Annotated in this window: 214 protein-coding genes (2 of these 214 only partly in view); 111 read left to right on the forward strand and 103 right to left on the reverse strand. The window is 68.4% G+C overall.

The features are described 5' to 3' along the window. The 4 genes from ACFULV_RS01525 to ACFULV_RS01540 all read right to left on the reverse strand — a co-directional run. On the reverse strand, window positions 1-684 hold the 5' portion of the coding sequence (locus ACFULV_RS01525) for an alpha/beta hydrolase (RefSeq protein ID WP_378651958.1). 282 nt of this gene lie to the left of the window's left edge; 684 of the gene's 966 nt are visible here — the first part of the coding sequence; its start codon is at window positions 682-684; its stop codon lies off the left edge, out of view. Between the two features lie 56 nt (window positions 685-740). Further along, window positions 741-1418, reverse strand: a complete 678-nt coding sequence (locus ACFULV_RS01530; RefSeq protein ID WP_378632759.1) for a DUF6875 domain-containing protein — start codon at window positions 1416-1418, stop codon at window positions 741-743. Then, the gene (locus tag ACFULV_RS01535) at window positions 1415-5650 is read right to left on the reverse strand and encodes an amino acid adenylation domain-containing protein (RefSeq protein ID WP_378651961.1); all 4236 of its coding nucleotides are present in this window, start codon (window positions 5648-5650) and stop codon (window positions 1415-1417) included. The genes ACFULV_RS01530 and ACFULV_RS01535 overlap by 4 nt, the downstream gene beginning before the upstream one ends. A gap of 99 nt (window positions 5651-5749) precedes the next feature. Further along, window positions 5750-6694, reverse strand: coding sequence for an NAD-dependent epimerase (locus tag ACFULV_RS01540; protein WP_378651964.1), 945 nt, complete (start codon window positions 6692-6694; stop codon window positions 5750-5752). Window positions 6695-6820: 126 nt separating this feature from the next. Here ACFULV_RS01540 and ACFULV_RS01545 point away from each other — a divergent pair, with 126 nt between their 5' ends. Next, on the forward strand, window positions 6821-7771 hold the full coding sequence (locus ACFULV_RS01545; protein ID WP_378651967.1) for a GlxA family transcriptional regulator: 951 nt from the start codon (window positions 6821-6823) through the stop codon (window positions 7769-7771). Here ACFULV_RS01545 and ACFULV_RS01550 read toward each other — a convergent pair. From ACFULV_RS01550 to ACFULV_RS01580, 7 genes are all read right to left on the reverse strand, one after another. Next, window positions 7755-8516 (reverse strand): hypothetical protein, encoded by a 762-nt coding sequence (locus tag ACFULV_RS01550; RefSeq protein WP_378651970.1) that lies wholly within the window; start codon window positions 8514-8516, stop codon window positions 7755-7757. The two genes, ACFULV_RS01545 and ACFULV_RS01550, sit on opposite strands and share 17 nt — an antisense overlap. A 77-nt stretch (window positions 8517-8593) precedes the next feature. Continuing rightward, complete coding sequence (locus ACFULV_RS01555) at window positions 8594-9331, reverse strand: sirohydrochlorin chelatase (protein WP_378651973.1); 738 nt, start codon at window positions 9329-9331, stop codon at window positions 8594-8596. Beyond that, a complete protein-coding gene (locus ACFULV_RS01560) occupies window positions 9325-10566 on the reverse strand; it encodes a uroporphyrinogen-III synthase (protein WP_378651976.1) in 1242 nt (413 codons plus the stop codon). The genes ACFULV_RS01555 and ACFULV_RS01560 overlap by 7 nt, the downstream gene beginning before the upstream one ends. Next, window positions 10563-10943: a nitrite reductase small subunit NirD gene (gene nirD / locus ACFULV_RS01565; protein ID WP_101466100.1), complete on the reverse strand. Its 381-nt coding sequence runs from the start codon at window positions 10941-10943 to the stop codon at window positions 10563-10565. Before nirD ends, ACFULV_RS01560 begins: the two co-directional genes overlap by 4 nt. A gap of 63 nt (window positions 10944-11006) precedes the next feature. Continuing rightward, on the reverse strand, window positions 11007-13556 hold the full coding sequence (nirB, locus tag ACFULV_RS01570; RefSeq protein ID WP_378651978.1) for a nitrite reductase large subunit NirB: 2550 nt from the start codon (window positions 13554-13556) through the stop codon (window positions 11007-11009). Window positions 13557-13586: 30 nt separating this feature from the next. Continuing rightward, window positions 13587-15041 carry a nitrate/nitrite transporter gene (locus tag ACFULV_RS01575; RefSeq protein ID WP_378652417.1) on the reverse strand — a complete coding sequence of 485 codons (1455 nt, stop codon included), beginning with the start codon at window positions 15039-15041 and terminating at the stop codon, window positions 13587-13589. Between the two features lie 254 nt (window positions 15042-15295). Further along, window positions 15296-16444 carry an MFS transporter gene (locus tag ACFULV_RS01580; RefSeq protein WP_378652419.1) on the reverse strand — a complete coding sequence of 383 codons (1149 nt, stop codon included), beginning with the start codon at window positions 16442-16444 and terminating at the stop codon, window positions 15296-15298. 335 nt (window positions 16445-16779) lie between these two features. Between ACFULV_RS01580 and ACFULV_RS01585 the strand changes: the two genes are divergently transcribed. The 6 genes from ACFULV_RS01585 to ACFULV_RS01610 all read left to right on the forward strand — a co-directional run bounded on the left by ACFULV_RS01585 (window position 16780) and on the right by ACFULV_RS01610 (window position 24113). Further along, window positions 16780-17451: a FadR/GntR family transcriptional regulator gene (locus tag ACFULV_RS01585; RefSeq protein ID WP_101466098.1), complete on the forward strand. Its 672-nt coding sequence runs from the start codon at window positions 16780-16782 to the stop codon at window positions 17449-17451. Window positions 17452-17653: 202 nt separating this feature from the next. Then, complete coding sequence (locus ACFULV_RS01590) at window positions 17654-19138, forward strand: MFS transporter (RefSeq protein WP_378632738.1); 1485 nt, start codon at window positions 17654-17656, stop codon at window positions 19136-19138. Between the two features lie 168 nt (window positions 19139-19306). Next, window positions 19307-21151, forward strand: coding sequence for an SCO2524 family protein (locus tag ACFULV_RS01595; protein ID WP_378651980.1), 1845 nt, complete (start codon window positions 19307-19309; stop codon window positions 21149-21151). Beyond that, window positions 21148-22116, forward strand: a complete 969-nt coding sequence (locus ACFULV_RS01600; protein ID WP_378651983.1) for an SCO2523 family variant P-loop protein — start codon at window positions 21148-21150, stop codon at window positions 22114-22116. Before ACFULV_RS01595 ends, ACFULV_RS01600 begins: the two co-directional genes overlap by 4 nt. Further along, window positions 22117-23115, forward strand: a complete 999-nt coding sequence (locus ACFULV_RS01605; RefSeq protein WP_378651985.1) for an SCO2522 family protein — start codon at window positions 22117-22119, stop codon at window positions 23113-23115. A 2-nt stretch (window positions 23116-23117) separates the two neighbouring features. Beyond that, window positions 23118-24113 (forward strand): SCO2521 family protein, encoded by a 996-nt coding sequence (locus ACFULV_RS01610; protein WP_378651987.1) that lies wholly within the window; start codon window positions 23118-23120, stop codon window positions 24111-24113. Here the strand turns inward: ACFULV_RS01610 and ACFULV_RS01615 are convergent, their stop codons facing one another. From ACFULV_RS01615 to ACFULV_RS01645, 7 genes are all read right to left on the reverse strand, one after another. Then, the gene (locus tag ACFULV_RS01615) at window positions 24114-24935 is read right to left on the reverse strand and encodes a hypothetical protein (protein ID WP_378651990.1); all 822 of its coding nucleotides are present in this window, start codon (window positions 24933-24935) and stop codon (window positions 24114-24116) included. A gap of 30 nt (window positions 24936-24965) precedes the next feature. Then, entirely contained in the window at window positions 24966-25493 is a 528-nt protein-coding gene (locus tag ACFULV_RS01620; protein WP_378651993.1) for a GNAT family N-acetyltransferase, read from the reverse strand. Between the two features lie 188 nt (window positions 25494-25681). Then, on the reverse strand, window positions 25682-26602 hold the full coding sequence (locus ACFULV_RS01625; RefSeq protein ID WP_378651996.1) for an SCO2523 family variant P-loop protein: 921 nt from the start codon (window positions 26600-26602) through the stop codon (window positions 25682-25684). A gap of 2 nt (window positions 26603-26604) precedes the next feature. Then, window positions 26605-28458 (reverse strand): SCO2524 family protein, encoded by a 1854-nt coding sequence (locus ACFULV_RS01630; RefSeq protein ID WP_378651999.1) that lies wholly within the window; start codon window positions 28456-28458, stop codon window positions 26605-26607. Between the two features lie 169 nt (window positions 28459-28627). Further along, window positions 28628-29479, reverse strand: a complete 852-nt coding sequence (locus ACFULV_RS01635; protein WP_378632716.1) for a TIGR02569 family protein — start codon at window positions 29477-29479, stop codon at window positions 28628-28630. Window positions 29480-29590: 111 nt separating this feature from the next. After that, a complete protein-coding gene (gene moeZ, locus ACFULV_RS01640) occupies window positions 29591-30772 on the reverse strand; it encodes an adenylyltransferase/sulfurtransferase MoeZ (protein WP_378632713.1) in 1182 nt (393 codons plus the stop codon). Between the two features lie 119 nt (window positions 30773-30891). After that, complete coding sequence (locus ACFULV_RS01645; RefSeq protein WP_378652002.1) at window positions 30892-31980, reverse strand: DUF3152 domain-containing protein; 1089 nt, start codon at window positions 31978-31980, stop codon at window positions 30892-30894. Between the two features lie 195 nt (window positions 31981-32175). On the opposite strand from ACFULV_RS01645, the gene ACFULV_RS01650 reads away from it, so the two are divergent. After that, a complete protein-coding gene (locus tag ACFULV_RS01650; RefSeq protein WP_378632708.1) occupies window positions 32176-32859 on the forward strand; it encodes a TetR/AcrR family transcriptional regulator in 684 nt (227 codons plus the stop codon). A gap of 61 nt (window positions 32860-32920) precedes the next feature. Here ACFULV_RS01650 and ACFULV_RS01655 read toward each other — a convergent pair whose 3' ends face one another. Together ACFULV_RS01655 and ACFULV_RS01660 are read right to left on the reverse strand one after the other, a co-directional pair. Continuing rightward, window positions 32921-33148, reverse strand: coding sequence for a DUF3107 domain-containing protein (locus ACFULV_RS01655; RefSeq protein WP_067450585.1), 228 nt, complete (start codon window positions 33146-33148; stop codon window positions 32921-32923). Between the two features lie 181 nt (window positions 33149-33329). Then, window positions 33330-33863, reverse strand: a complete 534-nt coding sequence (locus tag ACFULV_RS01660) for a YceI family protein (RefSeq protein WP_378652005.1) — start codon at window positions 33861-33863, stop codon at window positions 33330-33332. A gap of 100 nt (window positions 33864-33963) precedes the next feature. Between ACFULV_RS01660 and ACFULV_RS01665 the strand changes: the two genes are divergently transcribed. Next, on the forward strand, window positions 33964-34836 hold the full coding sequence (locus ACFULV_RS01665) for a helix-turn-helix transcriptional regulator (protein WP_378652008.1): 873 nt from the start codon (window positions 33964-33966) through the stop codon (window positions 34834-34836). Between the two features lies 1 nt (window position 34837). Here ACFULV_RS01665 and ACFULV_RS01670 read toward each other — a convergent pair whose 3' ends face one another. Then, window positions 34838-35527: a ferritin-like fold-containing protein gene (locus tag ACFULV_RS01670; protein ID WP_378632701.1), complete on the reverse strand. Its 690-nt coding sequence runs from the start codon at window positions 35525-35527 to the stop codon at window positions 34838-34840. A gap of 28 nt (window positions 35528-35555) precedes the next feature. Then, window positions 35556-36608, reverse strand: coding sequence for an alpha/beta fold hydrolase (locus ACFULV_RS01675; protein WP_378652011.1), 1053 nt, complete (start codon window positions 36606-36608; stop codon window positions 35556-35558). Between the two features lie 481 nt (window positions 36609-37089). On the opposite strand from ACFULV_RS01675, the gene ACFULV_RS01680 reads away from it, so the two are divergent. From ACFULV_RS01680 to ACFULV_RS01700, 5 genes are read left to right on the forward strand one after another with little or no spacing between them, the layout of a single operon-like run. Next, on the forward strand, window positions 37090-38844 hold the full coding sequence (locus ACFULV_RS01680; protein ID WP_378652014.1) for a DEAD/DEAH box helicase: 1755 nt from the start codon (window positions 37090-37092) through the stop codon (window positions 38842-38844). Between the two features lie 24 nt (window positions 38845-38868). Next, window positions 38869-40104 carry a hypothetical protein gene (locus ACFULV_RS01685; protein WP_378632694.1) on the forward strand — a complete coding sequence of 412 codons (1236 nt, stop codon included), beginning with the start codon at window positions 38869-38871 and terminating at the stop codon, window positions 40102-40104. A gap of 23 nt (window positions 40105-40127) precedes the next feature. After that, complete coding sequence (locus tag ACFULV_RS01690) at window positions 40128-40745, forward strand: acid phosphatase (protein ID WP_378652017.1); 618 nt, start codon at window positions 40128-40130, stop codon at window positions 40743-40745. Continuing rightward, a complete protein-coding gene (locus tag ACFULV_RS01695; RefSeq protein WP_378652020.1) occupies window positions 40742-41227 on the forward strand; it encodes a GNAT family N-acetyltransferase in 486 nt (161 codons plus the stop codon). Before ACFULV_RS01690 ends, ACFULV_RS01695 begins: the two co-directional genes overlap by 4 nt. Before the next feature lie 3 nt (window positions 41228-41230). Continuing rightward, entirely contained in the window at window positions 41231-41908 is a 678-nt protein-coding gene (locus ACFULV_RS01700; protein ID WP_378652021.1) for an endonuclease V, read from the forward strand. A 1-nt stretch (window position 41909) separates the two neighbouring features. On the opposite strand, the gene ACFULV_RS01705 is transcribed toward ACFULV_RS01700, so the two are convergent. Continuing rightward, a complete protein-coding gene (locus tag ACFULV_RS01705; protein ID WP_378652422.1) occupies window positions 41910-42314 on the reverse strand; it encodes a hypothetical protein in 405 nt (134 codons plus the stop codon). A gap of 140 nt (window positions 42315-42454) precedes the next feature. Here ACFULV_RS01705 and ACFULV_RS01710 point away from each other — a divergent pair, with 140 nt between their 5' ends. Together ACFULV_RS01710 and ACFULV_RS01715 are read left to right on the forward strand one after the other, a co-directional pair. Next, window positions 42455-43399 carry a diacylglycerol/lipid kinase family protein gene (locus ACFULV_RS01710; protein ID WP_378632685.1) on the forward strand — a complete coding sequence of 315 codons (945 nt, stop codon included), beginning with the start codon at window positions 42455-42457 and terminating at the stop codon, window positions 43397-43399. Window positions 43400-43650: 251 nt separating this feature from the next. Then, window positions 43651-43905 carry a WhiB family transcriptional regulator gene (locus tag ACFULV_RS01715; protein WP_022567051.1) on the forward strand — a complete coding sequence of 85 codons (255 nt, stop codon included), beginning with the start codon at window positions 43651-43653 and terminating at the stop codon, window positions 43903-43905. Between the two features lie 114 nt (window positions 43906-44019). Here the strand turns inward: ACFULV_RS01715 and ACFULV_RS01720 are convergent, their stop codons facing one another. Further along, window positions 44020-45534, reverse strand: coding sequence for a sensor histidine kinase (locus tag ACFULV_RS01720; RefSeq protein WP_378632683.1), 1515 nt, complete (start codon window positions 45532-45534; stop codon window positions 44020-44022). A 31-nt stretch (window positions 45535-45565) separates the two neighbouring features. Further along, entirely contained in the window at window positions 45566-45781 is a 216-nt protein-coding gene (locus ACFULV_RS01725; RefSeq protein WP_378632681.1) for a biotin/lipoyl-binding carrier protein, read from the reverse strand. A gap of 85 nt (window positions 45782-45866) precedes the next feature. Here ACFULV_RS01725 and ACFULV_RS01730 point away from each other — a divergent pair, with 85 nt between their 5' ends. Next, window positions 45867-45941 (forward strand): 50S ribosomal protein bL37, encoded by a 75-nt coding sequence (locus ACFULV_RS01730; protein WP_022597109.1) that lies wholly within the window; start codon window positions 45867-45869, stop codon window positions 45939-45941. A 74-nt stretch (window positions 45942-46015) separates the two neighbouring features. Here ACFULV_RS01730 and rsrA read toward each other — a convergent pair whose 3' ends face one another. Together rsrA and ACFULV_RS01740 are read right to left on the reverse strand one after the other, a co-directional pair. After that, on the reverse strand, window positions 46016-46273 hold the full coding sequence (gene rsrA, locus ACFULV_RS01735; RefSeq protein WP_378633441.1) for a mycothiol system anti-sigma-R factor: 258 nt from the start codon (window positions 46271-46273) through the stop codon (window positions 46016-46018). Between the two features lie 20 nt (window positions 46274-46293). Then, entirely contained in the window at window positions 46294-46929 is a 636-nt protein-coding gene (locus tag ACFULV_RS01740; RefSeq protein ID WP_174552018.1) for a sigma-70 family RNA polymerase sigma factor, read from the reverse strand. Between the two features lie 242 nt (window positions 46930-47171). On the opposite strand from ACFULV_RS01740, the gene ybaK reads away from it, so the two are divergent. Together ybaK and ACFULV_RS01750 are read left to right on the forward strand one after the other, a co-directional pair. Then, a complete protein-coding gene (gene ybaK / locus ACFULV_RS01745) occupies window positions 47172-47648 on the forward strand; it encodes a Cys-tRNA(Pro) deacylase (protein ID WP_378652024.1) in 477 nt (158 codons plus the stop codon). Window positions 47649-47735: 87 nt separating this feature from the next. Beyond that, window positions 47736-48047, forward strand: coding sequence for a hypothetical protein (locus ACFULV_RS01750; RefSeq protein ID WP_378632676.1), 312 nt, complete (start codon window positions 47736-47738; stop codon window positions 48045-48047). A gap of 26 nt (window positions 48048-48073) precedes the next feature. Here the strand turns inward: ACFULV_RS01750 and ACFULV_RS01755 are convergent, their stop codons facing one another. Further along, on the reverse strand, window positions 48074-48859 hold the full coding sequence (locus ACFULV_RS01755) for an SOS response-associated peptidase (protein ID WP_378632673.1): 786 nt from the start codon (window positions 48857-48859) through the stop codon (window positions 48074-48076). Window positions 48860-48971: 112 nt separating this feature from the next. Between ACFULV_RS01755 and aroA the strand changes: the two genes are divergently transcribed. Continuing rightward, complete coding sequence (gene aroA / locus ACFULV_RS01760; RefSeq protein ID WP_378632671.1) at window positions 48972-50264, forward strand: 3-phosphoshikimate 1-carboxyvinyltransferase; 1293 nt, start codon at window positions 48972-48974, stop codon at window positions 50262-50264. A 119-nt stretch (window positions 50265-50383) separates the two neighbouring features. Further along, on the forward strand, window positions 50384-51265 hold the full coding sequence (gene rsgA / locus ACFULV_RS01765; RefSeq protein WP_378632668.1) for a ribosome small subunit-dependent GTPase A: 882 nt from the start codon (window positions 50384-50386) through the stop codon (window positions 51263-51265). Window positions 51266-51291: 26 nt separating this feature from the next. Here the strand turns inward: rsgA and ACFULV_RS01770 are convergent, their stop codons facing one another. Further along, a complete protein-coding gene (locus ACFULV_RS01770; protein WP_378652027.1) occupies window positions 51292-52131 on the reverse strand; it encodes an Ig-like domain-containing protein in 840 nt (279 codons plus the stop codon). A gap of 207 nt (window positions 52132-52338) precedes the next feature. On the opposite strand from ACFULV_RS01770, the gene ACFULV_RS01775 reads away from it, so the two are divergent. The 4 genes from ACFULV_RS01775 (at window position 52339) to ACFULV_RS01790 (ending at window position 54059) form a co-directional block, all read left to right on the forward strand. Then, on the forward strand, window positions 52339-52656 hold the full coding sequence (locus tag ACFULV_RS01775; protein WP_101466068.1) for a hypothetical protein: 318 nt from the start codon (window positions 52339-52341) through the stop codon (window positions 52654-52656). Window positions 52657-52754: 98 nt separating this feature from the next. Further along, window positions 52755-53213: a MarR family winged helix-turn-helix transcriptional regulator gene (locus ACFULV_RS01780; RefSeq protein WP_378652030.1), complete on the forward strand. Its 459-nt coding sequence runs from the start codon at window positions 52755-52757 to the stop codon at window positions 53211-53213. 73 nt (window positions 53214-53286) lie between these two features. Beyond that, window positions 53287-53733 carry a hypothetical protein gene (locus ACFULV_RS01785; RefSeq protein WP_378652033.1) on the forward strand — a complete coding sequence of 149 codons (447 nt, stop codon included), beginning with the start codon at window positions 53287-53289 and terminating at the stop codon, window positions 53731-53733. Window positions 53734-53750: 17 nt separating this feature from the next. Beyond that, window positions 53751-54059 (forward strand): antibiotic biosynthesis monooxygenase family protein, encoded by a 309-nt coding sequence (locus tag ACFULV_RS01790; RefSeq protein ID WP_378632647.1) that lies wholly within the window; start codon window positions 53751-53753, stop codon window positions 54057-54059. Between the two features lie 163 nt (window positions 54060-54222). Here ACFULV_RS01790 and ACFULV_RS01795 read toward each other — a convergent pair whose 3' ends face one another. Beyond that, the gene (locus ACFULV_RS01795; protein ID WP_378632642.1) at window positions 54223-54555 is read right to left on the reverse strand and encodes an ArsR/SmtB family transcription factor; all 333 of its coding nucleotides are present in this window, start codon (window positions 54553-54555) and stop codon (window positions 54223-54225) included. Between the two features lie 93 nt (window positions 54556-54648). Here ACFULV_RS01795 and ACFULV_RS01800 point away from each other — a divergent pair, with 93 nt between their 5' ends. The 7 genes from ACFULV_RS01800 (at window position 54649) to ACFULV_RS01830 (ending at window position 62059) form a co-directional block, all read left to right on the forward strand. Next, window positions 54649-56232, forward strand: a complete 1584-nt coding sequence (locus ACFULV_RS01800; protein WP_378652036.1) for an ABC transporter substrate-binding protein — start codon at window positions 54649-54651, stop codon at window positions 56230-56232. Continuing rightward, entirely contained in the window at window positions 56193-57224 is a 1032-nt protein-coding gene (locus tag ACFULV_RS01805; protein ID WP_378652425.1) for an ABC transporter permease, read from the forward strand. Before ACFULV_RS01800 ends, ACFULV_RS01805 begins: the two co-directional genes overlap by 40 nt. Further along, window positions 57217-58071: an ABC transporter permease gene (locus tag ACFULV_RS01810; protein WP_378652039.1), complete on the forward strand. Its 855-nt coding sequence runs from the start codon at window positions 57217-57219 to the stop codon at window positions 58069-58071. The genes ACFULV_RS01805 and ACFULV_RS01810 overlap by 8 nt, the downstream gene beginning before the upstream one ends. Then, complete coding sequence (locus ACFULV_RS01815; protein ID WP_378652042.1) at window positions 58068-59036, forward strand: ATP-binding cassette domain-containing protein; 969 nt, start codon at window positions 58068-58070, stop codon at window positions 59034-59036. Before ACFULV_RS01810 ends, ACFULV_RS01815 begins: the two co-directional genes overlap by 4 nt. Further along, on the forward strand, window positions 59036-59677 hold the full coding sequence (locus ACFULV_RS01820; protein ID WP_378652046.1) for an ABC transporter ATP-binding protein: 642 nt from the start codon (window positions 59036-59038) through the stop codon (window positions 59675-59677). Before ACFULV_RS01815 ends, ACFULV_RS01820 begins: the two co-directional genes overlap by 1 nt. A gap of 52 nt (window positions 59678-59729) precedes the next feature. Next, the gene (locus ACFULV_RS01825) at window positions 59730-61127 is read left to right on the forward strand and encodes an FAD-binding protein (protein ID WP_378652049.1); all 1398 of its coding nucleotides are present in this window, start codon (window positions 59730-59732) and stop codon (window positions 61125-61127) included. Window positions 61128-61339: 212 nt separating this feature from the next. Next, on the forward strand, window positions 61340-62059 hold the full coding sequence (locus tag ACFULV_RS01830) for a hypothetical protein (RefSeq protein WP_378652052.1): 720 nt from the start codon (window positions 61340-61342) through the stop codon (window positions 62057-62059). Between the two features lie 48 nt (window positions 62060-62107). Here the strand turns inward: ACFULV_RS01830 and ACFULV_RS01835 are convergent, their stop codons facing one another. After that, window positions 62108-63250 (reverse strand): cytochrome P450, encoded by a 1143-nt coding sequence (locus ACFULV_RS01835; RefSeq protein WP_378652055.1) that lies wholly within the window; start codon window positions 63248-63250, stop codon window positions 62108-62110. A gap of 179 nt (window positions 63251-63429) precedes the next feature. On the opposite strand from ACFULV_RS01835, the gene ACFULV_RS01840 reads away from it, so the two are divergent. From ACFULV_RS01840 to ACFULV_RS01865, 6 genes are read left to right on the forward strand one after another with little or no spacing between them, the layout of a single operon-like run. Next, a complete protein-coding gene (locus ACFULV_RS01840; RefSeq protein ID WP_378652057.1) occupies window positions 63430-64458 on the forward strand; it encodes a 3-oxoacyl-ACP synthase III family protein in 1029 nt (342 codons plus the stop codon). 57 nt (window positions 64459-64515) lie between these two features. Then, window positions 64516-65331, forward strand: a complete 816-nt coding sequence (locus ACFULV_RS01845) for a hypothetical protein (protein ID WP_378652059.1) — start codon at window positions 64516-64518, stop codon at window positions 65329-65331. Beyond that, on the forward strand, window positions 65328-65687 hold the full coding sequence (locus tag ACFULV_RS01850; RefSeq protein ID WP_378652061.1) for a hypothetical protein: 360 nt from the start codon (window positions 65328-65330) through the stop codon (window positions 65685-65687). The genes ACFULV_RS01845 and ACFULV_RS01850 overlap by 4 nt, the downstream gene beginning before the upstream one ends. A gap of 59 nt (window positions 65688-65746) precedes the next feature. Then, entirely contained in the window at window positions 65747-66766 is a 1020-nt protein-coding gene (locus ACFULV_RS01855) for an NAD-dependent epimerase/dehydratase family protein (protein WP_378652064.1), read from the forward strand. Then, a complete protein-coding gene (locus ACFULV_RS01860; protein WP_378632612.1) occupies window positions 66763-67515 on the forward strand; it encodes a glycosyltransferase family 2 protein in 753 nt (250 codons plus the stop codon). Before ACFULV_RS01855 ends, ACFULV_RS01860 begins: the two co-directional genes overlap by 4 nt. Next, complete coding sequence (locus ACFULV_RS01865) at window positions 67512-69026, forward strand: class I adenylate-forming enzyme family protein (protein WP_378652067.1); 1515 nt, start codon at window positions 67512-67514, stop codon at window positions 69024-69026. Before ACFULV_RS01860 ends, ACFULV_RS01865 begins: the two co-directional genes overlap by 4 nt. 45 nt (window positions 69027-69071) lie before the next feature. Here the strand turns inward: ACFULV_RS01865 and ACFULV_RS01870 are convergent, their stop codons facing one another. Continuing rightward, window positions 69072-70340: a condensation domain-containing protein gene (locus ACFULV_RS01870; protein ID WP_378652427.1), complete on the reverse strand. Its 1269-nt coding sequence runs from the start codon at window positions 70338-70340 to the stop codon at window positions 69072-69074. Between the two features lie 105 nt (window positions 70341-70445). Between ACFULV_RS01870 and ACFULV_RS01875 the strand changes: the two genes are divergently transcribed. Further along, on the forward strand, window positions 70446-70724 hold the full coding sequence (locus tag ACFULV_RS01875) for a hypothetical protein (RefSeq protein WP_056813016.1): 279 nt from the start codon (window positions 70446-70448) through the stop codon (window positions 70722-70724). After that, entirely contained in the window at window positions 70721-71044 is a 324-nt protein-coding gene (locus tag ACFULV_RS01880; RefSeq protein ID WP_378632602.1) for a hypothetical protein, read from the forward strand. The genes ACFULV_RS01875 and ACFULV_RS01880 overlap by 4 nt, the downstream gene beginning before the upstream one ends. 85 nt (window positions 71045-71129) lie before the next feature. Here ACFULV_RS01880 and secA read toward each other — a convergent pair whose 3' ends face one another. Next, window positions 71130-73928, reverse strand: a complete 2799-nt coding sequence (gene secA, locus ACFULV_RS01885) for a preprotein translocase subunit SecA (protein WP_378652070.1) — start codon at window positions 73926-73928, stop codon at window positions 71130-71132. A 227-nt stretch (window positions 73929-74155) separates the two neighbouring features. Here secA and ACFULV_RS01890 point away from each other — a divergent pair, with 227 nt between their 5' ends. From ACFULV_RS01890 to bluB, 6 genes are all read left to right on the forward strand, one after another. Beyond that, window positions 74156-75568, forward strand: coding sequence for a wax ester/triacylglycerol synthase family O-acyltransferase (locus ACFULV_RS01890; protein WP_378652073.1), 1413 nt, complete (start codon window positions 74156-74158; stop codon window positions 75566-75568). A 10-nt stretch (window positions 75569-75578) separates the two neighbouring features. After that, a complete protein-coding gene (locus tag ACFULV_RS01895; RefSeq protein ID WP_378652430.1) occupies window positions 75579-76124 on the forward strand; it encodes a DUF6912 family protein in 546 nt (181 codons plus the stop codon). 100 nt (window positions 76125-76224) lie between these two features. Next, complete coding sequence (locus ACFULV_RS01900) at window positions 76225-77382, forward strand: ferredoxin reductase (protein ID WP_378632597.1); 1158 nt, start codon at window positions 76225-76227, stop codon at window positions 77380-77382. A gap of 298 nt (window positions 77383-77680) precedes the next feature. After that, a complete protein-coding gene (locus ACFULV_RS01905; protein WP_378652076.1) occupies window positions 77681-79084 on the forward strand; it encodes a fatty acid desaturase family protein in 1404 nt (467 codons plus the stop codon). 94 nt (window positions 79085-79178) lie between these two features. Continuing rightward, complete coding sequence (locus ACFULV_RS01910) at window positions 79179-80423, forward strand: fatty acid desaturase family protein (protein ID WP_378652079.1); 1245 nt, start codon at window positions 79179-79181, stop codon at window positions 80421-80423. A 14-nt stretch (window positions 80424-80437) separates the two neighbouring features. Further along, complete coding sequence (gene bluB, locus ACFULV_RS01915) at window positions 80438-81082, forward strand: 5,6-dimethylbenzimidazole synthase (RefSeq protein ID WP_378632591.1); 645 nt, start codon at window positions 80438-80440, stop codon at window positions 81080-81082. Between the two features lie 47 nt (window positions 81083-81129). On the opposite strand, the gene hpf is transcribed toward bluB, so the two are convergent. The 6 genes from hpf to ACFULV_RS01945 form a co-directional block, all read right to left on the reverse strand. Then, window positions 81130-81759, reverse strand: coding sequence for a ribosome hibernation-promoting factor, HPF/YfiA family (hpf, locus tag ACFULV_RS01920; protein WP_378633433.1), 630 nt, complete (start codon window positions 81757-81759; stop codon window positions 81130-81132). A gap of 255 nt (window positions 81760-82014) precedes the next feature. Continuing rightward, window positions 82015-82659 (reverse strand): ComF family protein, encoded by a 645-nt coding sequence (locus tag ACFULV_RS01925; RefSeq protein ID WP_378652082.1) that lies wholly within the window; start codon window positions 82657-82659, stop codon window positions 82015-82017. Between the two features lie 33 nt (window positions 82660-82692). Beyond that, window positions 82693-84510: an MtrAB system accessory lipoprotein LpqB gene (gene lpqB, locus ACFULV_RS01930; protein WP_378652085.1), complete on the reverse strand. Its 1818-nt coding sequence runs from the start codon at window positions 84508-84510 to the stop codon at window positions 82693-82695. Then, on the reverse strand, window positions 84507-86390 hold the full coding sequence (gene mtrB / locus ACFULV_RS01935; protein ID WP_378652433.1) for an MtrAB system histidine kinase MtrB: 1884 nt from the start codon (window positions 86388-86390) through the stop codon (window positions 84507-84509). The genes lpqB and mtrB overlap by 4 nt, the downstream gene beginning before the upstream one ends. Window positions 86391-86460: 70 nt before the next feature. Continuing rightward, window positions 86461-87138, reverse strand: coding sequence for an MtrAB system response regulator MtrA (gene mtrA, locus ACFULV_RS01940; protein ID WP_056813049.1), 678 nt, complete (start codon window positions 87136-87138; stop codon window positions 86461-86463). Between the two features lie 77 nt (window positions 87139-87215). Then, window positions 87216-87863 carry a dTMP kinase gene (locus tag ACFULV_RS01945; RefSeq protein WP_378652088.1) on the reverse strand — a complete coding sequence of 216 codons (648 nt, stop codon included), beginning with the start codon at window positions 87861-87863 and terminating at the stop codon, window positions 87216-87218. 110 nt (window positions 87864-87973) lie between these two features. Here ACFULV_RS01945 and ACFULV_RS01950 point away from each other — a divergent pair, with 110 nt between their 5' ends. Then, window positions 87974-88282 carry a hypothetical protein gene (locus tag ACFULV_RS01950; protein WP_378652091.1) on the forward strand — a complete coding sequence of 103 codons (309 nt, stop codon included), beginning with the start codon at window positions 87974-87976 and terminating at the stop codon, window positions 88280-88282. Between the two features lie 57 nt (window positions 88283-88339). On the opposite strand, the gene ahcY is transcribed toward ACFULV_RS01950, so the two are convergent. From ahcY to cofD, 9 genes are all read right to left on the reverse strand, one after another. Then, a complete protein-coding gene (ahcY, locus tag ACFULV_RS01955) occupies window positions 88340-89824 on the reverse strand; it encodes an adenosylhomocysteinase (RefSeq protein WP_378652094.1) in 1485 nt (494 codons plus the stop codon). Window positions 89825-89882: 58 nt separating this feature from the next. Then, the gene (locus tag ACFULV_RS01960) at window positions 89883-90938 is read right to left on the reverse strand and encodes an alkane 1-monooxygenase (protein ID WP_378652097.1); all 1056 of its coding nucleotides are present in this window, start codon (window positions 90936-90938) and stop codon (window positions 89883-89885) included. Window positions 90939-91171: 233 nt separating this feature from the next. Further along, entirely contained in the window at window positions 91172-91831 is a 660-nt protein-coding gene (locus ACFULV_RS01965; RefSeq protein ID WP_378632576.1) for a TetR family transcriptional regulator, read from the reverse strand. Next, window positions 91828-92010 carry a rubredoxin gene (locus ACFULV_RS01970; RefSeq protein ID WP_378632574.1) on the reverse strand — a complete coding sequence of 61 codons (183 nt, stop codon included), beginning with the start codon at window positions 92008-92010 and terminating at the stop codon, window positions 91828-91830. The genes ACFULV_RS01965 and ACFULV_RS01970 overlap by 4 nt, the downstream gene beginning before the upstream one ends. Beyond that, window positions 92007-92180 (reverse strand): rubredoxin, encoded by a 174-nt coding sequence (locus ACFULV_RS01975; protein WP_082844102.1) that lies wholly within the window; start codon window positions 92178-92180, stop codon window positions 92007-92009. The genes ACFULV_RS01970 and ACFULV_RS01975 overlap by 4 nt, the downstream gene beginning before the upstream one ends. Next, a complete protein-coding gene (locus ACFULV_RS01980) occupies window positions 92177-93415 on the reverse strand; it encodes an alkane 1-monooxygenase (protein ID WP_378652100.1) in 1239 nt (412 codons plus the stop codon). Before ACFULV_RS01980 ends, ACFULV_RS01975 begins: the two co-directional genes overlap by 4 nt. Before the next feature lie 197 nt (window positions 93416-93612). After that, window positions 93613-94146: an NUDIX hydrolase gene (locus ACFULV_RS01985; protein ID WP_378652102.1), complete on the reverse strand. Its 534-nt coding sequence runs from the start codon at window positions 94144-94146 to the stop codon at window positions 93613-93615. After that, window positions 94143-95513: a coenzyme F420-0:L-glutamate ligase gene (locus tag ACFULV_RS01990; RefSeq protein ID WP_378632569.1), complete on the reverse strand. Its 1371-nt coding sequence runs from the start codon at window positions 95511-95513 to the stop codon at window positions 94143-94145. The genes ACFULV_RS01985 and ACFULV_RS01990 overlap by 4 nt, the downstream gene beginning before the upstream one ends. Then, complete coding sequence (cofD, locus tag ACFULV_RS01995) at window positions 95510-96496, reverse strand: 2-phospho-L-lactate transferase (RefSeq protein ID WP_378632567.1); 987 nt, start codon at window positions 96494-96496, stop codon at window positions 95510-95512. Before cofD ends, ACFULV_RS01990 begins: the two co-directional genes overlap by 4 nt. A gap of 563 nt (window positions 96497-97059) precedes the next feature. Between cofD and ACFULV_RS02000 the strand changes: the two genes are divergently transcribed. From ACFULV_RS02000 to ACFULV_RS02035, 8 genes are all read left to right on the forward strand, one after another. Further along, window positions 97060-97293: a WhiB family transcriptional regulator gene (locus ACFULV_RS02000; protein WP_133733920.1), complete on the forward strand. Its 234-nt coding sequence runs from the start codon at window positions 97060-97062 to the stop codon at window positions 97291-97293. A gap of 124 nt (window positions 97294-97417) precedes the next feature. Continuing rightward, the gene (locus ACFULV_RS02005) at window positions 97418-97900 is read left to right on the forward strand and encodes a metallopeptidase family protein (RefSeq protein ID WP_194826429.1); all 483 of its coding nucleotides are present in this window, start codon (window positions 97418-97420) and stop codon (window positions 97898-97900) included. An 81-nt stretch (window positions 97901-97981) separates the two neighbouring features. Further along, the gene (locus ACFULV_RS02010) at window positions 97982-98359 is read left to right on the forward strand and encodes a DUF3499 domain-containing protein (RefSeq protein WP_378652435.1); all 378 of its coding nucleotides are present in this window, start codon (window positions 97982-97984) and stop codon (window positions 98357-98359) included. Between the two features lie 52 nt (window positions 98360-98411). Continuing rightward, window positions 98412-99791 carry a phosphomannomutase/phosphoglucomutase gene (locus ACFULV_RS02015; protein WP_378652105.1) on the forward strand — a complete coding sequence of 460 codons (1380 nt, stop codon included), beginning with the start codon at window positions 98412-98414 and terminating at the stop codon, window positions 99789-99791. Between the two features lie 136 nt (window positions 99792-99927). Continuing rightward, window positions 99928-101148 carry a tobH protein gene (locus ACFULV_RS02020; RefSeq protein ID WP_378632561.1) on the forward strand — a complete coding sequence of 407 codons (1221 nt, stop codon included), beginning with the start codon at window positions 99928-99930 and terminating at the stop codon, window positions 101146-101148. Further along, on the forward strand, window positions 101148-102365 hold the full coding sequence (gene manA / locus ACFULV_RS02025) for a mannose-6-phosphate isomerase, class I (protein WP_378652108.1): 1218 nt from the start codon (window positions 101148-101150) through the stop codon (window positions 102363-102365). The genes ACFULV_RS02020 and manA overlap by 1 nt, the downstream gene beginning before the upstream one ends. Window positions 102366-102470: 105 nt before the next feature. Next, window positions 102471-103385: a cation diffusion facilitator family transporter gene (locus ACFULV_RS02030; protein ID WP_378652111.1), complete on the forward strand. Its 915-nt coding sequence runs from the start codon at window positions 102471-102473 to the stop codon at window positions 103383-103385. A gap of 98 nt (window positions 103386-103483) precedes the next feature. Beyond that, window positions 103484-104437 (forward strand): cation diffusion facilitator family transporter, encoded by a 954-nt coding sequence (locus ACFULV_RS02035; RefSeq protein WP_378652114.1) that lies wholly within the window; start codon window positions 103484-103486, stop codon window positions 104435-104437. Here the strand turns inward: ACFULV_RS02035 and ACFULV_RS02040 are convergent. Then, the gene (locus ACFULV_RS02040) at window positions 104428-105897 is read right to left on the reverse strand and encodes a phytoene desaturase family protein (RefSeq protein ID WP_378652117.1); all 1470 of its coding nucleotides are present in this window, start codon (window positions 105895-105897) and stop codon (window positions 104428-104430) included. The genes ACFULV_RS02035 and ACFULV_RS02040 overlap by 10 nt on opposite strands. Before the next feature lie 123 nt (window positions 105898-106020). Next, complete coding sequence (locus tag ACFULV_RS02045) at window positions 106021-106608, reverse strand: TetR/AcrR family transcriptional regulator (RefSeq protein ID WP_378632549.1); 588 nt, start codon at window positions 106606-106608, stop codon at window positions 106021-106023. A gap of 109 nt (window positions 106609-106717) precedes the next feature. On the opposite strand from ACFULV_RS02045, the gene ACFULV_RS02050 reads away from it, so the two are divergent. Both ACFULV_RS02050 and ACFULV_RS02055 read left to right on the forward strand, forming a co-directional pair. Continuing rightward, entirely contained in the window at window positions 106718-107134 is a 417-nt protein-coding gene (locus tag ACFULV_RS02050) for a DUF4267 domain-containing protein (RefSeq protein WP_378652119.1), read from the forward strand. A gap of 73 nt (window positions 107135-107207) precedes the next feature. Beyond that, on the forward strand, window positions 107208-107426 hold the full coding sequence (locus ACFULV_RS02055; RefSeq protein WP_378652122.1) for a DUF4287 domain-containing protein: 219 nt from the start codon (window positions 107208-107210) through the stop codon (window positions 107424-107426). 61 nt (window positions 107427-107487) lie between these two features. Here ACFULV_RS02055 and ACFULV_RS02060 read toward each other — a convergent pair whose 3' ends face one another. After that, window positions 107488-108864, reverse strand: coding sequence for a cation:dicarboxylate symporter family transporter (locus ACFULV_RS02060; protein ID WP_378632542.1), 1377 nt, complete (start codon window positions 108862-108864; stop codon window positions 107488-107490). A 98-nt stretch (window positions 108865-108962) separates the two neighbouring features. On the opposite strand from ACFULV_RS02060, the gene ACFULV_RS02065 reads away from it, so the two are divergent. Continuing rightward, window positions 108963-110516: an ATP-binding protein gene (locus tag ACFULV_RS02065; RefSeq protein ID WP_378652125.1), complete on the forward strand. Its 1554-nt coding sequence runs from the start codon at window positions 108963-108965 to the stop codon at window positions 110514-110516. Then, window positions 110513-111211, forward strand: a complete 699-nt coding sequence (locus ACFULV_RS02070) for a response regulator (RefSeq protein WP_378632537.1) — start codon at window positions 110513-110515, stop codon at window positions 111209-111211. The genes ACFULV_RS02065 and ACFULV_RS02070 overlap by 4 nt, the downstream gene beginning before the upstream one ends. A 69-nt stretch (window positions 111212-111280) precedes the next feature. On the opposite strand, the gene ACFULV_RS02075 is transcribed toward ACFULV_RS02070, so the two are convergent. The 3 genes from ACFULV_RS02075 to ACFULV_RS02085 all read right to left on the reverse strand — a co-directional run bounded on the left by ACFULV_RS02075 (window position 111281) and on the right by ACFULV_RS02085 (window position 114848). Then, window positions 111281-112609, reverse strand: a complete 1329-nt coding sequence (locus tag ACFULV_RS02075; RefSeq protein ID WP_378652128.1) for a cytochrome P450 — start codon at window positions 112607-112609, stop codon at window positions 111281-111283. Between the two features lie 103 nt (window positions 112610-112712). Next, window positions 112713-113426 carry a TIGR03089 family protein gene (locus ACFULV_RS02080; RefSeq protein ID WP_378652130.1) on the reverse strand — a complete coding sequence of 238 codons (714 nt, stop codon included), beginning with the start codon at window positions 113424-113426 and terminating at the stop codon, window positions 112713-112715. 3 nt (window positions 113427-113429) lie between these two features. Next, a complete protein-coding gene (locus ACFULV_RS02085; RefSeq protein ID WP_378652438.1) occupies window positions 113430-114848 on the reverse strand; it encodes an LCP family protein in 1419 nt (472 codons plus the stop codon). Window positions 114849-115073: 225 nt separating this feature from the next. Here ACFULV_RS02085 and rfbD point away from each other — a divergent pair, with 225 nt between their 5' ends. Genes rfbD through ACFULV_RS02100 form a run of 3 tightly spaced genes read left to right on the forward strand, consistent with a single transcriptional unit; the run spans window position 115074 to window position 117957 of the window. Next, complete coding sequence (gene rfbD, locus ACFULV_RS02090; protein ID WP_378632531.1) at window positions 115074-115925, forward strand: dTDP-4-dehydrorhamnose reductase; 852 nt, start codon at window positions 115074-115076, stop codon at window positions 115923-115925. Between the two features lie 11 nt (window positions 115926-115936). Further along, window positions 115937-116842, forward strand: coding sequence for a glycosyltransferase family 2 protein (locus ACFULV_RS02095; RefSeq protein WP_378632529.1), 906 nt, complete (start codon window positions 115937-115939; stop codon window positions 116840-116842). Window positions 116843-116877: 35 nt separating this feature from the next. Next, window positions 116878-117957 carry a sugar phosphate nucleotidyltransferase gene (locus tag ACFULV_RS02100; RefSeq protein WP_101466021.1) on the forward strand — a complete coding sequence of 360 codons (1080 nt, stop codon included), beginning with the start codon at window positions 116878-116880 and terminating at the stop codon, window positions 117955-117957. A gap of 57 nt (window positions 117958-118014) precedes the next feature. Here the strand turns inward: ACFULV_RS02100 and ACFULV_RS02105 are convergent, their stop codons facing one another. Next, window positions 118015-118665: a nitroreductase family protein gene (locus ACFULV_RS02105; protein WP_378652133.1), complete on the reverse strand. Its 651-nt coding sequence runs from the start codon at window positions 118663-118665 to the stop codon at window positions 118015-118017. Between the two features lie 67 nt (window positions 118666-118732). Here ACFULV_RS02105 and ACFULV_RS02110 point away from each other — a divergent pair, with 67 nt between their 5' ends. Beyond that, window positions 118733-119107 (forward strand): winged helix-turn-helix transcriptional regulator, encoded by a 375-nt coding sequence (locus tag ACFULV_RS02110; RefSeq protein ID WP_378632524.1) that lies wholly within the window; start codon window positions 118733-118735, stop codon window positions 119105-119107. On the opposite strand, the gene ACFULV_RS02115 is transcribed toward ACFULV_RS02110, so the two are convergent. The 7 genes from ACFULV_RS02115 to ACFULV_RS02145 all read right to left on the reverse strand — a co-directional run bounded on the left by ACFULV_RS02115 (window position 119100) and on the right by ACFULV_RS02145 (window position 129988). Then, window positions 119100-120677: a carboxylesterase/lipase family protein gene (locus tag ACFULV_RS02115; RefSeq protein WP_378652136.1), complete on the reverse strand. Its 1578-nt coding sequence runs from the start codon at window positions 120675-120677 to the stop codon at window positions 119100-119102. The genes ACFULV_RS02110 and ACFULV_RS02115 overlap by 8 nt on opposite strands. A gap of 298 nt (window positions 120678-120975) precedes the next feature. Beyond that, window positions 120976-124728, reverse strand: coding sequence for an ABC transporter ATP-binding protein (locus ACFULV_RS02120; RefSeq protein WP_378652138.1), 3753 nt, complete (start codon window positions 124726-124728; stop codon window positions 120976-120978). Next, the gene (locus ACFULV_RS02125) at window positions 124725-126068 is read right to left on the reverse strand and encodes an LLM class flavin-dependent oxidoreductase (protein WP_378652141.1); all 1344 of its coding nucleotides are present in this window, start codon (window positions 126066-126068) and stop codon (window positions 124725-124727) included. The genes ACFULV_RS02120 and ACFULV_RS02125 overlap by 4 nt, the downstream gene beginning before the upstream one ends. A 12-nt stretch (window positions 126069-126080) precedes the next feature. Beyond that, on the reverse strand, window positions 126081-126821 hold the full coding sequence (locus ACFULV_RS02130; RefSeq protein ID WP_378632513.1) for an ABC transporter ATP-binding protein: 741 nt from the start codon (window positions 126819-126821) through the stop codon (window positions 126081-126083). Beyond that, entirely contained in the window at window positions 126797-127648 is an 852-nt protein-coding gene (locus tag ACFULV_RS02135; RefSeq protein ID WP_378652143.1) for an ABC transporter permease, read from the reverse strand. The genes ACFULV_RS02130 and ACFULV_RS02135 overlap by 25 nt, the downstream gene beginning before the upstream one ends. Beyond that, window positions 127645-128748, reverse strand: a complete 1104-nt coding sequence (locus tag ACFULV_RS02140; protein WP_378652145.1) for an ABC transporter substrate-binding protein — start codon at window positions 128746-128748, stop codon at window positions 127645-127647. The genes ACFULV_RS02135 and ACFULV_RS02140 overlap by 4 nt, the downstream gene beginning before the upstream one ends. A gap of 112 nt (window positions 128749-128860) precedes the next feature. After that, window positions 128861-129988: an ROK family protein gene (locus ACFULV_RS02145; RefSeq protein ID WP_378652148.1), complete on the reverse strand. Its 1128-nt coding sequence runs from the start codon at window positions 129986-129988 to the stop codon at window positions 128861-128863. A gap of 105 nt (window positions 129989-130093) precedes the next feature. Here ACFULV_RS02145 and ACFULV_RS02150 point away from each other — a divergent pair, with 105 nt between their 5' ends. Further along, window positions 130094-130315, forward strand: a complete 222-nt coding sequence (locus ACFULV_RS02150) for a zinc ribbon domain-containing protein (protein WP_378652151.1) — start codon at window positions 130094-130096, stop codon at window positions 130313-130315. Between the two features lie 36 nt (window positions 130316-130351). Here ACFULV_RS02150 and ACFULV_RS02155 read toward each other — a convergent pair whose 3' ends face one another. The 4 genes from ACFULV_RS02155 to ACFULV_RS02170 are packed head-to-tail and all read right to left on the reverse strand — an operon-like array spanning window position 130352 to window position 134102. Further along, window positions 130352-130627: a SelT/SelW/SelH family protein gene (locus tag ACFULV_RS02155; RefSeq protein ID WP_056813149.1), complete on the reverse strand. Its 276-nt coding sequence runs from the start codon at window positions 130625-130627 to the stop codon at window positions 130352-130354. Between the two features lie 18 nt (window positions 130628-130645). Then, a complete protein-coding gene (locus ACFULV_RS02160) occupies window positions 130646-131044 on the reverse strand; it encodes a YchJ family protein (protein WP_378633422.1) in 399 nt (132 codons plus the stop codon). Window positions 131045-131104: 60 nt separating this feature from the next. Beyond that, window positions 131105-131530, reverse strand: coding sequence for a hypothetical protein (locus tag ACFULV_RS02165; protein ID WP_170112314.1), 426 nt, complete (start codon window positions 131528-131530; stop codon window positions 131105-131107). Window positions 131531-131579: 49 nt separating this feature from the next. Then, window positions 131580-134102 (reverse strand): AAA family ATPase, encoded by a 2523-nt coding sequence (locus ACFULV_RS02170; RefSeq protein ID WP_378652154.1) that lies wholly within the window; start codon window positions 134100-134102, stop codon window positions 131580-131582. A 393-nt stretch (window positions 134103-134495) separates the two neighbouring features. Here ACFULV_RS02170 and ACFULV_RS02175 point away from each other — a divergent pair, with 393 nt between their 5' ends. The 5 genes from ACFULV_RS02175 (at window position 134496) to ACFULV_RS02195 (ending at window position 144876) form a co-directional block, all read left to right on the forward strand. Further along, entirely contained in the window at window positions 134496-137435 is a 2940-nt protein-coding gene (locus ACFULV_RS02175; protein ID WP_378652157.1) for a DUF5691 domain-containing protein, read from the forward strand. Further along, window positions 137432-138532, forward strand: coding sequence for an AAA family ATPase (locus ACFULV_RS02180; RefSeq protein ID WP_378632496.1), 1101 nt, complete (start codon window positions 137432-137434; stop codon window positions 138530-138532). Before ACFULV_RS02175 ends, ACFULV_RS02180 begins: the two co-directional genes overlap by 4 nt. Before the next feature lie 49 nt (window positions 138533-138581). After that, window positions 138582-141098, forward strand: coding sequence for a DUF5682 family protein (locus tag ACFULV_RS02185; protein WP_378652160.1), 2517 nt, complete (start codon window positions 138582-138584; stop codon window positions 141096-141098). A gap of 181 nt (window positions 141099-141279) precedes the next feature. Continuing rightward, a complete protein-coding gene (locus ACFULV_RS02190) occupies window positions 141280-142443 on the forward strand; it encodes a VWA domain-containing protein (RefSeq protein ID WP_378632493.1) in 1164 nt (387 codons plus the stop codon). Window positions 142444-142536: 93 nt separating this feature from the next. After that, window positions 142537-144876 (forward strand): ADP-ribosylglycohydrolase family protein, encoded by a 2340-nt coding sequence (locus ACFULV_RS02195; RefSeq protein ID WP_378652163.1) that lies wholly within the window; start codon window positions 142537-142539, stop codon window positions 144874-144876. A gap of 69 nt (window positions 144877-144945) precedes the next feature. On the opposite strand, the gene ACFULV_RS02200 is transcribed toward ACFULV_RS02195, so the two are convergent. From ACFULV_RS02200 to ACFULV_RS02225, 6 genes are all read right to left on the reverse strand, one after another. Beyond that, window positions 144946-147477, reverse strand: a complete 2532-nt coding sequence (locus ACFULV_RS02200; protein ID WP_378632485.1) for an ABC transporter permease — start codon at window positions 147475-147477, stop codon at window positions 144946-144948. Further along, window positions 147474-148250: an ABC transporter ATP-binding protein gene (locus ACFULV_RS02205; RefSeq protein WP_378632484.1), complete on the reverse strand. Its 777-nt coding sequence runs from the start codon at window positions 148248-148250 to the stop codon at window positions 147474-147476. Before ACFULV_RS02205 ends, ACFULV_RS02200 begins: the two co-directional genes overlap by 4 nt. A gap of 74 nt (window positions 148251-148324) precedes the next feature. After that, on the reverse strand, window positions 148325-149239 hold the full coding sequence (locus ACFULV_RS02210; protein ID WP_378632482.1) for a hydroxymethylglutaryl-CoA lyase: 915 nt from the start codon (window positions 149237-149239) through the stop codon (window positions 148325-148327). A 163-nt stretch (window positions 149240-149402) separates the two neighbouring features. Then, window positions 149403-150614, reverse strand: a complete 1212-nt coding sequence (locus ACFULV_RS02215; protein WP_378632480.1) for a CaiB/BaiF CoA transferase family protein — start codon at window positions 150612-150614, stop codon at window positions 149403-149405. A 67-nt stretch (window positions 150615-150681) separates the two neighbouring features. Continuing rightward, the gene (locus ACFULV_RS02220) at window positions 150682-151611 is read right to left on the reverse strand and encodes a TauD/TfdA dioxygenase family protein (protein WP_378638422.1); all 930 of its coding nucleotides are present in this window, start codon (window positions 151609-151611) and stop codon (window positions 150682-150684) included. 102 nt (window positions 151612-151713) lie between these two features. Next, window positions 151714-152484: a deoxyribonuclease IV gene (locus ACFULV_RS02225; RefSeq protein WP_378638420.1), complete on the reverse strand. Its 771-nt coding sequence runs from the start codon at window positions 152482-152484 to the stop codon at window positions 151714-151716. Between the two features lie 120 nt (window positions 152485-152604). Between ACFULV_RS02225 and ACFULV_RS02230 the strand changes: the two genes are divergently transcribed. The 3 genes from ACFULV_RS02230 (at window position 152605) to ACFULV_RS02240 (ending at window position 157633) form a co-directional block, all read left to right on the forward strand. Further along, entirely contained in the window at window positions 152605-153771 is a 1167-nt protein-coding gene (locus ACFULV_RS02230) for a protein kinase (RefSeq protein ID WP_378638417.1), read from the forward strand. Between the two features lie 137 nt (window positions 153772-153908). Further along, the gene (locus ACFULV_RS02235; RefSeq protein WP_378652166.1) at window positions 153909-155699 is read left to right on the forward strand and encodes a serine/threonine protein kinase; all 1791 of its coding nucleotides are present in this window, start codon (window positions 153909-153911) and stop codon (window positions 155697-155699) included. Continuing rightward, on the forward strand, window positions 155675-157633 hold the full coding sequence (locus tag ACFULV_RS02240; protein WP_378652168.1) for a protein kinase: 1959 nt from the start codon (window positions 155675-155677) through the stop codon (window positions 157631-157633). Before ACFULV_RS02235 ends, ACFULV_RS02240 begins: the two co-directional genes overlap by 25 nt. Here the strand turns inward: ACFULV_RS02240 and ACFULV_RS02245 are convergent. Together ACFULV_RS02245 and ACFULV_RS02250 are read right to left on the reverse strand one after the other, a co-directional pair. Beyond that, window positions 157630-158457, reverse strand: a complete 828-nt coding sequence (locus ACFULV_RS02245) for a GNAT family N-acetyltransferase (RefSeq protein WP_378652171.1) — start codon at window positions 158455-158457, stop codon at window positions 157630-157632. The two genes, ACFULV_RS02240 and ACFULV_RS02245, sit on opposite strands and share 4 nt — an antisense overlap. Before the next feature lie 53 nt (window positions 158458-158510). Further along, window positions 158511-158870 (reverse strand): hypothetical protein, encoded by a 360-nt coding sequence (locus tag ACFULV_RS02250; protein WP_378638408.1) that lies wholly within the window; start codon window positions 158868-158870, stop codon window positions 158511-158513. A gap of 175 nt (window positions 158871-159045) precedes the next feature. Between ACFULV_RS02250 and ACFULV_RS02255 the strand changes: the two genes are divergently transcribed. Beyond that, window positions 159046-159675, forward strand: coding sequence for a hypothetical protein (locus ACFULV_RS02255; RefSeq protein ID WP_378652174.1), 630 nt, complete (start codon window positions 159046-159048; stop codon window positions 159673-159675). A gap of 51 nt (window positions 159676-159726) precedes the next feature. Here ACFULV_RS02255 and ACFULV_RS02260 read toward each other — a convergent pair whose 3' ends face one another. Continuing rightward, on the reverse strand, window positions 159727-160854 hold the full coding sequence (locus tag ACFULV_RS02260; RefSeq protein ID WP_378652176.1) for an acyl-CoA dehydrogenase family protein: 1128 nt from the start codon (window positions 160852-160854) through the stop codon (window positions 159727-159729). Window positions 160855-160863: 9 nt separating this feature from the next. Then, window positions 160864-162036 carry an acyl-CoA dehydrogenase family protein gene (locus ACFULV_RS02265; protein ID WP_378652179.1) on the reverse strand — a complete coding sequence of 391 codons (1173 nt, stop codon included), beginning with the start codon at window positions 162034-162036 and terminating at the stop codon, window positions 160864-160866. A 199-nt stretch (window positions 162037-162235) separates the two neighbouring features. On the opposite strand from ACFULV_RS02265, the gene ACFULV_RS02270 reads away from it, so the two are divergent. Beyond that, window positions 162236-163039 (forward strand): hypothetical protein, encoded by an 804-nt coding sequence (locus tag ACFULV_RS02270; RefSeq protein ID WP_378652182.1) that lies wholly within the window; start codon window positions 162236-162238, stop codon window positions 163037-163039. Window positions 163040-163126: 87 nt separating this feature from the next. Here ACFULV_RS02270 and ACFULV_RS02275 read toward each other — a convergent pair whose 3' ends face one another. Beyond that, window positions 163127-163990: an SMP-30/gluconolactonase/LRE family protein gene (locus tag ACFULV_RS02275; RefSeq protein ID WP_378638396.1), complete on the reverse strand. Its 864-nt coding sequence runs from the start codon at window positions 163988-163990 to the stop codon at window positions 163127-163129. Window positions 163991-164202: 212 nt separating this feature from the next. Here ACFULV_RS02275 and ACFULV_RS02280 point away from each other — a divergent pair, with 212 nt between their 5' ends. Genes ACFULV_RS02280 through ACFULV_RS02295 form a run of 4 tightly spaced genes read left to right on the forward strand, consistent with a single transcriptional unit; the run spans window position 164203 to window position 167274 of the window. Further along, window positions 164203-164808 (forward strand): alpha/beta hydrolase, encoded by a 606-nt coding sequence (locus ACFULV_RS02280; protein ID WP_378652185.1) that lies wholly within the window; start codon window positions 164203-164205, stop codon window positions 164806-164808. 18 nt (window positions 164809-164826) lie between these two features. Continuing rightward, window positions 164827-165225 carry a hypothetical protein gene (locus tag ACFULV_RS02285; RefSeq protein ID WP_378638391.1) on the forward strand — a complete coding sequence of 133 codons (399 nt, stop codon included), beginning with the start codon at window positions 164827-164829 and terminating at the stop codon, window positions 165223-165225. Further along, entirely contained in the window at window positions 165218-166573 is a 1356-nt protein-coding gene (locus tag ACFULV_RS02290) for a WXG100 family type VII secretion target (protein WP_378652187.1), read from the forward strand. The genes ACFULV_RS02285 and ACFULV_RS02290 overlap by 8 nt, the downstream gene beginning before the upstream one ends. Continuing rightward, the gene (locus tag ACFULV_RS02295) at window positions 166555-167274 is read left to right on the forward strand and encodes an ESX secretion-associated protein EspG (RefSeq protein ID WP_378638386.1); all 720 of its coding nucleotides are present in this window, start codon (window positions 166555-166557) and stop codon (window positions 167272-167274) included. Before ACFULV_RS02290 ends, ACFULV_RS02295 begins: the two co-directional genes overlap by 19 nt. A 27-nt stretch (window positions 167275-167301) precedes the next feature. Here ACFULV_RS02295 and ACFULV_RS02300 read toward each other — a convergent pair whose 3' ends face one another. Both ACFULV_RS02300 and ACFULV_RS02305 read right to left on the reverse strand, forming a co-directional pair. Continuing rightward, window positions 167302-171105: an AAA domain-containing protein gene (locus tag ACFULV_RS02300; RefSeq protein ID WP_378652441.1), complete on the reverse strand. Its 3804-nt coding sequence runs from the start codon at window positions 171103-171105 to the stop codon at window positions 167302-167304. Between the two features lie 132 nt (window positions 171106-171237). After that, a complete protein-coding gene (locus tag ACFULV_RS02305; protein WP_378652189.1) occupies window positions 171238-173040 on the reverse strand; it encodes a DEAD/DEAH box helicase in 1803 nt (600 codons plus the stop codon). Window positions 173041-173102: 62 nt separating this feature from the next. Here ACFULV_RS02305 and ACFULV_RS02310 point away from each other — a divergent pair, with 62 nt between their 5' ends. Further along, window positions 173103-173960, forward strand: a complete 858-nt coding sequence (locus tag ACFULV_RS02310; protein ID WP_378652192.1) for a carbon-nitrogen hydrolase family protein — start codon at window positions 173103-173105, stop codon at window positions 173958-173960. Between the two features lie 11 nt (window positions 173961-173971). After that, window positions 173972-174592 (forward strand): phosphoribosyltransferase, encoded by a 621-nt coding sequence (locus tag ACFULV_RS02315; protein ID WP_378638379.1) that lies wholly within the window; start codon window positions 173972-173974, stop codon window positions 174590-174592. Between the two features lie 14 nt (window positions 174593-174606). Here the strand turns inward: ACFULV_RS02315 and ACFULV_RS02320 are convergent, their stop codons facing one another. Both ACFULV_RS02320 and ACFULV_RS02325 read right to left on the reverse strand, forming a co-directional pair. Further along, entirely contained in the window at window positions 174607-175785 is a 1179-nt protein-coding gene (locus tag ACFULV_RS02320; RefSeq protein ID WP_378652194.1) for an alanine racemase, read from the reverse strand. Window positions 175786-175830: 45 nt separating this feature from the next. Beyond that, a complete protein-coding gene (locus tag ACFULV_RS02325) occupies window positions 175831-176367 on the reverse strand; it encodes a TetR family transcriptional regulator (protein WP_378652196.1) in 537 nt (178 codons plus the stop codon). A gap of 336 nt (window positions 176368-176703) precedes the next feature. Here ACFULV_RS02325 and ACFULV_RS02330 point away from each other — a divergent pair, with 336 nt between their 5' ends. Further along, a complete protein-coding gene (locus ACFULV_RS02330) occupies window positions 176704-177447 on the forward strand; it encodes a tyrosine-protein phosphatase (protein ID WP_378652199.1) in 744 nt (247 codons plus the stop codon). 9 nt (window positions 177448-177456) lie between these two features. On the opposite strand, the gene ACFULV_RS02335 is transcribed toward ACFULV_RS02330, so the two are convergent. After that, complete coding sequence (locus ACFULV_RS02335; RefSeq protein WP_378652201.1) at window positions 177457-178701, reverse strand: class I adenylate-forming enzyme family protein; 1245 nt, start codon at window positions 178699-178701, stop codon at window positions 177457-177459. Between the two features lie 78 nt (window positions 178702-178779). Further along, a complete protein-coding gene (locus tag ACFULV_RS02340) occupies window positions 178780-179574 on the reverse strand; it encodes an enoyl-CoA hydratase/isomerase family protein (protein ID WP_378652204.1) in 795 nt (264 codons plus the stop codon). A 174-nt stretch (window positions 179575-179748) separates the two neighbouring features. Between ACFULV_RS02340 and ACFULV_RS02345 the strand changes: the two genes are divergently transcribed. The 6 genes from ACFULV_RS02345 (at window position 179749) to ACFULV_RS02370 (ending at window position 191199) form a co-directional block, all read left to right on the forward strand. Then, window positions 179749-180468 (forward strand): hypothetical protein, encoded by a 720-nt coding sequence (locus tag ACFULV_RS02345; protein ID WP_378652443.1) that lies wholly within the window; start codon window positions 179749-179751, stop codon window positions 180466-180468. Continuing rightward, window positions 180465-181427, forward strand: coding sequence for an ATP-binding cassette domain-containing protein (locus ACFULV_RS02350; protein ID WP_378652206.1), 963 nt, complete (start codon window positions 180465-180467; stop codon window positions 181425-181427). The genes ACFULV_RS02345 and ACFULV_RS02350 overlap by 4 nt, the downstream gene beginning before the upstream one ends. After that, a complete protein-coding gene (locus ACFULV_RS02355; protein WP_378652209.1) occupies window positions 181424-182209 on the forward strand; it encodes an ABC transporter permease subunit in 786 nt (261 codons plus the stop codon). The genes ACFULV_RS02350 and ACFULV_RS02355 overlap by 4 nt, the downstream gene beginning before the upstream one ends. Then, window positions 182209-185814 (forward strand): ABC transporter ATP-binding protein, encoded by a 3606-nt coding sequence (locus ACFULV_RS02360; RefSeq protein WP_378652211.1) that lies wholly within the window; start codon window positions 182209-182211, stop codon window positions 185812-185814. Before ACFULV_RS02355 ends, ACFULV_RS02360 begins: the two co-directional genes overlap by 1 nt. A 105-nt stretch (window positions 185815-185919) precedes the next feature. Continuing rightward, window positions 185920-189750: a multifunctional oxoglutarate decarboxylase/oxoglutarate dehydrogenase thiamine pyrophosphate-binding subunit/dihydrolipoyllysine-residue succinyltransferase subunit gene (locus tag ACFULV_RS02365; RefSeq protein ID WP_378652214.1), complete on the forward strand. Its 3831-nt coding sequence runs from the start codon at window positions 185920-185922 to the stop codon at window positions 189748-189750. A 285-nt stretch (window positions 189751-190035) separates the two neighbouring features. Next, the gene (locus ACFULV_RS02370; RefSeq protein ID WP_378652216.1) at window positions 190036-191199 is read left to right on the forward strand and encodes a hypothetical protein; all 1164 of its coding nucleotides are present in this window, start codon (window positions 190036-190038) and stop codon (window positions 191197-191199) included. 11 nt (window positions 191200-191210) lie between these two features. Here ACFULV_RS02370 and ACFULV_RS02375 read toward each other — a convergent pair whose 3' ends face one another. Together ACFULV_RS02375 and ACFULV_RS02380 are read right to left on the reverse strand one after the other, a co-directional pair. Further along, window positions 191211-191684: a hypothetical protein gene (locus ACFULV_RS02375; protein WP_378652218.1), complete on the reverse strand. Its 474-nt coding sequence runs from the start codon at window positions 191682-191684 to the stop codon at window positions 191211-191213. Beyond that, entirely contained in the window at window positions 191678-192394 is a 717-nt protein-coding gene (locus ACFULV_RS02380; protein WP_378652220.1) for an SDR family NAD(P)-dependent oxidoreductase, read from the reverse strand. Before ACFULV_RS02380 ends, ACFULV_RS02375 begins: the two co-directional genes overlap by 7 nt. Before the next feature lie 101 nt (window positions 192395-192495). Between ACFULV_RS02380 and ACFULV_RS02385 the strand changes: the two genes are divergently transcribed. The 3 genes from ACFULV_RS02385 (at window position 192496) to ACFULV_RS02395 (ending at window position 194243) form a co-directional block, all read left to right on the forward strand. Then, window positions 192496-193350, forward strand: a complete 855-nt coding sequence (locus ACFULV_RS02385) for a helix-turn-helix transcriptional regulator (protein ID WP_378652222.1) — start codon at window positions 192496-192498, stop codon at window positions 193348-193350. A 56-nt stretch (window positions 193351-193406) separates the two neighbouring features. Beyond that, complete coding sequence (locus ACFULV_RS02390) at window positions 193407-193787, forward strand: ADP-ribosylation/crystallin J1 (RefSeq protein WP_378652224.1); 381 nt, start codon at window positions 193407-193409, stop codon at window positions 193785-193787. A 237-nt stretch (window positions 193788-194024) separates the two neighbouring features. Then, window positions 194025-194243, forward strand: a complete 219-nt coding sequence (locus ACFULV_RS02395; protein ID WP_378638337.1) for a hypothetical protein — start codon at window positions 194025-194027, stop codon at window positions 194241-194243. 69 nt (window positions 194244-194312) lie between these two features. Here ACFULV_RS02395 and ACFULV_RS02400 read toward each other — a convergent pair whose 3' ends face one another. Beyond that, a complete protein-coding gene (locus ACFULV_RS02400; RefSeq protein ID WP_378652226.1) occupies window positions 194313-195296 on the reverse strand; it encodes an NAD(P)/FAD-dependent oxidoreductase in 984 nt (327 codons plus the stop codon). An 82-nt stretch (window positions 195297-195378) separates the two neighbouring features. Between ACFULV_RS02400 and ACFULV_RS02405 the strand changes: the two genes are divergently transcribed. After that, window positions 195379-195960, forward strand: a complete 582-nt coding sequence (locus ACFULV_RS02405) for a helix-turn-helix domain-containing protein (protein WP_378638332.1) — start codon at window positions 195379-195381, stop codon at window positions 195958-195960. Between the two features lie 62 nt (window positions 195961-196022). On the opposite strand, the gene ACFULV_RS02410 is transcribed toward ACFULV_RS02405, so the two are convergent. Continuing rightward, window positions 196023-196505, reverse strand: coding sequence for a hypothetical protein (locus ACFULV_RS02410; protein WP_378652229.1), 483 nt, complete (start codon window positions 196503-196505; stop codon window positions 196023-196025). 189 nt (window positions 196506-196694) lie between these two features. Continuing rightward, on the reverse strand, window positions 196695-197330 hold the full coding sequence (locus ACFULV_RS02415; protein ID WP_378638327.1) for a TetR/AcrR family transcriptional regulator: 636 nt from the start codon (window positions 197328-197330) through the stop codon (window positions 196695-196697). A gap of 68 nt (window positions 197331-197398) precedes the next feature. Here ACFULV_RS02415 and ACFULV_RS02420 point away from each other — a divergent pair, with 68 nt between their 5' ends. The 4 genes from ACFULV_RS02420 to ACFULV_RS02435 all read left to right on the forward strand — a co-directional run bounded on the left by ACFULV_RS02420 (window position 197399) and on the right by ACFULV_RS02435 (window position 202636). After that, window positions 197399-198937 (forward strand): flavin-containing monooxygenase, encoded by a 1539-nt coding sequence (locus ACFULV_RS02420; RefSeq protein ID WP_378652231.1) that lies wholly within the window; start codon window positions 197399-197401, stop codon window positions 198935-198937. Further along, on the forward strand, window positions 198934-199767 hold the full coding sequence (locus tag ACFULV_RS02425) for an SDR family NAD(P)-dependent oxidoreductase (protein ID WP_378638322.1): 834 nt from the start codon (window positions 198934-198936) through the stop codon (window positions 199765-199767). The genes ACFULV_RS02420 and ACFULV_RS02425 overlap by 4 nt, the downstream gene beginning before the upstream one ends. Window positions 199768-199793: 26 nt before the next feature. Further along, complete coding sequence (locus ACFULV_RS02430; protein ID WP_378638320.1) at window positions 199794-200747, forward strand: alpha/beta hydrolase; 954 nt, start codon at window positions 199794-199796, stop codon at window positions 200745-200747. Window positions 200748-200839: 92 nt separating this feature from the next. Then, window positions 200840-202636 (forward strand): AMP-dependent synthetase/ligase, encoded by a 1797-nt coding sequence (locus ACFULV_RS02435; protein WP_378652234.1) that lies wholly within the window; start codon window positions 200840-200842, stop codon window positions 202634-202636. Window positions 202637-202688: 52 nt separating this feature from the next. On the opposite strand, the gene ACFULV_RS02440 is transcribed toward ACFULV_RS02435, so the two are convergent. Both ACFULV_RS02440 and ACFULV_RS02445 read right to left on the reverse strand, forming a co-directional pair. Further along, window positions 202689-203399: a cutinase family protein gene (locus tag ACFULV_RS02440; protein ID WP_378652237.1), complete on the reverse strand. Its 711-nt coding sequence runs from the start codon at window positions 203397-203399 to the stop codon at window positions 202689-202691. An 83-nt stretch (window positions 203400-203482) separates the two neighbouring features. Beyond that, window positions 203483-203905 (reverse strand): hypothetical protein, encoded by a 423-nt coding sequence (locus tag ACFULV_RS02445; protein WP_378652240.1) that lies wholly within the window; start codon window positions 203903-203905, stop codon window positions 203483-203485. A gap of 125 nt (window positions 203906-204030) precedes the next feature. On the opposite strand from ACFULV_RS02445, the gene ACFULV_RS02450 reads away from it, so the two are divergent. Further along, the gene (locus tag ACFULV_RS02450) at window positions 204031-205635 is read left to right on the forward strand and encodes a molybdopterin-dependent oxidoreductase (protein WP_378652242.1); all 1605 of its coding nucleotides are present in this window, start codon (window positions 204031-204033) and stop codon (window positions 205633-205635) included. Between the two features lie 50 nt (window positions 205636-205685). On the opposite strand, the gene ACFULV_RS02455 is transcribed toward ACFULV_RS02450, so the two are convergent. The 3 genes from ACFULV_RS02455 to ACFULV_RS02465 all read right to left on the reverse strand — a co-directional run bounded on the left by ACFULV_RS02455 (window position 205686) and on the right by ACFULV_RS02465 (window position 208641). Continuing rightward, window positions 205686-207158, reverse strand: coding sequence for a DHA2 family efflux MFS transporter permease subunit (locus ACFULV_RS02455; RefSeq protein WP_378652244.1), 1473 nt, complete (start codon window positions 207156-207158; stop codon window positions 205686-205688). A gap of 28 nt (window positions 207159-207186) precedes the next feature. Next, a complete protein-coding gene (locus tag ACFULV_RS02460) occupies window positions 207187-207843 on the reverse strand; it encodes a PadR family transcriptional regulator (protein ID WP_378652247.1) in 657 nt (218 codons plus the stop codon). A gap of 189 nt (window positions 207844-208032) precedes the next feature. After that, window positions 208033-208641 carry a hypothetical protein gene (locus ACFULV_RS02465; RefSeq protein ID WP_378652249.1) on the reverse strand — a complete coding sequence of 203 codons (609 nt, stop codon included), beginning with the start codon at window positions 208639-208641 and terminating at the stop codon, window positions 208033-208035. Window positions 208642-208840: 199 nt separating this feature from the next. On the opposite strand from ACFULV_RS02465, the gene ACFULV_RS02470 reads away from it, so the two are divergent. Genes ACFULV_RS02470 through ACFULV_RS02485 form a run of 4 tightly spaced genes read left to right on the forward strand, consistent with a single transcriptional unit; the run spans window position 208841 to window position 212307 of the window. Further along, window positions 208841-209773: an ABC transporter substrate-binding protein gene (locus ACFULV_RS02470; RefSeq protein WP_378652445.1), complete on the forward strand. Its 933-nt coding sequence runs from the start codon at window positions 208841-208843 to the stop codon at window positions 209771-209773. Window positions 209774-209801: 28 nt separating this feature from the next. Further along, window positions 209802-210950: an ABC transporter ATP-binding protein gene (locus tag ACFULV_RS02475; RefSeq protein ID WP_378652252.1), complete on the forward strand. Its 1149-nt coding sequence runs from the start codon at window positions 209802-209804 to the stop codon at window positions 210948-210950. Then, a complete protein-coding gene (locus tag ACFULV_RS02480; protein ID WP_378652254.1) occupies window positions 210947-211606 on the forward strand; it encodes an ABC transporter permease in 660 nt (219 codons plus the stop codon). Before ACFULV_RS02475 ends, ACFULV_RS02480 begins: the two co-directional genes overlap by 4 nt. Beyond that, complete coding sequence (locus ACFULV_RS02485; RefSeq protein WP_378638295.1) at window positions 211603-212307, forward strand: ABC transporter permease; 705 nt, start codon at window positions 211603-211605, stop codon at window positions 212305-212307. The genes ACFULV_RS02480 and ACFULV_RS02485 overlap by 4 nt, the downstream gene beginning before the upstream one ends. Here the strand turns inward: ACFULV_RS02485 and ACFULV_RS02490 are convergent. The 5 genes from ACFULV_RS02490 to ACFULV_RS02510 form a co-directional block, all read right to left on the reverse strand. Next, on the reverse strand, window positions 212290-212499 hold the full coding sequence (locus ACFULV_RS02490) for a ribbon-helix-helix protein, CopG family (RefSeq protein WP_378638292.1): 210 nt from the start codon (window positions 212497-212499) through the stop codon (window positions 212290-212292). The two genes, ACFULV_RS02485 and ACFULV_RS02490, sit on opposite strands and share 18 nt — an antisense overlap. 71 nt (window positions 212500-212570) lie before the next feature. Next, complete coding sequence (locus ACFULV_RS02495) at window positions 212571-213791, reverse strand: NADP-dependent malic enzyme (RefSeq protein ID WP_378638290.1); 1221 nt, start codon at window positions 213789-213791, stop codon at window positions 212571-212573. Between the two features lie 424 nt (window positions 213792-214215). Further along, the gene (locus tag ACFULV_RS02500) at window positions 214216-215772 is read right to left on the reverse strand and encodes an FAD-binding protein (protein ID WP_378652256.1); all 1557 of its coding nucleotides are present in this window, start codon (window positions 215770-215772) and stop codon (window positions 214216-214218) included. A 51-nt stretch (window positions 215773-215823) separates the two neighbouring features. Then, the gene (locus ACFULV_RS02505; protein WP_378638286.1) at window positions 215824-216090 is read right to left on the reverse strand and encodes a hypothetical protein; all 267 of its coding nucleotides are present in this window, start codon (window positions 216088-216090) and stop codon (window positions 215824-215826) included. Continuing rightward, the gene (locus ACFULV_RS02510) at window positions 216087-216941 is read right to left on the reverse strand and encodes a PHP domain-containing protein (protein ID WP_378638284.1); all 855 of its coding nucleotides are present in this window, start codon (window positions 216939-216941) and stop codon (window positions 216087-216089) included. The genes ACFULV_RS02505 and ACFULV_RS02510 overlap by 4 nt, the downstream gene beginning before the upstream one ends. Before the next feature lie 67 nt (window positions 216942-217008). Between ACFULV_RS02510 and ACFULV_RS02515 the strand changes: the two genes are divergently transcribed. Then, window positions 217009-218097: a magnesium and cobalt transport protein CorA gene (locus tag ACFULV_RS02515; RefSeq protein WP_378652447.1), complete on the forward strand. Its 1089-nt coding sequence runs from the start codon at window positions 217009-217011 to the stop codon at window positions 218095-218097. On the opposite strand, the gene ACFULV_RS02520 is transcribed toward ACFULV_RS02515, so the two are convergent. From ACFULV_RS02520 to ACFULV_RS02530, 3 genes are all read right to left on the reverse strand, one after another. Then, window positions 218094-218675 carry a suppressor of fused domain protein gene (locus ACFULV_RS02520; protein ID WP_378638282.1) on the reverse strand — a complete coding sequence of 194 codons (582 nt, stop codon included), beginning with the start codon at window positions 218673-218675 and terminating at the stop codon, window positions 218094-218096. The genes ACFULV_RS02515 and ACFULV_RS02520 overlap by 4 nt on opposite strands. 4 nt (window positions 218676-218679) lie before the next feature. Beyond that, window positions 218680-219174, reverse strand: a complete 495-nt coding sequence (locus tag ACFULV_RS02525) for a general stress protein (RefSeq protein WP_056813349.1) — start codon at window positions 219172-219174, stop codon at window positions 218680-218682. A 66-nt stretch (window positions 219175-219240) separates the two neighbouring features. Then, complete coding sequence (locus tag ACFULV_RS02530) at window positions 219241-220170, reverse strand: HpcH/HpaI aldolase/citrate lyase family protein (protein WP_378638443.1); 930 nt, start codon at window positions 220168-220170, stop codon at window positions 219241-219243. A 52-nt stretch (window positions 220171-220222) separates the two neighbouring features. On the opposite strand from ACFULV_RS02530, the gene ACFULV_RS02535 reads away from it, so the two are divergent. From ACFULV_RS02535 to ACFULV_RS02575, 9 genes are all read left to right on the forward strand, one after another. After that, window positions 220223-221521: a magnesium transporter MgtE N-terminal domain-containing protein gene (locus ACFULV_RS02535; RefSeq protein WP_378638280.1), complete on the forward strand. Its 1299-nt coding sequence runs from the start codon at window positions 220223-220225 to the stop codon at window positions 221519-221521. Further along, a complete protein-coding gene (locus ACFULV_RS02540) occupies window positions 221518-222108 on the forward strand; it encodes a DUF1003 domain-containing protein (protein ID WP_378638278.1) in 591 nt (196 codons plus the stop codon). Before ACFULV_RS02535 ends, ACFULV_RS02540 begins: the two co-directional genes overlap by 4 nt. A gap of 111 nt (window positions 222109-222219) precedes the next feature. Continuing rightward, window positions 222220-223584 (forward strand): lytic transglycosylase domain-containing protein, encoded by a 1365-nt coding sequence (locus ACFULV_RS02545; RefSeq protein ID WP_378652260.1) that lies wholly within the window; start codon window positions 222220-222222, stop codon window positions 223582-223584. A 96-nt stretch (window positions 223585-223680) separates the two neighbouring features. Further along, window positions 223681-224544 (forward strand): lytic transglycosylase domain-containing protein, encoded by an 864-nt coding sequence (locus ACFULV_RS02550; RefSeq protein ID WP_378652262.1) that lies wholly within the window; start codon window positions 223681-223683, stop codon window positions 224542-224544. Window positions 224545-224616: 72 nt separating this feature from the next. Further along, window positions 224617-225753, forward strand: coding sequence for an Mrp/NBP35 family ATP-binding protein (locus tag ACFULV_RS02555; protein WP_378638272.1), 1137 nt, complete (start codon window positions 224617-224619; stop codon window positions 225751-225753). 119 nt (window positions 225754-225872) lie between these two features. Next, window positions 225873-226193 (forward strand): DivIVA domain-containing protein, encoded by a 321-nt coding sequence (locus tag ACFULV_RS02560; RefSeq protein WP_378638270.1) that lies wholly within the window; start codon window positions 225873-225875, stop codon window positions 226191-226193. Continuing rightward, the gene (locus tag ACFULV_RS02565; protein WP_378638268.1) at window positions 226190-226822 is read left to right on the forward strand and encodes a DNA-3-methyladenine glycosylase I; all 633 of its coding nucleotides are present in this window, start codon (window positions 226190-226192) and stop codon (window positions 226820-226822) included. The genes ACFULV_RS02560 and ACFULV_RS02565 overlap by 4 nt, the downstream gene beginning before the upstream one ends. A gap of 106 nt (window positions 226823-226928) precedes the next feature. Beyond that, window positions 226929-227096, forward strand: coding sequence for a DUF3117 domain-containing protein (locus tag ACFULV_RS02570; protein WP_011211259.1), 168 nt, complete (start codon window positions 226929-226931; stop codon window positions 227094-227096). Continuing rightward, complete coding sequence (locus ACFULV_RS02575) at window positions 227093-227923, forward strand: putative RNA methyltransferase (RefSeq protein ID WP_378652450.1); 831 nt, start codon at window positions 227093-227095, stop codon at window positions 227921-227923. Before ACFULV_RS02570 ends, ACFULV_RS02575 begins: the two co-directional genes overlap by 4 nt. 1 nt (window position 227924) lies before the next feature. Here ACFULV_RS02575 and glgA read toward each other — a convergent pair whose 3' ends face one another. Continuing rightward, window positions 227925-229091, reverse strand: coding sequence for a glycogen synthase (gene glgA, locus ACFULV_RS02580; RefSeq protein WP_378652453.1), 1167 nt, complete (start codon window positions 229089-229091; stop codon window positions 227925-227927). A 110-nt stretch (window positions 229092-229201) separates the two neighbouring features. On the opposite strand from glgA, the gene glgC reads away from it, so the two are divergent. Continuing rightward, the gene (glgC, locus tag ACFULV_RS02585; RefSeq protein WP_378638266.1) at window positions 229202-230419 is read left to right on the forward strand and encodes a glucose-1-phosphate adenylyltransferase; all 1218 of its coding nucleotides are present in this window, start codon (window positions 229202-229204) and stop codon (window positions 230417-230419) included. On the opposite strand, the gene ACFULV_RS02590 is transcribed toward glgC, so the two are convergent. Beyond that, window positions 230416-230686, reverse strand: the final stretch of a protein-coding gene (locus ACFULV_RS02590; protein ID WP_378638264.1) for an O-methyltransferase. 362 nt of this gene lie beyond the right edge of the window; 271 of the gene's 633 nt are visible here — the last part of the coding sequence; its start codon lies off the right edge, out of view; it ends in the stop codon at window positions 230416-230418. The two genes, glgC and ACFULV_RS02590, sit on opposite strands and share 4 nt — an antisense overlap.

Here is a 230686-nt window from a genome sequence, read left to right on the forward strand (position 1 = left end):
GGTGCCGCGCAGGCGGTCGGCGTGCAGAGTCGGGTCGTTGGCCGCCCACGCCGGGTCGCCGGGGACGCCCCACATGTTGGTTGCGTCGGCGCCGAACGTGGCCAGCTGGGACCGGACCAGCGTCTCCGCCAGCGGATTACTGGTCTGCGTGCACCCGCTGAAGGCACCGACCGCGCGATACAGGCCGGGCGCCGCGATCGCCAGATTCAAGGCCGAGGTGGCCGACATCGACAGGCCCGCGACGCCGTTGGCGCCGGTCATGCCGAAGCGATCGTTGAGCAGCGGGGGAAGTTCCTCGGTCAGGAAGGTGGACCACTTGTTGCGACCCAGCGCGCCGTCGTCGCGCTGCCAGTCGGTGTACATACTGGCGCGGCCACCGATCGGGACGATCACGTTCACCGGCTTGTCGGCGAAGAAGTCGACCACATCGGTGCGCCGCATCCACGGCCCGCCGCCCTCGCCACCGTCGACCGCGTTCAGCAGATACAGCGCGGGCGCACCGGACCCGGGATGCGACATCCACAGGGTGATCGGGCGGTTCATCGCCGCGGAGTACACGACCACCTCGAATTGCCGGCCGCCGAGCGGGCGAACATCGAGGATCCCCGACTCCGCCGATGCCGCGGGCGAGACGACGATTCCACAGCCGAGCAGGACGAGCAGACAGCACACAAGCCGACGCATGCGACGTAGTGTGCCGCATGACCCCGCTAATGTCCGGCATTGGGCGGTTCGTGTCCCTATTGTGCGTGTTCATCCGGAAAATGCGCGCGCAGCCCGGTGATCGAGGCGGGTCCCGCATCGGGGACGTGCATCCGGTCCGCAATCGTGGCGCGGAGCTTGCGCGGGAGTCCGGGCGCGTGCCGGGCGAGGTAGGCCGAGAGCCATTCCGGTTCGCCGACGAGGAACGGGAAATCGGTGTTCATCATCGGACGGATCACCAGCATCGGCAGCGGGGCGTGCAGCGGGCGGTAGTCGCGATTCCACAGGCCCGCTACCGGGCAGCCGGGATAGAACTGGCCGAGCATGGCGCCCGCGCGCACGATGTCACTCTTTCGCGTGGCGTGGGCGGCGTCGATGCGGGTGGTGTCGTCGAGGTCGGGGAAGACGGTCAGAACGGCTGGGGTGTGGTCGAGGGTGCGGTAGAGGTCGAAGGCGTCGTCGACGGCCTCGGTGATCGAGCCGGTGCCGGCCAGTTCGGCGATCCACAGGGTGTGTTGTGCGGCAGCGGGTTTGACGAACGGGCAGACGGGGCCGGGCCGGCCCTGGGTGGGATCCGGTCGCATCAGGGTGTCGGCGAACCACTCCAGCAACGGCGCCGTTCGAGGGTGTTCGGCGGACCAGCGAACGGGGTCGTCGTAGACGCACCACCAGGTGGCAGCGGTGCGCCTGCCGGTCGTCGAGCGCAGGGTGGTCATGGTGTGGCCGTCGCGGTTTCGGCCGCACGCAGGTGACGGTCGAGGATCGGGCCGATGCGGGCGACGACATCAACGTTGGTGAGCTGGGCGTGGGTGGTGTCGACCGGGTGCTCGACGAGACGACCCGTGACGAAAGGCCGCCAGATCTGGGCGTCGAGGAAGGCGGTCATGCCCTGGGTGGCGCAGAAGTAGAGGAGGTCGCCGTCGAACCGGTCGGGGCGGTAGCCGTGCGAGAGACGAACACCGTCGGCGTAGGCCTCGTGCAGTCGGGTCAGCTGGGCAGCGGTGAGCCCGGATCCGAGAGTTGCTCCGGCGGCGGCCAATTCGGCGGCGGCTTGCTCCGCCGAGAGGTCGGGAAGGGCGTCTGCGTCGTCGGGTTCGTCGCCGAGCAGGTGGGTGAGGAGGTCGCGCATGCGGGGGCGCGGGGGTGGATCCGCGTGCTCGGGGACGACGACACTGTCGAGCATGGCGAGGGTGGCGACGTCACGGCCTTCGGCGCGCAGCCGGACGGCGGTGGCGTGGGCGAGCTGGCCGCCGAGGGACCAGCCGAGGAGGTGGACGGGGCCCTCGGGTTGCAAGCGGGTGATCTCGGTGGCGTAGGTCCTCGCGAGGAAGTCGACGGTCAGGGCGTCCGGCCGCGATGGTTTCGCGGTCACGTGCTCACCTGATGCGGCCCGGCCCGGCCCCGCGACCGACAAGGTCGGTGCCTGCAATCCGTACACCGGACGGTCCGTGATGTGGCGTGCCAGGCCGGTGTAGCACCAGGCGAGCGGGACGGCGGAGTGGACACAGAACAGAGGGGGGTGGGTCCCGCCGGTGCGCAAGGGCAGCACAGTGGCGAGGGCGTCGGCACCCGGGTCGGCGTCGGTGCGGTAGGTCTCGATGCGGTGGGCGAGGGCGGCGACCGTCGGTGCGGTGTAGAGCCAGCGGACCGTGATCGGGGTGTCCGTCGACTGGGCCAGCTGCGCCGAAACACTCACGCCGGTCAGGGAATTGCCGCCGATCGCGAAGAAGTCGTCGTCGGCGCCGACCGTCTCGAGATCGCAGGCGGTGGCGAAGGTGGTGGCGATCAGGTGCTGGAGCGGGGTTTGTGGCGATCGGTGAGGAGTGGCGGGCTGCGTGGGAAGTGCCGCGCGGTCGAGTTTGCCGTTGGCTGTCAATGGGAGGCGGTCGAGGGTGACCAACGCGGCGGGGACCAGGGCCGCGGGTAGGACAGTGCGGAGACGGGCGAGGGCCGCGGCGGCATCGAATGTGATGCCCGAGGCGAACAGATGCTCCGGCCCGCGGACCAGGACCGAAGCGGTGTCCGATGCGGGAGGATCGTCCGAGCCGCAGGGCAGGGGCGAGGCACTGTCGGACGTGGTGTTCGGCGCGCAGGATTGCCGCGGATCGGGGCGGCCGGAGGTTCGGGTCGGGACGACGTAGCCGATGAGCCGGGCGGCGGGGGTGCCCGCGTCGGCGATGTCGACTGCGGCGTGGGCGATGGCAGGGTCGGTGAGCAGCGCTGCTTCGACCTCGGCCGGTTCGATGCGGCGGCCGCGGACGGCCAGCTGGGAATCGATGCGGCCGAGGAACTCGTAGCCGCCGTCGGCGCGTGGTCCGACGAGATCACCGGTGCGGTAGACACGTTCGCCGCCACCTCGGGGATCTGCCACGAAACGGGCCGCGGTGTTCGCGGGATCGCCGATGTAGCCCTGCGCTACGCACGGTCCACCGAGGTACAGCTCGGCCCGCGCACCGGCGGGGACGGCTCGCAGGCGTGGATCCAGGAGCAGCGCCACCACTTCCGGCAGCGGTGCGCCGATGGTCACGGGCTCCCCCGCTACCAGGGGCGCCGATTGTGTGGCCATCACCGTGGCCTCGGTGGGGCCGTAGCCGTTGTGCAAGCGGACTCGGGCCGCCCAGGTAGCGACCAGTTCCGGCGGGCAGGCCTCGCCGCCGACGACCACCACCGCCAGACTCGGCACGTCGGCGGGGCGCAAGGTGGCCAGCACGGCGGGCGTGGTGAGCAGATGCGTGACGCGATGCTCGGCGATCAGCCCGGTCAGCTCCGCGCCCGCGACCACCGTGGGCGGTTCGATCACCAGGCGCGCGCCTGCGGCGAACGCGGCGAGGAGTTCGAGCAGGTGCGCGTCGAAGGCGGGTGAATGCGCGTGCAGCACTACCGAATCCGGTGTGGTGCGGTAGCGGTCGAGCAGATGGCCGGTCAAGGGAGCGAGGCCGCGATGTGTGACCGCGACGCCTTTGGGCGCCCCGGTTGTCCCCGAGGTATGGATCAGATAGGCCAGGTGCGCGGAGGTCAGCCGGCCGCGACGATCCGCGTCGGTGACGGGGTCCGATCGCTGATCGGCCACGCGGGCCAGGGTTTCCGCGTCATCGAGCATCAGCCAGGTGACCCCGGCGGCATCGCCGGTTCGCCCGGGGCGAGCAGCCTGTGTCGTCAACCCCAGCACCGCACCGGATCCGGCGATGATCCGGGCGACCCGCTCATCCGGATCACCCCCATCGATCGGTGTCAGGCAGGCACCGGCCGCCGCGATCGCGCGCACTGCCAGCACCGACTCGAGCGACCTCGGAATCGCGGTCAGTACCGGACTTCCCGGCGTGACCCCATACGCGATGAGGACCCTGGCCCACCGCGCCGCCGACTCGCCGAGCTCCCGATAGGTCATCGACCGGCCACCGTCCACCACGGCGACGCTGTCGGTCCCATCGAACCCGCTGAACAGTTCGCTCAACGTCGAAGTCGTCGCCGCACCGGTGGCCGTGCGTGAACAACTCGGCACCGATTTCGCAGCAGGGCGCAGCTCCGGTCGTCCTGCGATGTCACCGGCATCGTCGCGCTCACCGGGTTCCACGCCCGCGTCCTCGGCGGAGAATCGCGAGCGCGGCGTGCTGAATTCGGCGGTCAGGTCGCGAATCCGCCGGGTGGGCTCGGCGGCGAGGAACGTAGCGAACCAGTCGACGAACAGGCGGTGGTACCAGGACAGGGTGGCGGCGTCGTAGCGGGCCGGGTTGGCTTGGAAGTCGATCGTCGCGGCGGTGTCGTCGGGACCGAGTTGATAGCCGTTGACGAGGAGATCTTCGACAGGGCCGAGGCTCAGCAGGTGGGCCCGGCCGGTAGCCGCCCCGAGGGTCAGCGGAGCGGTGAAGCCGAGGAGGTTGATCACCGGACCGAATCCGCCTCGGGCCAAGTGGGTTTCGCCACGGTCGCGCTGGATGTCCTCGTAGCGGTAGCACTGGTGACGCAGGGCGCCGATCACCCGCAGCCGCACCTGATGGATCAGCTCTTCGACTGTTGCCGTGCCGAGGTCGCGCAGCCGCAAGGGCACGACATTGGAGACCGATCCGGCCGAGCGTCGCAGGGCAGCGGTGGGCCGAGCGGCCACCGGCAGCGAGAGAACGACCTGGTCGGAGCCCGACATTCCGGCGAGGAACGCGGCGAAGGCGGCGGCGGTCAGCTCCGGAAAGCTTGCCGCGGAACGCCGGCGCGCGGCGGCCAGCAGATTCGCGGTGCGCTCGTCGAGGCAGGCCGACACCCGGTGCGGACAGGCCGACGCGGGCGCGGCGATACCGGCCACCCCGATCGGATCCGGCAGTTCCGCAGTCTCTTTCGCCCAGAAAGCCCGATCCGCCACCGCGCGCGAGGAATGCCGATAGACCCGATCCGCCTCGACCAGGTCCTCGATCGACAACAGCTGCGGGTGATCGAGACTGCTTCCCTCCGCATAGTTTTCGGCGGCCAGCCGTAGCAGCGCCACCGCACCGACACCGTCGAGCACCAGATGATGACTGCGCAGGTAGAGCAGGCACCGCTCGGGTCCGACGCGGTACAACGTCGCGACAGTGATCGCGTCCGCACACAGGTCCAGCCGACCCCGGCGATCCGCCTCCATCCTCGACAGCGCTTCGGCCACCGCCGCACCATGAGCCGCACCGCCGCCCGGCGGAACCTCGGCAGCACCGGTGAGATCGACCTCGGTGAGTTCGCCGAAGACGGCCGGGTCGAGGTATTGGTGTGGTGTGCCGTCGACGAGCCGTAGGCGCACGAGCGGTGACTGCAGTCGCACCGCCGCCGCGCGGATCGCGGTGCGCAGGCGCGCGATGTCCAGTGGCCCACGCAGATCCAGATACAGGGCGATCGTGGCGGGCACGCCGGGCGCGAGCTGATAAGCTACCCACCAGCGTAATTGTCCGGGAGACAAGGGAATCGGCACAGCTTCGGCCGCCATCACGGCATCTACCGCGCCGATACCATCCTCGCCTTGCCGCACCGGGCCTCCCGGGATTCGGAGCAACCGTTGACTGGTTACCCGGCAAACCTACGGCATCTACCCCGCGTCGGGCACCGATAGCCGCGCGGCCGCGTCGGCGGCGACCACCTCGGCGAGCACCTCGTCCAGCTTGGACGCGGTGATACCGAAGGTGGTACGCACCGCCGAATCGTCGACGACGAACTCGCGATGGGACATGTGTTTCGTCTCGAACAATTCGGTCCAGAACGGGTCCTGCTGGGCGAATTCGGTGATCTCCTCGTCGGTGAGCACCGCGAGTTCGGGTGTCGCGACGTCGGCCAGCTCGGCGAGCCGGTTCGCGATCTTGCGCACGGTCGTGGTGATCACCGGGGCATGCCAGGCCCTCCCCCACGACCGGTCGTCGCGCGCGACCGCCACCAGCGCGGCCGCGGCATCACCGGTCGCGGTGTACGAGTGCGGGAGGTCGAGTTCCTGCGGAACCTTGACCGGGGTGTTCGACAGGACCGCGGCCTGGACGAACAGGGTGAAGACCGAGACAGCGGCCGCGCCGAGGAATTGCCCCGCGCGCACTTCGGTGACGCGCAGCCGGCCCGCCTCGTGCGCGGCGAGCGCATCGGTCCACATCCTGGCCCTGACCGCGCCCTTGCTGCCGTTCGCGGCGAGCGGGGTGTGTTCGGACACGACGCCCTCGACCGGGCCGTAGCCGTACAGGTTCCCCAGCATGACCAGGTCGGCGCCGACGGTTTCGGTGGCCGACAGGATCGAGCCGAACAGGGGCGGAACCGTTTCCGGCCAGGTGTGATACGCGGGCATCGCCATGTTGAAGACGGTGCTCGCACCGGTCGCGATCTCGATCAGAGCGGTGGTGTCGAGGGCGTCGAGGGCGATCAATTCCACGTCGGGACGGGTGGGGCCGAGCCCGGTCCGGCTCACCATCCGTACCCGATCCCCGGCTTCGACCAGCGACAACGCGGTGGCGGTAGCGGTGCCGCCACGGCCGATCACAACATGAGTGGACATGTGAATTCCCTTTCACAACAACATCTTTCGATGCGGGCGGCGGAGTTCCGCCCGCGCCTTCCACGATGCCGTTCGCGAGACGGCTAAACTAGTGGCCGCACTGCCAGCTATCCCAAGGATCAGGCCATGAAGACCATTGCCGTGGTTGCTGTCCCACCGGTGAAGTCCTTCGATCTGTCGATGCCGGAAACGCTGATGGGCTCGATCACGGTCGACGGCGAGCCCGGTTATCGCGTGGTGGTCTGCACTGCCGTGCCAGGGGCCCTGCCCTCGATGACGCCCGGTGGGTTCGACGTCGTGATCCGGCACGGGCTCGAGGTACTCGACACCGCCGACGCGGTGATCGTGCCGAGCACCGGCAGCCGCGCCGACGCGGATCCGGTGACGCTGAAGGCGCTGCGCGCGGCCGTCGACCGGGGCATCCTGGTCACCTCGATCTGCAGCGGCGCGTTCGTGCTCGCCCAAGCCGGACTGCTCGACGGGCGCACCGCGACCACGCACTGGGCCCTGGCCGAGGAGCTGGCCCGCGACCATCCGCTCGTCCAGGTGCGCAGCGACGCACTGTTCATCGAGGACGGACCGGTGACCACCGCGGCGGGCGCGGCAGCCGGAATCGACCTGTGCCTGCACCTGATTCGCGCCGACTACGGCGCCACCGTGGCGAACGCCGCCGCGCGGGCCGCGGTGGTGACGCCCGTGCGGCCCGGCGGACAGGCCCAGTTCGTCGACACACCACTACCCGCCGACGACGACCTGTCCCTCTCCGCCACCCGGACGTGGGCGCTACAACGCCTCGACACCCCCGTGTCCCTGCGCGACCTGGCCGAACACGCGCGAATCAGCGTGCGCACCCTGAGTCGCCGATTCCACGAGGAGACCGGCCTCAGCCCACAGAAATGGTTGCTGAGCCAGCGCATCCACCGCGCCAGGGAACTCCTGGAATCGACCACTCTGCCGATCGAACAGGTCGCGCGGCACAGCGGCATCGGGTCGGCCGAGTCGTTGCGCCAGCACATGGTTCGCCAGGTCGGCGTCTCCCCGAGTACCTACCGCGCGAATTTCAGTACGGCGCGATAGGCGGATAGCCGGGGTAGGGCTGGTAGCCCTGCGGCGCCCGAGCCGCGAAGAAGGGCGAAGACGTCCGGTTCCACAGCAGGATCACCGCGGCGAGCCCGATCGCCAGGGTGACCGTGCTGAACACCAGCGCGATCCCCGCCGTCGAGGTGACGAACGCCGTCACCGTGCCTCCGGCATAGAGCAGCGCGTTGATCCCGAACAAGACCGTCCCCGTGATCCGGCCCCAGTTCTTTCCCGCCCGGCAGACGAACGCCATCCACACCCACAGCCCCACCGTCACCAGCGAACTCAGGAGGGCGCCGCCGACGCTCGCGTACACCAGAAGATCGAGTTCGTCTCCCCGCAACACCCCACCCGACGCGTCGAGCGCAGCACTACGCGTCTCGTCGAGCACGGTGAGCGAGTAGGCCATGCTGAGCAGCGTGACCACCGCCCCCGCCAGCATCACGTAGAACGCGATCTGCACACTCTGCGGAACGACCCGAGGCCCGGCGTCCACCGGCGCACTACCCCCGGGATACGAAGCACCCGGCCCATAGGGCGGCGGCGGCGCGTAGGGCGGCGGCGATCCCACCGCACCCGGCACCGGGCCGTACGGCGGTTGCGGGACGGCCTGGCTCGGCGGTTGCGGATAGGCGCCGGGAACCGGTGGATTCGCGGTCCCCCGCGCCGCCGACTCGTCCGGGTACGCCGTCAGCCCGTCATCCTGCGATGAATAGCCCTGACCTGCGGACGGATCTGACATCGAGCGGTGCCCCCTTGTTGTGAAGTCGGCCCAACTCTAGTCGCAGCTGCCCGCACCGGCTGCCTGTGCGATCGGCGTCAGCGAACGCCGACCAGCTCCCTGGCCGCGCTCCGATACCGATCGACGATCAACCGGACAACCCCGGGATGCACACCGATCGGCTCGGCCACCCCATCGGCACCGGCATCGTGCAACCGCTGATGAAACAGCCCGTGCGCCAGCAGATACGAAGCGATGAACACCCGTTGCGCACCCGATTCACGCAGCGAGGCAAAGACTTCGGGCACACGCGGCGTCCCGGTCGCCACATACGCGATCTTCACCGGCGCGCCCAGCTGCTCGGCCAGCATCCCCGCGGCCCGCCGGACATCCTGGCGCGCACGCGAATCCGAAGAACCGGCGGCCGCGAACACCACCGCGTCACCGGGCTTCCACCCGGCCGCCCGCAACCGCACCGCCATGATCCGGGTCAACGCCGGATCCGGTCCCATCGCCTCGGTCACAGCCACCGCGCCGTGCCCGCTCTCGGCGACCTCACGCGGAACGTCCTGGTACACGTGATAACCGGAAGCGAGGAACGCCGGAACAACGACAGCGGGCCCATCGAGATCCCGCAGCACCTCCGACGGCGAGGGACCGAGCACGTCGACGAACGCGGTCCGCAACGCGGTATTCGGCGCCGAGGACACCGCGACGCCGAGTTCGGCGGCCACCGCGTCGGCCAGCGCGGCGATCATCTCCACCCCGCGCGCACTGCGAGTCCCGTGCGCGACCAGCACCAGAGCCGGATCACCCGGCTGTCCGGCGCTCACCACACCCCGATCGCTTGGGCGGGCCGGGGCGAGCGGGCCGGTGTTCCGATCCCCGCGGCGTGCGGTGCCTGAACAGCCGCCCGCACGGGCGTGTCGGAGCAGTCGGCCGCGTCCAGCGCCAGCCGGTACCCGCGCTTCACCACGGTCTGGATCGCCTTGGGAGTGCCGAGGCCGGCCCGCAGTCGCGCGATCGCGGTCTCCACCGCATGGGTGTCGTCACCGCCACCGGGCAACGCGGCCAGCAGGTCTTCGCGCGAGACGACCCGACCGGGCTGACGAGCCAGCGATCGCATCAACGCCATCGGGGCGGGCGCCAGCTGGCGCACCTCACCGTCGACGACAACACATCCACCACGCACGCTGATCAGATGACCGGCGGCGTAGATGCGGCTGGCGCGACGCGGAAGTTCTTCTGCCACATGGCGAGCCAGCGCGCCCAAGCGGGCACGACCGGGCATCGTCGTCGGCACGCCGAGTTCTTCCAGCGGGGCCGCGGTGATCGGGCCGACACAGGCGGCGAGCACCCGGCCGCGGAACGCGTGCAGCACCGACTCGAGCAGTCCGGTTTCCTTGGCGCGCATCAGCAGTGACGCCACAGCGGGCGCGCTGGTGAAGGTGACGCAGTCCAGGCTGCCGGAGATGATCGATTCGATCATGTTGTCCATCGGCCCACGATCGGCCGGCGGCTCCCAGCGGTACACCGGGACCGGGACCACGTCGGCGCCCGCGCAGCGCAGCACCTCACAGAAGTCGGGAACCGGCTCCCATTCGGTGGTCGCGCCGTGCAGCTGCACCGCGATGCGGACGCCTTCGACGCCCTCGGCGAGCAGATGGTCGAGCACCTCGGCCGAGGACTCCGAGGCAGGCGACCATTCCTCACGCAGTTCGGCGGCGCGAATCGCGCCCTTGGCCTTGGGGCCGCGGGCCAGCATCCGGGTGGAGGCGAGGGTGTCGCGCAGGACCTCGGCCAGGCCCCAGCCCTCCGCCGCTTCCATCCAGCCGCGGAAGCCGATGCCGGTGGTGGCGACGGTGATCTGCGGCGGATCGGCGATCAGCAGTTCGGTGACCCGTTCGAGCTCGGTGTCATCGGCCAGCGGGATGATGCGGATGGCGGGGGCGGACACCACGCTCGCGCCCTTGCGGGTGAGCAGGGTGCTGAATTCCTCGGCGCGGCGAGCCGCGGTGACGCCGATGGTGAAGCCGGCAAGGCAAGGGCCACTGTCGGTGGGAGAGGTCATGGGGTCTGCACCGGCTCGTTGGAGACCGCGACGACGCCGCCGTCGAGTTGGACGGCGTACACCGGCAGGGACTGGGACTCGTCGTCGAGACAACGGCCGTCGATCAGCGAGAAGGCCTGCTTGAGCAGCGGCGACGCGACGACGGGAACACCGCCGCGATCACCGATGATGCCGCGTGACATCACCGCGGCCCGGCCGAACGGATCGATGTTGCCGACGGCGGCGAGCGTGCCGTCGGTGAGTAGGAACAGAGCCGCCTGACGGCCGCCCTTCAGCAGGACAGCCACGCCGCGCCCCGGGATCAGGAAATCGAGCCGGCAAGCCTGGGTCCAGGTCACGGTCTCAGTGGTGATGGTGGGTGTGTCGATAACGGTCATCGGTTCCTCCTCCGAACGCCTTACCTATTGGTACAGGCGCCCTGTTTCCGCAGCGTTAAGGGCTTATTTCCCGGCCGGTGCTGTGTCCGAAGCAACACCGACGGGCATGCCGGGAAGACCGAGGAGCACTGGTACCTTGCGTTCTCCGCTGTCGTCGAACGAAATCGTCGGGTCGGCTTCGTCAGGGGCATTGACGAAGGAGACGAAGCGCGAGAGCTTGTTCTCGTCCTCGAGCACGGCGGCCCACTCGTCCTTGTAGCCCTCGACGTGCTTGGCCATGGCGGCCTCGAGGTCACCGGCGATGCCGAGGCTGTCGTCACAGACGACGGCCTTGAGGTAGTCGAAGCCACCCTCGAGAGCCTCCTGCCACGGCGCGGTGCGCTGCAGGCGGTCGGCGGTGCGGATGTAGAACATCAGGTAGCGGTCGATGTAGCTGATCAGGGTCTCGTCGTCGAGGTCACCGGCCAGCAGCACCGCGTGCTTGGGAGTCAGGCCGCCGTTGCCGCCGACGTAGAGGTTCCAGCCGTGCTCGGTGGCGATCACGCCGACGTCCTTGCCACGGGCCTCGGCGCACTCCCGCGCGCAACCCGACACGGCCAGCTTGATCTTGTGCGGCGAGCGAAGGCCGCGGTAGCGCTTCTCCAGCAGCACGGCCATGCCGACCGAGTCCTGCTGGCCGTAGCGGCACCAGGTGGAACCGACGCAGCTCTTCACGGTGCGCAGCGACTTGCCGTAGGCGTGGCCGGACTCCATGCCGACGTCGACCAGGCGCTTCCAGATCAGCGGCAGCTGTTCCACGCGGGCGCCGAACAGGTCGATGCGCTGACCACCGGTGACCTTGACGTAGAGGCCGAACTCCTTGGCCACCTCGCCGATCACGATCAGCTGGTCGGCGGTCACCTCGCCACCGGGCATCCGCGGGACGACCGAGTAGGTGCCGTTCTTCTGCAGGTTGGCCAGGAAGTGGTCGTTGGTGTCCTGCAGCGCGGCCTGCTCGCCCTCGAGGATGTGCTCGCTCGAGGTCGAGGCCAGGATCGAGGCGACGGTCGGCTTGCAGATATCGCAGCCCGAGCCCTTGCCGTGCTTGGCGATCAGCTCGGAGAAGGTGCGGATGCCGGTGACGGCGACCACGTCGTACAGCTCGGCACGCGACTGGGTGAAGTGCTCACACAGCGACTTCGACAGCGCCACGCCGGACTGCTCGAGCAGCTTCTTGATCATCGGCACACAGCCACCGCAGGAGGTACCCGCGTTGGTGCAGCTCTTGACGGCCGGGATGTCGCAGGCGCCCTCGGCGATCGCGCCGCAGATGGCGCCCTTGCTGACGTTGTTGCAGGAGCAGATCTGGGCGTCGTCGGGCAGCGCGTCGGCACCGAGTTCGGCGCCGGCCGGGGAGATCAGCGCGGCGGCGTCGGCGGGCAGCGGGCGCCCGACCAGCGGGCGCAGGGCCGCGTACTGGCTGGCGTCGCCGACCAGGATGCCGCCCAGCAGGGTCTGGGCGTCGTCGGAGACGACCAGCTTGGCGTAGGTGCCCTTCGCCGCGTCGTGCAGCACGACCTCGAGCGCGCCCTCGGTGGTGCCGTGCGCGTCACCGAAGGACGCCACGTCGACGCCCATCAGCTTCAGCTTGGTGGACATGTCGGCGCCGGGGAATTCGCCCGCCCCGCCCAGCAGGCGGTCGGCGACGATCTCGGCGGTGGTGTAACCGGGGGCGACCAGGCCGTAGCAGACGCCCTCGATCGCGGCGCACTCACCGATCGCGTAGACGCTCGGGTCGGAGGTCTGCAGGGTGAGGTCGGTCAGGATGCCGCCGCGGGCGCCGATCTCGAGGCCCGAGGCCTTGGCGAGGGCGTCCTGCGGGCGGACACCGGCGGAGAACACCACCAGCGAGGCTTTGATCTCGGCCTCGTCGGACAGGTGCACGGTGACCTTGTCGGCGCCTTCCTCCTCGATCGAGACGATCTTGGCGGTGCCGACACCCGTGTGCACGTTGAGGCCGATATCGGTGACGAGCTTCTCCAGGATCGCGCCACCTCCGGCGTCGACCTGGGCGGGCATCAGGCGGCCGTTGTACTCGATCACGTGCGGGGTCATGCCGAGCAGGCGCAGCGCGTTGGCCGCTTCCAGGCCGAGCAGACCGCCGCCGACGACCACACCGTGCGCGCCGGGACCGGCCGCTTCGGCGGCGGCGCGGATGCCGTCGAGATCGTCGATGGTGCGGTAGACGAAGCACTCGGGCAGGTCGTGGCCGGGGACCGGCGGCACGAACGGGTAGGAACCGGTCGCCATGACCAGGGCGTCGTAGGCGATGACGTCGCCGCTGGTGCTGGTGACGGTCTTGGCCTCGAGGTCGATGGACTCGCCGCGCTGGCCCAGCCGCAGGTCGACCAGCTCGTCACCGTCGTACATGTTGCCGGGCAGCGCCAGGTCGTCGGCGTTCCAGTTGCCGACGTAGTAGGACAGGCCGACGCGGTCGTACGCGGGCAGCTTCTCCTCCGACAGGATGATGACCTGCCACTGGCCTGCCTCGTCGCGCGAGCGAAGGGCTTCGACGAAACGGTGTCCGACCATGCCGTGGCCGACCACGACCGCTGTTTTACGAGTGCTGTTCATGAGAGTGACCTCCTTGGTAGTGGTCGGTTGTCAGCGAGCCGACGAATTGGCCGACGAAGCGTTGGTTTCGGCCTCGAGGACCATGTGCTCGGCCTCGACCACCACTGCGGAGTCGGAGGTGAGACGGGGACGGCGCAGGAAGACCGTCCAGGTAACGGCGGCGCAGACCACGTAGAAGGCGAGGAACACCCAGAACGCGGAGGTGGCCGAAGCGGTGCTGGCGTAGGAGCTGCGCAGCACCATGTTGATGCCGACGCCGCCGAGCGCGCCGATGGCGCCGACGAAGCCGATCAGCGCACCGGAGGTGTTCTGCGACCAGGCCGCCTGCTCGACCCGCGAGACCGGCAGGCTCTTGGACTTGGCCTCGAACACCGACGGGATGATCTTGGTGACGGCACCGTTGCCGAAACCGGACAGGACGAACAGGGCGATGAAGCCCGCGACCAGCATGGTCATGGTGGCGCCGGTGGCAACGCCCTTGTTTCCGTCGGCCATCGTCGAGGCGGTGACGACGAGCAGGGCCGCGAGCATCATGGCGCCGAAGGTGGCGATGGTGACCCTGCTGCCACCGATCCGGTCGGCCATCTTGCCGCCGTAGGGGCGGGCCAGCGAACCGAGCAGCGGGCCGATGAAGGCGATCGACGCGGCGTGGACGGCGGCCTGGGCGGCGGTGTCGCCCCCGGCCTTGAAGCTGATCTGCAGGATCTGGGCGAAAGCGAAGCTGTAGCCGATGAACGAGCCGAACGTGCCGATGTAGAGGAAGGCGATCGCCCAGGACTGCGGTACCCGCAGGGCCTTGACCATGTAGGACATGTCGGCCTTCTGGTTGGTCAGGTTGTCCATGTAGACGGCGGCGCCGACGGCGGTGACACCGACCAGGACCAGGTAGACCGCGCAGATCACCGAGGCGTAGTCGCCACCGAGGGTGACCAGCACCAGCAGGCCCAGCAGCTGGATCACCGGGACGCCGATGTTGCCGCCGCCGGCGTTCATGCCCAGCGCCCAGCCCTTGAGCCGCTGCGGGTAGAAGGCGTTGATGTTGGTCATCGACGACGCGAAGTTGCCGCCACCGAAGCCGGCGAACGCGGCCACGACCAGGAACGTGGTGTAGGAAGTGCCGGGCTGGTTGACGAAGTACAGCGTCAGCAGCAGCGGGATGAGCAGCAGGAACGCGGAGAAGATCGTCCAGTTGCGACCGCCGAAGCGGGCGGTGGCGACGGTGTAGGGGATGCGGAGGAACGCGCCGACCAGGGTGGGCATGGCGACCAGGAAGAACTTGCCCGCCGCGTCGATGCCGTACTTGTCGGTGGGCATGAACAGCACCATCACCGACCAGATCGACCACACCGAGAATCCGATGTGCTCGGCGATCACCGACCAGATCAGATTGCGCTTGGCGACGTCCTTGCCACCGGCTTCCCAGGCCGCGACGTCCTCGGCATCCCAGTTGTCGATGTCGTGGTTCCGCTTCAGCGTGCTCAAGATTGGGCCTCCCAAAAGTGCGATGGCCCAACGGTAGGAAATGGGTATTGCCGAAATGCTGCGGGAAATGTCGCTTGAATCAACGGTTTCTCACCTTCCCCCGATCAGGGAGGTGAGATCAGCCCTTTTGTTTCCGGCATGTGTCGCAACGATTTCCGCGCGTAAGGAAGCAGCAAGAAATCATCGGAAACGCCCGTGAGGGTGTGATCTGCACAGCATTACTCCGATCGCACCGGTTCGCAACTCGAACGGTGAGATCAATTCCAGCTGTCTTCGAGCATGCGCGGCTTGCAGGCTTGCCAGGCGCCCGCGAGGAGCACACCGAGGGCGACGAACAGCATGGCGAACGGGACGAGCCAGCCGCCGGTCCAGGTGTGCAGCATGCCGAACAGCAGCGGGCCCGTGCAGGCGATCGCGTAGCCGACGCCCTGGGTGAAGCCGGACAGTGCCGCCGAGCCATGGGGGGTGCGGGTGCGCAGGTTGATCAGCGTCAGCGCCATCGGGAAGGTGGACGGGCCCAGACCCAGCAGCACAACCCACAGCAGCGGTGCCTGCATCGGCGCCACCAGCAGGCCGATGAAAGCGGTCGCGAACAGCACCATGCAGCCGACGACGACGGGGAACGGGTTGCGCATCCGCGAGACCACGGTGGGCGCGCCCAGCGCCGGGATCAGCCCGATCAGCGCGAACAAACCGACCATGCTGCCGCCGAAACCGGCGCTCGCGCCCGCGTCGGACAGGATCTTGGGCAGCCAGGCGAACATGGCGTAGGTGGTCAGCGAGGTCATGCCGAACATGCCCGCCATCCCCCACGCCACCGGCGAACGCCAGACTCTGCCGGTCTCGGGCGCCTCGGCGGGTAGCGCGGTGGTGTCGACCGTGTCGCGACCACGCCGATCGCGCAGCACGACGAACCACGGGATCGCGGCGGCGAAACCGACCAGCGCCCACACCCCCATCGAGATCCGCCAGCCGTGCGCCTGCGCCACCGGCACGGCGATGAACGCCGGAATGACGGTACTGAGCTGCACCATCACGATGTAGAGCGAGCTGATCGCGGCCAGATGATCGCCGAAATACCGCTTCACCAGCGGCGGGATCACCACATTGCCGATGCCCATGCCGAGCAGCGCCACCCCGGAGAACGCCAGCAGTCCACCGGTACCGGTGGAGAACACCCGCACCAGCGACCCGGCGCCGGCCAGCAGCATCGCGACGAACACGGTGCGCTCCAGCCCGAACCGGCGCACGAACAGCGGCGCGATGAGCCCGGCGAGACCGAACATCGCGGTCGGCAACATGCCGAACACCCCGACGATCCCCGTCCCGTACCCGACCTCGGCGCCGATCGTCTCGGCAAGCGGACTGAAGGCGGTGACAGCGGCGCGCAAGGTGAGCGCCGACATGATGATGGCCGCCAGAACGAGCAGCCGACCTTCGATCAGCGACCGCTGGGTGATCTCGGAAGGCGGGTCGACGTGACCGCGCCGGTCGTCCTCGAGGGTCGACCCGGCGCCGGAAGCTGGCTGGAAATCACGGAGCGGCGGCACCCGGAAATCATAGGATGACCCGATGACTACTGCCAAGCGACTGTGAGCGATCTCCCGCGAGAACACGGGTAAATCACCGGGAACGGACTACCGCACAACCGACCTCTCGTCGGCCGCCGACCCAGGTCACCCAGTGCACAAGTCCGGCCTGAAGTCCCGGAGAGGCGGAACAGCCCAGTAACCTTGCTGACGTGCAACCCGTCCGGCGTACCAGCCTCATCGCCCAGGTCACCGAGCAGCTTCGGGCCGAGATCCGTTCCGGCCGTTGGCCAGTCGGCCAACGGATCCCCACCGAACCAGAGCTCACCGAGCTCACCGGGACCGGCCGCAACACCGTGCGCGAAGCCGTCCAGGCGCTCGTGCACGCGGGCATGCTCGAACGCCGTCAGGGCTCGGGCACCTATGTGATCGCCACCTCCGAAGTCGGCGGCACCCTGGGCAAGTACTTCGCCGACGCGCACGAACGCGACATCCTCGAACTGCGCCAAGCTCTCGACACCACCGCGGCGGGCCTGGCCGCGCGCCGCCGCGACGACGCCGATATCGCCACCCTCCAGCGCTTGCTCGCCGAACGCAGCAACCGGAATTGGGCCGAGGCCGACCCGGTGGCCATCGCCGCCGACGTCGAATTGCACCGCGCGATCGTCGTCGCCAGCCACAACGCGGTATATCTGGAGTTCTACGATTCGCTGCTGCCGATCATCGAGCAGGTGATCCACGCGCGGACCGCGAAATCCGACGACGCGTACGACACCGAGCACGCCGAGCTGGTCCAGGCCGTCATCGACGGTGACGCCGAGCGGGCCGTGCAGGCGGCCAACTGCTTCCTCGGCTCGCTCATCGCCGAATATCCGGACCGCTGAGCAGCGCGGAGAGACGCTTCCTAAATCCAGGTAACCGGGCTGTCACCACCAGCGAATTCGCACGGTGAGCCGTAGTTGCCGGGAACGTCACCTGCGGCCATTGTCACGCAACAACCGGCTCCTACCTTTATCTCGACACCGCAGGGAGCATCGTCGAACACCAGGCGAGCCGCTCCTATCGAGCCCGATCGAGAGGAAGCCGATGACCGCGATAGCCGCCACCGGCCATGAGACGGAAGCCCCGTCCTTCGAATACCAGAAGAAGGGCCGCTGGATCTCCCATTGGGACCCCGACAACAAGGGGTTCTGGGAATCCGGCGGCGCGAAGACTGCCAAGAAGAATCTGTACTTCTCCGTATTCGCCGAAAATCTCGGCTTCAGCATGTGGGTCATCTGGGGCTCCATCGTCACCGCGATGGGCCCGGCCGGCTTCGAGTTCCTGCAGGGTCTCGGCAAGGGCAACGCGGTCGCCGTGAGCAACGCGCTGCTGCTCACCTCGATCCCGACCTTGGTCGGCGCGGCCCTGCGCATTCCGTACACCTTCGCGGTACCGCGGTTCGGTGGGCGCGCGTTCACCGCGTTCAGCGCCGCGATGCTGTTCCTACCCGCGCTCGGCATCCTCTACTTCGTCAACCAGCCGAGCACGCCCATGTGGGTGTTCCTGGTGCTGGCCTCCCTCGCCGGTGTCGGTGGCGGCAACTTCTCCTCGTCGATGTCGAACATCTCGTTCTTCTTCCCCGAGGGCAAGAAGGGCGCCGCGCTCGGCCTCAACGCCGCGGGCGGCAACCTCGGTGTCGCGCAAACCCAGCTGATCGTGCCGCTGCTGATCACCTTCGGCACCCACATCATGGCCAAGGACGCGGGCGGCTACCGCTTCGGTATCACCCTCGCCGTGCTGTTCTGGCTGCCGTTCATCGCGGTCGCGACCCTCGGCGCGCTGTACTTCATGGACTCGCTGGCCGAGGCCAAGTCCGACGGCAAGTCCTACAAGCTGGCGCTGACCAACCGGCACACGTGGATCATGTCGTTCCTCTACATCGGCACGTTCGGCTCGTTCATCGGCTTCTCGTTCGCCTTCCCGACGCTGATCAAGGCCACCTTCCCCGACCTCGCCAAGATCGGCTGGATCACCACCCTGGGCAACCTGGCCTTCCTCGGCGCCCTGGTCGGTTCGTTCAGCCGCCCGTTCGGTGGTTGGGTCTCCGACAAGATCGGCGGCGGCGCCAAGATCACGGTGTTCGTCTTCGGCGGAATGTCGATCGCGGTGGCCTGCATCGTGGCCGCCGTCGACATGAAGAGCTTCCCGCTCTACCTGACCGCGTTCCTTGCCCTGTTCATCCTGGCCGGTATCGGCAACGGCTCCACCTACCGGATGATCCCGTCGATCTTCAACGCCACTGCCAAGAAGTACGCCTCCGAGCACGGCATGGACCTGACCGAGGCGGCCACCTCCGCCAAGCGTCAGGCCGGTGCCGCGATCGGTGTCATCGGCGCGGTCGGCGCCGCGGGCGGGTTCGTCGTCCAGCAGGCCCTTCGCCTGTCCAACGTCCACCTGAAGACCATGGCCCCCGCCTTCTGGGCCTACGCCGCCGTCTTCCTCGTGATGGCCGCCGTCACCTGGTGGTGCTACCTGCGCACCTCCTTCGCCACCGACAAGGTCCCCTCGCTGGCCTACGCCAGCGTCTGATCCATCCCCACCCACCCGAAAGCCACGTTCGGTCCCCTCCCGAACGTGGCTTTCGGCTGTTACGCCGTTTCCGTTGTTACCCACGTCGAAACGTATTACGGCACAACCGATGACAAGGACGCGTCCCAGCGTCCACACTGAGGAGGCAGTTGCACGGAGGGGACATCGGTGAGAATTCGACCGCGGCAACAACTTCTGGATCTCTGGCGCGCCCACCTGCGCACCTCGTTCCGCGATGGCGGGTGGGTCTGGGGCGGACGCGACGGACGCAATTCGATCAGCGACGCCGAACAGCTGATGTGCCTGCTGTATCCGTCCACCGAACTGGCGAGTTTCGCACTCGACCCGGACAGCATCGAGTCCGCCGACGATATCGCCGCGGTCATGGCGGCGCTCGGCGACAACCTCCGGGTCGGCGGCGCCCTGGTGACGAAGATCGAGGAGTTCTTCGACTCCTATACCGACGCCGCCGGGAATCCGATATTCGCGGGTGGCAGCTACTTTCGCGACTCGGGTTTCGGAGAGCCCTCGGCGGCGCAGCGTGAGCTCGAGGTGGTCGACTCCTATTCGATGTCGCTGAGTCTGTGCATCGCGTCGCTGCGCTTTCTGCGCGGTCTCGACCGGTATCTGGTGCACGAGGTGCGCCGCGAGGGCACGCACCTGAAGGAGCGCATCCACGCGCTGACCCCCCGGGTGAGCGTCCGACTCACCTCCGCGATGGGGGGTCTGATCCGAAGTTTCGTTATCCACACCCCGCCGTTCTCCTCCTCCGCCGGGCAGGAGATCCTGAAGCTGGTGAACCAGACAGGCGCCCCGGTCAAGGATGTCATCGCCGACTTCTCCGGTGCGCTCGAGCAGATCCGCGTGCAGGCCGAGAACGACGTGCGCAGCGGCCACACCCCCGGCCTCGATCTGCGCGACGACAACCTGGCTTTCGAATGCGGCTGGGCGTGGGGTATCGACACCAACGCGGGCCCTGCCGTCGAGGTCACCGGCCGGGTTGCCACCCAGCCCGGTTACGCGGTCACCGAGCCGTACCTCTACTTCACCCTGGTCGCGCTCGACGGCATCAAGGACCTGTACTCCCAGCGGACCCAGGAACCGGCGCTCCTCGAGCCGCATCAGCTCCAACTGGCCGAGGCGCTGAAGCGCCGCGCGGAGCTGACCCAGCGCTACTGGTCCACGATCTCTCGCTTCGGAACCGGGCGCTGGCCGCTGGAAGACCTGCCCTGGCGCACTTCCGACGGGAAACAGTCGGACTACTACAGCCTGGCTGTGACGGCATTTCTCATCCAGGACTTGCTGGAGCGGGAGTCCACCACCGATCTGGCACGCACTGTCGGGGTGTTACGGCAGTTGGCCCAGCGTGCCCGGATCATCAACCGGCAGGTCCCCGACGATCCTGCCGCTCGTCTGCACTATCCCGGAATTACCCTGACGCTCAAGGGATCCGAGGCCATCGAGCCGGGCACGGTGCTGGGTTATCACGTCAGCGACTTCACTACGCTCCTACTCAAGCGCAGCCTCCAGGCCGCCCGGCTGGCACGTGACGTGGACACCCGCGAGGAGCTGCTCGACCTGGCCGCCTCGGCCCTGCAGCACATGCAGGACCGAGCCATCACCGGCGGCCGTTCCGCGGGCCTGTGGGACAACCTCGGACCGGTCGGCGATGCCGCCGACGCCGCGCCATCGTGGTTCCTGACCGAACGCATGATGGAGTGCCTGGTAGTCGCACACAACACCTACACTCGACCGCCGCTGGCCACCCAGGCAATGGTGAACGCCGCGATCGGCAAGCTCAGTGAGGCCGAGCATCTGCTCAGCCAGGAGTTTCTTCAGGTCAGCGATGCCGTGTACTCGTCGCGATTCCAGGAGCTGGCCGCGATCCAGCAGTCGCTGGACCGGGCTGACGAGATCCTGACCAAGCGACCGCACACCGCCGAGGCGCTGGCGGCCGACGCGCTGCTTCGGCTCAACGCGCTCGCCTACGCCCGGGAGGACGCCACCCGATGAGCGCCGATGACGCCGCGCCGATGCTGGTCTTCGCGACCTCTGACAAGGGAGGCACGGGGCGGTCGGTTACCAGCTGCAACATCGCCTACAGATTGGCTCTGCACGGCCTCGATGTCGCCTATGTCGACTTCGATTTCGGCTCTCCGACGGCGGGCGCGCTGTTCGAGATCGGACACGCCGAACGCGGCATCACCGATGACCGCGGGATGCATTCGTATCTGCGCGGGAACACCGGCGAGCCTCGGCGGCTGATCGTCGGCCGGGAAACCGACCGACCCCAACTACGCCGCGACGCACCTGGAGCTGGGCAGCTGGTCTTGTTCCCCGGCGACCTGGGCGGCGCCGAATTCGGCTGCGACAATGCCATGGTGGCGCGCGGAACCGCCTTGTTCGCCCAGCTGCTGAGCGAATTCGCCGTGGTGATAGTCGATCTCAGCGCCGGACGCTCGGTCGCGCTCGAGATCGCATTGCGGGCCACAGCCTCGACCATGCTGGCGCACCGCGCGCATCGTTGGCTGGTCTTCCACCGGTGGACGCGCCAGCACGTGCTGGCGGCCGGCGGCCTGGTACACGGACAGCACGGGCTGATCAAGACCGGTGCGATCTGGGATCGTCAGCGCGACAAACTGCTCACAGTCGAGAAGTCCGAACAAGCCCGCCTCGCGTCGATGCGTTGTGTGCGCACGGCAGTCGCCGCATCGGACCGGACCCACACAGTGGACCGGCCTGCCCAGGCTGCCTGGCTGAAAGAACAGGCGAACGCCTTGCGAGAACTGGCCACCGCCAAGGGTATCGGCGCGGCCATGGTGCTGGGGCAGACACCGATCGAGCCGATGCTGCAGTGGCGCGAACAGCTCATCCTCGATGCCGACGTCAACGCCGGCCTCGCCGATCCGGCAACCGTCGCGGCGTACACGGATCTGGCTCGGCGGCTTACCGTTCCGACGACCTGGGACATCGAATAAATGAATCTGCCAACGTATCGGGAAGCGTCGGAGGAATCCGCCGTCGCGCCACTACCCATGGCCCATCTGTCGATCGAGATCTGCCACTTCCGGCACGAGGAAATCCTCTACGACACCGACCTGGTCCGCGCCCAATTCCGGCGCGCGGTCCCGCTGGTCGCCGCGTTCATCGAGTCGGCTCGGATCGAGTACGGGCCGGACACCAGGGTGAGTACCTGCTACCTCACCGACGATTACTTCCAGCCACGCTTCGAACCGGCCGAGGTGCTCGGCAGGCTGCTGGGCGCCGCGGCCGACGCCGGGCTGACCATCGACTATCTGGCCAGGGAATCCGGTTGCCACCGAGCGCCGGTTTTCGCGGGCGGGGTCGCCGTCGGCGCACCGATCCCGGTCGCGGAGATGGTGGCGGCGCGGCTCGTCGCGCAGCCAGAGGACGAGGAGGTCGCCAACGGCAGCAGACCACCGACCACCGAATCCGGCTGGCTGTGCAACGGGCGTCGGGAACAGGACGATTCGTCCCGCCTCGCCATGCATCCGCAGCCATATCGGCCCCCACAAGAGTACGGCCGCGGCGAGCATTCGATCTTCCTCGACGTGGAGTTGTGGCACGACCGGGACGAGGCCGCACGACGCTGGTCGTGCCCGTTCCTGGCTGCGGTATGGCAGCTGTTGCGCCTGGGCATGCTGCGCTATCACGGTGCCCCCGTCGTGGATCCGCAGCTGTGGCCCGCCGATCGCGAATGGCCGGACAGCTGGGAGGACCTGCCTCCCGTGGTACGGCTCAATCCGGACGCGGCGCCGTTCACGGCGTATCGGACGCTGTCGATGCTGCCCAAGCGCTATCTGCTGATCGAGTCGGCGGTGCGGGTCATCCTCGATCATCTCGCGCCGGATGACGACGTCGCCGCCCAGGTCGCCACCCAAGGTAGTGCCGAGCAGGTGGTGGTACCGCCCAAAGTCGTCGAACGCGTGGGGCACCTGCTACTCGATGGGACCTGACCGTGCCGCCTACGCCGCCGCGCCGCGCCGCGCCGGGACCGCCGACCCCGCTCGTGGTGCTGGGCGAAATCCGTACCTGCCTGCTGCCGCATTCGATGACCTTGGACGGCCAGGCCACCGACGAACTGCTGGCGACGGTGGCCGGGGCGTCCGTCCTGCGCCGCGAACGTCCTGGCCCGCTTGCCTTCTCACCCCGCCGCGCGACCGGCGTCGACTGCCATCTCGGGTGGGGCGCGACAGCGACCGCGCGCGTGGTGGGGACGGTGGCATCGACTGTGGTCCTGGTGGGCGGCCGATTGGTCCAGCTGTCGTCGCACACCACCGTAGTGCGGGCCCAGCAGAAAAAGCGCAGGCCGTGGTCTCATTACATCAGCCGGATCGGCGTGACAGAGGTGATCGGTGAGGTGCCCGACCGCGCGGTCGCCGACAGGCAGTTGGTCGCAGGCTATTTCGCCCCACCCGGCCCGAACACGCTGGATCTCGCCTCGATCTGTGCCAGGCATCTCGATGACCTGAGGTCCTCGCCGCTGCTGGATCAACGGCCGCAGCTGAGAGCGCCGACCACGCGACTGCGGTGGACCGCCGTCGTCGGGGGCAACGCCGGCCCGGCGGTATCGCTACGTCTCGAGAACGAGCTGTGCAGGGCGTTACGGGTCACGGTGCGTACGGCTACGGATCTGCCCGATGCCCTGCGGTTCTGCCAGGATGTCGCCGTCCACGACTGGCTCCTGACGGTCATCGACGCCAGAGTGCGGGCGGCCGAAGGGCTGGAGGACGGGCAGCAGGTCACCGTGCTCGCGCCCGTGCTCGAACATCTGGCGCACCTGTGGATGCCCGGCGCACAGGTCCCGGCCGCGATGCGGGCGCCGTGGCGGGACTTGCAGGCCGCGGCCAATTTCTCCAAACAGTGGACCGCCCGCGTGGAACAGGTGCAGCGCCGGATCGACGTAGCGACGTACTACGCCGCACGCGGCGGAAACCTGTCCGGCGACTGGTGACTACAGCCGGAACCACCGGCGGACCAGCAGCGCGAAGAACACCGACATCGAGACCGCGCCCAGCCACGCTTCGGCGGCGAACAGGATTCGCGCCTGCGGAGCCATGCCCACCGCATTCGCCGGATCGAGTGGATTGAGGAAGGTGAGGACACCCAGGTAGACGACCTCGGTCCACGGCTTGTTCCCTGCCCACAACAGGGCGAGTGCGGTGCACACGATGATCTGCACGACAACCCAGCCGAGCAGCCGGAACGGCTGATACCCGTAACCGCACAGTAGATCCGAGACGATGCTGACGCCACGCCGCCAACCCGGCGCGGCGGTGCGACGGCGGGCTCGCGCCAGCGCCAGCGCGCAGCGATCCTCGGCTCCGGCATTCTTGGCGCGGCGGTGCAGCTCCACGGCGCCGCTCCAGGCGCGCACCGCGTGCGCAGGTAGATCGGCGCGGGTGAGCGCGGTGGCGAGCGTCTCGTATCGGGCGGCGAGCAAGGTGTTCTGGGCCGGGCTCAGCCGAAGTGGCCCGCGGAATTCGACTTCCGCGGCGATCAGCCCGGCGATCAGCGGCGTTCGCCAGGCCTCGTCGCCGGGTGCCGCGTTCGGGGCCCGCTCGTACAGCACGCCGAAACGCAGCTTGTTGCTCTGCCGCCCGCGGATGAGTAGTTCGGGGCGGTCGAGCAGGGCCTCGATGTGCGTGTCCAAGTCATCCAAGGTGCCGGTTCCGGCGACCCCGACCTGCTCGAGTCTCTGGGTGTAGCGCAGTGCGCGATCGCCGATATCGGCGATGACCGATTCGTGCGATGACTGCGGCCTACCCCCCGGCATCCGAATACCCCCGCATCGAGCCCAGCCGAATCAGGTTCCAGTGTAACCGTTTTCGCCGGTTTCTACCGAGTGGTCGCTGGGTAGGCGGTGCAGCTTGTACACCAGCACATCACGCGGTTCGTCTTCGCCGAAGTATCGCTCGTCGTGCTCGCGTAGCACGAAACCGAACTCTCTGAACAGGTTGTAAGCCGAGACGTTCTTCGGGTCGACGGTCAACCAGATCTCGTCGACATCACCTTTGTGCCGACAAACCCGGATGCTGCGCCGCAGCAGCCCACGACCGTAGCCGTGACCGCGCCGATCGGGCGACACCGCCAAACTGATCAGCCACGCTCTCGAGCCTTCGCCCATGATGGTCATCGCGTATCCGACAACCTTGTCCTCGTCGCCGCAGGGCTCGACGGCGACGACGCAGCGCGAACTGTTCAAGTCCATGAACTGGCGCAGGACGAAGAAGGGGTAACGGTCACGGAAGGCCGCGCCATCGATCACCTGAATATCGGGCAGATCGGCCTGCGTGGGCTCCCGATACCGCACGGCTTCCTCGATGGTGGTCATCTGCTCCCTTGCGTTCGCGCACAAGAACCTATGAAGTCAAGCCTAGACGCCGCACCTGATCACGAACATCGAAATCAGAGGCAGTGTACTCAGCTTTTACACGACAGCATCCGCGACATCGGAGGCGCGTGTCGGGTCGCAGTGCCTTACACGAACACGGTCACATCCCTTCTTCGCCGGCGCAACCCCTACACTGGTACCCACGTCGCTCTGTCCACCAGTCGTCGCGCCAAGTTGTCGAAAGCCACCACCGTCGCCCAATTCGCGATACCGGCGCCAACATCGGCATCGAGAACAATCTGCTCCCGCCACTGCAGCAACCGGTCGACGGGGACCTCCCCCAGCGACACGCTGTCACCGAGTCGATACTCAGCAGCGAGAGACCGCAGGACATCGTGTTGTTTGAGCAACCAGGCCGCCTGTGGACCGCCGCCTGCGGCGTGCTCGCCGGTGACGCAGGGAACAGCAGTGCGCACGAAGCGGATTCTGGCCAGGAGGTCGTCAAGGCCATAACCGAGCTCGACTGCCCTCGCCAGCAGGCCCTTGGGTCCGTGCACCACACGCTTCGCGGACATCAGGTGCTGGCGGGTCCAGCGGTGGTAGACGAGCCAGTACACCTCGTTGTCCGGCATATCCAGTGGCCGGGTGGCTTCCAGCGCTATCTGCATCGCCACCGATCGGCCCGCACTGAGGTCGACGATCACCACCTTGAAGGTGCTGTCCAGGTCGAGCAGTAACTCACGGCAGCGCCGCACCACCTGACGATCGTTGGCCGACACGGCTTCGCCGCAACCCTCGTCACCCGGCAGGAGGACCAGCGCGGCCCCGCGAGAGCGTCGGCTGTGCAACGCTTTTCGATGGGTGCTCGCCCGCACGTCCACGCGCCGATGGATGCTGTCGTGGCCGAGCAGATACGAGTGCAGCCCGTTGCCCGTCTCTGCGCCACTGTCGACCGAGCCGATCTCGAACACTGCGCCCGCGCTGGGCGAGCCGAGATCGAAATCGACGTAGGCCGTGCTGATGCCGTGCAGGCTGAGCCGATAGGCCAGATTGCAGCTGGTCACCGACTGGCCGACACCGCCCTTCCCGGACGCAGCGAAGACGATCATCGTCAAGAACTCCGCATCGCGTCGAGGCGGGCCCAGGCGAGTCGATCGAGTTCGATCAGTGCCGCCGAGACGAGTGTGAACGTGGTTCCCGGCTGCGCATCAATGACGCTCCTCGCCCGGTCCAGCTTCTGCTCGACAGCGTCGAGCGCGAACCGGTTGGCCGAGGTGTCGTAGACTCCGACGTCGAGCATCGCTTGATTCAGCAGGTGCTCGGCCTCGTGGAGCAACTCGACTGCCCGGACCACCATCGCGGGCGATCGCAAAGATACCGCACGATAAGTGCGGTCGGCGGCGACCAAGCACTTGACGATGCGCTCGGTCATGTACCACGACGGGAGCGGCCCACGCTGTGCCGACGCACCGAATGCCGCGCCGGGATCGTCCCACAGACCGGCCGCGTCGCCATCCGAGATCATCCGATGATCGAGGTGATCCATCACCTGCTTCGCCAGTTCCATCAGCTGGTCACGGGCGGTGATGTTGCCCGACAAACGAGCCGCCCGCAGCAGCCGCTCGAGTAGTACCGGTGCGAAATCCGAGGCGATCCAGTCCAGTCGAGACCCACCGCCGTCGACGAGTTCGCTGCCGCGCAGTGTCATCCGCACACCCGGACAGTGCAGGGCGACCGACGGGTCTGCCCGCGTCGGCCTTCGCGTGATTCGCCCGCGTCGCGCCAGCTCGTCGAAAATGCCGACCGCCCTGGTCAGATCGTCATCAGCGGCGCTACGTTCGACCAGATCCTGGATCAGCACCGCCGAGACGAGCAGACTGAAATAGTCCGATTCCTCGCCGTCGGATGTACGCCACGGAATATCTTCCAGCGGCCAGGTTCCGGTGCCGAAACGGGCGACAGTCGACCAGTAGCGCTGGGTCATTTCCCAGCGCAGTCGCAGCGCCTCGGCCAGACGTTGCTGGGTTTCGTCGAGCAGGCCGAGTTCCCTGGTGCGTGATGACAGCACGTCGCTGATCGCATCGAGTGCGGTGATGGTGAAGTGGAGATAGGGCCGGCGGTCGGCGAATCCCTGACAGGAACCGATCGTGGTCGGCACGAAATCGACCGGGCCGGCTTCCTGGACGATGCCCCAGCTCCAGCCACACTCGAAGAGCAGATCCTCGTTGTCGAGTTCGGACACCAGCGCCGGACCGAGCATCACATCGCAGCGCAGACGGGCCCGCACGCGTTCGAGGCTCCGAGAGATGTCATGGATCACAGAGCTCTGCGGCTGCCCCGACTGATTCAGCATCCCGAGTATCGCTCTGCCCGAAGGTGAGTGCGGGGCGAGCGTGTCGACCGCGAAACTGCGCACGAGGCCGGTCATCGCGGCAGTCAGCCGGGTGCTCACATCGCGGCTCAGGTCGGCGATCCGCGTGCTGATCGCTGTGCGCCGCTCAGCCTGCGCCCACCGGTCGAATCCGCGCGCGAAACCGAGCGCCGCGATACACACGGTGACCGACCGGGAATACCCGTCGACCACCTCGAGAGCGCGCTGCGCGGCCGTCGGATCACCATCCTCGGGCGATCTGAGATAGCTGCCCGCGGCGAAGCGCGGTACGTCGTCGGCATCGGTGTTCCGGGCCAAGTACTCCTCGATGAGACCGAGAACCGTGGTGCCGATTCCTACCGGTCCCCCGAAGGCCGCCAACACCTTCCGCACATCCTCGGACATCGATGCCGGCTGATCCAGCGCGAAGGTCTCGATCTCCGCCGCCGGATACAACAGGCACAGCAGCTGTTCGGAATCGCTGATCGAATCGGCGCCGAGGATGCCGTCCCAGCGCCACTTCTCGTCCCGATAGCAGGTCGAAACCATGGCACCCCAGATGTCCAGGATCTGTTGTCTTGGCTGGATTCTCATCGCAACAATCCTCACCGCTCGTGACTGCCGCAGTGAGTCCGCGAGCCGACGTAGGACGCACGGCAGCGATGCTCGATGAAAATAGCACGGCTGACACCAGAAAACGTTGAGTGTCAACAGTTTTGAGTTCGATGACGACCGATAGGTCAGAGCAGGTGCGGTTTCCGCGTTACAGTGCCAAACGGACCATGTCCGCGGTCCGAGCGAGTCCGGGGAAGGCTTCGGGGGTCGAACGCGGGTGCAATGCGTGGACCGCCAGGCGGAACATCAAGGCGCGTAACAGCATTTGGGGCCATTCGGGCAGAGTCGCCCAGCGGTCGAGTAAACCGTCATCGCCCCCGCCCCAAGCCAGTGCGTCGACGACGACGACCCCCGCGGCCCAGGTGGCGGGGCGCCAGTAGGGGGTGATGTCGGTGAGGCCGGGGGTGTGGGCGCCGGTGAACAGGACGGTGCCGAAGAGATCGCCGTGGACGAGTTGGTCGGGGCTGCGGACGGGTTTGCGCAGCGTGGCGAGCTGGCCGATCAGTTCGAGGGACCGCTGACCGTCGGGGGTGGCGGCGATGGGGACGCCGCCCGCGCGCAGGGTGCGCAGCGGGACCGATTCCCAGGCGGCGCGGTCGGCGGCGACGAACACGTCCACGTCGACCCACGGGGCGACGGGCGGCTGGACCAGGAAGCGGGGGCGTTCCAATTCCGCTGTCGCCTTGTGCAGACGCAGGGAGACCGAGACGACCTCGTCGTGGCGGGGCTCGGGGGCTCCGTCCACGAAGGTGTCGGCGCGCCAGCCGGAGACAACATAGCGTCCGTCGGTGGCGCGGACGGGGCGGGCCACCCGCAGCCCGTCGACCGCCAGGTGTTCGCGTACTTTCGCCGACCACGCGGCCCTGGCGTGATCGGCGACGGGGCTGAGCACCACGTCACCCATGCGCCAGCCACCGTCCCAGTCTCCGAGGGAAACCGGCGTCACTTCGCGAAGCCCGAATGTGGCTCGCACATGCTCGGGAGGTTCGACTGAGGTCACGGCCGTACCGTAACCCCGCGATCACCGCAGGCGACCCAAGGCACGCTGTGACAGTCCACTTTGCGACCTCACCGCAATATGCGATGAGGTCGCAAACCGGCAGCTATCGGGTCAGTAGACCGGAAGCGACGGATCGACCTGCTTGGCCCAGGCCACCACGCCGCCCTGCAGATGCGTCGCGTCGGCGAAACCGGCGCGCTTCAACGCGGCCAGTGCCTCGGCCGAACGGATGCCGGTCTTGCAGTGCAGCACGATCGGCTTGTTCTGCGGCAGTTCGGACAGGGCCTCGCCGGACAGGATGCGGTCCTTGGGGATCAGGGTCGCGCCCGCGATGTGGACGATGTCCCATTCCACCGGCTCGCGCACGTCGATCAGCTCGACCTTGTCGGCGTCGAGGAGATCCTTGAGCTCGGCGGCGGTGATGGTCGACCCGGCCGCGGCGGCGGTGCCTTCCTCCGACACCACACCGCAGAACGCGTCGTAGTCGATCAGTTCGGTGATCGGCTCGCGCTGCGGATCGCGGCGCAGCTTGATGGTGCGGTAGTTCATGTCCAGTGCGTCGTAGACCATCAGGCGGCCGAGCAGCGTCTCACCGATGCCGGTGATCAGCTTGATCGCCTCGGTCACCATCACCGATCCGATCGACGCGCACAGCACGCCGAGCACGCCACCCTCGGCGCAGGAGGGGACCATTCCCGGCGGCGGGGCCTCCGGGTACAGGTCGCGGTAGTTGATGCCGCGACCGTCGGGGGCGTCTTCCCAGAACACCGAGACCTGGCCTTCGAAGCGGTAGATCGAGCCCCACACGTAGGGCTTGCCCGCGAGGACGGCGGCGTCGTTGACGAGGTAGCGGGTGGCGAAGTTGTCGGTGCCGTCGACGATCAGGTCGTATTCGGCGAACAGCTCGACCGCGTTCTCCGGTTCCAGGCGGATCTTGTGCAGCCGCACGTCGATCCCGGAGTTGATCTCCAGGATGGAATCGCGGGCGCTGTCGGCCTTGGGACGGCCGATATCGGATTCGCCGTGGATGATCTGGCGCTGCAGGTTGGAGGCGTCGACCTCGTCGAACTCGACGATGCCGAGAGTGCCGACACCGGCCGCGGCCAGATAGAGCAGGGCAGGCGAGCCGAGGCCGCCCGCGCCGATCACGAGGACCTTGGCGTTCTTCAACCGCTTCTGACCGTCGACACCGAGATCGGGGATGATCAGGTGCCTGCTGTAGCGAGCGATTTCGTCTTTGGTCAGTTCCGCGGCCGGCTCGACGAGCGGCGGCAACGTCCCATGAAGAGACACGTGAGAACTCCTGTATCTATGGCGGCGGGCGCGGCCGTGAACCGGTGGCCGCTCTGCTGACTACAACAAGACCCGCCGCGCTGTTCTTCCCCGTTCATGTTCCCGCATGGGCGAGGCCACTATCCGCGCGGGTACGGCCAGGGGTTGAAGCGGCAGGTCTTGCCGTCGGCGGGGACCACGCCGTGGGGGTCGAGCAGGGCGATGTCGTTGTTCTTGGTGCCGAAGGTCTGCTGCATCATGATCGGCGCGAGACCGCCGTCGGTCTCGCACGGCTGATGGCCGTGATAGCCGATGGCGTGGCCGACCTCGTGGTTGATCTGGTACTGCCGGTAGGAACCGATGTCGCCGTCGAAGGCCAGCGCGCCGCGGACCCAGCGGACCTCCGAGAGCACTACCCGGTCGAGGTCGGCGTTGTAGCACGACGAGTCGATCGGGATCTCGAAGCCGCAAGCGGCGCGAGTGCTTTCGCGAGAGGTGAGCGAGAGCCGGAAGTCGGCCGGGCCCGCGTCGATGCGCTGGAAGCCGAACTTGGGGTCGTTGGTCCAGCTCTTCGGGTTGGCCAGGGTGGTCTCCACCATCTTCGCCACGGCGGCGTCGCCACCGAACGGTGCGGTGTCGATGCCGTCCTCGACTTCGACGGTGTAGCGGAACACCCGCTCGGTGCCGGCGCCGACCTGGGCGCTGGTACCCGGCACCACATGCCAGGTGCCTGCCGCGCGCTCGACGTAGTCGCCGCCCTCCGGCAGCGCGCCCAGCGGCAGATCGGCGGGGAACTTGCCGTCGCCGGGGGGTGCGCCGATGATGCCGGACTGCGCCACCTTGGGACTCAGCGCGCCGAAGCCGGGATCGCTCGGCGGCGGGATCGGTCCGGTGCGCACCGCGTCGACGACGACCAGCACGGTGATGGCGAGCAGCACCGGCAACGCGTAGGCACGCCACCCGTAGGCGGACACGAATCGACCGAGCGCGCTCTGCTTCTTCGCCTCCCGCTGCGGGCTGCGCGGGCGGCCGTTGTCGTGGTCGGTGGGATCCCAGCGGGCACGCAGCGGCTGGCGGGATCGGTCAGCGGGCTGATAGAGCCCGAGCGGGTCGTAGACCTGCAACTCCCGCCCCTCCGGCGCCGACGTGACAGCACCGGACTCGGAGGGTTGCGTGGAGCGAGCGACATCGCGCCCGCCGTCGGCATGGTCATCCGTCCGGTCGGTCACCCCATCAGATTCTCACAGTGCGCAAATCCGCCGTACGGGCGGCCGGAGGAGATCGCGCGGTTACGGCCCGGCGAACTCCGTGGACTGGTACTACATTTCCAGGGCGAGACGCAGGGCGAACACCGTGCGAGTATCGTTCGTGGGATACCCGACCGCACACCCGGCGGCCCGGGGAATCGACTATAGAGAGCCGAGATGACTGACCTCGTGGACCGCATGCCCTCGCGCCGATCGGTGCCGGAGACGGTCCCGGCCAAACGCGGCACCCGCCTGCCTCGTGACGAGCGCCGCCAGCAGCTGCTGCTCGCCGCCAGTGAGGTCTTCGTCCAGCGCGGCTACCACGCGGCGGGCATGGACGAGATCTCCCAGGTAGCCGGGGTCAGCAAGCCGGTGCTGTACCAGCACTTCGCCAGCAAGCTGGAGCTGTACCTGGCGGTGCTGCAGAACTACGTCGACATCCTGGTGTCGAGCGTGCGCCAGGCGCTGCGCTCCACCACCGACAACAAGCAGCGCGTGCGGGCCGCGGTCGCCGCGTACTTCGATTTCGTCGACAACGAGATGCAGGGCTTCCGCCTCGTCTTCGAATCCGACCTCACCAGCGAACCGCAGGTGCAGCGCCGGGTCGAGCAGGCCACCGAGGCGTGTGTCGACGCGGTGTTCGATCTGGTCGCCCACGATTCGGGTCTCGACCCGTACCGCGCCCGTATCCTTGCCGTCGGCCTCGTCGGCGCCAGCCAGTTCTCGGCCCGCTACTGGCTCGAAGCCGACCGCCCGGTCCCCAAGGACGAAGCCGTCGACACCACGGTGTCGCTGGCCTGGGGTGGCCTAAAGCACGTGCCGCTGACCGCCGCCCAGCGGGCGTACTCCCCGGACCTCTGAGTCCGCACCGACGAAAAATGCCCCGCCATCGGAAATGGCGGGGCATTTTCGTGTTCGCAGCTCAGATCGTGGCGAAGCCGACTCGGCCGACGGCCGGGGAACCGATTTCCACGTAGGCGACCTTCGCGGCCTGGATCAGGAACTTGCGGCCCTTCTCGTCGGTGAGTGACACGACACCGGCGGAGCCGCTCAGCGCATCGGACACCAGCGCCTCGATCTCATCAGGGCTCTGCGCACTGTTGATCACGAGCTCGCGCGGGCTATCCGAAATACCGATCTTGACCTCCACGGCCAACCTCCGAACGTAAGAGTCCTGTGTTGTCAGGTCCCAGGCTAGTACTGTTCCGCCTCTCCGCGTATTCGGCCGACGGCCCAGGTGTAGCTCGGGTTCCTGATCGGGCTCGCGGTCGCGTGCCACGAACGTTGTGGGCGTACCCGACGAGTTACCCATGTTCGTGCGAAATCAGTGGTCAGGGTTCGATCAGTTCGATTTCGAGTTCGATCTTCACCGTGTCCGACAGCATGCCCGGCATCGCGACGCCGACGCCGAAGTCGGTGCGCTTGATGGCGCCGGTGGCGGAGAAACCGGCGTGGCGGGTGCCGTCGGGGAAGTCGGCGATGCCGCCCCATTCGACGTCGAGGGTCAGCGGCTGGGTGATCGCGCCGAGGGTGGCCTCACCGGTGACGGTGAAGGTTTCGGCGACCCGGACCGGCTGGGTGGCACGGAAGCTCAGGGTCGGGCGGTTGGCGACGTCGAGGAAGTCGGCCTGGCGGATGTGGGCGTCGCGGTCGGCGTTGCCGGTGTCGAAGGAGTCGAGTTCGATCGTGGCGCCGAGGGTGGCCGCGCCGGCTTCGTCGACGACGAACTCGGTCGCGAAGCGGGTGAAGCCGCCGCGCACCTTGGCGATCCCGAGGTGGCGAATGGTGAACGCGACCGAGGAGTGGGCGGTGTCGAGGGCCCAGGATCCGGTCTTCAGCTGCTGGGTCTGTGTCGAGGAAGTCATGCCTCCACCCTGTCCGGACTGCGGTCCGTTAACCAGACCGCGGTTATCCTGGTCCTGGCAGGGCGTGGCTGAAAACTCCACGACCAGGGAGGATCGAGGCATGGTTGGCGCAGACAGCACGGATCATCCCGGCGCCCGGTCGGCGTTCGCGGAACTTCTCATCGCCCGTCGCGCCGAGTTGCGCCCGGAAGACGTCGGCCTGCCCGGCGGCGGCAGGCGGCGCACCCCCGGCCTGCGCCGGGAGGAGGTCGCGGTACTCGCCGGGGTGAGCGCGGACTATCTGGCGCGACTCGAGCAGGGCCGCGATACCAACCCGTCGATGGCCGTGGTCGACGCACTCGCCACCGCGCTGCGGTTCAACGACACCGAGCGGGCTCATTTCGGCTGGCTCGCGCTGACTACCAGCAGCGAATCCCGATGCCCGAGCACGGCCTTCGACCCCGATCTCGATCAGGTGCCCGCCGCGCTGCGCAGCGTGCTCGACGCGCTCTCCCCCACCCCGGCGTTCGCGCTCGGACCCCGGGCGAACGTGCTCGCCTGGAACAGCGCGTGGGCCGACCTGGCCACGCCGCTCGGCCTGCTCGACAACCCGGACATGGTCAACCTCGCCGTCTGGGCCTTCCGCCATCCCCTGGCTCGCACCACGGTCACCGATTGGCCCCAGTTCGCCGATCATCTCGCCGACCAGCTCGCCAGAACACGCCTGCGCCGCCCCGACGACGAACGCATCGCCGGCGTGATCACCGCCCTGTGCGAAGAACCCGAATTCGCTCGCCGCTGGCAACCCCACCGCCTGGCCGAGGACATCCCCACCCTCCTCGGCTTCGAACATCCCAGCCGAGGCACCCTCACCTATACGGTGCAAACGCTGTCCGCGGACAAAGACCAGCAGGTCGTGGTCTGGCTGCCGCGCGAAACAGCCGCCCGCGCACCAGAATTGCGCTTGGTGCAGCAACGCGTGGTGGGCGGATAACCTACAAACCCAGTTCCGCCATGCGGGCCGCGTGCCGCTGCTGCATGCGGTCGAACAGGGTCGCGATGCCGTTGAGATCGCCGGTGGCGGCGAGGACCAGTTCGGCCAGCTCGTCGCGCTGGGCCATCACGAACTGCGCCTGCGTGATCGCCTCACCGAGCAGCCTGCGCCCCCACAGCGTGAGGCGGTCGCGCTCGGAGCGGCTGGCCGCCACCGCGCTGCGGACCTCGTCGACCACGAACTGCGAGTGACCGGTCTCGGCGAGGACATCGCGCACCACATCGGAGACCTCGGTGGGCAGTGCGCCCGCGATCTCGGTGTAGAAGTCGGCGGCCAAGCCGTCTGCCACGTAGAACTTCACCATCGACTCGAGCCAGGTCGACGGGTCGGTGGAGGCGTGGTAGGAGTCCAGCGCGCCCTGGTACTGCGCCATCGCGGCCTCGGCGTCGGCGCCGCGCTCGGTGAGCGCCGCTTCGAGGGTCTCGAAGTGCGCGAGCTCGGCGGCGGCCATCTTGGCGACGCCGATCCGGCCGCGCAGCGACGGCGCCTGCTTCGCCTCTTCGGCGAGCCGGTAGAACGCGGACAGCTCGCCGTAGGCGAGGACCGCGAACAGCTCCGTCACCCCCGCGTGGTCCGCGGCGAGCGGCTCGGTCGAGAAGAATTCCGGCGCGGCAGAGGTCTGGGCTCCCATGACTGTCAACAATAGTCCCGATCGGTGCTCAGTCGCGTTCGGCCAGGAATTTGTCCAGGTGTGTCCAGGTCGTCTCGCGGGCCTGCGGTCCCGTGAGAATGCCGAGGTGACTGCCCTCAACCACCTCGTAGGTGACCGATGGCGAACCCGACAGCGTGCGCAAACCGGCCTCGACAGCGGCCTTAGGGGTGATCACGTCGGACTTGCCGCCGATCAGCAGCACGGGCACGCGCACGTCGGCGAGTTCGATGGTCCGGTCGCGCAGTTCGAGCTTGCCGTTGCCGATGTCGTTGGCCAGCATCATCCGGCCCCACAGCTGGTTGTAGAAGCGGCCGGGGTAGCCGGGCATGGCGGCCTGGAAGCGGTCGATGGATTCCATCTTGGCCAGGGTCTCGGTGTTCGCGATATTGCCGGCGATGAATCTCGGACGCGCCAGTTCACGGTCGTAGGCGGCGAGCCGGTAGCCCAGCTTGGTCAGCGGTGCCGGAATGCCGCCCGCGGCCCGGACGAGCGCGGTGGTCCCCCAGCCGCCGGTGAGGCCGGCGACGGCACGCAGCTGCGGAATTCCGAGCATCTTGTCGTAGTCGAGCGGCGGGCCGACCCCGGTGACCGAGCGGATCGGCAGTTCCGGGTTCGCGGCCGCGGTGAGCAGCGAGAACATGCCGCCGACGGACCAGCCGATCAGGTCGACCGGGGCACCGCCGCGATCGGCGCTCACGCGCAGGATCGCCTCGGGCAGGATGTCGAGGATCCAGTCCTCGAAGCCCATCCGGCGATCGGCGAAGGAGATGTCACCGTAGTCGATCAGGTAGGGCGCACGGCCGGTCTCCACCAGGTACCGGGCCACGCTCTGGTCGCGGCGCAGGTCGAAGCAGGTGGCGGGCGCGGCCAGTGGCGGCACCAGCAGCACCGCGGAATCGCTTGCCGCAGACTGGAATTCGGTATCGTAGCGACGCAGCAGACGGTGCGGCTCGTCCCACAGCACGGTCGAGGGGGCCGGGTCGACGGGCTCGATGCCCGCGCCGAAGCTCAGCGCCCACGCGTTGCGCGCGGCAGTGGTGACGGTGTCGGTGATACTCACGACTAGAAATGTCTCACACACAGTACCGCCGGTACCAGTGAGCTCGATTACACCCGTGGACACGCGCGAAATCCAGCACCGATGAATTGCGCTGCGACACACCACCGGTGCTGAGGTAATCCCGTGGCGAGCCCGTATTCGCGCGGCATTCAGCCACGTTGAAATTCGGATTCCGCAGAATATCACGCTACAATCTCTGTGGACAACGCTAGTTTCGACGCCCGGACATACTCCGCGGCGTCGCACTCCACCGGCGCACAGCGCGGGCGGACAGCGGCGTTGCCCAGACAGCAATGTCGAAGAAAATGTGCGCGCAACGAATCCGCATCACCGCAGCGCCGCGCCGATGACACCGTCTCGACGACCACGCATAACGCCTGGTCGGCGATGGTTATCCGGCGCCGGCCCGGTGAATATCACAGGCGGGTATGTGGTCGTCGCGGGCCGACCGGCCCGCCCCACCTCGTGCGTGCGAGATGCAATGACGAGGAAGGCACGAACACTGAGCAAGATCACTGTCGAACAGGAACCCGGTTTGGCCGACACACTCCTGACGGCCGAACTGGACAACACCCACATCCCGCCGAGTTTCGCCGAATTGGGCGTGCGCGAAGAAATCGTGCGCGCACTCGGTGAGATCGGGATCGAACGCACCTTCGCGATTCAGGAACTGACCCTGCCGCTGGCACTGGCCGGCGAGGATCTCATCGGCCAGGCCCGCACCGGCATGGGCAAGACCTTCGGTTTCGGCGTGCCGCTGCTGCACCGCATCGCCACCGCCGACACCGGCACCACCCCGCTCGACGGCACCCCGCGCGCGCTGGTGATCGTGCCCACGCGCGAGCTGTGCATCCAGGTCACCAAGGACCTGGAGAACGCCAGCAAGTACCTGACCAATCACCAGGGTTCGCTGAAGGTCGCCGCCATCTACGGTGGCCGCCCGTACGACACCCAGATCGCCGCCCTGCGCGACGGTGTCGACGTGGTCGTCGGCACCCCCGGTCGCCTGCTGGATCTGGCGAACCAGAACCACCTGATCCTGGGCAAGATCGGCGTGCTCGTCCTCGACGAGGCCGACGAGATGCTCGACCTGGGCTTCCTGCCCGATATCGAGCGCATCCTGTCGATGGTGCCGGACAAGCGTCAGACGATGCTGTTCTCGGCCACCATGCCCGGCCCGATCATCACCCTCGCCCGCACCTTCCTGACCAGGCCGACGCACATCCGCGCCGAGCTCGCCAACGACTCCGCCGTGCACGATCGCACCGCGCAGTTCGTCTACCGGGCCCACGCGATGGACAAGGCCGAACTGGTCGCGCGCGTGCTGCAGGCGGAGTCCCGCGGCGCGACGATGATCTTCACCCGCACCAAGCGCACCGCGCAGAAGGTGGCCGACGATCTCGCCGAGCGTGGTTTCAATGTCGGCGCCGTGCACGGCGACCTCGGTCAGATCGCCCGCGAGAAGGCGCTGACCAAGTTCCGCAAGGGCGCCATCGACGTGCTCGTCGCCACCGATGTCGCCGCGCGCGGTATCGATATCGACGACGTCACCCACGTCATCAACTACCAGTGCCCCGAGGACGAGAAGACCTACGTGCACCGGATCGGCCGCACCGGCCGCGCCGGCCGCACCGGTGTCGCGATCACTCTCATCGACTGGGACGAACTGCACCGCTGGGAGTCGATCAACAAGGCGCTCGGCCTGAACATGGCCGACCCCGCCGAGACGTACTCGCGCTCCCCCCACCTCTACAGCGACCTCGGCATCCCCGAGGGCATCACCGGTGTGATCCGCAAGCCCGCGGCCCCCACCCGTGACGACGACGCCGTAGTCGAGGAGCGCACCGAGCGTCCCAAGTCCTCCCGCAGCCGCCGCCGCACCCGTGGTGGCAAGGCCGACGCCGAGGGCACCGAGTCGACCACGACCACCGAGTCGGCCGACAACGCCGACGAAGCGGCCGACGGCGACAAGCCCGCCCGCCGCAGGCGCCGCCGCCGCAAGCCCGCCGAGGCAGGCGACGCGGGGACCGAGTCGACCGATGCGGCTACCGCGGAGTCGGGCGCAGCTTCCGCCGACGTCTCCGATTCGGCTCCGGCCGACAACGAGGGCGACGACACGGCCAAGCCCGCACGTCGCAGGCGCCGCCGCAAGCCCGCCGGTACCGGTGCAGGTGGCGACACCGAAGCCGCGACCACCGAGTCCGCCGTGCACGCGACGGCAGGCTCCGTCCAGTAGGACCGATCGGCTAGTGTCGCTCTCGTGCTCGCACCGGAGCGGCGGACGCGCGCCGATATCTTTGTAGCAGTCGCGATCGCCGTCACCCTCGTGGTGGCGGCGTTCGTCGTATGGGCGCGTGCCGATGCCACCGGGACCGATTCGGTCACCGCCGCGTCGCCCGCTCCCACCGTGACCGCGGCCACCCAGCTGCCCACCACCTTGCGCGAGCAGTGGCATGCCGCCGACGAGTCGAGCAGGCGCGCGCTCACGTCGGGCAACGTGGTGGTGACCGGCGATCACGGCACCGTGAGTGGGCGCGATCCGCTCACCGGTAATCAGCTGTGGTGGTATCGCCGGGATATGCCGCTGTGCGGGGTCGAGTCGCAGTTCGGGACCGTGATCGCCACCTATCGCGATCAGCGTGGGTGCAGCCAGTCCGTGATGCTCGAGTCCGATACCGGTGCGCGCCGGGTCGCGCGCAGCAGCTACATGGACGACGAGATCCGTGTCAGCGGTGACGGCACCTACCTGCTGGCGCTCGGCGCGAACCGGCTGGAGATGTGGCGTTCGGATCTGGTGCGCACCCTCGAGTACGGCTACGTGGATGCCCCGGTGAATCCGAACACCCAGCCGCGCAGCGGATGCGCACTGCGGTCGGCCGCGTCGAGTTCCTCGCGGCTGGCCGTGCTCGAGCGCTGCCCGGGTGACGCGACCGACCGGCTGACCGTGCTCAATCCGGCGCCGAAGGAATCGACCGCGCCCGAGGAATACGGCTCGCGGGTGCTCACCGCACCGGGTGCCGACGCGCCGCAGATGCGGGTGATCGCGGTGTCGGACAACAAGATCGCGGTCTACTACCCGCCGACGCCCGCGACCGCCACCGGCCTCGGGCTGCCGGCCAGGATCGCCGTGCACGACGGCACCGGCAACGAGATCGCGACCCACCAGCTCGCCGCCCCGTGGGACGAGCGCACCACGGTGACCCGCCTCGGCTCGGCCATCTATGTCTTCACCGGCAACAGCCTGATCGCCTTGAGCTCCAGCTCATTGCAGCCGGTCTGGACGGTGCGCGACGCTCTCGGCACCCCCGCTTTGATGGCGGGCAGGCTGCTGGTCCCGGTCCCCGACGGGCAGCTCGCGGTGGACAGCGGCAACGGCGCGACCGTCGCCCAGATCCCGCTCTCGCGCACCGATTACCGCGGCGACACCATCTCCACCGCCGTCCTGGGCAACACGGTCTTCGAACGACGCGGCGGACAGCTCTACGCGCTCGGCTGAACCCGCACTGCCATGATGGACCCATGTCCACACCCGATGCCCGCCTGGTCCTGCTGCGCCACGGCGAAACCGAGTGGTCGAGTCAGCGCAAGCACACCAGCTTCACCGACTTGCCGCTGACCGAGCTGGGCGAGGCCCAGGCTGTCGCGGCCGGGCTGGTGCTGAAATCCCTCGACCTGCGCGATCCGCTCTGCTTCACCAGTCCGCGACTGCGGGCCAGGCACACGGCCGAACTGGCCGGTCTGTCGCCGATCGAGGTCGACGACGATCTGGTCGAGTGGAATTACGGCGAGTACGAGGGCATCACGACCGCGCAGATCCGCGAGACCGTCCCCGGCTGGACCGTATGGACCGCGCCGGTTCCCGGCGGCGAGACGGCCGAACAGGTGGGTGCGAGGGCCGATCGGGTGCTCGCCCGGGCGGAGCCGGAGCTGGCGCGGCGCGACGTGGTCCTGGTCGGTCACGGGCACTTCTCGCGGGTGCTGATCGCGCGCTGGGCGGAGTTCGCGGTGCGCGAGGGCCGCCGGTTCGCGATGTCGACCGGTGCGGTGAGTGTGCTCGGCTTCGACCACGACGCCCGCTCCGTCTGGGGCCACAACCTGACGACCCGCACCGAGCCGATCGAAGGAGTCCGCCGATGAGCGCGTTCGTCCGCCGCGCCACCCCCGCCGACGTGCCGGCGATGGTCGGGCTCGTCCACGATCTGGCCGAGTACGAGAAGGCTCCCGCCGAGTGCACGCTCACCCCGGGGCAGTTGCGGTCCGCGCTGTTCGGGCCGGCCCCCGCGCTCTTCGCGCATGTCGCCGAGAACGACGGTGACGTGGTCGGCTGCGCCATCTGGTTCCTGAACTACTCCACCTGGGACGGCGTGCACGGCATCTACCTGGAGGACCTGTACGTGCGACCCGAGACCCGAGGTACGGGGCTCGGCCGCGCCTTGATCGCGGCGCTGGCCGCCGAAGCGGTCGAACACGGCTACAGCCGGGTGTCGTGGTCGGTGCTCACCTGGAACACGCCGTCGATCGAGTTCTACCGATCCCTCGGCGCCGCACCGCAAGACGAGTGGATCGGCTATCGCCTCGCCGGTGCCGAACTGGCGGCGCTGGCCGCCACCGCGAGCTGAACCGTGCGCATTACGTTGCCCCACGATTGGCCACGGACGCCCGACGAGGCGATCGCCCTCCAGGACGAACTCCGCCCTTCGGTATCCACCGAAAACCCCGCGCCGCCGCGATTTTCGACAGCGGCCGGAATTGATTCGGCGTATGCCGAGGACGGCACCGTCGCGACGGCCGCGGTAATTATCGACATCGCCACCATGGAAACGGTGGAATCGGCAGTCGCACACGGCATTTCGGAATTCCCTTATGTGCCTGGGTTACTCGCGTTCCGGGAACTGCCCGCGACGGTTGCCGCATTGGAAAAGCTCACTGTCACACCGGATCTCCTCGTGTGTGACGCACAGGGTGTGGCACATCCCCGGCGTTTCGGATTGGCGTGTCATGTCGGGTTGCTCACCGCGATTCCGACCATCGGTGTCGCCAAATCGGTGTGGGGCGAATACCGCGCGCCGGGGCCGCGCCGCGGTGACGCCAGCGACGTGACGATCGACGGCGAGGTCGTCGGGCGCGCGCTGCGCACGCGCGACGAGGTGAAGCCACTGTTCGTCTCGGTCGGCCACCGCATCGACCTCGACACCGCCTGCGACCGGGTACTGGCCCTCACACAGGGTTTCCGGCAGCCCGAGACCACCCGCCGAGCCGACCACCTGTGCCGCGAGGCCCTACGGGCGGCCACGGCCTGACCTACGGACGCTCGTCGTCCTCGGGGATCTCGCCGTAGTCCTGAGCCATGAATCGACTCGTGGCGGGGGCGAACAGCGCGGCCAATCCGGCCACCGCCACGAGCCCGAGCAAACTCCCCCACAGCGGCTGATGCGAGTCGGTCAGCAACGACCAGGCCACCGGCAGCAGCAACACGTTCGCGATGACCGCGATGGCCCGCCCCCAGCGTTTGCCGCGCAGCAGCCCGATGCCCGCGGCGAGCACCCCGCCGAACAGCACCCCGAACCAGATCGCGGTGCCGACCCCGCTGGCCGCGGACTGATCGTGTCCGGTCAGCGCCCGCACGATCAGCACGATCGCGGTCACCACCCCGGCCAGCCCCTCCAGCGAAACCAGCCCACCGGCCACCCGCACCGTCGTCGGGATACCGGTCGACACCTGGTCGCCGCCCTCGCGCTGGTCACCGTCTGTCACGTCCTGCTCTGCCACGTGCCCCAGCCTACGACGACGCGTCGTGGCGCCCGGCGCGCGCCGGGTGTTCGCCCGCGCGCATTACCCTCGGCACTGTGCGGACGCTGCTCATTGTCAATCCCAATGCCACCTCGACGACCCCGGCCACCCGGGATCTGCTCGCCCACGCCTTGGAGAGCCGAACGCAGCTGACCGTTGCGCACACCCAGCATCGCGGCCACGCGGCCGAACTGGCCCAGTGGGCATCGACGCAGGAAATGGACCTGATCGTCGTGCACGGTGGCGATGGGACGGTCAACGAGACCATCAACGGCTTCCTGCCGGTGCCCCAGGTCGGCGACGACCAGGTGTGGCGCCCACGTCTGGGGATCATCCCGGGCGGCTCGGCGAACGTCTTCGCCCGCGCGCTCGGCATCTCCCCCGATCCGGTGACAGCAACCAACCAGCTCATCGATCTGCTGGCGCGCGACGCCGACCGGCGGATCGGGCTCGGCCTCGCCGACGACCGATGGTTCACCTTCAGCGCGGGCGTCGGCCTCGACGCCGATGTGTGCGAGTCGATCGACACCGCGCGGGCCAAGGGCCGCAAGGCGACGCCCGCGCGCTATCTGCGCACCACGGTCCGGCAGTTCTTCCGGGCTCGGCGTCAGGATCCGAGCGTCACCCTCGAGGTCACAGGACGGGATCCGGTCGAGGAGGTCTATTACGCCTTCGTCACGAATTCGAGTCCGTGGACCTATCTCGAGGACCGCCCGATTCGCACGAATCCCACCACCACCTTCGAATCGGGCCTCGGCGTGTTCGCGGTGCGGTCGATGAGTGTGACCCGCACGCTGCTGCTTGCGCGGCAGTTGCTGGCCGAGAATGGAAACCCCAAGTCGCCCATACTTTTCCGCGCCGACGACGTACCGTCCGTGCGAATCGAGACCGGCCAGGAGATCGGCCTGCAAATCGATGGCGACTTCATCGGAAAACGCAAGATGGTGCATTTCACATCCGTCCCCAGCGTGCTCGACGTGGTGGCACCCAAGCCGTCCTGACCACCGGACGGCAAGAAAAATCTCCTGGTTGCGCTGCGAAAACCCGGAGACGCGAGTACAAAGGACCGGGCAGGTTCCCCTTGTGGGGGCCTAGAGCGTGATCTCCCCCACGGTGCGCCGGAGACCTATTGACATCTACGGTGATCGTGAAAGCATTCACAAGCAACCGTGCGGAAACATTCGAGTCGCACAAGTGAACGATCCACTAACTACAGGCGCCCTTTGTGGCGCCCTCGCAAAGGAGCAGAGGAATGGACTGGCGCCACAAGGCCATCTGTCGCGATGAGGACCCCGAACTGTTCTTCCCGGTGGGTAACAGTGGTCCTGCGCTCGCGCAGATTGCCGATGCCAAGCTGGTCTGCGCCCGCTGCCCCGTCACGGCCGATTGCCTGTCATGGGCCCTCAAGTCCGGACAGGATGCCGGCGTGTGGGGTGGAATGAGCGAAGACGAGCGTCGCGCGCTCAAGCGGCGCAACGCGCGCACCCGTACGCGTACCTCCGTCTGAATCGACGGACCTGGCGTTGCCGGGCCATCAGCCCCGGTCCGGTAACGCATGTGTGAGAACCCGGCACCTTCACGGTGCCGGGTTTATTGTTGCCCACCTGAGGTTTCCGTAGTCTCAGCGCCCGGAACGGCGGCCGAGCGGAACCCGCAACACCGCGTCGGTGCCCACATCGGCACCCGGATGCAAGCCGATCGAGCCGCCCAGTTCCGAGGTCACCAGGGTGCGCACGATCTGCAAACCCAACCGGTCGGAACCCTCCAGGCTGAACCCTGACGGCAGGCCACGGCCGTCGTCGGAGATGATCACGTCGAGCCAGCGGGCCGACCGTTCCGAGCGAATCGTCACGGTACCGTTCTCCCCCGCGTCGAAGGCGTGCTCGATCGCGTTCTGCACCAGTTCCGTCAAGACCATCACCAGCGGCGTCGCCCGTTCGGCGGAGAACACCCCGAGCGAACCCGCGCGGCGCACCTTGATCCGCGCGGTGTGCACCGTCGCCACATCAGCCATGATCGGCAGCAACCGGTCGATGACCTCGTCGAGGTCGACTTCCTCGTCCACCGACATCGACAGCATCTCGTGCACCGAGGCGATGGAGGTGACCCGGCGCACCGATTCCGTCAGTGCCACTTGGGCTTCCGGGTTCTCGGTGCGGCGCGCCTGCAACCGCAGCAGCGCCGCCACGGTCTGCAGATTGTTCTTCACCCGGTGGTGGATCTCACGGATCGTGGCGTCCTTGCTCAGCAGCGCGCGATCGCGCCGCTTCACCTCGGTGACATCGCGGACCAGCACCGCGGGCCCGGCCAGTTCCCCGCCCGGACGCAGCACCAGGGTGCGCAACAGCACCGTCGCCCCGCGTGCCTCGACCTCCATCCGGCGCCCGGTCCGCCCGGCGAGCGCGGCCTGGATATCGGCCACCACCTCCTGGGCGTCGAACGGATCGGTGATCAGGGAGCGGGTGGTCACCGCGAGATCCTGACCGACGAGATCGGCCTGCATCCCCATCCGGTGATAGGCCGAGAGCGCGTTCGGGCTCGCGTAGACGACGATGCCCTCGGTGTCGAGGCGGATGAAACCGTCGCCCGCACGAGGGCTGGAATGCGTGGCCGCCCGGTCCTCCGGCACCGGAAAGCTGCCGTCGGCGATCATCTGGCACAGATCGTCGGCGCAGGACACATAGGCCGTTTCGAGGGTGCTGCGAACCCTCGAACGTGCCAGGTCGGAATCCCGGCTGAGCACGGCGATCACGTCGTCGCCGCAGCGCACCGGAATCGCTTCGCGCACCGCGTGCACCGGACTCGGGTGATAAACGCCGCTCACCTCGACCTCGGTATCGGTGCGCACGGTGTTCCCGCTCAGCAGGGCATCGAAGACCTGCGGGAAATCGGTGCGCGAGGCGGTGGTGTCGACCTTGTCCTCGAGATGCACGGTGGGTGCGGTCGTCGGCCGGATCTGGGCCACACACACCACATCGGAACCGTCGACGACCGGGCCCGCGCCCACCCACAGCAGCAGATCGGAGAACGAGAGGTCGGCGAGCAACTGCCAATCGCCCACCACCCGTTGCAGATGGTCCACGGCGATGCCGGGAAGGTCGGTGTGTTCGGCCAGGAGCTCGCTCAGTGTTGCCACGCTGGATCTACCGCTTCGTTGCTCGGGTGACTTACGCGATGGTGGCGATGAGGTCGCCTGCCTGGAGAACCTGGCCCGGGCTGACGTCGACCGACGTGATGTCGCCCTCGACCTCGGTGAGCACCGGGATCTCCATCTTCATCGATTCGAGCAGCACCAGTGTCTGGTCGACCCGGACGTGTTCGCCCACGGTGACCTCGACAGCGAGCACGGTCGAGACCATCTCCGCGCGCACTTCTTCAGGCATGGCACCCCTTCGTTAGTATCCGCCGAAGCTACAGCCAACCACACGTGAAACAATGGCTCTCGACCAGACATAGAAGGGAGCTCCCATGGGTAAGCGTGGACGTAAGAAGCGCAGCCGCAAGGGCAACGCCGCGAACCACGGCAAGCGTCCTAACGCTTGAGTCGTGCCGCTGCGCACAGACGACAACAGCACGCTCTCGCGATGAGAGCGTGCTGTTTCCGTATTCGGGGGTGATCAGCCTTCGGTGGTCTCGATCCTGGTCACCGTGATCGACCGGTGGATCTCCAGCTTCAGCCGGTCGCGCAGACCCTCGGGAGCGTGCTCGCCACCGCATTTGCGGCTGAGCAGACCCTTGATCTTCTCCTCGATGCCGTAGGCCTCGATGCACGGGCTGCAGTGATCCATGTGCTCCTGCAAGCGCTGCCGAGTGGCCTGATCGCACTCGTTGTCGAGCATGAGCCACACATCCGCGAGGACCGCGGTGCAGTCCATGTCGAGATCGGGATCGTCACTCACTTGACTACCTCCTGGCGTTCCCCACGGTCGAATCCACGTTCGCGCGCCACATCGGCGAGCAGGCCCTTGAGCTGCTTGCGTCCGCGGTGCAGCCGAGACATCACGGTACCGATGGGGGTGCCCATGATGTCGGCGATTTCCTTGTACGGGAAGCCTTCGACATCGGCGTAGTACACCGCCATCCGGAATTCCTCCGGCAGCTGCTGCAGCGCCGACTTGATCTGATCGTCGGGCAGGGCGTCCAGCGCCTCCACCTCGGCCGAGCGCAGACCCACCGAGGAGTGCTCGGCGGTGGCCGCCAGCTGCCAGTCGGTGATCTCGTCGGTCGGGTACTGCGCGGGCTGACGCTGCTTCTTGCGGTAGGAGTTGATGTAGGTGTTGGTCAGGATCCGGTACAGCCAGGCACGCAGATTGGTGCCTTCCCGGAACGACTTGAACCCCTGGAACGCCTTCACGAACGTCTCCTGCACCAGGTCCTCGGCGTCGGCCGGGTTCCTGGTCATCCGCAGGGCGGCGCCGTAGAGCTGATCGATCATCGGGAGCGCGTCGCGCTCGAACCGGGCCGCCAGCTCGGCTTCGTCGACTTCCGTGCCGGACGCACCGTCGGACACCACGTCGTCGTCGCTCGTCACACCAATCCCTTCGATCGCCGTAGTAGCCGAATCTACCGGCACGACGGAATCGATAGGCAATCGCGCACCCCGTGGCAGGACAGGACGCTCCTCGAGCAGCAGTGTCACTATCTCTCCTTCACGTCGTCTCTGGCCGCGTTGGCTTGTCACTTGTGTGCAACATGCACCCCCGCATTCGTGTTCCCATACCGGCGGAAATGTGGTTGCCGGGCCGGGCGTGGTGGCGATTAGGGTGTCCGCTTATGTCGACTCCCGCGATCAAGGCCCTCAGCGGTATCGCGCACACGGTGCACTCCTATTCCCACGATCCGCGCGCCGACTCCTACGGCGACGAGGCCGTCGACGCACTCGGCGACGAACTGGGAGTGCGAGCCGCGCAGATCTTCAAGACGCTGGTGATCGAACTCTCATCCGGCGCGCTCGCGGTGGCCGTTCTGCCGGTGCCCGCGCGGTTGTCGTTGAAGGCGGCGGCCGCCGCGCTCGGCGCGCCGAAGGCGAGCATGGCCGACAAGACCAAGGCCGAGCGCACCACCGGCTATGTGCTGGGCGGGGTTTCACCGCTGGGTCAGCGCAAGAAGTTGCCCACTGTTGTCGACGCCTCCGCGCTCGACTGGGATCGGGTGCTGTGCAGCGCGGGCAAACGCGGGCTCGAAATCGAGTTGGCGCCCGCGGATCTGGTGCGCGCCTGCGCGGCCGTCACCGCCCCGATCACCAGCTGAGGCAATCCGGTCGGCGCCTCGTTCCGAATAAATTCGACGCATTCTGCGCCCGGTACGACCGATTCGACCCGAGGATGTGATGCGAAAATGTCCGCTCGTTCGACGATCGCCGCCCTGTCCGGTGCCCTGGTGATCACTTTCGGCGCCGCTGCTCTGGCCCCCGCCACCGCGGTTCCGCAGGTGGTTCCGCCGTCGCAGGCCGAACCCGGCGACTATCCGCTCAACGGCCAGGGCACCACGCCGAAGAGTTCGCCGAAGACCGACCCGGAGACCGAGGAGAGGGCCGAGAAGTCGGAGAAGCTCGGCGGTGGGGTCGCCACCGAGGTGATCGATCTGATCACCGGGATCATCAAGTGCGGGCTGAACATCGCCACCGATTCGGTGCCCTGCTCGCTCTGAGATCTCCTACCCGAGGCCGGGCACGATCACAGCAATGTGGTCTGCCCGGCCTTGTCGTCACAGGTCCCGTCCGGCACCAGCAGTTCCGGGCCGTTGTTGCGCACGTTGTTCACCAGGGTGGAGACCGGACGCGCCACGATCGTCGCCAGTGCGGCCCGCGAGGGCGGTCTCAGCAATTCGGCGGGCGCCGGGTGATCCGGGTCGAGCCAGGCGTCCCAGTGTTCGCGCGGCATCGGTAACGGCATCCGGTCGTGGATGTCGGCCAGCTCGCCGCTCGCGTCGGTGGTCAGGATCGTGCACGACATGAGCGGCTCGGCATCGGGCAGGCTGCGATCACGCCAGACCGACCAGAGCCCGGCCATATAGAGCAGGGAACCGTCGCTGTGCGACATGTAGAAGGGCCGCTTCACCGCTTTGCCCTTGCCGGTCGGTGACGCCTCGACCAGCCACTCGTACCAGCCGTCCATCGGCACCAGGCAGCGCTTGTGCTTGGCCGAATCGCGGAACGAGGGCGCGGTGGTCGCCTTGTCGGCGCGCGCGTTGAACAGCGGTTTCCCCTTGGCGGGCACGCCGGGTTCGGCCGCCTTGGTCCAGTGCGGGATCAGGCCCCAGCGCATCCGCCGGATCCGCAGCCGCGGGTCGTCGTCGGGTTCGCCGTGCGCGTGCCGCTCCACGACCGTGAGCACCTGGGTGGTCGGCGCGACGTTGTAGCTGACGGCGGCGTCCGGCTCGTCGAGCCCCGTCTCGTCGACAGCGTCCAGTTCGGCCGCCAACCGGCCCGGATTCGTGGTCGTCGCATATCGTCCACACATAAAGGTCAAGATACGCGCGGGCACCGACATCAGGCTCCGCCGACGACGCCACCCCACGCCGAAAAAGCGCACCACCGGTGCGTCCGAACCGCACATAAGCGAAGATGGGGACGTGAGTTTCTGGCCTGCGCCCCATATCGAGGTCCCCGTCCACGCGACCGTGACCCTGCCCGGATCGAAGTCCATCACCAACCGCGCGCTCATCCTGGCCGCACTGGCCGATGGGCCGTCCACGCTCACCGGTGCCCTGCGCAGCCGCGACACCGATCTGATGATCGGGGCCCTGCGCGCCCTCGGCACCGAGATCACCGGCGACGCCGAGATCCTCGAGATCACCCCGGCGCCCCTGCGCAGTGCCGCTGTCGACTGCGGGCTCGCGGGCACCATCATGCGATTCCTGCCGCCCGCCGCCGCACTCGCCACGGGCGATGTCGCGTTCTTCGGCGACGAGCAGGCGAAGTTGCGCCCGCTGTCCACCATTCTCGATGCCCTGCGCAAGCTCGGTCTCGATGTCGACGGTGACGCGCTGCCGTTCGTCGTGCACGGCACCGGCGCGCTGCGCGGCGGCACCGTCACCATCGACGCGTCGGGATCCTCGCAGTTCGTATCGGGGCTGCTGCTCTCGGCCGCCCGCTTCGACGAGGGCATCACCGTCCACCACGACGGCAAGGCACTGCCGTCGATGCCGCACATCGAGATGACGGTCGAGATGCTGCGCCGCGCCGATGTGGCCGTGCAGACCCCGGCCGATTCCGGCAACGCCCAGACCTGGACCGTGGCGCCCGGCCCGATCCGCGCGGTCGACTGGGAGATCGAGCCCGACCTGTCCAACGCCACCCCGTTCCTGGCGGCGGCCGCGGTGACCGGCGGCGAGGTGAGCATCCCGATGTGGCCGCGCGGCACCACCCAGCCCGGTGACGTGATCCGCGAGATCCTCGTCCGGATGGGCGCCGAGGCCCGCATCTTCGACGGCATCCTCACCGTGCACGGTCCGGAACGCCTGGCCGGTATCGACATCGACCTGCACGACGTCGGCGAACTCACCCCCACCGTCGCCGCGCTGGCCGCACTGGCCGACTCCCCCTCGCGCCTGCGTGGCATCGCCCACCTGCGTGGACACGAAACAGACCGTCTCGCAGCACTTTCCGCCGAGATCAATCGCCTCGGCGGCAATGTCACCGAGACCGAGGACGGCCTCGAGATCGTGCCCACCCCGCTGCACGGCGGACAGTGGCACTCCTACGCCGATCACCGAATGGCCACCGCCGGTGCGATTCTCGGCCTGCGCGTGCCGGGGGTGGAGATCGAGGACATCGGCACCACCGCCAAGACCCTGCCGACCTTCGTCACACTGTGGGAGCAGATGCTGGCTCCCGCGTTATCCAGTGACGGAGTGGCGCGCTGAGCCGCCAGGGGCGATCCTCAGCCAGCTACGACGAATCCGACGTCCGGGTACGCCCGGGTAAGGCGTCGTCGCGTCCCCGCACCAAGACCCGTCCGCAGCACGCCGACGCCGAGGCCGCCATGGTGGTGGCCGTCGACCGCGGCCGCTGGGGATGCGTGCTCGACGGGGACGCCGACCGGCGCATCGTCGCCATGCGCGCCCGCGAACTGGGCCGCACCCCGATCGTCGTGGGCGATCAGGTCGACGTGGTCGGCGACCTCACCGGCAGGCCCGACAGCCTGGCCAGGATCGTGCGGGTGAGCGAGCGCAGCACCGTGCTGCGCCGCACCGCCGACGACACCGATCCGTTCGAACGCATCGTCGTCGCCAATGCCCAGCAGTTGTTCATCGTGGTGGCGCTGGCCGATCCACCGCCGCGCACCGGTTTCGTCGAGCGGGCGATGGTGGCCGCGTATGCCGGCGGGCTGGAACCGATTCTGGTGCTCACCAAACGCGACCTCGTCTCGGAATCCGAATTCGCTGCCGCCTTCGACGGTCTCGATCTGAAGATCCTCTACGCGGGCATCGACGATCCGATGGAGCCGGTGCTGGAAATCTTGAACGACCGGCTCACCGCGCTGATCGGGCACTCCGGTGTCGGCAAGTCGACGATGGTGAATCGTCTTGTGCCCGATGCCTATCGGGCGGTGGGCGAGGTGTCCGGTGTCGGCAAGGGCAAGCACACCTCCACCCAGTCGGTGGCGCTACCGCTACCCGAAGGCGGCTGGGTGATCGACACCCCGGGCGTGCGTTCGTTCGGCCTCGCCCACATCACGCCCGACGATGTGATCGCCTCGTTCACCGACCTCGCCGGTGCCATCGAGGACTGTCCGCGCGGCTGTACCCATCTCGGACCGCCGGCCGATCCGGAATGCGCGCTCGATCAGCTGCCCGGCACGGAACGGCGGGTCGCCGCGATTCGCACGCTGCTGACCGCCCTGATCGCCAATGACGCTTGGTAGCAACCGATTCCGTGCCGGGGTGACTCTCAGAAGCTGAACGACCCCGTGTCGACCCCGCCGCCACCGCCGCCACCATCGGTCGGCACCTCGGCCACGGTCACCGTCGCGGTGCTCGACGAACCCGCCACCCCGCTGCGCCCGGAGAAGGCCGCGCCGATGCTGTAGGCACCCGGGGCACCCGGCGTCCAGACGATGCTCGCCTTGCCGTTCGCGCCGACCGGGATGTCGCCGAGCACATTGTCGCCCGCCTTGAACTGGATCGTGCCGCCCGCCGCGGCCGGGGTCACGCTCGCTTCCAGTGTGACGGCCTTGCCGACCTGCGCACCCGACACCGCGGTGATGGCGGTGCTGGACACGGCGTCGCCCGACACCGTGATGGCCGGTCCCTTGGCCTGGTAGATGCCGTCGCCGAGAGACCCGCCGTAGTGCATCGAGGTCGGCAACGGCGTGTCGCGGGCGCAGTTCACGCCGACCTTGTACTGGATCTCGAAGGTCTGCGATTTCGGCGAGATATTCGGATACACCGGGTACTTGGTGATGCCGAACTCGGCGCGGATCCAGTCCGACGACGACGTGTCGATCGAGACCGTGTCACCCGACATCTTCGCCGAGCCCGCGACCGGCGTCAGGCACGCCGGGTGCAGGTCCTTGATCGAGTAGATGTATTCCACCGGGATGCCGGTGCGTTCGAACTTCGTGGTCACGGTGACCGTGTCGCCGACCACCGGGTTGGTGTTCGACACCGTTCGGGTGAAATGGCTGTTGCCGTCATCCCAGGTGATCGATCCCGGAGCGGCTACGGCCGAGCCGGGAAACGCCGTCATCGCCAGCCCCGCCGCGGCGGCGAAAACGGCTGCGCGCTGCACTCTTCTGTCCACCATCATGTGTCTCCAACTACGTGCCGGACGCCCTCGACGTCGTCGAGGCGCTGATACGCCCGAGTGGCGAGCAGTAGATCACGCCATGGTTCCCGGCGGATCCAAATCCGAAATAGATCTCGTTCAGATTTCGAATTCGACTCGCGTTCGCTCGCGTTCACAACCACGACACTGTCCGCCGGTACCGTCATCCCCATGAAGCCACCGGCGATCGGTTACCTGCGCCGCGACATCTCGGGTGTCGCCCAGTCCTGGGACGAAACGCAGATCCGTTCCCTAGCCGAACGCCTGGGCTACCGCTTCACCAAGACCGTCGTCTTCAGCGACCGCACCGCCGACCCGATCGGCCGCCTGCTCGACGTGGTCACCACCACCGAAGCCGCCGCGATCGTCACCCCCAGCCTCACCCACCTCGGCTCCGACCTCCCCCACCGCATCGTCGCCGCCTGCGACATCATCACCGTCACCCCCGAGATCACCCACACCAGAACCCTGCCCGCCCTCCCCGCCTAGGTCAGCGAACTCGCAGGGCCCGTGGCTGTTTCGCGGACGCGGGATGGATACGGCTCCCGGAACACGACTATCGGGGTGTCGTGCGGGAAAATGAGGGGGTGACCACCGAGAGCGAGCGTCCTGGACCGCCGGCTATGAGCCCGAGCATTTTGGTGATCACGATGTCGCGGCGGGTGGAGGCGGCGCTGGGGGTCGAGTTGGGGGCGCTGGATTTGACGGTGGCCCGGCTGGGGTTGCTCGGGCATATCAATGGGGTGCCGGGGGCCTCGTTCAGCGAGCTGGCGCGGATGTCGGGGACGAGCGTGCAAAGTGTGCATGCCGCCGTAAAGGGGCTGGTGGGGGCCGGATTGGTGCAGGATCGGACGGCGCGGGCGGGGTCGGCGTCGGCGATCGAGCTGACGGAGGCGGGCGCGGAGCTGCTGGCGCAGGCGCGTAAAGCGGTGGCGCGGGTGGACACCCAGCTGTTCGGGGCGGATTCGGATCCGATTCTGCGGCGGGTCGGAGCGGCGATCGTCGACGCGTTCACGGGGACGATTCCCCCTCGACCCGAGGCGTGACGAATCCGACCTTCAATGTGACTGAAACTCGAGCTAGGCTTCAAGCACATTGAAGGTCGGAGGGAGTCGGTAGTTGGAACACGTCTTGTTGTCCGTGCATGTGCTCGCGGGCATCGTCTTCGTCGGCGGCTCAGCGGTCGCCACCAGTCTTTTTCCCCGGTACGCGCCGGTCGCGGGCGCGCCCGATCCGGACTCGGTGCGCAGCAGGCCGGTCGCGGCCGCCATGCACCGGATCACCGGGAACTACGCGAAACTCGCCATCATCGTGCCGGTGATCGGCATCGTGCTGGCCACGATTCAGGGCCGGATGAACGAAATCTGGATCACCACCGCGATGGTGACGACCGCGGTGGCAGGCGGGCTGCTCGCCGTGCAGATCGTTCCGATGCAGCGCGAAGCCCTCGACCAGCCCGACGACGGCAGGCGCCTGCGGGTGCTGTCGATGCTCGCGGGTATCTACAACCTGCTGTGGACGGCCGTGGTCGTTCTCATGATCGTGCGTCCCGGATCCGCCGCGTGACCGAACAGGAGCTCCCCATGACCGACCAGGGTGTCACTTTCATCAATGTGATCGAGGTTTCCGCCGACGACATCGAGGGATTCGTCGCGCAGTGGCGCGAACGGGCCGCGCACATGCGCACCGCCCCCGGTTTCCGCGATGTGCGCCTGCACCGCGCCTTGCTGCCCGATTCGCGATTCCAGCTGGTGAACATCGCGCACTGGGACAGCGCCGAGGCCTGCGAGGCCGCCGGACGCAATCCGACGGTCGTCGCCTCGGTCGACCAGGCGCGTCAGGTCGCGCGCGCAAATCCCGCCCTCTACGAAGTGGTCGCCGAGTTCTGCTGAGCGACAGGCATTCACAGCGCGCCAAGCACCGCCGCGGCCAGCGGGCCTACCGAGGCGGGGTTCTGACCGGTATCGCGACGACAACGTGCCCGGCAATGATCGGCACCGGTCAGCACGTACAGGACCTTCGCCGTCATCGCCTCCGAGAAGCGGACTCTCGACGTCAGTGCTTGGCGCCGATGGTGTGCAGAATTTCGTGGATGATCGGGTCGGTGAGCCGGTTGGTGACCGATCGGCCTTCGCGGCTCGAGGTGACGCACCCCTCGTGCCGCAGCACGCGCAGCGCCTGGGAGATCGCGTTCTCGTTGCGGCCGACAGCGGCGGCCAGTTCGCCGACGCTGATGCCGGGCGAGCGGTGCAGACACAGCAGGATTTCCAGGCGGCCGGGGTCCGACAGCAGGTCGAAGCGCTGCGCCCATTCCCTGATCTCGACGTCGCCGATCGCGCGCCGACCGAGTTCGACCGGCGACCCGTGCAGTGTGCGTGGCTCTCCCATGGCGGTGCCCAGCTTAATCGCCGAGTGGACAGGACGGCACCGCCCGCGACTATCATCTGTTCATCTGTTCAGATAAACATGTAGGGATGATGGATGCGCACTCGGCCGCTGTTCGCTGTAGGAGCCGCGCTGGCGGTCGTGCTGACATCGTGCGGAGCGCCCGACAGCGGGTCCACCGACTCGCTCGTGCTCGCCGACGCGTATGAGCTCGGCGGGTACAACCCGGTCGCCGGGTACGGCGCGGCCGGCGAGGCCAAGGTCTACGACGGATTGCTGCGGCTCACCGGCGGCACCGGCATGCCAGGTTTCGAGCCTGCCCTGGCAACGGCATTGCCGACTCCCGACGCCGATGCGACTGTCTGGACGGCGCCGCTGCGCCCCGGTGTGCGGTTCAGTGACGGGTCGGCGTTCGACGCCGCCGACGTGGTGGGGACCTACCGGGCGATTCTGGATCCGGCATCGGCCTCGGAGGTGCGGTCGTCGTTTTCGATGATCGACCGGGTCGAGGCTGTCGATCCGCTGACGGTGCGGTTCACCCTGCGTCATCCCTATGCCGCGTTCCCGGCCAAGCTGCTGATCGGGATCGTGCCGTCGGAGGCCGTCGCCACGCCGGGACCCGCGACCGAATCACCGCTCAATACCGCCCCGATCGGCACCGGCCCCTATCGGCTCACGGCGCTGGAGCCGACGCGGGCGGTGTTCGAGGCGAACGACAGCTATTGGGGTGGTGCGCCTTCGGTCAAGCGGCTGACGGTTCTCTACGTACCCGACGACAACACCCGCGCGCAGCGGATGGGCGGCGGTGAACTCGACGGAACGTCGCTGCCGCCCCTGCTGGCCGCCACCTTCGAACCACGGATGTCGGTGCAGGCCAACACGTCCGCGGATTGGCGCGGTGTGTCGATGCCCGAGCGCGATCCGGTCGCCGGGGACCCGGCCGTCCGGCTGGCACTGAACTACGCGGTGGACCGCCAGGCGATGATCGACAACATCCTCGGCGGCTACGGCCGCCCGGCCTACACGCCTTTCGCCGAGGTCTACGGCGAATCCCACAACCCGGCAGTCGCTTTCGCCTTCGATCGCACGCGTGCCGAAACGATCCTCGCGGGTGCGCGATGGCGGACCGGCGCCGACGGCGTGCGCGCGAAGGACGGTGTGCGCGCGCGATTCACCGTGATGTACAACTCCACCGACACGTTGCGCCGTGACCTCGCACTGGCTTTCGCCTCCGATGCGCGGCGGGTGGGTATCGAGGTCGATCTCGAGGCGCTGTCCTGGGATCGGATCGAGCCGCGCATCGCACAGACCGGGATCCTGCTCGGCGGCGGGAGCGAGCCCTACGATCCCGACACCCAGGCCTACAACACCCTGCACTCGCCGCTGCTCGACCCGAGTGCGGGCAGCCCGTACGACAATGCGAGCAGGCACGCGGATCCCGCGATCGACGCGCAACTCGACACCGCGCGGCGCAGTGTCGATCCCGCGGTGCGCGCCGCCGCGTACCGGGAGGTCCAGAGCCGGTATGCCCAGGATCCGAGCCACGTCTTCCTGGTCCATCTCGATCACACCTATGTGGTGAAGGATTCTTCCTGGACGATGTCGGGGCCGATTCTCGAGCCGCACGCGCACGGCGTCACCTGGGGACCGTGGTGGTCGCTGCAGACCTGGACCCGCTGATGGGGCGCAGTCGCGTTCGCGGACGCGGCCTGCGGGCAATGGTCGGGTGGCGACTGGCGGCGTTGATTCCGGTGCTCGCCGCGGTGTCGGCCGCGCTCTTCGCCGCGGCGGCGGTGTCACCGTTCGACCCGCTGGTCGGCTATCTCGGCGCTCGCTACGAGACGACGAGTGCGTCGGATCGGGCGTTGCTCTCGGACCGGCTCGGGCTGGACGCGTCGTGGTACCAGCTCTACGGACGCTGGATCGGCGACCTGTTCAGCGGCGATCTCGGCGTTTCCCGCGGGTTCGCCCAGCCGGTGAGCACCCTGCTCGCCCAACGGATTCCGTGGACGGTGCTGCTGGTGGTGGTCGCGATGAGCGTGGCGGTCGCCGTCGCGCTCGGCGCGGGCGTCTGGGCGGGCATGCATCGCGGTGGAGTGATCGATCGGCTGGTCACCGCGTCGTGTGTGGTGATGCAGGGGCTGCCGCCGTTCGTGGTGTCACTGGCCGCGATCGGGGTGTTCGCGGTCGGACTCGGCTGGTTGCCGCCTGCCGGGCTCACCGACGCCGGGGCCGAGGTCGGAGCCGGTCAGGTGGCACGACATCTCGTGCTGCCCGCTGCCGCGTTGGCCGTCTCACAGGTGCCGTGGCTCCTGCTGGCCGTGCGGGAGTCGGTGTCGGGCAATCGCGGTGAGGATTTCGTGGTCGGTGCCGTCACGCGCGGCATCGACACCGCGACGGTCACCCGCAGGCACATCCTGCCGACCTCGCTGGCCCCGTTCGTGACGATCCTCGGCGCTCGATTGCCGGAGGTCGTGGTCGGGGCGGTGCTGGTGGAGGAGATCTTCTCGTGGCCGGGGATCGCGGGCGCGTTCGTGCAGTCGGCGAAGGATCTGGACATGGCGCTGCTTGCCGTGCTGACTGTCGGCACGACCTGCGCGGTGATGCTCGGGTCGCTGCTCGCCGATGTCGCGGTGGTGCTGCTCGATCCGAGGGTGCGCGCCGATGGTTGAGCGGTGGCGCGACCGCACGCACAGGGCTGTGGAGCGACGGTTGTATCTCGCGCTATCGGTGCTGTTCGCAGTCCTGCTGTACGCGGTGATCGTGCCGTGGGTGGGCGGGGTCGACGATCGGCTGACCGATTTCGCGCACGCGCGGCAGGCGCCGTCGGGGCAGTGGTGGTTCGGGACCGACTCGGCCGGGCGGTCGCTGTTCGTGCGGATCGCGGCGGCGCTGCGGACCTCGCTGATCGTCGCGGCGTGCGCGGCGGCCGTGTCGACGGTGATCGGCGTGCTCGTCGGTGCGGTGTCGGCGCTGGCAGGCGGGTGGGTGGACCGGGTGGTGATGCGGTTCGCCGATACCGCCAACGCGCTGCCGCATCTGCTGCTCGGGATCGTGATCGTGGCACTGTTCCGGGGGAACGCGCTGGCGGTGGTGCTGTCGATCGGACTCACGCACTGGGTGCAGGTGGCGCGGATCGTGCGGGCGGAGAGTTTGAGTCTGCGCGAACGCGAGTACGTGTCCGCGGCGGTGCTCGCCGGCGCGAGTCGCACCCACCTGTTGCTGAGGCATCTGCTGCCCGCCGTCGCCCCGCAGGCGTTGATCGCGGTGGTTCTGCTTCTCCCGCACGCGATTTGGCACGAGTCGACCTTGTCGTTCCTCGGGTTCGGACTGCCGCCGCACGAACCGAGCCTCGGCACCCTGCTGGAGGAAGCGCGCACTTCGCTGCTTCTGGGCGGGTGGTGGACGCTGGCGTTCCCGGCCGGATTCCTGGTGCTGACGACGGTGGCGGTCGCTGTCGCGGGGTCGTCGCTGCGCGGACTTCTCGCCCCACCCACACCGTTGAGGATGCCGCGATGACAGAACCTTCCCTCCCTCGCGAGACCGCGGACACACTGCTCGACGCCCACCGTGGAGGTCGGGGCACCCGCTTGTCGATCGATGCGCTGACCGTCCGGATTCCGGTCGGCCGCGGCGATGTGGTGCATGCGGTGACCGAGCTGTCGCTCGACATCGAAGCGGGCAGCGTCACCGCACTCGTCGGCGAATCCGGGTGCGGGAAGTCGATTGTCGCCGGTGCGGTGATGGGCGTGCTGCCCCACGATGCCGTCACCACCGGGTCCATCCACCTGCGTGTGGACGGTCCGGCGGACTCCGCCGACGAACCGATCGACGTCCTCGTCGGCGAGCACTCCTATCGCGGCCGCCATATCGCGCTGGTGCCCCAATCCCCGAGCACCTCCTTCACTCCCGTGCGGACCGTCGGCTCCCAGCTCCAGGAGACGATCACCGCCCTCGGCACCGCGCACACCCCCGCTGACCTCGTCGATCGCGCGGGGCTCGCCCGCACCGCGCTCGACCTGTACCCGCACGAGCTCTCCGGCGGGATGGCCCAGCGGGCGGCCGTGGCGGCGGCGCTGGCGGGCGATCCCGAGGTGATCATCGCCGATGAACCGACCTCCGGACTCGATCGCTCACGCACCGACCAGATCGGACAACTGTTGCGCGAGTGCGCCGACAGCGGCGCCGCGGTCCTGCTGATCACGCACGATCTCGGCCATCTGATCCGCGCGGGCATCGCCGACACCGTCGCGGTGATGTACGCGTCACGCCTGATGGAGGTCGGCCCCAGTGCGCACGTGCTCGACGATCCGTGGCACGACTACACGCGCGACCTGCTCGCCGCCCTGCCCGAACACGGCCTGCACCCGCTCCCCCATCCCCCGCGAGCACTGACGAACCTGTCCGATATCTGCCCCTACGCGGGTGGCCCGACGCGATTGATTCCCCAGCAGCCGCGCATGATTCGCCGACCGAGGTCCTGATGCTGATCGCCGACTCCATGACCGCGGGCTACGGCTCGGAATCCGTCATCCGCGGGGTCGACCTGCGGATCACGCCGGGCGAGATCGTCGGCATCACCGGCGACTCGGGATCGGGGAAAACCACACTCGCGCGGACCATGGCCGGGTTACTGACGCCCACCTCCGGCACCGTCACCGTCGACGGACAGCCACCCCGACGGGCTCGCGGCAGCATCGCCATGGTCTTTCAATCCCCCCGTGCCGCAACCAATCCCCACTTCACTCTCGCCCGGATCATCGCCGAACCCGCCCGCATCCGCGGTGCCTCGGTCCCCGATCTCACCGCGCTGGCCACCGCTGTCGGTCTCACCCCCGACCTCCTCGACCGCCGCCCCCACGCCCTCAGCGACGGCCAGCTCCAGCGCGCCTGCCTGGCCCGCGCCCTCGCCCAGAACCCCCGCTACCTCATCCTCGACGAAGCCACCGCCATGCTCGACGCCGCCACCACCGCCACCATCATCCGCCTGGTCATGACCCGCGCCGACGACACCCTCGGCGTCCTGCTGATCAGCCACGACGAGCCCCTCCTCGCGGCTGCCTGCACCCGCGTCGCCACGATGTGCGAAGGCATCCTCACCCCGCGGCAGGCATCTCCGCAATAACCGCACGATTACCTCAGGTTGCGCACAGGAACCCGTTTTAGCGTGAGCCCCTGTGACTTTCACACAACCGAATCCAGTCAGCGCGTGCCGCAGCCTCAGCGGATGGGCCCGCACCGCACCGACCGTCGCCGAAGTGCTGCGCACCCCCGACATCGCGGTGATCGCCGAACGGGTGCGGACCGCGGGGCCGCGCGGAGTGATCGCGCGCGGGCTCGGACGTAGTTACGGGGATCCGGCGCAGAACGCGGGCGGGCTGGTGGTCGACATGACCGCGCTGGACCGAATCCACAGCATCGATCCCGACAGCGGGATCGTCGAGGTCGACGCGGGCATCAGCCTGGACACGCTCATGCGGGCGGCACTGCCGTTCGGGCTGTGGGTCCCGGTGCTGCCGGGCACCCGGCAGGTGACGGTCGGTGGGGCGATCGGCGCGGATATCCATGGCAAGAACCATCATTCGCAGGGCAGCTTCGGCAATCACGTGGTGTCGATGGATCTGCTGACCGCCGACGGATCGGTGCGTACCTTGACGCCGGAGGGGCCCGACTCGGCGCTGTTCTGGGCGACGGTCGGCGGGATGGGACTCACCGGCATCATCGTCGGCGCGCGAGTTCGGTTGAAGCACACCGAGACCGCGTATTTCCTCGTCGACAACGACCGCACGCGCGATCTCGACGAAACGATGGAATTGCTGACCGGCGGTTCCGACGACGGGTACGACTACTCGATGGCGGTGCCGGACACCATTTCCACCGGGGCGAAACTCGGGCGGGCCGGATTCAGCCGAGGCTCGCTGGCCACCGTCGACCAGTTGCCGTCGAGACTGCGTAGCAAACCCTTGAATTTCGATGCCCCACAATTGTTCACGGTGCCCGATATATTTCCGAACGGGATGGTCAATTCGGTGACCACCCGGATCGCCGCCGAGGCCGCTCATCGCCTGTTTCCCCGCCGGGCCCGTGGGCGCATCCAGAACCTGACGCAGTTCTATCACCCGCTCGACCTGCTCGGCGAATGGAATCGGGCGTACGGCAAGCGAGGATTCTTGCAGTATCAGTTCTCGATGCCGTTCGGGGCCGAACAGCAGCTGGCCGACGCGGTGCGCACCATCGCCGAGTCGGGGCACCACTCGTTCCTCAACGTCTTCAAACGGATGGGGGCTGGCAACCCGGCGCCGCTGTCGTGGCCGCATCCCGGATACATGCTGAGCTTGGACTTCGCGCTCACGAGCGGGCTCGACCGGTTCTGCGTGGACCTCGACGAACGGGTGCGGGCGGCGGGTGGCCGCCTGTACCTCGCGAAGGAATCACGGACCACACCCGAGACGATCGCGACGATGTATCCGCGGCTCGACGAATGGCGCCGGATCAGGGACCGAGTCGACCCCGAACGGGTATTCGCCTCCGACCTCGCACGACGGTTGCGGCTGGTGACAGGACTTCGACATTGATGTGCTTCAGATCACGAACGGTGAATTGCGAGCGAAAGTTGTTCACAGCTAATCCAATTCACCGGCAATGACGCACGTCACTGTCCATTTTGAACTCTTAAGACTTTTTAAGTTACATTTCAGCAACAAACAGTTGGACACTTGATCATGGGTGCTCGATCGAGGGCCTGCGCTCCCCAGGGAGCATCGCCATTGAGGGAAAGACTGCATTCATGAACATCAGCAAGGTTGCCGCAACCTCCGCACTCGTCATCGCCGCGCTCGGCGTTGCCACCGGCACGTCGCACGCCGCTCCGGCGCCTGCTCCCGCGCCCGTCGCGGCCTTCCTCGACGGCGTGAACCAGGGTGTGAACCAGGTGCTGCCCGGCATCAACTGGAAGACCGGCATCGAGGGCGGCGCGGTCGTCGTCGAGACCGACGCGGGCTCGCTCACCACCGAGAACAACCAGTTCCAGGTGCGCGACAACCAGGGCAACATCGTCGCCGCCCTGCCGCTCGCCTACACGATCGACGACCTCGAGTACCCGATCGACGCCGTCGTCGACGGTACCCGCGCCACCCTGACCCCGCGCACCGACGCGGCCTCGGCCCGCCCGTCGACCCTGCTGAAGGACGTCGTCCGGCAGGACGCCTTCGACGATGCCGTCGGCGCCGCAGCCACCCAGTTCGGCATCATCACCGCCATCGGCACCCTCGTCGGCACCCTCACCGGTGGCCTCGCGGGCTGCGCCATCGGCGGCGTCGGCGGCCTGGTTCTCGGCATCCCGGTGCTCGCCCTCGGCGGCGCGACCGGCATCGCGGGCTGCCTCGCCGGTGCCGCCGTCGGCATCCCGCTGGGTGCGGCCGCCGGCCTGGTGCTGACCGGCGTCCCCGCCGCGATCGCCATCGGCATCGGCTTCCACAACCGGATCAACGCGCCCGAAAACCAGTAGTCGTCGTCGCGATGGCCCCGTTCCACCCGGACGGGGCCATTGTGCTGTTCAGCGCGCGAGCCGGATGCGCAGCTTCTCGTAGGTAGGGATGAAAACCTTTCTGCGATAGCGACGTTCGACGATTTCCCAGGGGCGACCGGCGGCGGTCAAGGCTTCGAGAAGTGCGGTGAGTTCGGAGTGGACGAGCTGTGCGCCGAGGCAGAGGTGGCGGCCGCCGCCGAACCAGAGCTGGCGGGTCTCGGGGTTGTAGTCGCGGTCGACGCGGAACTCGCCCGCGGCATTGTTGATGGTCCAGGTGAGGATCTTGACGTGTTCGCCGGCGCGCAGGTCGCGGTCGGCGACGCGGACGTCCGCGGTGACCGAGCGGCCGACGAGGTAGGCCGGGCTCGTGACGCGCAGGGTCTCGCGGACCGCGTCGGGGAGGCGATCGGGAGCAGCGAGCAGGGCGCGGTGCTGGTCGGTGTCGTGCATGATCGCGACCATTCGGGTCATGGCGCTGGCGAGCGTGTCGGTGCCCGCGACGGCCATCAGGATCGCCAGGCCGCCCGCGTGCTCGACGTCGAGACCCAGTTCACGGCAGCGACCGAGGGTGGTATCGGGATCGGCGCGGGCGTACGCGTCGGGAACGTTGACGGCGAGCTGGGTGGCCAGCTCACGGGCGCGGGCCAGCGCCGCCGGGTCGAGCGTGGTCGAGGCCATCGTGCCGAAACCCAGGTTGACCAGTTCTTCGACGTGATGGAACAGGCGCAGGAACAGCGCGTCCTGGTCGTCGGTGTAGTCGCCGCCGATGGCCGCGGCGATGTCTTCGGGGCGCATGCCGACCAGGTCGGAGACGCTGCGGCCGACCAGGATCTGCGCGCGGGCGGCGATGTCGACGGTCTCCCCCGCCGCCAGGCGTTCGCGCAGGTCACGCAGGTCGGGGCCGATCACGCGCGCGACCAGGGCATCGGTGTGACCGAGGGTGAACAGGTCGCGCACTTTGGTCCGCAGGTCGGTATGGCCCGGACCCTCGAACAGATCCTCGACCCAGTCGCCGATGACCTGCGCCCACCAGTGCCCGGCCGCGCCCTCGGACACGATGCTGAAATGGGTGCTGTCGTTGTAGATCTGGCGGGCCACCAGCGGGTCGGCGACGAACCAGCCGAGTTCGGGCACCTTGCGGATCGGCCGCGCGAACCGTCCAAGCAGCAATAATCCAGGCAACCAGGGTTGACCAGCGGCGAGTAGGGTTAGTTCATGGCGTCGGGCGGAGCTCCACACCCCGGCAGAATCTAATCGAGCACGCCCGATTAGTGAAGGTCTGTGGCTAGGATCGACGAGATGCGCTGGTGGTGATCTGTGCATCACGCGATATCTGGAAGTGAACAAGCATGGTGAGTTCGACAATCGAAGCCGTCGGCGCGTATCTGCCGGCCAGAGAAGTGACCACGGCGGAGTTGCTGGCGCAGCTGGCCGTCGACGCGCCGCTGGATCTGGAGAAGGTCAGCGGAGTCAGGGCGCGCAGGGTACGCGGCGAATCCGAGGACTCCCTCACCATCGCCTTGGCCGCCGCCCGCAGCGCACTGGGCAATTCGCGCTACGACGCCGCCGATCTGGATGTGATCATCTCCTGCTCGATCACCCGCACCCGGGGCGAGGACTTCTGCCTGGAACCGTCGTTCGCCCTGATGCTGCGCACCGCGCTCGGGGCGAACAGGGCGATCCATTTCGACGTGTCCAACGCGTGTGCCGGGATGATGACCGGAGTTCTGCTGCTGGACAGGATGATTCGATCCGGTGCCGTGCGTCGCGGCATGGTGGTGTCCGGGGAGTGCATCACGCCCATCGCTGACACCGCGGTGCGGGAGATCTCGCAGAAATACGACCCGCAGTTCGCCTCACTCACCGTCGGCGACGCCGGGGCGGCCGTACTGCTCGACGGCACCGACGGGCCAGGGCTCGACTACGTGGAGCTCAACACCAGCGCCGCGTTCGCGAAGCTGTGCTTGGGGATGCCCAGCGATCAGGGGCCGGGAGTCGCGCTCTACACCGACAATCGGGCGATGCACAACGAGTCCCGGTACCTGCTGTGGACCTCGCGGCAGCTGGAGTTCCTGGCCGCGCGCGGTTCCAGCTTCGCCGAAGAGGGCTACGACTACCTGATCCATCACCAGTTCAGCGGCCCCGCTGTGGAATTGATCAACAAGATCGCCGAGCGCGAATTCGACGCGGCGATGCCGCCGGGACTCGCGGTGCTGGACAGATACGGCAATACCGCGTCGACCTCACATTTCGTGGTGTTGCACGACGCGTTGCGGCAGGGCCTGATCGAGCCGGGGTCGAAAGTACTCCTGGTACCGGCAGCTTCCGGGGTGGTCGCCGGATTCTTGTCGGTGACAATCGGCGATCTGCGGGTATAGGACAGTATGGGAATCATCATTTCTTCGGCAGTGACGCGCAGCGGCGGAGTCAGCTCGGTGGGACAGGCGGCAAGCGCCGCGCGCGACGCGTTAGCGGCAGCCGGTTGTCCGCCGGAGCAGGTCGACGCACTGATCAATGTGGGGGTCTATCGCGATGCGAACCTGGTGGAACCGGCGGTCGCGGCGCTGATCCAGCAGGCCGCGGGGATCGGGCTGGACTATCGACGCGGGGACGTGCCGTGCTTGTCGTTCGATCTGATGAACGGTGCCTGCGGGGCGGTGAACGCGGTCGGGGTGGCCGCCTCGCTGCTGGCAGATCTGCCCACGGGACATGTGGTCGTCGTGTCGGGCGACGCGCATCCGTCGGGCCTGGCCGATGTGGAGTTCGCGTTCGAGCCGGTCGGGGCGGCTTTCGTGCTCGAGAATTCCGCCGAAGCCGCGGGTTTCGGCGGAGTCCACGTAAGTGCCGGCGACGCACTGCCCGACCCGCAGGGATACGTGAAGCTGTCTGCGATGGGAGCCGAAGGGCGTTCCTCGCTGACGGTGGAATTGCTCACCGGGACAGCGGAACTCGTCGAGCACGCCGCTATCGCGGCGCGAGAAGCGTTGGCGGCGGACGGTATCGACGCCGGGCAGGTGGTGCTGCTGTGCGGTAAACCGACAGCGGATTTCGCCGGCGAACTGGCGGCCCAGCTCGGCGTGGGCGCGGTGGTGACCGACGACTTCGCCGCCGACGCGCACACTTCCGCGTTGACCGCCGCGTTCGTGGCGGCCCGTGACGCGGGACTGGCCGAACGGCCGTTGCTGTTCGTCGCCGCCGACGGTGGACCCACCGCGGCGGCAGTGACCTATCGAGGGGTTGGTGTGCGGTGACACGGTCTCTGCATGTTGTTCCGGATCCGGTGAGTGCGCCGCGACATGGTCGCCATCGCGCGGCGGCCGGTACTTCGGTCGCGGTGCCCGGCCCGGGGGCCGTGCTGGCGCTGCGGTCGATTCCGGTGATCGGCTGGATATTCCTGATCGTCGGGGTGGTGCGGCCGTTCCGGGCCCGGTGGCTGCGGGTGGCCTTCTGGATCGATGTAGCGCTGAGCGTCGGGGTGCATGCCGCGCAGATTCCAGCAGCCCGGAAAGTAGCCGCTGAACGGGGGATCTCGGGTCGTCGTGCGGCCATGATGACCATGCTGCTCGGGGCTACCTGGTGGAAGACGCTGGGCGAGGGCGAACAGTGACCGAGGCGACACCGTCCGGCTGCGGCTTCGCGAGATCGTCGACGGGATAACGTGGCGCGATGACAGTGCTGGTGACTGGCGCGAGCGGGTTCGTCGGCGGGGCGATCGTGCGCGGGCTGGTGGCGCGCGGGGTGCCGGTGCGGGCGATGGTTCGCGATCCGGCCTCGGCGCCGGAGGGTGTCGAGGTGGCGGTGGCCGATCTCGCCGACGCGGGTGCGCTGGCCGCGGCGGTGGCCGGGGTGCGCGCCGTTGTGCACGCGGCGGCCCTGCTCGGTGAATTCGGCAGGCCCGCCGATTTTTTCGCGGTGAACGTGGCCGGGACCGATCGGCTGATGCAGGAGGCCGCGGCGGCCGGAGTACGGCGGTTCGTGTTCATCGGGAGTCCGAGTGCGTTGATGGCTCCCGGCGGTGGGGATCAGGTGGGGATCGATGAGACCGTGCCCTACCCCGCGCGATTTCTGAACAGCCATTGCGAGACCAAGGCCGTCGCCGAGCAGTTGGTGCTGGCGTCCGATACACCGGAGTTCACGACGTGTTCGTTGCGGCCGCGCGCGGTGTGGGGGCCCGGCGACCGGCACGGGCCGATCGTGCAGATTCTGGCGAAGTTGCGGGCGGGGCGGTTGCCGGATCTGTCCGGCGGGCGCGATGTCCGGGCTTCGCTGTGCTACATCGACCACCTCGTCCACGCCGCCGCTCTCGCGCTGACGGCCGAGAAGGTCGGTGGGCGTGCGTATTTCGTCGCCGACGCGGAGCCGGTGTCGGTATGGGCGACCTTGGACGCGGTGGCCGCGCGGTTCTCGTTGGCCGGACCGAGCGTGACGGTGCCGGCACCGGTGCTCGGCGGGGCCTTGGCGGCGATCGAAACACTGTGGCGGATACCGGCGGTCGCGCAGCGGTGGACTCCCCCGCTGTCGCGGTACGCGGTCGCGCTGGTCACCCGGTCGGCGACCTATGACATCTCGCGCGCCGCCCGTGAACTGGGCTATCGACCGGAGGTGCCGTTCACGACCGGCCTGGACAATTTCCACCGCTGGGTCGACCAGGTCGGCGGGCTCGACCGGCTGCTGGAGGACGCGTGAGTGATCTGTGGGTGGTGATTCCCGCCTTCGACGAGGAACGCGGCATCGGCAGCACCCTGGATGCCATCGCAGCGCAACAGGACACGGATTTCACGGTGGTCGTGGTCGACAACAACTCCACCGACCGCACCGTCGAGGTGGTGCGGGCATTCGCCGCCGCCCATCCACTGCCGCGCATCGTGGTGATCGACGAGCAGCAGAAGGGCACCGGCGCCGCCGCCGATACCGGGATGCGCTACGCGATCTCCCGAGGCGCCACCTACCTCGCGCGCACCGACGCCGACTGCCTGCCCGCGCCCGACTGGACCCAGCGGATCAAGGCCGGGTTCGGCTCCGGGCTGCGGTTGGTCAGTGGTCAGCTGATTCCGCGCACCGACGAAGGCGTTTCCTGGATCGACCGCACGATCATTCGGGTGGCACTGGAAGTGGCCTCGACGTTCGGCAAGGTGCGCTCGGGCAATCGGGATCCGAAGTATCTCGGACCGTATGTGATGACACCGGGGTGCAATATGGCCATCACCGCCGAATTATATGTTGCCGCAGGCGGATTCCCGCGCACCGCGATCGAGGATCTCCACGAGGACCGGGCGCTGGTCAACGCGGTGCGCACGATCACCACCGACTATGGTTTGCGCCGGGACGTGCGGGTGCACGGCTCGAATCGGCGAGTGCGCGCCTGGGGTATTCGCAAGACACTGGCCTGGTACGCCGATCATCGGTATCGGCCCGACGTGGTCGATATTCGGTGACCGACTTTCTCGCACGGCTTGCCGCGCAAGCCGAACGGATTCCGGACGCATCGGCGCTCGGCACGGTCGGCAAGCGCGCGCTCACCTACCGGGAGCTGGTGGATTCCATCGGCCGGGTGGCACACAATCTCGGCGAGGCGGGGTTCGCCCCGGGCGATCGAATGCTGTTCTCGATCCGGCCGAGTGTGTCGTCGGTGCTGGTGATCTTCGGGGTGATCGCAGCGGGCGGGACGATCGTGTTCGTCGATCCCGGCGTCGGGCCGGAGCTCTTCACCAAGCGAGTCGGCCTGGTCGAACCCACTTGGGCCGCAACGGAATCACTGCTGTACGCGGTGAGTGGTCCCCTCGCCGGATTCGGCCGCAAGAAGGGGCTGGAACTGCCGCGGTTCGGCGCGCTCGATGTTCGCCATATCCACAGCGGAGTGTGGTTGCCCGGTACGCCGTTCGGGTCGATTCCGTTGCGGCGGTTCACCGGTGACGCACGCGAGACCGCCCTGCCTGCCGCGGATCCCGAGGCAGCGGCGTTGATCGTCTTCACCTCCGGGACGACGGACGATCCGAAAGCCGTTGTGCACACCCGTGCTTCGCTGAGTGCGGGGCTCGCCGCGATGGGTGGAAAGACCAGCCTCGCGCCCGGCGCCTTCCTGCACACCGAGCAGCTCATGATGGGTCTGCCCGCGTTGATGGCGGGGGCACGGTGGGCGATGCCCCGGTATCCACGGTTCGGGACGCACATCGATCCCGTGCGATTCACGCGAAATCTGCGGAGTGCGACGCATACGTTCTACACCCCGGCCGATCTCGCTGTCGCGCTCGACGTGATCGAAGCCGGCGACCTCGAGCCGCCGCCGAATCTACGTCAAGTGGCCCTAGGCGGTGCGCCGGTCACCTCCGCACTCCTTCGCCGGGCACGGCAATCGTTGCCCGACACCGAGTTTCTCGCGATCTACGGGATGACGGAGATCCTGCCGGTGGCGATCGCGACCGGCACCGCCAAGCTCGCGCACGACGGGGATCTGCTCGGCGCTCCGGTGCGGGGTGTGCAGGCGCGGATCGCCGACGACGGGGAACTCCTGCTGTCGGGTCCGAACCTGTGCCGCGGGTATCTCGGCGCGGAGCCGCTGACCGAGATCGCGACCGGGGACCTCGCACGGTGGGACGGCACGGAACTCGTCCTCACCGGACGCAAGAAGGACATGATGATCCGGGGGAAGACCAATATCTACCCGGGGTTGTACGAGCCGGTGATCACCGCGATCGACGGGGTGCGCGAGGCGATCATGGTCGGCCTGCCGGACGAGATCGGCGATGAGCGGATCGTGCTCGCCATTGTCGCCGAACCGGGGGCAGACGACATCGCGGCCCTACTTCGTCAACGGCTGCCGCAGGTCATCGACACCACCGCCGTCCCCGACGACATCGTGGTGGTGGATCGAATTCCGGTCAGCGGGCGGACGAACAAACCGGACCGCGCGGCGCTGCGGGAGCTCGTGGGCAGGCTGCTCGCCTGAGCCCTGCCCACTGCTGGGCTCGGTGCGCGCGATGACGGTTACGGCTCAGCGGGTCACCGAGCGGAGCGTGCGGTCGGCGAGGGTTTCGATGGTCGCCCGGGAGAGCATGGTGTCGACGTAGCAGAAGGTGATCGACATCGTGGTGCCGAGAGTGGCTACCGCGACCGTCAGCGCACTGGCGCAGGAGTTCGTACCGGCGACCGTCAGCGCCGTGATGTCCAGCGGCTCAGGAGTTTCGGGCGGTGACAGCCTGCCGAGGTTGCTGAGCGTGACATTCCACGGGGCTCGGCGGTCGATGAGTTCGATGGTGCGCCTGCCGGATTCGAGGGAACGGGGGCAGCCGTAGCGAATCGCGGCAAGGGCGGTGAGATCGTTGTTCTTCGCCAGCCGTCGGCGCAGTTGGGTTTTCGCCGCGCGGGCCGCATCCCAGAGGGAATGGGCAGGGCCGTAGGGGACGAAAGTGGGGACCACCGCGGTGAACATGCCGGGCTCGTCGTCGGCCGGGGGCGGGTTCAAGCGGGACCGGACGTCGACCGGAATGCCGATGCCCGCGACGCCGGAGGGCCGGGGGGCGAGTTCACCGAGGGCGGCGGCCAGGGCGGCGGCCAGCGCGGCGTTGATCGTGACGTCGTGCTCGTGGCAGCGGGTGCGCAGCTCGGTGAGGGTGTCGCCCTCGATGGTGCGGATCACGGTGCGGGTGCGCCGGATCGGGAGTGGTGGCGGGGTGCCGGGCAGGCTGGTCGGGCGGCGGGCCATCGCGGTGAGCTGGCCGGTGAGGTTGGTGCGCAGGCAGCGTAGGAGGCGGGTGTACGCGGGCGGGATGAGGTCGTCGGGGGCCGGGATCGGCGAGCGAGAGCCGGCGGGGACGGGAGATCCGAAGGCGTAAGCGAGGATTCGCCAACCCAGCGACGTCATCGAACGGCCGTCGAGCACAACGTGGGACAACACGAGGATCAGGTCGTGTCGTTCCTCGCAAGTGCCTGGGCGCCACACCAAATCGATGAGGCGCCCCGGTGCCGTCGCGAGGTCAACGGGCTCGGCCAGCTGTTCGTCGAAGACCGTGCGCCACTCGTCGGGGTCGTCGACTATGCGGTGCAGGACCGGTAGATGCGGGTCGGTGGACGGAGCGAAACGCGGGCCGTCGACAACCGTTGTCCGCAGGAGCGGAAATTCCGCGACCAGCGCGTCAGCGGCCTCTTCCAACCGGTAAGCGCCGATCGGCCCGCGCACCCGCAATCGGACCACACAATTCGCCGGCGACAACTGATCGACGAGCCAGAACCACCGCTCCGACGCCGACAGCGGCCGCGTCACCTCGCCCAACACGGCCTCCGCTGTATCGACACACCGCGAGCGTACCGACGCCCGCCCGAAACTCAGCACTTTCACATGGCCTTACTACATGCGTATTATGGACTTATGGGTTTCGAGTGGCCTGATTGGGCGATCGCTCACCTGATCGGCATCGAACCCAGCGAGGTTCGGCAGGTCCTCGCAGCGTCACGACGGTGGCCACGCCCGGCCTTCGACGGCCAGGTGACCGTCCTGACGGTGTGGGGGCGCACCACAGCCGGCCGCCCGTTGATCGTGGTGATGCGACAACGGGAGGACTGGACGTGGGTGATCATCGGCGCACGCACGATGCGCGCCGAGGAACTGGCGCAATTCGAGCAGTGGGAAAGTGAGACCCGATCATGAGCGAGCCAGGACTTCCGTCCAGCAAAGAAGAACTCGCCGACTTCATGGATCGGCTGAGTTTCTCCGACGAGCCCACCGATGCCCCACCACGTCTTCCCGTCAACGAAGACATCATGGTGACCACGTCGATCCGGCTCCCCCTCGGCCTGCACAGCCGCCTGAAATCCCTCGCCGACGAACGTCGGGTAGGGGTCTCCACCCTCCTGCGCGAATGGGCCGAGGCAGCCGTCGCCGACATCGACGACGAAGACCAGATGATCTCCCTCGCCGAAGCCAAACGCGCCCTCTCCCGAGTCCACCCCATCCACCGGGCGAGCTGACGCGCGGACCGACCGGTAGACGCGAAGACGACTGAAGCCCCCGCCGAAAGCGGGGGCTTCAGTCGTCTAGATCAGCTGGCTCACCTCAGCGGCGGCGCTTGCCCTTCGAGTCGGTCCGGGCGGCTTCGCGGCGTTCGCGGCGGGTGCCGGACTGCTGCTGGCCGCCGTATTCCTGTGCGTCGGAATGGGATTCGGCGTGGCCGTCTTCGGCGGGGCCCGAGTAGTTCATGGCTCGGGGAGCCTGGTCGCTGATTCCCTTGGCACGCAGAGCAGGCGGGGCCTGGTTCGCCGCGGGGGTGTCCTGCGGGCGGGCACCGACCGGGGAGCGCAGCCCCTTGTCGACCGAGACGCCTTCGGGCTGGGGCTGCTGGACCTCCACCTGGAGGTTGAAGAGGAAGCCGACGGACTCCTCCTTCAGGCCTTCCAGCATGGCGGCGAACATGTCGAAGCCCTCGCGCTGGTACTCGACCAGCGGATCACGCTGGGCCATGGCGCGCAGGCCGATGCCCTCCTTGAGGTAATCCATCTCGTAGAGGTGTTCGCGCCACTTGCGGTCGAGGACCGAGAGCAGAACCTGACGTTCCAGGTTGCGCATCGCGCCTTCGCCCGCGAGACCGTCGATCTCCTGCTCGCGCTTCTCGTAGGCGTTGTGCGCGTCTTCGAGGAGGGCTTCGCGAAGCTCGTCGCGGGTGAGTTCGCCCGCGTCGCCGGTGGCGGTCTCGCCGGTGAGTTCCTTGTGATCCAGGGTCACCGGGTAGAGCGTCTTGAGGGCGGTCCAGAGCTTGTCCAGATCCCAGTCCTCGACGTAGCCCTCGGCAGTGGCACCGTCGACATAGGCGGTGGTCACGTCGGTGATCATGTTCTGAACCTGACCCTCCATGTCCTCGCCACGCAGGATCTGGTTGCGCTCGCCGTAGATGACGGTGCGCTGCTGGTTCATGACCTCGTCGTACTTCAGAACGTTCTTGCGGATCTCGAAGTTCTGCTGCTCGACCTGGGTCTGGGCGCTCTTGATGGCCTTGGAGACCATCTTCGCCTCGATCGGCACATCGTCGGGCAGGTTCAGCCGGGTCATGATCGACTCGAGCGCGGCGCCGTTGAAGCGGCGCATCAGCTCGTCGCCCAGCGACAGGTAGAAACGGGACTCGCCCGGGTCGCCCTGACGGCCGGAACGACCACGCAGCTGGTTGTCGATACGACGCGACTCGTGGCGCTCGGTGCCGAGCACGTAGAGACCGCCGGCCTCGCGGACCGTCTCGGCGTCGTCCTCAGTCTGCTTCTTCACCTGCTCGAGCGCGGAGTGCCAGGCGGCCTCGTACTCGTCGGGGGTGTTCACGGGGTCGAGGCCCTGCTTGCGCAGCAGGATGTCGGCGATGATGTCGGCGTTGCCGCCGAGCACGATGTCGGTACCACGACCGGCCATATTGGTGGCCACGGTGACCGCGCCGGGACGACCGGCCTCGGCGATGATCTGGGCTTCCTGCTCGTGGAACTTCGCGTTCAGCACCGAGTGCGCCACACCGCGTTTGGTGAACTGCTTGGACAGGTACTCCGAGCGCTCGACGCTGGTGGTACCGATCAGGACCGGCTGGCCCTTCTCGTGCCGCTCGGTCACGTCGTCGACGACCGCGGCGAACTTGGCCTCTTCCGACTTGTAGATCAGGTCGGCCTGGTCCTTGCGGACCATCGGCTTGTTCGTCGGGATCGGGACCACGCCGAGGTTGTAGATCGAGTGCAGCTCGGCGGCCTCGGTCTCGGCGGTACCGGTCATGCCGGAGAGCCGGTTGTAGAGGCGGAAGTAGTTCTGCAGGGTGATCGTGGCCAGCGTCTGGTTCTCCGGCTGGATCTCGACCTTCTCCTTGGCCTCGATCGCCTGGTGCATGCCCTCGTTGTAGCGGCGGCCCACCAGGATGCGGCCGGTGAACTCGTCGACGATGATCACTTCACCGTCGCGGACGATGTAGTCCTTGTCGCGCTGGTAGAGCTCCTTGGCCTTGATGGCGTTGTTCAGGTAGCTCACCAGCGGCGAGTTCGCGGCCTCGTAGAGGTTGTCGATACCGAGCTGGTCCTCGACGAACTCCACGCCCTGCTCGTGCACGCCGATGGTGCGCTTCTTGATGTCGACTTCGTAGTGGACATCTTTCTTCAGCAGCGGCGCGATGCGCGCGAACTCGGCATACCACTTCGAGGAGGCGTCGGCCGGGCCCGAGATGATCAGCGGGGTGCGGGCCTCGTCGATGAGAATCGAGTCGACCTCGTCGACCACGGCGAAGTTGTGACCACGCTGGACGAGATCGTCCAGGGAGTGGGTCATGTTGTCGCGCAGGTAGTCGAAGCCGAACTCGTTGTTCGTGCCGTAGGTGATGTCGGCGGCGTAGGCCACCCGACGCTCGGCGGGAGTCATACCGCCCAGGATCACGCCGACCTCGAGACCGAGGAAGCGGTGCACGCGGCCCATCCACTCGGCGTCGCGCTTGGCGAGGTAGTCGTTGACCGTGACCACGTGCACGCCGTCGCCGGAGATGGCGTTCAGGTACGCGGGGAGCACACAGGTGAGGGTCTTGCCCTCACCGGTCTTCATCTCCGAGATATTGCCCAGGTGCAGCGAGGCGCCGCCCATGATCTGGACCTTGTAGTGCTTCTGGTTCAGCACCCGCCACGAAGCCTCACGCGCCACGGCGAAGGCCTCGAGCAGCAGGTCGTCGAGGGTTTCCCCGTCGGCGTAGCGCTGGCGGAACTCGTCGGTCTTGGCACGCAGCTCGTCGTCGGTCAACGCTTCGATCTCGTCGCCGTACGCGATGACCTCATCGGCGAGGTTCGAGAGCCGCTTGACCATGCGACCTTCACCAATCCGTAGCAACCTCGTCAGTGTCAGCGCAGGCACGGGTCTCGTCAGTCCTCTGGTCGGAGTTGTGTTCAACGGCGATGGTAGTCCGCAGACCACCGTACCCGGCGGCGCGGACCCGTGCCCGGCGTACCGGCGCACTCATTACCCCAGGTCACGACGCTCGGCGAGCCTCCTTGCCCGGCACCGCGATTCACCTGCCGTGACGTAGGATGTAGCGCGTGCCCGATCAGCGCCATGCGGCACCGGAAGGAGCTTCGGAGCGCGTGATCACGAGATTGACGCCGCAGGACGCGTCGTTCTATCGGCTCGAGTCGAGCAGTAACCCGATCCACATCGGCTCTCTCGCGATCCTGAACAACTCCTCCCCCGACAGCACGGGCCAGGTACTGGACTACGAACGCCTCGTCGACCTGGTCGAATCCCGGCTGCCGATGGTGCCGCGCTACCGCCGCAAGGTGCGCGAGATCCCGCTCGCCCTGGGCAGGCCGGTCTGGGTCGAGGACAGCCGTTTCGACATCAGCTATCACATCCGGCGCTCCGCGCTGCCGAGTCCCGGCAGCGACTGCCAGCTCTACGATCTCGTCGCCCGGCTCGCGTCACGACCCCTGGACCAGGGACGGCCGCTGTGGGAGATGTATCTGATCGAGGGCCTCGCCGACGGGCGCGCCGCGGTGTTCACCAAGTCGCACTCGGCGCTCGTCGACGGTGACACCGCCCTGGAGATCGGGCACGTGATCCTCGACAACTCCCCGCTGCCGCGCGAACTGGCCGACGACTCGTGGCGTGCCCCGCGCGAACCCACAGATGTGGAACTGCTGGCCGGCGCACTCTCGCAACTGGCCGCGCAACCGCGCGAGGCCTACAGCGTGATGCGCGACGCCGGATCGAACGCGTTCGGCGTGGTGCGCGGCACGCGGATGGCGGTGAAGGCCGCGGCCAACGTGGTGCGCGCGGCGACCTCGAGCGCGGCGCCGGACAGCCCGCTCAACGCCCGCACCTCCCGCAGCCGCCGCTTCGACGTGGTACGCACGGATCTGGACGACTACCGCACGATCCGCAGGCATTTCGACTGCTCGATCAACGACGCCGTGCTCGCGGTGGTCACCGGGGCGCTGCGCAACTGGCTGCTCTCGCGCAACGAGGCGCTGGTCGAGTCGACCAATCTGCGCGCGGTGGTGCCGATGTCGGTCTATGTCGACGGCGACAATCAGCTGACCCCGGCCAGCGAGGTGTCCTCGTTCCTCATCGATCTGCCCGTGGGCGAACCGAACCCGACGATGCGGCTCTCGCACATCTCGCATGCCACCGAGGCGGCGGGCAGGCAGCGCCGCGGGGTGCGGGCGCGCACACTCGTGCACCTGGCCGGGTTCGCGCCCGCGAGCCTGCACGCGATGAGTGTGCGAGCGGCGAGTACCTTCGCCGACAACAGTTTCAATCTGGTGATCACCAACGCGCCGGGACCACAGACCGCGATGTACATCGGCGGCGCGCGCATGCTGGAGATGTATCCGGTATCGCCGCTGCTGCGCAATCAGACGTTGAGTTTCGGACTCACCTCGTACGACGGTCAGGTCTTCTACGGACTCAACGCCGACCGCGACGCCATGGCCGATATCGATGTCCTCGCGGCATCGGTGCACGAATCGATGGAGGAGTTGCTCGGTGCCTGTCCCTGAGAACGACACGATGCGCGTCTACATCCCGGCGACGATTCCGCTACTGCGCCAACTCGTCGACGAGCAGCAACTGCTCCCGCTCGGCGCGACCGCGTTCGCCGTGACGCCCGCGCTGCGCGAGGCCTACGCCGCCGGCGACGACGAGGAGCTCGCCGAAGTGGCGATGCAGGAAGCCGCGCGGGCCTCCATGCGGTTGATCGGCGCCGAGCGCGACGGACTCGACGATCTCGACGACGACGCCGAGGGCTCGGCCACCGCCCCGGGTAGCCCGGTGTATCGGCGCGCGGTGATCGCCGCGGATGTAGCGGGGGCGAAACTGCGGCCCGATCTCGACGATGCTGTGGTGAAGCTGTCGGGACCGGTCACCTTCAAACAAATCGCGGCCGTGCATGTGGACCTGGCCGAGGCCGAGCCGCAGGTGGCCAAGGCGGTGGACGTCATCGACGCCGCTGACCTCGGTGATACCGACGCGGAATTCGTCCTCGGTGACGCGGAGGACCACCAGCTTGCCTGGTACGCACCACAAGAACTGCCGTTCCTGCTCGAGCTGTTGTAATTTGCGGTGGGCGACCTCGGGGTTGCCCACTGTTCACAACTGGCGCCGAACCTACGATGCCGTAACCTGGCTGCGAGAGGGCTACCCCACGGTGGACCGGATGCACGACAGGGAGAAATCGCACAGCATGGTCATCGACAAGTTCCGGGAATGGCTCGAAGCACCGGCGGCGCAGGTCGCCGACCGCGGCGGCAAGCTCAATATCTTGCGCGGCGCGGTAGCCCGGGTCACCACTCCCCTGCTGCCCGACGACTATCTGCATCTGGCCAACCCGCTGTGGTCGGCGCGCGAACTTCGCGGGCGCATCGTCGAGGTCCAGAAGGAGACCGCCGACTCGGCGACCCTGGTGATCAAGCCGGGCTGGGGCTTCGATTTCAAGTACCGCCCCGGGCAGTACATCGGCATCGGCATCCTGATCGACGGTCGCTGGAACTGGCGTTCCTACTCGCTGACCTGCCCGCCGGACTGGACCGGCGAGGGCGGTAAGCGGCTCATCTCCATCGCGGTGAAGGCGATGCCGGAAGGCAAGTTGTCCAGCCACCTTGTCAACGGGGTGGCTGCGGGCACCATCGTGCGGCTGGCCGCGCCGCAGGGCGGGTTCGTGCTGCCGGAGCCGCCGCCGGCGAAGGTGCTGTTCCTCACCGCGGGCAGCGGGATCACCCCGGTCATGTCGATGTTGCGCACGATGGACCGGCGCGACGGCGTCAACGATGTGGTGCACGTCCACTCCGCGCCCACCGACGCCGACGTGATGTTCGGTGCCGAACTACGCGCCCTGCACGACAAGCACCCCAGCTTCGTCTCCCACCTGCAGCTCACCGATGCCCACGGCCTGTTCTCGCTGGCCAGCCTCGACGAGCTCTACCCCGACTGGCGCGAGCGCGAGACCTGGGCGTGCGGACCTGCCCCGATGCTCGACGCGATCGAAACCCACTGGAAGAACGCGGGTGTGGGCGACAAGCTGCACATCGAGCGCTTCGAGGTGGAACGCTCCGCGATCGGCGAGGGCGGCACGGTGACCTTCGGCACCACCGGACGCACCCTCACCGTCGACGGCGCCACCAGCCTGCTCGAAGCCGGTGAGTCCGTCGGCGTGCAGTTGCCCTTCGGCTGCCGGATGGGCATCTGCCAGACCTGTGTGGTGACGCTGTCCGCGGGACACGCCCGCGACCTGCGCAACGGCGACGAACGTCAGCCCGGCGACAAGGTGCAAACCTGCATCTCCGCCGCCGCAGGCGACTGCACGCTGGACATCTAACCGGTTGCCGAACCGCTGAGCGGGTACCCTTGAAGTACGCGTCGGCCATAACCCGTGACCGGCGGCAATCGCTTAGGCCCCTCACTTCGATCAATGCCTGAGGGCGCAACTTAGGATCACTCACAGGCCGAACCGCATCGAGGCGACAACCCTAGGCGCGCAGCGCCCGGTTGTCGCCGCCTCGATTCCGGACTCGCCGAAGAGTGCGACCGAGGAGCGCCCTCGACGAGGCAAGATCGAGGTTCCCAGGCCGAGAACCCGCGGCATCAGCTGCTGATAAACAACAGGAGGACCCCCGGTGGCCATCACCGATATTCAGGCCTTCGCCCATCTGACGGCGGCCGACATCGAGACACTGGGGAAAGAACTCGATTCGATCCGCCGTTCGGTGGAGACCTCCCGTGGCGAACGCGACGCTCGCTACATCCGCCGCACCATCGCCGCCCAGCGAGCTCTCGAGGTCGCCGGGCGCGCGGTGCTGTTCGGCAGCCGCAATCGCTGGGCGTGGCTGGGCGGCACCGCGATGCTCTCGGTCGCCAAGATCATCGAGAACATGGAGCTGGGCCACAATGTGAGCCACGGCCAATGGGATTGGATGAACGATCCCGAGATCCACTCCACCACCTGGGAGTGGGACATGACCGGCACCTCGGCGCAGTGGCGCCGGGCGCACAACTACTCGCACCACACCTACACCAACGTGCTCGGCAAGGACGAGGACCTCGGCTTCGGCATTCTGCGGATGACCCGCGACGAGGCGTGGCGTCCGGTGCACCTGGTCCAGCCCGCCGCCAATCTGCTGCTGGCCGCGACCTTCGAGTGGGGTATCGCGCTGCACGATCTCGGCATCGAGAAGGAGCTGGCCGGAGTCGAGAGCGGCGCGATGACCTCACCCCCCGATATCGAGTTCTACCGCAAGGCGGGCCGCCAGGTCGCCAAGGATTTCGTGATCTACCCGGCGCTGACCGGCCCGGCCTGGAAGTCGACGCTCAAGGCCAACGCCACCGCCAACCTCGTCCGCAATCTCTGGTCCTACGCCGTGATCTTCTGCGGCCACTTCCCCGACGGCGCGCAGAAGTTCACCGCCGAGCAGCTCGACGGGGAAACCCAGGGCGAGTGGTACCTGCGCCAGATGCTGGGCAGCGCCAACTTCAAGGCCGGCCCCGTGATGGCGTTCATGAGCGGCAACCTCTGCTACCAGATCGAGCATCACCTGTTCCCCGACCTGCCGAGCAATCGGTACTCGGAGGTGGCGGTCCGGGTGCGCGAACTGTGCGACAAGTACGACCTGCCCTACACCACCGGATCGCTGGGCAAGCAGTACCTGCTGGCCTTCCGCACCATCCACAAGCTGGCGCTGCCGGATCGCTTCCTCAAGCGCACCGCCGACGATGCGCCCGAGACGTCGTCGGAGCGCAAGTTCGCCGGCATCTCGCTGCCCGACAGCCTGCGGGTCGATCCCGAGACCGGCAAGCGTTTCGGTCTGCGCTCGGCGCTGCACGATGCCAAGGTCTCGCTCGAGATCAAGGCGCGGCACGAGAAGGAAGTACTGCGCGAGGCCAAGACCGCGCTGAAGGCGCGAGCACGGCAGGAGAAGCTGGCGCTGCGCGAGGCCAAGCGGGCACTGGGCGAACGCGCCGTGCGCGAACGGGGTGTGCTGCGCGACAAGGCAGCTCGGCGCATGGCTCGCCATTCCCGATAACATTTTCATCTCGATCGCGCAATAGGACTTATCACACATTTCGTCCCGAAAATCGCCAACCTACGCTCTCGTAACTTACGGTACTGTAGCCGCCATGGCGATCTCGGATGTCAAGGAATACGCGCACCTCACCGCAGCGGATGTCGAAGCTCTAGGCGCGGAGTTCGATGCGATCCGCCGGGAGATCGAATCCTCTCGCGGCGCGGCCGACGCGCGCTATATCCGCAACGTCATCCGGCTACAGCGCGCGCTCGAGATCAGCGGCCGCACGGTCCTGTTCGCCAGCTTCCTGCCCCCGGCCTGGCTGGCCGGTGTCGCCCTGCTCGGCTCCGCCAAGATCATCGAGAACATGGAGATCGGGCACAACGTCATGCACGGGCAGTGGGACTGGATGAACGATCCGGAAGTCCACTCCACCTCGTGGGAATGGGACAACGCGGGCCCGTCGGCGCACTGGAAGATCACCCACAACTTCCTGCACCACAAGTACACCAACGTGCTCGGCATGGACGACGACATCGGCTACGGCCTGCTTCGCGTCACCCGTGACCAGCGCTGGATGCCGTTCTACCTGGGCAACCCCATCTACAACTTCCTGCTGCAGGCGCTGTTCGAGTACGGCGTCGCGATCCAGCACCTCGAGCTGGGCAAGGTCGCCAAGAAGAAGTGGGCCAAGGACTCACCCGAGTGGAAGCAGTTCGAGGCCGACCGCACCCTGGTCCTGAAGAAGATCGGCAAGCAGGCCGCCAAGGACTACCTGGTCTTCCCGCTGCTCACCGGACCCTCGTTCGTCACCACGCTCACCGCCAACATCGCCGCCAACGTGATGCGCAATGTGTGGACCAACGCGATCATCTTCTGCGGCCACTTCCCCGACGGCGCCGAGAAGTTCACCAAGGCCGACATCGAGAACGAGACCAAGGGCGAGTGGTACCTGCGCCAGATGCTGGGCAGCGCCAACATCAGCGGCGGACCGCTGCTGCACTTCATGAGCGGCAACCTCAGCCACCAGATCGAGCACCACCTGTTCCCCGACCTGCCGAGCAACCGCTACGCCGCCATCGCGGTGCGGGTGCGCGAGCTGGCCGAGAAGTACGACCTGCCCTACACCACCGGCTCGCTGCCGGTGCAGTACTTCAAGTCGTGGCGCACCATCCTCAAGCTGTCGCTGCCGAACAAGTACCTGCGCCACACCACCGACGACGCGCCGGAGACCAAGTCCGAACGCCTGTTCGCCGGCAACACCACCCCCTCGATCGACCCGGTGACCGGGCGTCGACAGGGACTGCGCACCGCACTGTCCGCCGGCCGCAAGCTGGCCCGCCGGACCATGGCCTGACCGGCTGCGGTTGTATGGTCGGCGTGAGTGCCGATCAGCTGAGCGTCTACGACGCGATCCGTTTGCGTCGTGACGTGCGCGCCGAATACACCGGCGAGCTCGTCGACGACGACACCCTCCTGCGGATCCTCGACGCCGCGCATCGCGCGCCCAGCGTCGGGAACTCACAGCCGTGGGACTTCGTGGTGGTTCGTCAGGCCGAGACCCTGCGCCGTTTCGCCGACCATGTGGCGGACAAGCGGGTCGAGTTCGGTGCGTCGCTGCCCGCCGAGCGCGCGATGACCTTCGCGCCGATCAAGATCGATGGAATCGTCGAGAGCGGTACGGGTGTGGTTGTCACGCACGATGATTCGCGTGGCGGCCCACAGGTGCTCGGGCGGGCGAGTGTGCCGGAGACCGGCGTGTACTCCACCGTGCTGGCGATCCAGAACCTGTGGCTCGCGGCGACCGCCGAGCAGGTGGGGGTGGGCTGGGTGTCGTTCTACGATCCGGAATTCCTGCGCGAACTCGTCGGCCTGCCCACCGGGATCAAGCCGGTGGCCTGGCTGTGCGTAGGCCCGGTCGACGCGTTCCAGCAGGTACCAGACCTGGAACGTTTCGGGTGGCGGTCCGGCCGATCGCTGACCGAGGCCGTACATCACGAGACCTTCGGCGGCTGAACAAGATCCGGACATCCGCACGGCGGATGCCCGGATCGGTCAGGGTCCTAGGCCAGCTTGATCAGGCCGTAGTCGAAGGCGTGTCTGCGGTAGACCACCGATGGACGGTCGGTCTCCTTGTCATGGAAGAGGAAGAAGTCGTGACCGACCAATTCCATCTGATAGAGGGCGTCGTCCACCGACATCGGTGTCGCGGTGTGCACCTTGGTGCGCACGATGTGGCCGGGGCCCGTCTCGTCGACTGCCTCGTCGTGGTCGTGGGCAGCGGAACCGTCCGGCGGGGTGAACAGCGACTCGTCGACCAATGTGGCAGTGGCCTGCGCGACCGAGACCGGCGTCTTGTCGCCGTAGTGCACGACGCGCCGCTTGTCCTTGGCCCGGCGCAGTCTGCTCTCGATCTTCTGGGTGGCCGATTCGAGCGCGGCATAGAAACTGTCGGCGCACGCCTCGGCGCGCACGATCGGTCCACGGCCACGCGCGGTGATCTCCACACGCTGACAGGCCTTGCGTTGACGACGGTTGCGTTCGTGGAACAGTTCCACATCGAAGAGGAAGATCGACGGGTCGAAGCGCTCTAACCGAGACAGCTTCTCCGCGACGTAGATTCGATAGTGGTCAGGGATTTCGACGTTGCGACCGGAGACCACCACTTCGGCGTTCGGGGTCTCGAAGTCGATCGTCTCGGTGGCACCGTTCTGGAGTGCCGTGGGTTCAGCATCTTGCACTGATGCCCGTGAAGAAGTCGTCACGCGTACCTCCCGGATATGGCCGCACAACTACAAGCGTAGGGCGGCGGGATTGAGCTGTGCCGATCGGGAATCGCCCGGCACCTGTATCCGCGGCACCACCTCCCAAACTTGTGGTTCGGTGTGTGCTCGCGACGCTAGTCCGCCATCGGCAAGTCCGCCACTGTTCACGCGAACTTTCATCAGTCAAGCCGCGCAGGTCACCAAAACCGCGCGGGGAACTATACCGATCCGGTTGAGAACACGTGTCGATTCACAGGCTGTTGCACCAGTTGTCAGCACGTCGTCTACCAGCACTACCTGGGTTTTCGCGCTGATCGCGACCCATTCGCCCGGATCGGCGACAGTCATGATCTTGCCGCGCACATTGTGGGAACGCTCATCCGTCGTCAAGCCCACCGAATCCCGGACACCGCGTCCCATCCGCAGCAGCGGCACGCTCCGGCAATCGATCAGCCACCGTGCCGCGACCTCGGCCGAGCGGGCCACCGGGTCACCACCGCGGCGCCGCGCCGCCGCGGTTCTGGTCGGCGCGGGCACGAGCAACAGCGGGCGATCGGGGGCACGCAAGCGGGCGAGCGCGTGGGCGAGCGCCAGCCCGAGTGGGGCGGCGAGGTCGCGCCGGTTCTGTTCCTTGGCTGCCAGCACCGCCCGCTTGCCCACACCGGCGTAGGGGCCCAGCGCCCAGCACGGAACCCCGGGATCAGCGCGCGGGCGCACCCGCACGGGATCGCGGCCGAGTTCGGCCGCGCACTCGGCGCACCAGCTCTCGCCCACCGCACCGCAGCCACCGCACCGGTCGGGCAGGATCAGATCCAGCAGGGCTCTCATAGCGGAGAAGCATGACAGCGGGCACCGACATGATCAGCTCGGCAAGACCGGCACAACCCGTTCTCCGGTCAATCCGGGTACCTCACGCCAGAAACGGTCGTTGCGGGTCGGATCGGCGGTCTGTAGCTGCAGGACGGCCCGGGAATCGGCCACGTACTGCGTGGCCGGTGCCGCCGTCACCACCCGCACCGGCGGAGTGAGGTTCTGCGAGGTCACCGCACTGAACTGCGAACCGTCGATGGAGACGGTGAAGACCGGGTCGACGTTGCCCTCGCGGGCCACCATGATCGTGTCGCCGGTGATCCAGCTCAACGACACCGCGCGCGAGCTCAGGCCGAGCGCGAGCGGCAGCGGGGAGGTGAGCGCGTACTTGCCGTCGGGGCGGCGCTGGACCACCGCCACATAAACCTTGCCGTCGGCGATCAGCGCCGCGCGCACTCCGGTGCGCGAGATCACCACTTCGCTGATCGGCGGACGTGGAGCGCCCGCGCCTTCGAACAGGGCCGTGATGTCGACGTCCTCGGTGGAGACATTGCCGGTGGCCCGATCGGTGACCGCCCGGATGACCCGGTCACCGTCGATCACGGTCCAGGCGGCGCCGCCGTCACTGGTCCAGGACGGACGGGCGATGCCGGCACCCTCGGCGACCGCGAACGCCTTGGCCCCGTAGTTGCCGATGAGCAGGGTGCGGGCGGCTTCCGGCAGCGGTTTGCCGGAGTCGGCGACCGCGGCGACGAACTGGCCGTCGGCCGAGATGCCGACGGACTGCAGGTTGGTCGCCTCGCCGAAGGAACCGCTCGGGGTGACGATCCCGTCCGGGGTGACCTGTACCAGGGTGCCGTTGCGCAGGGCGTGCAGGCCGATCCGGTTCTGGCCGGGCGCCGAGGCGCTGTACTGGTCGACATCGGCGACCGACCAGCCGTTGGCCGCGTACCGGTCGTCGAGCGGTTTACCGTCGGCGAGCAGCACGTACGGTCCGAGGATGTCGGCGCCGGCCAGGGTGAGCACCACCTGCGCGGCGAGCAGTTCGCGGTCGCGCTGGCCGAGTCCGCCGAGCCCGGCGAAGTCGATGCGCACTCCCCCGATGCCGACACCGACGTCACCCGGTTCGTTGTTGGCCTTGGTGATCGGACCGCGCAGCGAGACCGGCTGCGCCAGCTGGTTGCGCACCACCGGGGCGATCGTGGACTGCGGGCCTTCGGCGAGCATGCCGATCAATCGCTCGGTGAGCTGGGCACGCGGCACCGAGATCCAGCGCGGATCCGGGACCAGGAGCGAGTTGCCCGGGTCGATGTAGTGCAGGACGTAGCGGTGGTAGGACTTGACGAACGCGTCGTTGCCCATCACGACACCCGGTGGCAGCTCGGTGATCCGCCACTCGCCGTCGATCTTGCTCATCTCGATCTTGTTCTCGAGGGTCCCCTCGGTGGCGCGGTAGCCGCCGTCGCGGGCGAGCTCGCCGACCTTGCGGGCGCGCAGCACATAGCTGGCCTTGTCGCCCGACCGCGACTCGCGCAGGGTGTCGGGGCGATCGTCGACGATGGTGGTGCTCGCCTCGTCGTTCCAGCTGCCCGCCGTCTCGGGCGCCATGTACTGGCGGGCCGCGGCGTGCCGGTTGGTGGGGTCGGCGCTGGCGGTGAGGAAGTCGCCCAGCAGCAGGTCGGGGTCGCGGCCGGAGGTCGGCGGGGTCGGGCCCTCCGAGGTGGGCGCGCGGTCGATCGTGCCGAGTGCCTGCGGTGCGGAGGACTCCGGCAGGCTGGCGCACCCGGTGAGCACCATCAGCCCGGCCAGAACCGCCGCGACCAGTGCGGCGCCGTGCCGATCCCGACGATCACCACGCGCACTAGTCATGACTTCCTGTCTCTGGTCTCGGTGGGCATCGACTCGTCGCGGTCGGCGTCGGCCGGGGCCGCGTCGCGGCCGTTGGTCGCCGAATGCGCGCCTGCCGTGGGCGGTTCGACACCGGAATCGTCGGCCGAGGGGTCGTCTTGCGGTTCGGCTCCCGTCTCGACAACCGTCAGTTCGGCAACAGTCGAGTCGGATCCAGCCGACTCGGCTCCGGTCAGCTCCGCGCCGATGGTCTCTGATCCCGTCGTTTCGTCCGCGGTCGGTCCGGCAGGTTCGGCTTCGATGATCGTCGGCTCGGGTTCGGCTTCCGGCAGCGCGGGGACCTTGCGCAGCATCGGTTCCAGGGCGAGCGGGCTCTGACCGAGTTTGCGGCCGCGCACCATCGGGAGCAGCAGCCGGAAGCTCGCGCCGACGCCGGGATCGCCCCAGGCCTCGAGCCTGCCCTCGTGCAGATTCGCGTCCTCGACGCTGATCGACAAGCCGAGCCCGGTGCCGCCCGAGCGCCGCACCCGCGAGGGGTCGGAGCGCCAGAACCGGTTGAACACCAGCTTTTCCTCGCCCGGCCGCAGCCCGACGCCCTGATCGCGCACCACTGTCGCGACGGCGTTGGCCTCGGCGTCGCCGCGCATGCGGATCAGCACCGGCTTGCCCTCGGAGTGGTCGATCGCGTTGGCGAGCAGGTTGCGCAGCACGCGCTCGACGCGGCGCGGGTCGACTTCGGCGATCACCGGTTCCTCCGGCAGATCGATCACCACCTCGATCTCGGCGTCGCGAGCCAGGTGGCGGACCGTGGAGATCGCGGCACGCGCGCACATCCGCACATCCAGCGATTCGACCTGCAGTTCGGCCACGCCCGCGTCGTGGCGGGAGATCTCGAGCAGGTCGTTGAGCAGGCCCTCGAACCGGTCGAGCTCGTTCACGAGCAGTTCGGAGCTGCGCGCGAGGGCGGGATCGAGCTCGTCGCTGGAGCCGTGGATGAGGTCGGCCGCCATCCGCACCGTGGTGAGCGGGGTGCGCAGTTCGTGGCTGACATCGGAAGTGAATCGGCGCTGCAGATTGCCGAATTCCTCGAGCTGGGTGATCTGGTTCGACAGGCTCTCGGCCATCTCGTTGAACGCCTGCGCGAGCCGGGCCATGTCGTCCTCGCCGCGCACCAGCATGCGTTCTTTGAGCCGGCCGTCGGCGAATCGGCCCGCGATCCGCGCCGCCGACCGGATCGGCAGCACCACCTGCCTGGTCACCAGCGCGGTGATCGCGGCGAGCAGCACCAGCAGCACCACGCCACCGATGAGCATCGTGCCGCGCATCAGCGACAGGCTCGATTCCTCGCTGGCCAGCGGGAAGATCAGGTAGATCTCCAGGGTCGCGACCTCGGCGCTCGGGCTGCCGATGACCAGCGCGCGCCCACGGTAGCCGTCGGGGTCGGCGACGGTGGTGAACTGGTAGGAGACCTGATTGCGCTGGACGAATCGGCGCAGCTCCTGCGGCACCTCGGCGAGCGGTCCGGCTGCGATCTCGTGTGGCGGAGTGCCGCCGACCATCGCCAGGGCCGAGTCGAAACTGCCCGCGGCGCCGCTGGATTGCCCGGTGCCACCACGGCTGGACAGCGCGGCGCGCGCGTCGGCGAGTTGCTGATCCTGGCTGTTACCGGATGGAACGCCGGAAAGCTTGTTCTCGATCGTGCTGCGGGCACGATCCATCTCCTCGACAGCCGCGTTGATCTTGGCTTCGAGGAGCCGGTCGGTGATCTGACCGGTGAGCACGACCCCGAGGATCGTGATCACGATGAGCGACAGGGTCAACGTCGAGACGATGACTCGCAGCTGCAGCGATCGGCGCCACAGGTGGCCGAGTGCGGTCCCGACGGCCTGGAACCAGGCCATGATCGGGCTCGCCCATCGCCGCAGCTGCGCCACTGGACCAGTGGTCACAGCGGCGCCCCGCAGTGACCGATCACGGCGGTCCGGCCTTGTAACCGACGCCGCGCACGGTGAGCACGATCTCCGGGTTCTCCGGATCCTTCTCGACCTTGGCGCGCAGTCGCTGCACGTGCACGTTCACCAGACGGGTATCGGCGGCGTGCCGGTAGCCCCACACCTGTTCGAGAAGCACCTCGCGGGTGAACACCTGACGCGGCTTGCGCGCGAGCGCGACCAGCAGGTCGAACTCCAGTGGGGTGAGCGAGATCTGCCCGGGGCCGCGGGTCACCTTGTGCGCGGGCACGTCGATGACGATATCGGCGATCGAGAGCAGCTCGGCGGGCTCGTCCTCGGTGCGGCGCAGACGCGCTCGCACGCGGGCGACGAGCTCCTTGGGCTTGAAGGGTTTGACGATGTAGTCGTCGGCACCGGACTCCAGGCCGAGGACCACATCGACCGTATCGGTCTTGGCGGTGAGCATGACGATCGGAACGCCGGAATCGGCCCGCAGCACCCGGCATACGTCGATGCCGTTCATGCCGGGCAGCATCAGGTCGAGCAGTACCAGGTCGGGGCGGATCTCCCGCACCGCTGACAGGGCCTGTGTGCCGTCGCCCACCACATGCGGGTCGAACCCTTCCCCGCGCAAGACGATGGTCAGCATCTCAGCGAGTGCCATATCGTCGTCGACGACCAGAATCTTGGGCTTCATAGTCCTATGTTGTCATCTCCATGGCCAGGATCGGGCTGCCACGCCATTAATGGTGTGAACCCGTCGCGTATCCAACCTTATCCGGAAAAGATTTCCGAGCAGAGGGTGAGTAACGCAGGCCTATCGTCATCGGATCGGTATGTCCACCACCGGCCGAACCAGTCGCGGTCGGCGAGTTCACGATAGACCTCGCCGGTGCGACGTTGCAGACCGCCGTCCCGTTCGTAGGCATCGAGGGCGCGCGCGTCGTCGAGTTCGCCTCGGCGCCGGGCGCGTTCGGCCGCCACCTCGGTGGAAACGTCGAGCAGAACGGTGAGATCCGGCGGCGGCAGTTCGAGCCTGCCGAACTCCAGATCGCCCACCCACGAAACGATTTCGCCGTCGGCGTCCTGGTGCGCCCGCGCGGCCGAGTAGGCGGCGTTGGACGCCACCCACCGGTCCAGGATCACGATGTCGTTGCCGCCCAACAGGTCCGACAGCTCCGCGCGCGCCGCAGCCCGGTCGAGCGCGAACATGATCGCCATGCCGTTGATCGACCCGGCCAGGTCGCCGTTGCCGCCGCGCAGCGCCTCCGCCGCCAGATCAGCGTGGATCGAATGCCCGTATTGCGGAAAGGCCAGACTGTCCGCCCGCAAGCCCTTCGCGGACAATTCGGCGATCAGCCCGTCGATCAAAGTCCGCTTACCGGCACCATCGAGCCCCTCGATCGCAATCAGTACGCCCATGCGCAGCAGATTACCCGCCGATCGAACCAGCGCCGACCCGCGCCCGGCCGGTCTGGCACCCCAGTTCTGCGGTCTGGTCCTCGCCCCTTCGGACCGACAAGGATTCCGCCATGAAAACGATCTTCCGCACCACCGCCGCCACCGTCGCCGTCACCGCTGTCATGGCAGTCGGCGCGGGCATCACCGCCCCGACCGCCGCAGCACAAGACGCGGTCGGATCCTCCGAGGTCATGGGTTCACTGAGCGAGCTGGTCACCGGCGTGGTGACGACCGGCTCGGGCCCCGCCCTGCTGACGGGGAGCAACGAAGCCGCCACCGCGACCGGCTCCAGCGACCTCGCCGGCGCCCTGCTCTGCGGGCTGATCGGCATGAGCAGCGCCGGTGGCCCCACGATCTGCGACACCGGGCTGGTCGGGTGAGATGACGACGGTGGCCCGCCGACCGAGAGGTCGACGGGCCACCGCGATGTGCACAACTCAGTAGCGGTAGTGCTCCGGCTTGTACGGGCCTTCCACGTCCACGTTGATGTACTCGGCCTGATCCTTGGTGAGCTTGGTCAGGGTGCCGCCGAGGGCCTCGACATGGATCTTGGCGACCTTCTCGTCGAGGTGCTTGGGCAGGCGGTAGACCTCGTTGTCGTACTCTTCCGGCTTCGTCCACAGTTCGATCTGGGCGATGACCTGGTTGGAGAAGCTGTTGGACATGACGAACGAGGGGTGGCCGGTGGCGTTGCCCAGGTTCAGCAGGCGACCTTCGGACAGCAGGATGATCGCCTTGCCGGTCTCCTTGAAGGTCCACTCGTCGACCTGCGGCTTGATGTTGATCCGGGTCGCGCCCGAACGCTCCAGCGCCGCGATGTCGATCTCGTTGTCGAAGTGGCCGATATTGCCCAGGATCGAGTGATCCTTCATCGCCTTCATGTGGTCGAGGGTGATGATGTCCTTGTTGCCGGTCGAGGTGATGACGATGTCGGCGTCGCCGATCGCCTGCTCGACGGTGACCACGTCGTAGCCGTCCATCAGCGCCTGCAGCGCGTTGATCGGGTCGATCTCGGTGACCTGCACGCGCGCGCCCTGGCCGGCCAGCGACTCCGCGCAGCCCTTGCCGACATCGCCGTAACCACAGATCAGCACCTTCTTGCCGCCGATGAGCACGTCGGTGCCGCGGTTGATGCCGTCGATCAGCGAGTGGCGGGTGCCGTACTTGTTGTCGAACTTGGACTTGGTGACCGAGTCGTTGACGTTGATCGCCGGGAACACCAGCTCACCCGCGGCGGCGAACTGGTACAGCCGCAGCACGCCGGTGGTGGTCTCCTCGGTGACGCCCTTGACCGAGTCGGCGATGACGCTCCACTTGGTCTTGTCGGCCTCGAGGCTCTCGCGCAGCAGATCCAGGAACACCGTGTACTCGGCGGAGTGATCGGCGTCGGCGGGCGGAACCACGCCCGCCTTCTCGAACTGCGCGCCGCGCAGCACGAGCATGGTCGCGTCGCCGCCGTCGTCGAGGATCATGTTGGCCGGGGCGTTCGGCCAGGTGAGCATCTGCTCGGCGGCCCACCAGTACTCCTCCAGCGTCTCGCCCTTCCAGGCGAAGACGGGGATGCCCTTGGGCTCGTCGACGGTGCCGTTCGGGCCGACCACGATGGCGGCGGCGGCGTGATCCTGGGTGGAGAAGATGTTGCAGGAGGCCCAGCGCACTTCGGCGCCGAGGGCAACGAGGGTTTCGATCAGGACGGCGGTCTGGACCGTCATGTGCAGCGATCCGGAGATTCGCGCGCCCTTCAGCGGCTGGACGTCGTGGTATTCACGGCGCAGCGCCATCAGGCCCGGCATCTCGTGCTCGGCGAGGCGGATCTCCTTGCGGCCGAATTCGGCCAGCGAGAGGTCTGCCACCTTGTAGTCGATGCCGTTGCGGACGTCGGGGGTGAGCTCGGTGCGCGCGGGGAGTTCTGAGGTCGTCACGTTGGCTAGGTTACCGTCTGGGGCCGCGCGAGTTCCCCTCCTCCGTCGAGGTGGAGTCTCAGGCCGCCGCGCGGTATCGGGCCAGCAACCGTCGCGGCTTCGCGGGCGAGACATTGGCCAGGCTCAGATCGCCGCCGTAGTGCGCCGCAACCCTGGGGTCCATCACCGCACGCCATAGCGGCGGAACGGCGGCGAGCACGATCATGGTGGCGTATCCGGCGGGCAGCTGCGGAGCTTCTTCGGTGCTGCGCAGTGTCTGGTAGCGGCGTCCCGGATTGGCGTGGTGGTCGCTGTGGCGCTGCAGATGGAACAGGAAGATGTTGGTGACCAGGCGATCGGAGTTCCAGCTGTCGCGCGGGGAGCACCGTTCGTAGCGGCCGTTGGGCTTGCGCGCGCGCAGCAGCCCGTAGTGCTCGACGTAGTTGACGGTCTCGAGCAGCGCGATGCCGATCGCGGCCTGGACGGCCAGCCACGGGAGGATGGACGGGCCGAACACGAGCGTCAGCGAACCGAACAGCACCGCCGTCATCGCCCAGGCCTGCAGGATGTTGTTGTCGGCGCTCCACCAGCCGCGACCCTGCCGGTGCAGGCGGGCGCGCTCGAGATGCACGGCCGACCGGAACCCGCCGATCACGCTGCGCGGCAGGAACTCCCACAGCGATTCACCCAGCCGGGCGCTGGCCGGATCCTCGGGGGTTGCCACGCGGGCGTGGTGTCCCCGATTGTGCTCGACGAAGAAGTGCCCGTAGCCCGACTGGGCCAGCGCGATCTTCGACAGCAATTTTTCGGCACTCTCCACCCGGTGACCCAATTCGTGGGCGGCGTTGATGCCGATGCCGCTGACGAAGCCGACCGTGGCGGCCAATCCGAGCTTGTCGACCAGGGCCAGCTCGGGACTCGTCCACATGAAGCAGGCCACGCCGAGGCTGACCAGCTGGATCGGCAGGAACAGGTAGGTGCACCACCGGTAGTACCGGTCGGCGGAGAGCGCCGCGTAGTCCTCGTCGCGGGGATTGTTGCCGTCTTCGCCGACGATCCAGTCCAGCACGGGAATGGCGATCAGGACGATGACAGGTCCGATCCACCAGAACACTTCGGCCTTGGTATGGAACACCAGCTGGGAGGGCAACAGCGCGCACGCCGGGGCGATCAGCCCTAAAGCCCAGAGATACCGTTTGGGATCACGAAAACCCCCCGGTTTGCCAACCGTTTGCACACCCGCTCCGCTACAAAAAGATCAATCGCCGACCGATGTGAATACTGACAGACCGTAGGCGCGTTACACAGCGGCAGATCCTCAAACGTGGTGATGGTTACACAGGGGCGAATCAGAGCTGGTGACTTCTCTCAGTGATCCACTTCACCAGATGGGACACGGATGCCCCGTACCTGCACAATTGCCTCGACGTACGGGGTGAGCAAGGCGCTCATCTCGGCCGCGGCGTCGCGTTCGGGCACGGGCGGATTCGGAATGTAGCTCAGCGCGATCCGCACCAGCGCGTGCGCGAGCACGTCGGCCTCGGCATCGGTCGCGTTCACCCAGCTGTGCGCGAAAACCTGGGTCAGACGCGCGGTGGCGTGCTCGAGCAGCGGCGCCGCGTCCAGCGTGATCAACCGCAACAGGTCCGGCTTCATCTCCCCGCTCAGCAGCGAACGGACCAGTGGGTCGCCCGCGGCGGAGAGGAAGAAGCCGGTCATCCCGACCCGGATCGCGGCGCGCGCGTCGCCCACGTTGGCGTCGAGCGCCTCGCGCACATGGTCGACGAGGTCGTCGGCCAGGCGTAGCGCGTAGGCCTGCGAGAGCCCCGCGCGCGAACCGAACTCGTTGTAAAGCGTCTGCCTGCTCACCCCGGCCCTGGCCGCGACGTCACCGAGCGTGACCTTGGACCAGTCACGCTCGGTGAGCAGTTCGCGCATCCCGTCCAGGACCGAGTTGCGCAGCAGTTCGCGCGCGGCCTCCTGGTACGGGATACGCGAACCGGTGCGCGGAGTACCCGCGACGCTCACGAACGTTCGATCTCGACCATGAAGAAGTCGGACTTGCGAGCACCGCAGTCCGGGCAGGTCCAGTCGTCGGCGATGTCTTCCCAGAGGGTGCCGGGGGCGATGCCGTCGTCGGGCCAGCCCTGGGCCTCGTCGTACTCGAAACCGCACTGTGCGCACTGGTACAGCTTGTAGTCGGTCACTGCGAAACTCCTACCGCCTCGAAGTCGATCTTTTCCCGCACCCCACAGTCCGGACAGCACCAGTCGTCGGGAACGGCCGTCCACAGTGTGCCAGGCGGAAATCCTTCGCGTGGCGCGCCTTTGGCTTCATCGAAGACGAAATCACACACCGGACATTTGTAGGCGCTCACGACTGGACCTCGGTTCCGTACTTTTCCAGCACCTGCTCCCGGCGCTTGGGTTCGATATTGGCGAGCGTGACGTCCCCGCCGTAGTGCGCGAGCACGCGCTTGTCCATCACCTTGCGCCAGATCGGCGGGAAGTAGCCGAGCAGGATCATGCTGGCGTAGCCACTGGGCAGGTTCGGCGCACCGTCCCAGCTGCGCAGCGTCTGGTAGCGCCGGGTCGGATACGCGTGATGGTCACTGTGGCGCTGCAGGTGGTAGAGGAAGATGTTGGTGACGATGTGGTCGCTGTTCCAGCTGTGCGCGGGCGCGGGTCGTTCGTAGCGTCCACTGGCCGTCTTCTGCCGGACCAGGCCGTAGTGCTCGAGGTAGTTCACCGACTCGAGCAGGCTGAACCCGATCACGGCCTGCAGGATCAGATACGGCAGCACCTCGATGCCGAACACGGCGATCAATCCGAGCCACAACACCACCGACATCGCCCAGGCGTTGAGCACGTCGTTGCGCAGCGTCCAGGGACTCTTGTCGAGCCGACCCAGACGTTCCTTCTCGAGATGCCAGGCCGAGCGCAGGCTGCCCCAGACCGTGCGCGGCCAGAATGCCCAGAAGGACTCACCGATGCGCGAACTCGCGGGGTCCTCCGGAGTGGCGACCCGCACGTGGTGACCGCGGTTGTGCTCGATGTAGAAGTGCCCGTAGAACGACTGGGCCAGCGCGATGCGCGCGAGCCAGCGTTCCAGTTCGACCTTCTTGTGGCCGAGTTCGTGCGCGGTGTTGATGCCGATGCCGCCGATCATGCCCACGCTGATCGCGATACCGATCTTGTCGACCACATTGGCGCCGCCGGGGAAGCCGAGCCAGTGCAGGTTCGGCGCGGTGATGATGTAGCAGGCGAAGATGAGCGAGGCGTACTGGAACGGCAGGTACAGGTAGGTGAGGTAGCGGTAGTACTTGTCGTTCTCCAGGTACTCCATCACCTCGTCGGGCGGGTTGTTGCCGTCGGGACCGAAGAACAGGTCCGCCAGCGGGATCACGAGGTAGACCAGCACCGGCCCGAGCCAGAACGGGATCTCGGCGATGCGATGCCAGCCGAGCTGGTTGAGGCCCCAGATCAGGGGGATCGCGATCGTGAACAGGCCGGTCGGGGCGAACAGCCCCCACAGCCACAAATATCGCTTGGAATCTCGCCACTGCGGCGGTGCGACCCGCTGCTCGGACGCGTTGGCATCAGTCGACATCATCGTCTCCAGTTCCGAGGCACATCTCACACGTGTGATGTGCGTAACTCTCTGTCACAGACGATATGTCCCGATGCGTCCGCTGTCTAGACAAATTGGCCAATTTGTAAAGCAGTGACGACCCGGTAACGCGGACGGCGACCGTGCCCCAACTGGACACGGTCGCCGTCGTTACAGGTCAGTGACCTTTTCAGGGGCCTTTACATTCGGCCTCTGACCGGAAGTAGCACGTCCGCGCCCGGTGGTAGCCCGCCGACCGGCCACCACCGCAGATCGGTCGATTCGGCACTGCGGACCGGCACCGCGCCGGGGGGCGCCACGATCTCGAAGAGCAGGTCCAGATGCCGCGTCGGCACGCCGAGCGAGCAGGTGATCGGGTGCGCCTGCGCGCCGTAGAGACCCGGCGTGAGAATCAGGTCGGGGATGCCGGATTCCTCCACCGCCTCCCGCAGCGCCGCGTCCTGCACGGTCTTGTCATCGGGTTCGCAATGACCACCCAGCTGGATCCAGCGACCGACGCGCGGGTGCAGAGTGAGCAGGATGTCGCGGCGGTCGTGCGACAACACGATCGCCGACGCGGTGATGTGGCCGGGCGCGTGTTCGCGTAGACACCCGCGGGGAGCCGAACCGAGGAAGGCCAGAATCGCTTCGCGCAGTGAGTGATCCGCGCGGGTCTCGGGTTCCCAGTGCGTGAGCAACTCGGTGGCCGACGCGTGCAGCGACTCCGCGCTCACAGTTCCACCAGGCCGGTGCCCGCCGAGCTGACGGTGCGCGCCACCGGCTCCTCCAGTGGATGACCGATCGCGATGGCGCCCAGCGGCATCCAGTCCTCGTCGAGCCCGAGGACCTCACGAACGATCTCGGGCGCGAAGATGGTCGAGCCGATCCAGCAGCTGCCGAGGCCGTCGGCGGCCAGCGCCACCAGCAGCCCCTGCACCGCCGCGCCGACGGCCACCGTGAACATCGTCTGCTCGGCGGCCTGCCGACGAGCGTCGGGATAGTCGTGGGCGCCGTCGGGCACGCAGAACGGGATGATCACTTCCGGCGCGTCGAAAAGGATTCGGCCACGCGCGATTCGACGCCGCACGCGTTCGGGGTCGAGCCCGTCGGCGGCGAGGTCCTCGCTCCACTTCTCGGTCATGGCATCGAGCAGCTGGGCCCGCAGCGTCGCCTTGCGCAGCCAGACGAAGCGCACCGGGCGGGTGTGGTGCGGCGCGGGCGCGGTGAGGCCGACCGCCACGGCGGCGCGGATGCGTTCCGGGTCCACCGCCTCGGCGGTGAACGCTCGCACCGAACGGCGCAGCGGCACAGCCTCTTTGCGGCCCTGCTCGAGCGCTTCGGCGGTACCGAGCCAGAACAGGTCGTCGATGCCACCGCGCAGCAGTGCCGCCGCGGTCGACCCGTCGTCGTCGGTCCGCAGCCCGCGCACCACCGCCACCGGGACTCCGCCGAGCTTGCCCTTGACCAGATCGGCCGCGGCGGCGAGCTCATCGGCGATGGCCACCTGCGTGACGTGCAGTTCGTTGCCCTGCCCATCCACCGAGCCGGCGTAGTCATGGAGCACCCGCAGCCCGGCCGACCCGATGGCCGCGTCGATCTGCCCGTTGCGCCAGGCCCGGCCCATGGTGTCGGTGACGACCACGGCCACGTCGACGCCGAGCCGCTGCGCGAGCGCGGTGCGCAGTGACTTCGCGCTGCCGTCGGGATCGACAGGCAACAGCACCAATTCGCCCTCGGCCACGTTGGAGCCGTCCACACCGGAGGCCGCCTGCACGATGCCGAGCCGGTTCTCGGTGATGAGGGTGCGGCCCTTGCGCGCGAGCACACGCACGGCTTCGTCCTCGACCAGCTTGCGACGAGCGGTGTCGCGCTCCTCGGGGTCGACCGGCGCGACGACGATGCGCCCCTCGACCTTCGACACGATCTTGCTGGTGACCACGATGATGTCGCCGTCGGCGAGCCAGGGCGCCTGTGCCGCAAGGTGTTCGGCGATGTCGTCGCCGGGCCGGAACTCCGGCAGCCCGGTCACCGGGAGGATCCGCAACTCGTCGGCGGCGTGGTCGGGCAACGCGCCGCCGGTGCCGTTCTCCTGCGAACTCATGCCTTCACTCCCGCCAATTCCAGTGCGGCGCGCGCCATTTCAGCGGTGGCGTCGGGGTCACTCATCAACAGCGGAACGCTGCGCACCTCCACGCCGGGAACATCGGCGGAGTCGGTGGAGTGCACCAGCCACCCGTCGAGGATGCCGGTGGCCGAGCGGGCGCCGTAGTGGCGGCCGATCGCCTCCGCGGTGGACTCGACGCCGATCGCAGTCAGGCACTCATCGGCCATGCCGCGCAACGGCTTTCCGTCGATCACCGGCGAGAGGCCGATCACCTTGGCTTCGCTGGTGCGTAGCGCGCCTCTGATCCCGGGCACGGCGAGGATCGCGCCGATGCTCACCACGGGGTTGGACGGGGCCAGCAACACGGCGTCAGCGGAGCCTATGATTTCGGTCACATTCGGCGCCGGAGAGGCTTGCTCGGCGCCGATCGAGGCAAATCCGTGAGTCGGGAGCGCCGCGCGGTACCGCACCCACCATTCCTGAAAGTGGATCGCGCGACGTTCGCCAGCATTGTCGGGATCGCTGACCACCACGTGGGTTTCGCAGCGATCGTCGGTAGCCGGGATCAGCTTCACTCCCGGCTGCCAGCGATTGCACAGCGCTTCGGTGACCGCGGACAGCGGATATCCGGCGCGCAGCATTTCGGTGCGGATGAGGTGGGTGGCGATATCGCGATCGCCCAGGCCGAACCAATCGGGCTGGGCGTTGTATTTCGCCAGCTCCTCTTTCGCGTGCCAGGTTTCGTCGGCGTGGCCCCAGCCACGCTCGGTGTCGATGCCACCGCCGAGGGTGTACATGCAGGTGTCGAGGTCGGGACAGATGCGAAGGCCATGCATCCAGACGTCGTCGCCGACGTTGACGATGGCCGAGATGTCGGCTTCGGGCAGCAGCTGCCGGACGCCTTGGAGGAACCGGGCACCGCCGACACCGCCGACGAGAACGGCGATCTTGGGCTCGCGCACCGCGTGTTGTGCAGTCACAGGGTCACAGCCTAGTGAGTGGCGGTTGCCGGTTGGTTCCGCGCCGAACGACAGTGAAGTTGCTGGTCATTTGCCAAGGCACATAACAAGATCAACACGAAAGGCGGGTGCGGAGTGTAACGGAAGGGTGACGGCGGGTTGACCACCGGCAAGTGCGGCGTGTCTAATCACAGACATGTCATTCCGGTCACCGCGAGAGGGCATAGCGCGGGGGCGTTTGCGAGAGGGTTCCAAGTCGCCGGAAACGGCCACGGCGCGAGGACATAGCGCAGGGGACGTTTGCGAGAAGGTTCCCGCTCGCCGGAAGGCAGGCTCGGGGAAGCCCGCGAGACTACGTCGCGGTGTTGGGCCGTCGGAGATCTCATTCGGACCGACGGAAAGAATCATTCTGCGCTAACACATAGTGAGGAGGCGGAACGATGACCGAAGATCTGGTCTCGCCGACCGATTCCACAGCAGGCGCAGCTCACGCTGTCTGCGCTGACATGAGCTGGCAGGAACCGGACGTGGTAAGCGAAGTCGCGGCTCCCCGGCTGAGTCTGGTCGTTACGGGCTTCGACGAAATGTTCGAGTCGATCGAAGAGCAGTGGCAGGAACGTGCCCTCTGCGCTCAGACCGACCCCGAGGCGTTCTTCCCCGAGAAGGGCGGCTCGACGCGTGAGGCCAAGCGAATCTGCTTGGGCTGTGAAGTACGTGACCAGTGCCTGGAATACGCACTGGCACATGATGAACGCTTCGGCATCTGGGGCGGTCTCTCGGAACGAGAGCGTCGCAGGCTGAAGCGCGGAATCGGTTAAGTGACTGTTCGAAAGTAGACTCTCTCCAGGCCTGGCCCGGAGCCACGCAGGCGCAGTACGTCGGTGTCTCCGGGCGAACGCCCTTGTTGATTTTCACGGTGCAGGCGAGAGAGGTGAAAGACCCATGGCACGTTCCCGGCGTCATTCCCCGGCACCCACCGCTCGTTCGGTGACCCGCCGCGGCCGCGGTGTCCGTGGCCCCATGCTCCCGCCGACGGTGCCCGCGTGGCGCACCAGGGGCCAGAAATTCGATCGGCTCGTGCTCGAGGCATTCGCCCCACTGGATACCCGCTGGCACGATCGCCTCACCAAGCTCGATATCGCCGTCGACGATGTTCCGAAAATCCGTCCACTGCATCCTGATTCGGTCACCTGGCCGGATGAGGTGGTCGCCGACGGACCGGTGCCGCTGTCGCGGCTGATCCCCGCGGGCGTCGACCGCCACGGTGCGGCCACTCGCGCCAGAGTGGTGTTGTTCCGCAAGCCGCTGGAATTGCGGGCCGCCGATCCCGACGATCTGGTCGAGTTGCTGCGCGAGGTCCTCGTCCAGCAGATCGCGACCTACCTCGGCGTCGATCCCGATCTGATCGATCCCGAGCCCGAATAGACGTCCTCCGCCTTCGCTCATTAGGGCGTGTCCGTATCCACTTTCGGGCCGCGGAGGGCTAATCTCGACGTCGTGATCCCTATGCGTCGTTGCTGCCGACCCGGCTGCAAGAACCCGGCTGTAGCGACGCTGACTTATGTGTACTCCGACTCGACCGCTGTCGTCGGACCCCTGGCCACCGTCGCCGAACCGCATTCCTGGGATCTCTGCGAAACGCACGCCTGCCGCATCACCGCGCCCAAGGGCTGGGAACTGGTCCGCCACGAAGGCGGCTTCTCCTCGAGCACCCCCGACGACGACGATCTCACCGCGCTGGCCGAAGCCGTCCGCGAAGCGGGCCTGCGTCGCCGCCCTGCCGCCGAAGCCGACCAGCCGGGCTACCGCGACAACGCCGCCGCGGCCCCCCGCACCGCGCGCACGGGCCGCCGCGGCCACCTACGGGTTCTGCCGGATCCGTAGCTAGTCCGGCCAGGATCCCGAAGAGTCGGCGCAGCCCGCTAGGGTTAGCCCCATGACGACCCTCGCGCGCTCTGGCGAACTCGTGAATGCCGTGATCAAGGCTTATGACGTCCGCGGGGTGGTGGGCGAACAGATCGACGAGGCGTTCGTCGGCGATGTCGGTGCTTCCTTCGCGCGTCTGATGCGCGAAGAAGGCGCCACCCGCGTCGTGATCGGCCACGACATGCGCGAGTCCTCCCCCGCGCTGTCCGAGGCGTTCGCGCAGGGCGTGCGGGCCCAGGGCCTCGATGTGGTGCACATCGGGCTGGCCTCCACCGACCAGCTCTACTTCGCCTCGGGCAAGCTCGGTTGTCCCGGCGCCATGTTCACCGCCAGTCACAACCCGGCCAAGTACAACGGCATCAAGCTGTGCCGGGCGAACGCGCTGCCCGTCGGGCAGGACACCGGGCTGGCGACCATCGCGGCCGAGGTGATCGCGGGCGTGCCCGCCTACGACGGCGCGTCCGGCACCGCCACCAGCACCGATCTGCTCGCCGACTACGCGGACTACCTGCGCGAACTGGTGAACCTCGACCAGATCCGCCCGCTCACCATCGCGGTCGACGCCGGCAACGGCATGGGCGGCCACACCGTGCCCGCCGTCCTCGGCACCCTGGGCCCGATCACGATCGTGCCGCTGTACTTCGAACTCGACGGCTCGTTCCCCAACCACGAAGCCAACCCCCTCGACCCGAAGAACCTCGTCGACCTGCAGGCGCTGGTGCGCTCCAGCGGCGCCGACATCGGCCTGGCCTTCGACGGCGACGCCGACCGTTGCTTCGTCGTCGACGAGCGCGGCGAGCCCGTGTCGCCGTCGGCGATCACGGCGATCGTGGCGCAGCGTGAGCTGGCCAAGGAGCCGGGCGCGACCGTGATCCACAACCTGATCACCTCGCGCGCGGTGCCCGAGCTGGTCGAGGAGCTGGGCGGCAAGCCGGTGCGCACGCGGGTGGGGCACTCGTTCATCAAGCAGGAGATGGCCTCGACCGGCGCGGTGTTCGGTGGCGAGCACTCGGCGCACTACTACTTCCGCGATTTCTGGGGTGCCGACTCGGGCATGCTGGCCGCGCTGCACGTGCTGGCCGCGCTCGGCGAGGGCGAGCGTACGGTCTCGGACCTGATGGCCGCCTACGACGTGTACACCGCCTCGGGCGAGATCAACTCGACCGTCGCCGACGCCGCCGACCGCACCGCCGCCGTGCTCGCCGCGTTCGCCGACCGCACCGAGTCGGTGGACCGGATGGACGGCGTCACGGTCGACCTGGGCAACCACGCCTGGTTCAACCTGCGCGCATCGAATACCGAACCGCTGCTTCGACTCAATGTCGAGGCCGGATCGCGCGACGATGTAAACGCACTCGTGACCGAGATCCTGAGCATCGTCCGCGCCTGACTGGGAAGATGAAACCAGTACCCGTGGAATCACATGCCCGGTATTCGGCGACGGCAGATTACGAGCATTGCCGGTGCCCGGCTGGAATAGTGGAGTCACAGACGACACAGCGCGATGAGGGGAGGTGGATTCGGCGATGATCGCTGGAACACCGGTATTCGACCTCGACGATGCCGAGTCGCTGGCGGCGGCCGATACCGGCGGCGCCCTGCGCTCGGCGGCCTCGGGCGGCGCCCAGGTGCGGGCCACCGCGGCGGCGGTCGCCGAAACCTCGCTCATCGAACGGCTCTCCGACCTGCGCCCGCGCAGCCTGGTGCTGGTGGCGGGATCGGGTCGCGCCGCGCGCGCGGCCGGACTGCTCGTCGCCACGCTCGGCGATCGGGCCGGGCTCCCGATCGTGCCCGTCACCGCGCTGCCGCCGTGGGTCGGTCCGCTGGACGTGGTCCTGGTGGCCGGCGACGACGCGGGTGACCCGCGGCTGATCGATGCCGTCGACCGTGCCCTGCGCCGCAGCGCCGAGGTGGTGATCGCCGCGCCCAACGAGGGTCCGTTGCGCGCGGTCGCCGCCGGTCGCGCGATCGTGCTCGAACCGAGGGTGCCCGTTCTCGACCACAATCGGCTGCTGCGTTTCCTCGCCGTCGGCATCGCCGTCCTGCGTGGGGTCGACGCCCAGCGCAGTGGCCCGGCCACGCCCGATCTCACCGCGCTGGCCGACATGCTCGACGCCGAAGCGCTGCGCGACGGCCCCACCAACGAGGTCTTCCACAACCCGGCCAAGACCCTCGCCGCGCGGATGCACGGGGTGGGGATCGTCCTCGCGGGCGACTCGCCCGCCGCGGTGGAACTGGCTGGTCACGGCGCCGAGGTGCTGCTGCAGTCCGCGGGCCGGTTGGCTTCGGCCGCCGATCTCGCCGACGCCGTCGCGGCGGTCGGGCGCCTGGCCGCTGCCACCGGCGGCACCGCGCCCGGCTTCGATCCGCTGTTCCATGACGAGGAACTCGACGGTCCCGCCCCGGTCGACCGGGTCCGGGTGCTGGCCTTGAGCGTGCATCCCGACCAGGCCGCCGCCCGGCGCAAGCTCGCGGTCTTCGAAGGCGCGGGCGCGGGCCTGGTCGACGCCGATCTGGTCCATGCCGATGTCGACGTGCTGCAATCCCAGCTCGCCGACCCCGGCGCCGCGCCCGCGATCGAACGCACCGCTGCCGACTCCGCCGCAGGGGGCGGACACGGCAGCGAACTCGAGCAGCTCGCTGTGCTCGCGCTGCGGCTCGACATGGCCGCGGCCTATCTTCGACTCACCGGTGCGCGCGGTGCCGCCGCGCCCGAACCGGATCGATACGACGGGGGACGCTACTAGTGCAGGAACTCGTTGGTGCGCTGCGTTCTTACGCATGGGGGTCGCGCACCGCGCTCGCTCAGCTGTGCGGACGGCCGGTGCCATCGGCCCATCCCGAAGCCGAACTGTGGTTCGGCGCGCACCCGGCCGATCCCGCGCACGTGCAGACCGGCTCGGGCAGACGTTCACTGCTCGAGGTCCTCATGGCCGACCCGGCGGGTGAATTGGGACCAGCGGCCGACACTTTCGGCGCCCGGCTGCCGTTCCTGCTGAAGATCCTCGCCGCCGAGGAACCGCTCTCGCTCCAGGCGCACCCGAGTTCGGCGCAGGCGCGTGCCGGTTTCGAACGCGAGAACCGCACCGGCGTGGCACTGGATTCGCCGCTGCGCAACTACCGCGACGACAGCCACAAGCCCGAACTCGTTGTCGCACTCGAACGTTTCGAGGCGCTGGCCGGGTTCCGTGATCCGCACCGCACCGTCGACCTGTTGCGCGCGCTGGATGTACCCGGCCTCAACATCTACGCCGAACTGCTTGCCGCCCAGCCCGATTCGGCCGGTCTGCGCACCCTGTTCACCACCTGGATCACGCTGCCGCCCGCCGTGCTGTCGAAGCTGCTGCCCACGGTGCTCGAGGGCTGTGTGACCTACCTGTCGAGCAAGGGCGCGCACGAGTTCACCGCCGAGGTGCGCACCGCGCTCGAACTGGCCGAGGTCTACCCCGGCGACGCGGGCGTCCTCGCCGCGCTGCTGCTCAACCGGCTGACCCTGGAACCTGGCCAGGCGCTGTTCCTCGCGGCCGGCAATCTGCACGCGTACCTGCGCGGGGTGGGCGTGGAGATCATGGCCAATTCCGACAACGTGTTGCGTGGTGGGCTCACCCCCAAGCACGTCGACGTGCCAGAACTGCTGCGGGTGCTGGACTTCGAGCCGATCGACCTGCCGGTGATCGAACCCGAACCCGGTAGCGACGGCGGTATCCGATACCGCACGCCCGCACCGGAATTCGCCCTGTGCCGTTTCGACCTCGGCGCCGACGACGAGCCGGTCGTGCTCGCCGACGCGGGCCCCGGCATCGTGCTGTGCACCGCGGGCACGCTCGAACTCTCCGAGAACGGGCACACGCTCATCGTCGAACGCGGCAGCGCGGCCTGGATCTCCGCTGCCGACACCGACATCAAGGCGCGCGCGCTGCGCGGCCCCGCCCAGCTGTTCAGCGCCTGCGTCGGCGACAACTGAACCTCCTTCGCCGCGCCCATGCCGCAAGGGACTGATGACCGGTTCGCGGCTGTGTCCGATTAGGCTGTGGCGAGTCGTGTTCAGTGAACAGAAGGGCGGGCCGGCATGTCGGCTGGTGGTGGCAAGAAGGCGATCGTCGCGGCGTTGACGGCCAACGCGGGGATCGCGGTGGCGAAGTTCGTCGGCGCGTTCATCACGGGTTCGGCCTCGATGATGGCGGAGGGCGTGCACTCGGTCGCCGACACCGCGAATCAGGGCCTGCTGCTGTTCGGCCAGCGCGCCGCCACCAAGGACGCCGACGAACTGCACCAGTTCGGCTACGGCCGCAATCGCTACTTCTACTCGTTCGTCGTGGCGCTGGTGCTGTTCACCCTCGGCTCGGTGTACGCGATCTACGAAGGCATCCACAAGATCCAGCACCCCGAGGAGCTGAGTCAGCCGATCGTCGCGGTCGTCATCCTGGTGATCGCGATCGGCCTCGAGACCTTCAGCTTCCTCACCGCGGTCCGCGAATCCAGGCCGCTCAAGGGCAACGCGAGCTGGTGGCGGTTCATCCGCAACTCGCGCAGCCCCGAGCTGCCGGTGGTGTTGCTCGAGGACACCGGCGCGCTGATCGGTCTGGTGCTCGCCCTCGGTGGCGTCGGGCTCACCATGGTCACCGACGACCCGATCTACGACGGTATCGGCACCCTGTCGATCGGTGTCCTGCTCGGCGTCATCGCGATCGTGCTGATCGTGGAGATGAAGAGCCTGCTCATCGGTGAGGGCGCCACCCCAGAACAGGGTCGGGCGATCCGCGAGAACCTGGTCGACGGCACCAGGATCACCTCGCTGATCCACCTCAAGACCGAGTACCTCGGCCCGGACGAAATGCTGGTCGCCGCGAAGGTCGCCCTCGCCCCGAACCTGGACATCGCCGATGTCGCCGAGGCGATCGACGCCGCCGAAACGCGCGTGCGCGCAGCAGTCCCCACGGCCCGCCTCATCTACCTGGAACCCGACCTGTACAGGGTTGAATAACGGCTGGCGCCGCGGTTCTCGGCGCGCCGAGAACGTCGGGGCCGACGACACGGTGCCGAGGTCGGTGCGTGGCTCGGTGTTGGCGGTAGCGTTCCGATATGGCCGAGCAAGGTGAAGACAGCAAGATCGCGATCCTCGCCGCACTCGGGGCGAACGCGGGGATCATGATCGCGAAGTTCATCGGCGCGTTCATCACCGGCTCGTCGGCGATGCTGGCCGAGGCCGTGCACTCGGTGGCCGATACCGGGAACGAGGCGCTGCTGCTGGTCGGCCGCAATCGGGCCGACCAGCCCGCGGACACGCTGCACCCCTTCGGGTATTCGCGCAATCGGTATTTCTATTCGTTCGTCGTCGCGCTCGTCCTGTTCGTGATGGGGTCGCTGTTCGCGATCAACGAGGCGATCCACAAGATCCGGTTCCCGGAGGAGATCGTTTCGGCCTGGGTGGCGATCGGGATCCTCGGGGTGTCGCTGGTGCTGGAGAGCGCCAGTTTCCGTACCGCGCGCAAGCAGTCGGCGCCGCTGAAGGGCAAGAATTCGTGGTGGTATTTCATCCGCCACACCCGCAATCCCGAACTGCCCGTGGTGCTGCTCGAGGACGCGGGCGCGATCATCGGCCTGCTGTTCGCCCTGACCGGGGTGAGTCTGTCGGTACTCACCGGAAACGCGGTATGGGACGGCGTCGGCACGCTGTTCATCGGCATCCTGCTCGGCGTGAACGCGGTGATCCTGATCGTGGAGACCAAGAGCCTGCTGATCGGTGAGGGCGCGACGGCCAAGGACGACACCGCGATTCGGTCGGCGCTGCTGGCCGATCCGCGGATCGAGCGCGTGATCAGGATGCAGACCCAGTACCTCGGGCCCCAGGATCTGCTGATCAACGCCAAGATCGCGCTACACGCGGGCCTCGACATCACCCAGGTCGCCGAGGTGATCGACGCCGCCGACGACCGTATCCACGACGCCGTGCCGAACACGTGCACGATCTACCTCGAGCCCGATGTGTTCGAGCCCGGCAAGGTCCACGACGCACCGATGAAGCCCTACCGGTAGGCGGGCGCCTCGCCGCGCAACAGGTCGAGCGGGTCGGTGACGATGCCGAATCGGTTGCGCAGCATGTGATGCGCCGCGTGCAGGCCCGGCATCCCATGGACACCGGGACCCGGTGGAGTCGACGACGAGCACAGGTAAGTGCCCGGAATCGGGGTGGAGTAAGGATTCCAGCGAGCGAGCGGCCGGAACAGGGTCTGACGCGTGGTCATCGCGCCCGCCGAGATGTCGCCGCCGATGTAGTTGGCGTTGTGCGCGGGCATGAAGGCCGCCGGTGTCACGTGTTTCGCCAGGATCAGGTCGCGGAAACCGGGCGCGAAACGTTCGACCTGATCGATCACCTGATCGCTGATATCGCGATCGGTGCCGTTGGGGACATGGGCGTAGGTGTACAGAGTGTGCTGCCCCTCCGGAGCCCGGGTGGAGTCGACCACGCCGGGCTGAATGGCCAGCACGAAGGGCTGATCGGCGAAAGTACCGGTGGCGACCTGATGTTCGGCGTGCATCGCCTGCGCCCTGGTGCCGACCAGGTGCAGGGTGCCCGCCAGGTCGGCGCCGGGGGCGGCCCACGGCACCGGTCCCGACAGGGCGAAGTCGACCTTGCACGCGGCATTGCCGTACTGGAAACGCCCGAGGCTGTTGCGGTATCGCGAGGGCAGACGGTCACCGGCGATGCGAAGGAGTTCGGCGGGCGAGGTATCGAACAGCACCGTGCGCGCGGTGGCGAGTTCGGCGAAATCGTCGACCCGGTGCCCGGTGCGCACCTCGCCGCCGAGACGTTCGATCTCGGCGATCATCGCGTTCGGGATGGCTTGACTGCCACCGCGCGGGATCACCCAGCCACCCGCGTGCGCGAGGGTGCCGAGCAGCAGGGCCGCGCCCACGGCGGGGAAGGCGCGCGGTGAGGTGATGGCGTGGGCGGCCACCCCGCTGAACATCGCGGGCGCGACGTCATCGCTGAAACGGCTGTCCGACAGCGGGGACGCCTGTTCGAGCAGACGGGTCGCGAACTTGATGCCGGTGCCGACGCGCAGTGGCGGGTGCCGCAGATCCGACATGGCCAGGTCGACGACATCGGGCCAGTGCTCGACCAGCGGCGCGAACAGGTCGCGCCATGGGCGACCGTCGCGGCCGAGGTCGGCGACGGTGGATTCGATGTTGCGCCACGCCAATCCGGCGATCCCGCCGTCGAGGGGGTGCGCGTAGGAAACGGTCGGGGTGAGCAGGTCGACGCCGTGCGCCTCGAGGTCGAAAGCCCGAAAGAACGGTGACGCCAACGCCATCGGATGCGCACCCGCACAGATGTCGTGATGGAATCCGGGCAGGGTCAGCTCGGCCGTGCGCGAACCGCCGCCCGCTTGTTCCTGCGCTTCGAGGACCCGCACCGACAACCCGGCGCGAGCGGCGATCACCGCCGCGGCAAGACCGTTCGGCCCCGACCCCACTACTACGACTTCCGCCATCCGCCGTCCCTTCGCCCTCGCCCCGCTCTGCCGACCTGCGTCGTTGCCTCCAACCTACGCGGAGCGACGAGCCCGTCCAGGTGCGCTGGGTCACCCGGCAGGTTCGACGCGCCGTCGCCTCGCTCAGGCCGGATCGGCTGTCGCCTCGCTGGTCCCGTCGACCAGCAGGGTGAGGCGTCGTTCACGCAGTTCGGGGCGCAGCCGTCCACCCCGGTCGAGGGTGGCCAGGCCGTGCAGCGATGCCCAGGCCACTTCGGTGCGGGCGCCGAGATCGTCGCCCTCGGCATAGGGGGAGAACATCGCTTCCAGGCCGGCGAAGGCGTCACGCAGGGGCTGCGGGGCGTCGAGGCCGAAGTTCAGGTCGGTCTTCTGCTGGAAGATGGCGTCGTAGCGGGCCGGGTTGGCGGTGGCGAAGTCGAGGTAGGCGCGCGCGACGTTGGCGATCACCTCGGAATGGGTGGTCGCCGCCTCGCGGGCCTGCTTCAGTTGCTCGGCGAGTTCGACGCAGCCCTGCAGGGCGACGGCGCCGACGATGGCCGCCTTGTTCGCGAAATGGCTGTAGAGCACGGGCTGGCTGTATTCGATGCGGTCGGCCAGTTTGCGGATGGTGACCGCGTCCCAGCCTTCCGCTTCGGCCATCTCGCGCGCGGTGTCGATGATCCGCTGATGCCGTTCGGCGCGTTCGCGTTCCTTGCGCTGCTGGGTGCTCATGCTCGATATTCTAGCAACGCTAGACAAGATAGCGAGGATCGGGTTATTGTTCTCTCAACACCTAGCGCCGCTAGATTTCAGAGCAAGCAAAAAGATTCAGGAGCACCTCATGACCACCTCGCGCATCGCCACCGCCCTCTCCCTGCTCGGCGGCCTGTTCATCATCTACGTCGGCATCAACTACCTCATCGCCCCGGAGATGACGGCCGCGGGCTTCGGCCTCCCCGCCGTACCCGAGGGGGACGCGATGGCCTTCCTGAACCTCAAGGGCGTCCGCGACGTGGTGAGCGGCCTGGTGATCCTCGGCCTGCTGGCCACCAAGCAGCGCTTCGCGCTCGGCGTCGCGATGCTGGCCACCTCGCTCACCCCGTTCGGGGACATGGCCACCGTCCTGAGCTGGCACGGCTCCACCGCCACCGCGTTCGGCGTCCACGGCTTCACCGCCGTACTCGTCGCGCTCGCCGGCGTGCTGCTGATCCGCGAACGCCGCTCGACCACCACCGATCACGCACTCGTCGCGGCATGACCCCAGCAGCGATGAATTTCGCACCGCCGCACCGTCTCCACCGATAACGATCACCTGTCGAGGAGGAACCACCATGGCGAACGCGCCGCACGGCCCCGCGTCCTACTTTCCCACCATCGAGACCAAGTACGGGCGCACCGTCGACGAGTGGTTCGCCCTGCTCGCCGCGGCCGAGCCGACCGGGCACACTGCCCTGGTCACCTGGCTGAAGTCCGAGCACGGCCTCGGCCACGGTCATGCCACCGCCCTGGTGCAGTTCCACCTCAACCCCGGCAAGTGGTCCAGAATCTAGCCGGTCCAGGATCTCACCGTCGAAAGGCCCCGCGATCTCGTCGCGGGGCCTTTCGGCTGTCTCACTGCGCGTCGACCACCTGGGCCGGAACAGGTTTCGTGATGTCGACGCGATGTTCGTCGACGTGGTTGTCGATGTGGTCGTCGACCATCGTCTCCTCGTCGAAGGGCAGCTCACGATCGAGCACGCGCCGGGTCCGGTCGGCGTCGACGGTCTTGGTCCAGGTACCGATGAGCAGGGTGGCCACCGCGTTGCCCGAGAAGTTGGTCAGCGCACGGGCTTCCGACATGAAGCGGTCGATGCCGACGATCAGGCCGACACCGTCGAGCAGGTCGGGGCGATGGCTCTGCAGGCCACCGGCGAGGGTGGCCAGGCCGGCGCCGGTGACGCCCGCGGCGCCCTTGGACGCGATGATCATGAACAGCAGCAGGCCGAACTGCTCACTGAGCTCGAGCGGCTTGCCCATGGCGTCGGCGATGAAGATCGAGGCCATGGTCAGGTAGATGGCGGTGCCGTCGAGGTTGAACGAATACCCGGTCGGGACCACAACACCCACGGTGGTGCGCTCGACCCCCGCGTGTTCCATCTTCGCAATCAGGCGCGGCAGCGCCGACTCCGACGACGAGGTCGCCACGATCAGCAGGTACTCACGCGACAGGTAGCGGCACAGCTTCAGGATCGAGACGCCCGAGACCATCCGCAGGATCACCCCGAGCACACCGAACACGAACACCAGGCACGTCAGATAGAACGCGATCATCAGCGTCGCCAGCTGCACCACCGCCGACCAGCCGGTGCGGCCGACCACGTTCGCGATCGCGCCGAACGCGCCGATCGGCGCCAGCCACAGGATCATCGACAGGATCCGGAACACCAGCTTCTGGCCCAGCGAGACCGCGCGCAGGATCGGTGCGCCCGCCTCGCCCATCGCCTGCACGGCGAACCCGACCAGCAGCGCGACGAACAGCGCCTGCAGCACGCTGCCCGCGGTGAGCGAGGACACGAGCGTGGTCGGCACGATGTTCTGGATGAAGTCCCAGGTACCGCCCGCGCTGTGCGCCTGATCGGCGTACTTCGCGCCCGCTCCGGTGGCGCCGACGTTCAGGCCCTCGCCCGGATCGATGAGGTTGCCGACGACGAGCCCGATGCCGAGCGCGACCGTCGACATCGCGAGGAAATAGCCGATGGCCAGGCCACCCACCTTGCCGACGGTCGCGGCCGCGCGCACCGAACCGATGCCCAGGACGATCGTGCAGAAGATGACAGGTGCGATCATCATCTTGATCAGGTTCACGAACACGGTGCCGAGCGGCGCGAGTGACTGACCGAATTCCGGGGCCACCCGGCCGACAACGACGCCGGCCACGACGGCGATGATCACCGCGATGTACAGCCAGTGGGTATGGTCGCGTTTCCGCGCTGCGGTGGTATCACTCATGCCGACGAGCATGAGCAACTATTGTGACGGCCGTCACTTTGGTCCATAAGTTTCATATCTGCGCATAACGTTCGAGAAATCCAGGTCGGAGGCAAGAGGTGCGACGAGGACGACTGTCGCTCGCGGGACAGGCCTTCGTATGGCAGCTGGTGGTGCTGGCGCTGCTGATCGCCATCGGCACGATCCTGGCGGTGCTCGATGCCAGGCGCGACCATGACCTGGCCGCGGAGATGCAGGTCAGAGATGTCTCGGTCACGGTGGCGCGGTCACCGTCGACCTTGGCCGCGGTGAACTCGCCCTACCCGAGCGGATTGCTGCAACCGACCACCGAGCGGATCAGGGCGGCCACCGGCATGGACTTCATCGTCGTGATGGCCCCCGACCGCACCCGCTACACCCACACCAACCCCGACCTGATCGGCAAGCCGTTCGTCGGCAGCATCGACGGAGCCCTGGCGGGCCAGACCCTCACCGAGACCTTCACCGGCACCCTCGGCCCCTCGATCCGCGCGGTCACCCCGGTCTACGACAACGGCCGGGTGGTCGCGCTGGTCTCGGCGGGTGTCACCCGAGCCAAGATCAGCACCCAGGTCGCCTCCCAGCTGCCGCTGATCCTCGGCGTCGCCGCGATGGGTCTCGCGCTGGCCGCGCTGTCGTCGTTCCTGATCAGCCGCAGGCTGCGCCGCCAGACCCACGGCCTGGCCCCCGACGAACTACGCGCGCTCTACGAGCACCACGACGCGGTGCTGCACTCCGTCCACGAGGGCCTGGTGGTGTTCGGTGACCAATCCGAGGCCGCGGAGGTGGTCAACGATCAGGCGCGCACGCTGCTCGACCTGCCCGACGGTCCCGTCCTGCGCAGCGACCTGCCGGTCTCGCTGCAACAGATGAGCGGGGGTGTGGTGCGCGACGAGACGCACGTGACCACCGACCGCATCCTGCTGGTCAACCAGGACCTGGTGAGCTGGGAGGGCCGCGAAATCGGCACCGTGCTCACCATCCGCGATCAGACCGAACTGCGCGCGGTGCTCGGCGAGCTCGACTCGGTGCGCGGCTTCGCCGAGTCGCTGCGCGCCCAGGCACACGAGGCGGCCAACCGGCTGCACACCGTGGTGACCATGGTCGAGCTGGGCCGCCCCGACGAAGCGGTGGCCTTCGCGACCGCGGAGCTACAGCTCTCGCAGGTGCTGATCGACCGGCTGCTGGCCGCCGTCGGCGACGCCGCGCTGGCCGCGCTGCTGCTCGGCAAGGTCGACCAGGCCGCCGAGCGTGGCGTGAGCCTGGCGATCAGCGAGGACACCGCGCTGGACTCCACCGATCCACTGTCCGCGCACGAGACCGTCACCCTCGCGGGCAACCTGATCGACAACGCGATCGACGCGGCGGCGGGCACCGTCGACAAGCGCGTCGAGGTGTCGGTGTGTCATCGTGACGGCGCGCTGTGGGTCCAGGTGTCCGACAGCGGGCCCGGCATGTCGGCCCAGATGTTCTCGCGGGCCGCCGAACGCGGCTACACCACGAAATCCGACCACGCGGGCCTCGGCCTCGCTCTGGTGCACCGCCTCGTCGATCGACATCGCGGCACCATCACCACCACGGCCGCACCACACAGCGCGGTCATCGTTCGCATTCCGCTGAGGGAGACACCATGATCCGCGTCCTGATCGTCGAGGACGAGCCGTTGATCGCCCAGGCACATCGGGCCTATCTCGAACGGCTCGACGGTTTCGTCACCGGTGGGGTCGTCCACACCGGACGCGACGCGCTGCGGGTGGCGGCCGAGGCGATCGCCGACGGCAATCCGTTCCATCTGGTGCTGATGGACATCGGCCTGCCCGACATCAGCGGCCTCGATGTGGCCGCCGCGCTCAACGGGCTCCAGCCGCGCCCCGATGTCATCGCGATCACCTCGGCGCGCGAGCTGAACATGGTGCGCAGCGCGGTGGCGCACGGTGTGGTGCTGTACCTGCTCAAGCCGTTCACCTTCGCCGCGTTCCGGGAAAAGCTGGAACGCTACCGCGGTTTCGACACCGCGCTACCCGCGGGTGAGGCGGCACTGTCGCAGTACGACATCGACCGCGCGCTCGGTGCGCTGCGTACCGCCGACCAGAAGGCCGGTGCGCCGAAAGGCGTTGTCCAGCACACCCTCGAAGAGGTGTCGCGCGCGGTGCGCGCGGCCGAAGCAGGGATCACGGCCACCGATGCCGCGGCGGCCGTGGGTGTTTCGCGGATCACGGCATGGCGGTATCTCGAGAAGCTCGCCGACGACGGATTGGCCGAGCGTCGCGCCGATTACGGCCGGGCCGGCCGGCCGAAGACCCGCTACCGCTGGCGTGCGAGCACGTAGCCGCGCACGGAGGGCTCGTCCGGCGCGGGCAGGCGCGAAAGTCCGGCCGGCGACCGGCGAGCACCGGACTCACGCCGGACGGGACGCACCCGCCAGGTCATCGGGGGCCGAGACGCGCGCGACCGGACCCAGGTCGACCGGCATGTGCTCGAAACCGTGCAGCGTGAACAGGTTTCGACGGACCGGCTCGCCGCGCAAACGCAGATTCGGGTAGCGGGTGTAGAGCGCGCGCAGGGCGTGGACCGCCTCCATCCTGGCCAGGCTCGCACCGAGGCAGGAGTGCACGCCGCTGCTGAACGCCAAGTGCTCCTTGGCATTACGGCGGTCGATGTCGAAGCGGTGCGGGTCGGGGAAGACCGCCGGGTCGCGGTTGGCCCCGGCCAGCGACAGGATCACCGTACTGTTCGCCCGCACTCGCACACCATCGATATCGACATCCTCGAGCGTCTGGCGTGCGGTGGTCTGGACGGGTGGATCGAACCGCAGCGTTTCCTCCACCACGTCGGGCCAGCGTTCGGGATCGTCCTGGGCGAGGGCGAGCTGATCGGGATGGTCCGACAGCGCGGCGACCGCGTTGCCGATCAGGTTGACCGTCGTCTCGAAACCGGCGCCCATCAGCAGACTCGCGCCCGCCTGCAGTTCCCGCAGACTCAGATCACCCGAGCGGACCAGGGTGGACAGGATGTCCTCACCCGGCGCGCGACGCAACGTGGCGATGTGGTCGGCCAGGTAGTCGTCCATGGTCTCGATCGCGGCCATCGCGGCCCGATAGGTCCGCCATGATGTGCCGAGATCGAGCAGCGGGGTGACTTTGTCGCCCCAGCGCAGAAACATCTCGCGGTCCGCGGGCGGGAAGCCGAGCATGTCGGCGATGATCGCGATCGGCACCCTGGCCGCGAAATCGGTGATCAGGTCGACCGAGCCGTCCGCGGGCATCGCCGCGAGCAGTTCGGCGGTGACCACCTCCACGCGCTCGCGCAGCCGCGCGATCGCGCGCGGGGTGAACGCCGACGCCACCGGCTTGCGCATCCGGGTGTGCTCCGGCGGGTCGAGGACCAGCATCGACGGCGGCTCGACCGGGTTGGGCGGTACCGTGACCACCTCGGCGAGCTTGCGCCACGCGGCGGGCAGTTCCGCGTTGAGGGCGGGACGCACCCCGAATTTGGGATCGCGCAGAATCGCTCGAACCTGCGCGTGATCGAACGTGGCGTAGGACACCGACGTCTTGATCAATCCGCCGCGACCGCGCAGTTCATCGATCAGCGGATACGGATCGTGCAGGCCCCGCTGACCGCTGAGCAACGTCGAGAACGGATCGCCGCGACGCACCTGCCAGCGCAGGATGGCACGCGGCGCCCCGTGTTCGGCCGACCATCGAACCCAGTATTTCGCTATCATCGCCACCTCTGCCGCTCTGCCGAAGTCTTGCTTCCACAGTACGGACGGGGTGTGATACGCGACACGTCCCCGAGGTGGACCCGAACCTATACCTGGGTAGGAGTCAGCGCCGGACGGTCACCTTCTCGGTGACGACCCGATGTTCGACACCGGCGGGATCGGGATTGACGACCTGCACCAGCGAGGCCCCGGCGAACAACACCGCGACGAAGCCGTCGATCAGCTCCTCCACCGTCTCCCACGGCGTACTCGACAGCACCCGGTCGCCGGCGGAAAACCCTTGCAGCGCAGCGGATTTCCGAGCCATCGTCAGCACTTCCGGCACCGGGAGCCCGTCGAGCGCGGCCCGGAAACCACCGGGCAGGAACTGATCGCCGTGCACGCGCACCGCGGTCGCGAAGTCGGTGACTCCGACCGGCAGGTCGCGCACCGGGGTCCCCATGGCGTCCAGCGACAGCACCGCCACCTCGTCGACACCGTCGGCATCGTCGAGCCGGTCGGGCGTGACCAGCGCGAGGTCGGCGTCGGGATCGGGGGTGAGCACCACTTCGGTTCCCGCCCACCAGCAGCCGAGCAGCACCGCGGCGGTCTGCCAGTGCGCGGGCAACAGCACCGCGACCCGCGCACCGGGGGTGAGCGCGAATTCGTCGCGGATCAGGTTCGCGGTCTTGGCGGCCCAGTTGGCCAGTGTCAGCCCGGACAGTTCGATCCGCGCGCCGGTGGCGTCGTCGTACCAGGTGACGCGCGGTCCGGCGGGATCACGTTCGAGTATGGGGTCGAGGAGGGCGTCGGTCAGGGTCGAATTCGGCTCACGCATGGGTCAATTCACACATTTCGGTCCGTTCTGGCCTGCGTCGATCGGCGGGGCGGGCGGTATCGGTGTCGCGGTCGCCGAGGAAGTCGCGTCGAGATCGAACATGCCTGCCGCGGCCGAGCCGGGACCAGAGTAGTCGCTCGCCAACACCACGCTCACTGTATCCGCAGACACCGTCTCATCGGCGACCACCGTCAAGCCGCCCAGCGCCTCCGCGACCGCCGCCGCCTTCGGGTCGTCGGCGTCGGCGGCCAGCACGCGGCTCGAGCTCACGCTGCCGCCGGTGTAGTTGCCGACCGCGCCTTCCCGGAATCCCTTGCCCGTCAGAGCCGTGGACACCTTGCCCGCCAGTCCGGTGGCGCCGCCGGCGTTGAGCACGTTCACCGTCACGGTCGAGGTATCGATCTTCGGAGCGGTGTCTTCTTCCTTCTTCTCCTCCCCCACCAGACCGGCGACGAACTTCTGCACCGTCTTCGGGTCGACCTTCACCACCGACTCTCCGGCCGAGGTCATGCTGTTGAGGTCGGAGACGGGAATGGTCTCGAATTCCACCTTGCCGCCGGACAGATCCTTGAGCTGCTGCAGGAAAGCCAGCACGTCCCAGTCGTCGTCGAGCACGACGGTGCGCCCGACCGCCTCGCTGATCTCGCTGAGCTTGCCCGGATTGGCCAGGGTCTTGGCGTTGAGCAACTGGCCGACCAATTGCGCCATGAACACCTGCTGGCGCACGATCCGGTCGATGTCACCGCGTTCGAGATCGTGGCGCTGGCGCACGAAGCTCAATGCCTCCTGGCCGTCGAGACGCTGACGCCCGGCCGGGAAGTCCGCGCCCGACATCGGTTCGTCCACCGCCTGATTCAGGCACACCTCGACACCACCGACCGAGTCGGTGAGCAGCACGAAGCCGAGCAGGCTCACCTCGGCGTAGTGATCGACGGTGATGCCGGTCAGGGTCGCCACCGATTTGATCAGCGCCTGCCTGCCCGCCTTGGTCGACTCGCGTTCGGCCTCGGCCTCGGACTTGCCGTCGGCGAGCAGTTCGGCGCGTTCGGTCTCCTTGGTCGAGCCGTACGCGGAGTTGATCTTGGCCTTGCCCTGGCCGCCGACATCGACGTAGGAGTCGCGCGGGATGGAGATCGCGGTGGCCGAGCGCCCGTCGTTGGGCACGCGGATCAGCACGATGGTGTCGGTGTTGGTGCCCACCTCGTCGCCCGCGTGCAGCATCGCGCGTTCGGCGGTGGTGAGCGGGTTGCCGTGTGCGTCGGTGCGGCTGTCGACGCCGACGAGCAGGATGTCGACAGCGCCGTCGCGCTCACCGCCGAGGCCGAGCCCACCGATCCGGTCGATGTTGGCGATCAGGTTATCGACACTGCGCCAGGCGAATCCGGTGAGTGCCAGCACCAGCACCGCCGAAATCGCCACCATCAGTTTGGCCGGACCGAAGGTGCCCGCAGGCGCGCTGACCGGTCTTGTCGACTCTCGCACTCGTGCATCCTCTCGACGAACTCCGCGCCCGGCCCGCTCTTCCCCCGGCAAACTCCGCCTTGTCGTTAACCCGGGCTCGTCCGAGGACACCGGCCATCACAGGCTAACCAACAGTTACCACACTCGGGCCCAACCGCACGTGCCCCGGCGTGCCAGACTGGCCGCGTGAACGTCGATTTCCCCGCCCCCGCTCACCTGATCGTAACCGGCGCACATGGTCTGCTGGGGCGACAGATCCTGCGCCTGGCACCCGAGGCGCGTGGCTTCGGGCGGGCCGAACTCGACATCACCGACCGCGCCGCCGTCGACGCCGTCCTCGCCCCGGGGGCCGTACTGATCAACTGCGCGGCCTACACCGCGGTCGACGCCGCCGAAACCGACGTCGACGCCGCCTTCGCCGCCAACGCGACCGGACCGGGCGTCCTGGCCGCCGCCTGCGCCGCGGCGGGAGCGCGGCTGATCCACGTGTCCACCGACTACGTCTTCCCCGGGACCGCGCGCACTCCGTACGAACCCGACGACCCCACCGGACCGGAAACCGTCTACGGCCGATCCAAGCTCGCCGGTGAGCAGGCGGTGCTAGCGCTGGGCGCCCAGGTCGTGCGCACCGCCTGGGTCTATTCCGGTGTCGAGGGGGATTTCGTCGCGACGATGCGCAGGCTGGAGGCCGAACGCGACACCGTCACCGTGGTGAACGACCAGCTAGGCTCTCCCACCAGCGCCGCCGATCTGGCCGCGGGCCTGCTCGAATTGAGCACCCGCCCCGACGCCCCCCGTGTGCTGCACGCCACCAATTCCGGCACCGCCACCTGGTTCGATCTCGCCGCGGCGGTCTTCACCGACCTGGGCGCCGACCCGAACCGGGTACTGCCGTGCGCGTCCAGCGAATTCCCCAGACCCGCACCGCGCCCGGCGTATTCGGTGCTGTCCCCCGCCGCCTGGAACGCGGCGGGCCTCACCCCGCTTCGCCCCTGGCGTATCGCACTCACCGACGCACTGCGCCGGTTGTCCGACTAGGCTCCGCAGTCGTGAACGCAGCAGACGCAGCCGATTCTCCAGCCACCGCCGGCCTTGCCGTGGTCACGGTGACCTATTCACCGGGTGAGCACCTCGAGCACTTCATCACCACTCTCGCCGACGCGACCAGCGAGAAGCCGCAGGTGATCCTGGCCGACAACGGCTCGACCGACGGCGTCCCCGAACTCGTCGCCGAGGCCAACTCGCACGTGACGCTGCTGCACACCGGCGGCAATATCGGCTACGGCGGCGCCATCAACCGGGCCGTCGCCGAGATCGATCCGTCCATCGAATTCGTCATCCTGGCCAACCCGGACATCCGCTGGGGCGTCGACTCCATCGACAAGATGCTCGAAGCCGCCGCGCGCTGGCCGCGGGCCGGCGCGATCGGGCCGATGGTTCGCGAGCCGGACGGCAGCATCTACCCGTCCGCGCGCCGGGTCCCCGGCCTCGCCGATGGCGCCGGGCACGCGATTCTGGGCTCGGTCTGGCCGAAGAACCCCTGGTCGATGCGCTACCGCCAGGAGAACGAGCAGATCTCCGAGCGGGTGGTCGGCTGGCTGTCCGGCTCCTGCCTGCTGGTGCGCCGCGCCGCCTTCGACACCATCGACGGTTTCGACTCGCGCTACTTCATGTACATGGAGGACGTGGACTTCGGTGACCGCATGGGCAAGGCGGGCTGGCACAATGTATTCGTCCCGGACGCCGAGGTGACCCACGCCAAGGGTCATGCCGCGGGCAAGCATCCCGAATTGATGCTGCCCGCCCACCACGCCAGCGCCTACCGCTTCCAGGCGGACCGGCATCCGCACTGGTGGCAGGCACCGTTGCGGGGCGCGTTGCGGGCCGGACTTGCGGTTCGCTCCAAGATTGCGGTTCGATCGGCGCTGCGTGAGCAAGCGCGAACCGGCGCCTGAATGGGCGCGGTATCACTGTGAACAGGGGAAACTCGATGGCAGGCAATGCAGGCACCGACGCGGTCATCCTCGTCGGCGGACAGGGCACGCGGCTGCGTCCGCTCACCCTCTCGGCGCCCAAGCCCATGCTGCCGACGGCCGGGCTGCCGTTCCTGACCCACCTGCTGGCCAGGATCGCCGAGGCCGGGATCACCCACGTGGTGCTCGGCACGTCCTTCAAGGCCGAGGTCTTCGAGGAGCACTTCGGTGACGGCTCCGAACTGGGCCTCGACCTGGAGTACGTGACCGAGACCGAGCCGCTGGGCACCGGTGGCGGTATCCGCAATGTGCTGCCCAAGCTGCGCGCGGACAACGTGATGGTGTTCAACGGCGACGTGCTCGGCGGCACCGACCTCGGTGCGATCCTCGACACCCACGAGTCGACCAACGCCGACGTCACCCTGCACCTGGTCCGCGTCAGCGACCCGCGCGCCTTCGGTTGCGTGCCGACCGACGACGACGGCCGCGTCACCGCGTTCCTGGAGAAGACCCAGGATCCGCCGACCGACCAGATCAACGCGGGTTGCTACGTGTTCCGCCGCGAATACATCGAGAAGATCCCCACGGGTCGCCCGGTCTCGGTGGAACGCGAGGTGTTCCCCGCGCTCCTGGCCGAGGGCGCCCGCGTCCAGGGCCACGTCGACGCCTCCTACTGGCGCGACATGGGCACCCCGGAGGACTTCGTGCGCGGCTCCGCGGACCTGGTCCGCGGCATCGCTCCCTCCCCCGCCCTGCCCGGCCAGCGTGGCGAGTCCCTCGTCCACCCCGGCGCGGGTGTGGCACCGGGCGCGCTGCTCATCGGCGGGACCGTGGTCGGGCGCGGCGCGGAAATCGGCGCCGGTGCGCGACTGGACGGCGCGGTGATCTTCGACGGCGCGGTGGTCGAGGCGGGCGCTACCGTCGAACGCTCGATCATCGGCTTCGGTGCCCGCATCGGCCCCCGCGCACTGGTCCGCGACGGTGTGATCGGCGACGGCGCCAATGTCGGCGCCCGCTGCGAGCTCCTGCGTGGCGCCCGCGTGTGGCCCGGCGTGGTCATCCCCGACGGCGGCATCCGCTTCTCCACCGACGTCTGATCCTCACGACGCCGGGTCACCGCCGATTCCTCGGCCGGTGACCCGGCGTCGTGCTGTTCACGCGAGCCCATATGCCTCACGGAAGACATTGCGCTCCCTGGCCCGGCGCCCCGGATGATCGCGTCGCTCGGCCGGGTGACCGACCGCTAGCAGCAGCGCGATCGCGAGATCGTCACGGTCGCCGATCCCGATCGTCTTCTTCACCTTGGCTTCGTCCCAGCCGTTCATCGGTGCGGTGGCCAGCCCCAGCTCGGTGGCCGCCAGCATCACGTAGGTCGCCGCGATCATGGCGTCCTTGACCGCGTATTCACGCAGTAGCCCGCGCCGCGCGAGATCGTTCTGGAACTCATGGGACGCCGAGGCGAACATCTCGATGAACTCCTCGGACCACGCGCCGTTGCCGCGCGCCTGGTCGTAGACGTCGCTGTGGTCCTCGCGCCAGGACTCCGGTTCGGCGACGAACACGAGCATCAGTGGCGCCTCCCGCGGTTGGGGCTGGCCACCGGTCGCCCAGGCCAGGCCCGCCCGGCCCGCCTCGCTCGTGACGGCGACGATGGCGCGGTCCTGCAGGTTCCAGCTGGTGGGCGCCTCGATGGCGAGATCGAGCAGCGCCTCGAGATCAGTCGCCGAGACCGGATCCGGGCGGTAGTGGCGGACAGTGCGTCGGGTGCGGATCGCTTCGGCGACCGACAGAATTCCTGATGTCATGCACCAACTATCAGAGAGTCACTCTCTATTGGGAAGTAGGCACTAAATAGTGCGTTACTATCCCTCGATGACAACCTTCGTGGAGTCCTCGGGCCTGCCCGCCGACGCCTACTCGGCGAAGTGCCCGACCCGCCAGGTGCTCGATCACATCGCAGGCAAATGGACGATCCTGGTGGTCGACGCGCTCCTCGACGGCACGCAGCGCTACACCGACCTCAGCCGGCGCATCGAGGGCGTCTCCCAGAAAATGCTCACCCAGACGCTGCGCCGTCTCGAAGCCGACGGATTCGTCACCCGCACGGTGTATCCCACCATTCCGCCCAGGGTCGACTACGAACTCACCGCGCTGGGTCGCAGCCTCGCCGAACCGATCACCGCCCTGCGGCAGTGGACCGAGACCCATATCAACGAGATCGAACGCGCTCGCGCCGGGTCTAGCTGAAGCCGACGGCTTGGTCGCCCCAGGCGGTGTGGAGTTCGGCGTCGGGGTTGTCCACCACGCGGTCGATGGTGTCGATGAGCAGGGTGGTGCGGGCGGTGGGGCGGTAGCGGGGCCAGTGTTTGGAGCCGTCGATGGCGGCGGGGACACTGTGTTCGGCGAAGGCCAGCCAGCGGCGCTGCATGCGGCCCGAGACCGCGACCGAGGCCTTGCGCCCACCGAGCCAGAAGGTGGGGTCGTGGTTCAAGGTGCCGAAATTGCCGAAGACATACGGCAATTCGGTGGCGTGACCGGCTCCCACCCTGGCCGCCTTCAACATCGGGGTGGCGTAGTCGAAGCGGTACATCCAGGTCGGCGAATGCTGGGCGTGCCCCTCGGCGACCCAGGCCGCGGGCATCCGGAAGGCCGCGTCGGTCGACATCGCCAGTGCGCCGCGGGTTTTGGTGAGGTCAGGGTAGGCCGAGGTGATCTCGGCGATCCGCTCGGGCGACATCTCGGGATGCGATGCGGCGACGTCGCGCAGCATCGCGTTCACCGCGTCGGGCGTCACCGGCATGATCGGCGAACGCAGCACCCGAAACAGCGACGCCTCATCGCGGTTGGTGCCGATCAGCAGCGGCACCCGATGCGAATGTCCCTGCTGGAATCGGTCGATCGGGTAGCCGGGCAACAGGTCCGCGTCGACGACCGGGGCCGCGGCGAGCCTGCCCGGTTCCTTGATGGGCACCTCGTCCAACAGCACGGACCCGATCTCGACGAGCTGTTCGATCGGCAATTCCAGCAACCGATTCGCCTCGCCGGGCCCGAGTTCGAGCAGCTCGAGATAGCGCTGCCCGACGACCGCCGCCCGTTCCTGCCCGAAAACCGTGGTGGCGGGCGGGCTCTGGGCGATCGCCTTGTGGAACAGCCCGGTCGCGGCGGGCGAGGTGAGCAGCGCGGTGACGCATCCCGCGCCCGAGGACTCACCGAAGAGGGTCACGTTGCCCGGATCACCACCGAAGGCGGCGATGTTGTCTCGCACCCACGCGAGGGCGGCGAGCTGATCGTGCAGGCCGAGGTTCGCGGTGAACTGCTCACCGAACGAGGACAGATCGAGGAAACCGAGCACCCCGATTCGGTAGTTCACCGAGACGACCACCACGTCGCCCGCCTCGGCCAGCTTACGTCCGTCGTAGATGGTCTGGGCTGCGGTGCCCAGGCAGTAGGCGCCGCCGTGCACCCAGACCATGACCGGGCGCGGTGCGTCGTCGCTGGGCTCGGGTCGCGGCGACCAGACATTGACCCACAGACAGTCCTCGCCCATCTGCAGGTCGGAATCCACCGGCACCATCGCGCCCATGGCCTGCGGTGCGATATCCCCGAACACCACACAGTCGCGCACGCCGTCCCAGGGCTTCGGGGGTTCGGGTTTCGCGAAACGAGCGGGGCCGGCGGGAGCGGCGGCGTAGGGAATGCTGCGCCATACGGCGACCGGTCCGTCCCAGGTTCCACTGACCGTGCCGTACTCGGTCTCCGCCAGTGGGTCGGCATCATGGGCCCGCGCGTCCGGGTCGAAATCGGGCTGAATGCTCATCGCACACCTCCTAGCCGGCACGACCGCACGGGTGCCTGTGCATTTGCTCCCGCTGGTCGCAGCACCTGGTGACTTCCTACGAGCGTACGTGGACACCGCCCGAACGCGCGCCCTACGCGCCATTTCCGCAGGTAACAGTTACTCCGCGGTACACGCGAAAGTCCCGTTCCGCGCCGACACACGGCGGTCGTGACGCGAATTCGGCGGCGAAGGCCGACCCGGTCCGGCGCTCCCGGGTGGACCGGGTTCGGCCGCCATCCGGATCTCCCCCACCGGACGGCGGCCGAGCTCGCGCCGATTAGCTGGAAATGTGCTGAACTTCGTCGCCGACATAGGCGGCCCACAGGCGCCGATACGGTCCATCGACGGCCACCAGCTCGGCATGAGCGCCGATCTGCACGAGTTTGCCCCCGCCGACCACCGCGATCAGATCGGCGTCGGCGGCGGTGGCGAGCCGATGCGCGACGACGATCGTGGTGCGGCCCGCGGTCAGCACGTCGACCGCGGCACGCACCCGTGCCTCGGTGGCCAGATCCAGCGAGGCGGTGGCCTCGTCCAGGATGAGGATGTCCGGGTCGATGAGCTGCGCCCTGGCCAGTGCCAGCAGCTGCCGCTGCCCGGCCGACAGACTGCGCCCGTGCGCGCCGATCGGCTGGTAGTAGCCGTGTTCGAGCGCCGCGATCATCTCGTGCGCCCCGACCGCTCGGGCGGCCCACTCGATCTCGGCGGGCTCGGCGTCGGGGTTGCCGTAGGCGATGGCCTCGCGCACGGTGTCACCGAACAGGAACGGCTCCTGCGGGACCACACCGAGCCGTTTGCGGAAGTCGCGCAGCCGGAACCGGCGGATGTCGACACCGTCGACGAGAACCGCTCCCTCGGTCGGGTCGTAGTACCTGGCGAGCAGCTTGACCAGGGTCGATTTGCCCGCACCGGTCTCCCCCACCAGGGCCACCTTCTGGCCCGGCTCGATCCGCAGGTCCAGCCCGTCGAGCACGGTGCGGGCTCGCGACGAGTACCCGAAACTCACCGAACGCAGTTCGATCGCGCCGTCGAGGCCGGTCACCGGGAGCGGATCGGCGACCTCGGGGGTGTCGACGGGGGTGCGCAGCAGGTCACCGATGCGGTCGACGCCGACCACCGCCTGCTGATAGCTGTCGAACACCTGCGAGAGCTGCTGGATCGGGGCGAACAGCAACTCGATGTAGAGCAGGAACGCGATGAGCGTGCCCGCGGTGAGCACGTCGTCGCGAACCTGGTGCACGCCGACCGCGAGCACCGCGGCCGTGGCGATCACCGACATCAGCTCGATACACGGGAAGAACACCGCCATCAGCACCTGCGAGCGCAGCCGCGCGTCGCGATAGGCCCACGACCGGCGCTCGAACTCGTTCTGGTTCACCGACTCCCGGCGAAACGCCTGGGTGACGGTGATGTTGTCGACGTTCTCCTGCAAATACGCGTTGACCGCGCTGACGCGCTCCCTGGCCAGGTTGTAGGCGGGCACCGACGCGCGCCGGAAGGCCACGGTCGCCACGCCGAGCACCGGCAGCAGCACGAGCACGACCACGGCCAGCTCGGCGTCGATCACCAGGAGCGCGGCGACCACGCCCGCGATGGTGACCGTGCTGGTGAGCGCGGTGGCCAGGCCGGTCTGCAGAAACGCCGACAGCCCGTCCACGTCGGTGGTCATCCTGGTCATGATCCGGCCGCCGAGCTCGCGCTCGTAATACTGCAGGCCGAGCCGTTGCAGGTGGGCGAAGGTCTTGAGGCGCAGACCGTAGAGCAGCCGCTCCCCGACCCGCCCGGTGACGCGCACCTGGGCGACGCTGATCGCCCAGTCCACCACCACGACCACGATCGCCAGCGCGGCCGCGCCGATCACCACCTCGCGCGCACCGGCCAGGACGCCGTGATCGATGCCGTAGCGCACCAGGAACGGGATCAGCACCTGGGCGATGGCATCGAGTCCGACCAGGCCGAGTCCGGCGAGCAGCGGCCAGGTGAACGGGCGAAGCAGTCGCGGCAGGGAGAACGCGGTGTCCGGGGTGTGGGAAAAGGACGGGTCGACCTCGGGTTCGCCGGACACCGGCGGCAACCGGTCGAGCAGGGCGACGATATCGCCGCTGGGTGGCGCGCTCGCCATCATGCCTCCGCCCGCGCCACCGCCGGGACCCGAGGGAGCGCCTGCCGACCGCCGCGCGAACGCCTTGGCCAGGTGTTCCATCGTGCGGTCGTCATCGGAGTCGACTTCCGGTGCCACCCAGAGCTCTTCGGTGGCGACCCGCGTGCTGTCGCGATGCGGGTCGACGCCGATGCCGACGACTTCCGGCGGCGTGAACAGGGCGCGGAACAGCTCACCGGACTGCTGTAGTTCGCGCAGTGTGCCCAGTTCGGCGACGCGGCCGCCGTCGAGCACCGCGACCCGATCGGCGAGCGCCAGGGTCGAGATCCGGTGCGCGACGACGATGGTCGTACGCTTGCGCAGTTCGGCGCCGATCCGCCGGTAGATCTGTTCCTCCACCTGGGCGTCGATGGCCGAGGTGGCGTCGTCGAGCACCAGGACAGGCGCCTCGGTGAGCAAGGCCCGAGCCAGCGCGATGCGCTGGCGCTGACCACCCGAGAGCCGTTGTCCGCGTTCACCGATGGTGGTGTCGATGCCCTGCGGCAGGGCGGTGACGAATTCGTCTGCCGCGGCCAGATACAGCGCGTGCCGGACCTGTTCGGCGCTCGCGTCGGGTCTGCCGTAGGCGACGTTGGCCCGGATCGAATCGGCCATCAGGTGCGTGTCCTCGAAGACCATCGCCACCTGCGCGCGTGGGTCGGGCAGCTGTCGCAGGTCGATACCGTCGAAACGCACCGCGCCGGAATCGGGCTCGAGCAGGGCGGGCAGCAACGACACCAGGATCGACTTGCCGCTGCCCGCACCGCCCGCGACGGCGACGGTCTCACCCGAGCCGATCCGCAGATCGACGCCGTCCAGGATCGTCGTGTCGTCGAAACCGAAAGTGACCGCGTCGAATTCGATCGACGGCGGCTCGGTGACGCCGAGCCCACTCGAGGCGGCGACCGGCGTCCCCGCCGCGCCGGGCGCCGCGCCCGCGTCGTCCGGCGCTTCGATCACCTCGCGCACCCGGTCGAGGGACGCCTTGCCCTGCTGGCTCACGGTGAGCAGCATCGAGAACTGCCGCACCGGCCCCACGAAAGCGCCCAGGTAGGTCATGAACGCGAGAAACGTGCCGAGCGTGATGGATTGGCGCAGCGCGAGCAACCCGCCGACGATCAGGATCAGCGCCTGCCCCGCCGCGGGCACCGCCTGCACGACGGGGGTGAACCGGCTGGTGATCCGGGCGACCCGCAACCGCGACCGATACAGCACCCGCGCCCGCGCGCCCAGCTGTTCCAGCTCGTATTGCTCCTGCCCGAAACCCTTCACCACCCGCACACCGGCCACGGCGGCCTCGACCTGCATCGCCACCTCGGCGGCCCGCGCCTGCGCGTCCCAGTTCGCGGGGAACAGCTGACGCTGGCTGCGCCGGGTGACGATCCACAGCCCCGGCAGCACGACCAGCGCGATCACGGTGAGCGCCGGCGACATCACGGCCATCAGCACCAGCACCGCCAGCAGCAGCGCCACATTGCCCGCGATCATCGGGATGAGCTGCAAGAACATCTGGATCAACGTGACATCGGTGATCGCCCTGCTCACCACCTGCCCGGTGCGCAGCTGTGCCTGCTCGCGCCCGTTGAGCCGCAGCAATGCGGCGAACAGGTCGCGGCGCAGGTCGTGTTGCACCCCCAGCGACAGCTCGGAGGAGGCCACCCGGCGCGCGTACGACGACGCGAACCTGGCCGCCCCGATCACCAGCAACAGCATCACCCACGGCGTCACCGACGCCGCGGTGGCACTGAGTGTGTCGACCACATGCCGCACCACCAGCGGCAGCGCCGCGGTGAGCAGCGCCGCCGCCAGCGCACCGGTATAGCTGACGATCACCAGCCGCCGGTGCTCGAGACAGCGACGGGTCAGGTACCGGATCCAGTCCGATCTCATCGGGCGGCCACGAGCGCGTCCGCGTCGTCGAACTGGTTCGCCGGTCGCGCGAGACCGTAGTGGCCGCGCAACGTGGTCTCGGTGTACTCGGTGCGGAACAGGCCGCGCTCCTGCAGGATCGGGACCACCTCGTCGACGAAGCGATCCAGACCCGAGGGCAGCACCGCGGGCATGATGTTGAAGCCGTCGGCGGCGCCCTGACGGAACCAGTCCTCGATGGCGTCGGCCACCTGGACCGCGGTCCCCGCGAAGGTGCGGTGCCCGCGTCCGCCGCCGAGCCGGGCGATCAGCTCGCGCACCGTGAGCCGTTCGCGCCGAGCCAGATTCACGATCAGGGTGAAGCGGCTCTTGGCGCCCTCGATGTCGTCCTCGGTGGGCAGGTCCTCGGGTAGCTCACTGTCGAGGTCGAGCTCGTCGACGGGCAGCTTGAACCGCTCGGCGAGTTGCTTGCGCGCGTATTCGGGCGAGATCAGCCGCGCCAGTTCCTCGTCGAGTTCGCGGGCCTGCTCCTCGGTGTCGCCGATGATCGGGACGATGCCGGGCAGGATCTTGATGCTCTCCGGATCGCGGCCCGCGGCGACCGTGCGCGCCTTGAGGTCGGTGTAGAAGGCTTTGGCGTCGTCGAGCGTCTGCTGTGCGGTGAACACGGCCTCGGCGTAGCGGGCGGCGAATTCCTTGCCGTCCTCCGATGATCCGGCCTGCACCAGCAGCGGATACCCCTGGGGTGACCGTGGCAGGTTCAGGGGGCCGTCGACTCGGAAGTGCTCGCCGTGGTGCAGGATCTTGCGCACCTTCGAGGCGTCGGTGTGGATGCCGAGTTCCTTGTCGGCCAGGATGGCGTCGTCGTCCCAGCTGTCCCACAGTTTCGTTGCCACGTCGACGAATTCGGCGGCCTTCTCGTAGCGCAGCCGATGGTCGGGGGTGTCGTCGAGCCCGAAGTTGCGGGCCGCGTCGGCACCGGCGGTGGTGACGATGTTCCAGCCGGCCCTGCCGTTGCTCGCCCAGTCCACGGAGGCGAACCGGCGGGCGAGGTTGTAGGGGTCGTTGTAGCTGGTGGAGGCCGTCGCGATGAGGCCGATCCGGCTGGTCTGCACGGCGACCGCGGTCAGGATGACGGTCGGTTCGAGCTTGCCGCTCGGCCGGCGGCCGGGGTCGCCCATCAGTACCGGGCTGTCGGCGAAGAAGATCGAGTCGAGCTTGCCGCGCTCGGCGGTCTGGGCCAGCCGGACGTAGTAGTTGATGTCGGTGTGCGCGTGGGGATCGCTCTCCGGCAGCCGCCAGGCCGCCTCGTGGTGACCGACCGACATCAGGAAGGCGTTGAGGTGCAGTTGTTTCGACATGATGGGTGCCTTTCAAGCCGCGGTCTCGGCGAGCCCGAGTGCGGTGAGCAGAGTGCGGCGGATGCGCTGGAACGCGGGCTGGCTCGGATCACGCTCGCCGGACAGATCGACCGGAATGTCCACCGCGAGCTTTCCGTCGTCGAGCACGATCACCCGGTCGGCCAGTGCCACAGCCTCGTCGACATCGTGGGTGACCAGCAGCACGGTCGGGCGATGCCGGCTGATCAGATCGCGCAGCAGAGCGTGCATCTTGATCCGGGTGAGCGCGTCGAGCGCGCCGAAGGGTTCGTCGGCCAACAGCAGATCCGGTTCGCCGACCAAGGAGCGGGCCAGCGAAACCCGTTGCTGCTCACCACCGGAGAGCTCTCTGGGCCAGGCGCGTTCGCGACCGGCCAGGCCGACCTCGGCCAGGACCTGCTCGCCGGCGGCGCGGCGCGTGCGCGGCTGCCCGTAGAGCACGTTCGGCAGCACCCGCTGCCAGGGCAACAGCCGTGAATCCTGGAACACCACCGAGGTTTTCGCCGGGATGCGCAGTGTGCCACCGCCGTCGACGTCGTAGTCCAGCCCGGCGAGCGCCCGCAGCAACGTGCTCTTGCCGGAGCCGCTGCGTCCGAGCAAGGCGACGAACTGGCCGGGTGCGATGGTCAGGTCGATCGAGTCGAGCACCGTGCGATCGCCGAATCTTCGTGTCAGCGAGCGGACTTCGACACCCGCGACCTTCGGCTCGCTCACCCCGCGATAGTGCGTCGCCATGACAGCACCCTCCGTTCCACCAGGCGGATCGCCGAATCCGAGGCCAGGCCGAAGACGGCGTAGACGACCAAGCCGACCAGGATCACATCGGCCTGCCCGTAGTTCTGCGCGTTCGACATCATCTTGCCGAGACCGTCGATGGCGTTGACCGTCTCGACCACGATCAGCACCAGCCAAGCGCTGGTGACCGACATCCGCAGACCGAGGAAGAAGCCGGGCAGCGACCCGGGCAGCACCACACTGCGAATGAACTCCGCGCGCGAAACCCCTTGCACCTCGGAGAGTTCCACCAGCTTCTGGTCGATCGTGGTGAGCGAGGCGTGGGTCTGGATGTACATGTGCACGACCACACCCAGGGTGATGAGCACGAGCTTGAATTCCTCGCCGATACCGAGCCACAGGATCATCAGCGGAATCAGGCCGAGGGTGGGAATGGCGCGCTTGATCTGGACCGGGCCGTCGATGAGCGATTCACCCCACCGGGAAAGTCCCGCGATCACGGCGAGCGTGGTGCCGATGAGCACACCGAGGACCATGCCGATCAGCACCCGTTGCAGCGACACCCCCAGGTTGGCCAGCAGTGGCCCGTCGACCAGCAACTCCCAGCCGGTCGCCAGGACAGTCCACGGCGCTGACAGTTTGCGCGGGTCGATCAGTTCGAGCAGTGAGCCCGCCGCCCACGCCCCGACCACCAGGACCACGCCGAGCAGGCGGGCGGCGGGGAAGGCCTTGCGCAGTCCGAGCCGGCGCAGCGTGCGCCGCTCGACGAATCCGTCACCGGACGGTGCGGAAACCGGAATCGCGGTACGAGACAGGGCGATGGTCATTGCTGCCCCTTGGTGCGATACGGCGCCGCCACCGCGTCGAACGCGATCTTCTCGAATCGGCGGTCGAACAGTTCGCCGGCGGGGAAGGAATTACCGAAGAAGCCGGCTTTGGTCACCAGATCGATCGTCTCCTGTTCCCAGGCGATCGCCTCGTTCCAATTTTCCGGGAAATACGGCTTTTCCGTCGTGGCGACAATGCGTTTGCCGTCCTCGGCCGAGACCGTCTGATCCTTGACGTAGTAGGCGTCGATCCATTCCGTGGGATGCTCCCAGGCCCAGACTTCCCCGCGCGCCCAGAATTTCACGAATTGGGCGACGGCAGCGGCTTTGCTGTCGTCACGCAATACCGAGGTCGGCGCCCACAGCACGGTCAGCGCGTCGACGGCGGGAGTGTCGATCGCGGTGGCGCCGTCGACGCGATACTTGTCGAGGTACTTGGTCAGGGTCGGTTCGCCGAACGGGGCGACGTCGATTTCCTTGGCCTGCAGGGCAGTGAGGAACTTCGTGCTCGGCAGCTCCACGAGCTGCACCTCGTCGGTGCGGATGCCCGCCGCCTTCAGCGTGCGCAACACCACCAGCCCCTGCGCCTGGCCCGGCGAGAAGCCGATCTTCTTCCCGCGCAGCCCATCGAGGCCGGTAATGCTCGATCCGGGGGCGGTGGCCAGCTTGTACAGCGGGGTCGTCCGCACCTTGACACCGACGATCTTCGCGTCGAGACCGCTGGCGTGCGCGTGGATCGGCGGAATGCCCGCGTTGGTGGCCAGGTCCACCGACCCGCCACGGAAGGCCTGGATGACATCGGGACCGGCCTGCACGGCGGGCCACGACGACACCGTGAACCCGAGCTTGTTCAGTTCTCCCGACGCGGTCAGTGCCACTTTGGCGGTATTGGCCGCGACCGCGAGCGAGACCCCGGCGGGGACTTCGGTGGGCAGCGGATTCGTCAGCGCGGCGCCGCCCTCGTCGCCGGTGGCGCAGGAGACCGCGAGCAGCGAAGCCGCCGCGGCGAGAAGTGCTATTCGTCGAATATTTTTACGCAAGGCGATTTCCCGGATTCGATGGAAGAATTGTCGGCGACGGAATTCGAACCGCGACAACACAGCACATCCGACGTGACCCGGGCGACGCCGGACTGCATTTTGTTCATAGTGTCAACTGTCGCGGGTGACGCCGCTTCCGGTCAATATTCGACTGTCTTAAAATAACCACGAATCAAACTGCCTGCGCGACAACCGTGCTCAGTGGATCACTGAACAACTCCTGCAACACCACCCCGGCCGCCGCCATCACCAGTACCTGCCCGGGGAACGTCGACGCGAAGATCACCTCGGACGGGTCGGCGCCGATGGCCGAGTGGGCGCGCACCGCGTCGTCGTAGGCTTCGCGAACGCCGGGAACCGCGATCAGGCCGCGGTCGATCAGTACCAGCGCTTCCGGGTCGATCAGATCGATCAGTGCCGCGGCGACCTCGCCCATCGCCGTGGCACGCTCGATGAAGTACTCGCGTTCCTGGCCACCCGCCGCGGCCGCCGCCACCAACTCGGGGAAGCCGTCGAACCGGCCGATCGCTTCGGCACGCGCCAGCAACGCGTGGTCACCGAGGGCCTCGAGGGCGAATCTGTCGGTCGTGCCGAGCAATCGGGCGATCGAGCCCGCCCCGAAATGCGGCCCGCAGTGGACGCGGCCGTGCACGGCGATGGCGGCGTCGATGACATTGCCGACGAACAGCACGATCGAGCTCGCCGAGCCGCGCAACCGGCCGTAGAGCTGTTCGGCGTACACCGTCGCGCGGGTGTGGCTGTCCACACTGACCGGTAAACCTGTTCGGGCACTCAGATATTCGCGCACCGGCACATCACGCCAGCGCAGGTAGGAGTGTTCGACGACCGAACCGGTGGCGGTGTCGACACGGCCGCCGATCGCCACCCCGAGCCCGCGGATCCGCACCTGGTCGGCGAGGTCGGCCCCGACCGCGCGCACTCGCTCCAATACGGCATCGAGGATGTCGTACGGAGCATGGGTGCGGTGGGGCACCTGCTCGCTGCGCAGCACCGCACCGGCGATGTCGACCACCGCGACGGTGATCTGCACCGCCGCGATATGCACCGCGATCACCACATTGCCGACCGCGTCCAGCGCGATCGGGCTGTGTGGCCTGCCCACGCCACCCGGCCCTGGTGACTCCGGCAGTTCGACGAGTAGTCCCGCCTCGACCAGCGCCCGGCTCTGCCAGGTGACCGTGGCCGGGGAAACCCCGGCGTGTCTGGCCACCACGCTGCGCGGTGCCGACCCGAGGTCGAGCACCGCCCGCAATACCGCCCCCGCGCTACTGTTCGCCATGCGCCACCTCGCCATCACCGCTGTTCGCTCACGGTACGGAGCGCAGCGGCCACGACGAAGCGTTCGGCGCAGCGTGATCGCAAGCATCGGCCTTACACTGGGCCGATGCCGAACTACAGCTTCCGGTGTCGCTCCTGTGGCGACACGTTCGACGTCAACCGGCCGATGGCGCAGTCCTCGGATCCGGCCACGTGCCCGGCAGGCCACGACGACGCCGTCAAACTGCTCACCACCTTCGCGGCGGTGGGACGGGGCTCGGCGCCCGCCCCCGCACCCGCGCCACGTCCGGCGGGTGGCGGTTGCTGCGGTGGTGGCGGCTGCTGCTGATTCCGTCGATCGGAGTGCGCGGCCGCCGCTGCGACGTCAGTCGCGGCGGTCCGAGTGGCCGAGGTCGCGCTCGGGGGCGATCCGGTCGCGGACCCGCTGCTTGAGGACGGCGATGTCGGGAAAGCCGCCGTCGGCCTTGCGTTCCCAGAGCTGTTCGCCGTCCAGGGTGATGCGGAAGATGCCCCCCTGGCCGGGCACCAGCGCCACCTCGCCGAGCTCGGTGGCGAACGTGGTGAGCAATTCCTGCGCCATCCAGCTCGCGCGGAGCAGCCAGCGACATTGGGTGCAGTACTCGATCGCGATGCGTGGCACCTCAGCAGTATCCCTGGTTCACGCCTGGAAGGTACCGTCGAGATAGACCCACGCGCCGTCGACCCGGACGAAGGTGCTCAGCTCGTGCATCGCGTCGCGCGTGCCGTCGAGCTTGTAGTGGGCGATGAATTCGACGGTGCCGTTGTCGTCGAACGGGCCGCCGCGCTGGGTGCCGACGATCTCCAGGAACAGCCAACGCTGGTCCGCGTCGAGTTCGAGGTCGGCGGGGCGGGTGCTGGGATGCCAGGAGCGCAGCAGATAGTCCACGTCACCTACTACGTAGGCGGTGTAGCGCGAGCGCATCAGCGTTTCCGCGGTCGGCGCGGGCTTGTCCCCGGCCAGGATCGGTCCACAGCAGGCATCGAACGGCTCGCCACGGCGGCACGGACACGGTTTCACTTCACCCATGCCGCACATCCTGCCGGACCTGGCGGTCACACCGCGCACCCCAGGTCCACCATGGCCACCCTTCGCCGATCACCCGAACGGCTGGTGGGCAAGGGGCGCGAGCTCCAGCGCTCGCGCCAGCTCAGCGGTCTGATCCCGCCAACGCCGCAGATCGGTGACACTCGGCGCCATCTCGTAGTCGAGATGATGCGCCGCCCGTGACAGCGCCGCCCACAACGCACCGACCTGACCAGCCGTCTCCGGCCCCGCGTACACCCGCAACGCGAGCAGCTGCGCCCGCATCGGGCACCGCATCAGCTCCGGCGCCACCTGCGCCCACAGCTGGTCCACCGCCTGCTCGAGCGCCAACCGCAGGATCCACGCCACCGCCCGCGACCACACCCCACCGGCATCCGACACCGACCCGTCCAGCAAATTCTCGGCCGCTTCCAGCCGCTGCGCCACCGACGGCCTCGGACTGAACTTCGCGCGCGCGGGCCTGCCACGGCGATTCACGTCGACCTCACCGCACCGGCGAGGCCACGCGGCGGTGCGGCCGCGCCGCTCATGTTCGCACCGCGTTCGGCTCGTGGGCGCGCAGCCACGTGATGAATCGTTCGGTGTCACTGATCAATTCACGCATCGGACGATCGATCGGCACGTGCGCCCCCGCGGTGGCATCGCGCAGGACGCCGACGAGCCAGCGTCCGCCGACCGCGCTGAGATGCTTGTTCAGGTCGTCCACGCGGGCGCCGACACCCATGATGGCGAGGGTGATCATGGCGCGGGTGGTGTGGGCGTTGCGCACGCGCCGCTCCACTTCCCCGTGCGCGAGACCGGTCGCCAGCAGTTCCTGACGGGCCTTCGCCAGGCCCGCCGCCTCGATCGCCGAACGGCAGCAGGTCGCGACGAGTTCGTCGGCGATGGCGGCGGGCAGTTGCGGTGTGCGGAGCAGGGATCGGGCGTCGTCGAGATAGCGGCGAACCGGGTCGCCCGTCACCCGCACCTCGACGATCGAACGCTCGCGACGCTGTACCTCGAGCACCGTCGCGTCGAGCTGCATGCGGCGGACCGCCTCGGCGAGGCGCTCGTCATGGGTGAACACCACCACCTGCCGCGACGCCGCCACCTCGGCGAGCACCCTGGCCAGCCCGTCCACCTTCGCGGGATCCATCGCCTGGACCGGGTCGTCGATCATGACGAACCGGAAAGGGCTGTGCGCCACCGTGGCTCGCGGCAGGAACAGCGACAGTCCGAGCGCGTGCAGCTCCCCCTGGCTCATCACGCCGAGCGCCGCGCCGTCCACCTCGTCGACGGTCACATCGAGCAGCACCCGCCGCGCCGTGCCCGCACTGCCCTGCAAACGAATCGCCCCGAGCTCGACATTGCTCTGCTGGCGCAGGGTGCTCCACACCCAGCGTGCCGTGGTCTCCAGCGGCCGCATCCGCTCCCCACGGATCGTCGCCGTCGCCGCCTTGAGCCAGTCGGCTGCCTTCTTCACCACCCGCAGCTCGCTCGCGTGGTCGGCGACGGCGCGGGCGGGGTCGAGCCACGCGAGAACGCGCGGGACCAACGGCGACCACACCGCATCCAACCGGTCCAGTTCGGTGCGCGTATCCCGTTGCAGTACGGCGAGTTCCACGGTGAGGTCGGCGTGCATCGTGCGCAGTCGGTCCGGAAGCTGGTCTTCGTAGTCGGCTGTCGCGAGCGCGGCCCACTCCGACCACAGCTGTCCGACGATGTCGCGCTGTTTCCGCAACGAGTCCGACGTGCCGTACGGCGCGGGCGCATCCGCCCGACGCCCGGTCGGATCGGACGTCGGCTCGGTGAGACCCACTGCGCCAGTACCGGGTGCGATCGCCGAACCGAACTCGATCGGCAGGTCTGCGGGAAGGTTGCGGGCCGCTGTCAGAGCCGTGTCGAATTCCGCCGTGGCCGCCTGAAGGGCCGCGAGTTCCGCAGTGCGGTGGGCGATCTCGGAATCGGCGGCGGCGAGCCAGTCGGCGTCGAGTTCGTCGCGTCCACAGACCGGACAGGGGCACGAACCCGCCGTCGAGACGTGTTCACGCGCCCGCGTGAGCAATTCGAGCACTCGCAGATCGGCTTCGGTATCGACCGTCTCGTGGCGCGCCACATTCCGGGCCGCTTCGGCGAGTCGATCGGTGGTGGCGGCAACCCGCGCGACATCGGGCAACGACAGGCGCAGGATCGCGCGCAGACCCTCCGGCCCGTCGATGCCGAGGACCGAACCGGCCACCGCGCCCGCTACCGCGTCGAGATCGGGGTCCGGCGTGCGCAGCAGGTCGGCCACGGCACGGGCACGTTCGTCATCGGCCTCGGCCAGCTCGACCAGCAGGTCGGCGCGGGACTGGCGCGAATCCTTCACCGCGCGTTCGAGTTCCAGCTTGCGCAACCGGATCTGTTCGGCCGCGGCGGCCAGCTCGTCCAGGCCGAGCAGGCGATGCAGCGCGTCGAACAGGTCGCTCGGCTTCCCGTCGACGAGCGCGCCGAGCTCGCTGTAGGACAGGAACGGCCGGTACAGATCGAGCCGCCGGCGCCGTCCGTGCGGGTCGACCGAGGCCGCCGGTTCGGATCCACGCCGCTCGGTCCACCGCGCGTCGGCCAGGTCCGCACTCGGGTCCCAGCTGGTCGCGACCGAGAGCGCGGGGTCATCGCCCGCCGTGAGCAGCTCGACGTCGATCCGGGCGGTCTCGGGTTCGTGCAGGTTGCGCCACCCCTCGCGCCAGGCGGTCGAGCGGCCGTCCCAGCGTCGATTCCCGCCGGTCAGGGCGAATTCCGCGGCCTCGGCGAAACTCGATTTCCCGCTGCCGTTGCGACCGACCACCAGCGTCAGGCCGGGCCCCGGATTCAACCGCAGCGTCGCCGCGGGCCCGATTCCCCGGAAACCCTGCACGGTGATCGACCGCAGAAAGACCCCGGTATCGCCGGAATCCGTTGCGGCCGAATCACCGTCGACAGCTGTGAGCGCGGCGAGCACGCAATCGGCGACCCGTTCCTCCACTGCCGGGTCGGCGGCGAGCTCGCGCGCGACCACCTCGGCGATCCGATCCGAGCACACTTGCGACATCCCCCTTCGCGTCGGCGCGCAACGCGGCGATCCTGGTTGAAACGCTACCCGATCGCCGGATGTTCGCCCAGGGGATGCGCAGGGCCCTCAGCGAATCTGCCCGCGGGAGTGGAATGGCCATCGCGGCGCCACGGCGGGCCCTCGATGTCCACCCCTCGCCCACCCCGGCGGGCAGCTCGATGAGGTGTTCACACCCGCGTTACGCTGCGTCGAGCAGCGCGGGCGGTCCGGGCGGTGCCGAACAGGTCAGAATGCCAGAGATCGCGACCCACGGCAAGAGGTGGAGCACGAATTTGCCGCGGCACCAGTGTTTTCCGAGCGCTACGCCGCCGGGCCCGCCAGTTGTCGGTGGGTTGCGGTAGATATTCGGCGAACACGAGAACGGGGGAACCGATGACCGAGCAACGCACGCCGTGGACCGAGGACCAGGTCCGCGCGCTCGCGCCCGATGCGAGCTCACTGGCTGCCGCACGCAAGCTGGCCGGTCGCTGGCGCGAGACCGGCACCGCGGGCAATGCGGTGTGGGGGCTGTGTCAGGGCAGTGGCGCCAAGCCGTATCAGGCGATCGTCGACCTGGACGGGCCCGCGTACAAGTGCTCGTGCCCCAGCCGCAAGTTCCCGTGTAAGCACACGCTGTCGCTGTTGCTCACGTGGTCGGGTGGCCGGACTCCCGTCCGGGAGGAGCCCGCCGACTTCGCGGCCGAGTGGCTGGCCGGGCGGGCCGCGAAAGCCGCCGCGCCGCCGAAGACCAAGGCCGCGAGCACGCCGTCGCAGGCCACCGTCGAGCAGCGGCGGACGCGGGTATCCGCCGGGCTCACCGAACTGGAGGTCTGGCTCACCGACCAGATCCGGACCGGGCTCGCCCAGACCGACCGTTCGTACGCTGCCTACGAGGCGATCGCGGCACGGATGGTCGATGCCCAGGCGCCCCGCATCGCCGAGGCCCTGCGCAGGCTGCCCACCGCGGTCGTCACCACCGAACACTGGCCCGAACTGCTGTTGCGCGAGTACGCACGCCTGCACCTGCTGGTGCTGGCCCATCGCAGACTCGACGCCCTCCCCGAGCCGCTGCGGGCGGGGATCCGCACCCATGTCGGCTACCCGACGTCGGCCGAGTCGGTGCTGAACGAGCCCGCGGTGCGGGATCGCTGGCTGGTGCTCGGCATGCGGACGAGCGAGGAGGAGCGGCTGCACACGCGCCGCACCTGGCTGCGCGGTCGCGGTAGCGGACGGTGGGCCCTGCTCATCGAACATTCCTTCGCCACCCCGAATTTCACCGGCGAGGTGCCCGCGCCCGGCAACGAAGTGGACGCCGAACTGCACTATTACCCCGGCGCGGCGTCCCTGCGCGCGCAGTGGGGCACCCGCCACGGCACACCCGAACCCTTCACCACCGTCCCCGCTGTCGGCGGCACCACGATCGACGACGCGCTCGACGCCTACGCGGGCGCGTTGAGTGCGGATCCGTGGCTGCGTTCCTGGCCCGCGCTGCTCACCGATGTCGTCCCGGTGCTCGACGAGAACGGCTGGCAACTCGTCGCATCCGACGGCACCGCGCTACCGCTGCCCGCGGGCGTGCGCCCGTGGCGGCTGATCGCGGTCGCGGGTGGTCATCCGGTGACGGTGTGCGGCGAGTGGCGAGCCGACGGCTTCGACCCGATCTCGGTGTTGTGCGCCGGCGAGGTGAGCGACCTGGAGACCGAGTTCCCCACCGAAACCACCCCGACCCCCGCGCTGGCCGAGCTCGTCTCGGTGGCGCTGCTCGGCACCGCTCGGCGCAGCGCCGACGGTGTGCACCTCGACTCCGCGGTCGCCGCCGCCGTCCCACAGCACGCGGGCGAACCGGCCACCCGGCTGCTCCACACCGCCGCCCTGCAAGACCTGTACCTGCGCGGCGGGCAACTCCCCCGTACCGCGGCGAAACCCGAACCCGCCATCGATGATCCGCGCCCGCTTCTCCCGCGCCCCGCCGCCGACCGCCTCAGCCGCCTCCTCGCGGACAAATCCCCGTTCCTGACCGAATGGTTCACTGCGGCAACGCCATTCGATTTCCGCCTGCCCGATGTGCTGTGTGTCCAGGCGCTCTCGGCTGCCTCCGACACCACCCTGCGTGCGCCGCTGCTCCGACTGGCCGGCCGCCGCGGACGCTGGCTCGCCGCCCGCAACCCGGCCTGGGCGAAACTGGTCGACGAGTTCCCTGCCGACGCTGCCACATCGTCGGCGGACGAGGCGGCCGATGCCCATTCGGGCACGACTGCCGGCACGGGCTCCGGTACGGAGCCGGGAGCGCACGCAGCGCACGACGTCTGGTTGTTCGGCACATCCGGCGAGCGAAAGGACTGGTTCGCGCGTACTCGCCGGGCCGATCCGGCCGCGGCACTGGCCGTGTTGACCGCTGCGTGGCCGAAGGAGTCGGGGCCGGTGAAGGCGGAGCTGCTGGGACTGCTCGCCGACGGGCTGAGTTCGGCCGACGAAGCCCTGCTCGAGCGGGCCCTCGACGACCGGCGCGGTGATGTGCGGCGCACCGCCACGACGCTGCTGAACAAGCTCCCGGATGCCGCTTTCGGGCGGCGGATGGCAGCGCTCGTGGCGTCGTGGATCCGGGTCGAGGAAGACGGGACGGTAGACGTACGAGTACCCGCGGAGCTCGACGCGCAGGCCCGGCGCGACGGCATCACCGATGCGACCGATCAAGCGAAATTGCGCTGGGACACCCCTGATTCGACGATCACGACGCTGCACCAGGCGATCGCCGCGACTCCGCTCACCGCATGGTCGTCGATCGTGCGTGCCACCGGCGAGCACACTCCCACCACCGCGCTGACCCTGTCGCTGCCACCTCGCTACGCCAAGGCGATCGTGGACGGCTGGGTCGACGCCACGCTCGCCCAGCACGACACCGCGTGGGCCCGGGCGCTGTTCGCCCACGCGACCCCGACCGAGCAGGCCGTGCTGCGGCGTCGGGAACTGTTCACCCTGCTCGATGCCGCCGACCGGATCGAGCACGTGCTCGACCTCGACGCCCACCAGCTCAACGAACTACACGCGATCCTGCCCGGCCTCGATCACCCGTGGCCGGAACCCGTCGCCGACCACGTGCTGCGTCTGCTCGGCGAGCGCGCCCGCACCACCGCACGGCAGCCGCACGCCAGTGCGGGCGTGTACACCGACCGGGCGCTGCTCACGGCCGCGAGCGTGCACCTGCCTGCCGAACTCGCGACGCGCGTCAGCGCGCTCGCCGACACCACCGACGATCCCGCCTGGCAACAGGCATTCCACCGACTCGCCCACGATCTCACCGATCGTGCCACCATGCTCGAGGAGCTGCGTTGACCACCATCGAACCCTCCACCACCCTGCTGCGTCCCCACGCCGAACAGGCCTTCGCCGACGAGTTGGCCGCCCTGGACCGCGTCGACGATCGCGTGCGCCCGCCGTCCTGGAAACTGTCGCCGTGGGCCGTGGTCACCTACATTCTCGGCGGCACCCTCGACGACGGCACCGTGATCACGCCCAAGTATGTCGGCCCGCGCCGGCTGATGGAGGTCGCGGTCGCCACCCTCGCCACCGACCGCGCCCTGCTGCTCCTCGGCGTGCCCGGCACCGCGAAAACGTGGGTTTCCGAACATCTTTCGGCCGCCATCAGCGGCGAGTCGACCCTGCTCGTGCAGGGCACCTCCGGCACCGCCGAGGAAGCGATCCGCTACGGCTGGAACTACGCCCGACTGCTCGCCGAGGGGCCCAGCGACGCCGCTCTGGTCGCGTCACCGGTGATGACCGCTATGCGCACCGGCGCCATCGCACGCATCGAGGAGCTCACCCGCATCCCCTCCGATGTGCAGGACGCGCTGATCACCATCCTGTCCGAGAAGACCCTGCCGGTGCCCGAACTCGGCGGGGAAGTACAGGCGGCCAAGGGTTTCAACGTCATCGCCACCGCCAACGATCGCGACCGCGGCGTCAACGATCTCTCCTCTGCCCTGCGGCGCCGGTTCAACACCGTGGTGCTGCCGCTGCCCGCCGACGAGGATTCCGAGGTCGCCATCGTGAGCCGTCGCGTCGAACAGCTCGGCGCCGCACTGGAATTGCCCACCGTTCCCGCCGCCGCCGAGGAAGTCCGCCGCGTGGTACGGGTCTTCCGCGAACTGCGCTCCGGCATCACCGCCGACGGCCGCACCAAGCTCAAATCCCCCTCGGGCACCCTGTCCACCGCCGAGGCGATCTCGGTGATCACCAACGGCCTCGCGCTGTCCGCCCACTTCGGCGACGGTGTGCTGCGCGCCTCCGACATCGCGGGCGCCGTTCTCGGCTCGGTGATCAAGGACCCGGTGGCCGACACCGTGATCTGGACCGAATACCTCGAGGCCGTCGTCCGGGAACGGCCCGACTGGGCCGACTTCTACCGGGCCTGCCGCGAAATCGCCGGCTGAGCACCGCCCGAAGGGGAGGACGGAACACACACCACACATGGGGTTTTCGATGAGTCAACGCAACAAGGCGACCCACCCGGCCACCGGCGGCACCACACCGGGCGATCCGGCGAGCGATGCCGATATCCGCGAGAGCTCCGGCTCGGACGCAGGCGCGGCGAGCGATCCGCTGGTCGACGCGGCGGCGGTGACGCGGGTGTTCGGCATCCGTCACCACGGGCCCGGATCGGCACGCTCGCTGCGCCATGCGCTCGAGGAGTTCCGGCCCGACGCCATTCTCATCGAAGGGCCCGCCGACGCTGATCCGCTCGTCGGGTTCGTCGCCGCCGACACGATGGCCCCACCGGTCGCGTTGCTCGCCTACGTCCCGGACTCGCCTGCTCACGCGGCATTCTGGCCGTTCGCCGTGTTCTCCCCCGAGTGGCAGGCGATGCGCTACGGCGTCGACCACGCCGTCCCGGTCCGCTTCTGCGACCTCCCCGCCACGAACGTCCTCGCCGCCGACGACGACGCCCGTGGCGGCGGCTCCGACCCGCTGGCCGCCCTGGCCTCGGCCGCGGGCTACGACGATGCCGAACGCTGGTGGGACGCGGTCGTCGAATCCGTCCCCGACAGTGCGGCTTTCGACGCCATCACCGAGGCGATGACCACCCTGCGCGAGGATGCCCCGCACGCCGCGACTGGGATCACGCCACCCCCTGCGGACGCTGCACCGCCGCTCAGCGCGTCGGCGCCGACCGACACCGAAGTCCCCGACCCGGTGACAACTTCACCACTCGACGCTCCTGAGCTACTGGAGGAGCCTTCGGGAGCGAACGGATTCGAGTCCCCGGGAGCCGCGGATCGACATGACCCCGCGACGGCGCCACTGATCGTCGACCAGCACACTCTGGTCCGCGAGGCGCATATGCGGCAGGTGATGCGGCAGGTCCTCAAGGGCGGTGCGAAGCGGTTGGCGGTGGTGTGTGGTGCCTGGCACGCGCCCGCGTTGGTCGAACCGCTCGGTCCCGCCGCACCGGATATGCGACTGCTCAAGGGTTTGCCGAAGACGAAGGCCGCGTTGACCTGGGTGCCGTGGACGCATTCGCGGTTGGCGGCCGGGTCCGGCTACGGGGCAGGGGTCACCTCGCCCGGCTGGTATCACCACCTGTTCACCGAGACCGAGCGGCCGGTGGCGCGCTGGCTGACCAAGGTCGCCGGGGTGTTGCGCTCGCACGATCTGCCGGTGTCGAGTGCGCACATCATCGAGGCGGTGCGGCTGGCGGACACCCTCGCCGCGTTGCGCGGCAGGCCGCTGCCGGGATTGTCCGAGGTCACCGAGGCTGTGCGGTCGGTGATGTGCGGTGGCGACGAGACCATGCTGCGACTGGTGGTCGACGAACTCGTCGTCGGCGAGACGCTCGGCGGTGTCCCGGAGGACACTCCGACGGTTCCCTTGGCCGCCGATCTGCGGGCGCGCTGTAAAACCCTGCGGCTCAAGCAGGAAGCGCTCGCCCGAAATGTCGACCTCGACCTGCGCAAGGAACGCGACGTCGAGCGTTCACACCTGCTGCACCGCCTGCGCCTGCTCGGGATCGGCTGGGGCACCCCGACCACCGGCGAAGTCCGCAGCACCGGCACCTTCCGCGAGACGTGGACCCTGCGCTGGGAACCCGAATTCGAGGTCCGCATCGTCGAAGCCGCGGTCTGGGGCACGACCCTGCGCACCGCCGCGGAGACCAAGATCCTCGACACCGCGAGCCGCGACGACGTCACCGTCACCGCGCTCGCCGACGCACTCGAAATGGCCCTGCTCGCCAACTTGGGTGGCGCCACAGAGGGTTTGATCAGCAGGCTGGAAGCGGCGGCCGCGCTCGATCACGACGTCACCCACCTGCTCGGCGCTTTGCCCGGCCTGACCCGCACCCTGCGCTACGGCGATGTCCGAGGCACCGACACCAAGGCCCTCGCCCACGTCGCCGACGGCCTGCTGGTGCGGATCTGCGCGGGCCTGCCGGGTGCCGTCACCGGCCTCGACACCGATGCCGCGCAGGCCCTGCGCACCCAGATCGACGCCGCACACACCGCGATCAGCACCCGCGACGACGAGCACTCGAGCACCGAATGGCTGGCCACGCTGCAGCGCATCGCCGATCGTGACGACGTGCACGGCGCGATCGCGGGCCGGGCGGTGCGCCTGCTCTGCGACGCCGAACGCATCGACGACGCCGACTCCGCCCGCCGACTGGCCGCCGCACTGTCCGTCGGCAACACCCCCGCCGCCAAGGCCGCCTGGATCGACGGCTTCCTCGGCGGCCGCGGACTGCTCCTGGTCCACGACCGAGAGCTGTTGCGCCGCATCGACGAATGGCTCCGCGACCTCAACGAAGACCAGTTCGTCGCCACCCTTCCCCTGCTGCGCCGCACCTTCGGGTCCTTCGAATCCGGCGAACGCCGAGCCATCAGCCAGGCCCTGCGAGACACCGGATCGGCACCGACCACCTCCGACGGCCGCACCGCGGTCGATCCGATCCGCGGGCAGCTGGCGCTGCGCGCAGCGACCGCGATCCTCGGGGCCGCTGGGTGACCCACCTCCGCAGACATCTGACACCGAAGCAGCGGCCGGGCCGTGCCCGACATCGGATCCACCGGTCGCCGCGCGAGGATCGCGCACCGCGAATCGCGTGCGGCGCGATCGTCACGGTGGCCGCGCCCGACACCCGCTCGACACCGCGTCCCGCTCTCCCGCTCGACCACCAGGAGCACCGATGACCGAACCCGACGAAACCCATGCGCGCCGTTGGCGTCTCGTACTCGGTGGCGCCGCCGAAGAACAACTCGGCGGGTTGAGCTCAGGTGCCGATCAGGCGATGGACCAGGCACTGTCGGCCCTCTACAACACCGGTGAAGCCGCCGGGTCGACGAAAAGGTCCGGTGGGCTGGGCGGTTCAGCGCCCCGAGTCGCGCGCTGGCTCGGCGATATCCGCACCTACTTTCCCGCGACCGTGGTCGAGGTGATGCAGCGCGACGCCGTGGACCGGCTCAACCTCACGCAACTGCTGCTGGAGCCCGAGCTGCTGGAATCGGTCGAGCCCGATGTGCACCTGGTCGGCACACTGCTCGGCCTCAACCGGGTGATGCCCGAAACCACCAAGGCCACCGCGCGCATGGTGGTCGAGAAGGTGGTGCGCGAGATCGAGCAGCGTATCGCCGCCAAGACCGTGGCCGCGGTCTCGGGCGCCATCAACCGTGCCGCCCGCACCCATCGCCCGAAACTGCGCGATATCGATTTCAACCGGACCATCCGCAAGAATCTCGCCAACTACCTGCCCGAACACCGCACCATCGTGCCCGAGCGGCTCGTCGGCTACGGCCGCAAGTCGCAGTCGATCCAGCGCGATGTGGTGCTGGCCATCGACCAATCCGGCTCGATGGCGGCCAGCGTCGTCTACGCCTCGGTGTTCGGCGCCGTCCTCGCGTCCATGCGGTCGCTGAAGACCTCACTGGTCGTGTTCGACACCGAGATCGTCGACCTCACCGACCAGCTCAGCGACCCGGTCGACGTCCTGTTCGGCACCCAGCTCGGCGGTGGCACCGACATCAATCGCGCCATCGCCTACTCGCAGACGCTGATCACCCGGCCCACCGACAGCCTCTTCGTGCTCATCTCCGACCTCTACGAAGGTGGCGTCCGCGACGAGATGCTGCGGCGCTGCCATGCGATGAAAGAAGCGGGCGTCCAGGTGGTGGTGCTGCTCGCGCTCTCCGACGAGGGCGCGCCCGCCTACGACCACGACAATGCCGCGGCACTGGCAGCGCTCGGCATCCCCGCCTTCGCCTGCACCCCCGACAAGTTCCCGGACCTGCTCGCCATCGCGCTGGACCGCGGCGACATCACGCGCTGGGCCGATACCAACGCCCCGGCCGTGTGATCGCGCCCCGGGGAACGTGGCGGGACTCGGCAGCGTTGCGAGCCCGCGCCAACTAGGCTGCGAACGATCGGGTTCGTTGGACGGGGTGAGGCGATGTTGCGGCGCGGGGCGGTGTTCGCCGGTTTCGTCATCGAGCGTGAGCTGGGACGTGGCGGGATGGGCGCGGTGTACGCGGCCAGAGACCGCAGGCTGCCGCGGCTGACCGCGTTGAAGTTGATGCACCGTGACCTGTTCGCCGACTTCGAGATCCGCGCCAGATTCGAACGCGAAGCCGACCTGGTGGCCCAGCTCGACCACCCGAACATCATCACCGTCTACGACCGCGGCGTCGACGAGGAACGTCTCTGGATAGCCATGCAGTTCGTGGACGGTGTCGACGCCTCGGCGGTGCCGGTGCAGCAGTTCGGGAGCGAGCGGATCGCCCAGATCGTCACCCAGACCGCGAGTGCGCTCGACTACGCCCACCGCCAGGGCGTTCTGCACCGCGACGTGAAGCCCGCCAACATCCTGTTGTCGCACACCGCGGGTGTCGGCGCCGGCTTCGACGAACGAGTCGTGTTGACCGACTTCGGCATCGCGAAACTCCTCGACGACACCGGCGGCCTCACCCGCACCGGCCAGTTCACCGCCACCATCGCCTACGCCTCGCCCGAACAACTCAGCAGCGCTCCCCTCGACGGCCGTGGTGATCAATACTCCTTGGCCTGCACGGTTTTCCGGCTTCTCACCGGTACCGGCCCCTTCGACGCCCCCAACCCGGCCACCGTCATGCTCGGCCACCTCAACGCCCCACCTCCCGCGGCCAGCACCCGCCGCGCCACCCTCCCCACCGCGGTCGACACCGTCCTGTCGAAGGCCATGGCCAAAGACCCCACCCACCGATTCCCCACCTGCACCGCGTTCGCCACCGCGCTCACCGAGGCACTGCGCCACCCCGCCCGATCCGCCGCCACCCACGCCCCGATCCGCATCGAGAGCCCCCCACGCGCCTCCGTCTACCCCGCGGGCACCGTATCGGCGGCCGAGTCGCGCCCGACCGCGACGTCATCGCCCGCGTTCCCACCGAACTCCGTCGCCGAGGCCGCGCCCCACGACGGGTCGAGTCGGCGCAGCGCTGCCCGGCGCCACGACCCGACAGCTGTTCGCCACACCGCAGCCGAGCCGGAAACCCCGTCGCCCGGTGCGCCGGGTGACCCAGCGGCGCCCGCCCGGACGGGCACCGTCTCGCGGGACCAGTGGCGTTCGGCGGTTCGCAACGGGGAGCCGGGGAATGCCGCGCGCACAGCAGTGGGTGCGGCGATGTGGGCGCAGCGTGTGCACGGTTGCCTGCTCGGCGGCGCGATCGGCGATGCGCTCGGCGCTCCGGTGGAAACGCGTTCACTGCAACAGATCCGAGCCGAATACGGCTCGGCCGGGGTCACCGACATCGACCCGCTGCGCATCTCCGAGGAAACCCAGCTGACCGCGTTCACGGTCGAAGCGCTGATCAGAGGCTCGGTGCGGGCCAGGGCCAAAGGCATCGGCGGGGCGACGATGGGCCTGCTCCAGCAGGGCTTGCTCGTGTGGTTGCGCGGACAGGTCTCGGAGATACCCGACCAACCGTTCGCGCTGCACAGCTCACTCACCGGCTACCCCGAGCTCATCGAGCAACGCGGCGTGGCCAATTCGGTCTACACCGCGCTACGCCAGGTGGCGGCGCGGCGCGCGCCGACCGACCCGCTCGGCACCCGCGACCAGCCCATCAACCACTCCAAGGGCAGTGGAGCCGTGATGCGCGCGGCCCCGTGCGGATTCGGTTACGCCGCAGATCGTTCCGGCGACGCGACCGATGCCATCTTCGAATTGGGTTGTGACGCCGCCGCACTCACCCACGGCCACCCCAGCGGCTGGCTCGCCGCGGGCACGCTGTCGGCGCTGATCTATCAGCTCGCGCGCGGCGCCGACCTCGCCACCGCGCTGTCCCACGCGCGGGTCGAGCTGGCGAGCTACCCCGAACACGAGGAGACCTCGGCCGCCCTCAATGCCGCCCACCGGCTGGCCGCCCGGATCGAACGCGAACGGCGCTATCCCACACCGGAAGACGTCGAGACCCTCGGCCAGGGCTGGATCGGTCCCGAAGCGCTGTCGATCGCCGTCTTCGCCACCCTCGCGGCCGAAGGGCTCGGCGGCGCACCCCACGACATCGTTCGCACCGGACTGCTGCTGTCGGTCAACCACTCCGGCGACAGCGATGCCACCGGCTCGATCGCGGGCAGTCTCCTCGGCGCCCGCTACGGCTACAACGCACTACCCCGCCGCTGGTTCGAGACAGTCGACGCGCGCCACGTCCTCGAACGTCTCGCCGCCGACTACGCCACCGAATTCGGCCTCACCCCGCCGGTCGGCAACTCCGGCCAACCGACCGAGGACTGGTACAACCGCTACCCCGCGTGATCGCCGTCCCCCCGACACAGGCCGGCCCCCGGCGTAGAAGTCCACCGGGGGCCGACGTGCCGGTTCCGCCTACAGATCGGCGATAGCCGCCAACGGCGGTGTCCGCGCGGCCCGCACACCCGGCCACACCGCGGCCAGCACACCCACCACGCCGGACGCGATCAGCACGATCACCAGCTGCGACCACGGAATGGTGATCTGGTCGATGCCCATATCGCGCAGGGTGCGCAGGAATCCGACCCCGAGCGCGATGCCGAGCACCAGACCGACGATCGCGCCGAAGATGGCGATCAGCATGGACTCCAGGTAGATCGTGCGACGCACCTGCGCACGCTGGGTGCCGACCGCGCGCAGCATGCCGATCTCGCGCCTGCGCTCCACCACCGACAGTGCCAGGGTGTTGATGATGCCGAGCACCGCGATCACCACCGCCAGGGCGAGCAGCCCGTAGAGGATGGCGAGCAAGGTGTTGATCTGCTGACCCTGCGCGCCCTTGAACTGTTCGTGATCCTGGACCTGTACCACCACGAACGGTTCGGTGGCCTTCTCCAGATTCGTCCGCATCGCGGTGAGATCGGCCCCCGGCGCGGCCTTGACCAGCACGAAGACATTGGTGCGCAGACTCTGTGGCATCAGCTGCTCGTAGATGCCGGGATCGACCACCATGGGCCCGAGCAGCGGCGAGTCGGCGTAGATGCCGCCGATCGTGAGCTCGATCTGCTTCTTGTCGAGACTGGTGATGGTGACCTTGTCGCCGAGCTTCCACCCACGCTCGGTCGCCTCGGTCTCGTCGATGAGCGCGCCACCGGCCGGGATCGTGGTGGTGCCGCTGATCACGTCGATGTCCATCACCGGGTCGATCGGACCGTCCGGTGAGGTGGCGCCGATCTGCTCGTCGCCGACCTTGAACGCGACGACCCGGATCCCGGTGACATCACTGACGCCGGGAACCTCGGTGCGCACCGCGTCGACCGCACCGATCGGCGCGCCGATCATCTGCGGACCGGCGAGCACGTACTCGGCCTTCACGCCCTTGTCGATGAGCACACCGACACTCGTCTTCGCCGAAGCACCGAGAATACCGATCGCCGAGACCAGCATAAGGCCGAGCGTGAGCGCGAACGCGGTGGCGGCGGTACGCCGCGGGTTACGCGTTGCGTTGTTGCGCGCCATCTGCCCGATCGCGCCGAACGGCCTGGTGAGCACCCCGAGCACGAGCACCATCGGCCGCGACAACGCGGGCGCCGCCAGCAGCACCGCCAGAATCAGCCCGAGCGCGCCGACGCCGACGGTCACCGCCGAGCCCTTGCCGGTGCCCTGCGCACCCACGTACACGAGCACGCCACCGGCGACGGCCATCACCGCGCCGATGATCGTGCGCAGCCGCAAAGAATCACCCGCGCTGGCGAATTCGGACCGCATCGCCTCCACCGGCGGCACCTTCGCGGCCCGCCGAGCAGGAGCGTAGGCGCTGGCCACGGTGACGATCAGGCCGACGAGCAGCGCGACGATCGCGGTACGCGGCAACACGGTCAACGACCCCGTGGGCAGTCCGAGATCGAACGCGTTGAGCAACGCCGACAACCCGTACGCCAGCCCGATCCCCGCTGCCAGCCCGAGCGCGCTACCGATCAGCCCGATCACGATCGCCTCGGAGACGACCGACCGCCCGACCTGCTGACGACTCGCTCCGATCGCGCGCAGCAGCGCGAGTTCGCGCAGACGCTGGGCCACGATCATCGAGAAGGTGTTGTAGATGATGAACGTGCCGACGATCAGCGCGATCGCGCCGAAGGCGAGCAGGAAGTAGTTGATGAAGGTGAGCGCCTCGGAGATCTCCTTCTTCATGTCCTCGCGGACCTCGTCGGAGTTCTGCACCTTGTAGTTGGGCAGGCCGGCGGCGAGCTGATCGCGCAGGTCATCGGCCGAAACACCGGGCGCCGCTGCGATATCGGCGTAAGCCACGTGCGACCCGTCGGTGAACAGCTTGCGGCCCTGCGGCTCGGTGAACATCACCGCGACCACACCGCCGCCCTCGGCGCCCGGCATCTCGTAGATACCCGACAGCGTCACCTCGAACGGGTCACCCTTGGACGGAATCAGCACCTTGGTCTTGTCGCCGACCTTCAGCCCGGCCTTCTCGGCGCCACCGGCGTTGAGCGCGATCTCGTTCGGCTGGGTGGGCGCGGCGCCCGACAGGAACTTCTCCGGCTCCTCGACGGACTTGTCGGGCGGAAGGTAGGACAGGCCGAAACTCGGTGCGCCACCGGTCTGCACGGCCTTCTTGCCGTCGGGCTCGAGCAGCACGACCGGGCCGTTCACGGCGGGCGCGACCCTGGCTACGCCGGGAGTCTTGGCCAGCGCGTCGACGATATTCGTCGGCACGCCGAGTGATTGGCGGTCCGCGGGGCCCACACGCACGTCGACGCCCTGGGCCTGGCCTTCGAAAATCCCGTCGAAGGTGCGCTGCAGGGTGTCGGTGAAGACGAACGATCCGGAGATGAAGGCGGTACCGAGCACCACCGACAGCAGAGTCAATGCCAAACGCACCTTGTGCGCGGCGAGGTTACGCAAGGCGACCTTGCGCATGGGATTGCTCATCGGGTTTCCAGCGCCTTCATCCGGTCGAGGATCGAATCCTGGGTCGGGTCACGCAGCTCGTCGACGATGCGACCGTCGGCGAGGAACACGACGCGGTCGGCGTAGGCGGCCGCGCGCGGGTCGTGGGTGACGATCACCACGGTCTGGCCGAACTCGTCGACCGAGGCGCGCAGGATCGAGAGCACCTCACCCGAGGAATGTGAGTCCAGGTTGCCGGTCGGCTCGTCACCGAAGATGATCTCCGGCTTGCCCACCAGCGCACGCGCACACGCCACCCGCTGCTGCTGACCGCCGGACAGCTCGGACGGCCGGTGCTCGAGGCGGTCGCCGAGACCGAGGCGCTTGACCACGGTGTCGAGCCATTCCTGGTCGGCCTTGCGACCCGCGATATCGAGCGGGAGGGTGATGTTCTCCAGCGCGGTGAGCGTCGGGACCAGGTTGAACGCCTGGAAGACGAAGCCGATCCGGTCGCGCCGCAGCGCCGTCATCTGTTTGTCGGACAGGCCGGTGAGCGCGGTGTCGCCGATGCGGACCTGACCCGTGCTGGCGCTGTCGAGCCCGGCCAAGCAGTGCATCAACGTCGACTTGCCCGAACCCGATGGGCCCATGATCGCGGTGAATTCGCCCTTCGCGAAGTCAGCCGACACCCCGTCCAGGGCCTTGACCTGTGTATCTCCCGATCCGTACAGCTTGACCAGGTCGAGCGCGGCGGCCGCGATATCGGTAGCGGCCGCCGCATCGGCGGCCTCGGTGCCCAAGGCGTGCGAAGTCATGCTGTCCAGTCTGGCTGCCCACCGTGAACCGCGCCATCCGGGATCCCCCCGATACCGCAGGTCTTACCGACCTCTCAGCGAACGACCCACTCGAAGGCGTCGGCCTCTGAACGCGCGCCTTCCAGGGCGCGGGAACGGTTGGGCTCGCCGAGCTCGGCGAGGAGTTCTTCGGTGAGCCCGACGAGGTCGGCCAGCGAGGCCGGCGTGAACCAGTCCGGCCTGGTCGCGAAGAGGATGTCCTCGGACGCGGTGTTGCCACTGGCACCGGGAGCGAAGGGGCAGCCGCCGAGACCGCCCAGCGCGCCGTCGACCATGGTCGCGCCCGCGGCGACGGCCGCGAGCGTGTTGGCCACGCCCATGCCCCAGGTGTCGTGACCGTGGAAGACGATGCGGCGCGGCGGGGTGGTGTCGCGGACGGCGGTGACCAAGGCGCTCACCTGACCCGGGTGGGCCTGGCCGAGGGTGTCGGCGAGGACGATGTCGGCGGCACCGTCGGTGCGCGGATCGTTCGCGATGGCGAGCACCCGGCCGGGATCGACGGGACCGTCGAACGGGCAGGTGAACGTGGTGGCCAGGCACAGCTGGATCTCGCCGCCCGCCTCGTGGGCGAGGCGGATCGCCGCGGGCATCGCCGCCACCGAGGTCTCGGTATCGCGGCCGATATTGGCCCTGTTGTGCGCGTCGGACACCGAGAAGCAGTACTGGAAATTGCGAGCGCCCGCCGCGGCGGCCTTCTCGACATGGCGCGGGGTGGCCACCCACACCCAGCATTTCGCCAGTTCGTCCGGGGTGAGCGCCGCGATCAACTCGAGCGAGTTGGCCATCGGCGCGACCAGATCCGGCCGCGCCATCGAACCGATCTCCAGCGCGGGCACTCCCGCCGCGAGCAGTCTGCGCACCACGTCGATCTTCTGCTCGACCGGCAGCACCTTGCCGGTGAGCTGCAAACCGTCGCGCAGCGTCACATCACGCAGCAGCGGTGCGGTCACCGTCGCTGCTCCGGTTCCCGCGCGGGCACACACATCACGCCACCGCACGGTTTGTCGCCCACGCTGGCCGGGGTCGGGTGGACCGTCGGACGCACATGACCCGGGCCGCGCGGCTCCCACTTGTTGCGCACGGGCGGGCGGCGCCTGCCGTGTACTCGCCTCGTCACAGTGCCTCCAGCGCGTCGATCTGATCTTCACTCATCCCGAGCAGCCCGCCGAGCACCTCTCTGGTGTGCTCGCCGAGATCGGGGCCGACATTGCGGATCGGCAGCGATGCGTCCCCGATCACCGGGACGATGCCACCGAAACCCACCTGCTTGGGTTCGGCCTCGCCCACGTCGACGGGGAACATCTGGATCATATTGCGTGCGCGGTACTGCTCGTCGGCCACGATGTCGGCGGCGGTGTAGATGGGGCCGCACGGGATGGCCGCGTCATCGAGCAGTTTCAGCGCCTCCGCGCGCGTGTGTTTGCTCGACCATTCCGCGATCGAGGCGTCGAGGCGTTCGCGGTTGCGCCAGCGGCCGTTGTTGTCGGCGAGTTCCGGATCGACGGCGAGGTCGGGGCGGCCGATGACCTGCATGTACCGCTGGAAGATGGCGTCGCCGTTGCCACCGATGATGATGGAGTAACCATCGCTGGTCGGGTAGGCGTTCGACGGCGCGATGCCTTCCATCCGGCCGCCGACCCGCTCCCGGTTGATGCCGTAGGCGAGATGGTCGGGGATCAACGATTCCATCACCGACAGGATCGACTCGTTGAGCGCGACATCGATGATCCGCTCCACCTGCGGCACCGGACCCGTGACCCGTTCGCGCTGGAACAGTGCCATCACGGTCCCGAACGCCGCGTAGATGCCCGCGATCGAATCACCGATCGACACCCCGGTGCGCACCGGCGGCCGATCGGGATCCCCCACCAGCTCACGCAGCCCACCGACCGCCTCCGCGACCGCGGCGAAGCCCGGCCGCGCGGCCATCGGCCCGGTCTGGCCGTAGGCCGAGATCCGCGTGATCACCAGCTTCGGGTTCGCCTCCTCGAGCGCCTCGGGCCCCAGGCCCCACTTCTCGAGCATTCCGGGCCGGAAGTTCTCCAGCAGCACATCGCACTGCTTCACCAGATCGAGCACGATCGCGCGCCCCGCCTCGGTCCGCAGATCCAGCACGATCGACTTCTTGTTGCGGTTGACGGTGCGGTACAGCATCGAGGTATCGCCACCGTACAACCGCCAGTTGCGCAATTCGTCGCCCGTGCCGGGGCGCTCCACCTTGATCACCTCGGCGCCGAAATCGCCGAGAATACGTCCGGCAGTGGGAGCGGCAACATAATTACCGAGTTCCAGGACGCGCACTCCGTCCAACGGCCGAATACTCATGCAGGCAGTATCGCAGTGCGACCCCCGGCGACGCCGGGCACGTACGGCCCGGCGGCGATCCGATAGTTCAGCTGGCGAGGAGCTCCACTTCCTCGATGATCGAGTAGTCCTCGGCGTTGCCCTTGAGGACGGTGCTGGTCTGTCCGTCGACGCCGACCGGGATGTCACCGGCGAGGGTGATGCGGGTGAGGCGACGCGGCTGGTCGTTGTAGTCGTCGATGGCGTAGTGCTGAGTGGCACGGTTGTCCCAGATCGCGACGTCGCCGTCGGACCAGTTCCAGCGGGTGGTGTTCTCCAGGCGGATGACCCGATCCTGGAGCAAACGGAACAGCTGGTCGGACTCGCGCGACGGAATCCCGACGAACTGCTTCACGAAATGGCCGAGCAGCAGCGCACGCTCGCCGGTCTCGGGATGCACCCGCACCACGGGGTGTTCGGTCTCGTACACATCGGACTGGAATTCCGCCGAGTACTCGACCTGGGACGGACGCACCTTGTCGACCGCTCCGGCGTAGTCGTAGAGATTGGTGTGCACCGCGCGCAGGTTCTCGGCCAGCGCCTTGAGCGGGGCGGGCAGCGAGTTGTAGGCCGCGACCGTGGACGCCCATGTGGTCGAGCCGCCGTAGGTGGGCAGGTGCTCGGCGCGCAGGATCGACGCCTTCGGCACGCGGTCGACGAACGTCACATCGGTGTGCCAGGAGTTGGCGCGGCTGCGCTCGGAGTCGATGGCCAGGCTCTTCACCCCGGCCGACTTCACCGTGGGATGCGGGGTGGTCGGGCTCCCGAGCAGCTCCGCGAACTCGTACTGGCCGTCCTCGGTGAGGTGGTTCTGACCACGGAAGAAGATCACCTTGTGCTCGTTGAGCGCGCGCCGGATCTTCGCCACGGTCGCCGCGTCCAGATCACCGCCGAGCCGGACACCATCGATCTGCGCGCCGATGTGGGCGCCGAGCTTGGTCACCGTCAGGGTGGCTGGGAGGGCGTGGTCGACCGTCATGGGGATCACCTTCACTGTCGTTCTCGATCGGTTGGTATGCATCAAGCACACCGTGAATCCCGTTCGACAGACAGGGTTTGCGTCGGAGTGATCCCAACGCCGTCAGCCGATGTGCTCCCGCAGGTAGGCCAGGTCCTCGGCGACCCCGTCGACCGGGGTTTCCAGGATGACCGGCGCACCGGCCGTGCGGCAGACCTCGGCCAGCAGTTGCGGGTCGATGGTGCCGTCGGCGAAATTGGCGTGCCGGTCGGCGCCGGAATCGAATTCGTCGCGCGAGGAGTTCAGGTGCACGAGATCGATGCGCCCGGTGATGGCCTTGATCCGCTCGACCACCCCGACCAGTTCCTCACCACCCGCCCACGCGTGACACGTGTCGAGGCAGAAGCCCGCGCCGTAGTCGCCGACCGCGTCCCACAATCGCGCGATCGAATCGAAATGCCGGGCCATCGCGTGATTGCCGCCCGCGGTGTTCTCGATCAGGATCGGCACGGCGAACCCGCCCTTGTCCTGCTGACGCTCGAACAGCTTGCGCCAGTTGTCGATTCCGGTATCGAGCTCGGCGTCGGAGCGCACGTGTCCCCCGTGCACCACCAGGCCGAACGCACCGAGGTCGGCCGCGGCCTTCGCCTGCTGGGCCACCGCGTTGCGCGAGGGCATCCGCAACCGGTTGTTCAGACTCGCCACATTGATCTGATAGGACGAGTGCACGACCACATCGATCGGACTGGCCAGAATCTCGGCGGCCCTGGGATGCGGCTGGGGTTTGTCCCAGCTCTGCGGATCGACCACGAACATCTGCACGACCTCGGCACCGAGCTTCTCGCCGAAGCCGATCGGATCGCTCTCGTCGCGAACATGTGCTCCAATGCGCATAGCTGCCACCCTAATATCAGGCACCGACAACTTCGCTCGCGATGTTGCGCGGCGGTGGGTTCGGGAGATACATCGGTAGAATTTCAAACGGGTGCTCTGCCCTGGAGGGGGTGACTTCGCGTGTTGCGCAAAGGCGACGTGTTCGCCGGATACACGATCCGGCGCGTGCTGGGCCAGGGTGGAATGGGCGTGGTCTACCTGGCCAGGCACCCCCGGCTGCCCCGGCTCACCGCGCTGAAACTGCTCAGCCGTGAGCTGTCCGCCGACGAGGAGATCCGCCGCCGCTTCGAGCGCGAAGCCGATCTGGTCGCCCAGCTCGAGCACCCCAATATCGTCAACGTCTACGACCGCGGCACCGACGACGACCAGCTGTGGATCTCCATGCAGTTCGTGGCGGGCACCGATGTCGCGACCGCCGACGTGAACGTGCTGACACCCGGCCGGGCCGTGCAGATCGTCGCCGAGACCGCCACCGCGCTGGACTTCGCGCACGCGGGCGGCGTGCTGCACCGCGACGTGAAACCGGCGAACATCCTGCTCGCCAAGCCACCGATCGGGCGCCCGGAACGCGTGGTGCTCACCGACTTCGGCATCGCCGCGGTGCGCGACAGCGAAACCACGCTGTCCTCGGCGGGCACGATCACCGCCACCTTGGCCTATGCCGCGCCCGAGCATCTGGCGGGCGCGCCCCTGGATCATCGCGCCGATCAGTACTCGCTGGCCTGCACGCTGTTCTGGATGCTCACGGGCTCGGTGCCGTTCCCCGGACCCAGCCCGGGCGCGGTGATCCAGGCGCACCTGAGCAAGCCCCTTCCCCCGCTGCGCAGTCTGCGCCCCGACCTGCCCGCGACCCTGGACGCGGTGCTGGCCAGAGCCACCGCCAAGCGCGTCGAGTCCCGTTTCGCCAGCTGCGCCGAGTTCGCGCAGGCGGCCAAAGCGGCGCTGTTCGCGGTGCCGGGGCCGTGGCATCAGCAACAGCAGTACACCGCGGCGGGTGTGGTTCTGCGCGCCCGCGAGTCCTACCCGCAGGCGCCGGGATATCCCCGGCCGCACACCCCGGCGCAGCCCTATCGCCACGCGCCCCCGCCGACCACCCCCGCGCAGCCGCACCCGCACGTGCAGCCGACCACTCCCGCGCAGCCGCATCCCCACGCGCCGCGGCCGTCGACGGGCGGTCCGGCCATCCCGCCGCGACGCGGAAGCGCACGCCCGGGCACCATCGATTTCCCTGGTGGCCGTAACCATCCCGGCTATATCGTGCCGCCTCAGCAGCGGCGTCCGCCGTGATCGTGGCAACCGTCGGCGTCGTCGCCGGCTGATAAGGTTTCGTTGATTTTCCCGTGGCGGGCAACGTCGGCCGCGGCTTTTATGCTGTACGCGCGTGCGCTGGTGGGTCCCGGCGCGCGGCGGGAAGTGGAGCAGACATGCTGGCCAACGGAGATGTTTTCGCCGGCTACGTCATCGAACGGCAGCTCGGCCGCGGTGGCATGGGTTCGGTCTATCTGGCCAAGCACCCCCGCCTACCGCGGATGACGGCGCTGAAGTTGCTCAATCGCGAGATGTTCTTCGACGCCGAGGTGCGGGCACGGTTCGAGCGGGAGGCCGATCTCGTTTCGCGCCTCGATCATCCGAACATCGTCACCGTCTACGACCGCGGGCACGACGACGAACAGCTGTGGATCTCCATGCAGTTCATCGACGGCGTCGACGCGGCATCGGTGGATCCGCAGACGCTGCCGCCCGCCCGCGCGCTGCAGATCGTGAAGGAAACCGCCGACGCGCTGGACTACGCGCACGGTATGGGCGTGCTGCACCGCGACGTGAAGCCGGCCAATATCCTGCTCGCCCGCTCGGGCGCGGGCCGTGGCGAACGCGTCTACCTCACCGACTTCGGCATCGCCCGATTGCGCGACGACACCGGCCACCTCACCCAGACGGGCACCTTCACCGCGACGCTGGCCTACGCCTCCCCCGAACAGCTCACCGGCGCCGCGCTGGACCACCGGTCCGACCAGTACTCCCTTGCCTGCGCACTGTTCTGGCTGTTCACCGGTTCGGGACCGTTCGCGGCGACCAACCCGGCCGCGGTGATCCAGGGCCATCTCCAGCAGCCGCCGCCCACGCTGAGCAGCGTCCGGCCCGGCCTCTCCTACGCACTCGACGGCGTGCTCGCCAAGGCGATGGCCAAGCGGCCCGATGACCGGTTCGACTCCTGTTCGGACTTCGCCGAGGCCGCGATCGAGGCGTTGAACAGCCCGAGCGCACCCGCGTTACCGATCGTCGGACCACGACCGGGCACCGGCGGTTCGCTGCCGATCGCCGGGCGGCCCACGACGGGCGGCGCGATTCCGCAGACCGGTCTGCCGTATCCCGTTGCCACGCAAGGCCCGATGACCGGCGGCCCGATGGGCACCGCGCAGGCCCCCATGACCGGCGGCCCGATGGGCACCGCGCAGGGCCCGATGACGGGTGGCCCGATGGGCGCCCAGCGTCCGATGAACCAGTCGCCCACCGGCGCTTCGCAGCCCTACACCCAGCAGTCGCGGCCGCAGTACCAGTCGGCGCCGCGGCCACAGGCCAGTGGTTTCGCGCAGTATCCGCAGGGGCAGCGTCCGCCGTCGAAGTCCAACACCGGGCTGATCATCGGCATCGTCGTCGCGGTGATCCTGGTGATCGTGCTGCTGATCGGCATCGGTATCGCGGCCAGCGGCGACGACGCGGGCGGCGGCGACCGCACGACCACCACGTCGGCGAGCACCTACATCACTCCGAGCGCCGACGCCATCAGCGCGGAGTTCGGCCGGATCGTGCCCGCCACGGTCGACGACTCCACCGGATACAACGGCGCCACCTGCTGGGAGACCGACAACAGCGATCCACCCTCGCCCGCCGAAGGCGAGCCCGATTTCGGTGCCTGGGTGCACCTGTGGAGCTGCTTCGGCGGCGGCGACAGCGACGATCCGTTCTACCGGATCTATGCCTTCAACTCGGCCGCCGACGCCAAGTCGGTGCTCGACGGCCTGCCGGCCAACACCAAGTCCACCGACAGCAACGGCGGCAAGCAGTACACCAACTACAAGTACACCGACAATGGGAACAAGATCATCACGCAGTTCACCGGCGATCCCGGCCGCGCCCAGTTCCTGATGTACACCGACGGCTACGGCACGGCCGACGAGGTGCTGCGCTGGTGGCGCTCGGCCCCGCTGAACTGACCGCGATGTATGACGAGGGCGGCGTTTTCGCCGGATACACCATCGAACGACTGCTGGGCCGCGGCGGCATGGGCTCGGTGTATCTGGCACACCATCCGCGGCTGCCGCGGCGTACCGCGATGAAGCTGCTGAACCGGGAGTTGTTCTTCGACAACGAGATCAAGGCCAGGTTCGAACGCGAGGCCGATCTCGTGGCGCAACTCGAGCACCCGAATATCGTCACCGTGTACGACCGCGGCGTCGAGAACGACCAGCTGTGGATCTCCATGCGCTACATCGACGGCGCCGACGCGTCGTCGCTGCCCTCACCCGTCGACCCGGCGCGCGCGGTCCGCATCGTCGCCGAAACCGCCGCCGCACTGGACTTCGCGCACAGCCGCGGCGTGCTGCACCGCGACGTGAAACCCGCCAATATCCTGATCGAACCGGTCGACGGCACCGAACGTGTCTACCTCACCGACTTCGGCATCGCCCGCCTGCACGACGACAACGCCGCCAAGCTGACCCAGACCGGAACCTTCACCGCCACCCTGGCTTTCGCGTCTCCGGAGCAGCTGTCCGGCATCACCCTCGACGGCCGTGCCGACCAGTATTCCCTGGCCTGCACGCTTTTCCGGCTCCTCACCGGAACCACCCCCTTCGACGCCACCAATCCCGTCGCGGTGATCCAGGGCCACCTCCAGCAACCCCCGCCCCGCGCGAGCACGCTCCGATCGGGCATCACCCCCGCACTCGACGCGGTCATCGCCCGGGGCATGGCCAAGCGCCCCGAAGAGCGCTTCGCCACCTGCGCCGAGTTCGCCGCCGCCGCGCTGCGAGCCCTCGCCGGGCACGCTCCCCCGCAGCAACTCCACGGCTCGGCGGCCACCAGGACCTACCCGCCGAACTCGCCGTATACCCCCGGCGCCGGTTATCCGATCGCCGGCCGTGACGATCCGAATTCGCCTGGCGGACAGGCGCCGTGGCCGGGCTCGACCGGTCCCGATCAGCCGTGGGCCGTGAGCGGCCGACCCGCCGGTTCACCGTGGGGTGCGAACGCCGCCCCCGGCCTCGGTCAGCAGTGGCCGGCGGTGGGCGGTTCCTCCTGGGCCGCGCAGCCGGGCCCGTCGTGGCCCAACGAATCCGCGCACCACGCGAGTGCGCCGAACGCAGGCGCGCAACGTCGCCGCGACGCCGGGAATTCCAGGGCGACGGGCGGGCGCCCTTCGGTCGCCGAGGAGTATCTCGGCAAGAAGCGGAAATCCCGCTGGGAAGGATCGCCGATCGGCTGGCTGGCGATGATCGCCATCGTGATCTTCCTCGGCTGGATTCTGGTGACCACCTTCGGCGATGACGGCAACGCCGGTGCGTCGGGCCGGCAGGGTTCCGAAACCTCCGCGGTCGCTACACCGTCCGTCGACGCGACGACCTCCGCTCCCCAGCGGCTGACGTCGACCACCCCGCCGACGAGCGACCGACGGGTCATCGGCGCCAACGCGGCGAAGCTCAGCGACGAGTTCCCCCGCATGCTGCCCTCCACCTCGGCGAGCAACCTGGTCCATGCCGGTTCCGGTCTGGGGAACGCGGGCTGCTTCGCCTACGATCGCGCGACCGCCAGCCGCGATTCCGACGACGCCGACATGGGCGACTGGTCGGTGATGTGGCATTGCTTCGGCGGCGGCAACAAAGCCAGCTACGAGTTCTTCCTCTACCCCTCCGCGGATCTTGCCGCGCAGGCGATCGCGGGCCTGCCCGCCAACGACGCCCGCCCCATGTCGCACACCGGCCGCACCTACACGAACTTCGTCTTGGACGGCAGCCAGCCGAAGTCACCGCGCATGGTCACCCGCTTCGACGGCGATCAGGCCCGGGGCGCCATGCTCATGTACAGCCGCGGTTTCATCGCCGACGAGGCCCAGGTGCTGGATTGGTGGCACACCGCCCCGTTGGTCTAGTCGGCCAACGCGTAGTGCACGAAGTCGCGCACCGGCTCGAAGCCGATCCGCTGGTAGATCTTGTTCGAGGTGGGATTGGCCAGGTCGGTGAACAGGCAGGCATCGGCGCCCTCCGCGCGAATCCGGCCCGCGACCGTGGCGGTGAGCGCGCTCGCGAACCCGTTGCCCCGGAACCGCGGTGGGGTGTAGACCGGGCCGATCCTGGCCCAGCCGAGGACCGCCTCGTGCCGGGCGACCAGGGTGACGGGCTGACCGTCGTGCTCCCACAACCACGAGGATCCGGCCTCGATGCGCCTGCGCACCGCCGTCTCGTCGAGTCGATGTGGCACATCGGCTTCCACGCCGAATTCCTCGGTCATCGCGATGCACACGGCCACGTCGTCGAGGCCTGCCTGCCGTGGTGCGCCAGGGGCATCCGGCATCTGGAGGGTGCCGAGGCGGAACAGCCGGACCGAGAACTTCTCGCGGTATGTACCGCCGACGGTCTTCGACCAGTGCGCCGCGAACGCGACGGCGTCGGCATCGTCTCCCTCGACACTGCGCAGGGCGATGTCGTGTGCCCGAAAGGCATCGGCGACGGCCGAAATACTCTGTGCGGGTAGCGCACCGAGGTAGGCCGCGCCGTTTGTGCACTGCGCGAGGCCGACGACCGTACCCGCGTCGTCGCGGACGCTCACGAATTGCGTGACCATCCCGCCGGACCTGCCGTTGATCCGGTTCACCAGAGCAGTCGCGATGACCGTGTGGCGCAGTGGATCGCCGTGCAGGAACGGTTGTACGCCGTCCAGGAACCGGGCCGCGTCAGCGGTGATGTCGATGCGCACCGTGTCGACGGTAAGCCGTCACACCCGCGACCGCATTCGAATTATGAGGTGTCTCAGGTTGTTTCGTGTACGTCCCGATCGGTACGCAGCTTCAATAGGATGAGACCTGCCGTACAGGCCAGGATCAGCCCGGCGACGGTGATCTCCACGTGCAGGCCCGCGATCCCGAGGCCGGCGCCGACGAGACCGCCGACGAAGAACAACCAGCCCATGATCCGCGCGACCACCGCGAGGGTGCGGTTGCCGGGCGGTGTCGACGAAAGATGCCCGACGGTGGCCGAATCAGTGTTCGCCGCCGCGGTTTCCAGCCGGGGTGTCGAGAGTGCTCCCATGAGATTCTCCTCGATGACGCCGATCAGATACTTGCGCCGCGCGACCTCGCGCGTCAGGGGTAACGTTGCCGGACGTCTCATGCGTAACTTTGCTCACACACGCTACGACTCGGCGACGTCGAACGCGCGCGACACGTCCCCACGACACGCTGAATTGATCAATCCGATATCTGGACCACTAGCGTTTAAAATGCGCTCTTTTGCCCGACCTGCACTACTGTGAGGCGATCTCGAAGCCGACGAGGAGTAACAGGCGATGGATAACAGCAGGGCCAAGTTCGTGGGTCCGGCAGTCGCTGTTGGCGCGGTGTCGCTCGGACTGATCATCATCGGTGCGTGCGGTGTCGGGCAGCAGGATGTCTACGTGCCGGCACCGCCGTTGAGCGCGGATCTGGCCGCCGCCCCCGCGCGGTCGGCGGACGAGCCCACCTCGACCACGGTGCACATCCCGATCCCGCCGTCGCCCAGTTGGCGGATCGCACCGTACATGTCGCCGCGGAAACCGTTCAGCCTCAGTTCCACCGAGACCTCGCCGTCGGAGACGCCACCGCCCGAGGGCGAACCGGCGCCCGAATCCCGCCCGGCCGAGGCGACGACCGAATCCCGGCCCGCCGAGACGACGACGCGCCCGCCGGAGACCACCGAAGACGAGCCGACGACCACCCGGCCGCAGATCCCCACCCGGCAGAACCCGACCCGCACCGTCACCCCGCCCCGCGTGGGCGATGACGAAGCGTCCGAGGACTATCCGCCCACCCACGCCTTCGACCGCGCGGCTCCGACCACGGTCGCCCCGGCCGACACCGGCGCCACACCGACCACGGTGACGACCACCGAGGCAGCCACGACCACCGAAACCCCGGCCCCCACTACCGCCGAGGGCTGACACGACAATGGTGCGCACCCGAACTCCGGGCACGCACCACCGTCGAAGAAGCTACAGCTCGACCAGGTCGTACTCGCCGATCCGATCGGCCAGCTCCCGCCGATGTTCCAGCGCCCCACCGAGCGTCTGCCCGATCGCGGTCAACCGGGCGACATAGTGGCTCACCGGGTACTCCGCGGTGACGCCGATGCCACCGTGCATCTGGATCGCCTCCTGGCCGATGTGCTCGGCCGACTTGCCCACCTGCAACCGCGCCCGTGACGCGACCACCGGGTCGTTGCCGCCGTCGGCCAGCGCCGCCGTCGCGTACAGGCTCATGCTGCGGGCCAGTTCCAGCGAGACGTAGCAGTCCGCCGCGCGCTGGGTGAGCACCTGGAACTTCGACAGCGTGACCCCGAACTGCTTGCGGGTCTTGAGGTATTCGGTGGTGAGCGTGAGCGCCACCTCCATCGCCCCGACCGACTCCGCGCACAGCGCCGCCTGCGCGTAGCCCTGGGTCAGGGCGATCTGTTCGGCGGCGTCGACGGCGTCACCGAGCAGTTCGCCCGCCGCGTTGTCGAAGTCGAACTGGGCGGCGCGACGACCGTCGAAAGTGCGGTACGACCGTCGTTGCACGCCATCCTGATTCGGGTCGACCAGGAACAGCCCGGTCCCGCCGCCGGGCAGCAGCGCGCTGACGATCACCTCGTCGGCCACATCACCGCGCAGCACCGGATTCTTCACACCGGTCAGCGCGTATTTGCCGCCCTGCGCCACCGCGGTGGTGGTGAGCTCCGTCGACGGCCACCGCAGGCCGGGTTCGGTATGCGCGAAGGCGAGCAGGGTGGTTCCCTCGGCCAGCGCGGGCAGGAGCCGCTGACGCTGCTCGGCACTGCCTACCAGCCGCAGCAGTTCGGCCGGGATCACCACCGAATCGAGCACCGGCTCCGGGGCCAGCGCGCGACCGAGCTCCTCCTGCACCAGCATCGCCTCGACCGGGCCCGCGCCGACGCCACCGTCCTCCTCGGGAATGGTCAGCCCGAGCACCCCGAGGTCGGCGAGCTGCTTCCAGACCGTGCGATTCCAGCCGGGGTCGGTGTCGCCGCTCTTGGTGAGGGCCTCGCCGTCGTAGAACCGGTGCAGCAGTTCGCGCACGGTGTCACGCAGCATCGTCTGTTCTTCGGTCAGTGCGAGTTCCATGTCAGCGCCTCACAATCCGAGGATCGTGGAGGAAATGATCGAGCGCTGGACCTCGCTCGAGCCTCCGTAGATGGTCACCTTGCGGTAGTTCAGGTAGCCGGGGCCGGTGTGCTGGGCCCACGCGGGCGAGGCGATGTCGTCGGCGTCGACCGGCAGCGCGTCGGCGCCCGCGACCTCCAGCAGCAGTTCGGTGGCGGCCTGCTGCAAATCCGTGCCCTTGAGTTTCAGCACCGACGACGCCGGATTCGGCTTGCCCTCGACAGAATTGGAGACCACTCGCAGCTGGGTCAGTTCCAGGGCGAGCAGTTCGTTCTCCAGCTCGGCCAGCCGCGCCGCGAACACCGGGTCGTCGAGCAGCGTGCCACGCCCGGTCCTGGTCGCGCGGGCGTAGTCCTTCGCGAGGCCGAGCTTGACCTTGGTCTTGCCGACGCCGGTGATGGAGGTGCGTTCGTTGCCGAGCAGATACTTGGCATAGGTCCAACCCTGGTTCTCCTCGCCGACGAGCTGATCGGCGGGCACCCGGACGTTCTCGAAGAACACCTCGTTGACCTCATAGCTGCCGTCGATCAGTTTGATCGGGCGCATGGTGACACCGGGCGACTTCACATCGAAGAGCAGGAAGGAGATGCCCGCCTGCTTCTTCGGCGCGTTCGGGTCGGTGCGCACGAGGCAGAAGATCCAGTCGGCGTACTGGCCGAGCGTGGTCCAGATCTTCTGGCCGTTCACGATGTAGGAGTCGCCGTCGCGCACCGCGGTGGTGCGCAGCGACGCGAGGTCCGAGCCCGCGTCGGGTTCGGAAAAGCCCTGGCACCACCAGATGTCGAGCGCGGCGGTGGGCGGCAGGAAGCGCTGCTTGAGTTCCTCGGACCCGAACTGGGCGATCACCGGGCCGACCATCGAGGCGTTGAACGTGAGCGGCTCCGGTACCGAGGCCAGCTGCATCTCGTCGAGCCAGATGTGGCGCTGCATCGGCGTCCAGTCCTTGCCGCCCCAGGCCACCGGCCAGTTCGGCACGCACAGGCCGTTGTCGTTGAGGATCTTGTTCGCGGTGACGATGTCCTCGCGGGACAGATCCTGGCCGTGCTTGACACGATCGCGGATGTCGGCGGGGATCTCGGTCGCGTAGAAATGCCGGAGCTCGTCGCGGAAAGCGATCTCTTCCGGGGACAGGGCTAACTTCATACGGGTCTCCCAGTCACTCGTAGCCGTCGAAGAGAAACCTACCCTTCGGTAATCCTCGGTGTCGACTACATCACACGCGATGGGGGTGTCCCAGCTGCCCCCGCCGCACGGTCGGCGGCTCGGCGACCCGCGCGACGACCTGGTACGTTGCCAGACGAACCGGACTATCCGGCGACGAGCATCCATCGAGGAGTCACGGGTGAACGGCAGATCCATCGCAGGTAGAGCAGCGGTCGTCACCGCGGCGAGCATCGGCGCGCTGGCCCTGCTGGCCCCGAGCGCGATCGCGTCGCCCACCGACGACGCGATCGGCCACCTCACCCACCTCGCCGGCGACGACACCACGGCGAAAGCCGGTGTCGGCGCGATCGCGAGCTTCACCGGCATCGTCGGCGTCGACGCCCTGCGTGACATCTCGACGCAGTTCACCCCCTTCACCTACGCGGCCCCCACCTTCGGCTGCGGCAGCAACGGCCCGATCACCACGATCATCGCCGCGGCGTCGTTCGAAGGGCCGGGCCCGCGCACCGCGACGAGCCTGACGCCGGGCGATATCCGTTTCAGCGCGAGCCCGCGCCACTCCGGCGTTCCGCTGGCCTCCGGTCTCAGTGTCGCGTGGGTCAACGTCAACAACGGTCAGAGCGGCATCGTCGGCCTCGACGACCAGACCGAGTTCGATCTGCCGTCACTGTCGAAGACGGTGCACAGCGGTGCGGGCACCGTGGTCGCCTCCATGTGGGGAACCATCGACTACGCGGGCGCCCGCTGCGTGATGACCCCGACCGTCGGCACGTTCGTCGTGCCCGATCTGCCGGTGGTGGTCCCCGAAGCTCCCGCGGCGCCGCCGACCCCCGAACCGCAGGCCGTGAGCCCGGGCTCGGGTGAATCCTCCTCGAGCGCACCGACATCGAAGGCCCCGGCGCCCGCTCCGGTCGAAACGCCTCAGCCCGCCCCGGCGCCCGCTCCCCCGGCCCCGCCCGCGGCGACCAACGTCGGCGGCTGAGCCGACTTCCAGTAGGTCCCCTGGCCGGCGGACGAATTCGCCGACCGGGCAGCCCGGATCCGCGCGCCGGTCACCTCGACGGTCGCGTCAGCCGATCGGGCGGATGCGCAGGACCGTGCCCTCCTCGGAGCCCGCGAGCAGAGCCGACGGGTCGGACGGGTCGGCGACGACGGCGGTGAGCGGCTGGGTGGCGACGACGGTGCACGCGGTGCCGGTGTTCGGGTTGACGCGGACCAGGTGCCCGGCCAGCGTCGTGACATACAGGGCACCGTCGCGGATGACCAGGTCGTCGACGAAATCGGGCAGTGTGCCGAACGAGGTCAGGTCGGCGACAGTGGTCGCCGCGCCCGGGTGGGTACGGGAGAGCCGCAGTACGCGACCGACGGGCCCACCCGCACCGACGAAGTTCGCGGTGACGTAGACCGAGTCACCCGACACCACAACACCGTTGGGTCCCTCGATGCTGACAGCCGACCACCAGTCCATGTCCTCGCTGCCGTCGCGGCGCAGGCGGTGTAGTCCGTTGCCGGTGGTCACATACAGATTGCCGTCGGCGTCGAAGGCGGCACCGTTGGGCTGCGGGAAGCCGGTGGCGAAGGCGACGGGGTTCGGGCGCGCGGCCGCCGGGTCGAAGCGGACGATGCCGCCCGAGCCGGCCAGCGGCGAGTTGCCGGTGACCACGTACAGCAGTCCGTCGGGACCGAGCCGGACGGCACCGGGCGAGGGCACGGCCACCGTGGCGGTCAGGCGCCCGTCGCGGTCGTAGCGCTGTACCTCGCCGCGCATGACCCGCGAAACCCACAGGTCACCCTGCGCGTCGATGCCGAAGTTCTCCGACCAGTCCAGCAGCGGCACACTCGACCTGATCGCGACGTCCTGGCGTGCCTGTCCGCACAGGGACAGCGGGGCGGCGCCCGCGACGGCGCCGGAACCGAGCGAGGCGCTGGTCACGACAGCCGCACCGACCACAACACGGACGACGCAACGACGGAACGACAACATCTGTAACCCTCGACTCTGTTGACCCGGTTCGACGCGCGAAGTCTAACGGCTGCGGGCCCACCGTGTGCAGCCCACGTCACCTGCGGTTCCTATCACGGGGTACCACGTAGTAGTGCTGTCTCCCATAACAATTCGATCGGCCGAACAGCGATAATCGACAGGTGCCCTATTTCGACAGCGAGCGTGGCCGATTGCACTGCCGGTGCTGGTCCGTCGACCGACCGACGGCGAGGCTGGCGCTGCTGCCGGGCACCGGTCAGCACAGCGGGCACTATCACCGCTTCGCCGCGGCGTTGCGTCCCGCCGGAATCGAGCTGTGGGCACTCGACACCTCGGGACAGGGACTGAGCGAGGGCGATCCCGACGCGCCGGGCACCATCGACGAGCTGACCGCCGACGCGCGGGGATTTCTCGAACTCGTCCGCGCCGATCATCCGGACCCGCCGGTGTTGATGGGGCACTCGCTCGGCGCGGTGACCGCCGTGAATCTCGCCCGCGACAACTCCGCTGACCTGGCCGGACTCGTCCTGTGTGGTACTCCGCGCCGCGTCGCCGACATCGCGCCGCAGCCCGGCCTCGCGCTGCTCGCGGTGCACGGCGTGGACGACCGGCGCGCACCCATCGATGTAATCCGGCTATGGACAGCACGGCACCGATCGGTAGATTTGCGCGAGTACGCCGACGCCGGACACGACCTGTTGCACGAACCGGTGCAGCACCGCGTGGCGGCCGATATCGCGGAGTGGGTACTCACCGCGGTGCGATGAACGACGAAGGGGGAACCGGTGCAACCGAATCGAACGGGGCTGCCGAATACGGCGGCTCTCGGCCAAGCCGTCGACGAGGGCGGGTTGTGGATCGACGGGGTGCTCGTGGCCGACGGCGCGCCCGAACGCTGCGCGCTGCGCTACGAACGGCTGGCCGATGAGGTCGAGGCCCAGGTGCGGGCGCTCAGCGCGACCGCTGTCATCCCCGGTTTCGGCGGCCTCCCCTCGGGCGGTGCCCTGCGCACCGGTTTCGAGTCCAAGGCCACCGAGGCACTCGACGAACTGCGCGCCTACGCGAGCACCGCGCGCGACCTGGCCGCCGTGTTCCGCGCCGCCGGGGCGAGCTTCCGCGAGGCCGATCAGGCATTGGCGGGCGCGGTTGCCGCGATCGAGGTTCCCGGTGATGGCGATGCGTAGTATTTCCGGCCGTACCGACGTGGACTACGTTTCCGTCGTCGAAGTCTTCGACAACCTCTCTCATGCCGAAATTCACAGTGCGGTAAGGCAACTCGACCCAGCCGCACTGGCAGGCGCGGGCGAGACGTTCCTCACCACCGCCACCGGCCTCGGCGACGGCGTCGAGATCGCGCACGGTGAGATCCGTGCCGCCATCGCCGACGGCTGGCGCGGCGCGGCGGCCCAGCAGGCCTCCGACGCGGTACGCGACTTCGAGCAGGCCGGTCGGCGCATCGCCGATGTCTTGACCGCGGTCGGTGTCCGGCTCAGCCAGGCCGGTGACGCCGCCGAGTCCCTGCGCGCCGCGGTCGCGGAACCCGATGGGGCACAGCCCGATCCGGCTGCCGCGCTGCTGGACTCCGAGCAGGCCGCGAACAACGCCACCATCACCCGCGAGGCCGAGAACGCCCGCCTCGACGCGGTGCGGGCGATGGAGACGATCTACGCCGGAGCCTTCCTGCCGACCGGATCCGGGGTACCCGCCTTCACCGGAATCGCCACGGAGACAGGAACTGTCACCGCCGGTGTGGCGCCGTCGGGTGCCGCTCCCCCGGCCGGAATTCCGCAGGTGAGCGCCGTCGTCGCGTCGGCGACGACACCGGCGGCCGTCACCGCCGCCACGATGCCCGCCGCATCCGCGCCGGTCGCCGGAACAGCGGGCACCCTCTCCACCGGCAACGGCGCGCTCCCGGCCAACGGAACCGCCGCGACCCCGGGTGTGGTCGCGAACGGGACGACTCCGGCGTCTACCTCCCCTGCCGCGACAACAGCCCCGAACCAGCCGCCTGCCGACTCCAGCAGGGCGAGCACCACCACCCCGGCGTCGACCACGGCCTCCCCCGGCACGATGTCCGTAGGTGCCCGAACCCGCCGCGCGGGAACCTCGACTACGTCCGCGCCCGTCGGCGCGACACCGCCGACCGGCGAATCGAACGACGAGACCCGCTCGGCGAACACCGCGGCCGCCGTCGATGCGGCGGCAAGCGATACCGCCACCGAGGCGGCGAGCGAGGGCAGGCAGGAGCGCGATCCCTCGGTGTCCGGTGGCGAAGCCGCCACCGGGATGGGCGCGGGCGCGATCGGCGGCATGATGGGTGGGGCGATCGCCGCCGCGGATCAGACGCGGCCGTCCGGTGGTCCGCGTCCCGCCCAGGCGGCCGAGGAGCTCGAGGACGAGGAAGACGAGTTCCTGCGGTTCCTCGAGGAGGAGCCGACCTATCTCGAGCCCGCCGACGAAGTGAACGCGCTGATCGGGAAGATGGAGCCGACCAGTCCCGCTGTGCTCGGTGAGTGGACCGAACGGGAGTGAACTGGCACTTCACCCCGGACCAGTTCGCGCTGGGCTGGGCGCGCACCGACGGCGACCGGATCCCCTATCCGCTCGCCGTCCGTGCGTCCGCACGCGACACCGTCGAGCGGGCAGCCCAGCAACCCGCGCTCGATGCCTGGTGCGCTCGCACCCTCGACGCCGACCTCGCGGCTGCCCTGCGGGTGCTGGCGAAACCGGAGATCCGGGTCGAGGTCTGCGGCCACGCGCCCGCGCCGGTGCGGATGCTCGGCGCGGTCACCGCGGATGTCGCGGTTCTCGCGGTGCAGGATCCCGGTAGCGCTCCCGACCGTGGCGGTTCGGTGCACGTTCAGGTCGGCAGTACGAAACGTCTTGCCGCCCAGGTGTTCTCCCGGCTGCCCGCCCAACGCCCAGGCCTAACCCCGCGCATCACGGCACCGGCGACCCGGGTCGAGGAGGACAGCCGCGACCTGGTGACGGCCCCCGTCGCCGGCCCGTCCGACGCCGCGCGCATACGCCGGCTCCTCCAGCGCCCCCGCAGCGGCATCGGCCAGATCCTGGTCGCGGCAGGCACCGACCCCACACCTTCGGGCGTCCTCTCCTGGATCGACCTCACCGGCGACGGCCGCTACCTCGTCCACGCCAGCCGCCACATCGACATCACCCCCGCCACCCCCGACACCGCCGTCGAATGGCTACGCCGCCTACTCCGCAGCGTCTGATTCCCACGGGCAAACCCCCGATGCGCACTACCCGAGCTGAAGAAACCCCACGAGATCAGCCAGCTCTTCCGGCGTGTCGGGAAGGTACTCGGTGAGCAGGGGTGACCGGATGACGATGGCCTTCCACATCGCCCGGCAGAGCGTGGCATGGATGACCGTGCGCGACAACAGCGGCCGCATCCCGAAGGGCGCGTCGGCGGGGGTCGACGTGGTCATCGACAACAGGACCACCGCCGCTTCCCGACCACGGAAGCGGTCGGGAGTGCCCACCAGCACGTCCTCGATCTTGGCACGGGCCAGCAGCGTCCGGATCCGCGCCACCTGGGCGGCGTACGGCGCGACCACGAAGATGTCGTGCGGGTGGAGTTTGCGGGTTCCGCCGTCGGAGGTCCACGTTTCGCCGAGCAGGATCCGGACCTGGCGCACCACTTCGCGTGCCTCGGCATCGGATTCGGTGGCACTGCCGCGGTGCTCGACGAGCACCGTGCTCACCCCGGGCGCGATCCCCGCCAGATCCCTTGTCAGCGTGATGGCCTCGTCCGCGCGCAGTCGGCCGTCGTAGCAGCAGGCCGACACGGGCTCGCAGATCGCGGGGTGCATGCGCCAGGTCCGGTCGAGGAAGTAGCCGCGTTCGACGGGCAGGGTTCCCGCGCCTTCACACAGCCATTCCAAGGCCGAGACCTGCACGGGCTCCGGATGTTTCGCCTGTGCCCTGGCCGGGACCGGATCGCCGATCAGCAGCAGGTTGCGCGCGCTCACCGCGACCGCGACGGTATCGGCCAGCGAGCATTCGCCCGCGTCGGCGATCACCAGCAGGTCGAGCGCGCCGGGCGCGATCAGTCGTTCGTCGACGAAATCCGCCGTGGTACCACCGATCACGCACCCGTTGACAGCGTTGTCCAGAAAGCGCGGGTACCGGGTGGCATCGATCGCCGACCAATCCGGACCGACCGAGGCGACGTCCTTCTTCGCCACGAGTTCGGGCAGCAGGCCGGCTTCCACGACCGCGTCGAAGATCCGCTCGATCACCGCGTGCGACTGCGCCACCACGCCGATCCGCCATTTGTGGCGGGTGACGAGCCGCTCGAGCGCGCGCCCGGTGATGCCGGTCTTGCCGGTGCCGGGCGGCCCGTGCACGGCCAGGTACGACGCGTCCAGTGCGCCGACCGCGTGGGCGAGGACGGCGCCGAGGTCGTCGTGCGGCTGCGGCAGCGCCATCCCGTCGCGCAGCCGGGGCGCGCGACGCAGCAGCACATCGTAGACCGCGTTCTCCGGCACCCACGGCAGGCTCATCAGCAGATCCTGAGCGGTGTGCTCCAGTGCGGCCTCGATCTCGGCCTCCCCGTCGGGCGGCCCGGGAGCGATGGCGGCGGGCAGGTCGTCGTAGGGCGGGCAGCCCGCCGGGAGCAGCTCTTCCAGCCGGACGGTGTCGTCGAAATTCGGGTCGACGGCGCACCCGAGCACGGTGGCGGTGGCGGTGGCGCGGCGGCCGAGCGTCTGGGTCATGCCCGCCGCGGCGGCGCCGTCGTAGATGGTCACCATCTGCGTGCCCGGGGTGAGCGTCGCGCCCGTGCCCAACCTGCCGGTGAGCGTCAGGTAGCGGCGCATCGTCGGGAGTTGCGGCGTGCGATGCCATTTGGTGTCGACGGTGCCCCATTCGACGACGAGCACACCCGGTGCGTCGGCCCAGTCGCCGACCGGATGGCCGAGCCGATCGATGTGGGCCCACCAGCGCGGCTGCCGTTCACGCCGGTGATAGCCCAGGACCGCGGCCGTCAGGGCGGCGGCGCGCGCCGAGTCCCCTTGCGCGTCCGCGGCGAACTCGCTCAGCGCCGCTTCCAGTGAGCCGGGGTGCAGCGAGGGCGGCACATCGGATTCCGCGACGGCGAACCGGGTGCCCGGCACCGCGATTCCCGCCTCGGCCGCGCGGTCGAGCAGCCAGTCGCGGATGCCGAGGACCGTCGCCGCCCGACCGGGCGTGTCCGGCAGCAACGCGGCGAGTCCCGTTGCGTCGTAGGACTGTTCGCCGATCAGCAGCGCGGTGCGCACGATCGGCGCCAGGTCGACCAGCGCGCCCTCGGCCAACAGCTCGTCCAGCAGATCGGCGCCGGTGCCGAGCCTGCCCGCCCAATCGAGCAGTGCCGTGCGAATATCCGAACCGTAGTGGTACACACGCACATCCGGATCGGCCGCCCGATGCTCGGCGATGATCTCCAGCAGCTCCTCGAGCACTCCCCCGTCCTGCGTCGACGGGCCCGCGTGTTCGAGGCCGAGAGGGCTGCGCGGCACCGCGTCGACACCGGTCCGGCGCGGATCAGTGGCAGGCGGATCCGCCGGGTCGTCGCCGATGGCCGCATCGTCGCCGATGACTATGCGCCCGAACGAGATGGTGTCCGCGTCGGCCGGATCGGCGCTGGGGTAGCCCGCCGCGTTCGCGGGTTCGACACCGCCGGGCCCGAAGACCACGGCATTGGTGTCCGTCGGACCGACGGGCATACGCGGCCGGTAGCTGACGCTGTTCGGCTGTTCCACACCGGCGACGACCGGCCGGAAGACGATGGTGGTGGCGTCGGCGAGTTCGAGGCCGGTCATGGCGCCGTGCCGGTCCAGGTCGATGACCAGGGCGAGGTCACCGGGGCGCGGTGCGGGCAGGGCCCCGAGCGCGGTGGCGTCGCGCAGGGTGAAGGCCGGGCGGCCGGTGCGTTCGCGGACGAGTTGGATATCGGCTTGTTTACGCAGTGCGGCCAGCGTGCGCGGAGCCAGGCCCGGGACAGGTGTGCTGGTGGTGGCGAGACGATCGATCGTGAGCACGCCGGCCTCCCGCAGCCTGGCCCGCTGGGTGGGCCGGATCCCCGCGACCAGCAACAGGTCTCGCGCATTCGCCGCCGCGGCACGGCAGCTCGGACACCGCCCGCACGCCAGATAGCGCGGGTCACCCCACTGGACCGGCAGCAATTCCGCCAGCTTGTCCTCGATGATGTGCTCCACGCGAGCCCGCCGCGCCGAATACACCGGCGCCAGTTCCGCGCTCACCTCACGCCGCACGCCCTCGGCGGTCCACAGATAGGCCGAGGGATCGACTGCGATCCCCGCGTCGGCGAGTGCCTGCGCGCACGCCGCGAATTCGAGACGCGCGCTCAGTAATTCGCGAGCCGGATCGACCTTGACCGCCTGCACCGAAGCGGCGACGCGCTCGAAAGGCGTCCGGCCCGCTGCCAATTCGCGGCGCAGCACCCGGCTGTCGGCAGGAGATACCGCGCCGGATCCGACGAAACTACTGAACTCTTCGTCCCCCGATGTCAGATCATCGTGTGCCAACGGTGGCGTTCCCGCCGGACCTGTCGACACCGTAGCGTCCTCGACGTGCGACCACGCCGACGGCGCTTTCCCGCGACCGTCGCCACGATGCGGCGCACCGGGAACGCCGACCGAATACTCACCGAGTGCGCTGTGCACGGTGTAACCAGCGCGACCACGGACCAGAAGGTCGGCACCACAGGCGAATCGACCGTCGAAGAACACCGCGCCGGAGATCGCCTCGGCGCCGGAACTCAGCGCTCGCGCGGTGTGCTCCGCGGCGGAGGTCAGCGCCGCGATCCTGGCCGCCGCGTCGCCACCGACCACCTCGGGCGACGGGATCCGGACCAGCCGGTCACCGAAGTGGTCGACCAGTTCGGCGGACGGTTCGGCCGTGCGTACCAGCGAGGCCGTCGTGTCGGGAACCCCGGGCAGATTGCCGAGAGCGGCGTCGATTCCGCGCAACACCGCGAACTCACAGTTCGCCGCGCGCGCGAGATCGCCGACGGCACCGACCACCCGATCACCGGACACGAACAAGCGCGGCCCTCCTGTGTTCACGCACACCCGACGCCCATCACCTTAACCAGCGCTGCGAGCGACCAGGGCACTACCCACGGACAGGACGAACGCGCCTGACCTCGGCCCCCGGTGCGCACGAGCGGACTAGGTGCGCGGCTTACGCCGTTCGGTGCGCGGACGTGCCTCGCGGTCGCGGCGCGGGCCACGAGCGTTCAAACGCTGCGCCGGTGCGCCCTGGTCGGGCGTCAGCTGGATCAGCACACCGCTGATCCTGGTGCGCCGCAAGGCTTCCAGCGTTTCGTTGGGCAGGTTGGCAGGCAGCTCGACGAGGCTGTAGTCGGGCCGGATGCTGATGTGACCGAAATCGCTGCGACGCAGGCCGCCCTCGTTGGCGATGGCGCCGACGATCGCGCCGGGCACCACGCGGTGCCGCTTGCCGACGCTGATCCGGTAGGTGGCGAGTTCTTCGCCGTTCTCCCGGTTGAACGACGGCGGACGCGGTGCGCGGTCCTCGTCGTCGTAGCGGCGCGGTGCGCGCTCACGGTCACGGTCGTAGTCACGCTCGCGGCGCGGGGCGGGCTCCGGCTCGGGCGACATGAAGAAGTTGTCGCCGTCGTAGCCGCCCACGGCCAGTGCCGCGGCGATGTCGGCGAGCGGGGTGTTGTGCTCGGCCTCGTAGTCCTCGATCAGCTTGCGGAACAGCGCGATGTTGTCCGAGGCCAGGTTCTCGGTGATCGAGTCACCGAACTTGGAGGCACGCGTCGCGTTCACGTCGTCGACGCTCGGCAACTGCATCTCGGTGAGCGCGCTCTTGGTGGCCCGCTCGATCGACTTGAGCAGGTGACGCTCGCGCGGGGCCACGAACAGCAGGGCCTCGCCCGAACGGCCGGCCCGGCCGGTGCGGCCGATGCGGTGCACGTAGGACTCGGTGTCGTGCGGGATGTCGTAGTTGACGACATGGGAGATGCGGTCCACGTCGAGACCACGCGCGGCGACATCGGTGGCGACCAGGATATCGATGCCACCCGACTTCAGCTGGCCGATGGTGCGTTCGCGCTGGTTCTGGGCGATGTCACCATTGATCGCGGCGGCGGAGAAACCACGCGAGCGCAGCTTCTCGGCCAGCTCTTCGGTGGCCTGCTTGGTGCGCACGAAGATGATCATCGCCTCGAAGGTCTCGACCTCGAGCACGCGAGTGAGGGCATCGAGCTTGCGCTGATGCGACACCTGCACATAACGCTGGGTGATGTTGGAGCTGGTCTGAGTCGTGGACTTGACCGTGATCTCGACCGGATCGTTGAGGTACTGCTTGGAGATCTTGCGGATCACGCCCGGCATGGTGGCCGAGAACAGCGCGACCTGCTTGTCCTTGGGGGTGTCACGCAGGATGCGCTCGACGTCTTCCTGGAAGCCCATCTTGAGCATCTCGTCGGCCTCGTCGAGCACCAGGTAGCGCAGCTGCGAAAGGTCCAGCGTGCCCTTTTCCAGGTGATCGATCACCCGGCCGGGCGTGCCGACCACGACGTGCGCGCCACGGCGCAGACCCGACAGCTGTACGCCGTAGCTCTGCCCGCCGTAGATCGGCAGCACGTGCAGACCCGGGATGTGCGAGGAGTATTTCCCGAACGCCTCGGCGACCTGGATCGCGAGCTCACGAGTCGGCGCGAGCACCAGGGCGCTCGGCTTCTTCTGCGCGGTGTCCAGGTTCATCAGGATCGGGATCGCGAATGCCGCGGTTTTGCCGGTGCCCGTCTGCGCGAGGCCCACCACGTCGGCGCCGGAGAGCAGCGGGGGAATCGTCGCCGCCTGAATCGGGGACGGCGACTCGTAGCCCACATCGGCGATGGCCCGCAGCACGCGGTCATCGATCCCGAGATCGGCGAAAGTCGGGCCGGTGTCGTTCCTGTCGTTGTCGGCAGGAACGCTGTCGACCTCATTTGTACTCATTGACCACGAGTTTACTGCCTGGCGGTAGCTGCCCCAACCACCAGGTGAATACGGTGAGACCTATGCAACTGCGCGACGGGTCAGCACATCAGGAACTTCAGCCGGTGACAGTAGGGATCGCGGTGGTCCAATTCGCCCCAGGAACCGACCCCGAAACCAATCTGTCGACCCTGCGAGAACACGTGCGGACGGCGGCCGCAGCGGGTGCTCGCGTGGTGCTCGCGCCCGAATACTCGATGTTCGCTGTGACTCGTCTCGATGAGCGGGTGGTGGCGATCGCACAACCGCTCGACGGTCCGTTCACCAGTGGACTCGCGGCGCTCGCCGCCGAATTCGGCGTATTCCTGGTTGCCGGTGTGCTGGAGTTGCCGTCACCGGGGGCGACCCGGATCAGTAATACCCTTGTCGCGCACGGGCCCGATGGCGCGCGCGTCGCGGTGTATCGCAAGGTGCATCTCTACGACGCGTTCGGTCATCTGGAATCGGATGTGGTGGAAGCGGGTCCGCTCGTCGCGCCTGCGACTTTCGCTGTCGACGGTGTGGTATTCGGCATGCAGACCTGTTTCGATCTGCGATTTCCGGAGGGGTGTCGGCGTGTCGCGGCGGCGGGCGCACACGTGTTGCTGCTGCCCGCGCAGTGGATTCCGGGACCGGCGAAAGTCGACCAGTGGACGACGCTGCTGCGGGCACGCGCCATCGAGAACACGGTGTACGTGGCCGCGGCCGATCAGTGCGCGCCACGCGGCGCGGGTTCGTCGATGATCATCGACCCGGCGGGCACGGTGCTGGCCGAGCTGGGCGATGAACCGGGCGTGGCCTCGGCAACGGTCGACACGGCGCATCTGGCCAGGGTGCGCACCGCCAATCCCAGCCTGTCGCTGCGACGGTTCACCATTTCCGAGGCGTCCGGAGCGGAGTAGCGTTCGAGGCGATGGTGTACCCGGATCGGGCAGCGGCGGGCCGCGCCCTCGGCACGGCCCTCGAACACCTGCGGACCACCCGTCCGCTGGTGCTCGGGTTGCCACGCGGGGGTGTGCCGGTGGCGGCGGCGGTGAGCGTGGCGATCGGCGGGGAACTCGATGTACTGCTGGTCCGCAAGCTGGGGCTGCCATCGCAGCCGGAGCTGGCGATGGGGGCGCTCGGGGAGAGCGGACTGCTGGTCCTCAATCGTGACGTCGTCGACCACAGCCGGGTGAGCGCCGAGGCATTCGACGAGGTGGAACTGGCCGAGCGGGCCGAACTGCGCCGCCGGCAGGCGATCCTGCGGGTCGGCGACCCGATTCCCCTGGCGCGGCGCACGGTGGTGCTCGTCGACGACGGGATCGCGACCGGGGCCACGATGGTGGCCGCGTGCCGGGTGGCGCGAGCGCAGCGGCCGGACCTGCTGGTGGTGGCCGTGCCGGTGTCCGCACCCGAGGCCGCGCGGCGGGTCGAGCGCGAATGTGATGAGCTCGTCTGCCTGTGGACGCCCGCCGACCTGGGCGGAGTCGGCATGGCGTACAGCGACTTTCACCAGCTCGACGACGACGAAGTCGTCGCGCTCCTGCGCTGAGGCGCGTGTCGGCCTCAGCCGAAGCACTGACCTTCGCCGCGATAGGTGGGAACCGTCGTGCGGGTGCCCGCCTCGTCGACCAGATGGAGCTCGGCGAAGCGTTCGCACAGTTCGCCCGCCTTGGCATGGCGGAACCAGACGCGATCACCGATCTCGAGTTCGGCGCCACCGGCCAGGGGCGTCTGGACCTCGCCCGCGCCTTCGGAGCCGAGCAGCTTCAGCCCCGCGGGCCACACGGGGACCGGGACGCGGCTCGGACCCGCGGGGCCCGACGCGATGTAGCCGCCCGCGAAGACGGTCGCGATGGTCGGTGCGGGTTTGCGCAGGACCGGGGTGGCGAAGAACAGCGCGGGGCGGGGCGTGAACGAGCGGTAGTGGTCGAACAGGGTCGGCACGTAGAGGCCGGAACCGGCGGTCACCTCGGTGACATCGGGATCGGTGATCGAGACCTCGATCGAACCGGTGCCACCGCTGTTGATGATCTCCAGCGGGCCCGTCACCGCACGGACAGCGTCGACCACCCGGGTACGCCGGCGCCCGATTTCGAATGCGGACAGACGTTTCACCACGCGCACCGCGGGGTTGCTGTCGGGCAGTCCGGCGATCTGCGACTCGTAGGTCATCACACCGACCACATCGAACCCGCGTCGCAGCGCTTCGGCGGCCAGCTCGGCGGCGTCCTCGGGGCTGCGCACGGGCGATCGCCGGGCGCCCAGGTGCAGCGGGCCGATCCGCAAGGCCGCGTCGACGTCGAGGCAGACACGGGGGTGGACCAGGTCGGTGCCGAGCGCGGCCCGGGTGAGTTCGAGCTGGGCGACATCGTCGATCATCAGCGTGATCGCCTCGCGCAGGGCCGGGGCGGCGGCCAGTTCGGCCAGCGCTGCCCGGTCGAGAACCGGGTACCCGAGCAGCACGTCGCGGGCGCCGAGGCGGACCAGCCAGATGGCCTCACGCAACGAGTACGCCATGATCCCGGCGAAGCCGTCGCGGGCGGTCAGCCCGTCGCCGAGCACGCGCTCGAGCACCGCCCGGCAGCGCACGGACTTGCTCGCCACCCGCACCGCGATGCCGTTCGCGCGCCGGACCAGGTCGGCGGCGTTGCGGTCGAGCGCGATCAGGTCGACGGCGGCCAGCGGCGGGTCGAGCTCCGCGGTCGCCGCGTGCAGGTGGTGCAGCGATGTCGTCGGTGTCACACGACTACTGAACCACCTATTTGGTCAGTCGTCCAGCATTGCGGCTCAGCTTTCGACCGCCTTCAGCGTCAGGCAGCCGACCAGGTCGTCGATCACCACGAGGATCGTCTCGTCGTTGCCGTCGGCCAGCCAGCGCAGCACCGCGCCGTGGAACACCGAGACGAGGTAGCCCGCCACCGAGTCGACCGGCTCCAGCCACTGCGTGCCGGACAGGCGCGCGCACATCCCGAGGAAGTCGGCGGCCTCGTCGTCCATCTCGCGGAACATCGCGACGGCGGTCGGGTCGCCGATGGTGTCACCGGTGGGCGCCCACCGCAGACGCAAGGTCTGCAACGCGGCTTCATAGGCGGCTATTCGCCGGGCAGGCGCGGCTTTCACCAACGGCCAGTAGGTGCTGAGCCCGGCATGTAAGAACACCCGCAGCGCCCGAACGCCGGTAGCGTCCGAACTGGCGGCGGCTTGTTCGACGGCATCACATACGGCGGGCCGTAGCGAAATTTCAGTTAGTTCACGGCTGGCGCTCAACGACGACTCCTCGGCAACAAATATCGCTGCCCGCGGCGATGCGAGCTTGGTGGTCACCGAGCTCGATCTTAGAAGGTTTTCAGGATTCACGAACTGGTTCAGCCATCCTTTTCAGACTGAAAGATTGTTTTGTTATCCGAATGCGACCTTTTGTAAAACCGACCATACGGCCTCAATTTGTCGCATTCCTGGATATCCGACACCCCCGCGCCGGAATCCGCGCACCTGGTCGATTGTACAAGTAGGCGCTGGTCAGCTCCGTGGGTGTGAGCGACGACGCTGCGGAGGTGTGTGCGACGGCACAGTGGCACCCACCGGAACGGACGCAACACATCCGGTGACCGATCCGCGAACTCGGCGCGGCGGCGGCGGAGTCGCCGATAACCTGGTCAGGTGACTCTCTCGCCTCCTGCCGACCAGTTCGCCCTCAGCGGCACCTTCAATTTCCGCGATGTGGGCGGCCTTCGCACCGCCGACGGCACCACAGTTCGCCCCGGCGTCCTGCTGCGGTCGGCCCAGCTGAGCGGTCTCGACGACAAGGGGCACGACACCCTGCGTGAATTGCGGGTCACCGATGTGCACGATCTGCGCGGCATCGTGGAGATCGACCACATCGGCCACGACACCCTGCCCGCCGACGTACGGCTACACGTGACGCCGTTCGATTCGCGAATGGAAGAGGCGCCGCCGCACGAGGCGAAGACCGTCTCGGCCTTCGCGCACATGATCGAGGTCTACCGCGCCTTCCCGACGCTGCCCGAGGCGCACACCGCGATCGCCGAACTGGCCGGTTCGGTCGTGCGCGGCGACGGCGCGGTGCTGGTGCACTGCGCGGCGGGCAAGGACCGCACCGGCTGGGCCGTGGCCACTCTGCTGCGCGCGGTCGGCGTCACCGAGGAGGACGTGTACACCGACTTCCTGGCCAGCAACGCGGCGGTCGAACCGCTGCGCAGGCTGCTGGAGCCGAAGATCGGCAACGGCGACGCGCTCTCGGACGACCTGCTCGGCGTCCGCGAGGAATACCTGCGCACCGCCGACGCCAGCGTCCGCGAGACCCACGGCGACATCGAGACCTACCTCACCACGGTCGGCCTCACCGGCGACCTACGCGATGCTCTGCGGGCGCGCCTGCTCTGACAGCCCGGATCAGAGCCCGCTGACGCGACGGGTCGGGTCCACCCGAACCAGGCCGTCAGCATCGATGCTCACGAAATCGCCGGTGTGGAACCAGCCTCCGCTGAAGCGGGCGGCCGACGCGTCGGGGTTGTTCCAGTAGCGGCGGCTGACATTCGGTCCGCGACACAGCAATTCGCCGTGGCCGGTGTCGGCCTGCGGCCCGGCCAGGGCCAATTCGGTTCCGCCGAAGGCGAATCCGAGGGCAGATCCGGCGTCGGCGCGCTCGGTGTCGTCGACCACCAGACCGATTCCACTGGTCTCGGTGGCCCCCCAGACCGACCACTGCTTGGCCGCGGGGAACAGCCCGCGCAGCGTGGCGGTGAGGGTGGCGGGGGCCGCCGCGGCGGCGCGTTCGGAGCGGTGACAGGCCTTGCTGATCCGGCGTACACCGGCGCCGGTACGGCGGGCGACGAGTTCGGGTACCAGCCCGGCGAGGATCCGCGGCGTCCCCGAGACGGTGTCGATCCGCTCCCGCACCAGCACATCGGCGAGACTGCGCGCACCCGGCGCGAGCACGACCGTGCCACCCACCGCGAAGGTGGGCAGCAGCTGATCCACGCACCCACTGGCATGGGCCAGCGGCAGCAACACCAGGTTGCGCAACCCGTCGGCGGGCAGCCCGAGCGCGCCGACCACCGACGACACCGCCGACAGCAGGTTCTCGTTGGACAGCTCCACACCCGCGGGCATGGACCGACGAGTCCCGGTGTAGCAGAGCAGCGCCGGATCATCCAGGGCCGCACCGTCGTCGATGTAGGCGGTGCTGTCGGGCAGCGGTCCGTCGGGACCGAGGACGAAATCTGCTCTGCTGTCGGCGATCACGCGGTCGGCGATCGCGGCGGGCAGGGCGTCGGGCACCAGCACCGGCACCGCACCCGAGAGCAACGCACCGAGAAACGCCTGCACCCAGCGCGCACTGGTCGGCATGTGCACCGCGACCCGATCGCCGTAGCCGATGCCGTGGGCCTGCAGGCCGCCCGCGATCCGCGAGGCGCTGTGCCAGAGTTCGCGGTAGGTCAGCCGTGGCCCACCGACCTCGACGACCGCTTCCCGATTCGTGAACGAGTGCACGCGCAGGTCCAGCAGTTCGGTGAGGGCCGGGCTGAGGTCGCCGTAGCGCAGCACGCCGTCGGAGCCCCGCCGCAGCTGCGTTGCCGCACTGGTGGCGGGGAACTCGAAGACGGCCGCGCCCGGTTCGTGCTCGCCATGACCCATCCGGACCTCCGTACGTCGATACAGCCGCACCTGTGACTATATGACGTGGATCACATCGCTGTCAGGCACTCGGCGCGCTCATTCGCCGCGATAGGTCGCCTTACCCGGTCCGATATCAAGGAAGCTGCGGACCGCGCCGCGCAGGTCCGCGGTGCCGAACAGCTCGCCCGAGACCTCCGGCGTCACCGAATCAGCGTGTGCGACACCGCCGGAACGCCACGCCTCGATGATCTGCTTGGTCGCCGCGTGCGCGCGCGTCGGGCCGTCGGCGAGACGGGTGACCAGCGCGCGAGCCTCGGTCTCCAGGTCCTCGTGGACCGCGTTGACCACGCCCCACTCGGCCATCGTCGCGGCGGGGTAGAGGTCGCCGGTCATCACGAACTCGCGGGCGCGGCCCGAACCCGCCCGCTCGGCGAGCCGCTGCGGCCCGCCCATCGACGGCGTGAGTCCCACCACGGTCTCCACCAGACCGAACTTCGCCTTCGGCGCGGCCAGGATGATGTCGCAGGCCAGCGAGATCTCGAAGGCGGCGGTCAGGGTCAGCCCGTGCGCGGCGAACACCACCGGACACGGCAGCGCTTCCAGGGGGTGGATGATCTGCTCGAACAGCTCACGCCACAGCTGCGCGCCCTCCTCGACGGTTCGGCCGTCGAAGATGTTCACGTCGACCCCGCCCGAGACAACCTTGCCTTCGGCCCTGATCAGCAACGCCCGCGGCGGCAGCCGGCGCACCGCGGCGATATCGGCGATCAGCGACGCGATGAGTGTGCGATCGAACAGGTTCAGCGGCGGGTGGTCGAGGGTGATCGTCGCGAACTCGGCACCGGCCTCGGTGAAATCGCGGATGAGTCGGGTTGGCTGGTTTTCACTCATCGGGTCAGCGTAGAACCCGGGCCCGCGGCCGACAGAGCTAGTCGGACCGGCCGACCGGAATCGGTCGCGCACGTCACGGAACCGCGGGCTGTCGGTGGTCGTTGGCAAGATGAGCTCTGGGGTACGCAAGTGCCCTACAGTTCGACTCGTTGGGGCGAAGAGGAGGACGACGCCGTGTTCAAGAACGCGATCGAAAAAGCCGTGGTCGATGTGCTCGACACCGGGTCAAAGCTGCAGGCGCCGGCCGTACGCCGCTATGTCGAGTTCCTGCGTGAGCGTCATCCCGGGGAGAGTCCGGCCCAGATCGTGACACGGCTCGAGAAGCAGTATCTGCTCGCCGTCACCGGCAGTGGCGCCGCGGTCGGCGCCACCGCGGCGGTGCCCGGGGTCGGCACGATCGCCGCGCTCGGGGCCGTGAGCGCCGAGACCGTGTTCTTCATGGAGGCGTCGGCGCTGTTCACCCTGGCCCAGGCCGCGGTGCACGGCATCGAGCCCGAGAACAAGGAAGCCCGGCGCGCGCTGGTGCTCGCGGTCGTGCTCGGCGACGCCGGAATAGCGATCGTGCAGAAGGGGCTGAGCACCCAGTCGAAGAACTGGGCGGGCGCGCTGGCAGGCAAGGTTCCCGGCCTCGGCGGGATCAACAGCAAACTGCTGCAACAGTTCATGAAGCGGTTCATCACCAAGCGCGTCGCGCTGATGGCGGGCAAAGTGCTGCCGGCGGGCATCGGCGCCGCCATCGGTGGTGCGGGCAACCGGGCGCTGGGCAAGGTCACCATCGAGAACGCGCACAAGGCTTTCGGTCCCGCGCCGACGATGTGGCCCACCCCGCTGCACAACGTGATCGATGCCGATCCGCTGCCCGCGATCGACACCGGCAAGGTGAACAAGAAGTGAGCAGGAGCCGCGGCGGTGACGCTGTGCTGGTGCGTGGCGTCGGCAAACAGTTCGGTCCGGTGAGCGCGGTCCACGAGATCGACTTCGCCGTCCCGGCGGGGTCGGTCACCGCGCTCGTCGGTCCCGCGGGGGCTGGCAAGTCGACGGTGCTGCGGATGGTGCTGGGACTCCAGCAGCCGACGACCGGCACTATCGAAGGCCCCGGCCATGGTCCCGCCGCGGTCGGGGCGGTACTGAGCCCCCGTGGGCTGCATCCGGCACGCACCGTGCGCGAGCAGCTGCGGTGCTACGCGCCGGTCGCGGGCGCTTCCCGTCGTCGGGTCGCCGCGGTGCTCGACGAGACCGGGCTCACCGCCGTCGGCGAAACCGCTGTGGCGCAACTGCATCCGGGTCAGCAGACGCGTCTGGCCCTGGCCATGGCGTTGCTGGCCGATCCCCCGCTGCTGGTGTTCGACGATCTGTTCGCGGGTGCGAACGGCATCGAACGCGGCTGGCTGCACGAGCTGCTGCGCCGCCACGTGAACCGCGGCGGCACCGTGCTGGTGAGTTCGGACGCACTGGCCGATGTGGTGGCGAGCGCCGATCAACTCGTGGTGCTCAGCGAAGGCACGGTCGTCTGGCAGGGCGCACCGGCCAAGCTGCGCCGCGGCCACCCCGACCGGCTCGTCGTCGCCGCGTCCCCGTCCATCGCACTCGCGACCGCACTGGCGGGCCGGGGCTTCACCGACGCGGTGATGCGCCCCGACGGCCGGCTGGCCGTGGCGGAGGCGGACGAGGCCACCATCCGTGCCGTCGCGGAGCTCGCGCAGGTCCGGATCGGCAGCATCGTGGCCGATCCCATCCACCCCGACCGGGTGCTCGCCTCGCTCACCAAACCCCGCCGTCACCGGCACACCGTGCCCACGCCGAATCCCGCCGCGTACGCCCCGGCGCCGACCTCGTATGGGATGCCCCGATGACCACCTCCGTGCTGCCCGCCGATCTCGTTCCCGGTATCGACACCGAGGCGCGCAAGGTCGTCGCGCTGCGGCAGACCCGGTTGCTGCTGGCCGCGCCGATCGCGCTGGCGCTGGTCGCGACGTTGATCACCGCGATCATGTCCGGGCCCGCCGATCCGAAGGGTCAGCCCGCGACCGGCGCCGCCACGGTCGGGCTCTACCTCGGGATGATCGCGGTCTTCGTGGTCGCCGCACTGCTCGGCATCGCCTCCACCGGAGGTGAGTACCGGCACAAGACCATGGCGCTGAGCGTGCTGTTCGCGCCCGATCGCGACCGGCTGGTCACCGTGAAGTATCTCGCCACCGCCGCGTTCGCCTTCGCTGTCGCGCTGGCCGCCGAACTGGTGAGCTTCCTCGTCCTGCTCGTCGCGGCGCGCGGCAAGTTCGAACTGGGCTGGCAATTGATCGAGGTGCTCGCCGCCGGGCTGCTGGTCGCCATGTGCTGGGCGGTGCTGGGCGCCGGAATCGGGCTGCTGCTGCGCACCTTCAGCGGCGCGGTGTGGCTGGTGCTCGGCTGGGCGTTCGCGCTCGAACCGCTGATCTGGGTGGTGGCCAAGGGTTTCGGCGCGGGCTGGTTGGCCGCGCTGCTGCCCGTCTCGGCCACGGTGGCCGGAGTGAGCGCGGGCTCGTTCGACGAGGCCGAGGTCTTCGCACCGACACCGGCGGCCCTGGTGGTACTGCTGCTGTGGACCGCAGCGGTCGGCGCCGCGGGGTGGTGGGACCTGCGCAACCGAGACCTGTAGTGCCCGCGACCGCGGGTTCGCCGGGCTGGATCCGCAGGCTCTGGCGCCTGTGCCTGGAACATCCCCGGCTGCTGGCGGGCATCGTGGTCTCGGTGCTGGCGGGTGCGGCCGTGGCGATCGCCGCACCGCTGGCCACCAAACGCGCGGTCGACGCCGCGCAGGTGGGCGACACCGCGGTGATCGGTACTGCCGCCGCCCTGCTCGCCGGGTTGGCCGTGACCCGGTTCGTCGTCACGTTCGCGCGCAGGCTCTGGGCGGGCAAACTGTCGCTGGAAGTGCAACACAGCCTGCGGATTTCGCTGCTCGCCGCCCTCCAGCGGCTCGACGGCGCGGGTCAGGACGCGATCCGCACCGGACAGGTGGTGTCGCGGTCCATCACCGATCTGCAACTGGTGCAGGGACTGCTGGCGATGGTGCCGTGGTCGGGACTGGCCGTGTTGCAGTTCGTGCTGTCGGCGGTGGTGATGGTGTGGCTGAGTCCGCCGCTGGCGCTGGCCGCGCTGCTGGTCGCGCCCGCGATGGCGCTGATCGTGTTGCGGATGCGGCCCCGGCTCTACGCGGCGACCTGGTCGGCCCAGCAGCGCGCGGCCGACCTCGCCGAACACGTCGAGCAGACGGTGACCGGAGTCCGGGTGGTGAAGGGATTCGGGCAGGAATCCCGGATGGTCGACATCCTCGAAGACCACGGCCGGCTGCTGTTCGCCGAGCGGATGCGCGCCGCGCGGATCAACGCCAGGTTCGCGCCGGTGGTGTCGGCGCTGCCGCAGGCCGGGCTGGTCGCGGTGATCATCGTGGGCGGGGTGCTCGCCTCGCGCGGCGCGATCGGCATCGGCACCTTCCTCGCGTTCACCGCCTACCTCGCCACCATGACCTCCTCGGCCCGCACGATCACCTCGGTGGTGATCATGGGTCAGCTCACCAAGGCCGCCGTCGACCGGGTCTTCGGGGTGATCGACGCGGCGCCGATACTCGTCGATCCAGAGGACCCCACCGAGCTGCCGCCGGGACCACTCGGGATCGAATTCGATGCTGTGAGCTTCGGTTTCGAACCGGATCAACCGGTGTTGCAGGAACTCGATCTCACCGTGCGCCCCGGCGAGACGGTGGCGGTGATCGGCCCGGCGGGCTCGGGCAAGTCCACACTCTCGCTGCTGCTCCCCCGCTTCTACGCACCCGATACGGGCCGGATCAACCTCGTCGGCGCCGACGGCACCCGCGTCGACCTGGCCGAGCTGCGCGCCGACGAGCTGCGCGGCGCGGTCGGTGTCGTCTTCGACGATCCGTTCCTGTTCTCCGACACCATCGCCGCCAACATCGCGCTCGGCAGGCCCGACGCCACCGACGCGGAGATCGTGGCCGCCGCGAGGGCCGCCGCCGCGGACGAATTCATCGCCGCACTGCCGGAGGGCTACGACACCGTCATCGGCGAACGCGGGCTGACGCTCTCGGGCGGTCAACGCCAGCGCATCGCCCTGGCCAGGGTGCTGCTCACCCGTCCCCGCGTGCTGGTGCTCGACGATGCCACCTCCGCGGTGGACGCCGTCACCGAAGCCGAGATCTTCCGCCGGCTGCCCGATCCGGGCGGGCGGACCACGCTGATCCTGGCGCACCGCGAATCGACGCTGGCCCAGGCCGACCGTGTCATCCGGCTGCCCGCACCCACCGGTTCGGTGGTGCCGACGGCCGCCGACCCGACCACCCCTCGCGACGACGCGGGCAAACCTCGATCCCTGTCGTCGGCGTCGACCGACCTCAGTGAAACGCCGGAGCTGCGCGCCGCGGTCGACGCACTGCCACCGGCCACCGAAGACCCCGCCCTGCCCGGCGACCTGCGCGCACCCCAACCCGATTTCGGCCTGGGCGCGCTGCTGCGCCCGGTTCGCGGCCTGGTGTGTGTGGTCGTGTTGCTGCTCGTCGTCGACGCGCTGGTCGGGATCGCCTTCCCGCCGCTGGTCCGCTATGCCATCGACACCGGTGTCACCGCGGGCGACGACACCGCGCTGCTCGTCTCGGCGGTGATCGGGATCGGTCTGGTGCTGACCGGCCTGGTGGTCGGCGCCGTGGTCACCGTTCTCACCGCGCGCACGGGCGAGCGCGTACTGTTCGGTCTGCGGGTGCGCAGTTACGCTCAGTTGCAGCGGCTCGGCCTCGACTTCTACGAGCGCGAACTGTCCGGCCGCATCATGACCAGGATGACCACCGACGTCGACGCGCTGTCGACGTTCCTGCAGACCGGGGTCGCCACCGGGCTGGTCGCGCTGATCACCCTGATCGGCGTCGCCCTCGGGCTGTTCTTCATCGATGCCGGGCTGGCCGTGGTGGTCCTGATCGCCGTCGCGCCGATGCTGCTGGCCACCCTCGCCTTCCGGCGGGTGTCCTCGGTCGCCTACACCGTCTCGCGTGAACGGGTCTCGGTGGTCAACGCCGGATTCCAGGAGAACATCGCGGGCCTGCGCGCCGTGCAGGCCGCCCGCTACGAGCCTGCCGCCGCGCGGCGTTTCGCCGAATACTCCCACCGCTATCGCGATGCCAGGATCCGCGCCCAGCGCGCGATCGCGGCCTATTTCTCCTTCGGCCTGGCCTGGGCCGACGTGGCCTTGGCCGTGGTGGTCTACCTGGGCGCCAACGCTGTCGCCGACGGGCGCACGTCCACCGGAACGCTCGTCGCGTTCGTGCTCTACCTCGGTCTGCTGTTCAGTCCCATCCAGGATCTGTCCCAGGTCTTCGACGGCTACCAGCAGGCCAGGGTCGGACTTCGGCGCATCGGCGACCTGCTGCGCACCACGTCGTCGATCGCCGCCGACCCACCCGATGCGATATCCGTCGATCGCCTGCGCGGTGAGATCACCTTCGACGACGTTCACTTCCGCTACCCCGGTGCGAGCGCCCCCGCTCTCGACGGCGTCACCTTCACCGTCGCGCCCGGCGCGACGCTGGCGCTGGTGGGCCCGACCGGCGCGGGCAAGTCGACGATCGTGAAGCTGCTGGCCCGTCTCTACGACCTCCCGCCCGACCCGGCGGCGGGCGCGATCCGGGTCGACGGTGTGGATCTTCGTAAATATGTCCTCACCGAGTACCGGACGCGGCTGGGAATTGTGCCCCAGGAAGTTCACTTGTTCACCGGCGACGTGGCGAGCAACATTGCATTCGGGCAAACATTTGCCACATCGGTGGACATCGCGATCGCGGCCGACACCGTCGGGGCTTCGGAAATGATCAATGGTTTACCTCGGAAAATGCGTCATCCGGTCGGTGAACGCGGCCGCGGGCTATCCGCCGGACAGCGCCAGCTGATCGCCTTGGCCAGGGCCGAACTGGTCGATCCCGACCTGCTGCTCCTCGACGAGGCCACCTCCACCCTCGACCCGGAGACCGAGGCATCGGTGCTGGTAGCGAGCCGATCGCTGACACGGGGGCGGACCACCGTGGTGGTCGCGCATCGACTCGCGACCGCGGCGCGCGCCGATCTGGTTGCGGTGGTCGAACACGGCCGTATCGTGGAATTCGGCGCACCGTCAGACCTACTCGCCAGTAACGGCCGGTACTCCCGACTCTGGGCGGCGGGGCTGGAGGCAGAGGGCATAGTGTCGACCCAAGACCGGTAGCGACGCCTGTCAACCGCTGGGCATATGCTCGGTGAGGGCGCATCGGCAGCCATCCGCTGATTCCCCTGCCGGGCACGTCACAAACGTCGCAGCGCGAAGAACGAAATGAGGCGAACACCAGCTGTGAGCAGCTCAACTTCCCAGTTCGGACAGAACCAGTGGCTAGTCGACGAGATGTATCAGAAGTTCAAACAGGACCCGTCCTCGGTCGACGCGAGTTGGCACGAGTTTCTCGCGGATTACACGCCGGAAGCCACCGAATCCGCTAACAGCCAGGCACCGGTCGCCTCCTCCGCTCCCTCAGCAGCCGCAGCCCCCAAGGCGGCCGCTGCGCAGACCCCGGCTCCCAAAGCCGTGGTAGCGACGGCACCGCCCAAGCCCCCCGCGGCTCCGGCCGCCGCTCCGGCTCCGGCCGCCGCTCCGGCTCCGGCCGCCGCTCCGGCTCCGGCCGCCGCTCCGGCTCCGGCTCCGGCCGCCAAGACCGTGCGCGCACCGCAGACCACACCTGCACCGGTGTCGAACGCAGCGGCCACCACCGCGCCCAAGGCTGCCGCCGCCGGTCCGGAGAACAAGGTGCTGCGCGGCCCCGCCGCCGCGATCGCCAAGAACATGTCGGCCTCGCTGACGATCCCCACCGCGACGTCGGTGCGCGCGATCCCGGCCAAGCTGATGATCGACAACCGCCTGGTGATCAACAACCACCTCGCCCGCACCCGCGGCGGCAAGATCTCGTTCACCCACCTGCTGGGTTACGCGATCGTGCAGGCGATCAAGACGTTCCCGAACCTGAACCGCCACTTCGCCGAGATCGACGGCAAGCCGAACTCGGTCACCCCGGCCCACACCAACCTGGGCCTGGCGATCGACCTCCAGGGCAAGGACGGCAACCGATCGCTGGCCGTGGCCGCCATCAAGGAAACCGAAGACATGAGCTTCGGTCAGTTCCACGCGGCCTACGAGGACGTCGTGCGCCGGGCACGCGAGGGCAAGCTCGGTAACGACGACTTCTCCGGCGTCACCATCTCGCTGACCAACCCCGGCACCATCGGCACCGTCCACTCGGTGCCGCGCCTCATGCCGGGCCAGGGCGCGATCATCGGTGCCGGTGCGATGGAGTACCCCGCCGAGTTCCAGGGCATGAGCGACGAGCGGATCGCCGACATCGGCGTCGGCAAGCTGATGACGCTGACCTCGACCTACGACCACCGCATCATCCAGGGCGCCGAGTCGGGCGACTTCCTGCGCACCATCCACAACCTGCTGATCTCCGACGAGTTCTACGACGAGATCTTCCACGGCCTCGGCGTGCCGTACGAGCCGATCCGCTGGCGCAAGGACATCAGCGCGCGCGGCGTCGACAAGAGCGCGCGGGTGCTCGAGATGATCGCGGCCTACCGCAACCGCGGCCACCTGATGGCCGACACCGATCCGCTGCGCCTGGTCAAGGACAAGTTCCGCAGCCACCCCGACCTCGACGTCACCGAGCACGGCCTCACCCTGTGGGACCTGGACCGCACCTTCGACGTGGGCGGATTCCACGGCCAGGAGCGGATGAAGCTGCGCGACGTGCTGTCGATCCTGCGTGACGCGTACTGCCGCCACGTCGGTGTGGAGTACACCCACATCCTCGAGACCGATCAGCTCAAGTGGATGCAGGAGCGGGTCGAGCAGAAGCACGTCAAACCGACTGTCGCGCAGCAGAAGTACATCCTGAACCGGCTCAACGCCGCAGAGGCGTTCGAGACCTTCCTGCAGACCAAGTACGTCGGCCAGAAGCGTTTCTCGCTCGAAGGCGCCGAAGCCGTCATCCCGATGATGGACGCCACCATCGACCAGTGCGCCGAATACGGCATGGACGAGGTCATCATCGGCATGCCGCACCGCGGTCGCCTCAACGTGCTCGCCAACATCGTCGGCAAGCCGTACTCGAAGATCTTCACCGAGTTCGAGGGCAACATGAACCCGGCGGCCACCCACGGCTCCGGCGACGTGAAGTACCACCTCGGTGCGCACGGCCAGTACCTGCAGATGTTCGGCGACAACGAGATCGAGGTCTCGCTCACCGCGAACCCCTCGCACCTGGAGGCGGTCGACCCCGTCCTCGAGGGCCTGGTGCGCGCCAAGCAGGACCTGCTCGACAAGGGCGACGGCCCCGACGGCTTCTCGGTGATGCCGCTGATGCTGCACGGCGACGCCGCGTTCGCCGGTCAGGGCGTGGTCGCCGAGACGCTGAACCTGTCGGGTCTGCGTGGTTACCGCGTGGGCGGCACCATCCACATCGTGGTGAACAACCAGATCGGCTTCACCACGGCGCCGGAGAACAGCCGCTCCACCGAATACTCCACCGACATCGCGAAGTTCATCGGCGCGCCGATCTTCCACGTCAACGGTGACGACCCGGAGGCTTGCGACTGGGTCGCACGCCTCGCGGTCGACTTCCGGCAGAAGTTCCGCAAGGACGTCGTCATCGACCTCGTCTGCTACCGCCGTCGCGGGCACAACGAGGGTGACGATCCCTCGATGACCCAGCCGGAGATGTACGACATCATCGACACCAAGCGTTCGGTGCGTAAGGCGTACACCGAATCGCTGATCGGCCGTGGCGACATCTCCATGAAAGAGGCCGAGGACGCGCTGCGCGACTACCAGGGTCAGCTGGAGCGTGTGTTCAACGAGGTCCGCGAGCTGGAGAAGTACGTTCCGGAGCCGTCGGAGTCCGTCGAGGACGACCAGAAGGTGCCCGCCACCGTGGTCACCGCGGTCGACAAGTCGGTGCTGCAGCGCATCGGTGACGCGTTCCTGAACACTCCCGACGGTTTCAACGTGCACCCGCGCGTGAAGCCGGTGCTGGAGAAGCGTCGCGAGATGGCCTACGAGGGCAAGGTGGACTGGGCTTTCGCCGAGCTGCTCGCCTTCGGTTCGCTGATCGACCAGGGCCACGATGTGCGCCTGACCGGTCAGGATTCGCGGCGCGGCACGTTCACCCAGCGTCACTCGGTGATCATCGACCGGATCAACGCCGTCGAGTACACCCCGCTGCACAACATCGGTTCGGAGAAGCCGGGTTGGTTCGCGGTGCACGACTCGGCGCTGAGCGAGTACGCCGCCGTCGGTTTCGAATACGGCTACTCCCTGGGCAACCCCAACGCACTCGTGTTGTGGGAGGCGCAGTTCGGTGACTTCGTCAACGGCGCGCAGTCGATCATCGACGAGTTCATCTCCTCCGGTGAGGCCAAGTGGGGCCAGCTCTCCGACGTGGTGCTGCTGCTGCCGCACGGCCACGAGGGTCAGGGTCCCGACCACACCTCCGGTCGCATCGAGCGGTTCCTGCAGCTGTGCGCTGAGGGCTCGATGACCGTGGCGGTGCCGTCCACCCCGGCGAACTACTTCCACCTGCTGCGCAGGCACGCGCTCGACGGGATCCGTCGTCCGCTGATCGTCTTCACGCCGAAGTCGATGCTGCGCAACAAGGCCGTGGTGTCCGACGTCAAGGACTTCACCGAGTCGAAGTTCCGTTCGGTGTTCGACGAGCCCACCTACGAACAGGGCATCGGCGACACCGCCAAGGTCAAGCGCATCCTGCTGACCTCGGGCAAGCTCTACTACGAGCTGGCCGCGGAGAAGGCCAAGCACAAGCGCGAAGACGTGGCGATCGTCCGGATCGAACAGCTCTACCCGATCCCGACGTACCGCCTCAACGAGGCGCTGGCCAAGTACCCGAACGCGACCGACATCGCCTGGGTCCAGGAAGAGCCGGCCAACCAGGGCGCATGGCCCTTCTTCGGCCTCAACCTCCCTGAGGTGCTGCCCGAGCGCCTGGGCCGTCTGCGCCGCATCTCGCGTCGTGCCATGTCGGCCCCGTCCTCGGGTTCGTCGAAGGTGCACGCCGTGGAGCAGGCCGAGATCATCGGCGAGGCTTTCGAGCCGACCACGTAAGTTCTTCTCGCACAACGGCGAACGCCGGGTGGATCATCGCGATCCGCCCGGCGTTCGCCGTTTCCGGACACTGCGGCGAGACATCGGTCACAGAGTTCTCTTATCTGGGTGGCAACGGTGCCACAGTGTGCCCCGGTAATGTCCGGCGCGAACTACCCCAAGGGGCCCGCCCTGATCTGGACTGAGTGGAGGGTGCGACGAAGGAGTGCCCGGAGGGAGGGAAGATCAGGGGCCCGAAGGGCCCCGCTCGAGCGCACCAGCGCTGAGAAAACACAGGAGCGTGGCATGGCGAACGGACGTAACGGATACCTGCTGTTGGGCGGGATCGCGTCGGTGGGAGCGGGCGCCGTGCATTTCATGGCGGCGGGCATGCACACCGAACACGCCACGCTGGCGCGGTTGATGGTGGTGCTCGCCGCGATCCAGTGCGCGACCGGGCTGGCGGTCTTGCTGAGCGAGCGCAAGGTGGTTGTGAGTTCGATGCTCGCGGTGAATGCCTTCGCCGCCGCGGTGTGGGCGTTCACCCGGTTCGCCGATGTGGGGTGGATCGCCGGGTTGACCGCGGAGTCACCGCAGGTGGCCGACACCGTGTGCGCGGTGTTGGGTGCGCTGGCCGCCGTCGCCGCGGGCATCGGCCTGCTCCGGCCCACCGCCACCCTGCCGCCGATGCGGTCCGGGATCGCGGCCGCGGCCGTGGGGGTGCTGGCGCTGGCGGCGATGCTCAACGGTGTCGGGCACGTCCACAGTCACGGCGACACCGGCGATCACGCGCATGCCGGGGGCGACCACGCACACGGCGCGGGCGACGACCACGGCACCGAGGCGAACTGGCCGCGCCCGTGGGATCCCACGAAACCGATCGACCTGTCGGGTGTCGCCGGTGTGACCTCCGACCAGCAGTCGCGCGCGACCAACCTGGTGCGCAGCACGCTCGACGGCCTGCCCGCTTTCTCGGATGTGAACACCGTTGGCGCCCTGGGCTTCCGCTCGATCGGCGACGCGGCCACCGGGTACGAGCACTACATCAACATGAGCTACATCCGTGACAACAACTTCCTCGACCCCGCCCACCCGGAGTCGCTGGTCTATCGGGTCGACGGAACCAACCGCACCCTCGTGTCGGCGATGTACATCGCCAACGGCAAGAAGATCGACGACCCGGGCCTGGTGGACTTCGGCGGTTCCCTGATGCAGTGGCACGTCCACGACAATCTCTGCTGGAAGGCGGGCGACAACGGCCCCGTGGTCGCCGGTGTCCTCGACGCCCAGGGCAATTGCCCGCCCAACTCCATCAACCCCGGCGCAGGCAATCCGATGGTGCACGTCTGGATCGCCCCGCATCAGTGCGGTCCGTTCGCGGCGCTCGAAGGTCATGGTGCGGGCCAGGCGAGCGCCGACGGCCGGCGCACCGACACTTGCGGCCACGACCACGGCGGCGGCCACAAGTAAGCGAATACCTCTCAGCCGGGCTGGACCCAGCGGCGCAGGGCGTCGATCGTGGATTCCGGAGACGTGTTGAAACAGAAGCGGATTCCGGGCGCGAGGTCGGACGCGACATTGATCAAGCGCTCGAACAGCAGAGTGTGTTCGGGCGCCATCCGTACGCCCGCACCGATCATCGCGACCCGGAACTCCCCGCCCGCCGCGCATTCGCGCAGGACCGCTTCGGCCGCGTCGGGGTCGGCCGGGACCTGGCAGGAGACGATGTCGAAACCTGCTTCGCGCAACGCGGTTTCGCCTGCGGCGATGCGCGCGGTCAGGGTGGCTTCGTCGATCTGCGGGTAGCGCGTGTAGTCGACGGCGCTGGGGTGCAGACCGATCGACAGCACCGTGCTCGTCTTCGATTGTGCCACTGGGCTCTCCGTTCTCATCAGATAGGTGGTGATGCCGAGGCCGGCGAGCACCGCCACGAGCAGGGCGCCCGCTCTCACCACGACGTGGGGCCCGTTCGGTCGAAGAATCCGCCGGTCGGGCCGTCCAGGTCGGCCGTCGCCACGGCGACGACGGCGTCGGTGCCCTCGGTGACGGTCTGGAAACCACTGTGCCCGTTGAGGTCGGTGGCGGTGTAGCCGGGATCGATCGCGTTGACCTTCATCTCGCCGAGTTCGCTCGCGTACATGACGGTGAGCATGTTCAGCGCCGCCTTGGTACTCGGGTAGCCGAGGGCGGGCGGCAGCAGGCCCTGCCACTTCGGGTCGGTGACCGTCGCGATCGAGCCGACACCGCTGGAGACCATCACGATGCGGGGATGGTCGGACAACCGCAGCAGCCCCACGAACGCGTTCGTCACCCGGACCGGGCCGAAGACGTTGGTCTCGAACACTGCTCGCAGATCGTCGGGCCCGGTCTCGGAGGGTGCGCTGCGCGGACCTCCGATGCCCGCGTTGTTGATGAGCACGTCGAGGCGACCCGCGGTGGCCTTCACGATGTCGGCGGCCGCGGCGACGGACTCGTCGGAGGTCACATCGAGCGGGACGAATCGAACGTCGAAACCGGCCGCGGTGAAGTCGGCGGCGGCGGCCTCGCCGAGTGCGGTGTCGCGGGCGGCGAGGAACACCTGCCAGCCGGCTTCGGCCAGCCGGCGCACCGTTTCCCGGCCGAGTCCCCTGTTGGCCCCGGTGACCAGGGCGATCGTTGTCGTCATGGCTTCAGAGTCACGCCGATGCGGCCCGGTCTCCAGTGCTGCCTCGGCATAGGACCAGCGGTACCACCCCTGATCCGCTGTCCTGCGGCACCATGGGAGGGGTGGACAGAGCGGAATTGGCGACGGTATTGCGCACCGCGCGTTCCCGGCTGACCCCCGCCGACGCGGGCCTGCCGGGCGGGTCACGCAGGCAGGTCCCCGGATTGCGGCGCGAGGAAGTGGCGAGCCTGGCCGGGGTGAGCGTCGACTACATCGTGCGGTTGGAGCAGGGTCGCGGACCGAAACCGTCGGAGCAGGTGCTCGGCGCGCTGACCAGGGCGCTGCGGCTCACCGATGTCGACCGCGATCTCGTCTTCCGGCTCGCCGGGTCGGAACCGCCGCAGGCCGGGCGGATTCCGATGGTGATCCGCCCCAGCGTGCTGCGGCTGCTGGATCGCCTGGCCGATCTGCCGGTACTCGTGCTCTCGGCCAAATCCGATGTTCTTGCCTGGAATCCCTTGTCGGCGGCGCTGCTCGGTGATTTCTCCGCTATCCCGGTGGCCCAGCGCAACATCATGTGGCAGCGCTTCCTCGGCACCGGCATGGGCCGGGTCGTGATGACACCCGAGGAGGCCGACAGCAACGCGGCCGCCTGCGTGGGCTGCCTGCGCGCGGTCAAAGCGACCTACCCCGACGACCCCGGCCTGACCCGCCTGCTCACCGAACTACGCACCGGCAGCACAGAATTCGAGTCACTCTGGCAGGCGGGCCGTTCCAGCGCCATGCACAGCCTCACCAAAACCATCGCCCACCCCCACCTCGGCGCCCTCACTCTCGACTGCGACGCCATGCACGTCCCCGACACCGACCAAACCATCATCATCTACTCCGCCGCCCCCCACACCCACACCGCGACCGCCCTCGACCTCCTCCGCGTAACCGGCCTCGAATCCTTCGCGACACCGCCCACCGAATAACCGATGGCCACCACAGGGCTGCTCGGATACGGTGCGTTACTCGCGAAGGAGTAACGATGACCACCGCACCACGCACCATCATCCTCTGGCGGCCGACCGGCCCCGAGGAGCTGGCGCTTGTCGCCGATTCCGGTTGGCGCACCTGGCCACCACGCCTTTCCGACCAGCCGATCTTCTACCCGGTCCTCAACGAGGCCTACGCGGTGCTGATCGCCCGCGATTGGAATGTGCCCGCCTCCGGCGCGGGATACGTCACCCGCTTCGCAGTCCGAACCGACTACCTCGACAACTACGACGTGCAACAGGCCGGCGGCCGCGACATCCTCGAATACTGGATCCCCGCAGCGGATCTCGACGAATTCAACCGCAACATCGTCGGCAGGATCGAGGTCGTGCGCCGCTTCCCGGAAGACGCTCCCCTTCCCGAAACGGCGTGACCGGGACATCGAGGGTCAGACAGCTCGGTCAGGGCCGTCACCCGTAGGTCGGACACCGCGGTGCTGTGGACATCCCGGCGGTTCACCTGCTCATTGCGTGGCCGACGGCGCGGATCGTCGCCCGGAGACCCGAATCGACAGCCACAACCCCGGTTTTCAGGGCTACCGGTCGGTCGGTTCAGAGGGCAGCATCCATGTCGTCAACTGTGACAACACTTGTCGAAATGGGGAGTTAGCGTGTCGATCGGGAAATTCGTGATGGCGGGCGCGGCGATGGTGGCGCTCGGCGCGGTGGTGCCCGCTACCGCGGCGGCCGCGCCGACGGTGCCGGTCGCCGAGGCGGGCACCGGCAGCGCCGACGCGACCAGCGGGAGCGCCACGTTGGTAATGCTCATCGAGGAGCTGTTCAAGCCGTGCCCGTTCAGCAGCACCGTGTGCCCGGCCACCGATAACTGAGCCGACAGCGAAGGACCCCGTCATCACCTCAGACGGGGTCCTTCGTGTCGTACCGAGGATCGATCGGGCCTACACGGACGCAGATTCGACGCTATCGGCTCGGTGTGCCGCCACCGCGGCCGCGGTTTCGGCCATCACGAGTTCCGCGTTGATCTGCGCACCGGCCATGGCCCCGGCTGCCGCGGCAGCGCCGACCTGGGCGGACGGATCGGTGGCATTGCCCGCGATCCAGACGCCGGGCACCGAGGTGCGGCCGACGGGATCGGCGGGGATGTGGTCGCCCATGCCGGAGGGGTGCGGTTCGGGAATCAGGCCGAGGTCGGTGAGGAACGTGGCGCGGGTGTTCATCCGGGGTGCCACGACCAGCGCATCACGTTCGATGACGGTGCCGTCGGCGAGCTGGACGCCCGTCAGCCGGTCGGCGCCGAGCACCTCGACCACCTTGCCGTCGACGATCCGGATACCGCGTGCCACCAGCTTTTCCGCGTCGTCGGCACTCACCGGGTCGGCCGTGTGCGACAGAAAGATGATGTCGTCGCTGAGCTGGCTGAACAGCAGCGCCTGGTGCACCGACATCGGGCTGCTCGCCAGAACCGCGAGGCGCTGATCGCGCACTTCCCAACCGTGGCAGTACGGGCAGTGCAGGACATCGTGGCCCCAGTGTTCGCGCAGCCCGGGAACATCGGGGAGCTCGTCGGCGAGTCCGGTGGCGACGAGAACGCGCCGGGCCGACACGGTGCGCTCGTCGGCGAGGGTCACCAGGAATTCCGAGCCGTCGACGTCTGCCGCACGCCACACCGAGACAACCCGGCCCGACACGACGTGGCCGCCATACCCGCGCACCTCGGCTCGCCCGAGCTCGAGCAGCTCCAGCGGCGACATCCCCTCACGCCCGAGCAGTCCGTGGACCCCCTGAGCAGGCGCGTTGCGCGGCGCCCCCGCGTCGATCACGGCCACTGAGCGCCGCGAACGCGCCAGCATCAGCGCCGCGTTCAGTCCGGCGGCTCCACCGCCGAGCACCACCACGTCGTACGAATCGTCCAGTTGTGTCATCTCGACCTCCTTCGAGCATCCACCGTGCATCCCAGCGACAAATACTGGCAACCTTATTTGCCGATATGGCAAAGTGGGGAGCATGGAGGACCTCGATCAAACCCTCGACTCGGTCGGCCCTCGGCTGCGTACCCTGCGCAAACAGCGCCAGACCACCCTCGCCGACCTGGCCCAGGAGACCGGCATCTCGGTGAGCACCCTGTCGCGTCTGGAATCCGGCGACCGCAAACCCACCCTGGAGCTGCTGCTCCCCCTGGCCAAGGCACACGGCGTCACCCTCGACGAGCTCGTCGACGCTCCACCCACCGGCGACCCGCGCATCCACCTGCGCCCGGTCACCCGCCACGGCATGACCATGCTCCCGCTCACCAAGCGCGCGGGCGGCATCCAGGCGTTCAAGATGATCATCGCCCCCGGCGCCCGCAATCGCCCCCAGACACCGCAGGTGCACGAGGGCTACGAGTGGCTGTATGTGCTCAACGGTCGCCTGCGCCTGATCCTCGGCGACAACGATCTGATTCTCACCCCCGGCGAAGCCGCGGAGTTCGACACCCATATCCCGCACTGGTTCGGCGCGGCCGACGAGCAATCCGTCGAATTCATCAGCCTGTTCGGCAAGCAGGGCGAGCGCGCGCACCTGCGCGCCCGCCCCAAATCCGACTAGGCAGGCACGACGGGGGGCGAGCACACTCACCTGTGCGCTCGCCCCGGCGGAAACAGCGAGAATCAGCCGAGCGTGAAGCTCGCGCGTCCCGCGATGTGCTCCAATTCCTGGTGCTGGGGCAGGGATTCGTCGGTGGTCACGATCCAGGCCTCCACCCGGCCCTTGCCGGGCGCGGTCCCGAACCCGACGATCACATTGCCCGGCGCGTGCAGGATCTGACCGTTCTCCACGGGGTGCGACTGGCCGTCGCTGTAGCCGGTATCGAGATTGCGGAAGCGCACGGCCACCTGATAGCGCTGGCAGAAGTCTCCGGTCTGGGTGATCGCCACCCGTACACCGAAGGTGCCCGATTGCGGCTGCGGCACGGTCTGGGCGTTGATGATCGCCGCGCAGTTGGCGCCGGGAGTCCGGCTGAGCGTCGGCGTGAACACCGCGATCGGATCCGACGGCAGCGCGCCGGCGGGCGCACCGAGCCCGACGAGGACGGCGCCCGCGGAAACGACCACGGCCGAGAATTTGCGAATTGTGCTGTTCGTGAGAGTCATACCCACTTCGTCGTGCCGAACAGTCTCACCGTTAGCCAGTGCAATGGTATCGATTCGGCAACCAAATATGTTGTGCCACAACAGATTCAGGGTCACCAGAATTGTGGGCATGCAGCAGCGGAGGGCAGCGCGAACCCATCAGTTGTTCGCGACACTCCCGTCGGGGCGTTAACAGCGATCCGGAGAAATTCAGCCCTGGAGCGCGGCGATCAACGCCGGACTCAGCGCCAGCGCGGGCAGCGACTCCACCAGCAGATCGACCAGCGACTCGCGACTGATCGGCTTGTCGATCATCCAGGTGAGGATGGTCTCCTCGACGAAGGCGATCCAGCCGCGAATGGCCAGGGTGAGCCGGGCCAGATCGGGATCCTCGGGCGGCAGCGGCAGTTCGCTCACGATGAGATCGGCGATGGCGCCGCGGGTTTCGTTGACGTAGTCGGCCATGTCGGGAGTGACGCTGGCGGGCCCGCGCAGCACCGAGCGATACGACGCGGAGTGCTCGGTGGCGTAGTCGACGAATCGTTCGATCGAGTCGCGCAGCATGTCGAACAGCGACAACTCGCGGTTGGGCATGATCGCGACGAAGAACTCGGTACTCACGTGCCGGGCGATCGCCTCGTGGAATTCCTGCTTCGAGGCGAAGTAGTGGAACAGCAAGCCCCGCGAGATGCCCGCCTGCTTGGCGATGTCGTCGACCGAGATGTCCTCGAGCGACCGGTCGACCAGCATTTCGGCGCCGAGGGTGATCAGCTGCAGCCGACGCTCCTCGGGACTGAGCCGCACACGCTTCGTCTCTCCCACACTCCTGGTACTCACACCGGCCATCCTAGCCACTACTGAACCCGGCTCAATAGCTGTTGACTCCGGCTCAATAAGACCGTATTCTGCAATACATGAGTCGTAAGGTTACAGACAACGTTGTCGAGCCCCGGGTCGCTGAAACCCGCCATGTGAAGACGATCATCGTCGGCAGCGGGTTCGCCGGCCTCGGCCTGGCCATCCGCCTGCGCCAGGAGGGTCGCGACGATTTCCTCGTGCTCGAGCGCGGCAGCGAAGTCGGCGGCACCTGGCGCGACAACACCTACCCGGGTGCTGCCTGCGACGTGCCTTCGCACCTGTACTCGTACTCGTTCGCCCCGAACCCGAACTGGACCCGCTCGTTCTCCAAGCAGGGCGAGATCCAGGCTTACATCAAGAGCGTCGCCGAGCGCTACAACGTGCTCGACCGCCATGTCTTCGACTGCGATGTGCAGAGCATCCGCTGGAACGAAGCGGCCGCGCAGTGGGAGATCAGCTCCACCCAGGGCGAGTTCACCGCCGACACCGTGGTCTCCGCGGTCGGCGCGCTGTGTGAGCCGTCGCTGCCGGATATCAAGGGCATCAACAGCTTCGAGGGCGAGATCTTCCACTCCGCCCGCTGGAACCACGACGCCGACCTCACCGGCAAGCGTGTCGCGGTGATCGGCACCGGCGCCTCCTCGATCCAGATCGTGCCCGCCATCGCGAGCGAGGTCGCCACGCTCGACGTCTACCAGCGCACCGCGCCGTGGCTGCTGCCGCGGATGGACCGCCCGTATCTGCTGCCCGAGCGGCTGGCGTTCAAGCACATCCCCGCCGTGCAGCGCCTCTCGCGCGCGGCCATCTACGCCGCGCGTGAGACCCAGGTCGTCGGCCTGACCCGCTTCCCCGTGCTGATGAAGGCCTTCGAGGCCCTCTCGCGCGCCAAGCTGCAGATCGAGATCCGCGATCCCGAACTGCGCAAGAAGGTCACCCCGAACTACCGGATCGGCTGCAAGCGCATGCTGATCTCCAACGACTACTACCCCGCGCTGGATCGCGACAATGTCGACGTGATCACCGACGGCATCGCCGAGGTGAAGCCGGGCTCGATCGTCACCAAGGACGGCACCGAGCGCGAGATCGATGCGCTCATCGTGGCCACCGGCTTCCACGTCACCGACTCCCCGACCTACAACTCGATGGTCGGACGCGACGGGCGCACGCTGGCCGAGGTGTTCGACGAGATCGGCCAGCAGGCCTACAAGGGCTCGGCCATCGCGAACTTCCCCAATATGTTCTTCCTGGTCGGCCCGAATGTCGGCCTCGGCCACACCTCGATGGTGTTCATGATCGAATCGCAGATCAACTACGTCAGTGACGCGCTGGCGACGATCGACTCCCAGGGTCTGCGCACGGTCGAGGTTCGCGAAGACGTGCAGCAGGCCTACAACGCCGACCTGCAGGAAAAGTTGGGCAAGACTGTCTGGAACACTGGCGGGTGCGCCAGCTGGTACCTGGACAAGCACGGCAACAACACCACGTTGTGGCCGGACTTCACGTTCGAATTCCGTAGGCTCACACGGCATTTCGATGCCGCCGCCTACACTACGACAACCGCAGACGCCGACAGGGAAGTGGTGGCAGCACAGTGAGCAAAGATGCTTACTTCACGAACAAGGTATGCGTGATCACCGGAGCGGGCTCCGGCATCGGTCGCGCGCTGGCCGAGAACCTGGCCGCGCGTGGCGCCAAACTCGCGCTGTCCGACATCGACGCCGAGGGCCTGGCCCAGACCGTCGCGTCCTGCGAGAAGCTGGGCGCGCAGGTGAAGTCCGACCGGCTCAACGTGGCCGAGCGCGAGGCGTTCCTGCTCTACGCCGATCAGGTGAAGGCACACTTCGGCGTCGTGCACCAGATCTACAACAACGCGGGCATCGCCTACCACGGCGACGTGATCAAGACCGAGTTCAAAGACATCGAACGCATCATGGATGTGGACTTCTGGGGCGTCGTCAACGGCACCAAGGCGTTCCTGCCGATGCTGATCGAGTCCGGCGACGGCCACGTGATCAACGTGTCCAGCCTCTTCGGCCTGGTCGCCGTGCCCGGCCAGGCGGCCTACAACTCGGCCAAGTTCGCGGTGCGCGGCTTCACCGAGGCGCTGTTCCAGGAGATGAAGGTCGCCAAGGCGCCGGTCAAGGTCACCTGCGTGCATCCCGGTGGCATCAAGACCGCGGTCGCCCGCAACGCCACCTACGCCGAGGGCATGGACGGCGCCAACGCCGCCACCCTGTTCGACAAGTACCTGGCGATTCACAGCCCGGAGATGGCCGCGCAGACCATCACCGAGGGCGTGCGCAAGGGGCAGGCCCGCGTGCTGATCGGCTGGGAGGCCAAGGTGCTCGACGTGAGCGTGCGCTTCCTCGCCTCCGGCTACAGCCGGATCTCGGCCGTGGTCAACGGCCGCTTCATGCCACACTGACGCTCCGCTAGATCCGAGGAAACTCCATGCGCGAGTTCAAGATTCCGCTGCCGATCGCCCGTGCGTTGCTCGACCCGGTGTTCCGGGTGACCCTCAACGCGCGGCTACCGGTCGCGGTGCAGCGCGTTCTGCTCGACGCGGTCTCCCGGCTGCAGTTGGTGCCCGACGGTTCGGTCGTGCAGCACCTGCAGCTGGGTGGGCGCCCCGCCGAACGCGTGATCGCCGAAACCGCCATTCCGGGTTCGCGTACCCGGGCGGTACCGCCCGAACGTGCCGCGGGCGCGATCTTGTACCTGCACGGCGGCGGCTACGTGGTCGGTTCCATCGCCACACACCGTTCGCTGGTGGCCGGACTCGCCCGCGAGACAGCGTGCGCGGTGTACTCGCTGGACTACCGACTGGCGCCGGAGCACCCGTTCCCGGCCGGACTCGACGACGCCGAGGCCGCGTTCCTCGACCTGGTCGGCAACGTCGGCTACCGACCCGAACAGATCTGTGTGGCCGGCGACTCGGCAGGCGGCGGCCTGGCGATGGCACTGGCCCAGCGGCTGATCGAAAAGCATCAGATGACCCCCGCCGCACTCGGCCTCATCGCGCCGTGGGTGGACCCCACCGAGGTGCCGAGCAAGGATCGCGACCTGGTGATCAACCGAACGTGGTCGCGTGCGTGCGCCGCCCACTATCTCGGCGACGCCGCCGCGACCGAAGCGGGATACGCCCCGCTGTCGGGCAACCTGATCGGCCTGCCGCCCACCTACGTGCAGGTCGATGTGAGCGAACTCCTGCACAACCAGTGTCGCAAGCTCGTCTCAGCCCTGCGTGGAGCGGGCGTGCACGTCCGCTTCACCGAAACCCGCGGCCTCTGGCACGTCGCGCAACTGCAAGCCGCGCTGGTCACCGAGGCAGCGCTGGCTCTCAGCGAACTCGCGGAATTCCTGCGAGAAGCAATTCAGCCGGTATCGATAGACGATTTACGATAAAGCCTGGTGACGGGCAATTCGGGCGGCGATATCGCGACCCGCCCGAACGTGTCGTAGATTACTGGCGAGTAGAACCCACTGGAAGGGCACAGATGCGAGAGTTCGAAGTTCCGGCTTCCTACACCATCCCGGACGATGCGAACAATTCCGACAACGTCTTCCGCTTCGCGCAGGAGACGCCGAACACGGTCTTGTTCAACGTCCCGAACGGCAGCGGCGGCTGGAATGACGTCACGGCGGCACAGTTCGAGAAGGCCGTCCTCGGCGTGGCCAAGGGCCTGATCGCCGCCGGCATCGAGCTGGGCGACCGCGTCGCGATCATGGCGGCCACCCGCTACGAGTGGACGCTGCTCGACTTCGCGATCTGGGCCGCCGGTGGCGTGACCGTCGCGATCTACGACAGCTCGGCCGCCGAGCAGGCCAAGTGGATCCTGCAGGATTCCGAGACCAAGCTGCTGGTCGTCGAGAACGACAAGCACCGCGCCACGATCGACGAGATCGAAGCCGGTTCGCTGCCCGCGCTGGCCGAGACCCTGCAGATCGACAAGGGCGTCATCGACACGCTCACCGAGCGCGGTGCCGAGCTGGACGACTCCGTCGTGCACGAGCGTCGCAAGCAGGTCGGCGCGGCCTCCCCCGCGACCCTGATCTACACCTCGGGCACCACCGGCCGCCCCAAGGGCGTGCAGCTGACCCACGCGAACCTGTGGGCGGAATCGCGTTCGGGTGGCATCGAGCTCAGCGCGTTCGTCTCCGAGGGCCAGAAGACCCTGCTGTTCCTGCCGCTGGCGCACGTGTTCGCCCGCGCCGTCGCGCTGATCGCCTTCGATTCCAAGGTGACCATCCGCCACAGCTCGGACTGGACCACCCTGGTCGAGCAGTTCGGCGACTTCAAGCCCGACTTCATCCTCTCGGTGCCGCGCGTGTTCGAGAAGGTCTTCAACTCCGCCAAGCAGAAGGCGCACGACGGCGGCAAGGGCAAGATCTTCGACGCCGCCGCGGAGACCGCCATCGCCTACAGCACGGCGCTCGAGACCAAGGGCGGCCCCGACCTGCTGCTCAAGCTCAAGCACTTCGTCTTCGACAAGCTGGTCTACAGCAAGCTGCGCGCGGCCCTCGGTGGCCAGTGCCTGGCCGCCGTCTCCGGTGGCGGCCCGCTGGGCGCGCGCCTCGGCCACTTCTTCCGCGGTGCCGGCGTGACGATCTACGAGGGCTACGGCCTGACCGAGACCACCGCCGCGTTCACCGTGAACACGCCCGCGTTCATCCGGGTCGGCTCGGTGGGTCGCCCGATCCAGGGCCACGCGGCCAAGATCGCCGAGGACGGCGAGCTGCTGCTCAAGGGCTCGGTCGTGTTCGACGGTTACTGGGGCAACGCCGAGGCCACCGAGGAGGCGTTCGAGGACGGCTGGTTCAAGACCGGCGACCTGGGCGCCATCGACGCCGACGGCTTCGTCACCATCACCGGCCGCAAGAAGGAAATCCTGGTCACCGCGGGCGGCAAGAACGTCTCCCCCGCGATCCTCGAGGACTCCCTGCGCGCGCACCCGCTGATCAGCCAGGTCATGGTCGTCGGTGACGGCCAGCCCTTCATCGGCGCGCTGATCACGCTCGACCCGGAGGCCCTGCCGGGCTGGAAGGATCGCAACGGCGTCGCCGCCGACACCGCGATCGAGACCCTGATCGAGAACCCGGCGCTGGTCGCCGAGGTGCAGGCCGCGATCGACGAGACCAACAAGAAGGTCTCCAAGGCCGAGGCGATCAAGAAGATCCGTATCCTGCCGGTCGACTGGACCCAGGAGGGTGGCGAGCTCACCCCGAAGATGTCGCTCAAGCGCGCCGTCGTCATGAAGCAGTACGCGGGCGAAGTAGACAAGATCTACTCCTGATCCCACGCGTACGAAAGGCCGGTTGCGTTCGCGCAACCGGCCTTTCGGCTGTTCAGAACCGTTGCGCCGCGAATTGTGCCGCGGTGACGGTCATTCCGTTGATGCCGTAGAGGGTGTGCGAGACGTTGGGCTGGGCGAGCGGGGAACCGTCGCAGATGTTGTCCGAGGGGATACACAGCTCGATGGTCTTGTTCTGGTAGAGCGCGCCGACCGAGACCGCCGGTGCGTCCGCGTCGGCCATGAACCGATCCGACGGTTTGCCGAACAGCGCGACCGCCGCGACGTGCTCTGCCACCTCGGGCGCCATCGGCTCCGGCAGATACATCTCGTACTCCGGCAGCACCCCCTCCGGCACGCCGACACCGGTCGCGAAACCGGCCAGCGCCGCGCCTTGGGAGTAACCGCCGAGGACGATGCGAGCGCCCGGGCAGTTCGCCGCGAGGTATTCGACCCGTCGCTGAGCATCACCGATGCCCTGCACGACGGTGCGCGCGAAGGCCGGCCGGTCGGCGAAGTCGCTGCTGGCCGGGTAGTCGACGCCGTAGGAGCCGACCGAGCGTCCGCCCGCGTTCGCGCGCAGCGCTTCGACGAAGGAAATACCGGTCAGGCCGAGTTCGCCACCCTGCTCGGCGGTTCCGCGAGCGAACACCACCTCGACATCGGAACAGGGCTCGGCGGTAGCGGAATGGGTGGGCGATACCAGGGGAATCGCGGCTGCCAAGAAGACTGCAGACACGAATCGCGAGAAGGAACGTGCTGTCATTCCGCGCAGACTACCGACCGCGACCGTTCACCATCGCCTCGACTCGGCCGGATTCGCCGCCGGGTGAGCGACGGCCCCGACGTTCAGGCCACACTCAACTCCCTGGACCGCAGCACCCGCAGACCCGCGATGCCGATCGCCAGATCGGCCGAAATCTCGAATAGTGCGGCGAACCAGGAGAATCCGGTGACGCCGGAGGCGGCAGGCGCGTTGATGAAGCTGTCACTGAGCGGACCGAACCAGTCCGGGAGCAGGTGCACGATCGTGAAACCGATCGCGCTCGCGAAGCCGATGAACACCGCGGCGCGTGGGGATGCCGGGTGCCTGCGGAACACCAGGAACACCGTGAACAGGGCGAAGAGGATTTGCAGGGTGCCGAGGGCGTTCACCAGCGATGAGGTGGCGTCCATGCCGCGGCGTAAGTGGTCGGCGCCGTGGACCAGGAGGGCGACGGCGAAGACCGCCGTCGTGGCGCGCAGTGTCGAGTCCGGTGCTGTCTCGGTCATCATGTCTCCTGCCGAGCGGGATCGTTTCTACTACACAGTGTAGTTTTGATGGCCGATCCGCGGGAGGTGTTCGGCCGTCACAAATCGGTCACCGGGGCGATCCGGCCGCGACGTACGCTCTGTGCATGGCGTTCTTGCGGGCGATGGCCGGGATCGTGGCCGCGGCACTGGTACTCGGTGTGGCGGAGTTGGTCGCGGTGTTCACCGGGTCCGGGAGCGCACCCGCGTACGCACTCGGCGCGACGGTGGTCGACCGCACCCCCGACGGGGTCAGGGAATGGGCGATCGCGACGTTCGGAACCAGCGACAAGGCCGTGCTATTCGCGTGCATGGGCATTGTCGCGGTGGTGGTCGCGGCGATCGCCGGATATCTCGAGCGAGCGGCTCGACCGATCGGATCGGTAGTGTTCGCGATTTTCGGCGTGGTCGCCGCTGTCGTCGGCGCCGGGAGAGTCGGCGGGTTCGCCGGTGCGCTGCCCGCGCTGATCGGTACCGCCGCTGGAATTCTCGCGTTGCGAGGACTGACGCGGCGGATCGATGACGCATCCGATTCGCTGCGACCGGCGACGGAACCCGCTGCGCCACCACTCGGCGAGGCCACCGCGGCGCCGGACGTAGGCGGCGAGGAAAGCCTGATCCGTACCAGCGCGTCGATCGCAGGTGCCGGGCGACGGCGCGTACTCGGTGGCATCGCGGCGACCGGGGTGCTCGCTCTCGGAGCCGGCCTGGCGGGCCGGCTGCTCAGCGGCGCGCGCCACGATGTGACGGCCGAGCGCGAGACCGTCGAATTGCCCAGGGCGACAGCACCGTTGCCCGATCTACCACCGGATGCCGATCTCCGGGTGCCCGGACTCACCTCGTACATCACCCCGAACAGCGACTTCTACCGGATCGACACCGCGCTGATCGTTCCCCAGGTGTCCACAGACTCCTGGTCCCTGCGCATCCACGGGATGGTCGACCAGGAAATCACTCTCACCTGGGACGACCTCCTTCGCCGCACCCCGGTGGAGCGCCTGGTCACCCTGGCGTGTGTCTCCAACCCGATCAACGGCGACCTGATCGGCAACGCCCGCTGGCTCGGCTATCGCCTCGACGAACTCCTCGCCGAAGCACGACCGCACCCCGACGCCGACATGGTGCTGTCGCACAGCAAGGACGGCTGGACCGCGGGTTCACCCCTCTCGGTCCTCATGGACGGCCGCAACGCCCTCCTCGCCATCGGCATGAACGGCGAACCCCTCCCGGTCCAGCACGGCTACCCCGCTCGCCTCGTCGTCCCCGGCCTCTACGGGTACGTCTCCGCCACCAAGTGGGTCACCGAACTCGAGGTCACCCGCTTCGACCGGGCGACCGCCTACTGGACCCGGCGCGGCTGGTCGGCGCAGGGCCCGATCAAAACCGGCACCCGCATCGACACCCCACGCGGGCGCGGCCGAATCCCGCAGGGCCGCACCGTGATCGCCGGTGTCGCGTGGGCCCAGCATCGCGGTGTCACCGGCGTCGAGGTGCAGGTCGACAACGGCGACTGGCGCCCCGCCCGCCTGTCCACCGAGGTCACCGTCGACACCTGGCGTCAGTGGACCTACGACTGGGAAGCCACCCCCGGCCAGCACACCCTGCGCGCCCGCACTACCGACACCACAGGTCAGCCACAGACCGCCGTCGAACAAGACGTCGTCCCCGACGGCGCCACCGGCTACCCCACCCTCACCATCCAGGTGAACTGAACCTGCCCGCCACGTTCGCACGTGACGGGCAGGCGACTCGGCACTCGCGATCAGGCCGAAGCGTCGGCTTTCTCCCGCGCGGGAGCGTTTCCGGCGGACTTGCCGTGGCCCACGAACAGCGCCGAGGCGACGACGCCGATCAGCAGGATGGCGGCGGGCAGGATCATCGACTGGGCCAGCGCGGTGCTGAATTCGTCGATGATCTGCGGCGGGAGGGGACCGGTGGCCGCGCCCTCGCCGACCGGGCCGCCACCGCCGAGGCCGTTGGCGGTCAGGCGGGCGGCGATCAGGGCGCTGATCGCCGCGCTACCGAGCACCGAGCCGACCTGGCGGGTGGTGTTGTAGATGCCGGCGCCCGCACCCGCCTGGGTGACCGGCAGGTTGTGGGTGGCGGTCGTGGCGAGCGGAGCCCAGATGCAGGCGTTGGCCAAGCCCGCGACGGCCGCGGCGAGCAGGAACCAGACGAGCGACGAATCCGGGCTCATGAGCGCTCCGAACGACGCCACCGAACCGGCGAACAGCACGAACCCGATCGTCGGCAGCAGCCGGGGCGGCAGCTTGTCCGACACCTTGCCGATGAACGGCGCGGTGACACCGGTGATGATCGCCATCGGCGCGAAGACCAGCGCCGACATGGTCGGCGACATCTCGCGCACCGCCTGCAGGTAGAAGTACGAGGGCACCATCATCGAGGTGATCGCGGCGCCCATCGCGGCGATCGCCAGGTTCGACAGCGCGAAATTGCGGTCCCGGAACAGGCTCAGCGGCACCAGCGGTTCGCCCTTGTTGCGCGCCTGGTTGATCACGAACACCACCAGCATCACCACGCCGAAGCCGATCAGCAGCCAGATCCGCAGCGACCAGTCCTGCGAATTGCCCTCCTGGATACCGAAAACCAGGGCGAGCATGCCGACTCCGCTGAGAATCACACCGACGATGTCGAACTTGTGGTCGCTGGTCGGCAGCGCGGGCACCAGCCACACGGCCAGGCCGAACGCGATGATGCCGACCGGCACGTTGACGAAGAAGATCCATTCCCAGCCGAGGTTGTCGACCAGCACGCCACCGAGGATGGGGCCGATCAGCGTCGCCAGCCCCGCGACGCCACCCCACAGGCCCATCGCGGCGCCGCGCTTGTCCGGCGCGAAGGTGCGGGTGATCACGGCCATCGTCTGCGGCGTCATCAGCGCGGCGCCGATGCCCTGGGCGGCGCGGGCGGCGATCAGCATGCCGATGCTGCCGGACAGGCCGCACCACAGCGAGGCACCGGTGAAGATCGCGAGGCCGATCAGGTAGATGTTCTTCGGCCCGAACTTGTCACCGAGCCGACCGGTGACCAGCAGCGGCACCGCGTAGGTGAGCAGGTAGGCACTGGTGACCCAGATGACGTTGGAGATGTCGGTGCTGAGGTCGGTCATGATGGCCGGATTGGCGACCGCGACGATCGTCATGTCCAGCAGGATCATGAAGAACCCGACCACCAGCGCGAAGAGCGCTAGCCACGGATTGCGTTGGGTGGTCATCGAATTCGTTCCAATCGAGGAGAGGGATTCAGCTTCGGGCGGCCCAGCGGGGCCGGGGCGCGGCGTCGGGGGAATCCCCACTCGGCCATTCGTGGATGTGATCGTCGGTGATCCGTTCGCCGGTGCCGGGGTCGTACTGCTCCCACGGCACGGCACCGCTGCCGAGTTCGGCGGCGAAATCTTCGATCCACACGAGCTCGGCGTGGATGGTGGCGCGAATGTATTCCAGGACAACGAAATAGCGGCGCGGGATGGCACGGCTGCGCGTCCAGTCGAGCAGCACGTCCATGTCGGCCCGCGACTGGGTCAGGTACTCCACGCGCTCGTCGAGCAAGGCGACGACCTGTTCTTGCGGAAGGGTGTGTGCTTCGGCCAACGCCACCCGGAAGATCGGGTATTCCTGCACCGGTGTCCGCAGCAGGTCAGCGATCCGCCCCCGCAGCGCGGTCCGCCCGGAATCGGTGATCCGATAGGTGGTCCGCTCTGGCCGGTTCCCGGCCCGACCGATCCCCTCCGCCGCCACCATCTCGTCGTCGGCCAGCCGGGCCACCACGTGATACAGCGACCCGGGCCGCACCTTGACCAGCAGATCCTCCCGCCGAGCGATCAGCAGTTGATACATCTCGTACGGATGCATCGGCCGCTCGTCGAGCAACCCGAGCACCGCGATAGCCAACGGCGTCATCACATTCCGCCCGGGCTGCCCCACCCCGCCACCTCCACTCAGCACTATAGTCCACACCAAATATTCCAGTAGGAATATACGGAGCGGAACATAGCCTGGCAAGCGCGCGACAGAGCCACCGACACTGCCTGCCGTGATGACAGAGTTCGGAAGGTTGTTGGGGGTGCCTGACGATAAGGCGCAGTGGCGCTAGAGGCCGTGGGCGTCGAGCCAGGAGCGGGCGGCGTCGGCGGGGCGGGTGCCGGTTTCGATGTCGTGGATCAGATCGACCAGCTCATCGGTGGTCAGTTCGCCTGCCACGTAGTTGAGCTTCTTCAGCTGTTGGCGGTCGAAGATGCCGCTGCGGTAGAGGGCGACGATGCTCTGGGTGCGGGCGGCGCCCTCGGGCGCTCCGCGCTGCGCGCGGGGACGCAGGTCGGTGCCGTCCGCGGCGTCGGAGACCGAAATACCCTGGGGCAGAGCCGAGTTGACCGCGGCGACCACCTCGTCGGGCGTGCGGGCGGGCGAGGCCGGGTTCCAGAGATCCACGAGGGCACCGTTGCGGGCGGGGAGGACGGCGATGCGGCCCGCGTCGAGATCGGCGAGGGGGGTGCTCGATCCGGTCATGACGGTGGAATCGGCGCCCGCGCGGTCCAGTGCTTGGGAATAGATCTCGGCGAGCAGAACCGATTCCGTCGTCGAATTCCCACCCACCACAACCACCGGGGCGGCGGCGTCGGAGGCGCAGGAAATCGTGGTGAAAGCGCAGGCTGCGGCCAGGATCGCGGCGGCGGTTCGACGCACAGCGACCGAGTACATCCGGCGACACCAACTTTCCGTATTTGCCGTCAACCCGCGCAATTCGGCCCGACGGCGGGCAGTATGAACTACCAGAATGTACCTGTGGCCCCCGGGTCGCACGCACAGCGCACTGCCCGCCTTTGCCGGAAGGACACCAGTGAAAACCGACTTCGCCTCCTCATCGCCAGGACAACGTCGACCGGCACGCCGCCTCGCGATGCGAGCGGGCCGGGTACTGGTTGCCGCGGTGGCGCTGGCCGCCGCCATGATCGCCTCCGCCTGCGGCAACAACGATCCCCTTGCCGCCAAGGGTGATTGCACAAGCGACGCGTTGATCATCGGGTCGGCCAACTTCCCCGAGTCCGAGACCGTCGCCAACATCTACACCGAGGTGCTGCGGATCAACGGCTTCAAGGTCGACACCAAGTTCGACATCGGCTCGCGCGAGGCCTACATCCCCGCGCTGCGCCAGTGCGCGATCTCGCTCATCCCCGAATACACCGGCAACCTGCTGCAATACCTCGATAAAGACGCCACGGCCACCGCCGCGCCCGAGGTGAACGCCGCGCTCACCACCGCACTCGGCGACGACCTCGCCATCGCGACGCCCGCCCCCGGCGAGGACTCCGACGCGGTGGTCGTCACCCGCGCCACCGCCGACAAGTGGAACTTGAAGTCCATCGCCGACCTCGCGCCGCACTCGGCCGAGGTGAAGTTCGGCGGGATGGCCGAATTCGCCCAGCGCCCGGGCGGACTGCCGGGCTTGAAGAAGAACTACGGCCTCGACATCACCGACGCCAACTTCGTGCCGATCGCCGACGGCGGCGGCCCCGCGACGGTGCGCGCGCTGGTCGAGGGCCAGGTCACCGCGGCCGACATCTTCACCACATCGCCGGCGATCGCGCAGAACGACCTGGTCGTGCTGGCCGATCCGAAGCACAATTTCGCCGCGCAGAACGTGGTCCCGCTGTTCAACGCCGCGAAGAAGTCCGACAAGGCCGTCGCCGTGCTCGACGCGGTCTCGGCCAAGCTCACCACCACCGAACTGATCTCGCTGAACACGGCCGTCTCCGGCGACAGCAAGATCGAACCGAAGGCCGCCGCGCTCGCCTGGATCACCGCCCAGGGGCTGAACTCCCCCATCGGCTAGGCGAACCCGCGCCTCGAGGAGAATCTCATTGTCCGACATCGAATTCCGCGGTATCGACAAGACCTATCCGAACGGCACACACGCGGTCCGCGATCTGAACCTGCACATCGACTCGGGATCGTTCACCGTGTTCGTCGGGCCGTCCGGCTGCGGCAAGACCACCTCGATGCGCATGATCAATCGCATGGTCGACCCCAGCGCGGGCACCATCACCGTCGACGGACGCGACATCGCGACGGTCGATCCGGTGAAACTGCGCCTCGGTATCGGCTATGTGATCCAGAGCGGCGGGCTGCTGCCCAACCGCAGGGTGATCGACAACGTGGCGACCGTGCCGATGCTGCTCGGGCAGTCACGCAAGGCTGCCCGCGCGGCCGCACTGGAGGTGATGGATCGGGTCGGGCTGGATCGCGATCTGGCCGAACGGTATCCGGCGCAACTGTCCGGCGGCCAGCAGCAGCGAGTCGGGGTGGCGCGAGCGCTGGCCGCCGACCCGCCGGTGCTGTTGATGGACGAGCCGTTCAGCGCGGTCGACCCGGTGGTGCGCGCGGAACTGCAATCGGAGATGCGGCGGCTGCAGTCCGAATTGCACAAGACGATCGTGTTCGTCACCCACGACATCGACGAGGCGATCACGCTCGGCGACAAGATCGCGGTGTTCGGGCTCGGCGGGGTGCTCCAGCAGTACGACACGCCGGAACGTGTCTTGGCCCAGCCCGCCACGGATTTCGTCGCCGGGTTCGTCGGCAGGGATCGCGGGTATCGCGGACTGTCGTTTCGCAGCGCCGAAGCTGTTGCGCTGGCGCCGATTCGGATGATCGAGCCGGACGGCATCGCCGGATTGCGGCTCGCCCAGGGCGAATGGGCACTCGTCGTCGACGAGCTCGGCAAGCCGGGCGGCTGGATCGACGTCACCGGCGTAGAGCGGGTGCGGGCCGGAAAACCTTTGGCCTCCAGTGTTTCCGCGGGCGGTTCCCTGTTCACCCCGACCGGCGACCTCCGGCAAGCCCTGGACGCGGCGATCTCCTCGCCTTCGGGCATCGGCGTCGCCGTCGACGAGTCGGGCGCCGTGCGCGGCGGGCTGCTCGCCACCGATGTGCTGACCCAGCTCGCCGAACAGCGGGTAGCCGAAGACTCCGAACGCAATCAGGAGTTCTTCACCCAGGGCACCTCGTGAGATACCTGATCGACAACTTCGCCGACATCATGGCGATTACCCGCACCCACCTGGTACTGGCACTTGTCCCCCTGCTGCTCGGTCTGGTGATCGCGGTCCCGGTCGGCGCGCTGGTGCACGGAAGCCGCTGGGCCCGGCGGATCACCACCACGACGTCGAGCCTGGCCTACACCATCCCGTCGCTCGCGCTGTTCGTGATCATTCCGCCGCTGGTCGGCATCTCGATGATCGACCCGCTCAACGTGATCATCGCGCTCACCGTGTATTCGACCGCGCTGCTGCTGATCGCGGTGCCGATGGCACTGGATACGGTGCCCGGCAGCGTGATCGATGCCGCCGACGCGATCGGGTTCGGCCGGCTGCGGCGCACCGTCACCGTCGACATGCCGTTGGCGCTACCGGTTTTCACCGCTTCTCTGCGCGTAGTCGTGGTCACCAATATCGCGATGGTGTCGGTCGGCGCGCTGATCGGAGTCGGCGGGCTCGGGAAGCTGTTCACCCAGGGCTACCAGCGCGATTACCCCGACCAGATCGTCGCGGGCATCATCGTGACCCTGGTGCTCGCGCTGATCTTCGATCGGCTGGTGTTCCTGCTCGGCACCCTCGCAACCCCGTGGACCAGGGCGGACGCGCGCGTGACAGGGGCACGCTCGTGAACCTCTTCGTCGAAGCCTGGAACTATCTGAGCGACAGCGCTAACTGGGGCGGACCCACCGGCATCGAACATCGCCTGCTGCAACACCTGTGGTACAGCTTCCTCGCGGTGGCGCTGTCGGCGGTGATCGCGGTGCCGCTCGGGTCGATCATCGGGCACACGCGCCGCGGCAGTGCCGTGATGGTCGGCTTCGCCAATGCCATGCGGGCGCTGCCGACGCTGGGGCTGCTCACCTTTCTGGTGCTCGGACTCGGGCTCGGGCTGATCCCGCCGCTGCTGGCGCTGATCACCGTCGGCATCCCACCGCTGCTGGCGGGGGCCTACGCGGGAATCGCGAATGTGCCCGCCGACGTGGTCGACGCCTCGCGGGCGATGGGGATGACCGAGCGCCAGATCCTGTTCCGGGTCGAGGTGCCCAACGCGATGCCGGTGCTGCTCGGCGGGTTGCGCGGCGCCACTCTGCAAGTCGTCGCCACCGCGACCATCGCGGCCTATGTCAACCTGGGCGGGCTCGGCCGCTACATCTTCGACGGCATCGGGCTCTACCGATACGACCTCGTACTGGTGGGCGCGCTGCTGGTCGCGGTGCTGGCACTGGTGCTCGACGGGCTGCTCGCGGTGGCGGTGTGGGCGAGCACCCCGGGCACCGGCAGGCTCACCCGCGCGGGGGCCGACCCCCGGATCTCAGTCGTCGCCGAGTAGCGCCCGCAGGTGCGGGTCGTCGGCCAGCACCTGCTGCATCCTGGCACGTTCCCGGGCGCGCTGAGCGTTGGCGTGAATCCACTCCTGCGCTGCCTGCACCATCGCCACATTCACCGAGACGCCCGCGGCCGCCGCGGCCTCCGCGAGCTGTTCGGCGACCTCGTCGGGAAGCTGCACGGTGATGGTGGTCATCGTTCGATGATCCCAGACAACGCGACAGCGCCCCCGTTCCGGTGGGAACGGGGGCGCCTGTCCGGGAGAAACTAGGCGACGCCCTCGGCGCGCGCTGCTTCGGCGACGGCCTCGGCCACTGCCGGAGCCACGCGCGGATCGAGCGGGCTCGGGATGATCTTGTCGACGGCGAGCTCGTCGGCGACGACGCCGAAGATGGCGTTCGCGGCGGCGACCTTCATGCCCTCGGTGATCCGGCGGGCACCGGCGTCGAGCGCACCCTTGAACACGCCGGGGAAGGCGAGCACATTGTTGATCTGGTTCGGGAAGTCGCTGCGGCCCGTCGCCACGATCGCCACGTACTTGGCGGCCACGTCGGGGTGGATCTCCGGGTCCGGGTTGGACATGGCGAACACGATCGCCTCCGGCGCCATCGAGGCGATGAGCTCTTCGGGGATGGTGCCCGCGGACAGGCCGAGGAACACATCGGCGCCGGCGAGCGCGTCGGCCGGGCCGCCGGTCAGGCCGCGCGGGTTGGAGCGGGCGGCCAGGTCGGCCTTCACACCGTTGAGGCCGTCGCGACCGGTGCTGACGATGCCCTTCGAGTCGAGCACGACCACATCGGGGACGCCGGCGGCGATCAGGATGTTCGCGCATGCCACACCGGCCGCACCGGCGCCGGAGACGACAACCTTCAGCCCGGACATGTCACGGCCCTGCACCGCGGCCGCACCCTTGAGGGCGGCCAGCACCACGATGGCGGTGCCGTGCTGGTCGTCGTGCATGACCGGGCAGTCCAGCGCCTCGATGACGCGACGCTCGATCTCGAAGCAGCGCGGGGCGGAGATGTCTTCCAGGTTCACCGCGCCGAAGCTCGGACGCAGGTGGATCAGCGTCTGGACGATCTCGTCGGGATCGGTGGTGTCGAGCACCAGCGGGATCGAGTTCAGGCCGGCGAACTTCTTGAACAGCGCGGCCTTGCCCTCCATCACGGGCAGCGAGGCGCGCGGGCCGATGTCGCCGAGGCCGAGCACGGCGGTGCCGTCGCTGACCACGACCACGAGCCGGTCGGTCCAGGTGTAGGTCTTGGTGAGCGCGGGGTCCTCGGCGATGGCGCGGCTGACCTGGGCGACACCGGGGGTGTAGGCGATGGACAGGTCGCGCTGGGTCTCGAGGGGGGCGCTGAGCTCGACAGACAGCTTTCCACCGAGGTGACCCGCGAAGATCTCCTCCTGGGTGATCGCAGCGAGGCTCGCTGCGTCATCGGCCTTGGGCGCCGCGGTGGCATTCGGTGCGTCAGTCACAGGTGACACGATTTCACTCCTGCTCGAGTCGGGCTCAACCGGGGGACGGTTACCGCCGGGTATATCGGAACTACTAATTTCTGGGACGCCGGATCGCTACGACGCTGGATCGCTATCACGCTCATCGGGTGCGCGTCCGCACGCGTTTCGCGGTGGCAACCGGTACACGTGGCGCGGCACTGATCCGCCGAGCGGAACCGGACGGGTGTGTCCGGGCGAGCAAAACGGGTCGACCAACGCTGCGACGGTGCGTCGCACGGCGGAAGGTCACCATGTTTCCCCGAACCCGGCGGTGGCAAGGGAAGGGAATCCGCAACATTCTGCCAGCACGATGCGTTGATTGCCAAACCGCGTCATGTGTCGAGCGTAGCCGTGTCGAATTGCCGTGGCGTAAGCGAAAACTCGCAGCGCAGCGGGAACATCCGGTGAACTTTCACACCGTGGCGGGGGTGGCCGCGGTGAGCTCGCCACCGAGCGGCTCCGGCCATTCCTCCCGGCGCACCCACACATCGTCGAGCCCACCGCAGCGCAGCCGGACCAGCCAGTCCGAGTGCGCGGCGGGGTGGTCGATGCGACGGTGGATACCACGACTCTCGGTACGCACGAGCGCGCTGTAGCCCGCCCACCGGGCGACGGCGAGCAGCGCGGCCGCCTGGCGTGCCCGCAGCTGCCCCACCCCGAGGCCGCCCAATTCGAACTGGGCGCCGGGCCACATCGCGTCCAGTTCGGCGATGCTGTCGCCGAGGCTGCCCGCGCTGCGCCGGTAGCTGCGGCGCAGCGGCAACGTGTGCTCCTGCACCAGGCCGATCACCGACCGTGGGTCGATGTGGGCGTGCGGCCCGAGGCCCGCGCCCGGCACCGGACGCGCACTGCTCGCCCTTTCGTTGGCGACCGCGAACGCGGCGGCGCCCTGCCCCGCCCAGGTGCCCGAGGCCAGCGCCCAGGCGCCGTTGAGGCCGCCGCGGGCGCTCGCCGCCCCGGTGACGAGCTGCCGGCCGGTCACATCGCCGGCACCGAACAGGCCGCGGATCGTCGTCGAGCAATCGGTATCGGCGAGGGCCAGCCCGCCCGCGCCACGGATGGTTCCCGCCAAAACCGCTCGCACGGGTACCCGGCCCGCGCCGTCGACCGCGCCGTGCCTGCTCAGCCAGTGCCGGACGGTGTCGGGCACCTCGCTCAGCGCCGCGAACACCCGCCGGCCGTCCGCGATGGCGGTGAGCGCCGCCGGGTACTGATCGGGCAGTTCGACGCCCGCTTCGTCGTAGAGGGCCGCGAAATGCACCGACAGCCCGGGCGCGACCGCCGGATGCGGATGTACTCGCGACAGCACCGGCGCCAGTCCGTAGGCACTGGAGAACTCCATCCCGCACAGTTCGGCGCCTGCCTCTGCCGCCATCAGCAGGCCCTCGCCGGTACTCACCTCGGTGCCCGCACCGCCGGACAGGAACGCGCAACCACCGGTGGCGACCACGACCGCACCTGCCCGGATGGCCCACGGCCGAAACTTGTTGTGACGCTGGACCCCCGCCGCACCGACCACGGTGCCCGCCGGATCGACCAGCAATTGCAGCGCCGGATGATGATCGAGGATGCGCACGCCCGCCTCGAGCGCGCCGCGCCGCAGCCGGCGCAAGTAGCTCGCGCCGTCGAAGTGCACGTGGGCCGGGTCGCCGTTCGGATCGGGCACGCGATGGCGGGTCCCCGACCAGGTCTGCAATCGCCGGTGGGTCTCGTCGACCACGCGGTGTAGCCAGGCCCGATCACCGAGCCCGCCGCCGGAAACGAACATCTTCTCGACCGCCTCGGCGCGGCCAGGACCGGGCGGGATATCCCAGAGCACGGTCGTGCCGTACACGGTGGGACCGCTGGAACCACAGCGGCTCTTGTCGACCAGCACCACCCGCGCGCCCGTCGCCGCGGCCGAGACGGCAGCCCAGAGCCCCGCGGGTCCACCGCCGAGGATCAAGACATCCGTTTCGATGCTGGTCACAAAGAGAAATATTCGGGCACAGTTCACCCGTCCGCAACCATTACGCGGCCGTCAACCCCACCATTGTGTCCAAAGCAATACACCGGCCGTGACCAAGACCGCCGCGGACCCGAACAGGGTGGACATGCCGCGGCGCCGGTCGGCGAAGACCTGCGCGACGACCACCACGACCGCGGCCACGAAATGCCACGCCAGCGATTCCGCGCCCGGCCCGGGAAAGTCGCGGCGCGAGCCGATCACCGCCGCGCCGACGACCACGCACAAGAGCACGACAACCCCACCCGCGACAACGCCGCTGACCGCACGAAGCAGCGTCACGGGGCGATCACCGGCGTCCCGCTCGCCTTGTCGATGAGTGCTTCGTACTGATCGGGATCGGTGCCACACGCGCCGATCTCGATGGTCTTGTTGCTGCCGTGATAGTCCGACGAGCCGGTGCGCACCAGACCCAGTTCTCGCGAAAGCCCGGTCAGCACAAGGCGATCGGCTTCGCTGTGATCCGGGTGGTCGATCTCGAGCCCGCCGAGGCCGAGCCCGGCCAGCTCCCTGATGTCGTCGAGCGCCAGCAGCCTGCCCCGCTTCCGTGCGCGAGCATGGGCGATCACGCTGACCCCGCCCGCGGCCGCGATCAGCCGCACGGCCCTCGGCAGCGGGGTGTCGGCCTTCTCGGCGTAGTACGGCCCGTGCGGAGCGAGCAGATCGACGAACGCGGCATTCACGCTCTCGACCACGCCCGCCGCGACCAGTGCCTGCGCCAGATGCGGCCTGCCCACCGCCGGACCCGCGGTCGCCATCACATCGACGGGATCGATCGGCAGTCCGTCGGCCGCCATCTTCTCGGCCATCGCCCGAACTCTGGCCACCCGCTCACCGCGCAACCGCTCGCGCTCCTCGGCGAAACCGCGGTCGGTGGGGTCGAACAGATACGCCAGCAGGTGCACCGGCACCGGGTAGCCGTCTTCCCCCATGCCCGTGCACGACATCTCCATGCCACGCACCAGGGTGAGTCCCGAGGGGCGGGCAGCCTCGGCCTCCGCCCAGCCACCGGTGGTGTCGTGGTCGGTGATCGCGACGACGTCGAGGCCGGCCGCCGCGGCATGCCGCACCAGTTCGGCGGGGGTGTCGGTGCCGTCGGAAGCGGTGGAATGGGTATGCAGGTCGATGCGCACACCTCAGTCTTACAGTGCGGTGTCGGGTCCCGCGCGTTCCCGGGTACGCGAGAACCGTGCCCGTAGGATCCACTCGGTGCCCTCATTTCCGCCGATGCCGTCGTTTCACGGGCCGAATCGCGCGACGAAAACACCGCGACCTCAGGTCCCCGTCCCGACGGCGCGAGCGATCGTCGACTGCGGGGTCTACGTCGACGGCGAGCGGCAGCCGGGACATTTCACACCGCAACAGGCGCTGGCAGCGGCGGAGCGGACCGATGCGGGATTCGTCTGGATCGGCCTGCACGACCCGGACGAGCGGCAGATGAACGACATCGCCTCGATCTTCGACCTGCACCCGCTGGCGGTGGAGGACGCGGTGCAGGGCAGGCAACGCCCCAAGCTCGAGCGCTACGCCGACACCCTGTTCCTGGTGATGAGCACGGTCTGCTACGTCGAACACGACATCGACTCCACCAGCGAGATCGTGGAGACCGGCGACATCATGGTCTTCACCGGGCCGCGCTTCGCCGTGACGGTGCGCCACGGCGAACACACCCACCTGTCCACGGTGCGCCACGAGCTCGAAAAGCAGCCCGAGCAGCTGAAATACGGGCCGACCGCGGTGTTGCACGCCGTCGCCGACCACATCGTGGACACCTACGTCGATGTCACCGAGTCCGTCGGCGTCGACATCGACGAAATGGAAGAGGCGGTGTTCACGCCCGCCTCGAAGATCGGCATCGGCTCGATCTACCAGCTCAAACGCGAAGTGGTGGAATTGCGAAGGGCGGTCGCGCCGCTGGCGGTTCCGCTGGAGCGGCTGGTGAACAACACCGACTTACCGGTGCCGACCGAGATCCGTCGCTATCTGCGCGACGTGGCCGATCACCAGGCCAGCGTCTCCGATCACATCAGTTATTTCGACGAAGCGCTCAGCGGGTTGGTCAACGCCGCGCTGGCCAAGATCAGCGTTCAGCAGAACACCGACATGCGCAAGATCTCGGCCTATGCCGCGATGGCGGCGGTACCGACGATGATCGCCGGCGTGTACGGCATGAACTTCGACCACATGTGGGAGCTGCACCAGGTGTGGGGCTACCCCGTGGTGCTGATCGTGATGGCAGTGCTGTGCGCGGTGCTGTTCCGCAGCTTCCGCCGAAACGGCTGGCTCTAGAGATTCACCGCGCCGCGCTCGGGATCACGCACGTCGATCCCGGCTTCGGCCCACGCGTCGCGCAACGCTTGGGCGCCGCGCACACGCACCCAGGCGGCCTCGGTCGCGGTCACCGGGGTGACGCTGAGGTAGCGCACCGGGTCGGCAGGGTCCGGCAGCGGGATCGCGGGAATATCGCTCTCACCGAGCACGACCGCGGTGAACTTCGCGTTGCGCCACAGCGGTTCTCCGAGATCGAGTAGCGCGTCGGCCTGCAGCACAACGCCTTCCACGGCGGGCGAGGCGACCAGCACACCGAGGGATTTGGCCACCCCGACCTGCGGGTCGGCGCTCATCAACAGCGTCAGGACCAGTTCCGCGCGCGGTCCGCGCACCGGGTCGGCGAGCAGATCGGTCGGATCGCCCATCGGATGACGGGAACCGCCCAGCGTCGCGTAGTGGACCGCGCCGTCGCCCGGAATACGCAGGATCTCGACGGGTTCCAGCCCGAGGAAGGTCAGCGACGCCGAATCGACCTGGGCGCGTTCGACATCGAAGTGGTCCAGCACCGCGGCACGGACCGTGTTCTCCACATCCATCGCGCTACAGGGCCAATCTGGCAAGCATGTCGCGGGCCTGTTCGGCGGACTTCGGATCGCACAGCACGTCGTAACGGCCCGCGACCAGCTGCATGGTCGAGGCGAAGTCGCGCTGGCCCTTGGTGGCCGCGTACGGGATCGACGTGGTGATGACGCCGAAGACGATGCCGCCGAGCAGGCCGACGACGAGCGGACCGAGCGCACCGCCGGTGGTCGTGAACAGGCTCAGCAGCAGACCGAGGAACAGGCCGAGCCAGGCACCCGACACCACGCCGCCGCCGATGACCTTGCCCCACGTGAGCCGGTAGAGCACCCGCTCCACCTGCATCAGATCGACACCGACGATGGTCACGTCCTGCACCGGGAACTGCCCGTCGGCCAGGTAGTCGACCGCGCGCTGCGCCTCCGCGTAGGTCGGATACGAGCCGACCGGCCAGCCCGACGGCGGCGTCGGCAACGCCTGCCGCCCGCGATTCGAGTTGCCCAAGGGATTCGTCATAGTCCTATTCTGCTATTCGTCGACCGACTGTGCCGCAGTGAAACGCGCCATTCACCCCCGCGGGGATCAAGCGCCGGTTCTCGTCATCCCCGCGGCGCGCCCCTTGTCGGCGACAACCTGAGCCATCTTGGCGCTCGCTTCGTCGATCATCTCATCCCCCAACATGACAGCGCCACGCGCGCCACCGGCCTCGGAGGTGTGGAAGGCGTAGGTCTCCAAGATCAACTCGGCGCGGTCGTAGTCGGCCTGACGTGGACTGAAGATCTCGTTGGCCGCGTCCACCTGGCCGGGATGCAGCACCCACTTGCCGTCGAAACCCAGGGCGGCCGTGCGGGCAGCGGCCCGGCGGAAACCGTCGACATCGCGAATTTGCAGGTAGGGACCGTCGATCGCCTGCAACCCGTGTGCGCGAGCGGCGAGCAGGATGGTCATCAGGATGTGGTGGTAGGCGTCGCCGACGTCGTAGCCTTCCGGCTGCTCGCCCACCACCAGCGTGCGCATATTGATACTGGCCATGAAATCGGCGGGCCCGAACACCAGCGTCTGCACGCGCGGGCTGGCGGTGGCGATGGCGTCGATATTGCGCAGGCCCAGCGCGTTCTCGATCTGCGGTTCGATGCCGATCCGGCCGACCTCGAGACCGCTGGCCTTCTCCACCTGGGTGAGCAGCAGATCGAGCGCCCGCACCTGACCCGCGTCGGTGACCTTGGGCAACAGGATCGCGTCGAGCCAGCTGCCCGCGCCCTCGACCACGCTGATCACATCGGCGAAGGTCCATTCGGTCGACCAGTCGTTGACCCGCACCACCCGCAACTGCGAACCCCAGCCCGGTTCGTTCAGGGCGGCGACGATATTCGCCCGCGCGGCCGCCTTGGCGCCGGGGGCGACCGCGTCCTCCAGATCGAGGAACACCTCGTCGACCGGCAGAGTTTTCGCCTTCGCGATCATCTTCGGGTTGCTACCCGGCACCGCGAGCACCGAACGACGTGGCTTCATGAGGAGCGCCTCCTGGTTCGAGCGGCCGTACTCGACCGATAGCCTGATGGTCATGGCAACCACCAGGGTGTATGTCGCCCGGCTCGCCGGCCTGACGGTGCTGGGTCCGGACGGGGAGTCTATCGGCCGGGTCCGCGACGTGGTCGTCGCCGTCCGCAACGCACGCCAGCCGCCGCGGGTGCACGGGCTCGTCGTCGAATTGCTCACCCGGCGGCGAATTTTCGTACCGATACTGCGGGTGACCGCGATCGAACCCGGCATGGTGACGCTCAACACCGGGACCGTGAGCCTGCGCCGTTTCGCACCGCGAGCCGGCGAGCTCCTGGCCATGGCACAGATCGTGGACTCGCAGGTGCGGGTGAACGACCCGGACCTGCCGGATCTGGCCGACGTCGACGTGCTGGTCGCCGATCTGGGTATCGAACAGACCAGGACCAGAGATTGGATCGTCAGCCGGGTCGCGGTGCGCGGACATCGGCGGATCGGGCGCAGGCGCGCGGTGCATGTCGTGGAGTGGTCACAGGTCGACGGGCTCACCCCCGCCGAAGTGGACCGGCCCGGCCAGGACGTGACCACCCTGCTCACCCAGTTCGAGGGACTGCGCGCGGCCGATGTCGCGCATCGATTGCGTGAGCTGCCGGAGAAGCGGCGCATCGAGGTGGCGATCGCCCTCAACGACGAACGACTCGCCGACGTGGTCCAGGAACTGCCCGATGACGACCAGGTCGACTTGCTCAGCCATCTCGAGGTGCGCCGCGCCGCCGACGTGCTCGAGGCGATGGACCCCGACGACGCCGCCGACCTGCTCGGCGAACTGCCCGAGAGCGAAGCCGAATCACTGTTGGCCCTGATGGATCCCGAGGAATCCGAGCCGGTGCGCCGACTGCTCGCGCACTCCCCCGACACGGCGGGCGGTCTGATGACGCCGAAACCGATCGTCCTCGGGCCCGCGACGACCGTCGCCGAAGCGCTGGCCCGGGTCCGCGACCCCGACCTCACGCCCGCGCTGGCCTCGATGGCCTTCGTCGTGCGACCACCCACGGCCACACCGACCGGCCGCTACCTGGGCTGTGTACACATTCAGCAGCTGCTGCGGGAACCGCCCGCGCACCTGGTGGGCGGGATCGTCGACAGTGACCTGGCGCCGCTGTCACCCGACCTGCCGCTCTCGGCGGTGACCCGCTATTTCGCCACCTACAACCTGGTGTGCGGGCCGGTGGTCGACGCGGAGAACCACCTGCTCGGCGCGGTGACCGTCGACGACGTCCTCGATCATCTGCTGCCCGAGGATTGGCGAGAAGAAGAGCCCCCGGCGCTGCAGCAGGTCGAGGCGAGCGGGAGTACGGCATGAGTGAGAAGAATCCGGCGCGGCAACGCTTGGAGACGCCGGTCGGGTCGCGCTTCCGCTTCGACTGGGATTCGGACGCCTTCGCACAGGCCAGTGAGCGCGTCGCCCGGTTCCTCGGCACCGGGCGCTATCTCGCGATCCAGACGGTGATCGTGATCGTGTGGATCCTGATCAATGTGTTCGCGGTGGCGCTGCGCTGGGATCCGTACCCGTTCATCTTGCTCAACCTGGCCTTCTCCACTCAGGCCGCCTACGCGGCGCCGCTGATCCTGCTGGCGCAGAACCGTCAGGACAACAGGGACAAGGTCTCGCTCGAAGAGGACCGGACCCGGGCCGCGCAGACCAAGGCCGATACCGAGTTCCTCGCCCGCGAACTCGCCTCACTGCGTCTGGCGGTGGGCGAGGTCGCCACCCGCGACTACCTGCGGCGTGAACTGGAGGAGATCAAGGACGTGCTCGACCGCATCGATGCGGTCACCACGCCCGACGGCGCGCCGAAGCCGGACAAAAAGCGAAAAGCAGTCCGCAAGAAAACCTCCGGTCAAACGGCCTCTTCCGCCCCGATTTCGCCTGGTGCTCCAGATGCATGACCGGAAATGCTCAACAACTTCCTGACCGGTAGGTAACCTGGATCACGTTGTTCCGGGTGGGCCGGAGGGGGACTCTGCGGCCTGCCGCTTTTCGACGAAAAGGGTGTGGCCGTGCGAATTTCTGCTCCGATAACGATGTCGGCCCTTGTAGTCGCAGGTCTTGTCGCCTCCGGGTCCGGGGTGCACACCAGCGACCCGAGCACCGCGCCGACCGCACCGGAGGCCCTGCTGGCGGCCACGGCGAGCACCGCCGAGGACACCCCCGAAACCGATCCGTCCGAGATCGTCGGCCTGCTGCCGGTCGCGCAGGAGGCGCCGCGCCGGTTGCGCGCACTCAACGCCAACACCGCCGCACCCTTCGCGGGAACAGTTCCGCTGCAAAGCATTTCGCTGCCCACGGGCAGCGGCGCGCTCGGCATCCCGGAGATCGTGCTCGCCGCCTACCGCAACGCCGAGCTGGCCATGGAATCCGCGCAGCCGGGCTGCGGGCTCACCTGGAACCTGCTCGCGGGCATCGGCCGGATCGAATCCGGGCACGCCAGCAGTGGCCGCACCGACCCCGCCGGTACGACGACGACGCCGATCTTCGGCCCCGCCCTCGACGGCACCCTGCCCGGCAACGAGGTGATCAAGGAAGCCGACGGCGGTTTCGTGCGAGCCCTCGGCCCCATGCAGTTCCTGCCGAGCACCTGGGCGCACTACGCCGCCGACGGCAACGGCGACGGCGCCTCGGACCCGCACAATGTCTTCGACGCGGCGCTGGCCGCGGGCAAGTACCTCTGCTCGGGTGGCATGAACCTGCGCGAGGCGGCCCAGGAGCTGCGGGCGGTTCTGCGCTACAACAACTCGATGTCCTATGCGGCCAACGTGCTGAGCTGGTCGGCGGCGTACCGGACCGGCGGCGCGCCGAGTCAGGTGGCCATCTCGCCGGAGATCATCCCGCCGGGTAGCGGTCCGCTGGTGGCGCCCAATGTGCTGGCGGCCTCGACCAACACCCCCACGTCCACCACCACGCCCACCCCGGCGACGCCGAAGGTCACCACGCCGACGCAGGTGATGATCACGCTGCCCGGCCTGCCGCCGATCCCCTGCGGGATCTTCTGCCCGGCGCCGGTCGCGCCGCCCGAGACGTGTGTGAGCGAGCCGCTGCCCGCGGAGATGCCGAACCCGCTCGCACCCGAGCAGCAGCCCGCCGACAAGCCCGCCGAGCAGACCTACGGCGCTGCGGCGCCGAAGGATCCGGCCGCACCCGAGCAGCCGGTGGTCGAGCCCGCCGCGTGCACCCCGGCGGCGGTCGCCCCCACGGAGACCCCCGCACCCACCACACCGGAGAAGACACCGGAACCGGGTGTCGCCCCGGCCGAGGAGCCCGCACCCGCCGAGCCCGCGCCGGTGGCGCCCACCCAGCAGCCCGGCATCACGCTGCCGTTCGGCATCGTCATCCCGCTGCCGCCCGCCCCTGCACCGGCCCCGTAGAAATCAAACCGAAATACAGATCACGGAGGGGTAACAAAAAGGTCTCGGGTGCGGTAATCTCTTCTCATCCAACACGGTTGAGGAGGGCACCACACAGTGGGTCGTCATCGGAAACAGCCTGCTACGACAGTTCGCCGTAGCTCGCTCATCGCACTGACCGGATTGGTCCCCGCTGGATTGGTAGCCGTGACCGCGGCCGCCACCGAGGCGACCCCGGCAACCAACGCAGCTGTCGAGCACGACCTGCTGCCCGGCGCCGAGCCGGAGGCCACGGCCGATCTGGTCTCGTCGCCTCAGGCCGACATCGCCGAGGTCGTCCACGCGGAAGCGCGCCAGTCGCCCTCGGCCGCGCCGGTCGTGAAAACCGTTGCACTGCCGGACGATCGCGCGTCCGCCGATATGCCCGCGGGCCCGCTCGGTATTCCTGGCATCGCCGTCGCCGCTTATCAGACCGCCGAACAGCAACTGGCCGTGGAGAATCCGAACTGCGGAATGTCCTGGTCGCTGCTGGCGGGCATCGGCCGCGTCGAATCCACCCACGCCTACGGCAAGGCCGACGCGCAGGGCAACCCGATCAAGGCGGTCTACGGGCCCGTCCTCGACGGCAGCCTCTCCGGCAACAATGTCATCCACGACACCGACGGCGGCGAGCTCGACGGCCTCGGCGGCTACGACCGCGCCATCGGCCCGATGCAGTTCCTGCCCGAGACCTGGCACCGCTACGCCGCCGACGGCAACGCCGACGGCATCGCCGACCCCCAGAACCTCTTCGACGCGGCCCTCACCGCGGGCCGCTACCTGTGCGACGGTGGCCTGAACATGCGCGACCTCTCCCAGCAGTCGAAGGCGATCCTGCGCTACAACAACTCGATGGCCTACGTCGCCAACGTGATGGCCTGGTCGGGTTCCTACTCCAGCGGCCTCGCCCCCAAGCCCCAGGACCTCCCCCGAATCCACTAGGAAGCGGCCTACCGGCCGGCGACTGTCGTCCCCGGATCGTCGACCGATCCGGGGGCGCATAACATCGGGGGTATGTCAGTGATTACGGAAGCGGATGTGCGGGCGGCGCTCGCGAAGGTCGACGACCCGGAGATCCGCAAACCGATCACCGAGTTGGGGATGGTCAAGTCCATCGCCATCGCCGACAGCGGTGATGTGCACATCGAGATCTACCTGACCACCTCCGGGTGCCCGTTGCGCACCGAGATCATCCAGCGGGTCACCAAGGCCGTCGCAGACGTCAACGGCGCGGGGGCGGTGACCGTCGATCTCGATGTGATGAGCGATGAGCAGCGCACCGAGCTGCGCAAGTCGCTGCGCGGCGATTCGGCCGAGCCCGTCATTCCGTTCGCCCAGCCCGGTTCACTGACCCGCGTCTACGCGGTGGCTTCCGGTAAGGGTGGCGTCGGCAAGTCCAGCGTCACCGCCAACCTCGCCGTCGCGCTGGCCCAGCGTGGACTGTCGGTCGGTGTGCTCGACGCCGATATCTACGGCCACTCCATCCCGCGCATGCTCGGCTCCGACGCCAAGCCCACCCAGGTCGAGCGGATGATCATGCCGCCGGTGGCGCACGACGTGAAGATGATCTCGATCGCGCAGTTCACCCAGGGCAACACCCCCGTGGTGTGGCGCGGTCCGATGCTGCACCGCGCGCTGCAGCAGTTCCTCGCCGACGTGTTCTGGGGCGACCTGGACGTGCTGCTGCTCGACCTGCCGCCCGGCACCGGCGACGTCGCGATCTCCCTCGCCCAGCTCATCCCGAGCGCCGAGATCCTGGTCGTCACCACCCCGCAGATCGCCGCCGCCGAGGTGGCCGAGCGTGCGGGTGCGATCGCCCTGCAGACCCGCCAGCGCATCGCCGGGGTCGTGGAGAACATGTCCTGGCTCGACCTGCCGGATGGTTCACGCATGGAGCTCTACGGCTCCGGCGGCGGCCAGGTCGTCGCCGACCGCCTCACCCGCGCCGTCGGCTCGAATGTGCCGCTGCTCGGCCAGGTCCCGATCGAGCAGGCCCTGCGCGAAGGCGGCGACGACGGCAACCCGATCGTGCTCGCCGACCCGGCGAACCCCGCCGCCGTCGCCCTGCTCGGTATCGCCGACAAACTCGCCGTCCGCAAGCGTGGCCTCGCGGGCATGTCCCTCGGCATCGATACCACTCGACACCTGTAGAACATGGGTAACTCACCGGGTACGCGCAAACCTGACGACCTCGAGAACCGTCGGTCGCCAACGGCGCGCAAGTCCGCACACGAGTCCGGCTCGAATACGCGGAGAGGCGGAGGAGCTTCATGCTGACGCTGCTGCTTTACGTGCTCATCGTCGGGTTGGTCGCGGCGATGCTGTTCCTCGTCGCCAGTGCGGTATTCGGGCGGTCCGAGGAGCTCGGGCCCTTACCCGAGGGGACCACCGCTACCGTGCTGCCCGCCGACGGCGTCACGGGGGCCGATGTGCGGGCGTTGCGATTCCAGCAGGTGGTGCGCGGGTACAAGGCCGGCGAGGTCGACTGGGCGCTGGGCAGGCTGGCCGAGCGGATCGACGAACTCGAGTTCGAGCTGGCGCAGGCTCGGCAGTGGCAGGCGCAGGTGGCGGCGGGCCAGGATCGCGGGTGAGCGAGCTCGCCGACGACGGCCTCGTGCGCTGCGACTGGTCGACCGGCTCGCAGCTGTACCGCGATTACCACGACACCGAATGGGGTCAGCCCCTGCACGGTGACGACGCCATGTTCGAACGGCTCTGCCTCGAGGCCTTCCAGTCCGGCCTGGCCTGGATCACCGTCCTGCGTAAACGGCCCGCCTTCCGCAGTGCGTTCGCCGGTTTCGAGATCGCGAAGGTCGCCGAATTCGACGATCACGACCGCGCGCGGCTGCTGGCCGACGCGGGCATCGTGCGCAACCGCGCCAAGATCGACGCGGTGATCAACAACGCCCGGGTTGCTCGCGACCTGCCGGTGAGCCTGGACGAGCTGCTGTGGTCGTTCGCACCCGCGCCACGCCCACGGCCGACCTCGATCGAGAATGTGCCCGCCACCACACCCGAATCCATTGCTCTGGCAAAGGAATTGAAGCGCCGAGGGTTCGCTTTCGTCGGCCCGACGACGGCGTATGCCCTCATGCAGGCAACCGGCATGGTGGACGATCACCTGGATGTTTGCTGGGTGGCAGCGGTACCGAACGGAACCGACTCCGCAGTCACATTTCGCACTCAGGTGTCCGCCCGCGACGGCAATAGGGAAGAATAGGACCGGTGTGGCCCGCCGAACACCCGGCGAGCCCGCTGGTTGGCGACAACCGGCAGACGAGAAAACAGTGCGCAGAACCACCGCGCAGATCTGGAGGGAGCAGAGGATGGCGGCCATGAAGCCCCGTACCGGGGACGGTCCCCTCGAAGCAACCAAGGAAGGTCGTGGAATCGTCATGCGGGTTCCACTCGAGGGTGGCGGGCGTCTGGTCGTCGAACTCACACCGGACGAGGCTGCGGCGCTCGGTGACGAACTGAAGAGCGTCACCAGCTGAATGCGCTGACCGAGGTCGCCGCACTTCTGGCCTGCCCGGAGTGCGGCGACGAGCTGCAACCGCACGATCGTGCGCTGCGATGCGGCACCGGTCACAGCTTCGACATCGCCCGCCAGGGCTATGTCGGACTGCTGACCGGCGCATCGACGAAAATGACCGGCGACACCGCCGACATGCTCGACGCCCGCGCCGCTTTCCAGGGTGCGGGTCATTTCGCCCCGATCGCCGCGGCGATCGCTCGTGCCTTCGGCACCGTCGCGACGGTGCTCGAAATCGGGGCGGGCACGGGCTACTACCTCGCCGACGTGCTCGACGCGCACTCCGATGCTTTCGGCATCGCCTTGGATGTGGCCAAGCCCGCCGCCCGTCGAGCCGCCCGCGCGCACCTTCGCGCGGCCTCCGTACTCGCTGACGCCTGGCGCGGCCTGCCACTGCGCGACGATGCCGTCACCGGCGTGCTGTCGGTGTTCGCCCCGCGCAACCCCGCCGAGGTCGCCCGCGTCCTCGCGCCCGGCGGACGCTTCGTCGTCGTCGCTCCCACGACGCGTCATCTGGGCGAGCTGATCGGCCCCCTCGGCATGGTGGGCGTCGACCCGGACAAGGACCGGCGCCTGGCCGACTCGCTCGCGGGCGCGTTCGCCCGTGCCGAGCACACCCTCGTCGAGTTCCCGATGAAGCTGTCTCGCACCGATGTCACCCATGTCGTCGCGATGGGCCCGTCGGCCTTCCACCGCACATCCGCCGACGATCCACGCATCGCGGCACTGCCGGACATCACCGAGGTGACGGCGTCGGTCACCGTGTCGACCTATCTGCCGAACCGCTGACCTAACGCAACACACTCCGGTACACGTCGAGCGTGTGCTCGGCGATCCGCGCCCAGTCGAACTCCGCGATCGCCCTCGCCCGCCCGGCCTCGCCGTAGCGCACGGCCAACGCCGGATCCCCCGCGACCTCGTTCACCGCGGCGGCGAGCCCGCGCTCGTACTCCCCGGTCTCCTCGGGGTCGTAGTGCACCAGGCGCCCGGTGACCCCGTCGTCGACCACCTCCGGAATCCCGCCGACGTCCGAGGCCACGACGGCGGTCGCGCACGCCATCGCCTCCAGATTCACGATGCCCAGCGGTTCGTACACCGACGGGCACACGAAGACCGACGAGGCGGACAGGATCTGGCGGACCTGCTCGGCGGGGAGCATCTCCTTCACCCAGAAGACGTTGCCGCGCTGCCGCTGCAATCCGTCGACGGCGGCGGCGACCTCCACCTCGAGTTCCTTGGTATCGGCCGCACCCGCGCACAGCACCACCTGGATGTCCGGGGCGAACGAGGCGGCCGCGGCGAGCAGGTGCCCGACGCCCTTCTGCCGGGTGATCCGCCCGACGAAGGACACGATCGGCAGGTCGGCGCGCACGCCGAGCCGCTCGAGCACCGGCGCCTCGTCGGCGGCGGGCGGGCCGGGGTGCCACACGCTCGCGTCGATACCGTTGTGCACCACATGAACTCGATCGGGGTCGATCGCGGGATAGGCGTCGAGCACATCGTGGCGCATGCCTTCGCTGACCGCGATCACCGCGTCGGCGTTCTCCATCGCGTTGCGTTCCGACCACGACGACAGCCGGTACCCGCCACCGAGCTGCTCGGCCTTCCACGGCCTGCGCGGTTCCAGCGAATGCGCGGTGAGCACATGGGGGATCCCGTACAGCATGGCGGCGAGATGACCGGCCAGGCCCGCGTACCAGGTGTGCGAATGCACCACGTCCACGCCGCCCGCCGCGTCGGCCATCCGCAGCTGCGCCGACATCATCTGCAACGCGGCGTTGGCGGCGTACAGCTCGGGGTCGGGGCGATGCACCACCGCACCGGCGCGCGGCGCGCCCATGCAGTGCACGGTGACGTCACAGAGCTCACGCAATCGGGAAGTGAGTTCGGTGACATGTACTCCCGCACCGCCGTACACCTCGGGGGGATATTCCCGGGTCAGCATCGCCACCCGCAGCGGTTGCGCTGGAGTCTGCTCGCTGTCGGTGCCATCACTCACCGGTCCAAATTAGACCCTCGGGTCGACATGGGCCACCGTAACCTCGCTGGCCCTGTACTTTGAGCAGGGTGAGGAGCCAGCCGCACGTACTCGGGATCGTGCTCGCCGGTGGCGAGGGCAAACGACTGTTTCCACTCACGGCCGACCGCGCCAAGCCTGCGGTTCCGTTCGGTGGCGCCTACCGGCTCATCGACTTCGTGTTGAGCAACCTCGTGAACGCGGGATACCTGCGTCTGTGCGTGCTCACCCAGTACAAGTCGCACTCGCTCGATCGCCACATCTCCCAGACCTGGCGACTGTCCGGCTTCACCGGCGAGTACATCACCCCGGTGCCCGCCCAGCAGCGTCTCGGGCCGCGCTGGTACACCGGCAGCGCCGACGCGATCATGCAGTCGCTCAACCTGATCTACGACGAGGATCCCGACTACATCGTGGTGTTCGGCGCCGACCACGTGTACCGGATGGATCCGGAACAGATGGTGGCCAGCCATATCGCCTCGGGCGCCGGTGTCACCGTCGCGGGGATCCGGGTGCCGAGGGCCGAGGCCAGCGCGTTCGGCTGCATCGACTCCGACGAGTCCGGCAAGATCACCCAGTTCCTGGAGAAGCCCGCGCACCCGCCGGGTACCCCCGACGACCCGAACGTGACGTTCGCCTCGATGGGCAACTACGTGTTCACCACCCGCGTGCTGGTCGACGCCATCCGCGCCGACGCCGCGAACTCCGATTCCGACCACGATATGGGCGGCGACATCATCCCGAAGCTGGTCGCCGACGGCAAGGCCGCCGTCTACGACTTCGCCGACAACGACGTCCCCGGCGCCACCGAACGCGACCGCGGCTACTGGCGCGACGTCGGCACCATCGACGCCTTCTACGAGGCGCACATGGACCTGGTCTCGGTGCACCCCGTCTTCAACCTCTACAACAAGCACTGGCCGATTCGCGGCGCGGCGGAGAACCTGCCGCCGGCGAAGTTCGCACAGGGCGGGCTCGCCCAGGAATCGATCGTCGGGGCAGGCTCGATCCTGTCGGCGGCCACGGTCCGCAATTCGGTGCTGAGCTCGAACGTGGTGATCGAGGACGGCGCGACGGTCGAGGGCAGTGTGTTGATGCCCGGAGTGCGGATCGGGCGTGGCGCGGTGGTGCGCCACGCGATCCTGGACAAGAACGTGGTGGTCGGCGAGGGCGAGATCATCGGCCTCGATCTCGACCGCGACCGCGAGCGTTTCGCCGTCAGCAACGGCGGTGTGGTCACCGTCGGCAAGGGGATCTGGGTCGGTTAGCCCCGCGAGGCGCAGAGCAGACCGTCACCGATCGGGATCAGCACGCTGGTGAGCTCGGGGTTCTCGGCGATCGCCCTGGTGGCCGCGCGCACGGCCTGTGTCGCCGGGTCGCGCTGTTCCTGATCGGGCACCCGCCCGCCGAGTAGCGCGTTGTTGAGGATGAACGCGCCACCCGCACGCAGCAGCCGCACGCCCTGTTCGACGTAGTGGGGGTGTTCCATCGGCGCCGCGTCGATGAAGACCAGGTCGTAGGAGCCGTCGGCCAGC

Source organism: Nocardia sp. NPDC057272 (assembly GCF_042668615.1).
Classification (GTDB): domain Bacteria; phylum Actinomycetota; class Actinomycetes; order Mycobacteriales; family Mycobacteriaceae; genus Nocardia.

Coding starts and splice junctions, on each gene's coding strand:
- ACFULV_RS01530 (WP_378632759.1), bottom strand. CDS start 1,418: ATGACCACCCTGCGCTCGACGACCGGCAGGCGCACCGCTGCCACCTGG.
- ACFULV_RS01535 (WP_378651961.1), bottom strand. CDS start 5,650: ATGGCGGCCGAAGCTGTGCCGATTCCCTTGTCTCCCGGACAATTACGC.
- ACFULV_RS01540 (WP_378651964.1), bottom strand. CDS start 6,694: ATGTCCACTCATGTTGTGATCGGCCGTGGCGGCACCGCTACCGCCACC.
- ACFULV_RS01545 (WP_378651967.1), top strand. CDS start 6,821: ATGAAGACCATTGCCGTGGTTGCTGTCCCACCGGTGAAGTCCTTCGAT.
- ACFULV_RS01550 (WP_378651970.1), bottom strand. CDS start 8,516: ATGTCAGATCCGTCCGCAGGTCAGGGCTATTCATCGCAGGATGACGGG.
- ACFULV_RS01560 (WP_378651976.1), bottom strand. CDS start 10,566: ATGACCTCTCCCACCGACAGTGGCCCTTGCCTTGCCGGCTTCACCATC.
- nirD (WP_101466100.1), bottom strand. CDS start 10,943: ATGACCGTTATCGACACACCCACCATCACCACTGAGACCGTGACCTGG.
- nirB (WP_378651978.1), bottom strand. CDS start 13,556: ATGAACAGCACTCGTAAAACAGCGGTCGTGGTCGGCCACGGCATGGTC.
- ACFULV_RS01580 (WP_378652419.1), bottom strand. CDS start 16,444: ATGTCGGCGCTCACCTTGCGCGCCGCTGTCACCGCCTTCAGTCCGCTT.
- ACFULV_RS01590 (WP_378632738.1), top strand. CDS start 17,654: ATGACCGCGATAGCCGCCACCGGCCATGAGACGGAAGCCCCGTCCTTC.
- ACFULV_RS01600 (WP_378651983.1), top strand. CDS start 21,148: ATGAGCGCCGATGACGCCGCGCCGATGCTGGTCTTCGCGACCTCTGAC.
- ACFULV_RS01605 (WP_378651985.1), top strand. CDS start 22,117: ATGAATCTGCCAACGTATCGGGAAGCGTCGGAGGAATCCGCCGTCGCG.
- ACFULV_RS01615 (WP_378651990.1), bottom strand. CDS start 24,935: ATGCCGGGGGGTAGGCCGCAGTCATCGCACGAATCGGTCATCGCCGAT.
- ACFULV_RS01620 (WP_378651993.1), bottom strand. CDS start 25,493: ATGACCACCATCGAGGAAGCCGTGCGGTATCGGGAGCCCACGCAGGCC.
- ACFULV_RS01625 (WP_378651996.1), bottom strand. CDS start 26,602: ATGATCGTCTTCGCTGCGTCCGGGAAGGGCGGTGTCGGCCAGTCGGTG.
- ACFULV_RS01630 (WP_378651999.1), bottom strand. CDS start 28,458: ATGAGAATCCAGCCAAGACAACAGATCCTGGACATCTGGGGTGCCATG.
- ACFULV_RS01650 (WP_378632708.1), top strand. CDS start 32,176: ATGACTGACCTCGTGGACCGCATGCCCTCGCGCCGATCGGTGCCGGAG.
- ACFULV_RS01660 (WP_378652005.1), bottom strand. CDS start 33,863: ATGACTTCCTCGACACAGACCCAGCAGCTGAAGACCGGATCCTGGGCC.
- ACFULV_RS01665 (WP_378652008.1), top strand. CDS start 33,964: ATGGTTGGCGCAGACAGCACGGATCATCCCGGCGCCCGGTCGGCGTTC.
- ACFULV_RS01670 (WP_378632701.1), bottom strand. CDS start 35,527: ATGGGAGCCCAGACCTCTGCCGCGCCGGAATTCTTCTCGACCGAGCCG.
- ACFULV_RS01680 (WP_378652014.1), top strand. CDS start 37,090: ATGACGAGGAAGGCACGAACACTGAGCAAGATCACTGTCGAACAGGAA.
- ACFULV_RS01690 (WP_378652017.1), top strand. CDS start 40,128: ATGTCCACACCCGATGCCCGCCTGGTCCTGCTGCGCCACGGCGAAACC.
- ACFULV_RS01695 (WP_378652020.1), top strand. CDS start 40,742: ATGAGCGCGTTCGTCCGCCGCGCCACCCCCGCCGACGTGCCGGCGATG.
- ACFULV_RS01715 (WP_022567051.1), top strand. CDS start 43,651: ATGGACTGGCGCCACAAGGCCATCTGTCGCGATGAGGACCCCGAACTG.
- ACFULV_RS01725 (WP_378632681.1), bottom strand. CDS start 45,781: ATGCCTGAAGAAGTGCGCGCGGAGATGGTCTCGACCGTGCTCGCTGTC.
- rsrA (WP_378633441.1), bottom strand. CDS start 46,273: ATGGACTGCACCGCGGTCCTCGCGGATGTGTGGCTCATGCTCGACAAC.
- ybaK (WP_378652024.1), top strand. CDS start 47,172: ATGTCGACTCCCGCGATCAAGGCCCTCAGCGGTATCGCGCACACGGTG.
- ACFULV_RS01750 (WP_378632676.1), top strand. CDS start 47,736: ATGTCCGCTCGTTCGACGATCGCCGCCCTGTCCGGTGCCCTGGTGATC.
- ACFULV_RS01755 (WP_378632673.1), bottom strand. CDS start 48,859: ATGTGTGGACGATATGCGACGACCACGAATCCGGGCCGGTTGGCGGCC.
- rsgA (WP_378632668.1), top strand. CDS start 50,384: ATGGTGGTGGCCGTCGACCGCGGCCGCTGGGGATGCGTGCTCGACGGG.
- ACFULV_RS01775 (WP_101466068.1), top strand. CDS start 52,339: ATGAAGCCACCGGCGATCGGTTACCTGCGCCGCGACATCTCGGGTGTC.
- ACFULV_RS01790 (WP_378632647.1), top strand. CDS start 53,751: ATGACCGACCAGGGTGTCACTTTCATCAATGTGATCGAGGTTTCCGCC.
- ACFULV_RS01795 (WP_378632642.1), bottom strand. CDS start 54,555: ATGGGAGAGCCACGCACACTGCACGGGTCGCCGGTCGAACTCGGTCGG.
- ACFULV_RS01800 (WP_378652036.1), top strand. CDS start 54,649: ATGCGCACTCGGCCGCTGTTCGCTGTAGGAGCCGCGCTGGCGGTCGTG.
- ACFULV_RS01810 (WP_378652039.1), top strand. CDS start 57,217: ATGGTTGAGCGGTGGCGCGACCGCACGCACAGGGCTGTGGAGCGACGG.
- ACFULV_RS01815 (WP_378652042.1), top strand. CDS start 58,068: ATGACAGAACCTTCCCTCCCTCGCGAGACCGCGGACACACTGCTCGAC.
- ACFULV_RS01820 (WP_378652046.1), top strand. CDS start 59,036: ATGCTGATCGCCGACTCCATGACCGCGGGCTACGGCTCGGAATCCGTC.
- ACFULV_RS01830 (WP_378652052.1), top strand. CDS start 61,340: ATGAACATCAGCAAGGTTGCCGCAACCTCCGCACTCGTCATCGCCGCG.
- ACFULV_RS01840 (WP_378652057.1), top strand. CDS start 63,430: ATGGTGAGTTCGACAATCGAAGCCGTCGGCGCGTATCTGCCGGCCAGA.
- ACFULV_RS01855 (WP_378652064.1), top strand. CDS start 65,747: ATGACAGTGCTGGTGACTGGCGCGAGCGGGTTCGTCGGCGGGGCGATC.
- ACFULV_RS01875 (WP_056813016.1), top strand. CDS start 70,446: ATGGGTTTCGAGTGGCCTGATTGGGCGATCGCTCACCTGATCGGCATC.
- ACFULV_RS01880 (WP_378632602.1), top strand. CDS start 70,721: ATGAGCGAGCCAGGACTTCCGTCCAGCAAAGAAGAACTCGCCGACTTC.
- ACFULV_RS01895 (WP_378652430.1), top strand. CDS start 75,579: ATGCGCGTCTACATCCCGGCGACGATTCCGCTACTGCGCCAACTCGTC.
- ACFULV_RS01900 (WP_378632597.1), top strand. CDS start 76,225: ATGCACGACAGGGAGAAATCGCACAGCATGGTCATCGACAAGTTCCGG.
- ACFULV_RS01910 (WP_378652079.1), top strand. CDS start 79,179: ATGGCGATCTCGGATGTCAAGGAATACGCGCACCTCACCGCAGCGGAT.
- bluB (WP_378632591.1), top strand. CDS start 80,438: ATGGTCGGCGTGAGTGCCGATCAGCTGAGCGTCTACGACGCGATCCGT.
- ACFULV_RS01925 (WP_378652082.1), bottom strand. CDS start 82,659: ATGAGAGCCCTGCTGGATCTGATCCTGCCCGACCGGTGCGGTGGCTGC.
- lpqB (WP_378652085.1), bottom strand. CDS start 84,510: ATGACTAGTGCGCGTGGTGATCGTCGGGATCGGCACGGCGCCGCACTG.
- mtrB (WP_378652433.1), bottom strand. CDS start 86,390: ATGGCCTGGTTCCAGGCCGTCGGGACCGCACTCGGCCACCTGTGGCGC.
- mtrA (WP_056813049.1), bottom strand. CDS start 87,138: ATGAAGCCCAAGATTCTGGTCGTCGACGACGATATGGCACTCGCTGAG.
- ACFULV_RS01945 (WP_378652088.1), bottom strand. CDS start 87,863: ATGGGCGTACTGATTGCGATCGAGGGGCTCGATGGTGCCGGTAAGCGG.
- ACFULV_RS01950 (WP_378652091.1), top strand. CDS start 87,974: ATGAAAACGATCTTCCGCACCACCGCCGCCACCGTCGCCGTCACCGCT.
- ACFULV_RS01980 (WP_378652100.1), bottom strand. CDS start 93,415: ATGATGTCGACTGATGCCAACGCGTCCGAGCAGCGGGTCGCACCGCCG.
- ACFULV_RS01990 (WP_378632569.1), bottom strand. CDS start 95,513: ATGAGTTCGCAGGAGAACGGCACCGGCGGCGCGTTGCCCGACCACGCC.
- ACFULV_RS02000 (WP_133733920.1), top strand. CDS start 97,060: ATGTTCGAGTCGATCGAAGAGCAGTGGCAGGAACGTGCCCTCTGCGCT.
- ACFULV_RS02005 (WP_194826429.1), top strand. CDS start 97,418: ATGGCACGTTCCCGGCGTCATTCCCCGGCACCCACCGCTCGTTCGGTG.
- ACFULV_RS02010 (WP_378652435.1), top strand. CDS start 97,982: ATGCGTCGTTGCTGCCGACCCGGCTGCAAGAACCCGGCTGTAGCGACG.
- ACFULV_RS02015 (WP_378652105.1), top strand. CDS start 98,412: ATGACGACCCTCGCGCGCTCTGGCGAACTCGTGAATGCCGTGATCAAG.
- ACFULV_RS02020 (WP_378632561.1), top strand. CDS start 99,928: ATGATCGCTGGAACACCGGTATTCGACCTCGACGATGCCGAGTCGCTG.
- ACFULV_RS02030 (WP_378652111.1), top strand. CDS start 102,471: ATGTCGGCTGGTGGTGGCAAGAAGGCGATCGTCGCGGCGTTGACGGCC.
- ACFULV_RS02035 (WP_378652114.1), top strand. CDS start 103,484: ATGGCCGAGCAAGGTGAAGACAGCAAGATCGCGATCCTCGCCGCACTC.
- ACFULV_RS02040 (WP_378652117.1), bottom strand. CDS start 105,897: ATGGCGGAAGTCGTAGTAGTGGGGTCGGGGCCGAACGGTCTTGCCGCG.
- ACFULV_RS02045 (WP_378632549.1), bottom strand. CDS start 106,608: ATGAGCACCCAGCAGCGCAAGGAACGCGAACGCGCCGAACGGCATCAG.
- ACFULV_RS02050 (WP_378652119.1), top strand. CDS start 106,718: ATGACCACCTCGCGCATCGCCACCGCCCTCTCCCTGCTCGGCGGCCTG.
- ACFULV_RS02055 (WP_378652122.1), top strand. CDS start 107,208: ATGGCGAACGCGCCGCACGGCCCCGCGTCCTACTTTCCCACCATCGAG.
- ACFULV_RS02060 (WP_378632542.1), bottom strand. CDS start 108,864: ATGAGTGATACCACCGCAGCGCGGAAACGCGACCATACCCACTGGCTG.
- ACFULV_RS02070 (WP_378632537.1), top strand. CDS start 110,513: ATGATCCGCGTCCTGATCGTCGAGGACGAGCCGTTGATCGCCCAGGCA.
- ACFULV_RS02075 (WP_378652128.1), bottom strand. CDS start 112,609: ATGATAGCGAAATACTGGGTTCGATGGTCGGCCGAACACGGGGCGCCG.
- ACFULV_RS02080 (WP_378652130.1), bottom strand. CDS start 113,426: ATGCGTGAGCCGAATTCGACCCTGACCGACGCCCTCCTCGACCCCATA.
- ACFULV_RS02085 (WP_378652438.1), bottom strand. CDS start 114,848: ATGGTGGCGATTTCGGCGGTGCTGGTGCTGGCACTCACCGGATTCGCC.
- ACFULV_RS02100 (WP_101466021.1), top strand. CDS start 116,878: ATGGCAGGCAATGCAGGCACCGACGCGGTCATCCTCGTCGGCGGACAG.
- ACFULV_RS02105 (WP_378652133.1), bottom strand. CDS start 118,665: ATGACATCAGGAATTCTGTCGGTCGCCGAAGCGATCCGCACCCGACGC.
- ACFULV_RS02110 (WP_378632524.1), top strand. CDS start 118,733: ATGACAACCTTCGTGGAGTCCTCGGGCCTGCCCGCCGACGCCTACTCG.
- ACFULV_RS02115 (WP_378652136.1), bottom strand. CDS start 120,677: ATGAGCATTCAGCCCGATTTCGACCCGGACGCGCGGGCCCATGATGCC.
- ACFULV_RS02120 (WP_378652138.1), bottom strand. CDS start 124,728: ATGAGATCGGACTGGATCCGGTACCTGACCCGTCGCTGTCTCGAGCAC.
- ACFULV_RS02125 (WP_378652141.1), bottom strand. CDS start 126,068: ATGTCGAAACAACTGCACCTCAACGCCTTCCTGATGTCGGTCGGTCAC.
- ACFULV_RS02130 (WP_378632513.1), bottom strand. CDS start 126,821: ATGGCGACGCACTATCGCGGGGTGAGCGAGCCGAAGGTCGCGGGTGTC.
- ACFULV_RS02135 (WP_378652143.1), bottom strand. CDS start 127,648: ATGACCATCGCCCTGTCTCGTACCGCGATTCCGGTTTCCGCACCGTCC.
- ACFULV_RS02145 (WP_378652148.1), bottom strand. CDS start 129,988: ATGGCGAACAGTAGCGCGGGGGCGGTATTGCGGGCGGTGCTCGACCTC.
- ACFULV_RS02150 (WP_378652151.1), top strand. CDS start 130,094: ATGCCGAACTACAGCTTCCGGTGTCGCTCCTGTGGCGACACGTTCGAC.
- ACFULV_RS02160 (WP_378633422.1), bottom strand. CDS start 131,044: ATGTGCGGCATGGGTGAAGTGAAACCGTGTCCGTGCCGCCGTGGCGAG.
- ACFULV_RS02170 (WP_378652154.1), bottom strand. CDS start 134,102: ATGTCGCAAGTGTGCTCGGATCGGATCGCCGAGGTGGTCGCGCGCGAG.
- ACFULV_RS02175 (WP_378652157.1), top strand. CDS start 134,496: ATGACCGAGCAACGCACGCCGTGGACCGAGGACCAGGTCCGCGCGCTC.
- ACFULV_RS02185 (WP_378652160.1), top strand. CDS start 138,582: ATGAGTCAACGCAACAAGGCGACCCACCCGGCCACCGGCGGCACCACA.
- ACFULV_RS02190 (WP_378632493.1), top strand. CDS start 141,280: ATGACCGAACCCGACGAAACCCATGCGCGCCGTTGGCGTCTCGTACTC.
- ACFULV_RS02195 (WP_378652163.1), top strand. CDS start 142,537: ATGTTGCGGCGCGGGGCGGTGTTCGCCGGTTTCGTCATCGAGCGTGAG.
- ACFULV_RS02200 (WP_378632485.1), bottom strand. CDS start 147,477: ATGAGCAATCCCATGCGCAAGGTCGCCTTGCGTAACCTCGCCGCGCAC.
- ACFULV_RS02205 (WP_378632484.1), bottom strand. CDS start 148,250: ATGACTTCGCACGCCTTGGGCACCGAGGCCGCCGATGCGGCGGCCGCT.
- ACFULV_RS02215 (WP_378632480.1), bottom strand. CDS start 150,614: ATGAGTATTCGGCCGTTGGACGGAGTGCGCGTCCTGGAACTCGGTAAT.
- ACFULV_RS02220 (WP_378638422.1), bottom strand. CDS start 151,611: ATGACGGTCGACCACGCCCTCCCAGCCACCCTGACGGTGACCAAGCTC.
- ACFULV_RS02225 (WP_378638420.1), bottom strand. CDS start 152,484: ATGCGCATTGGAGCACATGTTCGCGACGAGAGCGATCCGATCGGCTTC.
- ACFULV_RS02235 (WP_378652166.1), top strand. CDS start 153,909: ATGCTGGCCAACGGAGATGTTTTCGCCGGCTACGTCATCGAACGGCAG.
- ACFULV_RS02250 (WP_378638408.1), bottom strand. CDS start 158,870: ATGAGACGTCCGGCAACGTTACCCCTGACGCGCGAGGTCGCGCGGCGC.
- ACFULV_RS02255 (WP_378652174.1), top strand. CDS start 159,046: ATGGATAACAGCAGGGCCAAGTTCGTGGGTCCGGCAGTCGCTGTTGGC.
- ACFULV_RS02260 (WP_378652176.1), bottom strand. CDS start 160,854: ATGGAACTCGCACTGACCGAAGAACAGACGATGCTGCGTGACACCGTG.
- ACFULV_RS02265 (WP_378652179.1), bottom strand. CDS start 162,036: ATGAAGTTAGCCCTGTCCCCGGAAGAGATCGCTTTCCGCGACGAGCTC.
- ACFULV_RS02290 (WP_378652187.1), top strand. CDS start 165,218: ATGCGTAGTATTTCCGGCCGTACCGACGTGGACTACGTTTCCGTCGTC.
- ACFULV_RS02305 (WP_378652189.1), bottom strand. CDS start 173,040: ATGAGTACAAATGAGGTCGACAGCGTTCCTGCCGACAACGACAGGAAC.
- ACFULV_RS02310 (WP_378652192.1), top strand. CDS start 173,103: ATGCAACTGCGCGACGGGTCAGCACATCAGGAACTTCAGCCGGTGACA.
- ACFULV_RS02315 (WP_378638379.1), top strand. CDS start 173,972: ATGGTGTACCCGGATCGGGCAGCGGCGGGCCGCGCCCTCGGCACGGCC.
- ACFULV_RS02335 (WP_378652201.1), bottom strand. CDS start 178,701: ATGGGTCATGGCGAGCACGAACCGGGCGCGGCCGTCTTCGAGTTCCCC.
- ACFULV_RS02340 (WP_378652204.1), bottom strand. CDS start 179,574: ATGAGTGAAAACCAGCCAACCCGACTCATCCGCGATTTCACCGAGGCC.
- ACFULV_RS02355 (WP_378652209.1), top strand. CDS start 181,424: ATGACCACCTCCGTGCTGCCCGCCGATCTCGTTCCCGGTATCGACACC.
- ACFULV_RS02365 (WP_378652214.1), top strand. CDS start 185,920: ATGAGGCGAACACCAGCTGTGAGCAGCTCAACTTCCCAGTTCGGACAG.
- ACFULV_RS02370 (WP_378652216.1), top strand. CDS start 190,036: ATGGCGAACGGACGTAACGGATACCTGCTGTTGGGCGGGATCGCGTCG.
- ACFULV_RS02380 (WP_378652220.1), bottom strand. CDS start 192,394: ATGACGACAACGATCGCCCTGGTCACCGGGGCCAACAGGGGACTCGGC.
- ACFULV_RS02390 (WP_378652224.1), top strand. CDS start 193,407: ATGACCACCGCACCACGCACCATCATCCTCTGGCGGCCGACCGGCCCC.
- ACFULV_RS02400 (WP_378652226.1), bottom strand. CDS start 195,296: ATGACACAACTGGACGATTCGTACGACGTGGTGGTGCTCGGCGGTGGA.
- ACFULV_RS02405 (WP_378638332.1), top strand. CDS start 195,379: ATGGAGGACCTCGATCAAACCCTCGACTCGGTCGGCCCTCGGCTGCGT.
- ACFULV_RS02410 (WP_378652229.1), bottom strand. CDS start 196,505: ATGACTCTCACGAACAGCACAATTCGCAAATTCTCGGCCGTGGTCGTT.
- ACFULV_RS02415 (WP_378638327.1), bottom strand. CDS start 197,330: ATGGCCGGTGTGAGTACCAGGAGTGTGGGAGAGACGAAGCGTGTGCGG.
- ACFULV_RS02420 (WP_378652231.1), top strand. CDS start 197,399: ATGAGTCGTAAGGTTACAGACAACGTTGTCGAGCCCCGGGTCGCTGAA.
- ACFULV_RS02430 (WP_378638320.1), top strand. CDS start 199,794: ATGCGCGAGTTCAAGATTCCGCTGCCGATCGCCCGTGCGTTGCTCGAC.
- ACFULV_RS02435 (WP_378652234.1), top strand. CDS start 200,840: ATGCGAGAGTTCGAAGTTCCGGCTTCCTACACCATCCCGGACGATGCG.
- ACFULV_RS02440 (WP_378652237.1), bottom strand. CDS start 203,399: ATGACAGCACGTTCCTTCTCGCGATTCGTGTCTGCAGTCTTCTTGGCA.
- ACFULV_RS02445 (WP_378652240.1), bottom strand. CDS start 203,905: ATGACCGAGACAGCACCGGACTCGACACTGCGCGCCACGACGGCGGTC.
- ACFULV_RS02450 (WP_378652242.1), top strand. CDS start 204,031: ATGGCGTTCTTGCGGGCGATGGCCGGGATCGTGGCCGCGGCACTGGTA.
- ACFULV_RS02455 (WP_378652244.1), bottom strand. CDS start 207,158: ATGACCACCCAACGCAATCCGTGGCTAGCGCTCTTCGCGCTGGTGGTC.
- ACFULV_RS02460 (WP_378652247.1), bottom strand. CDS start 207,843: ATGACGCCGTTGGCTATCGCGGTGCTCGGGTTGCTCGACGAGCGGCCG.
- ACFULV_RS02465 (WP_378652249.1), bottom strand. CDS start 208,641: ATGTACTCGGTCGCTGTGCGTCGAACCGCCGCCGCGATCCTGGCCGCA.
- ACFULV_RS02470 (WP_378652445.1), top strand. CDS start 208,841: ATGCGAGCGGGCCGGGTACTGGTTGCCGCGGTGGCGCTGGCCGCCGCC.
- ACFULV_RS02490 (WP_378638292.1), bottom strand. CDS start 212,499: ATGACCACCATCACCGTGCAGCTTCCCGACGAGGTCGCCGAACAGCTC.
- ACFULV_RS02520 (WP_378638282.1), bottom strand. CDS start 218,675: ATGGATGTGGAGAACACGGTCCGTGCCGCGGTGCTGGACCACTTCGAT.
- ACFULV_RS02525 (WP_056813349.1), bottom strand. CDS start 219,174: ATGACGAATCCCTTGGGCAACTCGAATCGCGGGCGGCAGGCGTTGCCG.
- ACFULV_RS02530 (WP_378638443.1), bottom strand. CDS start 220,170: ATGAAGCCACGTCGTTCGGTGCTCGCGGTGCCGGGTAGCAACCCGAAG.
- ACFULV_RS02535 (WP_378638280.1), top strand. CDS start 220,223: ATGGCAACCACCAGGGTGTATGTCGCCCGGCTCGCCGGCCTGACGGTG.
- ACFULV_RS02540 (WP_378638278.1), top strand. CDS start 221,518: ATGAGTGAGAAGAATCCGGCGCGGCAACGCTTGGAGACGCCGGTCGGG.
- ACFULV_RS02555 (WP_378638272.1), top strand. CDS start 224,617: ATGTCAGTGATTACGGAAGCGGATGTGCGGGCGGCGCTCGCGAAGGTC.
- ACFULV_RS02560 (WP_378638270.1), top strand. CDS start 225,873: ATGCTGACGCTGCTGCTTTACGTGCTCATCGTCGGGTTGGTCGCGGCG.
- ACFULV_RS02570 (WP_011211259.1), top strand. CDS start 226,929: ATGGCGGCCATGAAGCCCCGTACCGGGGACGGTCCCCTCGAAGCAACC.